Below are 230,686 nucleotides of genomic sequence, written 5' to 3' on the forward strand. Positions count from 1 at the left end.
CCTCGGTTTCCTGCAGGACTGCGGCTTCGGCCACCATGCCCTGCGCCAGCCGGGCCTCTATGCCGCGCCGCAGGCGGGAGGGACCAAGCATGCGGCGGTAGACTTCCAGCAGCGAGCCGATTTCCACCTGACCGTCCTCGGGCAGCAGGGCCAGGCGTTCGTGCAGCCTGCGCAACTGGGCGGCGGAGCGGCCGATCGCCTCATGCAGGCGGGTGCGTTCGTGTTCGGGGTCGCAGTCACGCCGCGCGGTATCAACCGGCGGTGGCACGGGTTCATGCGCGACGGCGGCATGGCCGATGGCAACACCGGGGGAGACGGGCTGCCCCTCCAGCCGGACTTCGCCACTACGCGGACCACGCGCGGGACGACGTTCAGCCGTCTTCATCAAAACCGGCCCCGACCAGTCTGACAAGGGCCGCGAGTGCGGGCGCCCCCTGCGGGCCGCGTGCCGTAATGCCGATTGTCTCGCCCCTGCCGGCACCCAGCATCATGAGCCCCATGATCGAATGCCCCGACACCGTCATGCCCGCATGGGTCACGTCGATCTCCGCCGCGTATTTTTCCGCCATGGTCACGAATTTCGCGGCGGCGCGTGCGTGCAGCCCGCGCTGGTTCACGATTTCCACATCCACGCGTACGGCCGTGCCCTGCGCCATGGGGTCAGCCACCATGGCCTGCCACGCTGTCCGCCTCACCCGCCACGCATTCGCCCGCACCCGTCAGGCACGCGGCCGGCAGGTGGGAGGCAACCGAGATGTAGCGCCGCCCCGCTTCTTCCGCACCACTCAGGCATTCACGCATGCCCGCGTGCCCGCGCATCTGCGCAAGCTTGACCAGCATGGGCATGTTCACCCCCGTCAGTACTTCCACCCGGTCGTTTTCCAGCACCGATACCGCAACGTTGGAGGGCGTGCTGCCGAACATGTCGGTCAGCAGGATGACGCCCTGCCCGCTATCAACCGAGTCGATGGCCTGCTGCAGCGCAAGCCTGCACGTACCGGGCAGCGTGGTCGCGGTGACGTTGAACACCGCCGCCTGCGCCTGCGGGCCGACAACATGTTCGAGTTCCCCCTTCAGGGTCTCGCCCAGGACACCATGCATGACGAATACAAGACCGATCATTTCCGGGGTGTCTGCTCCGTTGTTTCCGCCTGCCCGCGCGGGCGGCTGGCCCAGCGCCAGCTGCTGCGGCCCTGCCGGGCCAGTTCACGATGCATGATCACCACCGGCCACGCATCATGATGGGGGCTGCCCACCTGCTGCGCAAGCCTGAGCGCCATCGCTTCCACCAGGGTTACGGAGCGGTGCCGCCCGCCCGAACAGCCTATGGCGATGGTGGCGTATTTCTTTCCCTCGCGCACGAAGCGCGGCAGCACCAGTTCCAGCAGGCCGACCATCCGGTCGAGGAATTCCTGGTAATCGGGGTCGCGCGCCACATATTCGGCCACCGGCGCATCCAGCCCGGTCATGGCCGAAAGTGCCGGGTCATAATAGGGGTTGGTCAGGAAGCGGGCGTCGAACACCATGTCCGCCTCCCGCGGGACACCGGCGGGAAAGGCGAAGGACATCAGCGCCACCGTCAGCCCGTCCAGCCCGCCTGCCGACCATTCGCCAAACCGGGCCTCCACCAGCTGCCGCAGTTCGGGCGGCGGCAGGTCGGAGGTATCGATCACCACGTCGGCGGCTTCGCGCAGGGGGGAGGTAAGGGGAATTTCCGCCTCGATCCCTTCCTTTACGGTGCCGTGCACGGCCTGCGGATGGCGCCTGCGGGTGGCGGTATACCGGCGCAGGAGCACGCTTTCCTCCGCCGTGGCGTAGATCAGTTCCGCATTCAGCGCCGGATTGACACGCAGCCGCGCAAGGGCGGCCAGCACGGCGGAGGCATCGAACCCGCGCGTACGCGAATCCACCCCGATCGCGACCGGCCGCTCGGCGCGGGCGACAATCTCGTCCAGCATGCCAAGGGGGGGATTGTCGATCACCTCATGCCCCAGATCCTCCAGAATACGGAGAATCGAGGACTTGCCTGCCCCGGACAGACCGGTCACAAGCAGGATGCGACGGGGGAGCGGTGTGTCTTCACGCATGGTGTCAGTCACGCAAAACCCTGTTTCCTGTCAGCCATATGCCGGGTGACACATCGCTGTATCATGGCGGTGCCGAAACATGTTCCAGCATCCATTCTCCCCCGAATGGACAATAATAAAAAGGGGCTGCGGCATCACATCTCTCCATCATCGAGCAACTGCCTGTATCCGGCAACGCAGTCCAGTATCAACCCGACCCGCGCCACGGCGGAAGGCTGTGCGGGATCAAGCAGGAATTCCGGCTGGCCCGTCACCGCATCACGCCCGGGCGGTGGCGGCAGGCGGGGCGCGTGGTCGCGTGATGAAACCAGCCGCGCCACGGCGGCGACACGCACGGGCCCATGCCATGCCATGCGCACGATTCCGATGCCGCGTACCTCCAGCAGTCCGGCCAGGGCGGGCGGGGCACTGGCCCACGGCCCGCGCAGGCAGACACGGTCATCCGCAACCAGCCCGTAGCCCGCATCCACCAGCCGCAGCAGCAGATCCGACTTGTCCGCCCCGGACGGGCCGACAAGCAGGATGCCCTGCGCCCCCCGCGCGGCACAGGAGGCATGGATCTGGACCGGCTCATTCATGCCATATGGCCTATCGGGAAACGGGCTTTTGCGGGAAAGGAAAAATTTTTCATGGACAAAACATGACCGCTTTGTGATTTTGGGGTTAATGGAAGAAAATACACCGTTCCACCCCCCGGCAGAGGTACACATCCGGCATCTGACCGGTGAGGACATGCAGACAGGAACATTCTCCCCCGATCTTTTTCCCCAGATCCGCCAAGCACTCGCCACGGGCATGGCCCGGCTGGCACGGCAGGGGATGGGGGCGGACAATGTGACCCGCATCGTGTTCACGCTCTGCGCGACTGACGGTTTCGCGGCCTGTTTCCCGCTGCTCAATGACCTGTTCGGCCGCACCTGCCCGGCCACGACGCTGCGTCTGGTCAGCCCCTTCACCCAGCCCGGAAAGCTGGCGGAAATCGAACTGATCGCGCTGCCCGCGCAGGATGCGGAACAGTAAACGGCCCGCGCGGATCAGGCCGGACATCGTTCATGACGGAATTTTCAAGAGAAGGATGGTGGTGGAGCTGAGGGGAATCGAACCCCTGACCTCCTCATTGCGAACGAAGCGCTCTCCCATCTGAGCTACAGCCCCACAATCCTCGCGTGATAAATACCCATGGGCCGGTGCAAGTCAAGATGCATTTTGCCCGGCCACATCCTTTCCAGCCAGCCATGACGCGTTCATGATGGTTGTATGGGAACCGTACGGACACTAGATTCAGCTTCCCGTGCTTCATGAAAGTTGGCCCGTTGCTCACCATCATCTTCAATCTGCTGTTCGAACTTATCCAGCTTTATACATGGGTCGTGCTGCTGGCATGCATCTTCAGCTTCCTGCTGGGGTTCGGCATCCTGGACCCGCGCAACCGGATCGTGTGGAACATTTCCAATTTCCTGTACCGCATGACCGAACCGGTGCTGCAGCCGATCCGCAACATGCTGCCCAATATCGCCAATATCGATCTCAGCCCGCTCGTGCTGCTGCTGCTCATCCAGTACGTGCTGATGCCGGTGCTGGGCAAGGTGTATGGCATGCTTATGGTCGGTATTGCATAAAAGCCATGGCTGCGGGCTATCCCCGCCTGTTACGCGAAGGGTATGATGGGGCGATGGCCCCGGGGTTCCTTCGGGCCGGATTTCAGGAGTTGTGACTAGATGAAAAAAACGAACCGTTTCCTGGCACTCATCGCGGCACTGCCGCTTGCGGCGGCGCTGTCGGGCGCACCGGCCCATGCGCAGGGCTTTGGCGGGCTGGGGGGCTCCTCCTCCGGTGGGCTGGGCAACGCGGCCAGCCTGCTTTCGGGCAGCGGGGTCAACATCCCCTCCGTCTCGTCACTGCCCTCGTCCAATGTCACGGGCCTGCTGAGCTACTGCGTGCAGAACAACTACCTGCAGGGCAACAGCCCCTCCACCCTGCTGTCCTCGCTCAAGCAGAAGTCGGGGCTGGATACGTCGGGCAGCCAGTACACCAATGGCCAGAACGGTATTCTCGATACCGGCAACGGCAACACCTTCTCGCTTTCCTCGCTGGAGGGGAACCTGAAGCAGAAGGCCACCAAGAAGGTGTGCAGCGCCGTGCTGAAGCAGGGCAAGTCCCTGCTCTGAAGCCGGTCCGGATGTGCCGCCCGTTCATTCAGAACGGGCGGACCACCACCATGATCACGATGATCATCATGAGAACGGTCGGCACCTCGTTCGCCATGCGGTAGAACCGTTCGGGCCGCGTATTGCGGTCACTGGCGAAATCCCGCCGCCACCGCCCGCATGCCCCGTTGAATCCCGCCATGGCCAGAACGCAGGCCAGCTTGGTCAGCCACCAGCCGGAATGCCAGTCGACCACGCCGGGAATGGATGACAGCAGCCCGCCAAAAATGAAGGTGCTGATCATGGCCGGCGTGGTGATGAAGCGCAGCAGCTTGTATTCCATCACCTTGAAGCGTGCGGATTCAGCCGATCCCGCCGCCACCTGGCAATGATAGACAAACAGGCGCGGCAGGTAGAACAGTCCCGCCATCCACGCAATGAACGACATGATGTGGAATGCCTTGAGCCACAGCATCCACGGCGCAAGCAGGTCAGCCACGTCCGCTCCCTCCCCTGCCCTGGCTGGTCAGGATGCGGCGCAGCAGCGGCACGAATTCATCCAGATGCGTAATGCGCAGCAGTCCCGGCCATGTGGGTGCCGGCAGATCCGCGGGCCGCAGCAGCACACAGCCCATGCCTGCCGCCTGTGCGGCGCGGGCGCCGGTATCGGTATCTTCCAGCACGATGCAGTTGCCCGGCGGCACGCCCTGCGCCTCTGCCCCCGCCAGGTAGACCGCGGGATCGGGCTTGGGCTGGCCCATGTCGCGCGCGGAGTGGATGACTTCGGGGGCAATCAGTCCATCCAGCCCGGTGCGGCCGAATTTGGCCTCCATCTCCGCCACCGAGGAATTGGAACCGATGCGGTAGGGCAGGCCCAGCGCCGCGACACCCCGCAGCATGGCGGCCGCACCATCAATGGTTTCCGCCTCGTTGCGCATCAGGGTAACAAGATTGCGCTGCATCCGGGCGGGCCAGTCTTCAGGCTGGGCAATGCCCTCCGCCTGTTCGATCTCGTGTTTGAGTGCCGTCAGCGCGTGACCGGCAAAGCGGTGGATGGCGTCCTCGTCACTGATCTCACGGCCATACTGCCGCAGGTCGCGGGCGATCATGCGGCATGACGGACCTTCGCTGTCGATCAGGACCCCGTCACAGTCGAAAATGACCAGTTCAAGCGCGCCATCGGGGCGCAGGGCGGCTGGCAGCATGATGTCAGACCTCCCTGATGGTGCGGATCAGGTCACCCACATGTTCCGGCGGGGTAGAGGGGATCACGCCGTGACCGAGATTGAAGACATGCGGCCGTCCCTTCATGGCATCGCGGATGGCACGGGCCTCGGCGCGCATGCCCTCACCGCCCGCCAGCACGCGGATCGGGTCGAGATTGCCCTGCAGCACCAGCGTGTCCGGCACCTTTTCCGCCACGGCCTTCATGTCGGCCCCGGTATCAAGCGCCATGGCGTTCACGCCCGTCACATGCCCGTATTCGATCGCCATCAGCCCGCCCAGGCGGGGAAAGCCGATGACCGGCACGCCGGGGTGGCGGGCATTGATGATTTCGGTAATGCGCCGTGCGGGTTCGATCACATGCCTGCGGAACTGCGAGGGCGGCAGCAGGCCGGACCAGCTGTCGAACAGCATCACGGCCTCGGCCCCGGCCTCGATCTGGGCACAGAGCATGTCGGCGGTGGAGGTGGTGAGCAGGTCGATCAGCCGGTCAAAGAACGCGGGATCGGTATAGGCCAGCCTGCGTGTCTCCTCGAACTCGCGCGAGCCATGGCCTTCCACCATGTAGCAGGCCACCGTGAAGGGGGCGCCCGCAAACCCGATCAGCGTGACCTGTCCCGGTTCAGCCGGACCGATCGCCTCGGGTCCGTCAACAGCCTTGCGCAGCCGCCCCAGCGTTTCCATGACCGGCTGGACCGCCCTGGCCACCCGCGTGGGATCGAGTCGCTCCAGATCGGCCATCGAACGCACCGGCCCCAGAACCGGGCCACGCCCGGCCACGAATTCCAGTGACTGTCCCATCGCCCATGGCAGGATCAGGATATCGGAGAACAGGATGGCCCCGTCCATGCCAAAGCGGCGGATGGGCTGCAGCGTGATCTCGACCGCCATGTCGGGGGTCATGCAGCGGGTGATGAAATCGGCTTTTTCACGCAGGGCCCGGAATTCCGGCAGGAACCGGCCCGCCTGCCGCATCAGCCATACCGGAGGTGGCCATGTTGCCTCTCCCAACAGGGTGGCAAGCAGGGGTTTGCGTGTTTCAGTCATTGATCCGTCGTTCTGTTTCGTTGTGGCCGGACTATCTCGTACTTTGCCAGCCACGGATAGCGGGCAGGGACACCGCGCGCGCCTTTCAAAACAATAAAAGAAAAGAGAAAGAAATTTTTGGGGGTGTTTTAAGTGCTGTGAGTCATGGGGTACCCACGTTTCCGAAAATGTACCCCATTTTTCCCACAGGGGGTACAGTTTCCGACTCCAAGGATTCCCGGGGGGGGTGGCGGGTTATCCAGATTGTACCGACATAAGGCTGTGTACAACCCACCGCGAATGGACATGTACCCGTTGTCCCCGGTACTCGGTACGGCACAGAACTGTCTGGAGTACTATCCCCATGTACCCCAGTACTCCTGAGCCGGAAATTTTATCTTTCACTTCCACAGTACGGAGCATGCGATGGCGGACGACTCGAATTTAGTACTAAAGGCCACGTCATTACAGGCGGAGTCGCCCCGGATAGTACTGGCCAGCCGTTCCGGCGCACGGCGTGCCCTGCTGGATTCGGCGCGGATCAGGGCGGATTTTCAGGCCGCCGATGTGGATGAGCACGCCATCCGCGACCGGTGCCGCGCGCAGGGGCTGGATGCCAGCCAGACCGCCCGCGCCCTGGCCCGCGCAAAGGCCGGTGCCATCACGGCCCCCCCCGGCGCGCTGGTCATCGGGGCGGACCAGATCCTGACCTGTAATGGCACATGGTTCGACAAGCCGGAAAACCGCGACGAAGCCCGCCGTCACCTCCGCCACCTGCGCGGTCAGCCGCATGTGCTGCATACGGCGGTGGTGATGATGCGGGACGGATGCGAAATCTGGGGGCATGTTGCCTGTCCGGTGCTGCATATGCGCGATTTCAGCGATTCCTTTCTTGAGCATTATCTGCACGGCGAAGGGGATGCCATCCTTGCCTGCGTGGGGTGCTACCGGCTGGAGGGCATGGGCATCCAGCTTTTTTCACGCATTGAAGGGGAGTATTCCGCCATTCTTGGCCTGCCGATGCTGGCGCTGCTGGAGGCGTTGCGTGGACAGGGAATCATCTTGCAATAAATCGATTCCGGAGGGGTTGCATTGCCCCGGGCTTACGGTTATACCCCCGGAACCGGACCACGCCGGGGCATGGAAATGACCCGGTCGATGGAACAAGTGGGGCCATAGCTCAGTTGGGAGAGCGCCTGAATGGCATTCAGGAGGTCAGGGGTTCGACTCCCCTTGGCTCCACCAGATTCCTTGTCTGGTACCCCCCATTTTCAAAAAATGAAGTTGGTCTGATCGTTTCATCCACATGGATGCGGCGCCTTGTGTCCTGCCTTAATCACTTTGTAACGCCTGCCGCGTAAAAACTGCATTTCAGAGTAATGAAACGAAAACCGGTCCGGCCCGTCAGGCCCGGTCCGGTTTCAGGACGGACCTGAATGCAGAGTGATACAGGGTGCGGATTCCCCCTTGCCAGTGACGGAAATGGTCCGGCTGTGGGTATCCGATATGTTTGAGCATGATCATGGCGTTGCCGTGTCAGCGCCCGTCGCGCCATCGGCGCATGACGGGGCCCTGACGGCCCGAATGCTTCCGGTCGACGGCATGCTGCTGCTGGAACCTGCGGCACGTGCCGGGTGTGGCAAGGATGGCCGCGCGGCCTGTCATGCCCTTGTCCATGCCGGGATTGCCGTAACCGAGCATTTCATGCGCTACAGCCAGGTCAGCAGCTATGGCCGCAATGTCGTGCACGGGTTGCACTGTCAGTTGCCGCCCTGTGCGCAGGGCAGGCTCATGCACTGCAGCCGGGGTGCGATATGGGCGGTCGGGGTGGATGTGCGCACCGGCTCACGCAGTTTCGGGCAATGGGCTGGTCAGACCCTGAGTGCTGAAAACGGCCACCAGCTCTGGATTCCACCGGGTTTCCTGCATGGCCTGTGCAGCCTGCATGAGGATACGGAGGTCATCTGCCGCCATACTCGGCCCTCCGCCCCTTCATGCGAACGTGCCATACGCTGGAATGACGGGATACTGGGCGTGGACTGGCCGGTCACGGACCGGCAGGCCGTCCTCTTCCCCAGTGATGGGCAGGCTCCTTCCTTTTCCAATGTCATTGACTGGTTTTTCTGTTCATGATGGCGATCCGCTCCTCCCACATGGCTCCTGCGGGCCTGCGTATTCTGGTAACCGGTGGTTCAGGCCAGCTTGCCCGTGCCCTGCGCCTGCGTGGCGGTGATGCGGTGACGGTCGTCGGGCGGCCCCGGTTCGATTTCGACCAGCCTGACACCGTGGTGCGCGTCATGCACGATATCCGGCCCGACCTGGTCATCAATGCCGCCGCATGGACCGCGGTGGACGCGGCCGAGGAACAGCATGCCCGTGCCCGCCAGGCCAATGCGGAAGGTCCCGCCCTGCTGGCATTGCTGTGCGCGGGGCAGGCCGTGCCCCTGCTGCATGTTTCGACGGATTACGTGTTCAGCGGTGACAAGGGCAGCCCGTATGTGGAAACGGACCCCACCGACCCGCAAAACGTCTATGGAAGCACAAAGGCGGAGGGCGAAAAGGCGGTCCTCACAGCCTGCGCGCAGGCCATGGTGGTGCGTACGGCGTGGGTCTATGGCCCGCATGGCCGCAATTTCGTCCGCACAATGCTGGATGCCGCCCGCACGAAATCACGGCTTGAGGTCGTGTCCGACCAGTCGGGCAATCCCACCAGCACCCTCGATCTGGCCGATGCGCTTCTGCAGGTGGCGATGCGGATACGGCAGACCGGCTGGCGCCCCGGCTACCGGGGCGTGTTCCATGCCGTGGGCGGGGGAAGTGCCACGTGGCATGAACTGGCCTGCGCGGCCGTGGCACAGGCGGGTCGCCATGGCCATCCTGTGCCGTCCGTCACGCCAATCACCACAGCGGACTGGCCAACACCCGCCCCCCGTCCCATCGATGCCCGGCTTGACTGCGGGCGGCTCAGGCAGGTTTTCGGGATTGAACTGCCCCACTGGCGCGACAGTCTGGGTCCGGTGGTCGACACCATGCTTGGCCATGACCGGCAGTTCGGTCAGGTCGAGTGATCGAGTTCATCCAGTTCGATCATGCCTGCCTCCCCTGTCTGTGGCGGGGGAAGGACGGGCATGGCATGTGCGGTTGCATGATCACCCGGATGCAGCCTGCGTACCACGGTAAAGGCGGTCATGACCGCGCATGAACCGAACAGTATGCTGCCCAGCACCTGCCCCACCTGCACGCCGCCGGGGCCGAATTTCATGCCAAGCCAGACAAACGGCACGGTACCCAGCGTAGCCCGCCCCCAGTTGAACAGGGTGGAATAAAGCGGGAAACCAAGGTTGTTGAAGGCTGCATTGGCCACGAACAGCATACCGATGAAGACATAACCGGCAATGGTCCAGTTACAGAACAGATGGATCAGCATGGCGGCGGTGCCCTGTGCCGAGAAAACCCGCACCACCATGTCCTGTGTTAAGAACAGGATGCACCACGTGATGGCCACGCACCCCGCGACCAGCCATAGCGAGGCCACCAGCGTCGCACGCACCCGGCCCAGTTGTCCCGCGCCAAGATTTTGCGACATGATCGGCCCGACCGATCCCGTCAGCGCGAAGACAAAGGCAAAGGCAACCGGCACGATCCGCTCGATGGTGGCCTGTCCCGCTATGGCCGCCAGTCCGAAGCCTGCCATGGCGTGGGTCACGAATATGCTGCTGACCGGCGTTGCCAGGTTGGTCAGGATGGCGGGCATGGCCACCTCCCCCACCAGTTTCGTATCCGCCAGCACATGCGTGCGCACGGGCCAGGCCAGCAGGCCATGCCGGCGCACGCAGCGAAAACCGACAAGGGCCACGAAGGCGCGGGAGAACACGGTGCTGATCGCCGCCCCTTCCAGCCCCAGTCCCAGCCCCACGATCAGCAGCGGATCCATGATGGCCGAAACCATGGCCCCCAGCAGCGTGACATTCATGGAAATGCGGGCGGCACCTATGGCGCGCAGCAGGGCGGAACACCCCATGCCCGCCGCGATCAGCGGCAGTCCGGGGGATACGATCTCCAGGAAAAGGGTGGCCTGCCGCGCCGCATCCCCCTTTGCCCCCAGCATGGCCAGAAGAGGTGCGGCAAGCCACGCCGTGACCAGGCCGATCAGCAGGCAGCTTGCCATTATGACAATGCCGAAGGACGAGGCCACGCGCCGCGCCTGCTCGATCCTGCCCGCACCGATCAGCCTGCCGCTGATCGCCCCGATGCCGATTGACAGGCCAATGGACACGGCAATCTGCACGTAGCTGACCACGCCGGAAAAACCGATGGCCGCCGTCAGCGCCGGGTTCCCCAGCCAGGCGATGTAGAACAGGTTGAGCAGATCGACCGTGAACACGGTCATGAGACCAATGGCCCCCGTCCCCGCCATGACCACGACATGACGCACAATGCTGCCGGTGCAGAATGTAGCCTTTGGTCGTGTTGCGGGTGCTGCCCCCATGGGGTGGTCCTGTCTGCTGGGCGTTCATGCTGCCGGCCATGGCTGTGCCGTGGCATGGCCATATGATGCGGGGCAATGAAATCCGGCACAAGGCCCCCCGTGTGCACCACTTTTTGTGTCATGGCAGAAAAGTGGCGTGCTGTTCTTTATATATTGATGTCCCATTGTGCGGTGCAAAATAAACAGTTGAATTGTGCAGCGCAAAAAAAGTAAAATTTCATTTTTATTTATGTTTATTGTTGACCTGATAAAATAAGCATGGCATACAGAATCACACGAGGCCAGCAGGCTTCCATAAATACCAAGAATATCCGGTAAAGATACCGGACAGGACGCGGTGGCAGAAATGCCAGCATCCCACTAACAGGGTTCCCTTTTATTGGGGAACCCTGTTTTTTTACGTATGGCAATCAGTAACGGGTGCCATCCGTCTTTTACGTATCTGGTCCGTCCGGGCTTTCACTACGCTATGGCGGGCGTCGGCACCTGCTGGCGCCATTCCGCCAAGGGAGCCATACCAATGTCCAGACTGACAGCGGCCGAACGCAATGCCCTGCCTGATTCAGCCTTTGCCCTGCCCGGCCGGCGTTATCCGATACCCGACGCCACCCATGCGCGCGATGCGCTGGCCCGTGCCAGCGAAATGCTGCATCGCGGCGACCTGACACGCGAAGAGTATGACACGATCGTTTTACGTGCCCACGCCGTGCTGGAAAACGAATAGCCGCCCCATGAAAAAAAGGGGGCGCGGACCATCTTCCGGCCCGCGCCCCCCTTCGGGCCTGCATGGAGTCGAAAGGCGTCAGCCCGCCTTGTCCAGTTCCGCCTCAAGCTGCGGCAGAATGGTGAACAGGTCGCCCACGATCCCGTAATCCGCCACCTGGAAGATCGGTGCTTCAGGGTCCTTGTTGACGGCAACGATCACCTTGCTGTCCTTCATGCCCGCAAGATGCTGGATCGCGCCCGATATGCCCAGCGCGATATACAGTTCGGGGGCCACGATCTTGCCGGTCTGGCCAACCTGGTATTCGTTGGGCACGAAACCCTTGTCCACCGCGGCGCGCGACGCGCCAATGGCGGCGCCAAGACGGTCGGCCAGCGGTTCGAGGAGCTTGAAGTTCTCCCCGTTCTGCATGCCGTTGCCGCCCGAGACCACGACACGGGCGGATTCCAGTTCCGGGCGTTCGGACTTGGACAGTTCCGTGCTGACAAAGGTCGAGCCACCGGGGCCTGCCGGCAGGGCCACGTCCTCGATCACCGCATTGCCGCCTTCGGCAGCCACCGGCTCGAAGGCGGAAGCACGCACGGTGATGATCTTCTTCGCATCGGCCGATTTCACGGTGGCCAGCGCGCTGCCCGCATAGATCGGGCGGACGAAGGTGTCGGCATCGTTGATTGCGACAATATCGGGAATCGGCTGCACATCCAGCAATGCTGCCGCACGGGGCAGCACGTTCTTCGCCATGGCGGACGACGTGGCGAGGATATGGGTATAACCCGCGGCAAGCTGCGCCAGCAGGGCCGCAACCGGCTCGGCCAGTTCGCTGCTGCCGGTCGTGTCGGTGACCTGCAGCACCTTTTTCACGCCGGGAATGGCGGCGGCCGACCTTGCGGCGGCAACTGCGTCCGGTCCGGTGACCAGCACATCGACATCACCCAGCTGGCTGGCGGCCGCAATGGCCGAGCGTGAAGCCTGCCGGATCACGCCGCCTTCATGATCAAGGAAAACGAGTACGGTCATGATCAGATCACCTTTGCTTCGTTACGCAGGCGCGACACCAGTTCCGCCGCCGAGTCGAGCTTTATGCCCGCCTTGCGTTCCGGTGGTTCGGCAACCGAGACCACGCTCAGGCGCGGCGTCATGTCCACGCCCAGATCGGCGGGCGTGAGCTTTTCCATCGGCTTCTTGCGCGCCTTCATGATGTTGGGCAGCGAGGCATAGCGCGGTTCGTTCAGGCGCAGGTCAGCGGTGATGATGGCGGGCAGCGCCAGTCTGATGGTCTGCAGGCCGCCATCGATCTCACGCGTCACGGTCACGCCGCCATCGGCCACGTCCACCTTGGAGGCAAAGGTCGCCTGCGGCCGGTCCAGCAGTCCCGCCAGCATCTGGCCGGTGGCGTTCATGTCATCATCGATGGCCTGCTTGCCCAGGATGACGAGATCAGGCTTTTCCCTTTCCACCAGCGCCCTGAGTACCTTGGCCACCGCCAGCGGTTCGGTCACCACGTCGGTTTCCACCAGGATCGCGCGATCCGCACCCATGGCCATGGCCGTGCGCAGGGTGTCCTGTGCCTTGGCCTCGCCAATGGAGACGGCGATGATCTCGCTCACCACGCCTTTTTCCTTCAGGCGCACGGCTTCCTCGACCGCGATCTCGTCAAACGGATTCATGGACATCTTGACGCCAGCGGTTTCCACGCCGGAACCATCGGCCTTCACGCGCGGCTTGATGTTGTAATCAATCACGCGCTTAACGGGTACAAGAACCTTCATTGCATATTTGCCTGTCTGTCTTCGGATAAGGGCAATCGGTGTGGCGGGTACATACCGTACCCGCCATCCAATTACATCCCACCCGGATAGTTCGGGCCGCCCGCGCCCTCCGGCGTGGCCCAGTCGATGTTCTGGGCCGGGTCCTTGATGTCGCAGGTCTTGCAGTGCACGCAGTTCTGCGCGTTGATCTGCAGGCGCGGGTCGGTGGCTTCATCCGCCACCTCATACACGCCCGCCGGGCAGTAACGGCTTTCGGGGGCGCGGAACACGTCCCAGTTCACCGTTTTCCACAGCGACATGTTGCGTACCTTCAGGTGGACCGGCTGGTCTTCCTCGTGGTTGGTGCTGGACAGGAACACGGATGAAAGACGGTCGAAGGTGATCTTGCCGTCAGGCTTGGGGTAGTTGATCTTCGGCGAGATCGAGGCCGGTTCTAGCACCTCGTTATCGGCGTGGCGGGTGTGCAGCGTCCACGGCGCGCGGCCGCGCAGCAGCATGGCGTCGATGCCGGAATACAGCGCGCCGCCCTTCATGCCGAATCTGGCGAAGGCGGGGCGGATGTTGCGCACCGCGCGCAGTTCGGCCCACAGCCAGGAATCCTTGATGCGGCGCGTGTACGAACCCGGTTCGACCCGGCTGGTGGCCAGTGCTTCGGCCACGGCTTCGGCCGCGAGCATGCCGGACTTCATGGCCGTGTGGGTACCCTTGATCTTGGGCACGTTGAGGAAGCCCGCCGTATCGCCAATCAGCGCCCCACCGGGGAAGGTCAGGCGCGGGATGGACTGGATGCCCCCTTCGGACAGCGCGCGCGCGCCATAGGCGATGCGGCGGCCACCCTCGAAATACGGGCGGAAGGCCGGGTGCAGCTTCAGGCGCTGCATTTCTTCGAACGGCGACAGCCAGGTGTTGGGATAATCCAGCCCCGTGACAAACCCGTAGGAGACCAGGTTGTCCCCGAAATGGTACATCCATGCCCCGCCATAGGTCCGGTCATCCAGCGGCCAGCCAAAGCTGTGCTGCACCAGGCCGGGACGGTGCATTTCCTTGGGGATTTCCCACAGTTCCTTGATGCCCAGCCCGTAGGTCTGCGGGTCCACGCCCTTGCGCAGGTTGTACATGGCCGTGACCTGCTTGGTCAGCGATCCACGGCAGCCTTCGGCAAACAGGGTGTATTTCGCGCGCAGTTCCATGCCCGGCGCATAGTTGTCGCCCGGCTGGCCATCGCGGCCCACGCCCATGTCGCCCGTTGCGACACCCGTCACCCGGCCGCTGTCATCGACCAGCACTTCCGCCCCCGCGAAGCCGGGATAGATCTCGACGCCCAGTTCCTCGGCACGGCCGGCAAGCCAGCGGCACAGGTCGCCAAGGCTTACGATGTAATTGCCGTGGTTGCTCATATGCGGCATCACGCGGTCAAGATAGGGAACTTCGAGACTGCCCTTTTCCGTCAGGTAGAGCATCTGCTCTTCCGTCACGGCGGTGTTGAGCGGTGCGCCTTCCTCACGCCAGTGCGGCAGGAGTTCTTCCAGCGCGCGTGGTTCGATCACGGCGCCGGACAGGATATGGGCGCCAATTTCGCTGCCCTTCTCGATCAGGCATACGCTGGCCTCGGGGGCAACCTGCCGCAGCCGGATCGCCGCGGCCAGGCCCGATGGGCCACCGCCGACAATAACGACATCGAATTCCATAGTCTCGCGCGTGGTCTCGCTCATACCTCTGTTGTCCTCATTGCGTCATGACCGGGATGACATACGGTAAATGTTACACGGGATAGACGTGCTTCCTAGAACCGTTTGGTACCTGAATAAAGACCTGTTGCACATTCCGTTCCCGTGGCCCATGCAGACTGACCCGTCTTGGCATGCACGGGTGGTGCGGCCAGTTCGCCGGTCGCCTGCCATTCGGGGCCGACATAATTGACAATCAGCGTGCGTCGCACCCCGTTGAGCGGGCGTGGCACAAACCCGTGCCACGACTGCGCCGACGGGATGAAAAGCAGCCCGGAATTGAATACGCCCGAAGCACGCGCCACGGGCATGCCCTCTGCTGTCATGATGTCCGTGCCCCAGTCCGCCGCCTGCGCGCCCATGGAGAGCGAGATGAGCAGCGTCAGCCGCTTGGCGCCGATATCGGTATGCGGTTCCAGCCAGAAGCCATCGGTATCCAGACACAGTTCAAGGCGCAGGGACGTGTTTTCAAGCCGGGCCGCGCACCGGGTGGTGAACATGTCGCGGGTACATCGCGCATCAAACAGCCGTGCCAGCCGGTCCAGCGCCGGGCTGGTCGCGCGCAGGGACGGGGTGATGAACAGCCGCTGCCCGTTGCGCCCGGCCCGCTGGCCACCGCTGTCACCGCCGATGAAGCGGGCCCCGGGCCGCCAGGCCATTAGCGCCATTGTTACAGGGGCGGGCAGGACGTCCTGAAGCTGCCAGTGGGGATAGGGCCAGGCAATGGTCGGGCTGGCCTGCAGGGCGGCGATGACGCAGTTGGTGTGCATGGAATGGTTTATGGCCCGGCCTGTCGCGGCATGAAGGATGGGAAGAGGCGTAAAAGCTTCCGGATGCCGCCGTTCTTCAACAGACGGGTCGTTTCCTGAAGTTTCCTGAAAAAAGCTTTACCGGAAACGTCCTTATGGTTTTCCCGGCATTTCAGTCTACAGGGCGCTGGCATGACGGGTGGCGCTGTCAGCCCCCAGATAACGGTCAAAGATCGCGGCCACATGCCGCACGAAGGGCCGCCCCTTTTCCGTAATCCGGATCTGGTGGCCGGTGACCTGCACCAGCCCGTCGCGCGCCATGCCCTGCAGGCGGCCCAGTTCGGGGTCAAGGCTGCTGGCGGGCAGGCCGTGCCGTGCCAGGACCTGCGCCACATCGACCCGCAGGGTGCACATGACCTGTTCTATTATGGCGGCGCGCAGCCGGTCATCGCCGTCCAGCGCTACGCCGCGCACAACCGGCAGGCTGTCCGTATCCTGCGCCATGAGCCGGGCATAGGCGGCGGAGGATACGGCATTCTGCGTCATGCCGCCCGGCAGCGCTGAAATGGCGGATGCACCAATCCCGATCAGGGCGGTGGCGGCATCAACCGTGTAACCCTGAAAATTGCGGTGCAGCGTGCCTGTGGTCATGGCGCGGGCCATGCTGTCGTCAGGATCGGCATAATGGTCCAGCCCCACGGGCACGAAGCCCTCCGCGCGCAGTACGCCATCAATGGCCGCACGCTGTGCCACGCGTTCCGCCGGGCCGGGCAACTGGCCCGTGGGCATCAGGGCCTGACGCTTCTGCTTCCATGGCACATGGGCATAGCCGAACACGGCCAGCCGGTCCGGGCGCAGGCTGGCCACCGCCCGTGCCGTGCGGGCAACGCCCGCCACGTCCTGACGCGGCAGGCCATAGATCAGGTCGATATTGACGGACGCCACGCCCGCCGCGCGCAGGGCGTCCAGACAGTCCCGCGTCTGGTCCCAGCCCTGTATGCGCCCGCAGGCTTCCTGCACGTCCGGGTCCAGGTCCTGCACGCCCATGCTGGCGCGGTTGAAGCCCAGTTCATGCAGCAGCGCAGGATATGCGGGCGGCAGGTGGCGGGGATCGACCTCGATGCTGATTTCGGCATCCGCAGTGATGGTGAAATTCTGGCGTATGGCCTGCATCACCCGGCGCATCGTGCCCACGGGCAGCGTGGTGGGCGTGCCGCCACCCCATTGCAGGTGGCTTATGCTGTGGCCTGGGCCAAGGATCGCCACGACCCGGCGCAGTTCCTCCAGCAGCAGGGCGCCGTAGGCGGCCCGCGCATCCGCATTGCGCAGCACGGCGGTATTGCACCCGCAGAACCGGCATAGCGTGTCACAGAAGGGAACGTGGAGATAAAGGGAAAGTGGCTGCGTGGCCGGCAGGGTGGAGAGCCATGCGCGGCTGTCCGCAGGGCCCACCGCATCGCTGAACTGCGCTGCGGTGGGGTAGCTGGTGTAACGCGGCAGGTTGCCCCCGTAGCGGGAAAGCAGGGTGCTGTCCGCCGCGTTCATGCCATCAGAACCGGTAGGCGATACCGGCGGAGACGACGGTCGGGTCAAGCGAGTCGTGGGCGGTGACACGCACGCTCTCGTTGGAGGTTTCAGCCCATGCATGCATGCGCACGAACATCTGCTTGACGTCGAAGTTGAAGAACCAGTTGCCAACCAGCTGGTAATCCACACCGACATTGACGGACGGGCCACCGGTAAAGCCGGCATTCAGCTTGCCGCCCGCGCCGACCGCGCCGACATTCGCGTTCATGTTGTGGAACCACATGAATGTGCCGCCAACACCCACATACGGGTTCAGGCGCTTGTGCGGACGGAAGTGCCAGGCCACCGTTACCGTGGGGGGCAGGACCCATGCGCTGCCGACATCCGTCTTGCCGCCAGCCATGCCGCCTTCGATCGCGACTTCATGGCGGGTGCTGGTGGCGATCAGGTCCAGCGAGATATTGTCGGTCACGAAGTATTCGAACGTCAGTTCCGGCATGGCCTGGTTGGTGGTCTTGACGCGGGTGCCGTTCAGCGTGGTGAGCGGCAGGCCCTTGCCCTGTTCCCAGACCTTGCTGTCACGGTCTTCGGGCAGTACGCCCACGGCGGACAGGCGGATCATGAAGTCACCACGGCCCAGGCCGATCTTGGTGGAGGAGCAGGTCTCGAAGATGCCGCAATGGCCCTTGGGCTGCGCCACGGCTACCGGGTTGGCAATCGGCGCATTGACGTAGGTGGAAGGCGTCGCGGTCTGCGCATGGACCGCAACGGGTGCGAGGGCCGCAGCACCCAGTGCTGCCGACATGGCGAATTTGCGAATGTTCTTCATCGTGAGCAGACCTTGGTTTTTTCCGTCCGGGTAGAGACGAAGGCGTTAGGAATATTCAATTCAGCTTGATGAGTGCAGAAATCACGGCCACCTAGCATCCGGCTTTGATATGAATCAATCAGGGAGCCTGATGTATTTCCTTATTGCGATCCAGATGAACTGTTCTTTCGGTAATGTGGCCTGATGAACACAGTTTCCGTACCACGCTGTCCCTGGTAACCGTGGGTTTACTGTAGGAAAACGTGCGTATTGCATCGCAGCCCAGTTCGCGCGCCAGTGTTTCCATTGCCGGCAGCAGGGCATTGAGGATCTGCTGCTCCTGGGTGTAGCTGAGTGCGACAATGTAATCCGATGTCAGCGTATCACCCGAGCACAGGTCGAAGCCGCGCCGGAATGTAGCCATGCCACAGGGCGGGCGGCCCTGGCCGTAGCGGGCGACCAGCATGCCCTCGCGCATCCGGGGGCCGGAGCGCGCCATCCTGCGGCCGATACGCACCCATTCGCGCAACGTGATATGCGGAAATGAAATCCTGATGAGGGGATACAGCAGGGGCACATCAGCAAGCTCCAGTCGTCTGACCATGGGCGGGGGCATGACGTACACGCGTCGGGATTTCCTCTGGGCTGGATTTTTGTGAAGGCGAGCAATGGTTACCTTATATTTGCCTTTGGCACGCATTGATTTACATCAAACCATCCGGCATACTCCCGGGTCTTGGCAAATGCATTTTAGTGTATTCTAGGAAGCCAGAGCACGTCCGGTTACTTAAGGCGCCGGAACGCAGGCGCCTGAGAGTGATTGGAAATAGTTATGTCGGATATGCCTTCGTGTCAGTTTGAATCGAGGCCACGGCGTATTGTAATCGGGTCCGGTGGCGTACAGGGGGATTTCTGCACCAGCTGCACCGTGCGCCCCAAAAGCGTATGCAGCGTGATCGAACCGGGCGATATTTCACGTCTGGCCGAAGTCGCGGTGGAAGCCATCGTGCCGCCGGGCCGCGGCTTCATAGAAGAAGGCGCGCCCGCCACCGATTTCTTCAATGTCACGTCAGGCACCGTAAAACTGTTCAAGGCCCTGCCCGACGGGCGGCGGCAGATTACCGGGTTTGCGGCGCCCGGCCATTTCCTCGGCCTGGCGGTGTCGGACAATTACGCCTTCGGGGCGGAAGCGGTCGATACCGTGCGCGTGTGCCGCTTCTCGCGCGACAAGATGAGCGAACTGCTTGACGATTTTCCCAAGCTGGAACGCCGCCTGCTTGAAGAGGCATCCAACGAACTGGTCGCTGCCCAGAACCAGATGCTGCTGCTGGGCCGCAAGACCGCGCGTGAACGTGTGGCCAGCTTCCTGCTGGACCAGATGCACGCCAGCCTGCCGGCAGGGCAGGATGGCAATGGTGGCCGGCTGCACCTGCCCATGACACGGGGCGATATTGCCGATTACCTTGGCCTGACGATCGAGACCGTCAGCCGCACGCTCAGCTGGATGCGTGCCCAAGGTATGATCGAGGTCGGCAAGGGCTACGCCATTACCATCCTGTCGGTCGCCAAGCTGGAAGTGCTGGCCGCCGGAAACGGCTAGTCATCCTGACCGGATGCCATGCCATCCGGGTCAGTGGCCGGGACGCGGGGTTTGGGCGGGGTCGTGCGTGCAGGCCCCCCTACGATATGACCGATGGGGGTCAGGATATCCACATGGTCACAGATGATCTTGAACACCGCCAGCAGCGGCACGGACAGGAACGCCCCGAAAATACCCCATAGCCAGTCCCAGAACATGAGCGACGCCATGACCAGCACCGGGTTGAGCGTGAACCGGCGCGCCAGCACCATGGGGGTTATGGTCTCGCCTTCCGTCAGGTGGATGCACAGATAGATGGCCGGTGGCAGCAGCGCCTGCCACACCGACGGGTAGACGAACAGTCCCACCAGGAAATAGATGATGATGCCCATCATCGGCCCGATGATGGGTATGTAATTGAGCAGGAAGGCCATCACCCCCCACAGCAGCGCGTTGGGCATGCCCAGCAGCCAGCACTGGGCCATGTTCACCAGCCCCACAAGGCTGTTGATGATGGTGATGGTGGCCAGGTACTGCGAGACATTGCGCTCGATCTGGTAGGCGATCTGTACCGCGCGCCGCTTGTCGGCAAAGGTGGGCATGATCTCCACGAACCGCCTGAGCAGGCTGTCCCCCTGTGCCAGCAGGAAGAACAGCATCAGGATCATGGTAAAGAACTGCCCCATGAAGGCCTGCGTGCCCAGCAGGATGGAGGAACTGAACCGGTCCAGCCCCCCCGTGCCCGTGGGGGAAGCCACGACGATGACATGTCCGTCCGCCGTCTGGGATGTGGGGGTTGCAAGGTCGATATGGCCGCCCGCAATGGTCATGAAGTTATGGATGCGGTCGGATGCGCTGGCCAGCAGCTGGAACGGCCCGCGCAGGAAGGCCAGCCGGTCGTACAGGGTATTGAGTGCATCGGGCGCACGCTCCAGCCAGCCGGTGGCGGGCACGGAAATGGCGGTACCCACCGCCCCCACCACGCCGAATACGCACAGGATCAGGCACAGCGCCGCAAGTGGCTTGGGCAGGCGCAGGCGCATGTGCAGGAAGCGCAGCGGTGTTGACAGCAGCAGGTTGACCACCAGCGCCAGGATCATGGGCAGGATGATGGCGGAGGCGAAATACAGCGTGTAGAAAACCGCCAGCACGCTGAGCAGCAGCAGGCATGCGGTGCGCGTGTCGATCCGGCTGTGGCGCATCGCCTCGTTCGCGCGCTGCTGCTGAATCTGTTCATAGGATGGAGGTGGCTTGATCTCGGGCGGCATCAATCAGGTCCTGGCGTTGGCTGGCGTGGCCGGGATGGCCAGGGCGCTTCGTGTGCCGGATTCAACTCTGTCCACGCTGCTTCCTTTATGAAGGTACTGTGGGGACAGGACCAAGGATTTTGGCACATTCCCGCTACGCAGCCATTGCAGGGGCATGGCAGGTACACGCTAAAGTGAAATTTATGGCTCCCCCCTGGCGGACTCACGACTTGAAAGCCCGGTTGGACAGGGTTCAAATACAGCGGAGGGAAGGTGTCTGCCTTCCGCTACTGCAACCAATGGAGAGTCCCATGGCCTGGAATACCCCCAAGATCGTTGAAGTCCCCCTGGGTGCCGAGATCAACAGCTACGTCTGTGGCGAAAAGAAATAAGGAATAGCGCCGCCTGTCTCGCACAGGCGGCGTTTTTCTTTTACACTCTGCGTCCATGATCGACATTATCGTTCTCGGCGCGGCGGCGGGTGGCGGATTTCCGCAATGGAATTCCAATGCTCCCGGTTGCAGGCGGGCCAGGGCCGGCGATCCGGCAGCCCTGCCCCGCACTCAGGCTTCCATCGCCATCAGTGGAGATGGCAAGAACTGGTTCGTGGTCAATGCATCCCCCGACCTGCGGACCCAGATAAACCAGACCCCGGCCCTGCACCCCAGCGAAGGCCTGCGGTCCACGCCCATTGCCGGTGTCATCCTGACCGGCGGTGAGGTGGACACCATCACCGGCCTGCTTACGCTGCGTGAGCGCCAGCCCTTCACCCTGCTGGCAACACCCGAAGTGCTGTCCATGCTGGATGCCAACCCCATTTTCGAAGCCCTGAACCGCGCGGTCGTGACCCGCACGCCCATGGGGCTTGACCAGCCACTGGCGCTGAAGCTGGTCGATGGCACGCCCGCGGGCCTGACCATCGTGCCGTTCGCGGTGCCGGGCAAGGCGCCGCTTTATGCCGAGTCCGGGCCTGACCCCGCAGCCATATGCGAAAATGGCGAGACGGTGGGGCTGGAAATATCTGATGGTAACCATCGCGTCTGTTTCGTGCCGGGCTGCGCGCGCATGACCGACAACCTGCGCGTGCGCCTGCGTGGCGCGGATGCCGTGTTCTTTGACGGCACGCTGTGGGTGGATGACGAGATGGTCCGCGCCGGACTGGGTGAAAAGACCGGCCGCCGCATGGGCCACATGTCCATGGATGGCATGGACGGTACCATCGCCGCCCTGCGGGACCTGGGTATCAGACGCAGGATTTTCATACACATCAACAATTCCAACCCTGTCCTGCTGGCGGACTCGCCCGAACGCGCCGCAGTCGAGGCGGCGGGGTGGGAAATCTCCCATGACGGGATGAGGATTACGGCATGAGCGGAAAACTGCTTTCCCCCGATGAACTCGAGGCCGCACTGCGCGCCATCGGGGCGGAACGCTACCACAACCTGCACCCCTTCCATCGCGCGCTGCATGACGGCAGGCTCAACCGCGCGCAGGTGCAGGCATGGGCGCTCAACCGCTACTACTATCAGGCCAGCATCCCGGCCAAGGATGCCACCCTGCTCGCCCGCCTGCCCACGGCGGAACTGCGGCGTGAATGGCGCCGGCGTCTGGTGGATCATGATGGCGATGCACCGGGTACCGGAGGTGTTGCCCGCTGGCTGAAGCTGACCGACGGGCTGGGGCTGGACCGGGCCTATGTTGAGTCGCTGGAGGGGCTGCTGCCCGCCACGCGCTTTGCGGTGGATGCCTATGTGGCCTTCGTGCGTGACCGCTCCATCCTTGAAGCCATTGCCTCATCGCTGACCGAACTGTTCTCGCCCACCATCATCAGCGAGCGCGTGGCGGGCATGCTGCGCCATTACGACTTCATCACGCCCGAGACGCTGGCCTATTTCCAGCCACGCCTGACGCAGGCCCCGCGGGATTCCGATTTTGCGCTGGGCTATGTAAAGGAACATGCCCGCACGCCCGAACAGCAGAAGGCTGTGCTGGACGCGCTGAAGTTCAAGTGCGGCGTACTGTGGTCCATGCTGGATGAACTGGAATACGCCTACGTCAATCCTGCCCGCATTCCCCCCGGCGCCTTCCGCCCGGATGCGGCATGACCACAGGACTTGCAGACGACAGCATCATCCGTTTCGCGCGCGGGGTCCGGCTCCAGCATGACCGCGTGCGCGAGCGCTGGATCATACAGGCGCCGGAGCGGGCCTTCATTCCCGACCCGATTGCCGCCGAAGTGCTGAAACTGGTCGATGGCGCCCGCACGGTGGGGCAGATCGTGGCCGAACTGGCCAGCCGCTTTGCCGCCCCGGTTGATGTGATCGGGCGCGATGTCCATGTGATGGTCAGTGACCTCATAACCCGGCAGGTGCTGGTCGTATCATGACAGACACACTTCTTTCCCCCATGAGCCTTCTGGCGGAACTGACGCATCGCTGCCCGTTGCAGTGCCCGTACTGTTCCAACCCGCTGGCGCTGGAACCACGGCAGAACGAACTTTCCACTGCCGAATGGATCAGCGTGCTGGACCAGGCGGCGGAAATGGGTGTTCTGCAGGTCCATTTCTCGGGCGGGGAACCGATGAGCCGCCCCGACCTGCCCGACCTGATCCGCCATGCGGTGGGGCTGGGGCTGTACACCAACCTCATTACCTCCGGCGTGCTGCTGAACGAGAAGACATTTCCTGTGCTGGCGGAAGCCGGGCTGGATCACGTCCAGCTTTCCTTTCAGGACATCGACACGGCAAATGCCGAGCATGTGGGCGGCATGAAGGGTGCACAGGCCCGCAAGCTGGAAGCGGCAAGGCTGGTCACGGCCGATGGCATGCCGCTTACGCTGAACTTCGTCATCTACCGCGAAAACGCGCAGCGCGTGCCGCAGATGCTTGACGCCGCCGTGGAAATGGGTGCCCGCCGGGTCGAGATCGCGCATACGCAGTATTATGGCTGGGGGCTTGCCAACCGTGCCGCCCTCATGCCCACGCCGGAACAGCTTGAGCAGACCACGCAGGCGGTGGAAGCGGCACGTAAAAAATACGAAGGCCGCCTGAGCATCGATTACGTCACCCCCGATTACTATGCCGACCGTCCCAAGCCGTGCATGGGCGGCTGGGGGCGGCGGTTCATCAACATCTCGCCTTCGGGCCGGGTGCTGCCGTGCCACGCGGCCGAGACCATCCCCAACGTTACCTTCCCCGATGTGCGGACCGACACACTGGACCATATCTGGCGCGAGGCCCCGCTGTTCACCATGTTCCGGGGCACGGACTGGATGCCCCAGCCCTGTCGCAGCTGCGACCAGCGGGAGAAGGACTGGGGCGGCTGCCGCTGCCAGGCGCTGGCGCTGGCAGGGGATGCGGCCGCAACCGACCCGGTCTGCAGCCGTGCCCCCGACCATGGGCGCGTGCTCGAAGTGCTGGAAACCCTGCCTGCCGAGCCGCCGCCCTTCCGTTACCGCCGGTACGCCCGTGCTACGGATGAGGTCGGCTGACCTCCGGCCTGGACTCCACCCTGGGCAGGCAGATCACGAAGCGCGCGCCCTGCACGTGGCCATCGGCATCCGTGCGGTTTTCCGCGCTGATGGTGCCACGCAGGGCTGTGATGATCTGCTTGCTGATCGACAGGCCAAGGCCGGAATGCTGGCCAAAATTCTCGCTGCTGGGCCGCTCGGAATAAAAACGGTCGAAAATGTTGTCCAGCTTGGCCTGCGGAATGCCGGGGCCATCATCGCTGACCGCGATCTCCACCATGTTGCCCGCAGGGACCGCGCTGAGCAGGATCTTGCCATCGGGCGGTGAGAACGAAATGGCGTTGCCGATCAGGTTGCGCAGCACCTGCACCAGCCGGTCCTCCACCGCCAGCACGGTCAGGCGGCGTTCGGGGCTGTCGCCGCTGCTGGCTACGACCATGTAGGGCTGGCCGGGCTGGCGGGTGGCCTGGTGTATCTCCGCCAGTACCGACAGCAGCGGCACGATGGCCACGGGTTCGGTGCGGGTGCGCGACAGTTCTGCGTCCACGCGGCTGGCATCGGCGATGTCGGTAATCAGCCGGTCGAGTCGGCGGACATCATCGTTGATGATCGACATCAGGCGGCGCTGGCGTTCAGGGTCATCGATACGCAGCAGGCTTTCTATGGCCGAGCGGATGGAGGAAAGCGGGTTCTTGATCTCGTGGCTGACATCGGCGGCAAAGCGCTCGATGGCGTCCATGCGGGCCCATAGCGCATTGGCGCTGTCCTGCAGGGCGCGGGCGACCTCGCCAATCTCGTCGCCACGGGCCAGCAGGCGGTCGGGCACCATGTCCGTCCGGCCCGAGGATTCGCGCATGATATGGGCGGATGCCGCCAGCCGCAGCAGCGGGCGCGCGATGGTCAGCGACAGGTACCATGAAAGCAGGATGGTCAGCGCCAGCGCCATCAGGAACAGCGACAGGATGGAGGACCGCACCGCGAACAGCGAGCGGTCCACGTCACGCGCTTCGCGTGTCAGCTGGATGATGCCTACCGTGGTCTGCCCGTCATCCATCACCGGCTCGGCCACGGTCACCATCAACTGGTGGTTGGCGTTGCGGCGGATATAGGGCGGGATTTCCATGACCCGCGTGCCATCGGGCTGGGTAACCGGCTGGATCGAGGGATCGGAATCCGGTGTGTCCAGCATCATGATCCGCTCCCCCGACAGGGTGGGCAGCTGGGCAAGCAGCCAGTTGTACAGCCGCTCCCCCATGTTGATGGAGGGGGGATAGAGGGGGGAGTGTTCCTCCTCCTCGGCACTGGAAAGCGGGGTTGCCCGGACCGGACTGCCGGGGGGGACGGGCTGGTCGGCCCGGCTGTCGGCCACGACCTGCCCGTCGGGTGCGAACAGGCGGGCATGGGCGCTCGGGCTGGGTTCGGTCAGGCGCAGCAGCAGGGGGCGGGCCAGTCCGGGTTCGAGGGTGATGTCATGGCGTGCCGTGACAATGGCGCTGTGCCCCAGCGCGCCCGCATAGATACGTGCCTGCTCCCGCAGTGCCGAGACCTCGGCCTCCAACAGGCTGTTCTGGAACTGCGTAAGATAGAGCAGCGTCAGCGCCAGCAGCCCCAGCGGCAGGGTGTTGACCAGCAGGATCCGCCGCATGAGCGGGGAGACCAGCCGGGTCCGGTATTCCATGAATTCCGCAACGCTGTTCTGGCTGTCCCCGCTCCACCGGCGCGGGACCAGCCGACGCAGGGGCTGCGGCAGGGGAAGGGAAGACAGGGGGAAACGCGGCATCCGGCGGGGTCATTCTTCCTTGTAGCGGTAGCCGATTCCGTACAGCGTCTCGATCTGGTTGAACGCGTCATCCACCTGGCGGAACTTCTTGCGTACGCGCTTGATGTGGCTGTCGATCGTGCGGTCATCGACATAGATGTTCTCGCCATAGGCGGCATCGATCAGCTGGTCACGCGACTTGACCAGCCCGGGGCGCGCGGCCAGCGCCTTGACCAGCAGGAATTCGGTCACCGTAAGCTGGATGTCCCGGCCATGCCACAGGCACTGGTGGCGGGTCTCGTCCAGCGACAGGGCGCCACGCACCATGGTGCCGGTGGGGCTGATGCCGGCGGCCTCGCTGCGGCTGACCTCGTTGCGGCGCAGCAGCGCGCGGATGCGCTCAAGCAGCAGGCGCTGGGAAAACGGCTTGGTGATATAGTCATCCGCCCCCAGCCGCAGGCCCATGAGCTGGTCCACTTCCTCATCCTTGGAGGACAGGAAGATGACCGGCAGCTGCGAGCGCGCGCGCAGGCGCTGCAGCAGCTCCATTCCGTCCATGCGCGGCATCTTGATGTCGAGCACGGCCAGATCCGCCGGACGGGACGACAGACCGTGCAGCGCACTTTCCCCATCGGTATAGGTGCGGACAATGAAGCCTTCCGCCTCCAGCGTCATCTGCACGGAGGTCAGGATGTTCCGGTCATCGTCAACCAGCACGATTGTCTGTTTCGTTGGCTCCATGGGGGGTCTCTTTTTGCTCCTGTACCGATCCGGTCATGACAGCCGGGACCTTGCCCGGCAGGCGGTTGCAGCATAGCGTCATATCCGCCCGCATGTCATGAGGGGATGCGGGTTCCTGCTTCACTGGAATGACAACGTCATTCCGGCTGCCCCGTTCACGGCAGGTACGTTGCGCAAAATCGGCATGTCTGCCGGGAGCACAATGTCTTGTCCATCGGCCAGCCGTTACCTACTTGTAAGAGCATGAGCGAGAACACAGACCCCAACCCCTTTGCCGGAACCCCAGAGGGCCACGGTAACCCCAACCCCCACGCCGAAGGCCAGCCGGAAGCCCCCGGCGCCGCCTCCGCGCCGGAAGGCCCGCTTGAGGCCCGCATTGCCGAGCTTGAGGCCGAGGTCGCGACCCTGCGTGACAAATGGGTCCGGTCGGAAGCCGAGACCCAGAACGTGCGCAACCGCGCCAAGCGCGATGTGGAGGATGCCCGGCAATACGCCGTGCAGAAATTCGCCAAGGACGTGGTGGAGGCCGCCGACAACCTCAAGCGCGCGGTGGCAAGCCTGCCCCCCGCGACCGAGGGCGAGGACAGCCTGCTGACCCGCATGCGTGAAGGTATCGAGAGCACGGAGCGTTCCTTCATCGGCATTCTCGAACGCAATGGCATCAAGGCGGAAGACGCCAGGGGCAAGCCGTTTGATGCCAACCTGCATCAGGCCATGTCCGAACAGCATAGTGACGAACATGGCCAGGGCACCGTGATGGAGGCCTGGACACCGGCCTGGACGCTGCACGGGCGGCTGCTCAAGCCGGCCATGGTCGTCGTCTCCAAGGGGCCGGCGCAGGCAGGCTGAAATCCTGCCATGGCACGTCCCGATCCTCTTGAAAGGGGGGAGCGGGCTGCCTACATCGGTAATAACAGCCGGGGGGGCCGGCGGATGTGGAACGACAGTCCGCCAGATGCCCCGGACGATAGGAAAGAAAGGGTCTGTCCCGATGCTTCGGGTCCGGACAGGCCGCTGAAAAGGAGAGTATCCATATGAGCAAGGTTATCGGTATCGACCTTGGTACGACCAATTCCTGCGTTGCCGTGCGTGAAGGCAACGAGAACCGCGTGATCGAGAACAGCGAAGGCGCACGCACCACCCCGTCCATGGTGGCATTTACCGACAGTGGTGAAATGCTGGTCGGGCAGGCCGCCAAGCGTCAGGCCGTTACCAACCCGGCCAATACCTTGTATGCGGTCAAGCGCCTGATCGGCCGCCGTTATGATGACCCGACGGTTACGAAGGACAAGGAACTTGTCCCGTACGCGATCGTCAAGGGCGACAACGGCGATGCATGGGTGGAAGCACAGGGCAAGAAATACGCCCCCGCGCAGATTTCCGCCTTCATTCTGGGCAAGATGAAGGAAACCGCCGAGTCCTATCTTGGCGAGAAGGTCACGCAGGCGGTCATCACCGTTCCGGCCTACTTCAACGACGCCCAGCGCCAGGCCACCAAGGACGCGGGCCGCATTGCCGGTCTGGAAGTCCTGCGCATCATCAACGAGCCGACGGCGGCAGCCCTCGCCTACGGGCTGGAAAAGAAGAACGGCGGCACCATCGCGGTCTATGACCTTGGTGGCGGCACGTTCGACGTGTCCATCCTCGAGATTTCCGATGGCGTGATCGAGGTGAAGTCCACCAACGGTGACACCTTCCTCGGCGGTGAAGACTTCGATGCCCGCATCATCAGCTACCTGGCTGACGAGTTCAAGCGTGAGCAGGGCATTGACCTGCGGCAGGACAAGCTGGCCCTGCAGCGCCTGAAGGAAGCGGCGGAAAAGGCGAAGATCGAACTCTCCTCCTCCAAGGAGACCGAGATCAACCTGCCCTTCATCACCGCCGATGCGTCCGGCCCGAAGCACCTTGTGCTCAAGCTGACCCGCGCGAAGCTGGAAAGCCTGGTCGATGACCTGATCCAGCGCACGCTGGAGCCCTGCCGTGCGGCCATGAAGGATGCCTCCATCTCCGCAGGCGAGATCGATGAGGTTGTGCTGGTCGGCGGCATGACCCGCATGCCCAAGGTGATCGAGGCGGTCAAGCAGTTCTTCGGCAAGGAACCCGCCCGTAACGTGAACCCCGACGAAGTGGTCGCCATCGGCGCTGCGGTGCAGGGTGCGGTGCTGCAGGGCGATGTCAAGGACCTGCTGCTGCTGGACGTGACCCCGCTGTCGCTGGGTATCGAGACGCTGGGCGGCGTGTTCACCCGCCTGATCGATCGCAACACCACGGTCCCGACCAAGAAGAGCCAGACCTTCTCCACTGCGGAAGATGGCCAGGAAGCCGTGACCATCAAGGTCTATCAGGGTGAGCGTGAGATGGCGGCTGACAACAAGCTGCTGGGTAGCTTCGACCTGACCGGGATTACCAAGGCGCCGCGCGGCGTGCCGCAGATCGAGGTCACGTTCGATATCGACGCCAATGGCATCGTATCCGTCTCCGCCAAGGACAAGGCGACCGGCAAGGAGCAGCAGATCACGGTCAAGGACGACGGTGGTCTGTCCCAGTCCGATATCGATGCGATGATCAAGGACGCCGAAGCGAATGCCGCGGCTGACAAGGCGAGGAAGGAACAGGTCGAGGCCCGCAACCAGGCTGAAGGCCTGACCCATCAGGTCGAGAAGTCGCTTGCTGAAGCCGGTGACAAGGTGCCGGCGGCTGACAAGACCGAGGCGGAAACGGCGATTGCCGAAGTCCGCAAGGCGCTGGAAGGCACCGATGCCGAAGCCCTGAAGACGGCGACCGACCGCCTGACGCAGATTGCGTTGAAGGTTGGCGAGGCTGTCTACAAGGCAGGCCAGCCCGAAGGTGCGGCACCGGGCGCAGCGCCGGGCGGTGCGCCGAAGGACGAGAAGGTGGTCGACGCCGATTTCGAGGACGTGGACGACTCCAAGAAGTCCTGATCGCCGCAAGGCGTCATACAGGCTCCGGAAGGACGGGGTGGGCCCAGATGGGTCCACCCCACCCCTTTCACCAGGGTGGCGCCCGTGCTTCTGTGAAGACGGGCGCTTTTCGTATTCTGAACAACCATTACCCGGAACACGAGGCGCGCGCCGCATGAAGACGGGCCGCTGTGTTTGCTAGAGGATCCCCATGGCCACCAAGATAGATTATTATTCAGTCCTTGAGGTTTCGCGCGATGCCAATGGCGACGAGATCAAGCGGGCGTATCGCAGGCTGGCCATGAAATACCACCCCGACCGCAACCAGGGCGATGCGGAGGCGGAAGACAAGTTCAAGGAAATCAACGAAGCCTATGAAGTCCTGAAGGACGACAGCAAGCGCGCCGCCTATGACCGTTTTGGCCACGCCGCCTTCGAGGGCGGTGGCCCCGGCGCGGGCGCCGGTGGCTTCGATTTCGGCGGCGGCGGACTGGGTGATATCTTCGAGCAGATGTTCGGTGACATGATGGGCGGCAGGCGTGGTGGCCGCCGTTCGGGTGCCGACCTGCAGGTGCAGGTGACCATCACCTTTGCCGAGGCCTTTGCCGGGGTGAAGAAAAAGATCACCGTGCCCAGCCGTGTCACGTGTGAAAGCTGCGATGGCACCGGTTCGGCCGACAAGGACCAGCCGCCCGAGACCTGCCCCTCCTGCCATGGCGCGGGCAAGGTCCGTGCCCAGCAGGGTTTCTTCTTTGTGGAACGTCCCTGCCCCACCTGCCATGGCACGGGCCGCCTGATACGCAACCCATGCAAGGAATGCCACGGTGCGGGCACGGTGGAGAAGAACCGCACCATCGAGGTCGCCATCCCCGCAGGCGTGGAGGATGGAACCCGCATTCGCATGTCCGGTGAGGGCGAGGCTGGCGGCAAGGGCGTGCCCGCCGGCGACCTGTATGTCCATGTAACGGTGGAAGCGCATGCAATCTTCCAGCGCGATGGTTCCAACATCTACTGCCGCGTGCCCGTACGCATGACGCAGGCGGCCCTGGGCACCGAGATCGAGGTGCCGGTGGTCGACGGTTCGCGCACCAAGGTCAAGATTCCGGCGGGAACACAGACGGGCGAGCACTTCCGCCTGCGCGGCAAGGGCTTCTCGGTCCTGCGGTCCTCCGCGCGGGGCGACATGTATATCCAGGTGGTGGTGGAAACACCGCGCCATCTGACCAAGCGCCAGCGCGAACTGCTGGAGGAATTCGAGGGCGATGCATCCGGGCACGCCAAGGGCAGCCCCGAAAGCACCGGCTTTTTCAGCAAGGTGAAGGACTTTTTCGAAGGCAAGCTGTAAGCCTGCCCGCACGCCCCGACCGGCATGCCGGGGGCGCGGTTGAAATGACCGATTGTTCAGGTGTAGGGTCACGACGCCATTCATGGTGAATCCCCCAACACGCACCATGGATGGGTTCAGGCGGCGCGATCCCCCGGTCGCGCCGCCATTTCCGTATCTGGACTGGTGGAGAACACGGCATGAACGCGCAGCCATTGCGTATCGGGATCGCGGGTCTGAACGGGCGCGTCGGTCGCCTTCTGGCGCAGGAAGTACCGGCAGGCGGTGCCGTGCTGGCCGGAGGCACAACGCGTGATGGTGCGCCGGTGGCCGGGATCGACTGCCCGGTGCATGCCGATATCACCCAGCTTGCACGTAGCTGCGACGTGGTGATCGATTTTACCCATGTCTCGACTGTCGTGGCGCATGCGGCGGCGCTGGCGGCATCCGGCACTGCGTGGGTGCTGGGCACGACCGGCCTTTCAGCCGTCGAACAGCAGGCGGTTGATGCGGCGGCCGGGCGGATTGCCGTAGTGCAGGCGGCCAATTTCTCCCCCGGCGTCACACTGGTCACCCGGCTTGCGCGCCAGATGGGCGCGGCCCTTCCCGGTAGTGATTATGATGCCGAAATACTGGAAATGCACCACCGCCAGAAGGTCGATGCGCCATCCGGCACCGCGCTGGCCATGGGCCGTGCGGTAGCCGAAGGGCGCGGCATAAGGCTGGAGGAGCATATTGAAAGTGGGCGTGACGGCCATACCGGCCCGCGCGCCGATGGCGCGATCGGCTTCGCGGCGCTGCGTGGTGGCCAGATTGTGGGGGAGCATTCGGTCATCTTCACTTCCAGCCACGAACAGATCAGCCTGACCCACCGCTCGTTTGACCGCAGGGTCTATGCCACGGGCGCCGTTCGGGCCGCGCAGTGGCTGCGCATACGCCCCCCCGGGCTGTATGACATGGAAGACGTGCTGGGACTGAAGCATCCGGCAGCCTGAATCCACCTGTCCCGCATGGGAACGGGATGGTGCCATTCGGGGAAATGGCTTGACGCCTGAACAGCTTTCGGCCAAACGCATGCGATCATGCGCCGGGTTCCGCAGGCGTCAATCATCCTATATTCATACGAGGCAGACAGGACCATCATGCGTAATAAAGGCGATTTTCTGTTTACATCGGAATCCGTATCCGAAGGGCATCCTGACAAGGTCGCCGACCGGATCAGCGATACCGTTCTTGATGCATTCCTGACGGCAGACGGTGAATCACGCGTTGCATGCGAAACGATGGTCACGACCAATCGCATCATCCTGGCGGGTGAAGTCCGTGGTCCGTCTTCGGTCACGCCGGAACAACTGATCGAAGGCGCGCGTGATGCGGTGAAGGATATCGGCTACGACCAGGCCGGTTTCTCCTGGCGCAATGCCGAGGTGGAATACTACCTCCACGCCCAGTCCGCCGATATTGCCGTGGGCGTTGACAGCGCGGGCGAGAAGGACGAAGGCGCTGGCGACCAGGGCATCATGTTCGGCTTTGCCACGCGTGAGACCGAAAGCCTGATGCCGGCCCCGCTGTTTTACGCGCATGACATCCTTCACCGCGTGCGCGACCTGCGCAAGGCGGGTGACCCGCGTGCCGCGGCCCTCCAGCCCGACGCCAAGAGCCAGGTCACCCTGCGCTACGTCGATGGCAAGCCGGTCGGCGCCACTTCCGTCGTGATCTCCACCCAGCACGTCGAAGGGGCCAGCCAGGCCACCATCCGTGAGGAACTGGGCAGCATCGTGCGTGATGTCCTGCCCGAGGGCTGGATGCCGCCGGAGAACGAGTTCTACGTCAACCCCACCGGCATCTTCGTCATTGGTGGCCCGGATGGTGACTGCGGCCTGACCGGGCGCAAGATCATTGTGGACACCTATGGTGGCGCGGCACCGCATGGCGGCGGCGCATTCTCCGGCAAGGACCCGACGAAAGTCGACCGTTCCGCCGCCTATGCCTGCCGTTATCTGGCCAAGAACATCGTGGCGGCCGGCCTTGCCGATCGCTGCACCCTGCAGGTCTCCTACGCCATTGGCGTGTCGCACCCGCTGTCGGTCTATGTTGACCTTGACGGGACCGGCAAGGACGTGGACGAGGAAAAGCTGGGCCGTGTGCTGCGCGAGGTCATGGACCTCAGCCCGCGCGGTATCCGCAAGCATCTGCGCCTCAACCGCCCGATCTATACCCAGACCTCCGCCTACGGCCACTTTGGCCGCACGCCGGATGCGGCGAAGGATGACTTCACCTGGGAGCAGACCGATCTGGTCGATGCCCTGCGTGGCGCGTTCAACCGCTAAAAGACAATAACAGTTTTTGGGTGCCGCCTTTTTTCAAAAAAGGCGGCGTTCTTCGACGCTTTTTGACAAAAGATTCACCAAAAACTTCTTCAGGTATTGGGGGCCTGTCATGACTGCTTGCAAAAGCAGGTCGTGGCGGCCCCTCACATGAGGAGTTTCACGTCAATGGCCACTTTCACTGCGAGATCATTTTTTCTTCTCCGTGTTTTGGATCCATGGTCTGAGCCTGTTTAACGACTACCGGCGCGATGCCGCACCTGTAGAACCTCACATCCGGTCGCCGCTCGCGCGCGGCAGCACCACTATCCCGCATTCGGGGCAAAGGCTCAGGAGAACGGGACCATTCTGAAAGGTCGGCATTGCAAGCCATGGGGCCGATCGGTCCGTTCACCTGGATCCACAGGACTGATCAGGTCCTGGGGATGGGGTTTATGTCTGTGGTGTTTCCATCAGCGGGACGCCGGATGCGCGCCATCGATAACGACACCACTCGTGACATATTTCCAGAGCGCAACAAGAAGCTTGCGGGCCAGGGCAACGATCGCCGTTTTGCGGCTCCGGTTACTTCTTGCGCCCACGTGTTCATGGAACCACTGCGCCAGCGCGGTGTCAGGCTGGTAGCGGAGCCACAGCCAGGCAAGCTGGATCATGGCCGTGCGCAGGCGCGGATTACCGGATTTCGAGACGCCTTGTTCACGGTCGATCGATCCGCTTTTCCACGGCGAAGGCGCCAGACCGGCATAAGCCGCGACCTGCCGCCTGTTGTCGAAATGCCGGAACAGTCCTTCCTGCGTCAGAACGGTGGCAAACTCGGCGCCAATCCCTCTGAGACCCTGCAACAGGACAACTGGCGAACATTGATTGTTGTCATTCACTTTTGCCAATTCGTCCCGTTCGCTCTCAACCATTTTAATCTGTTCCATGAGAAGTTCGATGCGGTCCAGTTCTCGTCCGATCTGCGCCTTGAGATGCTTCGGCAAGGGATGACCATCGCCCGTTCGCAACTCGTCGAGACAGGCACGCCGATCCCGTCGCAGCGGCCGGTAACCTCGAATGCCCTGGCTCAGCAGCAGGCCCTGGACGCGGTTGATATGCCGCGTGCGCTCGCCCACCAGAACCTTACGCTCCCGACTGAGACGTCGGCGGTCTTCCTCTTCCCGTGATGGAGGGCGGACCATTGAGCAGACCCGTGCCTCTCCGCGTTTGAACGCCAGCAGCGTACGGACCAGCATCTCCCCGTCGATACGATCCGTCTTTGCACGCCGGTGCTTGCGGGGAACTGCGATCGACGCCGCATCGACGACATGGCTCTCGATCCAGTCCTCCTGCTTCAAGGCTCTATCGATCCAGAATCCATCCAATCCGGCTTCCTGAATCACCACAAGCGGAAAAAGTCTTCCTTCCCGAGCGCGGGCCTTGTCACGAAGACTAGTGAAACAGCCGAACAGGCCCGCAATATCGCCACCTTGAACCGAGTGGCGCGACATCTTCTCGCTTCCGGGTGAGAGCGATGTGACCAGCCAACTCGATTTTCCAAGTTCCAGTGAAACGAAGATCGCGCCAAGATCAACGCGGATAGCGACCGGGGTCGTGGGATGATCAGATGCCTCGAGCATGGTTCTGCCCTCCAGAGAGTTTCAGCAAGCACACTCTGACACGGCGCGGCTCGCTATCCACTCCTCATGGAATCTGATGCGTTTTGTAATCATGCCGTGCACCACGGCAGCAGGAGCAGGATTTCCGGACATATGACCGCCTCCGTGGATGTAAAGGCATCGCCAGAACGGCTTTACGGGCGCCAGCGCGGCCATCCGCTGCGCCCCCGCCAGCAGCGGCTTCTGGACCAGACCCTGCCGCGCATGCGGTTCCCCGAGGCGGCGATACCTGACCCGGCTTCAGCTTTTGGCCATGCACCCCAGCAGATCTGGCTGGAAGTAGGGTTTGGCGGGGGTGAGCATTCGCTGGCCCAGAATGCAGCCAATCCCGATGTCGGCTATATTGCGTGTGAGGTGTTCGAGAACGGGCTGTGTTCCCTGCTCTCACGCGTTGTGCCCGAAGGGGGGGAAGAAACCGCCCCCGTGCCCGACATGCTGCGGATATGGGATGAGGATGCGCGTATGCTGCTGCGTGGCCTGCCCGATGCCTCGATTGACCGGCTGTTCCTCATGTTTCCTGACCCATGGCCCAAGTCACGCCATGCCAAGCGTCGCTTCGTCCACCCCGAGACGGTAAAGATGGCCGCCCGCATCCTGCGCCCGGGTGCTACCTGGCGTGTGGCAAGTGATGATCCCACCTACCAGGCATGGGTGGAGGAAGTCATGGGCGCGCAGGACCTGTTCGAGACGGCACCCCCTGCCACCGTCCGCCCCGAAGGCTGGCCCCCGACCCGCTATGAGGCTAAGGCGTTTGCCGCAGGCCGCAAGCCACTGTACTGGACGTTCATCCGCCGCTGAGAGGACAAAAGTTTTTGGTGAAGCTTTTTTCAAAAAGCTTCAGGAACGCCGTCTTTTTGAAAAAAGACGGCGCCCAAAAACTTTTATCTGCTGACTACGATAGCGACGTGCCGGTCAGCCGTTCGGCCGCCTGCCACAACCGCCGCGCTACCCCCAGGTCACGCGCGGCGGCGGGGATGAAGGCATCGGCCACATGGCCCCGGCGTTCGCCACGCCCGCTGGGGCCGTAATAGCCACCATCGCGGGCTTCGGGCGCCATGGCGGCGAATTCGATCGGCAGCGCGCCATGGGCGGCGGACTGGCCCATCAGCCGGAAGGCCCAGACCGCGCCAAGGCGGGTCATCCTTTCCTGCAGTCCCTGCTTTGTGGACAGGCGGCTGGTGGAAATATCCGTCATGGCCCAGCCCGGATGGGCGGCGATAGAGTGCAGGTTCCAGTTATGGGTGCGGGCCTGCCGGTCCAGTTCCAGCGCCAGGATCAGGTCCGCCAGTTTGCTCTGCCGGTAGGCGCGGAACGGCGCGTAGCGCCGCCGGGCCTGCAGGTCATCAAACACGATATGGCCATCCAGCGCCGCCAGGCTTGCCACCGTGACCACCCGCCCCCCCTGCGGCGCGGCGCATAGCAGCGGGCGCAGCCGGGCGGTCAGTGCGAACGGGCCAAGGAAATTGGTGCCGAACTGCAGTTCGAACCCGTCACGCGTTTCCATGCGGCGCGGGGTGCCCATCACGCCCGCATTGTTGACCAGCACGTCCAGCCTGTCGGTTTCCTGCGCCAGTTCGTGGGCGAAGGTGGCAATGGAGGACAGGCTTGCCACATCCAGCAGCCGGAAGGAGGCCTGTGCCCCCGGCACGTCACCCTGCAGGCGCACCAGTGCCGCCATGCCCTTTTCGGGGTTGCGGCCCGCCAGCATGACGGTCGCCCCACGGCTGGCAAGGCCCAGCGCGGTCTCGTATCCAAGGCCGCCGGTCGCCCCCGTTACCAGGGCCAGGCGGCCATCCATGCGGGGAGCCTGCCTGATGGTCCAGTGTCTGGTCATGTCTCACCCTCTTGCTGTGATTGATTCATTTCCTGCCGGGCGGCAGCTTCCACCCTGGCGGTCAGGCGGCGTTCATGCCGACGCAGCAACACGACCCCGCCTACTGCCACCACCCCGCCACAGGCCGCCAGCGTCATGCCCACCGGCCCGGAAATGCGTGTGATCCTGTGCCCCAGATAATAGGCGGCATAGGCATATCCGCCCGCCCAGGCTATGCCCCCCAGCGCGTTGTACACGACAAACCGGCCCCATGGCATGCGGTTCGCCCCCGCCAGCAGTGCCACGAACACGCGCAGTATGGCGATGAACCGCCCGAGGCACACGACAATTCCGCCATACCGCCTGAACAGGAAGCGACCGGTCTGCAGGCGGGCTGCCGTCAGCCCAACCCTGCGCCCGTGGCGTTCAAGCAGCGGGTAGCCCAGCCACCGGCCGATCAGGTAACCGAAATTGTCCCCCATGATCGCCCCGATGATGGCGGCCATGGCCACCCATGCGATGTTCATCTTGTGGGTGGTGGCGCAATACAGGGCGGCGGAGATGAGCAGGGTTTCCGCCGGAAGCGGAATTCCCATGCTTTCCAGCATGATGATGACGCCAATCACACCGTAGCCGTAATGCTGGAAAAGATGTTCAAGATGCTGGAGCAGCGGATTACCTGTCACGAAAAAAAGAATTATGTAGGGTACGGACCCAGACCGTGAAACGCGGTTTGTGCAATCCCGATCCCATTGTCACGCACAAATGGCAGGAGCAGACACATGACCCAGTCCGATGGCAGCGACAGGCCAGGCCCCGTAACCGCCCCGTATGGCACATGGCCTTCGCCCGTCAGCGCGGAACTGGTGGCAGGAAAGACGATTTCCCTGTCCGATGTACGGGTGGATGGGCATGATGTCTACTGGGTGGAAGGCCGCCCGGCCGAAGGGGGCCGCCGCGTGCTGGTGCGCGCCCGGGGTGGACAGGTGGTGGATGTAACGCCTGCCCCCCTTGATGTTGGTACCCGGGTGCATGAATACGGCGGCGGCGCCTATGCTGTGTGCCGGGGGCGTGTCGTGTTCAGCAACCGGCGTGATGGCAGCGTGTGGCTGGTGGAAGGCGGGCAGTCGCGCTGCCTGTGTGCTGGTACGGGGCTGCGTTATGCCGACCTGACCTTCAGCCCCGACGGGCGCTTCGTGTTCTGCGTGCGTGAGGACCATCGGGTGGAGGACGGGGAACCGGCTGCCGCCATTGTCGTGCTGGACTGCACGGATACGACCGACCCGGCCTTCATTACCGGCACGCCGCTGGTGATGGGGCCGGATTTCCTGTCCTCTCCGCGTCCTTCGCCCGATGGGCGGTACCTGGCCTGGATCGAGTGGGATCACCCCGCCATGCCGTGGGACGGCACGCGCCTGCGCGCGGCTTCCCTGCTGCAGGAAGGGGATGACCCCCCACGCCTTGCCGCTCCCTGGAGCGTGGCAGGGGAGGACGGCCAGCCGGAATCCGTTATCGAACCGTGCTGGGACCGGGACGGGCATCTGCTGGCCCTGTCGGATCGCAGCGGGTGGTGGAACCTCTACCGCTTTGATACGACAGGCGCCCCCCCGGCAGCCCTGGCCCCGATGCAGGCCGAGATCGGTCAGCCACACTGGGTGTTCGGCCTGCGCAGCTATGTGCCGCTGGAAGATGGCAGCATCCTTGCCATGGTCATCAGCGAAGGCGCGGCGCGCATGGTGTCCATCCGTGATGGTGTGGCGAACCCGGTTGCACTGGGCCACCCCGCCGCCTGCCCGCTTCCGGTGGAGGGGGCAGGGTTCGCGTGGCTTGATGCCCCACCCGATGATGCGGCGGCGGTGGTATGTGGCCAGCCGGGGCAGCCGGTCCATGTGCTGCGCCGTGCGGCGACACTTCCCCTTGCAACAGACGATATTGCCCGCGCCACAACGGTCCGCTTCCCCCTGCCGGACGGGAAAGGGACCGGGCACGCCTTTTTCTATGCGCCTGCCAGTGCTCGCTACCGGGGGGCTGCGGGCGAGAAGCCGCCGCTGGTGGTCATGGCCCATGGCGGCCCCACCGGGCGGGCCAGCACGGCGTTTTCGTTCAAGGTGCAATGGTGGACGTCCCGCGGGTTCGCGGTGGTTGATGTCAATTATGGTGGTTCCACCGGTTTTGGCCGCTCCTACCGCCAGAGGCTGGAAGGCCAGTGGGGCGTGGTGGATGTGGATGACTGCATTGCCGCCTGCCGGTACCTGGCTGATGCCGGACGGGTGGACCCGGCCCGCATTGTCATACGTGGCAGCAGTGCGGGCGGGCTTACGGTCCTGCTTGCCCTTGCGCGTTCGGACCTGTTTGCCGCGGGCACCAGCCTGTATGGCGTGACCGACCTGCGCGCGCTGGCGCGCGATACCCACAAATTCGAATCCCGCTATCTTGATACGCTGGTCGGTCCCTACCCGGCGGATGAAGCCACCTATCTGGCCCGTTCGCCCATTACCCGGGTGGCGGATATCAGGGCGCCGGTGCTGTTCCTGCAGGGACTGGACGACACGGTGGTGCCGCCCACGCAGGCGGAGTCCATGGTTGCCGCACTTCGCGCGCAGGGCGTGCCATGCGCGCTGTACGAATTTGCGGGCGAAGGTCATGGCTTTCGGCAGGAGACAACCATCCGCCAGGCATGGGAACTGGAACTGGCTTTCTACCAGCAGGTTCTTAAGATGCCGGTCGCGCCCGCGCTCAAGGTTGAACTGACGGTGGATGCGCCTGTGGCGTAAACCTGAAACATCATTTCAGAGTGCTAAAGAAGGAATAAACGTTTTTGGGTGCCGCCTTTTTTCAAAAAGGCGGCGTTCATTGAAGCTTTTTTTAAAAAGCTTCACCAAAAACGTCTGTCCCGTTCATCAGGGGCGTGCGGCTGCCTTGACAAGGGCGGTCGTGGACCGGCCCGATACGATATCGACCAGCACCACACGCCCGCCACCGGCCTTTACAATATGACCGCCCACCACCTGGTCCTCGCGGTAATCAGCACCCTTGACCAGAATATCGGGCATGATGGCGCGGATGGCGTCCAGCGGTGTGTCCTCATCAAACAGTACCACCAGATCAACAGCGCGTAGCGCGCCGATTACGGCGGCGCGTGCCAGTTCATCCTGAATGGGGCGGCTTTCCCCTTTCAGCCGTCTGACGGAACGGTCCGTATTCAGGGCAACGATCAGCTTGTCCCCCTGTGCCGCCGCTGCCTGCAGAAGGGAGATATGACCCGGATGCAGCAGGTCGAAGCAGCCATTGGTAAACACGACCCGCATGCCATGATGCCGCCAGTCGCTGGCAATGCTGGCGGCCTGTTCCAATGTGACAAGTTTGCCCGAATCCTGTGTATCGCGCATGAGTGCGCTACCCAGTTCCGCACGCGAGACCGTGGCCGTGCCCAGCTTGCCGACCGAGATCGAGGCCGCCGTGCCGGCAATGGTCACCGCCGTTTCGACCGGCTGGCCGGCGGACAGGATGGTGGCCAGCGTCGCCACCACGGTATCCCCTGCCCCCGATACGTCAAACACCTCGGCAGCCCTTGCCCGGACATGGGTTACGCGCCCGTCCGTCTGCCACAGGGTCATGCCTTCATCCGACCGGGTGACCAGCACATTGCCGCCAAACTGGGCGCTGGCGGCCTGTGCCGCCGCCGCCACCTGCGCATCCGTGTCCAGCGGCAGGCCGGTGGCACGCGCCATTTCGTGGCGGTTGGGCGTGATCAGGCTTGCGCCACGATAGGCGGCAAATGAACTGCGCTTGGGGTCGACAATGACTGGGATGCCACGGGCATGGGCGCGCGCAAAAATCGCTGCCAGCATGGCATCATTCAGCACACCCTTCCCATAATCCGAGCAGACCACGATATCGGCGCGGTCAATGGCAGCATGGACCTGCTCCACCAGCCGGGTTGTAATGGCCGGGTCGAGCGGTGTGGTGTCCTCGTTATCAATCCGCACGATCTGCTGGCGGCCGCTCATCACACGGGTCTTGGTAATGGTGGGGCGGCTGGCATCCGTGACCAGCCCGTCCGTGCTGATGTGCTCCCAGCGCCCCAGCGTGCGGATCAGTTCAGGCGCGAATTCATCAGCCCCCACCAGACCGGTCAACAGCACGCATGCGCCCAGGGCTGCGGCATTTGTTGCGACATTGGCAGCCCCGCCCGCAACGGTGGTGAGTTTTTCATGCAGCACGACGGGAATGGGTGCTTCGGGCGAAATGCGGCTGACAGTGCCAGAAATGTACCGGTCCAGCATCACATCACCAATCACGGCGATGGTCCCGAACTGCATGTTGTCAATCATGACCTGTCCATCATTCCCGTGGCTGCCAGCCGCATCCTGATCAGGGGCGCGGCATTGCGCAACCCCCTGCCCGGCCAGTAACCGGTCCACATGAAGAAAGCTTTCCCGATCTGTAATCAGGAAAGCTTCCATCAAGGCGTCAGGACCGAACCCTGGAGACCAGTTTCAAAATAAAGAAGTTTCTGGGTGCCGCCTTTTTTCAAAAAGGCGGCGTTCTTTGAAGCTTTTTGGGAAAAAGCTTCACCAAAAACTTTTATTATTTTTCAAACAGTCTCTTACTCTTCTTCTTCCACGATGGCGGTGTTGCCGCGCGTGGGGCGGAAGCGGCCTTCACGCAGCGCTTCCTCGATATCCTCCAGCGAGGCACCACGCGTTTCCGGCACCATGAAATACACGAACAGCACCGACAGCAGGTTCACGCCCGCATAGAACCACATGGTCCCGCCCAGCGTGATCTTGGTCACCAGCGTCAGCGCCGTGCTGGTCACCAGCAGGTCACTGCCCCACAGCATGGCCGAATGCAGGCTGGTGGCGTTGCCACGCATGGAAAGCGGGAACATTTCCGCCCCCAGCAGCCAGCCCACGACCTGGATACCGCCCGCGTTGAACACCATGAACAGCAGCATGAACGCGATGATCAGCCAGCTGCCCGGACTGCCCGGCTGCGGATGCACCAGGAACATGATGCCAAGCCCGATCAGGCTGAGCACGCTGCCCGGCCCCATGACCAGCACCAGACGGCGGCGACCGATCCGGTCCACGATGTTCGAGCCCAGCACGGTCATGACCAGATAGATGATGGAGATGCCGATGCTGGCCATCAGCGCCGAGGAACTGCCAAACCCCGCATCCGACAGGAAGGTGGGGGCGTAGTAGATCATCATTTCCAGCCCGCCCGCCTGCGTGAAGAAGGCGACGCCCAGGGCCGCGACCAGCGCCGGGCGCACCCAGGGCTGGCGGATGCCGCGCCAGCCGATGTCGCGCGGGTCGGTTTCCTCGTTGGCATTGGCGTGGATGCGGCGCATCTCGCGGCGGATGTCGCGCTCGGAGGTGCGGATGCGCTGCAGCTGTTCCAGTGCGGAATCAAGGCTTTCATGTTCCGCCGCCCAGCGCGGGCTCTTGGGCAGGAAGAACATGGAGATGAACACCACCGCCGCCGGGATGGCCGCAATGGCCACCATCGGCCGCCAGCCCCACGCATCACGCGCGGCAAAGCCGATGATGTTGGCGGCAAAGATGCCGATGCCGATGGCGATGTTGAACATCGTCACCATGTGACCGCGCTTGTGCGCGGGCGCCAGTTCGGAAATGTACATCGGCACTACCTGCGTGGAGCCACCCACCGCAAGCCCGAGGAACACGCGTGAGACGATAAGCGTGTAGACCCCGGGCGAGAAGGCGCAGGCCAGCGCGCCCAGCACGAAGATCGCGGTCACGATCATGATGGATTTGCGCCGCCCGAAATGTTCGGACATCCAGCCGGTCAGCAGCGAACCCATGACCGCGCCCGCCAGGATGGCGGAGGCCACCATTTCCTGCAGGAAGCTGCTCAGGTGGAAATCGCGGGTAATGAGCAGCAGCGCGCCTGAGACAATGCCGGTATCGTAACCATAGAGGCCGCCGCATATGGCGGCCACGATGGCTGCGAGCCACAGGGTCTTGCGGGCATTGGGGGCAATGTCGATCTGGGACAGGTCGGGTAACGGCTCGGTCTGCTGCTGGTCTGCTCGGGCGGCTGGTGCTTGGGTGTTCATGCGGGGCCTTTTCCTTTCTTGTTGGTTATAATCCGTGCCCCGCCGGTTGGTTCCCGCTACGGGGTAGCGGTACCGGGCCGCAGGGCAAGGGCCGACTTCATGCTGGCGATCTGGCGCATGGCGTCGTGCAGGCCGGACCAGTCATCCGCCGTGGCAATGGGCTGCCACAGTGCTTCCACTGTCTCCACCGGCATCCCAAGCGGCAGCACACCACGGAAATACGGGTGTGACAGGTCAATGCCGGGTGCCGGTTCATGCTGCATGATCCCGTCCTGCAGCGTCCTGAAACCATCCTGCACATAGAAGTCGGCACGTGGTCCTGACAGGGCACGTTTCTGGCTCTTGGGGCCACCATACCAGTCAAAAAACGGAAATTCAAACCCAATCTGGCTTTCTTCCATGAAAGAAAACAGATCTGTGCGCAGGCTGCGTGAGGATTTTCTTGAAATCTCTTTCAGGCCAAGCCGGTGGATCACTGAAATATCAAGAAAACGTTCATAACGTTCCCAGAAATCATCAAATATACTTTGGATTTTCTCAAGGGAGGAAAGGGAGATCAGACATTCCCCTAGCCGGGCCACGTTCCACATCATCGCCTCGGGCTGGCGGCCATAGGCATACAGGCCGGAATGGTCGAAATAGGCGGCGGTGAACGTGGGATTGAAGGTGGGCAGGAAGCGCCACGGCCCGTAATCGAAGCTCTCGCCGGTCAGGTTGATGTTGTCGGTGTTGAGCACCCCGTGCACAAAGCCCGCCGCCATCCACTGCGCCGTCATTTCCGCAATGCGGGTGGTGGCGGCATCGTACAGGGCTGCGGCGGGATCGGTCTCGTTGGCCAGGTGGGGGTAGTAGGTCTCGATCACATAGGTCACCAGATGCTTCAGGCTGGCGCTGTCCTGCAGGGCCACCAAGCGCTGGAAGGTGCCGATGCGGATGTGGGAATGGCTCAGCCGTGCCAGCACGCATGACCGCGTGGGAGAGGGTTCGTCGCGCCGGTGCAGGTCCTCCCCGGTTTCGATCACGCTCAGCGTGCGTGACGTGCGCACGCCCAGCGCGTCCAGCCGTTCGCTGGCCAGCATCTCGCGCACGCCACCCTTGAGCGTCAGCCGTCCATCCCCGCCGCGTGACCACGGCGTGGTGCCGCTGCCCTTGGTCCCGATATCCAGCAGGCGTCCGTCCACCGCATCCACAAGCTGGGCGAACAGGAAGCCGCGTCCGTCCCCCAGGTCGGGATTGTACGCGCGGAACTGGTGGCCATGGTAGCGCAGCGCCAGCGGCCGGGGCAGCGAGCCGGGCAGCGGGTCGAAATGGCCGAAATGGCGGATCCATTCGGCATCATCCAGCGTGTCGAGTCCGATGCGTGGCGAGACGTCATCATTACGGTAGCGCAGGATATGGGCAGGAAAGCGGGCGGCCTGCACCACGTCATAGAATTCATCCCCCAGCCGGCTGTGATGGGTGGCGGGTCGGTAGTGATTGGAAAATGGCATTTCTATCTACTTTATGTGTGATAATAATAAGTTGCTATCTGTGCTGGCCAGCGGAAGGTCGAGCGAGAAGGCCGTGCGGGTGTGCAGGCAGGTTGCAATTTCGTGCAGGGACACATCACGTATGTCGGCAGGCGTCCAGCGTGGGGCGTTGTCCTTGTCAATCAGCAGGGCCCGCACGCCTTCGGCAAAGTCGGGGCGGGCAAGCATGTGGCAGACAAGCTGGAATTCCTGCTCCAGCACATGGTCCAGGTCGGGCAGCCTGCGGGCGGCATGCCATGCGGCAAAGGTGATGCAGAGCGAGAACGGGCAGGCGCGCTGCATGGCGGCAAGATCCGCCTGCGCCCAGTCCGCGCCATGGGCGCTGAGCCGGCCCATCAGTTCAGGCATGTCCGGCGCGCTGTAGACCGGCGCAATCTCCGCCGTGTCAGGTCCGGCATCAAGTGATGGACATGGCGGCAGGCCATCCATCACCACGCCTGCGGGCTGGTGGGTCAGGGCGGCCCTTATGCTGTCCAGCCGGCCTGAATGCACCTGGCGGTCGGCAAAGCCTGCGGCAATGGCGGCGGTCGCGTTCATGCGCCCCGCCGTCAGGGCCAGGCGCAGCCCGCTCAGCCCGGGCGCGCGCGAAAGCAGGTACGAACCCCCCGCGTCGGGTGTCAGGGCAATGGCGATCTCTGGCATGGCGAGCGTGGAGCGCTCGGTCACCACCCGGTAGCGCACATGCCCACCCAGCCCGATGCCGCCGCCCATGGCAATCCCGTCCATGAAGGAGACGACCGGCTTGGGGTAGCCCGCCAGCAGGGATGCCATCCGGTAGCTCATGCGGAAGGGGGCGGCCGCGGCGGCCAGGCCCCCGGTTTCCAGCCGGGAGCGGATGGCGCGGATGTCACCGCCCGCGCTGAAGGCCTTCGGGCTGGTACTGTCCAGCAGCACGGTCTCGACAGCGGGGTCGTCACGCCATGCCTGCAGGCAGGCACCGATGGTGCGGAACATGTCCATGTTCAGGGCATTGAGCGCACGCGGGCGGTTGAGCGTGATGCGGCCCAGCCTGCCGGTTTGGGTGATCTCGATCAGTTCAGGTTCCATGCTGCGACTCCCTGTGCGTTTGCGGTGTTCAATCCCGGTAGAATGCGCTACCCCGGCTTCTGTCCCGCGTCACGGCTGCGTGCGGACCACTGGCATATAATAGTGACCGAGGCAGAGTAGATTATGGGGATTGATGCCCTCACCTTCCGTAACGCCATGGCGCGGCTGGGCGCTGCGGTAAATGTGGTAACTACCGGCACGCTGGATGATCCGGCGGGTTTTACCGCATCCGCCGTGTGTTCGGTAACCGATACGCCGCCAACAATCCTGGCCTGTCTCAACCGTGGCTCCCGCGTGCGGGACCGCTTCCGGGTGGATGGGGCCATGTGCATCAATGTGCTGGCAGGCGACCAGCAGGACATCTCCGGCGTGTTCGCAAGCCCGCTGGAGCAGGCGGAGCGCTTCCGCGCCGGTCACTGGTCCACGTTGACCAGTGGCGCCCCGGTGCTGGAGGAAGCCGTGCTGTCGCTTGACTGCCGGATCGAGCGGATTGTGGAGGTCGGCACCCACAGCGTGATGTTTGGCGTGGTGGAAAGCCTGCGCAGCAGTACGCCGCGTGGTGGGCTGGTCTATTTCAACCGCACCTACCACACCCTGCCGCACGAATAACATAGGTCAAACGTAAGGAAGTTTCTGGTGAAGCTTTTTTCAAAAAGCTTCGGAGAACGCCGTCTTTTTGAAAAAAGGCGGCACCCAAAAACTTCTCTCCCTTCTCAATGATGTACGTTCAGCCTCCTTCTTAAGGGAAAATCCAGCCTTCTGCCGTAGGCTCGACCGGATACACCGGGGTTGAGGGACGTTGATCATGAAGGAGACACAGGGCACGCAGGCTGGCAGGGTTCCTGTCTTGACGCTGCGCGGGCTGATCTGGATACATGCAGGGCTTGCCCTGTTCGTGGCGCTGATGGCCATGTGGGTGGATCACCTGCCGGACTGAATCCCTGCCCTGTTCCGGCCAGGGAGCGCACCGGCAAACCGGATACAGGAGGGCGTGCAGTGCCCCGCGTGATACAGATGGATACGGCTGGCCCCCGGCCCCGGGCGGACACGCAGGCCCTGCTCGATCAGGCAGCCAGCCTGTGCCAGGATCGCGGTGTCAGACTGACGGAAATGCGCCGTCTCGTGCTGGATCTGGTACTGGCGGCCGAACGGCCGCTGGGGGCTTATGACCTGCTTGAACAGCTGCGTATCAGCCGGGGCAGGCCGGTTGCACCCCCCACGGTCTACCGGGCGCTTGATTTTTTGATGGAGCAGGGGCTGATCCACAAGATCGAACGTCTGTCCGCCTTCGTAGGCTGCCGGCACATGCTGGAATCGGGGCATATATGCCATGGGCACGGCCATGTGCATGCGGCCCAGTTCCTGATCTGCAGCCAGTGCGGACGGGTGACGGAACTTGATGATTCCCGTATCCTCACGGCCCTGGTCGAAGTAACGCGCGCGCGCGGCTTCACGGTCAGGCAGAGCACGATCGAGGCGGAAGGCCTGTGCGCCGCCTGCGCCTGATCCGCCATTCCCGGCAGGTCAGGTCATAACCGTTTTCGGGCATGGATTGAGGCACGGACATGGCGCAACGCCGAAAAGGCCGGATGGCGGAGCTGCCCCTTGCGCCCCTGCCGCGCGCGCGCAGGCCGAAGCGGCACCGCCCGGGTCCGGACGCGCCGCCCGCATCTGCCCCCTCCGCCGCCCTGCCCCAGCCCGACCTGTTCGCGGCACCGCAGGTTGCAGGAAGCAGGCTGACCTATCTCGATAATGCAACACTGGGGCTGGCGCGCGTGGACATGCGGGGCTGGCGGCCGGGCGATGGCCCGGACAGCTATCTGTACCATGTGACGCAGCGTGACGGGATGGCGACGATCGAGGCCCGTGGCACGATCGTGTTCTCACCGCGTGCGCCGCTGGTGCTGACGGAACGCCCCGGCGTGGGGCCATGGCTTGCAAACATGATGGAAGTCATGGAACCGGACGAAATTGCGGGCCATAGTGACGAAACCCCGGTCGTTTTTCGGGTAAAACGATTTGTAATCGATGAACTGCTGGAACATGATCCGGACCGGACGCGGAGATATGGTGTATCGTTCTTCCTGCTGACGGGTCTTGCCCGTTCCGACTGACACGATCACCGGCAACAAAAAAAATATTTTAAGGACCGGCCATAATGGACAATCAGACCGCCGCCACCACTACCACCACGTTTGATACGAACCGGCTGCGCACACTTATCATTGGCTGCCTTGCAGCGCTTGCGGGCCTAATGGCCGGTCTGGATATCGGGGTCATCTCCGGTGCGCTGGACCTGCTGGCCAGCACCTTTCACGCCACAACGGTCGAGCAGGAATGGATTGTCAGCGCCATGATGGCGGGCGCCGCCGTGGGGTCGCTGTGCGGGGGGTGGATGTCGCACCAGATCGGGCGCAAGCATGCGCTGCTGGTGGGCGCCGCCGTATTCGTGATCGGGTCGCTGGCCTGCGCGCTGGCATGGTCCATCCCGTCCATGATCGCGGGCAGGCTCATCATGGGGCTGGCCATTGGCGTCGCAGCCTTCACCGCGCCGCTCTACCTGTCCGAAATTGCCAGCGAGCAGGCGCGCGGGGCCATGATCTCGACCTACCAGCTCATGATCACAGCGGGCATCTTCATCGCCTTCCTCAGCAACACCATGTTCAGCTATTCCGGCAACTGGCGCGGCATGTTCGCGGTTGCCGCCGTGCCGGGCGTGCTGTTCCTGATTGGCGTGCTGTTCCTGCCCTACAGCCCGCGCTGGCTCATGATGCGTGGCCGCCGCAAGGAAGCGCTGGCCGTGCTGGAGGACCTGCGCAACGACCATGGCGTGGCCATGCAGGAAATCCAGAACATCAGCCGCCAGCTCCAGCAGAAGCAGCGTGGCTGGAGCCTTTTGCGCAACAACGCCAATTTCCGCCGCTCCATCTTCCTGGGCATGACATTGCAGGTCATGCAGCAGCTGGCGGGCGTGAACGTGGTAATGTACTACGCGCCCAAGATCTTCGCGCTGGCGGGCTATGTCGGACCGGCGCAGCTGTGGTGCACGGCCATGGTGGGGCTGGTGAACATGCTGGCCACCTTTATCGCCATCGGGCTGGTGGACCGCTGGGGCCGCAAGCCGATCCTGTATACCGGCTTCATCATCATGGCGGTGGGCATGGGCTGCCTTGGCGTCATGCTCAACCGGTCCAATCTGGGGCAGACGGAACAGATCATCGCCGTGTTCATGCTGCTGATCTACATCTCCGGCTTCGCCATGTCGGCCGGCCCCCTGATCTGGGTGCTGTGTTCGGAAGTGCAGCCGCTGCAGGGGCGTGACCTGGGCATTTCCATCTCCACGCTGACCAACTGGATCGCCAACATGATCGTGGGGGCAAGCTTCCTGTCGCTGCTGCAGTGGATGGGTAATGGCCCGACATTCTGGCTGTTTGCCGGGTTCAACCTGTTTTTCGTGCTGGTGACATGGCGCTTTATCCCTGAAACGCGGGACATGTCGCTGGAAAAGATCGAGCAGCGCCTGATGGCGGGCCTGCCGCTGCGTGAGATCGGGCGCGGCAAACCGCTGCCGGATGGGCAGTAAGTTGTAAAAGTTTTTGGTGAAGCTTTTTTCAGAAAGCTTCGAAGAATGCCGCCTTTTTGAAAAAAGGCGGCACCCAGAAACTTTTATTCTTCTTTGTTCAGTATTTACTCTGGCTGCCAGCCATCAAGCTGGAGTGCCACCCCGGCCAGATACAGGCTGCCGCATATGATTACCCATGCCGGTGCGGGATCAGGACCCGCACTGCCTGCCAGATGGGCCAGTGCCGCATGCAGCGTGGGGCCTGCGGTGGCCCGACCACCCGATGCGGCGACAATCTCCGCTACGGGCTGGGCCAGGTGCTGCCCCTCCTCCGCCACGGCCTGAATGCTGGCCGCACCCGGCAGCAGCGGGGCCAGGAAGCCGGTGGCGTCTTTCGTCTGTTTCATGCCGATGACCAGATGCGTGGGCCGGTCGGGCCATGCCGCCATGACGTGGGCCAGCACCTCGCCCGCACCCGGGTTATGGCCGCCATCCAGCCACAGTTCCCAGCCATCGGGCAGTAGCGCTGCCAGCCTGCCTGTCAGGCGCTGCATGCGCGCGGGCCAGCGTGCCTGTGCGATTCCCGCCCATGCCTTTTCGGGCAGGGGCAGCCCACCTGCGCGCAGGGTGGCGATGGCAAGCCCGGCATTATCGACCTGATGCGCGCCGGGCAGGCCCGGTAGTGGCAGGTCCAGCGTGCCATGGGCGTCGCTGTACTGCAGGCCGGTCTGATCCTCACGCAGCGAGATCGACCATTCATGGTCCCGCCGGGACAGGGGGCTGGTCTTTTCATCCGCCGTGCGGGTCAGCACGTCCATCACTTCGGTCGGCTGGCGACCGGTGGCCACGGGCACGCCGTGTTTGATGATCCCGGCCTTCTCGGTCGCGATGGCCGTGAGCGTATCGCCCAGAAAAGCCTCGTGGTCCATCGAAATGGCGGTAATGGCGCAGGCGGCGGGGTGCTGGAGCACATTGGTGGCGTCATACCGGCCGCCCAGCCCCACTTCCACAATGGCCAGATCCGCCGGATGGCGGGCGCATAGTACGAAGCCCGCCGCCGTCAGCACCTCGAACACGGTAATCGGTGCACCGGCATTGACGCGCTCGATTTCCTCCAGCACTGCCGCCAGTTCGTGCTCGGGCACGATCCGGCCCGCGATGCGGAAACGCTCGGTCACATGCACAAGGTGGGGCGAGGTCAGCACATGCACCCGCCACCCCGCCGCTTCGCCAATGGCACGCATGAAGGCGCAGGTGCTGCCCTTGCCATTGGTACCCGCCACATGCACCACCGGCGGCAGGTGGCGCTCGGGGTGGCCAAGGCGGGCCAGAAGATTTTCCAGCCGTGTCAGGGACAGGTCGATCAGGGCCGGATACAGCCGGTTCAGCCGTTCGAGTATCTGCCCGGTCCGGCCTACGAATTCCGGCCCGAGGGTGGGTGTGTTCATGCGCGATGGCCCAGAGATTAAGGATCAGGCGGCAGCGTGCTGCGTGATGTGGCGGTAATTGAGCTGGCCGATCAGGCGGGCCAGCGTCTCGTGCAGGTCACCGCGCTTGACCACCATGTCCAGCATGCCGTGCTCAAGCAGGTATTCCGCGCGCTGGAAGCCTTCGGGCAGCTTTTCGCGCACCGTATCCTCGATCACGCGCTGGCCTGCAAAGCCGATCAGCGCATTGGGTTCGGCAATCTGCACATCGCCCAGCATGGCAAAGGATGCGGAAACACCACCCGTGGTCGGGTTGGTCATCACCACGATATAGGGCAGCCCCGCATCATGCAGCATGTCCACCGCCACCGTGGTGCGCGGCATCTGCATGAGGCTGATCATGCCTTCCTGCATGCGGGCACCGCCAGATGCGGTAAAGACGACCAGCGGCGCCTGCTGCAGGATGGCCAGGCGGGCGGCGGCAATGAAGGCCTCACCCAGCGCTGCCCCCATCGTGCCGGCAATGAATTCGAACGCCATCACGGCGACAACCGCGTTGTGGCCACCGATCAGGCCGTGGGCCACGACCATGGATTCGTCCAGATGTGACTTGGCGCGCTCATCCTTCAGCCGGTCGGTATAGCGCTTGCGGTCGCGAAAGGAGAGGGGATCAACCGCGACCTTGGGCAGTTCGATGCGGGTATATTCCCCGTTATCGAAGGTCCATTCCAGGCGCTCCGCTACGCTGGCGCGCATGTGGTGGCCGCAATGCGGGCACACGTTCAGCGCCTTGTGCAGGTCCTTGGTCAGGATCATCTGCTCGCACGATTCGCAGTTGGTCCACAGGTTGTCCGGCACTTCCCGCTTGAGCAGGCCGCGGATCTTGGGACGGACATATTCGGTCAGCCAGCTCATTTTGCCTCTCCCTTAAGCTTTCTGGAGGCCTGTTCCATACAGGTAGATGAACGATTGGGCCAGATTGTCATTGCAGGGCGTGTCCCGGAAAAATGCCGGTGAAACGTCCTCCAGGTCATAAGAAGGTTTCTGGTGAAGCTTTTTTCAAAAAGCCTTCAGAAAGACACCGCCTTTCCGGAAAAAGGCGGCGCCCGAAAACTTTTATTGTTTTGAGGCGGTTTTGCTTACGGCATGCACGGCGTCAGCCAGGCCGCGCAACTGGTCCAGCACGGCAGGCACGGTTGTGGCTGTTGCCTTTCCATTCGCATCAAGCGTGCCCTCAAGCGTGTTGAGCAGGGCGGAGGCAACCACGGCGGCATCGGCCACGCGCACGGCATTGGCAGCCAGTTCCGGCGTGCGGATGCCAAAGCCGATGGCAATCGGCAGGTCGGTCGCCTTGCGCAGGCGCGGCAGGGCCTGGGCCAGTTCATCGGTGCTGGCGGTGCGGGTGCCGGTCACCCCGGTAATGCTGACATAATACACGAACCCCGATGCGCCATCGAACACGACCGGCAGCCGGGCATCCGGCGTGGTGGGGGCGACAAGGCGGATGATGTCCAGCCCGGTCGCGGCGGCGGGGCCTGCCAGCAGGTCGGCTTCCTCCGGCGGCAGGTCGACGACGATTAGCCCGTCCACGCCCGCTTTGTGCGCATCCACGCAGAAGCGCTCCGGCCCGTAGGCCTCGATGGGGTTGGTGTAGCCCATCAGGATGATCGGTGTTTCGTCATCACCCTCGCGGAAGGTGCTTACCATTTCCAGCACGCGCTTCATGCTCGATCCGCCCTTCAGGCCACGCAGGGCGGCCTTCTGGATGGTCGGGCCATCGGCGGATGGATCGGAAAAGGGCACGCCTACCTCGATCAGGTCGGCACCCGCGCCCGGCATGCCGCGCAGGATGGCAAGCGATGTGTCGTAATCCGGGTCACAGGCTTCGACATAGGGAATCAGGGCGCCACGGCCCTGCTGGCGCAGGCTGGCAAAGCGGCGGGCGATGCGGCTCACAGTTTTACTCCCAGGCGTTCGGCTACGGTGAAGATGTCCTTGTCCCCCCGGCCGGAAATATTGACCACAAGGATCTGGTCCTTTGCCATCGTGGGCGCGATCTTGGCGGCATAGGCGATGGCATGCGCACTTTCCAGCGCGGGGATGATGCCCTCGGTGCGGGTGCACAGCTGGAAGGCATCAAGCGCGTCCTGATCGGTGGCGCCGACATATTCCGCGCGCCCGATATCGCTCAGCCATGAATGCTCGGGGCCGACACCGGGGTAGTCGAGGCCGGCGCTGATGGAATGGGCTTCCGTCACCTGCCCGTCCTCATCCTGCATGAGATAGGTGCGGTTGCCATGCAGCACGCCGGGGCGGCCGCGTTCGATGGAGGCGGCGGTCAGCCCGCTGTCCAGCCCGCAGCCCGCAGCCTCCACGCCGATCAGCTTTACCTCGGGGTCATCAAGGAACGGGTGGAAGATGCCCATGGCGTTCGACCCGCCGCCAATGGCCGCCACGATTGCATCGGGCAGGCGGCCTTCGGCTTCCATGATCTGTTCCTTGGTCTCCACGCCGATCACGGACTGGAAGTCACGCACCATTTCTGGGTAGGGGTGCGGGCCTGCCACGGTGCCGACAAGGAAGTAGGTATCATGCACGTTGGTCACCCAGTCGCGCATGGCTTCGTTCATTGCATCCTTCAGCGTGCCCGCACCTGCGGTGACCGGCACCACTTCGGCGCCCAGCAGCTTCATGCGGAACACGTTGGGCTTTTGCCGCTCCACATCGGTCGCACCCATGTAGATCGCGCATTTCATGCCGAACAGCGCGCACACGGTGGCGGTGGCCACGCCATGCTGGCCCGCCCCGGTCTCGGCCACGATGCGGGTGCGGCCCATGCGGCGGGCCAGCAGGATCTGCCCCATGACGTTGTTGAGCTTGTGGGAACCGGTATGGTTCAGTTCCTCGCGCTTCATGTAGATCCTGGCGCCGCCAAGTTCTTCGGTCATGCGGCGGGCAAACCACAGCGGGCTGGGACGGCCTACGTAATCCTTCAGGTAATAATCAAGCTCACGGCGGAATTCGGGGTCCGCCTGCGTGGCCCGATAGGCGCTTTCCAGTTCGGCCAGCAGGGGCATCAGGGTCTCGGCAACAAACCGGCCGCCAAAAATGCCAAAGCGGCCGCGATGATCAGGGCCGCTACGCAGGCTGTTCGTGCCTGCCTGTGTCTGTGTTGCGCTCAACTTCGCTACTCCGCAAGAAAGTGGGGCGTGGCTTTGTGTTACAGTCATGCAGCCGTCCCGGGCCGCCTGCCGGTTCTGGACCCAATGGTGGAAAAATACCAGCCCCCGGCCATGCGGAACGGTTGTCACGATTTGACATATTTTCTGCCGCGTGATGGATGGACAACCATACAAACGTAAGAAAGACAGCCCATGTTCCTAGCGCATCGCCCGGGTGCCCCGGCCCGGACCGTGAGCACAGCAGCCGATGGGGAAGGTGCCGCGTGGCTTGACCTGCTTGATCCCACACCGGAGGAGGAAGCCCTGGCCGCCGAGGTGACCGGCCTGCGCATTCCCACCCGTTCCCAGCTGGACGAGATTGAAAGTTCATCGCGCCTGTTCATGGAAGGGGACGCCGTCTACCTCTCCACCCCGCTGGTGCGCAAGACTCCGGATGACTTCTTTGTTTCCCCGGTTGGATTCGTGCTCATGCACGAACGCCTGCTGACCATCCGCTACACCGGGTTCAGCGCGTTTGACGTGGTGGCCCGGCAGGTGGCGGGACAGACCACGCCGTTAAGCGCCAACGAGGCCGGCATCCTGCTGCTGGAGGCGGTGGTGGACCGGCTGGCCGATATCCTGGAGCATCTGGGGCAGGCACTGGATGGCATGTCACGCGATGTGTTCCAGTCCGAGGAACCAAGCCAGGCGCAGGCGGCCACCCTGCTGCGCAACATGCTGCGCCGGGTTGGCCGGTCGGGCGACCTGAGTTCATCCGTACGCGACAGCCTGCTGGGGCTGGAGCGGATCTCGATCTTTCTGGGCGAGAACAAGCGCCATGACCTGTCGGACCGGCTGCAGGTCCGGCTGGGCACGGTGGAACGTGATATCCGTTCGCTGAACGACTTTGTTTCACAGACGGCGAACAAGGTGCAGTTCCTGCTGGATGCGACGCTGGGCTTCATCAGCATCGAGCAGAACAATGGCATGAAAATCCTGACCGTGGTCAGCTTTATCGGTGTGGCACCTACGCTGGTAGCGGGCATCTATGGCATGAACTTCCATGATATACCGGAACTGAACTGGAAATACGGCTACTGGTATTCCCTTGCCCTGATGGCCGCGACCGTGGTGCTGCCGCTGCTATGGTTCTGGCGGCGGGGATGGTTGGGCAAGAATTAGGTCATATCAGTATCAATATTATTAAATTATCAAATTATTTCAATAGTTTAGGTTTCAGGAGGCTGAAAAAGGGCATAAAAGGAAATTCATGGATGCCGGGGGCATATGCATCATGCTGCTGCCAGCCCGGACGGACCGGAGGGGAAAACGACCGTTATGAAACCGGGTTGGAGGCTTGGCTGCTTTCTGTTTTTCAGCGCGGTGCTGACGGGTCCGTCCCTCCGGGCGCATGCGCAGGTACAGGTCTTTTCCGGTCTGAAACCCGATAGCGGGGTCACGCGCTGGCTCAGGGACATTACCCTGACCGGCCAGATCGAAGGCGGGATCATGGCCAACCCCGCCCGCCCGCAGCCGGGCTACAATTTTGGGGACTTCTTTGCCGACCATGCCAACCAGGTGCAGCTCAACCAGCTGGAATTCACCCTCAACAAGGCCATCAATTCCAGCGTGAACAGATATCAGGTCGGCTTCACGCTCGAGGCCATGTATGGCTCCGATGCCCGTTACTACCATCTGCTCGGCATCAGTGACCGGGAGTGGAGCAACCGCTACCAGCTTATCCCCGCCCAGGCGCATATGGATGTGCACCTGCCCTGGCTGACCCGGGGCGGGCTGGACATGCAGGCGGGCATCCTGCTGGCCCCGATGGGCATAGAAGGGCTCGACCCCGCATCCCGCGCATTCTACACGCTGGCCTATACATCCGAATATTCCGTGCCGTTCCAGCACGTGGGGGCGATGTTCACCTGGCATGTAACGCCCGTGGTGGACGTGACCTTCGGCATTGATACCGGCAACCAGACGACCTTTGGCCGCTCAGACAACAACAATGCGCCTGCGGGCTATTTTGGCTTCAACCTGAACAATCTGGCGCATGGCAGGCTGCGGATCATAGAACTGAGCCGCGTGGGGCCGGAGGATTCATGGCGTCTGGTGGGGCATTACGAAGCCAACCATGCCAACCGCTTCTGGAACGATATCAGCGCCATTTATCAGCTCAACAAACGCCTGACGCTTATGGCCGAGTTCAATTACCTGCATGACGAAGGCGTGCGTGGCACCGGCGCGCGGGGGCAGTTTGCCGGGGCGGATGCGGAAAGCTTCATCAGCTTCCTGAGCTACAGGATCAGTGACAGCCTGACGTTCAATTATCGAGGCGAGATCTACCGTGATAACAACAACGCCATGGTCGCGACCTTCCGGGGCAACAACTCCTACATGGAAGCCCTGGCCGGAACCGGCGGGCTGGTGGTGCCGGGGCCGTCGGCTTCAAGCCATGGTACCACCTATGGCGAAATGACGCTGAACATGAGCTACCGCCCCAATCTGGGGCATCATGTACGTGTGTTCCAGATCCGCCCGGAAATCCGTTTTGACCGCGCGCTCAATGGCAGCACGCCGTTCAATGGCGGGCGGAACAATGGCATGTTCACCTTTGGGGGGGATGCGGTGATCGGGTTCTGATGCCGCACGCTACCGTGCTCCGGTGGCATGTCACACACGGCCGGATTGTAAGTATGCGTAAGGGTGGGGTATTGTCCTGACCGACCATTGGATGCGGATGAAAGCTGTCCTGGTCCAGGGCAGGGCGCGCCATGCGTCCGGATACTGATTTGGGATGGTATATGCCGGACGCATGGATTGATACACGCGGTACGGCCCTTGAGGGCGGCACGGGTATTGCGACTTATGCCACGGGACTTGCCAGCACGCTGGAGCGGATGGGAAATAAGCCGGATTTCCTGCGGCTGGCACCGGCGGGGTCGCCCGTCGTGCAGGGGCGTCCCGATATCATTACAATAATTTCCTATATTCTGAAGGCTATGGGCCCGTGGGTCAGGATAAGGCAGGACCGGGAAGGGCACCCTTACCTGCCATACATGTTCCGTATGGGAAACACGCATTTACAGTGTTTTGGCAGGCCCCTGCGGCTAAAGGCCCAGGTTCCGCCCAGGGTCATGCACTGGACTTATCCGCTGCCGTTAAAAGTCATGAATGCGGTGAATATAGCCACGATACATGACATAATACCCCTGCTCCATTCCGACCTTACCGGAATTGACCCGGTCAGGATGAAGAAGGTGCTGCATGCTGTTACAGCAGGCATGGATCACATCATAACGGTAACGGAAACCGTGCGCCGGCAGGTTATTGCGCATCTGGGCGTGGAGGAAAGCCGTATTACCAATCTGTACCAGTGCGCGGGGGTCAGTGCCGGGGAAGCACGATTGCTGCCGGGGGCCGAGGCGGTGGCACCCGCGGATTCGTTTGTATGCGTAGGACGGGTGGAAGCGCGAAAAAACATCCGCCGTCTTGTCATGGCCCATGGCATGAGCGAAACCCGCAGGCCGCTTGTCATAATCGGGCCGGATGGAGATGATCGTCCCGATCTGTCCCCGGTGCATGGGGAACAGACAATCATCCGGGTTCCGTGGTGTGCCCGCCATTCCCTGCTCCGGGCGATGGCGGAGGCACGGGCACTGCTTTTTCCCTCGTTGGGCGAAGGTTTTGGCCTGCCCATCATTGAAGCCATGTCGCTTGATACGCCAGTGATGACATCCGCCGGAGGAGCGACCCAGGAAGTGGCGGGCAACGCAGCCCTGCTGGTGGACCCAATGGACATCAAGGAGATGAGCCAGACCATCCGCAGACTGGATGGAATGGATACCGCGATACGTAACACGCTGGTCGCGGCGGGGCGGGAAAGGGCAAAATTCTTTTCTCTTGATATGCAGGCCGCCCGTATGGCTGCATTTTATGAAAGACTGTTTCAGACATCTGTTCTCTGAAACATCCCGCACACCATCAGGGCATTCCCGGTGAAGCGTTTTTTCAGGGGCTTCCGTAAACGCTGTGTGGATTTGCGTCCAGCATCCCGGTCAAGATCGGTGATGTGGACCAGTCAGGACAGTATACTGATTTTATGGTGTTTTTTTTGGTTGGGAAAGGCGTCCTGTGCAGGCATGTCTTTGCCTGTCTTCAGATATTGATCAATCATGGGGAATGTTGGTCATGTCCTGAAATTCTGAGCTGATCCGCACATCGGGTCAGTGCCTCAGAAAGCCGATGGCGATAGGCTTCGGGGGAAAATCTGTTGGCCTGTCTGCGTCCCTTCTCCGCAAGGCTGTCCGCAAGGCCGGGAACATGTTCCATCTGTTCCATTGCCTGTGTCAGTGCCGCGGTATCAAGCGGATCGACAAGCAATCCCCCATCCCCGATCACTTCGGGCAGGCTGGCTGCTGTTGAACCGATTACCGGCGTACCCAGGGCCATGGCTTCCAGAACGGGTAATCCAAATCCTTCATACAGCGAAGGGAAAACGACGGACTTTGCATTTGCAATGACATTTACAAGACCATGTCGTGGAAGATACTTCATTACGATACAGCGATTATTGCCTTCATTACAATAATCGTGAATCTCTTTCCAGACATCCTGGCTTCCCCAGCCTGTTGAAGAAACCAGAACAAGCGGAAGGGTCACATTGGCCTTACGGTGGGCTGCGATAATACGGCCGACATTCTTCTTGGGCTCCACTGCGCCAAAAAACAGGAAATATCCCTTGTTCCGCAGGTTGTCCGGCAGGGCGGCCGGAACGCTGGACGGAGGTGTCCAGAAATATTTTTCTATGGTCTGATAGGTATTTATGATCTTGTTTTCATCGCATGATGAAAAATTCACGATGTCTTTTTTGGAGTTTTCTGAAACTGTAAATATGAAGTCGGCGATATCCGCGATACGCCTGAAAAGCCTTCTGTTCAGTCTTATGTTTCCGGTAATGAACTCCGGCATGGTCGCCGGTATCATATCGTGGATCGTATAAATGTTGATCGCATTGCGCACGCGTACCGGCAGTGGCGAAGTCCAGTGTGCAACATCGATGCCCGGTATGTCGAGTTCCGTAAAACGATCAAAATGCTTGAATGCCATCATGGCATTCCGATAAAGCCGCGGGACCTGCCAGGCCTGCCGGACAGGCAGGAACTTTTCCTGATTTACCAGGGGAATGTTATTGACGCGCGGGGCAAAGCATGTGCGGATTTCGCCATATAGAAGCTTGACCGGCCTCAATATCCCGCCCGGTTCCGGGGCGGGCGTCAGGGCATCCGCCAATGTAACGCCGCGATGGGCCTTTTTTGAATAATGCCCGTTACTGGATAATACAAGATCAACTTCATGCCCGCATTTCACGGCATTTTTGATAAAATTTTCCGTATAGGTTGCAATCCCTGTGCCCGAGGACAATCCAAGATTCAGACTATCTACAAGAATGCGCACTCAAGCTTCCCATTGATTGATCCTGTCAGCCAGGCTGATGGCCATTCTGGCAAAACATTCAAAAACATGATAATTTTATCATCCCCTTTGTTTATTATATGCAGATTTGATCAAATTCCATACGAATCTGGCACAGTGCGCCCTGAATGATCTGCGGCCATCGTTGATCATCACCGAAACCTGATCCGCACGGCACCACGTTGTCCATCGGGTTATGAAAAGCGCTGTATGCGAAGACTGCAACCGATCATGCATCCCCTGCACACGGCAGGGCAGCAACGGCAGGCCTGGCTGCCGGAACACGGGCACGTATTGCCTTACCCGGAGGGTTGTCCTTAAAGTTCAGGAAATTACGTCGATGAAGGTTATTGAGATTGAAGAAGCCATTTCCCGGATTTGCGCGCCCGTTGCGGCCATCCGTTTCATAGGTTCTGGAAAATGATCCTGTGCCCCCTCAAAGCCATGACCGGTCAGATCAGAAGCGTGCCTATGCTTTGAAATCATCAGCGAAGGGGATCAGGGCAGTGATGGCGCTATGGATCATGCGGTGGTGGTAATAGTAAGAGGGTTTTTAATTATTCATATGATGATTTTTATAAAAATCATGCCATGATACTGAATTATTTTATAAAACCATCATATATACTGCAAAATTTTCCAGTCTGTCCAAAAATGTCTGCACATTGAGTAATGGAGATCTCGTCCCTGTGGCCCGAGCAATAAAAATCCAGAGTCTGGTCCTGCGCCCCCGCAAGACCGTACTCGCGTTAAAATCCATTTCCAGGGCACGAACAGCAGCACGACAGCAACAGTGGCAGCAGGCGGCAGAGCATTACGCCCGGGCGCTGAGGCACGACCGGAATCAGCCCGGAATATGGACACAGTATGGTCATGCGTTGCTGCAGACGGGACAGGTCAGTGAGGGAACCCAGGCCTATCTTGAAGCAGTAACGCTCAGTCCCAGTTCAGATGGTTTCCTGCAACTGGGGCGTGGCTATAAATTACTGGGGATGCAGGGTGCGGCCTGCTATGCATTTGGAAAGGCACTGACACTCGATCCCTCCAACGAAAATGCCCGTATGGAACTGGCTGCGTTGGGAGGAACGGTCGCGACGGAAAAAACCGCCGATTTCCTGCCAGACCCTGTATTTATGAAGAAAATATATAATATAGATATAAAAGACAGCGATATAACAAAAAAACAGAAAGATGATTGGGCACGCAGAAATATATATCTGAGCCTGCCCCATTTATTGCATGCACATAATCTGACAGACAATCTGCTAAGCCTGTTTGACAGTCAGTATTATGCTACGGAACATGGAATTACCGCAGATGATCCGGATGATTTAACGTTCCGGTGCCTGATGCACTTTATCAGTTCCGGATTGCAGGATACGGCCGCCCTGCGACAGGGAATGGAATTCGACCCCGAATTCTTCCAGCAGCATTATGGTTTTCCCGGAATGAAGGTGGGAGACCTTTATCGATACTGGCTGAATTACGGTATTACACAAGGACAGGCCCCCAATAACCTGGTCTGGATGGAAATGCGCAGGGCGCTTGAATATGGAGAGACAGAAGGGGAGAGCGCGGGACTGATCGGCAATCTTGATCAGTCAGTGGTGATCGAAGCCCTTGTGCGAAGCGACAGTCTGCTGGCCATCAGGCCGACAGCCCGTACGGCTGATCTGTTCCGGCTGGGAGCAGAAAATCTATTCAGTAAAGGCGAAGGCAGCCGCGCTGCGTCCATCCTGGAGCGACTGCTGGATGTTTTTCCGCATGATGCTGATGCACTGATGCTGTATGCGGATTACCAGGTGACATTGGGTCAGTATCTGATGGCAAAATGGTGCTACGAAAGACTGGAAAAAGAAAAACGGGACGGATACCAGTACAGGCTCGGCATGGTACGGTGTGCGCTGGGACTGGGATATCATATTGATGCCTACAAGGGTGTGCTGCAACTGATCCGGGATTACCCTGCTTTTGCTTGCCTGCGTGAACTGCGATGGAAGATTGCGGAAGTCTATTTCCACAGCGCCGTGCGTTCCTATCTGGATATGGCCTATATGGAGCGCCGCGAGGAGGGGCTGCAATCTCTTTCCCGATACGGCGCGGTTGTGACACATGACACCGGTGCCGAGGTCATGCCCCCCCGGCCCATCCGCTCCGTTGCCTTGTTTACCATTACGGAACCACAGCAATGCTATTTTTATCGTGTGGTACAGAAAAAGGAGCAGATAAAGGCTGCTGGCTTTCACGTCGCGGTTTATGATTGCAATAAGGAGCAGGAAAAGTTCCTGGAAGAAATCAATCGCTTCGATGCGGTCATATTCTACCGTGTTAAGGCCCTTCCGGCCATTATCCGCGTAGTGGAAGCGGCACGGATTGCGGGCCTGATTACATTTTATGAGACGGATGACCTGTTATTCCAGTCACAATATTACCCCGAGCCATATGACAGCTATGCCGGGCAGATAACCTATAACCAGTATGTTCATCTGGCCATGGATGCCCCCCTGACGCAGTACCTGATCGGGATGTGTGATTATGCCCTTGCATCGACCCCATTGCTGGCGGAAACCATGCAGCCTTTTGTCAGGCAGAAAAGAGCCTTCGTGCACCGGAACGCGATGGGCAGCGACCATGAACGGTATCTGACCTACACACGCCCCGAAACCGATGATGATGTGGTCACCATTTTCTATGGTTCAGGAACACGTGCCCACAAGCAGGATTTTATTGAACTGCTGGAACCCGCAATGCTGGCGGTCGCGCAGCGCCATGGCGCCCGTGTGCGTTTTGTCATGCTTGGATGGCTGCCGGTTTCGGATACGTTCCGTAAAATTGCCGGGGACAGGCTTGTTGTATATGAGCCCATCTGGGATATTCATGAATACTGGAAGCTTCTTGAAAAATCAGACATCAATATTGCCGTAATAAAACGTTCCCTGCATGCCGATGCGAAAAGTGAAATCAAATGGATGGAAGCGGCGATGTTCGGCATTCCATCCATTGTCAGCCGAAATCCGACCTATGAAGGTGTGATCGAGGATGGTCGCACCGGTATCATGTGCTCGACAGTGGAGGAGTGGACCGCAGCACTTGACCTGCTTGTGTCAGATAAACAGATGCGGCAGGAAATAGGACGCAATGCCCGGGAAGAAGTGCGGGAAATATATTCAATTGCCGGAATGGCGGAAAATGTAAAAGCCATATTTGGCGCAGTTTCCCCGCCTGCCATTGCTGACACACGAAAACGCCTGCTTGTTGTGAATGTTTTTTATGCTCCCCAGTTGATTGGTGGGGCGACACGCGTCATACATGACAACATACTTCATATAAAAGAGCATTACGGCAATGAATTCAATATAGATGTCATGTGCGTTATTGATGGCGCCGAAACAGAATATGAAGTGCAGACCTATGTATGGGAAGGGATCAGGGTCAAGGCCATAAACCGCTCTTATCGCGGTGATGGCCTGGTGCCTTACCATGACGGGAAAATGGAGAAAGTATTCACGCAGACCCTGAAAGAGTTCCGGACAGATATCGTCCATTTCCACTGCATACAGCGCCTTACGGTTTCAGTTGTCGATGCTGCCCGAATGGCGGGTATTCCCTACGTCATCACGGTTCATGATTCGTGGTGGATTTCCGATGAACAGTTCATAAGAGATGAAAAAAATCCAGACAGTCTGTATGATTACCGGAATATTGAAAATAATACGCACAGCACCAATAACCCGGAAATAAAACGGATGAAGGCATTGAAACCGGCCCTGTTCGGTGCACAGGCCATACTGGCGGTTTCCGAGCCGTTTGCTCGCCTCTATCGTGATTGTGGTATTCCGCGTGTTGTTGCGGTAGAGAATGGTCTCTCCGTGTTCCCTGATGGCTGTGAGAAAACCGTCTCGCCCGATGGTCGCGTAAGGCTGGCACAGATTGGCGGCATGGAGGCACACAAGGGACTGCCGCTGATCAGGGAAGCCCTGAAGTCAGGAAAATACGGTAACCTTCATCTGACTGTCGTCGATCTTTCCCGCACCAAGGGATATCGCCGTAGAGAAACCTGGGGCGTGACGCCCGTCGATATTATCGGAAAGGTTCCCAGTAACGAGATATCCCGGCTTTATCGTCATATCGATGTGCTGCTTGCGCCCTCATGCTGGTTTGAGAGCTATGGGTTGGTAACGCGCGAGGCCCTGGCCCATAAATGCTGGGTGGTCAGTTCCGACCGCGGCGCGATTGGTCAGGATGTGACGGAAAACAGGAACGGGCATGTCATTGATGTTTCATCTGCCAGAGAACTGATAACTGTTCTGGGCAGGATTGATTCACATCCCGAAATATATGGAAACCCGCCGCAGTTTGATGCCACATTGCGGAAAGCAGGCGATCAGGCCAGGGATATTGTGAAAATCTATCGGCAGATACTGGGAATGGACCATAAGATTCAGGTCTGAAACCTTGATGCCGCGGTCACGTATTCCGATCATCCACCACCGGTCCGGAAACCAGGGTCATCTGCCTGAATTTCCGGACCAGACCTGTTATCCATCAATATGATACCGGATCAGTTACGGGCTGCTGGATATGATACGGGAGTGGCTGGTTGTGTTTGATGATATTTACAAAATTTACCAGGGAATCTGCCATTCCATCGCAGGATGCCGGCATGTCAAGATGACCGAACGGGTGGCCCAGAGGTGAGAAATAGTGCAAACGGTCTTCCCCCATATCATAAAAAATAATTTTACAGGCTTCTCCAATAAGCTGGGAAATAGTGTAATATTTCCCGACAGGGGAAATGACACAGTCAATATCATGTTCCACACTATAGGTGGCTGCATCCTGGCATGTATTCAGATTGACATATCGTAATGCCGCTTTTTTTTCATTCGACTGCACATCATCACAGCCAACCGTTACCTGAAAACCCTGTTCCTGCAGGGCATATGCCTGCTTTTCCACAAACAGTCCGACTGTTTCACCATGTTGCCGTGGCGGTGCAAGAACGAGAATGTTCCGGGCACATGATATCTCAGGTATATCACGCCAGAACTTCCGGCGGCGGGGCGGGAAAGACAGGTCATAAAGCTGGTACAGATCCAGATTGGGATTATAATAGGGGTCGTTATCAAAAACGTCTGGATACCGGTTGCGCGCGCGCGCCATCTCATGGCGGAAAAGTGCCTGCTTGTCCGGGGTGTCATCATATCCGCGCGAACGGGATTCATGATGCAGCAGAAGCGGTATGCCAATGGTCAGGTTTCGATAGCCGCGTGCCTGTGCGGCCAGACAGAGCAGCGTATCGTTGAACGCAACGGCAAACCCGGTGTCGAACCCACCCAGCTCCGCAAATAATACAGCGCGGATGGCAAGGCAGGCACCCGTTACCGCCGAGACCTCACGGGTTGCATTCATGAGTCCGAAATAACCACCCGCATCGGATGCGATGCCAACCCCCGCGTGGCCGGCACCGCCACACATGCCAATCACACAACCGGCATGCTGCACGGTCCGGTCACCATAAAGAAGTTTGCATCCAACGGCCGCTACATCTTTTTGTACTGCATATGATGCCAGCTGTTTCAGCCAGTCCCCGCGCTCTACCTCGGTATCATTATTCAGGAACAGCAGGATCTCATGACTGGCGTATTTTGCGGCAAGGTTGTTCAGACGCGGGAAATTGAATGGTCCGTCATCACGGATGACGACAACCCGGATATCTTTCTGTATGGCCGATAAATACTCAAGCACTGCCTTTTCGGTCGACCCGTTATCAACGATAATGATCTGGATCCTGTCGGCTGGGTAATCGGTTTTTGCGCCAATACTGTCAATGCAGGCCCGGAGCAGATCAAGACGGTCCCGTGTGGGAATGATAATGCTGATCGTTGGCCATTCATGGCCGGCAGGCAGCACGATGTCGGATGCAATCCGGTGGCGTTCGGGCATTTTTCCCAGCAGGTGGGAAAGGATGAATGGAACATGGCATGTCTGGGCGCGCCGCAGGCCCCTTACCGCCTGTTGCAGCACCTGCTGCAGGTTCTCGCCAGCCAGCAGGGATGCGTAGACACGCTGATTGAGGGCTGCATCCCCCGCCAGCATGCTGCCACCCGTCAGATAATCAACATGACGCAGGAGCTCGGGTGAGAAATCGGGCTTGAAAAAAGGCGTGTGCCGGACGCCATCGCGCGAACGCATGTCCTCATCGCCATAAACCAGACGGATATCCCGGCGCGCGGCGCAGGACAGGACCACAAGCGCATGCGGACGCAGGCAGACATTGCCCGATGCCAGCACCAGCGCCTCGCCTTCCTTCAGGGGTGGATAAGGTGCGGCTGTCGTGAGCCGGGGGGCTGTGACGGCCTGGCATATGGCCGCAACCTCGTCATGCTGACAGGATGAATCAAAGGTGAAGACCGCGCGCCATTCAGTAAAATACTGTGCCATCAGGCTGTCCGCAATCGCGGGTGCATTGCGTAGCGTTCGGGCATTGAACTGATATATGACACATATCGGCGCGAAGTAATTCCGGTATGTCTCCACCAGATGGTGGAAAATATCCATGTCGGCAGCCTGTGGCGTATCGAAGCGCGATAGCCAGCCTGCGTAGCCCCGCCTTGTCGCAGCATGGGGCAGGGGGGCATCCAGTGCCGATGGCGATGTATCCGTCCTGTGCTGGAGTCGTGCTGTCAGCTGCTCGCCAATCTGCCTGCCCCAGTGCAGTATGGCCTGCTGTCCGTTCCGCAGCCTGTCACGCTGCTTCAGCACGGCCGGGCGTATCTTGCGCACCGGGACCGTAAGACGCCACGACAGCGACCGCCGCAGTCTGAACAGCCGCTGGTCCTGCATGGCCGTTTCCGCGCGGGCCCGGGCCAGTTCCAGTCGCGCGCGCACGATTTCTTTTTCCAGGTCTGGATGTTCGTCCATGGGGGGAGGAGACTGTGTGTTCATTACGATGATGCTTGTCCGGAAAACCTGTAAGATGCCATTCCTGTATCAGGGCATTGCATATGTGCTGCAGGCATAGTCTTTCATCCACATATCCCGGTTGCGGGAACTGGCCCAGGAATCAAAATTCCGGATTGTCTGCAGCAGGGGATGGCTGGCCCAACGGCCATCCGCCATGAAATTGACCAGTACCCTGGCCATGCCAGACGGGTCGGCAGGCAGGGCGAGAGCGTTGCGCTGTGCTTCAAACCTGTCGGCAAAATCCACAATACCCCGCAGGACTTCAGCATTAAGTTCCAGCAGGTTATCTGTAGGGCCACGTCCCGGATCAAGTACCGGCATGACCGCGCCGGTGCTGTCCTGGTAACTGATGACCGGATCATGCGGTGCCGAGAAGAAGAACTCGCCGGCAACACGATTGTCATAGATGGCATGCAGGAGATCGGGCGGGGTGTTGCGTGCATTGATGAGCGCGGACATGGACATGGATCTGGCGCGCTTTACGCACATGCGCTGATCTGTCAGGCAGAAATAATATCCCCTTACATCCAGCGGAAGCAGTTCGCGAATGGCGGCCTCGAAGGCTTCTTGTGTGGTTCCGTTCCAGCCGATATCCACAAAGGCCACTTTCTGTCCCGCATGCAGATCGTGCTGCAGCAGATGGCGTAACAGCCCCCGGCGGGTGCGGTAAGCAACCTTCAGGATTTCACGCTGCCATGCGCTGACCAGGGCGCGGATTGTCTCGGGCACCCGGTCGGGAATGACGGAACCGGCAGGGAACCCGATATCCGCAAGAATCTCCGCAGCGGGTGCGGCAACGCCAATACGGGCAAAAATTTCATCCGGTGACAGCCCACCCGCGCCTGACACCAGGAATTCCATGAAGTCTGGAAAACTGTTTTCCGACATGGCGGCAAGGGAGAAAGCAACACGGGAGCCAAGCAGATAGGATGACGCGGGCAGGCCTGCCGCCCCGCTGGCCCGCCGCTGTTCAAGAAGCTGGTGCAGGACATAACCATCCCGCGAGACGAACAGGATATGCTCCACCCGGTCCGCCCTGGCCTGCGCAATGATCCAGTCCAGAAACCCGACGGCCGCGGGACCGCCTACCATAAACCCCAGTTCATGTGCACTCCCAGCCCTGACCTGTTCCTGATGAACACGGACAAGTGCGCGTGCCAGTGACGTGGCGGGGGAGAAATCCTTATCACGTGCCGGCAGGCGTGCTTCCCGGTAATGGAAAGCCTGAAGGCCTTTTTCCCGGGCCCGTTCAACATCCGCTACAAGGTTATCGCCAATATGCAGGACCGTATGGGGTGGCGTGTTCAGGTCACGGCAAAGTATCTCGAATAATGCTCCGGTATCTCTTTTCGTCGCGTTCCTGTCCGATGAAATATAGAGGGGAACGCAGGGCAGGTCATGCCTGCGCAGGAGTTCAGTGAAAAAGGGGGCCTGAAAATACATGTCGGATGTAATGACGACCTGCTTGCCCTGTGCGATGGCTTCCCGGAAAAGGGCAGTCATCTCCGGGTTGGGCAGGGTCAGGTCCTGCTCCATTTCCCATTCCATGGCATGGGCGGTGGCGGGCAGGTCGGGCGAACAGGCGTAAATACCTGCAAAGGTGATTTCCCGCCTTTTCTGCTCAGACATGACCTCAAAGGCACGCTTCTGCGCGGCGCGACGCCGTTGCGTGAAGTCGGGGATATCAAGCCGTTGCCCTACCATCTTGAAGATGTCTTCCGCATGGACAACGGGGCGTACGAAAAGGGTGTCGAAAAAATCAAAGGAAATGACATCGGCCTGCATCATTTTCTGCCGCAGCTGTGCAAGCATGGTCATATGCGCCGACGTATCATGTGGGGGGGCGTTCATTAAACGGATCTTTTACAATGCCAGGTCAAAGCGGGTGCTGTCCGCGCGCAGGTTGGCATTGTAAAATGGATCATGCAAAAAAAACTCCGGATTTTTGTTATACATATCCATGATATCTTTAATATCGGCGTTTATTTCCGGTTTGTGCGCATATGTGAATTTTGCCTGCGGGCAGACGATATTCCAGTAATTTTTCTGTACAAGCCGGAAGCATAGATCGATTTCCGTAAGATCCCGGGCCAGACTTTCATCAAAACCCTGCATCATCTCGAATTTTGCACGCTCGATCATCAGGCAGGCACCGCTCACGGCAATCCAGTTATATTCTACAAGATTGCGCATGAAGTAGCCACCTTCCCGGTTGTCCATGCCCTGAAAGGCAAAAACCGGACGTCCCGACCCGTTCAGGATGCCGGCATGCTGTACATGCTTGCCCCCCGGCAGCAGCAGCTTCGCGCCTACCGCCCCGATATGCTCGCGTTGTGCGTAGCCGGCCATGCGGTCCAGTGCATCGGGTACCTGCAGTTCCAGATCCGCGTCCAGAAACAGCAGTACCGTCCCTTCTGCCTGTGCTGCGCCAAAATTGCGGGCTGCCGGCATGGTACAGATGGTTTCAGGTAATGAGACATGCCTGCATGGGCTGGAAGATGGCACATCGATGTGCCCGGTCCTGTCTGATGCCACAATAATGATTTCTGTATTTTCCCATTCATTACCTTGGCTGATCGCCTGCAGGCATTGGCGTAGCTGCGCTTTGTGTTTGTGGGACTGGATGACAATAATTATGGAAATCATTGTATCCGCTTCAGGAATATAGCGGATACAATGAACGGGGTGACCCGGAAGTGGCTCCACCAGGCCTGCATGGCCACGTCTGTGCAGGGCTTCTTCCCGCAGGCGCTGCGCTGCGGAAACGGCATACGGTTTTGCCGCCATGTCAGCCGCGATGGACTGGGGGATGATACGCCAGTGATAAAGGACTTTCGGGATATGGAAGATCTTTTGCGCGCGCTCGGTAATCCGTAAAACTAGATCCCAGTCCTGTGCGCCATTAAATTCGGACCTGAGCAATCCTGTCTGCATCAACAGGTCACGTCGTACACAGCTGACATGGCAGGTGTACATGATGCTCATCAGGGTATCTGGTGACCAGTCCGGTTTGAAGAACGGCTGAACAAAACGGCCGTTTTCATCTATTTTATCTTCATCACTATATATGTAATCCGGATCATGCAGGTTGATGCACAGGGCCAGTTCATGCAGGCAGTCTTCTGTCAGTTCATCATCATGGTCCAGAAAAACGACATGACTGCCTGTTGCCGCCCGGATGGCTGTATTGGTCGCCTCGGCAATACCGGTATTGTGTTCAAGATACAGCACATGAACCGAAGGATGGGACAGTGATTGCAGAAAGCCGACCGTATCTTCACGGCTGCTTGCATCATCGACAAGAATAAGATTCCAGTCTGGATACCATTGCCGGTAAACGGATTCCAGCATGGCGTCCAGCAGACGGGGCTCGGTATTATATACCGGAACCACAATGGAAAATTCCGGTCCTGCCGGAAGATCGGGCAGTACGACATCAGGCTTTTCAGAACGGACATAACAGTATTCTGGTGCTGTCCGTGTTATATGATAATGGTGCCGAGTATCCAGATCAAGATAATGGCGTTCCATCTTTCCGGCAGGGATGAAGGAACGGATCTGCCGTGCAAGGCGTCGGAAATATCGAATGGGTGAAGATATGCCGCGCGGAATTTTTCTCTTGTTGGTCATTTCCATTTATTAAAATCTATATTATCCGGATATGAGTGCGCTTGATTTCTTCATGACATGCGGCGGCCATCAATCGTTTCAAAATACGACAACCGGATGATTACGCATGACCTTCCCATGGCGATGTCTGGACAACAATGCCACTCCTTTCGCATTCACATCCCGGAACGGTACGTTATCACAGGCCGGGTGTTGAGGGAAACGGCGGTGCCGGATGACGGAATTTCCGGCCGGGGCCGCCTGCCTGTCATGCGGCCAAGGGTGGATCGCCGCTTCCGGGTAGCGCCAGTGTCAGGGTGTGGAGATGAATGTTTCCACATTCGCCTGCCGGGACTGAGGGGAAGCATTCCACTGCCGTGCTTCAGGCGCCCGGGTCATCATTTCCCGTCCTGCGCCGTAAATATGGTAAAGGGAACTGGCCGGCATATGGTCGACCATGGGGCGCAGTTGCTGGTCAAGGCGATCAATCCAGCCACCGGCCAGATGATCGGGTGCATAGCGTTCAAAAAACAGGCCGCTGATCTGCGGCAGCATGCTGGTGGCCTCCACGCCGTCATGCGCCTGCTTGCGACCGAGCAGACGCATGAGCTCGGTCTGTGGCCAGATACGGGTGGAGTGCTCGATGACTATGCCATCTTCCGTCACGGCATCGAAAGCCAGCCCCGTCCCGGGGTGACAGCCAGCAGTCACACCGCTTGCGAACAGTCGGTCTGCCGCGGCGGCAATCCGCATGCTTTCCGCACCCGTACAGCCTGAAAGCCGGCTGTATTCATGCAGAAGCCACGACCATTCGAACAGGTGCCCCGGTTCGGCACGGTTGCGGCCGGGCGGAAGGGCCGCAACCCATTCCGCATCGAAAAACTCACGCACCATGCCAGATCGGGCATCGATAAAACGCTCAAGCGCGAGCGAGACAAGAGGCCTGGCCTGATTAAGGTAGAACGCATCCCCTGTCGTTTCAGACAGGGTGAGGCAGGCTTCAAGCATATGCATGTGCGGATTTTGCCGGCGCAGGGAATCCGCCGGGGGAAGGGAGTCCCGAAAGCCGCCATTCCCTGCGGCAAAAATGGTATGGATTTCATCCATGGTCTCGCGCGCTATCGTGCGATAACGGGTTTCGGCCGTAAGCTTGTACGCCCATGCATAAGCAAAAAGAATGAACGCATGGGCATAAAGGTCACGCACGCGGGAGGCTGGGCGCCCATCGGATGCGAGCGAAAATATCCAGCCCGGCGCACCGTCGCAATGCCTGTAAAGACGCTCGATCTCATCAAGGCAGCGGACGGCCTGGGCCGAGCGATCATAAAATCCGTCAATTGCCGCACGGCAATAGGTCGCCACCTGCCGGGCCTGCACCATGAGGCGCAGCTGCTTCATGGGCACTGGAGAGGCATCCCAGCCCAACCGTTCATGATAGAGATGGCAACTGCTATCGAAACCGGCGTCACTCCACAGCGGCAGGGCCCGACCGATGAGCCATTTCCGCCATTGGGCCTGCATGGTAATGCTGGAAGAGGGACCGCTGGTTGTCGACATGATACTGATCTGCCCTGATACGCTGGCAGCCAGACCAGCACGCAGCATAAAATGGCTGTGTTTTCGCTACAATGAAAGAGGCAATTGCGGCATGCAGGACGCAACGGAACCCGTCGATATCATGCTGGATAACATGAACATTTCACAACCATATTGCCATTGACGGCGGGCGTGACCCGGGACGCCGGGTCTTGTGGTGTTGCCTGAAGTATAAAGTAGGTAAAACGATTATTTATATTATCTCGCGATGCCACCCATCGACGTTCCGGGAGAAATGATGGTCGTGATCAGACCAAAGAATTTATAGAATTTGTTACTTGCCGAATTGGCAACATAAATGAGATCCCCGTCCCGCATCATGAATTCCTGCGCCAGGAAGTAGCTGCTTGGGTTCATCATGTCCAACTGGTAGATGACTGGTGCAGTTGATGCATTATTATCAACCGGCATACCAAGCCGGCGCAGGATGTCAGCATTTTCAAAGCGGAAAAGATAGACGGCATTGGGGTCGGCACGTGAATCGATCGGGCCACCAACGCGGGAAACCGCCTCGGCCATTGTCAGGGTCGGGGTTGTAAACTGTACCTGCGTTATATGATTGGTTGCGCCAAATACACTGAAGCTGCGTGGCTGGAACGTAAGCTGGACCCGATCTCCGGGCTGCATGACAATGTTCTGGGCGGGATCGTTTTCAATGACCTTGAGGGGCAGTTCGGCAATCTTGCTGTTCCGTGTCAGCCGGACGACATAGTCTTCATCGGCATGGGTCTGCTGCTCCTCGCCCCCTGCCAGTGCGATGACATCCAGGATGCGTTCACGGTTCGGGGTCAGCATGATCCGGCTTGGGCGGCGGACCCCGCCATACACCATGACGGAGTTGGCAATGTCGGAAGCAATCCGGACCAGAACCTGCGGCGCCTGGGATTTCTGCTTCAGTCTGGCCAGAATGGCATCGGCGGCCTGATTGGTGGTCATGTTGGCGACATGGATCTGACCGGCAAAGGGGATTTCGATATTGCCGCTGCCATCGACGCTGAGGAGCGGCAGATGTGAAGCCGTGGAGGTACCGGACATCGAACCGGTGCCGCCGCCGGTCGCACCCGTGCTGCCGCCCATACCCGTACTCATGCTGGTGGGGCTGAACAGTGCGCTACCAACTTCATATATCGAGACCTGAAGGATATCTCCGGGCCCGATCCTGTCATTCTTGCCATAGGCGGGTGTCTCATCCCCCGCAAGACTGCTGAAAAGCGGTGGCGCCTCACTTTGCAGCAGCGTGATCAGATCTGGGCTGATCTGGACAATCCCGTATCCCACAGTGTTTTTTTTAGGATCACGCTGGTCCTGATTGACCCGGGATTCCGTTGGCCCGCTGTCAGGCAGCGAATTGCAGCCGCCCAGCAGCAGAAGTGCCCCCCCGGCAGCGGCCAGCCAGGTTGCCTTCCGGCCAGGACGCCGGGCCGGACCCAAATCCTTCAGTAAGCATAAGATGGTCAATAGGGCACCAGACTCTAAAGGTTATACCAAAAAACGGGAAAGCCGCATAACGCCCTTGCACGCATCCTGAAGTGCAGGCCGGGGATGGAAAGTTACTTAACCGGATTGCTCATATATTACGTAGTCATCCAATGGGTGGGAGACTTATATAAAACTCTCATCAAAAGGAAAAGACCTTACCGGGTGGGGTGGAAAACCGTATGCTGGAGGGGCTTTCGGTCAGGACAACCCGTGGGTTCGCTGCCTGAATTCGCAAACCCGTACGTATTTCCCTTTCATCATGCATTGACCGCGGGCGTTTACGGGCCTGACTGCGGCAGTCGGGTCCGGGCCGCGACCGCTTTCGGGAAATGCCGGGATGGCACCATGTATCTCCAGGTTACCACACGGGCGCCCGGGCCCGGGCTGAACAGTATGGTCAGTCTTGGGGTGATCTGATAAAAGCGCCTCGAGTCATCGTGTGCGTGACTAACGGAGATGTGGATAAGTGCACGCACATTTATCGCCCTGCTGCGATTTCTGGTATAACCCTCAACGTCCGGTGCCCTATTGATCCTTCCGTGTTTCCCGAATTTTTTGGGTCCAGTTCACCCCTGCACGCAACGGAGAGGACGCCTCATTGCCATGGGTGGGGCCCTCATGCTTCTGTGCGGCTGCAATGCGCTGCCTGACAGCGGGCCGACGGAATATCAGGTGAACCGGGCGCAGCGGGGCCCGAAGAAGAACACGATGGGCTACGGGATTGTCCAGGTGAGTCCGGAACTCATAGCGCTTCTGGACAACGAGGCCCCGCCCCGCTTCAGCAGCCTTGATGCGGACCATCCGCTGACGCACCCGACGCACAACGACACGGTGGGGCCGGGCGACATCCTGCAGATCTCGATATACGAAATCGGCAGTGGCCTCTTCAGTCCCAGCAGCAGCAGCATGGCCGCGGCCAGCGCCAGTGGCACCAACGCCACGCCCACCCCGTCCACGACAGCCAGCCTGCCCCCCGTCAGCGTGGATGGGAGCGGCATCATCGAGATCCCCTTTGCCGGCCAGATCCCCGTGGCCGGCCTGACCACCAGCCAGGTCGCCCAGGCCGTCACGGACAGGCTGAAGCAGAAATCCCAGGCCCCGCAGGTCGTGGTCCGCATCCTTTCGGACATTGCCAACTCCGTCATGGTGTATGGCAATGTGCGCCAGCCCAGCCGGGTTCCTCTGACCCCCAACAGGGAACGCATCCTCGACGTCATCGCGCTGGCCGGGGGGGAGACGCATACCGAGCAGGCGGATGCGGATTACGTGGTGCAGCTGACACGCAACGGGCAGGTGGCCGAAATGCCGCTCCAGGTCATTGAAAACGATCCTGACCAGAATATCGTGATGCAGGCGGGCGACAGGATCCAGCTGACCCTGCGGCCGCGCAGCTATACGGTGTTCGGGGCCAGTGGCCAGGTCACCCAGATACAGTTCCGCACACCCGTGCTGACCATGGCGCAGGCCATATCGCGCGCGGGCGGGCCGATCGACACCCGGGCGGACCCCAATGCCGTCTATCTTTTCCGCTTCGAGAATGCCGGTGTCCTGCGCCACCTCGGCATGGCGGTCGACCAGAACGCAGCCACGGCGCCCGTCGTCTACCAACTGGACATGATGAACCCCAGCAACTACTTCCTGGCCCAGAAATTCAGGATGCAGGACAGGGACCTCATCTACATCGCCAATTCGTCCAGCAACAAGTTCTACAAGTTCTTTGGCCTGATCAGCACAATCATCGCACCAGGAATTACAGCAGCATGGATCGCCAAATGATGAAAAAAAACATAAAAATGGCAGCTTTCCATGATGAAACTGTGATACCGCATCCGTGCGCCAATGGATGTGAAAGAAAGCAGGTTCTTTCCCTGCTGGCCATGCCCTATTCTGACCTTTCTCTTTTTCCCCAGGCCCGTGCAGCATGAATTCCGATGTGTACATCCCCGATGGTGACAATGACCACATCCCTGAGGCACCTCTCCTGACAAGGCTCACGCACTGGTTCCTGCAGCACTGGTCCTTCATGATATGGGTCATGCTGCCTACGGTGCTGACGATGCTCTATCTCGTTCTCATCGCAACGCCACAATATATATCAGAGGCGCATTTCGTCGTACGCGGGCGATCGGGCCAGTCCAGCATTTCCCTGAGCAGCATCCTGCAGTCCAGCGGCGGCGGCGGCGGTGCGACATCGGAGAATACCTACGTTGTTCAGGATTACATGCTGTCACGTGATGCAGCCGAACTTCTTATCAGGCAGGACAAGCTGCTTGAAATCTATGCGCGGCCGGAAGCCGATTTCATAGCCCGGTTTCCTTTCTTCCTGTTCAAAAATGATTTTGAGCACTTTTATAGCTATTATCAACGTCATGTTCTGGTTGAACAGGACACGGAAACCGACATTTCCATTCTGAAGGTTCGCAGTTTCCGTGCTGCGGACTCCAGAATGATTGCCCGTGCGCTTCTGGATGCAAGTGAAAACCTGGTCAATGACATAAACCGGCGGCAACGCGAAAACCTGATCCGGGCAACATCGCGGGAAGTGCAGGAAACAGAAACCAAATTACGTGAGATCAACCAGAAACTGGCCGAATACCGTAATACCATTGCCCTGATCGATCCCTTGCGGCAGTCGGTGCCGATGGTCAGCTTCGTAACCAACCTGCAGAACATGCTGACTTCAACAACCATGCAGTTGAATCAGCTTCGGGCTGCCGCGCCCAATAGCCCGCTGATCGCGGCATATGAACGGCAGGTTGCCATTCTGACCGACCAGATCAAGAAATCCGGAAGCCAGATAACCGGATCCGATCAGTCTCTTGTACCCAAGATCACCGGGTATGATGATCTGATGATACAGCGTGAACTGGAACAGCGTATTCTGGCCAGTAACGTTGCATCGCTTGAAGTTGCCAAGCAGCAGGCGAATCAGCAGATGATCTATGTTGATGAAGTCGCACAGCCCAATGAACCGGACTGGCCGGAATATCCCCGCAATATGGTCGTGCTGTTCATTGTCTTCATGTCATTCTTCAGCCTGTACGTGATGATAAAGCTGCTTGTAGCCAGTGCCCGCGAAAAGAACCTGGAGTGATCCGACTGGCAAACGCCTGATGAGCCATCTGTCAGAAAAAAGAATGTGTCATGTTACGTTGTATCGATATTGTTAAAGAATTCCACGTCGAGAAGGGTATCAGGCGTGTTCTGAACAAGGTAAATTTCCAGATAGAACGCGGAGAAAAGCTGGGTATCCTGGGCCGTAATGGCGCAGGCAAGTCGACACTTATCAAGATTATCGGGGGTGTGGATCTGCCAACTTCCGGCAGGATTGAACAGAATATGTCGGTGTCCTGGCCCATAGCTTTCGGCGGCGCCTTTCAGGGAAGCCTGAGCGGCCTGGATAACTTACGGTTTATCTGCCGGATTTATAATCTGGATTACCAGACAACGCGTAAGTATGTGGATGATTTTGCGGAACTGGGCAAGCAGCTACTTGAACCGGTCAAGACATATTCATCAGGCATGCGGGCACGCCTGGCATTTGCGCTGTCTGTTGTGATCGAGTTTGACTGTTACCTTATTGATGAAGTCATCATGGTGGGTGATGCCCGCTTTGTCCAGCGGTGCCGGGAGGAACTGTTCACCAAGCGGGCTGATCGCGCCCTGATTATTGTTTCTCATGACATGAACTTCATAAGAGAAATATGTAACAGAAGCGCCGTCATACATCAGGGAAAATTCATACAATTCGATAGTGTTCAGGAAGGCATAGATTTGTACGGATCTTTATAATTCAAGTAATTATTTAAATATTGTTACTATTTAATCGACACATAATTAATTTTTATGGAATTGGGGTTCTGTAGCTGATGGAAGTGCTTTAATTTTTATATCAATATTCAAGCATATAATTCGTCAGCATAGAACCAATGCAGGCTGCGTTTTGTCCGAACGCTTCTGAATTGAGGTGCAATCGAGCATATCAAGATATTTCAATCAATATGCCGACTCTATCTTCTAAAATAATATAGCATTATATTTAATTCATACCCTAACCACAAAGTTAGTGCATAATGAAAAATTCAGAATAATGAAATTTACAAGATTTATTAATGCCGTATGCATGAATAAATAATGATAAATATTGATCTATTTTGTAGATTCAAATTTATTGCACCTATTGACTACCTATACAAACGGAAATAAAATGTTTCAGTATGGGTCTAAATGTCATGTTATGTAACACATTCATGATATTTATAGACATATGTAATGTTTTGTATGAATGTTAAGGAAATTCTGGTGAATATACACGATTTTCATGCAGGTATTTGTAATCATATTCGGCATGAGATTTTTGATACGATTACCGCAGTTGTCCGAAGCAATGAAGGTTGCAATGTCCGTTTTGTAGAAGTAGGGGCTAATGATGGATCAAGTGGTCATGATCCTGTATTTCCCTATGTAAAGGTTCATAACTGGGAAGGTGTTCTGGTTGAACCCGTACCCTATCTGTTTAAACGCCTGAAAGAAAACTATCCAACGGATAGCAAGGTCCAGTTTGTTCAGGCCTGCTGTGGGTCCGAGGAAGGCATCTTTCCATTTTATGAAGTTGATGAATCAGCTGAGGCCATTATACCAAGGGCTATCACCTTTGACCTATATGAGCCCAGTTTCTGAGACCGATGGATCGGATGGTCTGTGGCAGGGCGGTGAGGTTGTTCCATGCGGTGCATGCGGCTTCGATGATGTGTTCGATGCCACTGAACACGGTGTTGGACAGCCAGTTGGCGCGGAGGAACTGCCAGATATTCTCGACCGGGTTCAGTTCGGGCGCGCGGGACGGCAGGAAGACCAGGCTGACGTTGCGCGGCAGTCTGAGTTTGGGTGTCGTATGCCAGCCGGCACGATCGAGCAGGACGACGGCATGGGCGCCGCGTGCGACGCAGCGTGAGATTTCCTCGATATGCAGTTGCATGCTGGCCGTGCCGGTAAACGGCAGCACCAGGCCTGCCGCCTTGCCAAGTGCCGGGCAGATCGCCCCGAACAGCCAGGCATTCTCGTAGCGCTGGTCGGCCGGCTGGCGTGGTCGGGTGCCACGCCGCGCCCATTGTCGGACAAGGCCGTTCTTCTGCCCGATGCGGGCCTCGTCCTGAAACCAGAGTTCAATCCGCCTGCCCTTGGGCAGATGTCCGGTGTGGGCGCTCAGGATCGTGGGGAAGTTTTTTTAAACGCGTCCATGACGGATGGATCCTGTCCGGGGTGACGCGGACGCGCGCTGACGTGGCTGAACCCAAGCCGCTTCAGCAGGGTGGAGACATGGCGTTCGTGATAGGAGACGCCAAAACGCTCTTCGATGACCCGCTGAAGATCGACCCGACGCCAGCGCACCACACCGTCCCGGGCACGGTCAGGCCCTGTCGTGACCAGCGCCGATAATTCTGCCAGTTGGTCCGCTGTCAGGCGGCAGACCGACCCGTTGCGCCATTGGTCCCGCAAACCATCCGGCCCCGTAGCATTGAACCGGTGCACCCAGTCCCGCAGGGTTTGCCGGTCCATGCCGCCGATCCGCGCCGCTTCGCCACGGCTGGCACCATCGCGCACCGCAGCCAGAGACAAAAGGCGCCGTGCAACATTCGCATCCCGCGTACGAGAAGCCAGACGTCGTAACGCAGAAGCCGTATAATCCGTCCGTAAAGCAATCGCACCAGCCATTCCCGATCCTCCCTCTCACAACAGAATCAGAACAGGCCCTTCGCGTCACTTCACAGATGAGTCAGAGACAATAGCCCTTGGTATTAGTCCTGTTGCGCCATTCCTGTCGTCATTCGACCGATCCGTGATCATGAACCATGCCTGTTTCGTGCCGGATATGGAGAAATACATAAACACTATTCCGATTCAGACGAAACGTGTTGATACCATCGTAAAGGAATCTGGGATCGGTAATATTCATGTGCTTGTAACCGATACAGAAGGCCATGACGATAAAGTGCTGTCTGGTTATAATTTTGATAACCATCGTCCCATGGCTGTATACATGGAACATAAGCATATCCGGTTTGATGCTTTGCGCAATGTTGTCAACCAGATGGAAGGTTATAACTACAAGCCTATCTGGATGTTCGAAGATATCCTTTTTGTAAATAACTATCTCTTTTCCATCCCGCTTGTAAAAAATATTTTTTCCATGATGGAAGCCATGTATCGCGTATAATAATGATATCTTTCATATCATAAACTGGCATGGTGTTTCGCAATATAAGACGGTGCGGCGATTGCTCATGCCGGTTCGCCGCATGCCAAGATAGTGACCATTTTTTTCGAATTCTGTAACCGGTAGGGAAACCGCATTATGTTCCCTACCGGTAGAACAGTTTCAGGCTGTTCCCCGATTTCTACACGGTGATTCCTGTATTGTATGGAACTGATACAATGATCAGGTTGGATGGGGTGACAGGTGACTTTGCCACAGAACTTCTGATACCGATCATGTGACGTGGAACAGGCATGCCACGGCCTATGGCCTATGTGTCTTGCTTGCGTGTAGTAGACCTGCATGCGTAAAAGTATATCGAGACTGGCTGTTCTGGCGCAGGAACCCACACCGGCCCGGCACGCTAACACACTACCTGCATGTAATGCCTACCCAGGCGTCTGAGAACCTCCAGATATCGGGACAATATGATGGGGGTTAGTTCGATAATCTTGGTGGAGACATGACTCAATGCGTGCTGCTGTCCTGATAAGCGGCCTTGCGCTGCTGCCCTTTATGGCCCTACAGGCTCATGCTCAAAACGCCCCGGCAGGGCAGTCTTCCGTTGTCACGGGGGAATCCACCCATACCGTGTCTTCCGCACCCGTTCCGGCGGGACGGGGGAAACAGTTCGACGCCAACGGCATGTCGCTTTCAGGTAACCCTTCCATACTCACATGTCCGGTTGCCTCCTGCCCGACCAGAGATGCGGCCGGTGGGCCGGTCAGGACTGCGCTGGCCATTTACGGACAGACCACTTTGGCCAATCCGTGGGAATATGAACTCTATTCCGGTCTATATTCAAATACCGGACGTGGCAGTTCAACAGATCCCAAACTGATCGCGGCACCCGGCGCCAAGATGGCGGCCTATTTCGGGTTGATGCAGGGACAGAACAGTGGCCCCGGCTGGGGTCTCAACTGGAATATCCTGCGCAATGCAGTGCCCGGCGGCATCAATTCCCTTTATGGGCAGCCCGGCAGTGGGACACCCGGAAAACCGGGTGCCATGGATGACGCCATGTCTACCATCGGGGCCGAAGGTGATATCTCCAACTGGCAGGGTGACACCGACACGCATAATGCGTTTGTGGTTAATCTGTTCCTGAATACAACAAGCCGCTATACTTCCACGGCAGGTATTTATCTGGGGGCATCACCGGGGCAGACCGTGGCCTCTTATCATACAGGAATATATTTCGGCGGGAAAAATAATGGTGGGACAGCCGATAGTGTATCCGGTCAGACCATATGGGATCGAAGCGGTGCGAATTACGGTTATTATGCGATGGGAAATCATGCAACGGCTGCCTTTTTCGATCAGTCCACAGGCCAGAATGGTCTCCTGATAACCGGGACAAAGACCGGGCAGGATATATGGCTCAATACATCATCCAGTATTGGTGCCTATATCAGTGGCTCCCATCTTCATGGTGACCTGAATATCAGAACATCGTCCCATGATGCCATTACTATTGCAGGAACACACACAGGTTCCGCATTTTCGGATGCGTCAACGTCAGCATCAGCCGGTCTGATGCTGAACGGGAAATACAGTACGGCAGCCATAAATACGGCCCGTGCCGACACGCCGGTCGCAATCAACCTGGCCAAAGGACAACGGGCCTGTTTCAACGACGGTGCGAATTGCGTGATGTTTGACGGATCAAAACTGGTTTACATCGTTGGTACGACACGGGTCGCGTCCATTGATAATAATGGCAACATGGTTATCAAGGGAACGCTGACACAGTCTGGTCGGCCCTAGCTTTTCCTGAACATGAGATATCCGGGCCCAGCTCGCCTTCCGTGCGTTCCGTGTGGTGGGAAAAGCTCTTCCTGACCGTGCGGCTGCTGCTGCCCGCTTCGGTTTCCTCTGGACTGTCTGTGACACAACGGGCCCGAATGGCCGATGACTTCGGCTTTCTGTGTATCAGGATATATGAAGGACCTGTGAACCGCCTGCACCCGCCTGACATGGCAGTTTTTTCAAAGCCCTGTCATTATCGAAACATAATGACAGGGCGTATGATCAATTTATTACTTCTATAGAAATCATGTCAGAGAATAGGAATTTCTGGAATCCTTGGATTGACCTGCGCCATCAATGGTTTTCAGAAGACGACCATAAAATTCCAGCAGATCCCGACCCTGATCATTCGCGCTTCTCAATGTCGGCAATACTTTGGGAGGTTCCAGATACTGTTCCGGGTTGGCGTCAATTTTTCTCAGTACCTGTTCCAGTTCCTCGGTATTGCTTACGTCGATGACAAAACCGTTCTGGCCATTCTCGACATTTTCGCCCATGGCCCCCCGGTCGCCTGCGATCACCCACAAACCATGGGAAGCCGCTTCGCGTGAGACCAGACCAAAGCTTTCCGGCCATGTAGAAGGTGCCAGCAGGACGTCCAGCCTGTCATAGAGCGCCCCGATACGGTCAGCCGGGATCTTGCCGGTAATGGTGACAGGCGTCGTGCCCCATACGGTCTGTATGCTGTCACCCGTATCGCGCGCCAGTTCAATAACGGTCAGATCAAGGTTCTTGAACCTGTTGGTCCGCAGCACGGACTCGATCATGTATACGCCCTTATGTGCCTGGGTGCCGCCAACGTGACCAAGCTGCACGCGGGTGTGGGGCTGTTTCGTCTTTTCCGGCTGGAAGGAGGAAACGCCATTGGCAATGGTTTCCACTTTGAAACCGGCATCCCGGAACAGTTTGGCGAAGGGTTCGGATACAGAAAGCAGGGCTTCCGCGCCATGAAGGACATGGCGGCAGCGCATGGCCCGTTCCAGGCTGCGTGGCAACCCGATCCGACGGGAAAATGTCTGTCGGGAAGGGTCGGGCGAAAGACTGGCGCTGCTGCCATCTTCTTCTGTCAGGAACGAGAAGTCTGACAGCCACCATGCATCATGAAGCGTGATGACGTAGGGAATGCGCAGGGCCAGACAGGCTTCGGCCACAGCGATGGACAGGCGCTGGAGGCAATGAATATGCACCAGATCCGGTGACATCAGTTTCAGGACGCGACGCGTATAGGCATCCACGTCCGAATTGTACATACGCCAGTCCATATCGATTTCTTGTGGCGTCGCGATCTGAAAAACGGGAATGCCTTTCCATGCATCGCATCGTACCATGCTGCAATAGCTGTTTTCATCATCTGACGCCAGAACGGCCAGATCATACCGATCGTGCGCATGATCAAGCATGTACTGCATGTTATCGGTCAGCACACGGGTAGCACCCCCGATAATCTGCGGGGGGGCAAACACGTTGGCATAGAGTATCCGCTTGCGGTTGACAGCGGACGGTACAATCGGGGCCTTGACCGCAGCAACGGCCTGTTCATCCGATACAAGCATTGATTTCAGGTCAAGCCGGGCAGCATTGCCAACCTGTGTGGCCAATGTCCTGTCCTGTAATATCCTGTCAACCGCCGCTGGCAGGGCAGGCGCATTGGGCACGACAAGGACATTGGCGCCGTCTGTCAGCCTGGAGTGCAGTCGCTCGTTGCTGACTATGGCAGGAATACCGAACCACGCCGCTTCCGCCCAATGGGAACGATAATATTCCCGGCTACCTGAAAAATCGACAACCAGATCAACAGCCGCGGTCAGTGCCAGTGCCTCGTCAGGCTGCATTCTGGCATTGATGACCGTCACGCGACTGTCAAAGGAGCGGAATTCGTTTTCCGCAGGCAGATTTCCATCAATGATCAGTTCAACCTGATCGTGGTTTTTCAGAACCTGCACCAGCGCCCGGGTCAGATCATCAATGGCGCGCAACTGTTCCGGAGACAGGTTGGCCTGTCGCCCATGGCGCAGCTGGCGCGGTATCGGACGGCCACGGGCGTAGACCAGAATCCGTACCGTATCACCGGGCGCGGACGGTAATTTACGAATGGCGTTCGTTGCCGCGGATACCCCTGCGACCACGTGGCCATCAGGCACGACATCTGCCAGTGCGGGTACGAAGGCAGGCGCCGTGCTGACACAGGAATCACATAGCCGTCCGCTATAGACTTCACGTAACGTGATGGATTTCCGGAATCCTTCATGCTTACGGACGAAATCGCTCCATGCCAGTTCCGACAGGTCCAGCTGGGCTGAAGGCAGGACGCCAAGGCTTCCTGTCCATGACAGGGTGGGAATGCCGTAACCGCGTGCAAAAAGTACCGTATCGATAACCAGGGAATCGAGCTCGACTTCATGCAGGATCAGCAGCGAGGCGCCTGGCAGGCTCTCGGTCAGCAGTTGGACATGATGGCGCGGAAAGACAATAACCTTTCTTATCGTATCATCGGCATTCCGCAGTTCCAGTTCCCATTTGACCCGTTCCGACACATTTGTCTGGACCCGCATGAGTATCGGGCCATCCGGACGGCAGAGTTTCAGGCCCGAGGGAACGCTTCTGGCCATTATCGGAATAAACTTGTCCAGGAAATGGCTGAATTTGGTTTCAGGCTGCCCCACGGGCGGGTAATCGGGATTCCACATCGCCAGTGAAGTCGCAGCCTCACTGTCAAACCAGAGACGGAACAGATTCTCCCGCGCCATGCGCCAGGGCTGCATGCGCTTCCAGATCTTTTCGCCTTCTTCCAGGAATTTCAGACCTGTCTGAAAGGCGCCAAGCTGTGCCGCAACCTGCATACCGTTGATATAGTTCCAGCGATCAGGATAGGGACTGGCAATTCCTTTCAGATATGCCGCCATTGCGGCCTGCAGGCGGCCCCTCTGGCGTTCCATATCACCCAGCTTGTGCCATACGCTCCCGGCTGGCGCGCCATTCTCAAGTGCGCGGTACAGGGATTCCTGTGCCAGTTCATCATTACCCCGCTGGAGCGCGAAGTCCGCATGCAGGCGCCACAGGCTGCCGCTGCCATCACCGGAGATCACGCCTTCATGGCTGGCTTTATCAGATGTCAGGAAAGCAGCCAGAATGTCGCCACGGGTAGTTTTGGTACCTGCAAGAACCGGGTTCTGTTTACGGAACAGATCCGCATCAAACGCGGATGGGAAACTGCGTTGCCCGATGAGCGCCTGCAGCATCTCGCTTTCCGATGTCGGTTCATCGTCCGCATAACCATGCGTAAGCCAGTGACGGTAAGCGCTCTCGTCGCTTGCCTGTGCCAATCGGGGGTGGCGCTGACGGTAGAAATCCGCATCGAATATTGAATTCAGTGAAAGGGGTGCAAGGCGTGTGACGCCCTTCTGTGCAAAGACGATAACGGCCTGCGCCAGACTTTTACAATAACCGGCCCATTTATGGTTGAGCGCATTGAATTCCACAAGGTTCAGGACATCCAGCCATTTGGCGGGCAGCAGGTCGTAACGGGCCAGAAAAATGTCACATGCGGAATGGCCTTTCTGCCACTGCTCCGTTTCAGCCGTGGTGAAAGCCAGCCTGTCCTGAAAGGCCAGTTCCTCAAATTCATTCCTGCATTTCTGGATCTGATCTACGGTCAGCGGGGAGGCGTTGTCCTCATCTGACTGTACATAGCCCCTTTCTAGGAACAGGCGCGCATTCTTCCATTTCAGATTTTCATCGGGAGTGAGATATCTCGTCCGGGCTTCCGCCAGTGCGGCCCGCATTTCGGCTTCGCAGCCATAGCGTCCGACAAGGCGGCCATGCTCCAGGTAATGGGTTTTCAGCGCCTCGTCATCTGGCAGTTTTCTGAGATCGGGATAGAAATCACGATAGAAAACGGGATCAAACGATGCCAGAGGAGAAGCCGTTTTTTTGGAAATGTTTTCCTGGATATTCCTGATGGCATGCCGTGCGTCTTTGGTACGCCTGACAATGAACTGGCCGATACTCTTGCCAATGTTCCTGTTCTTGCGGTCATGACTGCGCCTGGCATTCGTGGCGATAATGGACCCCGGAATCCAGTAATCCCCTGCTTTCGCCCTGACATAGAGTTGCGCGTCATCCAGGGAAGGGTCAATCAGCAGGACTGAACGGGTCTGTCCGGTAACCGCATCGACTTCGTAAATATCCGCGGCCATCTCCCGGATGGTATTCATGTCGGGATTGGTAAAGCGGTTGATCAGAACATCCGTAAAGGAAGACCATTCCCGAACGGCCGCCATCCACAGAAGCACAATATCCGAAGGTGTATCGTGACTGGCTGCCAGAATACGGGGGGCGGGGTGATTGGGGGGGACTTCCGTGGCCACCTGATAATCAGGCTGCATCTGGCCATCACGTTCGCAATAGCCCAGCAACGGACCAAAGGTCGGATGCTTGAAGAACATTTCAAGCCAGGCATAGCTGTCGGTCAGTGATTTTGGCAGCGTGTCCGCAGAGAGGATCACATCCTTGCAGAAGTCGATATGCGGAAGGGCCGATATGCTGTTCAGCGCATAATTGGCATTACTTGAAATGCAGTTGAACCCGATAGGGGGGACATCACCGAGACCTTCCTGCAGGAAGAACGTATTGAGGTCACGGACAACCGTTCCTGAATAGCCGACATCACATATCGTGGCGCCATCATTGTCCAGCAGCCCGCATTCCCGAAAGTGGCGCAGGGCACGGGACCGTTTGTCCAGGATGGAACGCCTGATCTCCTGTGTCAGGCCGGCGGCGACATATGCTTCCTGTACAATAAAGGTATCTTTGTCCGAACTGTATTCACGGTCCGTCAGGCTGGATGGTACAACCTCTATGCCCAACAGCGCTGATATCTGTTTTGGCGTTGCCTTCCCCTGCAGCAGCCAGAAGGCATGCCCGATGGACTGGACAAGCCAGTCGGTATTGAAATTGACGTTCAGCCAGCACGAAATCGCACGGCTGATAAACAGGTCCGCTGAATCAATCTGCGGAAAATATTGATGCAGAAGGGGATTTTTCCATGTCTGCAGGACCTGATGGATCAGGTAGCCATCACGGCTGAGGAAAAACAGCGTATTGCGGTCATTGTCTTTTGTATGAAAGACGGTCTGCGCGACAAACAGCTTGATGAGGGCGGCGATATCCTGATGGACATCCGCATTATGACCGTATTCAGGTGGGTGAAGTTTCAGGCTCTCATGATGGTCGACATGAATGCCGGTAATCCCCAGCTTGCGCGGATTGGCAACGTCAGATGCGGTATTGTCACCGAAATGCGTCAGTTCGGCAGATTGCAGGCCATGCTCCTGGCAGACATGCGTAAAAAGACTGCCTGTCTGTTTGGTTTTGTTGACCGTGGCGGATACGTAAACGTCATCAAACAGATCCAGTAGTCCGACATTGGCCAGAACCTGCCTGATCTCCCCGGTGGAGAAATACATGTCGGAGATGGCGATTATTTTCTTGCCCGCTTCTTTCAGGCGTTCGAGCAGGGCACGGGCGCCATCAACAGCAGACAGATTGCGAAAATCGACATCGAATTCGAACGCCGCTATACGGGCGCCCATGGCTATGGCTGCATCTTTTTCAGGCAGATAGGTGGACATGACCTCGGCCCAGACATTGGCCAGAGGGGGTTCTTCCACCGGATCACCCTCTCCGAGCTTCAGCATGTCGGTTGCGGCGTAACGCCGCTGTGTCAGGTCGGCGATGGAGTCGGTCTGATAGCGCCCGACCTGTGTCAGGGCATAGGCGCTTGCCAGATCATGAACCTGAAAAACAGAAAGATATTTTCGATAGATGAGTGTATCGAATAGATCAAAGGAGACTGTTTCCGATGCGATATCAGATATCGCAATGTCAGAAAGTGATTTTACCTTGTCCATTTTTCCGTTCACAATAGTAACCAGCCATATTTAATTCGGGATCATTTAGCGGGTAGTGTAACCAGATTGTTATAGTCGACATTATACTGGCTGAGTTCAATCTGTGGCGGTTGCCAGGACGGCGCCAGAAGATAGGCACGCTGGTAGGCACAGGCCGCTTCTTCATGGCGTTTGAGCATTTTCAGAACATGGCCAAGATGCAGATGGGCGGCAGCATTGAAGGGTTCAGCCGACAGGGCCCGCCTGTATGCCAGTTCCGCGTCTATCAGATTGCCTGTTTCTTTCAGGGCATGGCCATACTGTAGCCAGAGATCCGTGCGCTCGGGTATCAGTTGCATTGCATTGCGGTATGCAGTCGCTGCCCGCGTCCAGTCCTGACGGTCCCGTGCGGCATCGCCCTCCCTTGCAAAGGCACGCCCACGACGGCGACGTATTGCGGGAATCATCATAATCATTTCGGCAGACATGACTAATTCCTTACTTTAACTCATCAAATCGCGGATAAACGAAAGTCTGTATTTTTGATGAGCGGGGGGGGAATGTCAAGGCGGAGAGCCTTCCGGAAGTGTTTGGAAGATTCCTTGATCAACTGGTTGCAAATTTATTTAAATCTGAAGGGCTGATCACGTTTTTTATTATAATATAGAAGGGGAAGAACGGGATACCTTCCGTACGAATTCAGAAATGGCAGGTCCGTTTTATTATCAGCGCAGACTGCCCGACCGGCTTTCGGGTCCATGAACCCGAAGCGGTATGTCGCATCCCTGCCCGTACCTCTGTCGGGTCATGCGGGGACCGGCAATGTGTTCCTTACACATTACAACCGGTGCCCTGCACAGTGTTTTGTCTCCGCCATCTGAGCCGAGGACTAAGGCCCTGTTCTGGCGATGGAACCTGCTTCCAATCGCAAACTATTGAACCAGGATATATTTCCGTGATTTTATGGTCAGGACAAACCCGATGATCAGCAACACGATTGTAATCCAGGTATCGTAAAAGATGTCATAATGGGCGTGGGCGTTCAACCCGAACTGACCTTCCCGGATCATTTCAATATTATCAACACTGGGCGAACACATCATCGCTGCTCTGTATTGGGCAGGGATCCAGTTTACCATTGTAAAGGCACCGGTAAACGGGAGTGAAAGATAACTGAAAACCTGCATGATTTTCTCAACGAATTCAGACATTTCACTTAGCGAAGCGAAAATCATGCCAATCGCCGTACAGAACAGCATCTGGTAAAATATCCCCACATACAATATTCCATAATATTGTGGTGGCTTCATGTATCCAAAAAACACGGCCCCCAGCACAACCAGTATGCCGGCCATGAGCGTTCCAATCAGTTCCAGCGCGACACGAGCCAGGATAATGGTTAATGGCGTGACCTGTCGATGGAACAGCAGGCTTCCGTTCGCATTGAATGCCTTGACCGATTGCAGCAGGCAGTGGCGGAACATGGTCAGGGGCACATAGCCGGTCACGACAATAGCCGTCATGGGCAGGCCATATTCATGCGATGGCCGTATCAGGGTCCACATGATGGTCACGCCGCCACAGAAGAGTACCGGCTCCCCCAGCACCCATAGGAAGCCCAGGTTATCCCGCCCATAGCGCGTATGAATTTCGCGCATGATCAGGGCATAGATGACGCGCGCCTGCAGTGTGAGAAGTCCTCTCACTTGACGTAGGGTCTGCAAAATTTTCATACTGTTTATGTCTTCCTACCTGTCCCCAGGACGCCTGAATGCAGCCCCCGTGTCTTTCAGTCAATCAGGATGCTGCAACAGGCGGATGCCAGTTAAGGTTACGGTTGCCATTCAGTGGTTGCTATCAGAAACATGATGGCCAGTGTTGATCTGATCCACGGGAAAACGAATAATACGCCTCCTCCCCCTCTGTCCAGAGTTTACCGCCAGGGAATGGCCGTCAGGACAGGCGGGCGGGTATCGTATCCGACAGAGCGGCATGATCACGAAGGCCACTGTCAGGCCATGCCGCCCTTCATCGCATCGTGATCATTCAGATACGTCGTGGAGGATATCCTGCTTGGTCGGCTCCCCGACCGGATCTGCATGCCACACAGGCCATATCAACCGTGACGCCCTGCCGGCAGCAGGCGAAGATAGGCGGGACCGAACGGGCTGTATGCTGCATCCTGCCGGCCAGCAGACCATGGATGTGAAGGCATGCCTGTTCATGATGGTCGGGCGTCACGATATTCCCGATGTTACCCTGGTCACATTGCCGCGCCTCAGTAACAGCTGGTTTTTCCGGAAACTTGTCCTTCAGGGTTGCCTGAAGGCGGCAGGGATCAGTCTGCTGTCTTATGATTTCCACATATTAAGCAGAAGTTTCCCTATGGAATAGAGGACGAAGAACCCGAATAATGCGATTGCCAATACCAGTATATTCATTGGATACGCAGGCCAGTCCGCGGCATTCGGGCGATCGATTTCATCAACGTAAATTTTATTCTGGTCCGCCTGTTGCTTCGCCATTTCAAGAGAACCGACATTACTTATAAGAATGCGCTGCTGTATGTTCCGCTGCAGCATCAGATCTTCATATCCGGTGATCTTGGGCACAAGGGACTGTCTTGATCCGGTAAGATTACTTTGTGATTTTTCGATCTGGTCAGTCAGAATGTCGACCTGATGCTGGTAGCCTGGTATCAGCGGGCTGGCCGGTGCGAATTTCTGAAGCTGATTCAGCTTCATCTGTGTAGAGGTAAGTGTATTGCGCAGGTTATTGACAAAGTTCAGCATGGGGCCGGACTGGGTCAATGGATCAATCAATGCGGCGACATTACGGTATTGTGCCAGTTTCTGGTTGATATTATCCAGTTTGGCCTGCGCATCGTTTACTTCCGCGGCAGAGACACGGATCAGGTTTTCCCGCTGGCGCTGATTGATCTGATTGATCAGTTCTTCACCGGCATCCAGCAGGGCACGGGCCACTTTCTGGGAATCGGCTGCCCGGAAAGTCCGTACTTTCAGAATGCTGATATGTGTTTCCGAACTTTGCTTGACCGATATGTGGTGCTTGTAATACCGGTAGAAATGCTCGAATTCGCCTGAAAACAGGGATCGCGAGTACCGGGCGATGAAATCGGCTTCCGGTCGCGAATAAATATCAAGAAGCTGCTCCTGCCTGAGAAGCAGGCTGGCAGCATCGCGTGACTCCATGTAATCCTGCACCACGAAAGCATTTTCCGTAGGGCTGCCTTCGGAACTGGGTTGCAGGATGCTGCTGATGGAAATGCCTGACTGGCTGGAATTACCCCGCACGATAAAATGTGCCTCGGAGACATACTGCGGCGTCGCAAGCAGGGTCAGATACAGGAAAATCAGAAATGTTGGAAAAAATACAAATATTATTAAGTATTTATGCCGGTAAATCTTATTTTTCACATGGTCGGTCGGAAGCATGTGCTGTGACCCGGTATGCGCGATGGATGCATCGTCATTCATGAATTATCATTCCAATATTAATTGGATATATCAGGAGATGACGGGCACGGAACACCAGAGGGAATATGGTTTGTGAAGCCATTCATCATTTGGCGATCCATGCTGCTGTAATTCCTGGTGCGATGATTGTGCTGATCAGGCCAAAGAACTTGTAGAACTTGTTGCTGGACGAATTGGCGATGTAGATGAGGTCCCTGTCCTGCATCCTGAATTTCTGGGCCAGGAAGTAGTTGCTGGGGTTCATCATGTCCAGTTGGTAGACGACGGGCGCCGTGGCTGCGTTCTGGTCGACCGCCATGCCGAGGTGGCGCAGGACACCGGCATTCTCGAAGCGGAAAAGATAGACGGCATTGGGGTCCGCCCGGGTGTCGATCGGCCCGCCCGCGCGCGATATGGCCTGCGCCATGGTCAGCACGGGTGTGCGGAACTGTATCTGGGTGACCTGGCCACTGGCCCCGAACACCGTATAGCTGCGCGGCCGCAGGGTCAGCTGGATCCTGTCGCCCGCCTGCATCACGATATTCTGGTCAGGATCGTTTTCAATGACCTGGAGCGGCATTTCGGCCACCTGCCCGTTGCGTGTCAGCTGCACCACGTAATCCGCATCCGCCTGCTCGGTATGCGTCTCCCCCCCGGCCAGCGCGATGACGTCGAGGATGCGTTCCCTGTTGGGGGTCAGAGGAACCCGGCTGGGCTGGCGCACATTGCCATACACCATGACGGAGTTGGCAATGTCCGAAAGGATGCGGACCACGACCTGCGGGGCCTGGGATTTCTGCTTCAGCCTGTCCGTGACGGCCTGGGCGACCTGGCTGGTGGTCAGGCCGGCCACGGGGATCTGGCCGGCAAAGGGGATCTCGATGATGCCGCTCCCATCCACGCTGACGGGGGGCAGGCTGGCTGTCGTGGACGGGGTGGGCGTGGCGTTGGTGCCACTGGCGCTGGCCGCGGCCATGCTGCTGCTGCTGGGACTGAAGAGGCCACTGCCGATTTCGTATATCGAGATCTGCAGGATGTCGCCCGGCCCCACCGTGTCGTTGCGCGTCGGGTGCGTCAGCGGATGGTCCGCATCAAGGCTGCTGAAGCGGGGCGGGGCCTCGTTGTCCAGAAGCGCTATGAGTTCCGGGCTCACCTGGACAATCCCGTAGCCCATCGTGTTCTTCTTCGGGTCCCGCTGCGCCCGGTTCACCTGGTATTCCGTCGGCCCGCTGTCAGGCAGCGCATTGCAACCGCACAGAAGCATGAGGGCCCCACCCATGGCAATGAGGCGTCCTCTCCGTTGCGTGCAGGGGTGAACTGGACCCAAAAAATTCGGGAAACAGAAAATAGCCAAAACGACACCGCAGATGAAGGTTATGGTAACGGAAAGATACAGTTCAGAACAGAAGACAATCCGCGCACCGCATTTCAGGATGGCAAAAAGGAGAGGCCGGGAAAGCGGTTTCTATCAAATTATATTTTATCTGCCTATAGACAATATCGTACTGCGACAGGGGCGGAAAGTGTACAGGGCGCGCATTGCGACTTTCCGGTACATTCTACACAACTGGACTTGACCTGGCTGGATGATTTTCTTGATGTCTTCTGGCCATTGCGGTGATGGCCAGACGGCTGCGGGACGTACCGCGCGCTGGTGGTTCCTGACGATTGCGCCGGTACATGCCCTCCCGATATGCGCCAGGGCATGCGGGCGGCTTTCACGTATCGGCCTGATCGAAACGGGCATGTCAGCGGGTGATGGCCGGGCTGACCTGTATGATCCGGCGCCGATCCTGTTCGGGTTCGGGGCCAACGGTGCCACTTTGCCTGCCAGTGGATATCCTGCCAGCGGGCACGGGTCTGTTTAGATGGTTGACGTTCACGAACCAAGGGCATATATTTGAAGGGCTCTGGGGAGTATATCATACGTCCGGAGTTCCCTCCTATCCGTCAAGCAGCATTAGCCGGTCTTCAATCAGAAACATGGTCAAGGCCCCGCGCTGTCAGCGCTCCTTGTTAAATTGATTGCTGTCTTGCCTTTCCTTCCGTGAACTGCCCACTTATAGGCATATCCTGCATGCAACTCGCCGAACTCAAGGCCAAATCTCCAGCAGACCTTCTGGCTTATGCTGAAAGTCTGAACATTGAAAACGCATCATCTCTTCGCAAGCAGGAGTTGATGTTCACGATCCTCAAGACCCTGGCCGACAATGACCAGGCCATCTACGGGGACGGCACGCTTGAAATCCTGTCCGACGGTTTTGGCTTTCTCCGTTCGCCGGAAGCCAATTACCTGCCCGGCCCGGATGATATCTACATCTCCCCCAGCCAGGTCCGCCGCTTCGGCCTGCGCACCGGTGATACGGTGGAAGGCCAGATCCGGGCCCCGCGTGATGGGGAGCGGTATTTTGCCCTGCTCAAGGTCAATGCGATCAATTTCGAGCCGCCCGAGGCGGTGCGTCAGCGCATCAATTTTGATAACCTGACCCCGCTTTATCCGGAACGCCGGCTGAAGATGGAAGTCGAGAATTCGGCTGTGGGCGGTGCTGACGAAGTGCCCCCCGGCGGCAAGGGGAAGGGCAAGACGCCCAACCGGGACTTCACGTCCCGCGTGATTGACCTGGTCTCTCCCATCGGCATGGGCCAGCGCGCGCTGATCGTGGCCCCCCCGCGTACCGGCAAGACCGTGATGCTGCAGAGCATCGCCTCGTCCATTTCCGCAAACCATCCCGAAGTCTTCCTGATTGTGCTGCTGATTGACGAGCGCCCGGAAGAAGTGACGGACATGGCCCGCTCCGTACGCGGTGAAGTGGTGTCCTCCACCTTTGATGAACCTGCGACCCGTCACGTGCAGGTTACGGAAATGGTTCTGGAAAAGGCCAAGCGTCTGGTCGAGCACAAGCGTGATGTCGTGATCCTGCTGGATTCGATCACCCGTCTGGCCCGTGCCTACAACACCGTCGTGCCTTCATCGGGCAAGGTGCTGACCGGTGGCGTGGATGCCAATGCACTGCAGCGCCCCAAGCGCTTCTTCGGTGCGGCCCGTAATATCGAGGAAGGCGGATCACTGACCATCATTGCCACCGCCCTGATCGATACCGGCAGCCGGATGGACGAAGTCATCTTCGAAGAGTTCAAGGGCACCGGCAACTCCGAACTGATCCTTGACCGCAAGCTGGCCGACAAGCGGACCTTCCCCGCCATCGACATCACCAAGAGCGGTACCCGTAAGGAAGAACTGCTGGTTGACCGGGCCGATCTTGCCAAGATGTGGGTCCTGCGTCGTATCCTTGCCCCCATGGGCACGATGGATGCGATGGACTTCCTGCTCGACAAGCTGAAATACAGCAAGACCAACCACGACTTCTTCGATGCGATGAATACCTGATCGCACCGGATGATCGTGACGACAGAAACCCCGGCCTTTCAGCCGGGGTTTTTTTATGTTCCGATGATGTTTTGGATAAAAGGACAGAAGTTTTTGGATGCCGCCTTTTTCAAAAAGGCGGCATTCTTTTGAAGCTTTTTGAAAAAAGCTTCACCAAAAACTTCTCTATGAAAGATTCAGGGTAACAGGATGGTGCTGCCCGTGGTCTTGCGGGATTCCAGGGCGATATGGGCTTGCGGCGCATCCTTCAGGCTAAAGGACTGGCCGATACGTGGTCTGATCACGCCTTTTTCCACCAGATCGAATAGCGCCCGTGCAGCATGGAGCAGGGCAGGGCGCTGGGCAATATAGGTCATGAGCAGGGGGCGTGTCAGGAACAGGCTGCCATGGGCCGCAAGGGTTCCGACATCCACCCCGGTCACGGCGCCCGATGCATTGCCGTAGCTGACCATCAATCCACGTGGCGCCAGGCAGGACAGGCTGGTCTCGAATGTTGCCCTGCCGATGCTGTCATAGACAACCGGCAGCATGCGGCCGCCCGTCAGGTCACGCACCTGTTCGGTCACGTGCTCCGTACCGATAATGACATCCGCCGCGCCATTCGCCCGCGCCAGTTCGGCCTTGGCCTCGGTCGAGACGACACCGATGACCCGTGCCCCAAGATACCGCGCCCACTGGCACATCAGCAGGCCAACACCACCGGCGGCGGCATAGACCAGTATGTCCTCGCCCGGCTGGACGCAGTGAACCTCACGCAGCAGCATGTGAACGCTCAGGCCGCGGAGCATGATGGCGGCAGCGGTATCGAACCCGATGGCATCGGGCAGCGGGACGACGCGGTCCGCCGCAATGGCGCGGAACGTGGCATAACCACCGGGCGTGGCGGGATAGGCCACCCGCATGCCGGGATGGATATCGTGCACATCGGCGCCGACGGCCGTGACCGTGCCGGCCCCCTCCATGCCGGGAATGGCGGGGAGGGCAGGGAATTTGTACAGGCCGCTGCGGAAATAGGTATCAATGAAATTGACCCCGACCGCTTCCTGCCGCAGGACAATTTCATTGGCCGCAGGGGTGGGAACGGGCAGTGTTTCGACATGGAGGGCGTCGGGGCCTCCATAATCATGCACGCGAATGACGGTATTCATCATGGTATTGGTCCCGGTGAATGGATCAGGGCTTGGGGGTGATGCACAGTATTTCCAGATCACGCAGGAACTGCCGGTCACGCGCGCCTTCTTCCCCCGGATAGGTCTCGGGGTCGTAATCCGGACAGTCATCCAGATCAATGCGGTGGCAGGGGATCAGGATGGGAACGGGGTTCTCTCCACACGCGCTGATAATGGTCTCGGGCGAGACATCGGCCAGGCGGGCCGCATCCTTCCAGTAAACCTGCTGGCCTACGGGTATGGTCAGCATGAAGCGCCATGCCCTGACCTGTTCCGGGGTGCCATAAGGTTCCAGCGGCAGGGTGCATGCGGTGGCATCGCCATCAAAATAGGCATCCAGCCAGGCGCGGGCCTCCAGCAGCAGGGGGGTTTCTTCCTGATCGCGGCCCCAGCCCCAGTCCAGCGCGACAATTTTCCCGTCCTCGGCAGATACGGTCAGCGGCGCCAGTGGCGAATGCATTGAAAGTTGTGGCATGAGTCACCTTGATCAGGACAAAGAGGTGAACGATAACGCCGTTCCCGGAACTGGTAAAATGTCGATGGCCGTTATGGAGAGAGTCATGCAGGAAAGTGATGGCCATCCCCCTGTTATTTTCGCGCTGGCCAGTGGCCTGTCCCGTGCCGCCATTGCCGTGATGCGGCTGAGTGGCAGGGGTACGGGCCGGATTGTGAAGGACCTGTGTGGCCGTTTGCCCGAACCACGCCGCGCATCGCTACGGGGGTTATGGCGACGGGATGGCACGACACCGGTGCTGCTGGACCGGGCGCTGGTGCTATGGTTTCCCGGCCCCGACAGCTACACGGGTGAGGATGGTGCGGAACTGCACCTGCATGCGGGACCGGCTGTCATCAATGCCGTGGCCGATGCACTGGTGGCGCTTGGTGCGCGACCTGCGGAGCCGGGCGAGTTCAGTCGCCGTGCCTTTGCGCATGGACGCATGGATCTGATGCAGGCGGAAGGCATTGCCGACCTGATCGAAGCCGAGACGGAAGCCCAGCGCCAGCAGGCGCTCTCACAGCTTGATGGTGCCCAGAGCCGCCTGTACCAGAACTGGGCCGACAGGCTGCGGACCCTGCTGGCCCATCAGGAAGCATTGATCGACTTCCCCGATGAAGAACTGCCGCCGGAAGTGGAGCAGGAACTCTGCAATGGGTTGAAGGCGCTGCATGCCACCATGCTGGCCTGTCTGGCTGAAGGTGAGGGGGCGGAGCGGCTGCGGCGCGGACTGGTCTTTGCTATTGTGGGTGAGCCGAATGTGGGCAAGTCCAGCCTGCTGAATGCGCTGGCCGGTCGTGACGCCGCAATTGTCTCATCGCGCGCGGGCACGACGCGCGATGCGATCGAGGTGCGCATGGTGATGGGGGATGTGCCGGTAACGCTTGTCGATACCGCCGGATTGCGCGAAACAGAGGACGAGATCGAAGCCGAGGGCGTGCGCCGCTCACTGTTTCACGTGAAACAGGCTGATTGCGTGGTGCAGGTATTCGTGGGTGACCAGCCGCCACCCCCGCTGGAGGGGGCGGATATGCTGGTATGTAACAAGACGGACCTGCATCCGGCACCTTTGCGTGCAATTGGCATCAGCGTGCTCACGGATGGGGGGATGGATGTGTTAAGGAAGGCGCTGGCGGACAGGGCCCGTGCCCTGACGGCAGGCCGGGCCACGGCACCGTTTACGCGCGCGCGGCATCGCGCGGCGATAGAGGAAACGGTCCGGCATATCGGTCAGGCCCTGACCATGCCGTGGCCCGAGATGCGGGGGGAAGAAATGCGGCTGGCCATGCGCGCGCTGGGGCGCCTGACCGGAGCGGTGGATGTGGAAGCCCTTCTGGATACGGTGTTTGGCCAGTTCTGTATTGGCAAGTAGGAGTAAGGCGGGATGAAGCGCGCATATGATGTGATTGTCGTGGGCGGGGGACATGCGGGCTGCGAAGCCGCCGCCGCCGCCGCGCGCGCCGGTGCCCGCACGCTGCTGCTGACCCATCGCTCTGACACGATTGGCGTCATGTCGTGCAACCCGGCCATTGGGGGAATTGGCAAGGGGCATCTGGTACGTGAGATCGATGCGCTGGATGGCCTGATGGGTATTGCCGCCGACCGGGCCGGCATTCATTTCAAGCTGCTCAACCGCTCGAAGGGACCTGCAGTGCATGGCCCCCGCGCGCAGGCGGACCGCACGCTGTACCGGCAGGCCATTCAGGACCTGCTGGCCCGGACCGAAGGGCTGGACATCATTGAAGGTGCGGTGGGTGACCTGCTGGTGGATGGGCAGGGTCGCGTCGAAGGTGTGGTGTGCGAGGATGGTCGCAGCTTTGCCGCCGGTGCCGTAGTGCTTGCGACCGGCACGTTCCTGCGCGGCATGATCCACGTCGGACATGACAGCGAGCCGGCCGGCAGGGTAGGGGACAGGCCCGCCAATGCACTGGGTGTGCGGCTGGCGGCATTCGGGCTGCGCATGGGCCGCCTCAAGACCGGGACCCCGGCCCGGATTGCACGTGACAGCATCGACTGGGACAGCCTGCCCGAGGACCGGAGTGATGCGGTGCCTGAACCCTTCAGCCGCATGACGGACGTGCTGCCCAACCCCATGGTGTCATGCCGCATTACCGCCACCACGCCGCGCACGCATGAAATCATTCGCGAAAACCTGAAGCTTTCCGCACTGTATGGCGGGACGATATCGGGGCAGGGACCGCGCTACTGTCCCTCCATCGAGGACAAGGTCGTCCGCTTCGCCGGGCGGGAGTCGCACCAGATTTTCCTTGAACCGGAAGGGCTGCTCGGCAATCCGGATGGTGCGCTGGTCTACCCCAACGGCATTTCCACCAGCCTGCCTGAACATGTGCAGTTGGAAATGCTGCAGAGTATTCCGGGGCTGGAAAACTGCCGCATCGTCCGCCCGGGCTACGCGGTGGAATATGATTATGTCGACCCGCGTGAACTGGCCCCCACGCTGGAACTCAAGACCCTGCCGGGCCTGTTCCTGGCCGGTCAGATCAACGGCACCACGGGGTATGAGGAAGCTGGCGCGCAGGGCCTGATCGCGGGCATCAACGCGGCCCGTCATGCATCGGGCCAGGCAGGGGTGACCCTGGCCCGTGGGGATGCGTATATAGGCGTGATGATTGATGACCTGACCACGCAGGGTGTGTCGGAACCCTACCGCATGTTTACCTCACGCGCGGAATACAGGCTGACTCTGCGGGCTGATAACGCCGATCTGCGCCTGACCCCGCTGGGGCTGGAATGGGGATGCGTGCGGCCTGCGCGCGCGGCCCGTTTCAGTGCCGACCGCGCCGCGATTGATGCGGCAACGATACGGGCCCGCGCCGAGACCTATACGACGGACACCCTGCGCCGCGAAGGCGTGAATGTATCCGCCGACGGGCGCACCCGTTCACTCATGGACGTGCTGGCAACGGATGTGACGGCGCAGATCATTGCCCGCATCGCGCCATGGTTCGCGGACCTGCCGCCCCGTGTGGCGCAGCACCTGATGACCGAGGCCCGCTACAGCGGTTACATCGCTCGGCAGGAGCGCGAGATCCGCCAGCTTGCGGGCGAAAGCCGCATCACCCTGCCAACCGATCTCGATTACCGCCGGATCGGTGGCCTGAGCACGGAAATGCAGGAACGCCTTGCACAGGTCCGGCCCGTGACCTTTGGGGCTGCGCAGCGTATTCCGGGCATTACACCGTCTGCCCTGGTCGCATTGCTGGCACATGTGCGCCAGCGCCAGGTGGTGGCATGACGGGAGCGCAGGCCATGCCCCCCGGGATCGATGTTTCACGTGAAACACATGCACGGCTGGAACGCTATGCCGACATCCTGCTGCGCTGGAACCAGAAGATCAATCTCGTCTCCCCCCATGACCTGCCCCATCTGTGGTCGCGGCATATGGCTGACAGCCTGCAACTGGCGGAACTGATTCCGCCGGGTGGGGTCAGTCTGGTGGATATGGGGTCTGGCGGCGGCTTTCCGGGGCTGGTCATTGCCTGCGCAACCGATGCGTGTGTCACGCTGATCGAGTCCGACCAGCGCAAGGCCGCCTTCCTGCGTGAGGCGGCGCGTGTCGCGGGCGTGCAGGTCACGGTCTGCGCGCAGCGGCTGGAAAAGGCGGATGTGCAGCCCGCGCAGGTGGTGACGGCCCGCGCGCTGGCCCCGCTGCCACTACTGCTGGAATGGGGTTCGCGTTTTCTGCGACCCGATGGCTTCTGCCTGTTCCTCAAAGGGCGCAGCGCGGAAGAGGAATTGACCACGGCCCGTGCCGGTTGGCACATGGCGACAACCCGAATCCCGAGCCGCACGAATGCGGATGGTGTGATTCTAGAATTGAGCGATATCAGGCGTGTCAGAGACCACAACAATGAATGATACGGGAAGCGGGGCCCCATCTTCCCCCCGCATTATCGCGCTGGCCAACCAGAAGGGCGGCGTAGGCAAGACCACCACGGCCATCAACCTCGCAGCCGCCATGGCGACTTCGGGGCTGAAGGTCCTGCTGGTGGACCTGGACCCGCAGGGCAATGCTTCCACCGGGCTGGGCGTGGGTTATGATGCCCGCCGCAGCGGGACCTACGCCATGCTGGAAGATGGCGCGCGTGCAGCATCCGTGGTGCAGGATAGTGCCGTGCCCGGCCTGTCACTGATCGCGGCCGATACGGAACTGGCCGGGGCGGAGCTGGAACTGGTCATGGCCGAACGGCGTGAATACCGCCTGCGTGATGCGCTGGAGCAGATCAGCAGCGCGTATGACGTGGTGCTGATCGACTGCCCGCCTAGCCTGGGCCTGCTGACCCTCAATGCCCTGGTGGCTGCACAGTCGGTCCTTGTGCCCTTGCAGTGCGAGTTCTTTGCGCTGGAGGGGATCAGCCAGCTGGTGCGAACCGTAAACAGTGTCAGGCAGTCGCTCAATCCGGCCCTGAAGCTTGATGGCATTGTCCTGACCATGTACGACCGGCGCAACAACCTGTCGGAACTGGTGGCGGATGATGCCCGTAGCTTCTTTGGGGACAAGGTGCTTGAAACCCTGATCCCCCGCAACATCCGCATCTCGGAAGCGCAGAGCCATGGGCAGCCGGTCATGAATTACGACCAGCGCTCATCGGGTAGCCAGGCCTATCAGGCGCTGGCCGCTGAAGTTTCGGACCGTCTCGCCCTGCGTGCGGCCCGCAAAGGGAAGGCATAGTCATGAAAACCAAAAAGGATGCCGGTCGGCCCCGTCTGGGGCGCGGCCTTGCCGCCCTGCTGGGCGAGCAGGTGAACATGCTGCCCGCTGCCCCCGCCGTGGAGGGGCGCAAGGCGTCGGATGTCATCGCCAGCCTGCCGGTTGATGTGATGGAACCGAGCCCTTTCCAGCCGCGCCAGCAGATGGAACCCGCAGCGCTGGAGGAACTGGCCAGTTCCATTCGTGTGCGCGGTATCCTGCAGCCCATTCTCGTACGCCCGCACCCGCAGCGCGCGGGCATCTACCAGATCATCGCGGGGGAGCGGCGCTGGCGTGCCTCCCAGCTTGCCGGGCTGCATGACGTGCCCGTCCATATCCGCCAACTGGACGACGGGGATGCCATGGCCGCGGCCCTGGTGGAAAATCTCCAGCGTGCCGACCTCAACGCCATTGAGGAAGCAGAGGGTCTCCAGCGCCTGCTTGATGACTACGAACTGACACAGGATGAACTGGCCAGCGCGATTGGCAAGTCCCGTCCGCATGTGGCCAACATGGTGCGCCTGCTGCAACTGCCCGCACCGGTGCGCGATGCGGTACGTCACCAGAGTCTCTCGGCCGGGCATGCCCGCGCCCTGCTGGCGCATGCGGATCCCGTGGCGGCGCTGAAAGTGGTGCTGGCGCAGGGGCTGAACGTGCGCCAGACGGAAGCGCTGGCCAGGCAGCAGGAGCGAAAGAGTGCTGCCGCGCGCGAGAAGGCGGAAAAGGCCGCCCGTAACCCCGAAATCGCCTCACTGGAACGTGATCTTGCAGCCCGGCTGGGGTTGAAGGTCCAGATCAGTTTTGATGGCAGGGGCGGCAGCATCAGGATCGACTACCGTTCGCTCGAACAGTTCGATGGCCTGCTGCGGCTGCTGCAGCAGTAGAAAATTTTCATAAAAGTGCAAAATCCCCTTGTCAGCCAGTGGGGTGACTGCTAGAAGCCCTTTCACCCGAGAGGGTAATCCTGTGGGCGCATAGCTCAGTTGGTAGAGCAGCTGACTCTTAATCAGCGGGTCCAAGGTTCGAGCCCTTGTGCGCCCACCACAGGATTAAACAAGAGTGCACAAGTCCCCATCAAGGCTCCGCCGGTGGGGATTTTTTGTATCGCATCCCCCGGCCATCATCCTGCGCCATGGTTGCCGCCACGCAGCACAGGGAAGGGATCATCATGACCAACCCATTCCCCCTGGGGGCGTCTCCCCTGCGGCAGGCACCATGAGCGCCCGTCTTCCCCTGATCGGTATCACGCTGGACAGTGAACCGCCTGCGCCTGTGGGCACGGGCGGGTATTCGCGCTTTCCATGGTATGCGATCCGGCAGAACTACATGGACATGACTGTCGCCTGCGGTGGCCTGCCGGTGGCCCTTGGCCACGATCCGGGCATTGCGGCACAGATGGTCTCGCGGCTTGATGCGGTGGTCATCACGGGCGGGGCCTTTGACGTGCCGCCTGCCCTGTATGGCGCGACGCAGGCCCATGCCACCGTCCAGACCAAGCCGCGCCGGACAGTGGCGGAAGCCGCACTGTTCGAGGCCGCCATGGAAAAGGGCATTCCCGTCCTTGGCATATGCGGCGGCATGCAGCTGCTGGCCGTGCTGCTGGGCGGCACACTTGTGCAGCATATTCCCGACGCGTGTCCCGGTGCACTGGCGCATGAGCAGCCCAATCCGCGTGATGAGGCCGGGCATGACGTGCATGTCGTGCCGGGCACGGCGCTGGCGCGGCTGGTCGGGGCCACGCGCCTGCCGGTCAATTCATCGCACCATCAGGCAGTGCGGGATCCCGGGCGCTGCGTGGCATGCGCGCATGCGCCCGACGGGGTGATCGAGGCGATTGAACTGCCCGGCCATCCCTTTTGCATCGGGGTGCAGTGGCATCCGGAATTTGGCATCTCGGCAGGGGACCGTCTCCTGTTCGAAGGGTTGATCGACGCCGCAGGGCAGGCAGGAACATGACACAGGACCATTCTTCTCCCACGTCCCCTCAACGGGGCGACCGTATCGCCAAATGGCTGGCCCGTTCCGGTGTTGCCAGCAGGCGGGATGCGGAGCGCATGATTGCCGAGGGCCGGGTGCGGCTCAACGGTGCGGTCGTGACCCATCCGGCCACGTTCGTGGACGCGGCGGATATCGTGCAGGTGGACGGCACCGTGGCCAGCGCGCCCGACCGCACGCGGCTGTGGCGCTACCACAAGCCTGACGGGCTGGTCACGACCCATCGCGACCCCGAGGGCCGCCCCACAGTATTCGAGTCGCTGCCGCCCGGCCTGCCGCGTGTCATAAGCGTGGGGCGGCTGGACCTGAACAGCGAGGGGCTGCTGCTGCTGACCAATGACGGAGAACTGGCCCGCAGGCTGGAACTGCCCAGCAATGGCTGGATCCGCCGCTACCGCGTGCGCGTGTTCGGCGTGGTGGATGAACGCATTCTGGCTTCCCTTGCCAGAGGCAGCGAGTTCGATGGCGTGCGCTATGGCCCGATCGAGGCGCATCTGGATTCGGCCAAGGGTGATAACGCCTGGCTGACCGTGTCGTTGCGTGAAGGCAAGAACCGGGAAATCCGCAAGGTCATGCAGGGGCTCAACCTGCATGTCAGCCGCCTGATCCGCACGTCCTACGGGCCGTTCCAGCTTGGCACGCTCACGCGCGGCGAACTGGAGGAAGTGACCGGCAAGGTCATCCGGGAGCAGGTGCCCGGCGGCCTTTCCGGTGGCAAGACCCGGCGCGGGCCGTAATGCGGATCATTGCGGGAGATTGCCGGGGCCGCACCCTGCGTGCGCCTGCGGGACAGACCACGCGGCCTACTGCTGACCGTGTGCGGCAGGCCCTGTTCGATACATTGGTTCACGCACCCTGGGCCGGGGCGGACCGCATGCGCGGTGCGCGCGTGCTGGACGGATTTGCCGGTACCGGCGCGCTGGGGCTGGAAGCCCTGTCACGTGGGGCGGCCTCCGCCTGCTTTGTCGAGCGTGACCGCGCGGCCCTGCGTGCCCTGCGTGAGAATATCGCCTCCTGTGGCCTGCAGGACCGCAGCACGGTGCGCGCCCTCGACATGCTGCGCCTGCCACCCGCCGGTGCCATGGGGCCGGTTGATCTGGTTTTCATGGATCCCCCCTATAACCAGGACCTGTCTGCCCGGGCGCTGGAGGTGTTGGAGCGTGGGGGCTGGCTGGGACCATCAACTCTGCTGGTGGTGGAAATGGCGGCCAGCGAGCCCCCCCCGGTAGAGAAGGACAGGCTGCTGCTTGCACGCAGTCACGGGGCCGCCCACCTGTATGCCTGGCGGCACGGGCAGGAGGGTGGCGCGTGACGGATTGTCCCGGTTTTTATGCACATGGCCTTCTTTCCGGACGCGGGACGGGGTTATAGTCGGGCGTTTGATGGAAATGGGCAGGCGGGACATGCGTCGCTGCGCTCCGTCGTGCCTCCGGTCCGTGTATGCGCGCATATGGGTGGACCTTAAGATCAGGATATGGATTTTTGGCGATCTTCAGCCGTTTTGTCCCTGACTCGCTCTCTTCTGGCCCGGTGCGTTCGCGCCTGCGTGAACGGCTGGCGGAAGCCGGGGGGCTGGGGCTGTGGATCGTGGCGCTGTGTCTTGCCATAGCATTATGGAGCTATGACCCGCGCGACCCATCGGCCAATACCGCCAGCAGCCAGCCGCCGGACAACCTGCTGGGCAGGCCGGGTGCGTACATGGCCGACCTCATGCTCCAGGATTTTGGAGTCGTGGGCATGCTGGCCATTTTCTGCCTGCTGGCATGGGGCTGGCGGCTGGTCCGTCACCACGGGCTGGCATCGGCCCTGCTGCGGGGCATAGCCCTGATATGCGGCCTGCCGGTCATTGCGGCGGATATCGCGGCGCTGCCGCTGCTGCTGCCCGGCCTGCATGCACCCCTGTGGCCAACGGATGCCGGGGTGGGGGGCGCGGTCGGCCTGTCTGTAGCCCATATGTCCATTCAGGCGGCGACCGTGTTCCTGGGGCGCTGGGGGCCGCTGCTGGTCTGGTCGCTGGGGCTGGTGCTTGGCGGGCTGCTGCTGCTGCTGGCCATGGCGCTGTCCCTGGCGGAATGGAAGGCCATTGGCCGGGGCATACGCTTCGTCCTGCGCCAGCCCATGGTGCTGGTGGCATGGCTACGGCGCATGAAGGACCGCACCCCCCCGCCAGGGGACGAGTCAGACAGGGCCACCTATCCCATCCGCAGGCCGGGGTCCGCGGTGGCCGCCACGGATGGAGCCGCCACCGCGACGGTGGATGACACATCGTTCCTCCGCACCGTCCTGAGCGAACGGGCGACGGCTGCCGCCACGCCCGGTACGGCCATGACGCCGGTGGCGGCCAGCCCGACCACAAAGGCCGTGGCCGCGCCGGAGGGCAAGGCCATGACCGTTGCCCGCATGGATGAGACGCAGCCCCCGGCCCTGGTGGGCCACAAGGCGGAGTCCGGCAGGCCCGCGCAGGTTTCGCTCCAGACAAGCTGGATGCACCCGCCGGGCATGGATGAAGACGTGGCGCCGCCGCTGCTCATGGGCGGGCCCGCGCCCAAGCCCGCTTCGGACCGCGCGCCGTGGCATGAAGAGCCGGTCGCGGCCGAGACGAAACCCTTCATCATGACCCCGGACGATGAGGATGACCTGCCGGCTGTGCCTGCCGAGCCCGCGCGCTCAGGCTTTCTGTCGCGCATCTTCTCGGGCGGCAGCCGGGCTGGGGAAGCCCCCCGGCCCGAGCCGGATGAGTACAGTCCCCCGTCAATGCCCCCCGTCGTGGAGGAAAGCTACACCCCGCCGCCCCAGCCGGAATGGCAGTTCCCGCCGCTGTCGCTGCTCAAGCCGCCGCCGTCCGATGCCGCGACCAAACCGACCGAGGAACTGCTCCAGGCCAACGCCACCCATCTTGTCACCGTGCTGTCCGAATATGGCGTGCAGGGGGAGATCGTGGCCTATCATGCCGGCCCGGTTGTCACCCTGTATGAACTGCAGCCCGCACCCGGCATCCGCGCCGCCCGTGTGATCGGCCTGGCTGATGACGTGGCGCGCTCGCTCTCGGTGCTCAGCGTGCGCATCGCCACCGTGCCGGGGCGCAACGTGATCGGGATCGAGGTACCCAATGCGCGGCGGGAGACGGTCTATTTCTCCGAACTGCTGGGCGACCCGCAATGGGCGCATTCGCGCAACCGGCTCAATCTGGCGCTGGGCAAGGATATCGCAGGCGAATCGGTCTACAGCGACCTTGGCGCCATGCCGCACCTGCTGATCGCGGGCACCACCGGGTCGGGCAAGTCGGTGGGCGTGAACTCCATGATCCTGTCGCTGCTCTACCGCCTCTCGCCCGAGCAGTGCCGCCTGATCCTGATTGACCCCAAGATTCTCGAGCTTTCGATCTACGAGGGCATTCCCCATCTCATGACCCCGGTCGTAACCGAACCGGCCAAGGCGGTCGCCGCCCTGAAATGGGCGGTGCGCGAGATGGATCGCCGGTACCGCGCCATGGCGCACCTGCAGGTGCGCAACATCGCCAGTTACAATGATCGTGTGGCCGAAGCGCGCGCACGTGGCGAGATCGTGACCCGCCGCGTGCAGACCGGCTACGACCCCGAAACCGGCAAGCCCACGTTCGAGGAACAGCAGCTTGCCCTCGATTCCCTGCCATATCTCGTCATCGTGGTGGACGAGATGGCCGATCTCATGATCGTGGCGGGCAAGGAGATCGAAGCCCTGCTGCAGCGCCTGGCGCAGAAGGCGCGTGCTGCGGGCATTCACCTGATCCTGGCCACCCAGCGGCCATCGGTGGATGTGATTACCGGCACCATCAAGGCGAACTTTCCCACCCGTATCTCCTTTCAGGTCATCAGCAAGTTCGACAGCCGCACCATCCTGGGCGAGCAGGGGGCCGAACAGTTGCTGGGGCGGGGTGACATGCTGTTCATGCAGGCCGGTGGCCGGATCACGCGCGTGCACGGGCCCTTCGTCGATGACAGCGAGGTCGAGGCTGTCGTCGCCTTCCTGCGCACGCAGGGGGAGCCGATCTATGATGATGATGTCATCTCCCCGCAGGAGGAGGACAGTTCCGGCAAGCCCTTCTCCGCCCCTGCCGGGGGGGCGGAGGAAGATGGCCTGTTCGCCCAGGCGGTGGAGGTCGTGGCGCGGGAAGGCAAGGCGTCGACTTCCTTCATCCAGCGTCATCTCTCGATCGGGTACAACCGTGCCGCCAAGATCATCGAACAGATGGAAAAGGAAGGTCTCGTCAGCGAGGCCAATCATGTCGGGCGGCGTGAAGTGCTCATGCGCCGCACCACGGAAGACGAATGACCCGTCCCGCCCCGCCGCGTGGGTCATTACCCTCTTCCACCCCCCTGCCATGTGCGGTCCTGTACCGTGACAGCAGGTTTGTCGTGCTGGACAAGCCGCCCGGCCTGCCGGTGCATCCGTCGCGTGCGGGTGGCCCCAGTGTCGAGGACTGGTTTCCCCTGCTTTCGCGCCACCGCACCGGGCCATGGCTGGTCCACCGGCTGGATCAGGACACGGCGGGCTGCCTTGTGGTGGCGCTGCGCAAGCATGCCCTTGTCGCGGCACAGGAATGCTTTGCGGCAGGGCGGGTACGCAAGACGTACTGGGCCATCGTGCACGGTGTACCGGCCGGTCCGTCCGGCGTGGTGGACGCCCCGCTTGCGCGCGTGGAGCAGGGCCGCCAGTGGCACATGCAGGTCGTGGCCGAAGGTCGTGGCCAGCCCGCCCGCACGCGCTGGCGGACCATGGCGACGGGGCGGGACGGGGCGGGCGCGCCGGTCAGCTGGCTGGAACTGGTGCTGGAAACCGGGCGCACGCATCAGGCCCGCGTGCATTGCGCGGCGCTGGGCTGCCCCATAGTGGGGGACGGGCGCTATGGCGCGCGGGACGCGGGGGCGCTACATCTCATGAGCCGGAGCATCCACCTGCCGCTGGACGTTCCCGTGAATGCCATGGCCATGCCGCCTGCGCATATGGCCCGTCTCATGGCGCAGGCTGGCTGGACCCTCCCGCCTGGCAACGTGGAAAAGGAAGCAACACGGTGTTTGCCCACACATTGACGCAGGAACTGCTGCGCGTTCTGGAACGACCCGACCTGCGCGTGATCGCGGGCGAGCGGCAGATCATGCTGGACCCTGGGCTTGACCTTCCTTTCCGCATCCTCCCCACAGGTGCCGTCGTGCTGGGCCTGCCCGCGCAGGGACAGCAGGAGGAGACGGCCTTCTTCTTGCGCCATGCGCTGGAACTGGCAGCACTGCTGGAACTGGCGCCCGATGCCAGCCTTTGTGCCGGTTTCTGTGCTGCCCGCACGGCGGCGCTGTTCTGGTACCTCGATACCGGCCGGGCGGAGACCGACGCCCCGGCCGCATGGGTGCCGGACATGGCGCGGGCCGATGTGCCCGGCCCCGCGGCGCTGCGTGCGATCTGGCCCGGGCTTGCGCCATTGCAGCCCGTGTCCGGCCATGACACGGGCGCCGATGCCTTTGTCACGCTCCATGCCCGCCTGCTGGCCCTGTGGCCCATGCTGGGACCGACCGAAAACCTGATGGCCACGGGGGGCGATGCCCGGCTGGCGGTGGACCCGGCCACCGGCCTCAACCATTATGGCTGTTCGCACCGGCCACGGCCGTGGGCCATCACCTTTGCGTCCTCCACGGCGTCGTCACTGTCCGAACGCGGTTTCGCCGGGGCGGAAAAGGCACGCCTGTCATTGCTGGCCGGTGCGTTGCAGGGCAGGGGGGATGCCACTGCGTGCCAGCTTGATGGCGATATCCAGAACCGGATCGCGGCGCATTTCGGCCTGACGCAGGCGGAGGGGGTGGTGCTGGCCCCGTCGGGCACGGATTGCGAACTCTATGCCCTGGCGCTGGCCAGCCTTGCCCCCGGTGGCCGGCCGGTCAGCAACATCCTGCTCGCACCGGAGGAAACCGGCAGCGGCGTGCCGTTTGCCGCAAGGGGCTGTCACTTCGCCAATGATACCGCCCTGGGCCACCGCGTGACCAAAGGGGAGCGGATAGAGGGATTCGCGGATGATACGCTGGTCATCAACGTGCCCATGCGCGATGTGGCCGGCCATGTGCGCCCGCCCGCGGATGTGGACGCCGAGGCCTGCCGCCTGACATGGGGGATGCGCCATGCGGGCCAGCATGTGCTGCTGCATCGTCTCGACCTGTCCAAGACCGGCCTGCTGGCCCCCAGCCTGGCGGCGCTGGAACATGCCTGTGCAACGGAGGGAGAGGACAGCCCCCGCCCTGACGTGGTGGTGGATGCCTGCCAGGCCCGGCTGGACCCGGTTCGCGTGCGCGCCTACCTGGACATGGGGTGGATGGTCATGGTGACCGGGTCGAAATTCTTTACCGGCCCGCCTTTCTGCGGCGCACTGCTGCTGCCCGCCGGTGTCCGGCGCAGGCTGGATGGCGCCCGGTCGCTTCCCGCCGGGCTGGGTGACTACAGCTACCGCCATGCCTGGCCTGCCGGGCGGGCTTGTGACATGCTGCCGGAGGGGCATAATATCGGCCTGATCCTGCGCTGGCAGGCGGCGCTGGCGGAAATGGCGGCGCTGAGTGCCATCCCCCGTGCGCTGATCCATGACCGGCTGCGGGGCTTCCTGTCCGCCGTTGCGGACCGCATCACGGCGGACCCGGCGCTGGAACTGCTGCCCCCCGTCGCCCCCGCCCGGCCACCGCTGGACGATGCATGGGACAGCCTGCCCACGATCCTCAGTTTCTTTGTCCGTGCGCCCGACAGCACGGACGGGGGTTTCCGCCCGCTGGCCCTGCTCCAGGCGCGAATGCTTTACGCATGGCTCAATACCGACCTGTCCGGCCTTGTGCCCGATGATGACCCCGATGCGGGGCTGGCCGCCGTGCTGTGCCATGTCGGCCAGCCGGTGCCGCTGGCCCATCCCAGCCTGCCCGGTGAAATCGCGGGGGCGCTGCGCATTTCAGCCGGGGCGCGGCTTGTCTCGGGCGAGCCATCGCATGCGGGCATGGACCCCGGTGAACGGCTGCAGCGTGAAGTCCGGAACGTGAGCCAGATACTGGGCAAGATCAGCCTGATCCTGCGCCACTGGTCCCGACTGGAACGCGCCGCGCCGGTGCAGACCTACCTGCCGCGTGGCTGGCAGGCGCAGGCCGTTCTGCCTGCCTGAGTTTTCCTGCATTTCCATCCGACGGATCCCAATCGTGAGCACCCAGACCAACCACGGCAATTTTCTCGATACCCCCCAGTTGCAGAAAGGCGTGACCCGATTCTGGCTGATCCGGCATGCGCTGGTGGAGCGTAATGCCCGTGCCCAACTGTATGGCACGATGGATGTCGCACTCTGCCCCGACAGCCTGCAGGCCCAGCGCTGGATGTATGAAGCCCTGGCGCGCCGACTGCCACATCCGGCGCTGTGGTTCACATCGCCCCTGTCGCGCACGCAGCAGACGGCGCGCGCCATTCAGGAAGCAGGGTATGGCCCGCATGAATGGCAGGTCGAGCCGGATCTGATCGAACAGTCGCTGGGGGACTGGCATGGCATCGAGCACCATACCCTGCCCGACAGGCTGAGCCTGCCCGCCCATCCGTTCTGGTCCGTCAGCGCCACCGAACTGCCGCCGCAGGGGGAAAGCATGGTGCAGGTCTGCGCGCGGGTGGGGGCGTGCCTGGACCGGCTGGCCGCGCGCCATGCGGGGCAGGATATGGTTGTGGTCAGCCACGGGGGCGCCATTCGCGGGGCGCTGGCCCATGCGCTCCGGATCCATGCCGATACGGCACTGCATTTCTCCATCCAGAACCTGGCTCTGAGCGTGATAGAACGCCTGCCCGAAGGCTGGCGGATCGTGACCGTGAACGAACTGCCCCAGGTTCCGGTGCAGGGGCATGGCCCTGCGTCTTTCCACGGCGATGCCGGCTTCCTTTCCGTTGACCGGACGGCAGTGGACAGGGTTCTGGCCATGTCCGCCACCGACCCCGCCGGGGAGGATGAGGACGAAGCCTGCACGGACGGCCTTTACGCCCGGGCGGTTGCGCTCGTGGCGCATGAGGGCCGGGCATCGACCTCCTTCATCCAGCGGCACCTTTCGATCAGCTACAACCACGCTGCCACGATTATCGCGCGCATGGAGAAGGAAGGCCTGGTAAGCGAGGCCAATCACGTCGGGCGGCGCGCGGTTCTCATGCGCAATACGGCGGATTAGACCCCCGGCGTCCTTCAGCGTGCGGAGGTGTACAGCATGCAGGTCAGTGCACAGCCATCCCCCTGCGGGGCCCGTCTGGGGCGCAGGTCGTCCGATGTGGCCATGCCCGCCACGATGGCGGCGGTGGCAAGAACAAGTGTGAGCGTATGCATGACCCTGTCCTCCCCCAGAAGGGTCGGCTGCCACCGGCTTGGTGGGTAAAAGGCCCGACCCGTATGTGTCTGCCAGCGTGCATGCGGGTGGGTGCTCCCGCCATGCCGCCTGTCCGTAACGAGGATGGCAGGAGAAAGTGGCATTGATCCATAAAAAAAGCGGTGGCGTGCGTCACCCCGTCCGCCACCCGGCCTTGCCGGGCCATGGTGCGCTGTTATCGTATGGACATGACAGGTTCACGTGCCCGCCCCGGTGATTTCATGGATATCGCGATGGAGGAAGCCCGCGCGGCGGCGGCACGGGGCGAGGTGCCGGTGGGTGCCGCCCTGTCAGGGCCGGACGGGCGGCTGCTGGCGCGCGCGGGCAATCGGGTGGAGGAATGGCATGATCCCTCCGCCCATGCGGAAATGCAGGTCATGCGGGATGCGACCAGCCTGCGTGGGGGCGCGCGGCTGGCGGACTGCACGCTGTATGTTACCCTTGAGCCCTGTCCGATGTGTGCCGCGGCGGCCATACATTTCCGCGTGGGGCGGATCGTGTTCGGGGCGTATGACCCCAAGGGCGGCGGGGTGGAGCACGGGCCGCGCCTGTTCGCGCAGCCGCGCTGCCTGCACCGGCCCGAAACGGTGGGCGGCGTGCGTGAGCGTGAGGCAGGCGCCCTGATGCGGGATTTCTTCCGCCACCTGCGCGCCTAACCTATTTGTCATGCAACGGTATAACACGCGTCGTCTCTCTTGCGGCACAATGCAGGGGATGGGACTGTAAAGCCTCGGCGGCCAGTCCCGCCCGAATGTTTCGAGTTTTCAGCAGGACCATCATGCTCAGGGATGCCATGTCAGACGTATTGCGGTCGAACACCCATTCTCCCCGCCGGTTTCGCAGCCGGTTGCTGGCTTCACTGGTCGTCGGCACGGTCGCGGGTGGCTGCCTGCTGGCAGGCACCCCGGCGCGGGCGGATGAGAGCGGGGTCATCCACCCTGATACCCAGATCCAGCAACTGCCGAATTTCGTCCATCTGGTAAAGCAGGTCAAACCCGCCGTGGTCTCCATCACCGCGCGCATCAAGGACCCCGACATGGGCGAGGATGGCGGCTCCGGTGGCATGCCCGGCGGCTTCCCGTTCCCGTTTCCCTTCCAGATGATGCCGCAGCAGGCACACCATACGGTGGAAGCGCGCGGGTCCGGTTTTGTCATCTCGCCCGATGGCTACGTCGTGACCAACAACCATGTGGTCAAGGGCGCGACCAAGGTAACCGTGACACTTGATGACGGCACCGCACTGCCCGCCAAGATCGTGGGCCGCGATTCCAAGACCGACATCGCCCTGCTCAAGGTCTCGCCCTCGGGCAAGCTGCGCTTCATCGAACTGGGCGATTCGGACAAGGTCGAACCGGGTGAATGGGTGGTTGCCGTGGGCAACCCCTACGGGCTGGGCGGCACGGTCACGGCGGGCATCGTATCCGCCCGCGGGCGCGATATCGGTGATGGTCCGTATGATTCCTTCATCCAGGTCGATGCCCCCATCAACCGTGGCAACTCGGGCGGTCCGCTGTTTACGCAGGATGGCAAGGTGGTGGGTGTGAACACCGCCATCCTGTCCCCCTCCGGCGGGTCGATCGGCATCGGCTTCGCCATTCCGTCCGATACGGTCAAGAACATTGTCGAGCAGCTTGAAAAGACCGGCCATGTCACGCGCGGCTACCTTGGCGTAACCGCCCAGGCCATCACGCCATCCATGGCCAGCGCGCTTGGCATGAAGCCCTCGGCCACGGGCGTCCCGGCAACAGGCGCGCTGGTGGCCAGCGTCAGTTCCGGCAGCCCGGCGGAAAAGGCGGGGCTGAAGGCGGGTGACGTCGTGACCGAGCTGAACGGCCAGCCGGTCGATACCCCGCATACGCTGGCGGTCAAGGTCGCCACCATCGTGCCGGGCACGAAGGCGACCGTCTCCTACCTGCGCAACAACAAGCCGCAGACGGCCACCGTGCTGATCTCCACCCTTGGCAAGGGGGGGACGGCCGATGGCACGGTGGGCGATACGTCCCATGATGCGGACAAGGGCCCCAGACTGGGTGTGACCTTGGCACCGCTGACCCCCGACCTGCGCCAGCAGCTGGGTCTGGAGGAGAGCGTGCGCGGCGTGGTAGTGAGCGATGTGCAGCCCGGCTCCTCCGCCGAGCAGGCCGGCATTCATGCAGGTGACGTGATCCAGGCGGTGGGTGACGTGCCGGTTGAAAATCCGCGCGCCACCGTTTCCGCCATCCGGCAGGCACTGCAGGCCAACCATTCCGTGCTGCTCCGCGTCGTGCGCAACGGGCAGAGCGTGTTCGTGGCGGTCAGCCCCGGTTCGGATGATGCCGATACCGGCGCGCAGGACGAAGACGACCAGTAAGCCATTCCATCAAGAGGGCCTGCCCGTGGCCGCGACAGTGATGTCGCGGCCATTTTTGTAAAAAAAATGACGGAAAGAGACATTTTTTTTGCGCTTATGGGCAAAAAAGCGGGGTGTTGCGATTGTGGCAGGCAGGTGTCTTGCCGTATCTGCATGCATCGTCATGTTTGTTCTGGGAGGGATGATGACCGGTTCCGCAGTATCCGATGCACATGGATCATCTGGCGCACGTCTGATTGATGGCAAGGGATTCGCCTTGCGCCTGACGCAGGATATCAAGACCGAGGTCCATGCCTTTTATGAACGCCACCGCATTACCCCGGGCCTGGCCGTGGTGCTGGTGGGCAATGATCCTGCCAGCGAGGTCTATGTACGCAACAAGGCGCTCCAGACCCACCGCGCGGGGATGCGTTCGTTCATGCACATGCTGCCTGCCACCACATCGCAGGAGGAACTGCTCAACCTGATCGCCCGGCTGAATGTTGATCCCCAGATCCATGGCATCCTCGTGCAGCTGCCGCTGCCGGGCGATCTTGACCCGGTTGCGGTGACCAACGCCATCACGCCGGAAAAGGATGTGGACGGGCTGGGCGTGGTCAATGCGGGCAGGCTGGCGCTGGGGCTGCCCGGCATCGTGCCCTGCACCCCGCTGGGCTGCCTGCTCCTGCTGCGCCATTATGTAGGTGAACTGCGTGGCAAGGACGCGGTGGTGATCGGGGCGTCCAACCTTGTCGGCCGCCCCATGGCCGAACTGCTGCTGCAGGAAGGCTGCACCGTGACCGTGGCGCATATCGACACGCGCGATACGGCGGCCCATGCCCGTCTGGCTGATATCGTCGTGGTGGCGACGGGTGTGCGGGAACTCGTGCGGAAGGACTGGATCAAGCCGGGTGCGACCGTGATCGATGTCGGTATTTCCCGCGTGCAGCTGCCCAACGGCAAGACGCGACTGGTGGGGGACGTGAAATTCGATGAGGTCGCCCCCCATGCAGGCCTGATCACGCCAGTGCCGGGGGGCGTCGGGCCGATGACCATTGCCTGCCTGCTGCGCAATACCCTGGATGCGGCCCGGATGATCGTGGAAGGAAAGACGCGTTGAATCAGGCCACAGCACAGGGAAAGCAGGCCCCGGGCCTGACAGCCGTCGAACTGATCCCGCGTGATGCACAGACCCTGCTGCGCGATGCCAGGGATGTCAGCCAGCTGTTCCCCGATGCGCGGATCATCAACATTCCCGACCTGCTGCGCTTCCCCCTGCGCAGCTGGGAGGCGGCGCGCCTGCTTCGCCCCGTCTTCCGGCGCGTGATCCCGCATGTCCGGGCAATTGATATCGGCCCCGACATGCCCCTGCCGGGCGCGGATGACCCGGATCTGCACGAAGTGCTGGTGGTGCGGGGCGATCCGCCAACGGATCTGCGGCACCGCACCTATCCCAATACCAGTGAAAGCGTGATCGCGCGTTACCGGCGCGAGGCGCCGCATCTGCGCGTCTATGCCGCATTCGATCCCTACCGTCGTGCGCCGTATGAGGAAATGCAGGCCGTTGCCCGCAAGAAGGAAGCAGGCGCCGCAGGCTTCTTTACCCAGCCGGTGTTCGACATGCGCATGCTCGACCTGTGCATGAACTGGCTGGAGGGGGAAGACGTGTTCTGGGGTATCTCCCCCGTTATCGGACCAAAGTCACGTTCGTACTGGGAGACGACGAACCATATCCTCTTCCCCAATGATTTCGAACCCACGCTCGAGGCCAATGTCGCATTCGCACGCCAGATGCTGGATACGGTGGCGCGGGCGGGGGGCAATACCTACATCATGCCGCTGCGGATCAATCTGGAGCGCTATCTGCCCCTGCTGCGCCGGGTATAAGCCGGGTATTGTGGTCCGGGGGCATGACCGGCGCGCGGCGGAGTCCGGTTGCGGTCAGATCCAGCCATGCGCCCGGATCAGCCCGAATGCCGCGATTGTGACCATGCAGGTAATCCGGCCATCCAGGATCATGTCCTGCATTTCGGCCAGTGTCACGGTGTGGCAGGTAATGTCCTCTTCCGAATCCTCGCGCTCGTGCGGGCCCTGGCTCAGGCCGGTCGCAAGGTAGGCGCGGCCTTTCTGGGTCGTGTAGCCCGCCCCCTGGTACATCAGCCCGGCATCACGCATCCGTTCGGCCACAAGCCCGGTTTCCTCACGCAGTTCGCCGCGCGCCACGTCCTCGGGGGTGGCGTCGGGACGGTCTTCCCACATGCCCATGGGGAGTTCCCACATCCGCTTTTGTATGGGATAGCGGTACTGGCGGATAAGCGTGACGCGGGGGCCTTCCGGCCCGTTCCACAGGGGCAGGATCACGACAAAATCCCCCCGTTCCACCACGCCGTACAGGCCCTGCCTGCCGTTGGGGCGGATGATGATGTCCTCCCGCACGCGGGTCCATGGGTTTTCATAGGCGGTGCGGGTGGAAACCGTTGTATAGCCGCCCGCGTCCGGTGTGGGGGAATGTGTCATGGATATGCCATCCTTCCTGGTCGTATCAGCTGCGCCCGCATGCGCCGCGTGCGGTACTGTCGTGCGGGAACGAACGGGCGTTGCATGATTTTTCAGGTTTTCCATTAAGCCGTATCGGGCTTCGTTGCCAAAAGCATTCTATCCACGGGCTGGCATTGCTGTCATTCGGAACGGGGTGGGATGCCTGTTTTTCAAACTGTGGAGTGTATGCGTATCATGACCGGGCAGCAGGCGTCATCGGGGTCACCTACACGGCGGATACTGCCCGTCGTACTGTTCAATCTCCTGTGCTACATCGATATCGGCCTGCCGATGGCGGTCATTCCCGTTTTCGTGCATCAGGTGCTGGGCTACAACACGGTGCTGGCGGGGCTTGCGGTGTCGCTCCAGTATCTGGCCACCTTTGCCTCACGCGCCAGTGCCGGGCGGCAGACGGACCGGCGGGGCGCGAAACCCACGGTCGTCATCGGCCTTTTGGTCTGCACGCTGTCTGGGCTTGCGCTCATGCTGTCGGGGCTGATGCTGCATTTCGCGGCCCTGTCCATCGGGCTGCTGATCGTAAGCCGTATCCTGCTCGGCATCGGGGAAAGCTGGACGGCAACCGGCGCCATCATGTGGAACATCGGCCGCGTGGGGGCCGCGCGCACCGCGCAGGTGATCTCATGGAACGGGGTGACATCCTATGGCGGCATCGCCCTTGGCGCGCCAATCGGGCAGATGCTTGCCGGGCTGCCGCTGCCCTATGGCGGGCTGACCACGGTGGGGCTGCTCTCGGCCGGCCTGACGCTGTTCGGCTTCCTGCTGGCGCGGCAGTACGCGCCCGTGCCGCCCGTGCCTGGCAAGGGGCCGCCCATGCCGTTCAGGGCCGTATTCATGCGCGTGCTGCCCCATGGCATGGTGCTGGCATGCGGGTCCGTGGGGTTCGGCACGATCTCGGCCTGTCTTGCGCTGTTCTATGCCCACAACAACTGGAATGGCGCGGCAACGGCGCTGGCGGGTTTTGGCATAAGCTTCATGCTCATGCGCTTCATCTTTGCCCGCCAGATCGACCGCCGGGGCGGGCTGGTCGTGTCGTTTGTCTCGCTACTAGTGGAAACGCTGGGGCTGGTGGTGCTGTGGCAGTGTTCCACCGTGGCGGGGGCCGCGCTGGGCGCAGCCCTGACGGGGGCCGGGTTCTCACTGGTCTTTCCCGCCATGGGGGTGCTGGCGGTTGCGCGCGTCGGGCCGGAAAACCGGGGGGCGGCGCTGGGGGCCTTCTCCGTTTTCCTGGATATCGCGGTGGGGCTGTCCGGCCCGCTGCTGGGGCTGGTCATCCAGACCATGGGGTATGGCGCGCTGTTTCTGGTTTCCGCCCTGTTTACGTTGGCGGGCGTGGGTGTAACCATTGCGCTGAAATTCCTGCCGCGCTGAACGGCGCGGCAGGGCGGGCATTCTTGCAGGGAGCTGAGCTGGGTCGATGCAGATTTCATCCGTTGCCGTCTTTTGTGGGTCACGTTTCGGCTCGCGGCCGGAATACGCCGCACAGGCCCGTGCGCTGGGTGGCGCACTGGGCCAGGCCGGGGTCCGGCTGGTGTATGGTGGGGGCCATGTGGGGCTTATGGGCACCGTAGCGGATGCGGCCCTGGCCGCGGGCGGCACGGTGACCGGCATCATCCCTGCCTTCCTGCATTCGCGCGAGATCATGCATGAAGGCGTGACCGACCTGACGGTTACGGACAACATGCATGACCGCAAGGCGCGGATGTTCGCGCTGTCCGATGCCTTTGTGGTCATGCCCGGTGGCCTGGGCACGTTCGACGAGACGATCGAGATCATGACCTGGCGGCAGCTCGGCCAGCATGACAAACCGATCTATATCGTCAACATCGCGGGCTGGGCCGATTCCCTGCTGGCCATGATCGATGGCTGCATTGCGGACGGGTTTGCGGCCCCCGGCGTGCGCGACCTATTTGCGGTCGTGCCGGATGTGCCCAGCCTTATGGCGGCACTTTCCGCACTGCCCGTGCAGGCCGGTGCGCGCGATGCCGTGCCGACGCTGTAAATCTTTTTGCCTGTCCCCTTGCCTAAAAGGCGGCGGCCCTGTATAGCCGCCTGCAACGGAGTGTAGCTCAGCCTGGTAGAGCACTGTGTTCGGGACGCAGGGGCCGGAGGTTCGAATCCTCTCACTCCGACCAGATTTGCAAGCCGGGTGCCCGTGGTATCCGGCTTGTTTCTGTTTCGGCTCCCTGTTCCCCTGTATTGCAGCAGTGGAGGGAATCCGTTAATTCCCCATTCCCGGCAGCATGTGACCGGCCTGCTGTGTGGTCTGCCGCATTGTCACCCGATAACAAGCCCACGGGAATTTTTCCACGTATGCAGATTTCTCCAGTTCCCGCGCATCCTGATACGCATGATGGCGGGCCATCCCGGCCGGGACCGGCACTGAGCATCATCATCCCGTGCTATAATGAACGCGGGAATGTCGAACCCCTGTTCCATGCGGTGGAACAGGCGCTGACCCACCTGCAGTGGGAACTGATCTTCGTTGATGACAATTCCCCCGACGGCACGATGGATGAGGTCTGGCGTCTGGCACAGGCGGACAGCCGCGTGCGCGGGATCCTGCGGGTCGGGCGGCGTGGCCTGTCCTCCGCCGTGATCGAGGGGGTGCTGTCATCGTCGGCGCCGGTTGTCGCGGTGATGGATGGCGACATGCAGCATGATGAACGGCTGCTGGGGCAGATGTTCGATGCCATCCATAACCAGGGGTATGATGTTGCGATCGGCAGCCGGCATGTCGAAGGTGGTGATAACAGCGGTCTTGCCAATGCGTGGCGGCGGTTCCTGTCCAATGCGGGCATCCGTATTGCCCAGCGTTTCCTGTCCGTACGGGTGACTGACCCGATGAGCGGGCTCTTTGCAGTCCGGCGCGACCTGTTTGTCAGATCCGTCGCCAGCCTGTCCGGCACCGGATTCAAGATCCTGATGGATATGCTGATGGTCCAGAAAACCGCCCCCCGCGTGATCGAACTGCCGTTTGTGTTCCGCTCGCGCCACGCTGGGGAAAGCAAGATGGATCGCAAGGTGCTCGTGCAGTTCGGGCAGATGATTGCCCATCACATGCTGTCGCGCAGGAAATGACGCGCCAGGCCACTCTGTGGGCAGGGACATGTAACCACGGTTACAAAAGCGGACAATTTTAAAAAATTATTTACCTTCTTTTATGTCACATACATCGGAACTATAAAAATACCCAGTAATCAATCCTGATATCGAAAGCAGGACAGGAGTAATATTACCGGAACCGTAGTGGACAACGGACTGATCCGCTTCGGGAAACCGGTCCGTCCGTCGATGACTGTTGCCGGGTGCCCCTGCATGCCATGGGGTGTGATGATGGCATGCGTGCGGTACCGTCGCCTCCCCGATCATGGTGTTGCGTAAACAGTATCGTCACGGCACAGGGGGTGTGATTATCAGGCCTGCCACAGGATTACGCTGTCGCGGGACAGTAATGGGGATGAATCATGGCTGATATGCCTGTTTCGCATAAAGGACATGCGGGCTGTCTCATGCAGGCGCTGAAATAATGGATGTCAGACCCGGACGGTTTACGGTAAACCAGTCTGCCTGATTGCTATGGTTCTGTGTTCTATCGATAGGAAACGTCGACTTTTATGATGGATGGTAAGCGCATTGCGGTGGTTCTGCCCGCATATAATGCAGGAAAGACCTTGCAGCAGACTTATGACGAGATCCCCAGGGATATTGTGGATGACATCATCCTGACCGACGATGCGAGCAGGGACAACACCGCAGAACTGGCCCGTTCGCTTGGAATTCATGTCATTGAACATGACCGGAACCGTGGCTACGGCGGCAACCAGAAGACATGCTATGAAAGCGCCCTGGCCCGTGGTGCGGACATCATCATCATGCTGCATCCGGATTATCAGTATTCCCCGCGCCTGATCCGGGCCATGGCCGCCATGCTGACATCGGGGCATTATGATGGGGTGATTGCGTCGCGCATACTGGGCAAGGGCGCGCTGCAGGGGGGCATGCCGCTGTACAAATATGTGGCAAACCGCATGCTGACCCTGACGCAGAACATTCTCATGAATGCCAAGCTGTCCGAATACCATACCGGCTATCGTGGCTGGCGCAGGGAAGTGCTGGAAGCCATACCGCTTGAGCGCTGTTCGGATGACTTTGTGTTTGACAACCAGATGCTGGCCCAGGTTATCAATGCCGGGTTCCGGATTGGCGAGATTTCGTGCCCGACACGCTATTTTGCCGAAGCGTCGTCCATCAATTTCCGTCGGAGTGTTAAATACGGGCTGGGCGTGCTGAAGACATCGGCCTCCTACCGTCTGAACCGGCTGGGCATCTACCGTGAGAAAATCTTCAAAAAATGAACATGTCGCTGGGTAATGGTCACAAGGGCGCCGCTGTCCTGAAAAAGGATCGTGGCGTCGGTTTCAGGATCATGCTCGCGGCCCTGGGGTTCATCATTCTGTCCTCAGTCATTTTTCTTTTTCGTTACAATGATATAGCGTCATCTTCCATCCAGGCCATGCTGGCCACCGCGCATGCAGGTGGCGCATGGCGTGGCTGGATCGCGTGTGAACTGATCCAGATCGTGGTCGCACTGTGTGGCATTCTGCCCGCTTCGGCCACGGCAATGGGAATCGGTGCGGCGTACGGCATCATGGATGGCTTCCTGCTGGCAGCCCCCGCAACCATGATCGGGGCGCTGATTTCCTTTGTCCTGTCACGTACCTTCCTGCGCGGGCTGATCCACCGGTTCGTGTGCAAGCGGACACGGCTGGACCGGCTTGACCAGGTCCTGTCGGCCGAAGGATGGAAAATCGCCTGTCTTTTCCGCCTTTCACCCATCATGCCCTTTTCCATCACAAGCTACGCCCTTGGCATGAGTTCACTATCCCTGCAGGCCTATACAATTGGTACGCTCGCCTCCCTGCCGGCCCTGCTGGGGTATATCACCATGGGGGCGCTGACCGCCCGCAGCCTGACCTCCGTTACGGGGGAGAGCATTTCATGGGTTCATGCCGGTATTTTGATATTAGGCGTTGTCGGCACCTTTGCATTGATCTGGCACCTGACCCGGGTCATCACGAAAGTCCTGTCCAGGGCAGACTGAACCGGCATGCCCCATGCCGACGGCCTGTACTGACCGGGTCCTTGCGAAAGTCGGCCTATCTTTTCCGGATCAACTACGCCGGAACCGTGCCGCGCAGATCCATTGAAACCGGGATCATTATATTGTCACGCAGGATGCAGGGACGGACCGGTGCGGCCGGTAGCTCCCGATCAGCGCCATGCCGGGGGCCAGGTCTGCCATAACCGGATTGCGTGTGGCCGCCATGCACGATGCATGCACCCGGGCAATGGGGCCGGATGCCCGGCCTGCCGGAATGCATGCATTGATGACCATCAGAGGCTGAACCACCCTGTGGCTTCGGTAAAGTGCGGTGCCACCTGATCCTTGTCCGACAGGATCGCATCACGCGGATCAATCGGCCATGCAATGTTCAGGTGCGGGCAGTTCCAGATCACGGCCCGTTCGGATGCCTTGTCATACAGGCCGGTGCATTTGTACTGCACCTCCGTATCCTCGGCCAGCGTCACGAAACCATGCAGGAACCCCGGTGGAATCCAGAGCTGGGACCAGTTTTCTTCCGACAGTTCGGCCGCAACCCATTTGCCGTAGGTGGGGGAACCCGTCCGCGCATCCACCGCCACATCCCAGATCGCGCCCTTCGTGCAGCGCACCAGCTTGCCCTGCGCATGTGGGGCAAGCTGGCAGTGCAGGCCACGGACCACGCCCTTCTGCCGTGACAGGCTCTGGTTATCCTGCACGAAGGGCAGGGTGATCCCGGCTTCCTTCATGCGCTCCAGATTATAGGTCTCTGAAAAGAAACCCCGATTATCACCGAAACGCGGCGGTGTGACCACAATGACATCGGGGATGTCCAGGTGTTCGACTTTCATGAACATGCACTCCTTCAAACCTGCTGCTGTCCGACAAGACGCAGCATGTAACCCAGTTGGGTCTTGCTCATCTTCCCTGCCTGCGCCAGCAGGGCATCACGATCGATATACCCCATGCGGAAGGCGACTTCGGTCGGTGATCCGACCAGCATGCCCTGACGGGACTGGATGGTCTGCACGAAATTGCCGGCCTGGATCAGGCTGTCGGGCATGCCGGCATCCAGCCAGGCGCAGCCGCGCCCCAACTGGTCAACGCTGAGCGTGCCTTCATCCAGATACATCCGGTTGAGGTCCGTGATTTCCAGTTCGCCACGTGCACTGGGCCTGACCTGGCGTGCGAATTCCGTTACGCGGTGATCATAGAAATACAGCCCGGTCACGGCCCAGCTGGATTCGGGCTTTTCAGGTTTTTCGACAATATCCAGCGCACGGCCGTTTTGATCGAACGAGACGACGCCGTAGCGTTCCGGGTCGCGCACCTGATAGGCAAAGACGGTCGCGCCATTTGCCTGCCGGGCCCGGCAGGTCGCGGCCTGCAGCAGGCCACTCAGGTGATCGGCAAAGATCAGGTTATCCCCCAGCGCCAGTGCGCAGGGCGCGCCGTCGATCCAGTCCTCGCCGATGATGAATGCCTGTGCCAGCCCATCGGGCGAAGGCTGGACACGATAGGCAAAGCGGACCCCGAACTGCGATCCATCCCCCAGCAGCCGCTGGAACTGCGGCATGTCCTGCAGCGTGGTGATGATCAGGATATCCTGGATACCCGCCAGCATCAGGGTCGTCAGCGGATAGTAGATCATCGGCTTGTCAAAGACGGGCAGCAACTGCTTGGACGTTGCAATCGTCATCGGGTGCAGGCGTGTTCCGGACCCACCGGCCAGCAGGATGCCCTTCATCGGCCGGGTCTGTGTGGCGGACGCGACTGTCATGCCCGGGTTCCCAGCCTGTGGCCTGTATAGCGCTGCGCGCGGATGCCTTCCCACCAGGCCCGGTTGTCCAGATACCACCGGATGGTGCGCCGGATGCCGGTTTCGAAATCATGCCGTGCTGTCCACTCCAGCGCCTGTTCGGCATGGGTGGGGTCAATCTCGTAGCGGAAATCATGGCCCGGGCGGTCGGTGACAAACCGGATCAGGCGTTCGCGCGGGCCCCCGGGGTCGGGCACCAGTTCATCCAGTACCGCACAGATGGTCTTGACCACCTGCAGGTTGGTGCGGGGCTGGCGCGCGCCAATGGCGTAGGTCTCCCCCGGTTGCCCGCGTTCGATGGCCCGAACAAGCGCCTCGGCATGATCCTCGACAAACAGCCAGTCGCGGATGTTCTCGCCCTTGCCGTAAACCGGCAGTTCCCTGCCTTCTATGGCGTTGATGGTGACCAGCGGGATGAGCTTTTCGGGGAAATGCCAGATCCCGTAATTGTTCGTCGTGTTGGTGACGAAGGTGGGCAGGCCATAGGTATGATGCCATGCCCGCACGAGATGGTCGGATGCCGCCTTGGATGCGGAATAGGGGCTGCGGGGATCATAGGGCGTGGTTTCGGTAAAGGGCGGGTCCCCGGCCCCCAGGTGGCCGAACACCTCATCGGTCGAGATGTGATGGAAACGGAACGCCTGCTGCCGGGCGTTGTCCAGTCCCTTCCAGTAGGCATGGGCGGCTTCGAGCAATGTGCAGGTGCCCATGACATTGGTCTGCATGAACACGCCCGGCCCGTCGATGGAACGGTCCACATGGCTTTCCGCCGCAAGATGCATGACGGCATCAGGCTGGTGGGTCTCGAACAGGTGCTTCATGGCCGCGGCATCAAGGATGCTGGCAGGCACGTGGCGGTAGCGGCTGCTGGACGCAACCTCCGCCACGGTTTCGGGCGACGCCGCATAGGTCATGCAGTCGACATTGATGACACTGTGGTCCGTCGCGTGGATCAGGTTCCTTACCACGGCGGAACCGATAAATCCGCAGCCACCAGTCAGCAGTATTTTCATCACGTTTCCATATTGATGCAACGTCCGTTCCGTGAGCCGGACACAATGTTCGGGATGGATAATAAACGCCAGTTGTCAAACAGAACCGGTACGGCCGCGACGGCGCCATCCATTCGCATGGTTCCGTGGCTGCAATACGCTATCGCCTGGGTTGCCACATGGCCGGTTTCCTTCGGGCTGCTGCCATCGGGAGCCATTCCGGCATAGCCACGGGGTGCGCGTACGCATCAGTTCAGGCGCATGGTCCATTGGGGTTCTTCCGGCCAGATGAGCAGGACATGGCTGTGGTCCTGTTTCCATCTGGCGGTTTCCTCCCACCATGAGGGGCCATGCACCATGTTTTTCCCGAATGCGATGTAGTGATAGGCGCCCATGGCAAGCATGATGTACACAAGGTACCAGCATGTCCTGCTTATGACGCGGGTTCCCGTCATGGCCAGGCAGAGAATGCACAGCGCGAACAGGGACTGGCCCACAAAGACATATCGTTCGGCATTGCCTGCCGGAATGGCCGTTATGGCACCCCCCAGCGCCCCGTACAATGAGGCCGAGGCATGCATTCCCCCCGCCAGGGCAAACCAGATTGCCTCGCGCGCATCGCTGTGCCTGATGGCTTCGTAAACCAGTACGGCACCCAGCAGGACAAGTATGACAAGAGTCAGGCCCACGAAGAAATAGGGCGGATTCCCCATTCTTTCCATGTCCTGCAGATGCATGCCGAAGTGGACAAGGGCATGCTTCAGGCCGATGAACGGATACATGATATAATGGTTAAGAAAGACCAGGACAAAATCATAGAAATTGAAGCTGTAGACCCGATCATCAAATTTCTTGAAGAAAAACAGCACCTGAATGGCGCTTGCCACATTGATCAGCAGGCATTCGACCAGCCTTGCGCGTGAGCGGTCGACGCAGGCGCGCAGGATGAACAGGGGGGCGAATATGACCCCGCCCGGACCGCTGAGCGGGGCGAGAAAAAGCAGGATGCGGCGCAGGCCTTCACGCCACCCCGTTTCCGTGGCCAGCGAGACGATCAGCCCCGCGCACAGGGCCAGATGGTACTGGGAATGGATGCTGTGCAGGGAAACTTCGGCTGATTCAGGCACAAGCAGCAGCAGGGCTGCCGCAATGTAACGGACCCTGGGGGTTGCAAGCCATGTATCCCGCGCCGTCAAAATAAGCAGCGGCGCACAGATCTGGAACAGCAGGGCGATGGCCATTGTCAGATAGGGCGCATCGGCAAGTGGCATGAGGCGACAGGCGAGCAGGGTGCTCGCATTCGCCACGATGTTCAGATACCCGCCATAGGAATAGAACAGGGCCTCCGACCATGAGGAAGTCCATGCCTTTTCAAAGAAAATATTGCCTTCTTCGGCCAGAAAACGCCCGCCATGGAACAGCGCGTAATAAAATCTGGCCAGAAGCAGGAAAGAAAAAATCAGTAACGGAAGAATAACTTCTTTTGTATTGCTTTTGGATGCGTTCATTGGAACAGGCCCGTGGGCAATGGAATTACATTTTTATAATAATTATCGTGCATTTTCATCATAATCTGTAACGAATTGTGTAGGAAGGACTTCTGTAACGACAGGCCGGATCATGTGTTCCGATGCAGGTCCGCGCCCGGGGATGGCGACCTGTTCCCCTGGCGCCCGGTGTCACGTCCGGGCATGGTTTTCCTTTTGCTCCATGCCTTCACGGTCGGGGATTCAAGCACAAGTCCCGTCACGCAGGATATCAGGATCGTCACAAGCGACCACCACATTCCTTCCCGCAGCAGCCACGTTGCCCACTGGACGATGGTGGTACCATGCCGGCCCGTCAGTGCGGCATCCACGGAGACGATGTCATGATACCATGTGCCCGACCACAGGGCGCCCAGCGCCAGCGGGAGCGCGTATCTGAAACGGCGCAGGCCATCCGTATCACGCAGTGCCGACAGGGCGGGCAGGACAAGGATCAGGTGCACGGCGCGGTAGCCGATGTTCTGCGCCGTGAAGAAGCAGCCCAGGATCAGCAGGGCCCCCACCATCAGGAAGGCACGCTCCCGCCCGGTCAGCCGCGCCAGCGCTGCCGTCGCGCATGGCTGGCAGCCCAGCCTTATGCCCGTGCCCAGTGCCGCAAGGGACATGGCGGCTTCCAGCACCTGTGTTGCGTGGGCGGGCAGCCCCATGCGTTCCGTCAGGCCACCGCCGAATGTCCGGGCCCCGAACATGTCCCCGAAATAGGAACCGGTGGGAATCAGCGCCAGCGCCCGCGTCAGGTCATGCCAGCTTGCGATGGCAAACAGGGCGACAGACACGACGCTGGCCACCGCGATGGCAAGAAAGCGTGCGGGCCTTTCGCGTGTCGCGCTCAGCATCACGGTCATGGGATAATATTTGAGCAGCCCGGCCAGGAGAATCAGCCCGTAACCGACCAGGCGGCACCAGTATGACCGGCAGGCCAGTGTCGCGGCACAGGCGGCCAGCACGAACAGGACAAGGTCGTTATTGCCACGCTCAACCGCGAACAGGGTGGCGCTGGACAGGATTCCCGCCGTGATCCACCGTGTATCGCGCCATGACCGGCCAGCGGGCAGCAGTAGCAGGGACACGATGAACGTGATGTCCAACCCCATGCCGATGGGTGGCAGCCACGCCGGTGTCATGGGAAAGATGCGCAGCACGGTCCATAGCGGTGAATAGTCATAGACCCGGTCCAGCAGGTCACACGGGTTGGTGACATAGACATCCACGCCCCGGTTGATGCAGCGGATCGCGGACAGCACAGTATCGGTATCGAGAAAGGGTATGGGATAGGGATGGATACCCCACAGCTTGATGATGCCGCGGTAAAGGGAGGTGAAGCCCGCAGAATACAGCATCGCCATGAAGGCGAAAAAAACCATGCCAACCAATGCTGGAAATACCTGTCTTCCAAGCAGCTTTCCCAAAGCGGTATTCTCCTTCCACCCCATAAGACGGGCTATCCTTATGATACGCCCGTTCTCCTGACAAGATTCGCCGCCTGATGGCGAACGTCGCGGGAAACGGCGAAATTTTTCAGATATCACCGGCGGAAAATCGTTTCGCTTCGGGGGCTGTCAGCAGCAGGCGCATGGCGCCCTTATGACCGGATTCTGTTTTTTCAGTGGCTGGTCGCGGGATCAAGGCCTTTTTCCCCGCCTGGCCATCCGGCGGGGCAGGCCGTAACGGGGCGGTCACACTTATTGACTTGTCGGGTAGAGGCCTGATGCTGTTTATCATAGGCCCGTTCCGACACCCCGCCCAACCCGAAGCCGGCAGCATGGACCCCAGATATCAGATAACCGGATCATGCCGCCACGGCATCCAGACTGGCGGCACGCTTCCTTGCATCCGATAAGTCATGGCAGGACAATAATATGAAATCCGATTCCGGCATCGTGCACACGAATGCGCGCCTGCCGCTGGCTGTTTGCCTGTTTGTGGCGCTGGCAGTGCGTATCGTGCTGATATTCCTGTCTCCCGGCCCGTTACGGGCGGATGAATTCTATCAGTATATGGAGCCCGCCTACCATAATCTCACGGGTCATGGCGTCTTTACATGGGAATGGCGGGTCGGGATCCGGTCATGGCTGCTGCCGGACATCATTGTGGAAATACTCAAGTTCGGGCATGCGCTCGGGCTGGGATACAGCGCGGATTTCGTACGGGTCGTCCTTGCGGCGGGTTCGCTTGCGGTTGTCGCGGGCTTCGTCCATGCGGGCTGGGTGACGGAGGGCAGGCAGGGGGCGTGGATATGCGGCCTGGCCGCCGCCCTGTGGCCCGATATGGTCAATGCATCGTTCCGCACGCTGGGGGAAACCGTAAGCGGCAATATCATGGCGCTCAGCGTCCTGATCATTTACATCGCCATGAAAACGCGGGGCAGAAGGCATGTCGGCGCCCCGATACTTTTCGGGTTCGGGGTGCTGGTCGGCCTTTCCTTTGCATTCCGGTTTCATCTGGCGCCGGCATTGCTGCTGGAGGTCGCCATCGTGGCGTACCTGGCGGGCCCGCGCGCCATGCTGCCCGTTGCCGCGGGCGTGTTCCTGCCTGTCTGTGCATTGGGAATTGTGGATTACCAGACTCTGGGCCACCCTTTTCAGTCCATATACAAGAACTTCCAGATGAACGTGAATGAAGGTGTCGCCCTGCGTTATGGCAGCATGCCCGTTGCGTTCTACCTGTTCGGGCTGTTCCATTTCTGGGGGGCGGCACTGATCCCGGTGTGCTGGCTGTTCTGGAAAGGAATGTCGGCGCACAGGTATCTGGCCTCAGTTCCATTATTTATATTACTATATTACTCGCTCATATCCCATAAGGAAATGTCGTTCATCTATGCGGCCGTGCCGCTCATCATTCTTGTCTCGGCTCTGGCGCTTTCCGCACTGGCCCGGTGTGGTCGTGCGGGATCCCTGACGCTGCTGGCGGGGGGGATGGCCATCATGGAAATGGGTGTCCTGGCCTCGTCCTATGCTGATGAAATACACAGGAACAACCGCATCATGGTCATGCAGGCGAAAGCGAACGGCATGCCTGACATGTGTGGTATCGCGCTGGTTGGCAAGGATGGCGGCTGGTGGCTGTCAGGCGGTTACAGCCATATGAAACCGGGCCATGCACTTTATCTGCTGACGGACAGCACGGATGGAAACGTTCCACAGTCAAAATACAATTATGTCATCGGCGGCGATGGATATGATATTTTCAATCCGGGTTCACGGAAAATAATCTGCAAGAACAGCGTCTGTCTGTACCATATCAATTCAGGCTGTGACGGGGCGCCGGACTATACCCAGTTCTCCCGCGCGCTGGCGGGCCTGAGAGCCCGATCCGAAAGTTTTTGAACAATACCAGCCTGTTGTGATTCATCCGTCTTTGCAGAGAGATGGAGTGAATGGTGACATGGACTGGTATTGCCCGGCGCGAGTATAGCCGGGAAAGATTGCGATATCCATCGGACATGACGGACGGGGAGTGGACTTTGATCATGCCATTTGTGCCCCCGGCGAAACGGGGCGGTCGTCCGCGCACGACGGATATGCGCGAGGTGGTCAATGCGATGCTCTACATAGCCTCGGCCGGGTGTGCGTGGCGTCTGCTGCCGAAATGCTTTCCGCCGGTCTCGACCATCAGGCGCTATTTTTACGCCTGGCGTGATGCCGGAGTGTTCGAGGTCATGAATACGGTGCTGGTCATGAGCCTGCGCGAGATCGAGGGACGTGACGCCTCTCCGAGCGCGGGCGTGATTGACAGCCAGTCGGTGAAAACCACGGAAAGCGGCGGGATTTCGGGCTATGACGCGGGGAAGAAGGTCAAGGGCCGCAAGCGCCATATCGTGACGGATACCTGCGGCTTCCTGATCTTTCTCCTCGTTCATGCCGCTGATATCCAGGACCGTGATGGGGCCGTTGATGTTCTGGCAGCGATACGCAGGCGCTTTCCCTGGCTGCGCCACATCTTCGCTGATGGCGGCTATGCTGGCGACAAATTGCGATCCGCGCTCGCCTCCATGGGAAAATGGACCCTCGAAATCATCAGGCGGTCCGATACGGTGAAGGGTTTTCAGATCCTGCCGCGTCGCTGGGTGGTGGAACGGACATTCGCATGGCTGGGACGATGCAGGCGGCTCGCCAAAGATTGGGAACAATCCATTGCTTCCTCAACCGCATGGACATTGATCGCCTCAATCCGAATGCTCACACGACGGACAGCAAGGCATTGTCAGGGTTGAAAAACTTTCGGATCGGGCTCTGAATGAATGAAAGATAATGGCCCCTCCCGCTTCGATATCGTGGGCAGGAAGGGCATGTTCTTCCAGCGCGGGCCGGAAGCCGCCTTTCACCGCGGCCCCCGCAAGGATTTTATTGTGAAGGGGATGCGTTCCCACCCGTAGCCTGCCCGTTGTCGGCTGGCGGGGCGTTCCTTACCCCCTGTCCCGACATTGTGGACTGGACCGCAGCAGGGGCATCCGCTGGTGCGGGTGCGGGTGCGGGTGCGGGTGCGGGTGCGGGTGCAGGTGACGTGGCGTTATCCTGCGTCGTGCCCGTGGTCTGGTCCCCTTTGGTCGCAGCCGATGTGGGTGCGGACTGTTGCGGTGCTGCGGCCTGTGTGTCCTGCGCTGCCGGAACGGAAGCAGGGGGAGCAGGCTGCGCGGCTGGTGCCGGCTGGGTTTCGGCCGGCGGGGCTGGTGGTGCGTTGGCGGTGGGGCCGGTGGCTGCCACGGGCTGCTTTTCAGCCGGGGCGGGTTGTGCCTGCTGCGCCTGTCCCGCCGCCGGAGCCGGAGGACCTGCCGTGGGGGTGGTCACGGCCTGTGGCGCGGGTGTACCGGGGATGAGTGTTGCGGATGTGGGCGCGCTTGCCCCTACGGTCGATATCTGTGGCAGGTCCGGTGTCGGGGCAACCGGTCGGGGGGCAAGCGTGACGGTGGGCTGGGTGTAGCGGCTCAGGGCATCGCTGTCGCTCTGCACGCCATAGGCATTCATGGGCGGCAGTGGTTCGGGTGATGGCTGGTCCGCCGCCGGGTTGCGGTCAAGCACCACGCGGGTGTTCTGCGGATAGCGGTTCATCAGGCCCAGCAGCGTGCCGTTGGTCCAGCCAAAGCCGATCTGCATCGGGTATTCGCCCCCCCCCTTGCCGCCCTTGGGGCTGATGAAGGGATTGACCACGTCATATTTTTCCAGCAGCACGCCGGATTTTTCATACGTGCCGATCACGCGGCCCATCCACCGTGCCGCGATATCACTGGCCAGCGTGTCATAGCCGTACTGGTTCAGGCCCTTGACCGCCATCCACTGCAGCGGCGCCCAGCCATTGGGCGAATCCCACTGCTGGCCGCTGCCACTGCGCTCGGTAGCGATCAGGCCACCAACCTTGAGCAGTTCCTTGCGTATGGTCTCGGACACGGCCCTGGCCTGCTCCGGTGTCGCCATCTGCAGGAACAGCGGCACGGCGGTGGCACCCGACAGGATGGAGGTGGACTCCCCCTTCTTCCAGTCATAGTCGATAAAGGCGGCACGCCGTTCATCCCACAGAATACGCCGGGCGGCTTCCACGCGTTCCTGCGCCAGACGGTTGTAGCGGGCAGCGGCTTCCTTGTTGCCTTTCAGTTCATAGGCATGGGCCAGGGTCTGCTGCAGGTGCGGGATCAGGAAGTTGAGTTCCACCGTCAGCAGGTCGGTGGTGTGGATGGTCGACAGGGTATGGCCATCGGCCAGCCAGCGTGAGGAGAAGTCCCACCCCGTTTCCGATCCCGCGCGCAGGTCGCGGTACACATCTTCCTTCGGGCGGCCGGACTGGGCGGCGGTGGCGATGTCCTGCGGATAGCTTTCATCACGCGGGGTATCCATGTCATCCCAGTGGCGGTTCATGACCGTACCATCGGGCAGGCGCACGACATGGCGGTACGAACCGCCGGGGGGCACGGAATCCTGCCCGTCCATCCAGTAATCGTATTCCGCCTGCAGTTCGGGCAGGAAGGTGGTGTAGGCCACCTGCCCGTCATGCATGGCCAGCAGGTCCACCATGAGCGAGAAGAACGGCGCCTGCGAACGGCTGAGGTAATAGGTCCGGCTGCCGTTGGGGATGTGGCCGTAGCGGTCGATCATCGAGGCCATGTCGCGGATCATGTCGCGCATGAGGTCGATCTTCTGGTTCTCGTACAGACCGATCATGGTGAAGTAGCTGTCCCAGTAATACAGTTCACTGAAACGGCCACCGGGCACGACATAGGTGTAGGGCAGCGGCAACTGCGATGAATAAGCCACCTGCGTGTCGGGCGGGCGGCTCAGCACTTCCCACATGCCGCTTATGTAATCGCGCACGTTCTCATCGGGGCTGCGCTGGTAGGATACGGTCTTGCGCTCGGGCAGCGTGAAGTGCTGGGCCACGAAATCCTTGAGCGAAAAATCGGGCCGCAGCCGGGTGGTATTGTATTGCGCCATGAGATCGGCCGGCGCTTCGTCGGGTATGGCATCGGCGGCGGTCTTGGCGTCGGTGTAGATATGTGCCTCGCCAATGGCCTCGAACAGCCCCGCCAGCACGATGGAGGGCGGGCGCAGGTCCTGCGCCAGCGCCGCCGGTGCCCCGGCATCGGACAGCAGGGCATTGGCGGGCGGAACCGGCATGCTGCCGCTGGAAGCCGGTCCATCCTTGTGCGCGACCTGTGCCGGTTGCGTTCCCGGCGCGGGTGGCGTGGCGGGGGCGGATGTCCCGGCATGGTCCGGGCTGGTGGTGGCGCCTGCGGGGGACAGGGCGGGTGTTGCCGATGCCGGGGTGCCACCCGGGGGCCGGGCTGCGTCGGGCGCGGCCGCCGTGGCGGGCGTTGCCGATGGCGCGGGTGCCGCTGCGGGCCGGGCCTGCCCTGCCGGGGGGGTATCAGCCGATCCGGTCGTTTCCGCAGGGGTGGGCGCGGACTGCGGTGCCGTACCCTGTGGTGTGGCGCCCTGGGGCGTTGCGCCCGGGGATGTGCTGCCTTGGGGCTGGGTGCCCGGGGTCGGTGGGGTGTCCTGTGGTGCGGGTGGCATGTTCCCGCTCCCTGAAAGTGGTTCGGGCGTTGGGACGGAATAGGTCTGCTCCGCCTGTCCGGCCGGTTCGGGCGCCGGGCCGGACTGCGGGGCGGATGGCGTGGATGCCGCTGCCGTCCCCGCCGCACCGGGCAATGCGGAGGAGAGGGAAGCGGGAGCGCCCGCCATGCCCGCCTGTGTGGTGGCTGGTGCCGTCTGTGCCAGGGCCGGCGCGCTGGCGTAAAGGAGCCCGGCCAGCAGAAGGCCGGCCTGACGGGGCGCGGACCGGGACAGACTTGAACCGCACAGGAGGGAAACTTTCACGAGACGCCATTTCTCCGAACAATGAAAACCTGAGCTTTGCACAATGCCCTGCCTTGGTCTGGTATCACAAAGGGAAACCGTACGGATGGAGGGAAGTTCATTTTCAGGCATGGTGGCTGTCATGAACAGGCACCAGCTTTCCTCCATGGGGTGAAACCGGCTATGCTGGGTGCCCTTTTGGCCCGGATGGGCCGAGGCGTTCGTATTTTTTGTATTCCGCCAACCGGAGTCGCCGTTTCATGCCCTCATCCCTTCAGGGTCTTACCCCGCTGGCTGCAACCGATGCCCTGTTTTACGAACGTGCGGGCGCGCGCCTTGGCCGCCCGGATGCCGAGCGTCTGGTCAACCAGGCGCTCACGGGCATGGATGATGGCGAGCTTTTCCTAGAATATCGTGAAAGCGAGGCAATTTCCCTTGATGAAGGCGTGATCCGCTCCGCAACGTTCGATACGTCATCCGGCTTCGGTCTGCGCGCCGTGCTGGAGGAGGAAACCGGCTTCGCCCATTCCGATGAAATCAGTGAAAGCGCGATCCGCCGCGCGACCGAGACCGTAACCCAGATCCGTGCCGGTCGTAGCGGCACGCTGGCCGTGGGGCCGCGCGCGACCAACCACCGCCTGTATCCTGACATCAACCCGCTGGCGGAGGGCACGTTCGCCTCCCGCGCGGCCATGCTGTCCGAACTTGATGCCTATGCCCGTGCGCGTGACCCGCGCGTGGTGCAGGTCATGGCGTCCCTCTCGGCGGAATGGCAGGCCGTGCAGATCATCCGCCCCGACGGCCAGCGCATGGCCGATATCCGCCCGCTGGTGCGCATGAACGTATCGGTGGTGGTGGAGCAGGACGGGCGGCGCGAAAGTGGCGGCCACGGCCTGGGCGGGCGTTATGCCTATACCCGCCTGCTGGCGCCGCAGGTGTGGCAGGGCGCGGTGGATGAGGCCCTGCGCATGGCGCTGGTCAACCTGGAAGCCCGTCCGGCCCCCGCGGGCGAGATGGAAGTGGTGCTGGGGGCCGGCTGGCCCGGCATCCTGCTGCATGAGGCGGTGGGCCACGGGCTGGAAGGTGATTTCAACCGCAAGGGGACCTCGGCCTTCGCCGGGCTGATGGGCAGGCGGGTGGCGGCACCGGGTGTTACCGTGGTGGATGACGGCACCCTGCCCGAACGCCGGGGCAGCCTGACCATCGATGATGAAGGCACCCCCACCGGCCGCACCGTGATGATCGAGGACGGCATCCTGACCGGCTACCTGCAGGACCGGCTCAATGCCCGGCTGATGGGCGTGCCGGCCACGGGTAACGGGCGGCGGCAGTCCTATGCCCATGCGCCCATGCCACGCATGACCAACACCATCATGCTGGGTGGTGACGCCACGACCGAGGACATGATCCGCAGCACGAAGCGCGGGCTGTATGCGGTCAATTTCGGCGGTGGGCAGGTGGATATCACGTCCGGCAAGTTCGTGTTCGCCGCATCCGAGGCCTACCTGATCGAGGACGGAAAGGTCACATCCCCCGTGCGCGGCGCCACCCTGATCGGCAATGGCGCGGATGCCATGACCAAGGTTACCATGATTGGTGGCGAACCCGCACTGGACCCCGGCATTGGCACTTGCGGCAAGTCGGGGCAGGGCGTGCCGGTGGGCGTTGGCCAGCCCACGCTCAAGATGACCGGCCTGACCGTGGGCGGCACGGGCGGCTGAGCCATAAAAAATAAGGAACAGAAGTTTGTGGGTGCCGCCTTTTTTCAAAAGGCGGCGTTCCTTGAAGCTTTCTGGAAAAAAGCTTCACCAGAAACTTCTTATCTTTTTCAAGCACTTCGTGCCGCCGCCATTACCGCCTTCATGTGGCGGATCACGGCGGGCAACCCGTCAAAGATGGCCTGACCGATCAGGAAATGCCCGATGTTCAGTTCCATCACCTGCGGCAGCGCCGCGATCGGGCTGACGTTCCCGTAGGTCAGGCCATGGCCCGCATGGACCTCCAGCCCACACCGCGCCGCGTGCTCCGCCCCGGTGGCCAGGCGGCCCAGTTCCACGGCGCGCGCGGTGTCATCCGCCGCATCGGCATAGGCGCCGGTATGCAGTTCCACCACGGCGGCCCCCAGTTGCGCTGCGGTTTCGATCTGCGCGGCATCGGGGTCGATGAACAGGGAGACCCGGATCCCCGCATCGCGCATGCGGGCAATGCGTGGGGCAAGGCTGCCTGCCTGCCCGCGCACGTCCAGCCCCCCTTCGGTCGTGACTTCCTGCCGCCGCTCGGGCACCAGGCAGCAGGCATGCGGGCGCAGGCGGGTGGCGATGGTGGTCATTTCCGCGGTGGCCGCCATTTCCATGTTCAGTGGAATGGAAAGTTCCGCGCGCAGGCGTTCAAGGTCCGCATCGCGGATATGGCGACGGTCCTCACGCAGATGGGCGGTAATGCCGTCCGCCCCGGATTGCTGGGCCAGCAGCGCCGCCAGCACCGGGTCCGGATGCGTGCCGCCACGCGCGTTGCGCACCGTGGCCACGTGGTCGATGTTCACGCCCAGCCGGATCGTGGCGCAAGGGAATGTGCTCATGTCGGGTTCCTGTGTTCGGCCATCCGGGCTGCCATGTGCAGGGCGGCGACAAGGCTGGCGGGATCGGCCACGCCGCGTCCGGCTATGTCAAAGGCGGTGCCGTGATCGGGCGATGTACGGATGATCGGCAGCCCCAGCGTGGTGTTGACCCCCTGTGTCATGTCGATGGTCTTGAGCGGGATCAGCGCCTGGTCATGGTACATGCACATCGCCACGTCGTAGCGTGCCCGCGCGGGGGGCGTGAACATGGTGTCCGGCGGCCATGGGCCGGTAATGTCCATGCCCTCGGCACGCAGGGTTTCCATGGCGGGCATGATGATGGTCTGTTCTTCCGTCCCCATGCTGCCGCTCTCGCCCGCATGCGGGTTCAGCCCGGCCATGGCGATGCGGGGGGCCGCAATGCCGAAATCGCGGACCAGCGCCGCATGGGTGGTGCGGGTGGCGGCAATGATGCCATCGGTGGTCAGTTCATCCAGCGCACGGCGCAGGCTGACATGGATGGTAACGGGCACCACGCGCAGTTCCGGGCAGGCCAGCATCATCACCTCGCGCCCCGGCACGTTGCACAATGCGGCAAGGTATTCGGTATGGCCGGGATAGGCGAAGCCCGCCTTCTTCAGCACGATCTTGCTGATCGGGTTGGTCACCACCGCGCCAGCCTGTCCGTTGCGGGCCAGTTCCACCGCGCGTGCGATGGATGTGGTGATGGCGTCCGCATTGCGGCTGTCTGGCTGGCCAGGCAGCACGGTGGTGGCAAGGGCAACCGGCAGCACGGGCACCGCGTGGGCAAACACCTCCGGTGTCTCCCCGATGGTCCCGATCTCGCGCACCGGCACGCCGTGGCGGCCGATCAGGCCCGCGTCGCCAATCACGGCAAAGCGGGCCGGGCCCGTCCGCATGGCCTGCCACGCGCCTGCCGTGATTTCCGGCCCGATCCCCGCCGGGTCGCCCATGGTCAGGGCGAGGGGAGGGTGGACCTCAGCCATCGTGCCGCACCATGGCATGCAGGATACGGACCCACGAGCGCATGCCCTTGTGGAAGGAAGTCAGTTCATATTTTTCGTTAGGCGAATGGGCACGGTCATCATCCAGCGCAAAACCCACCAGCAGGGCGGGCATGCCCAGTATGCGCTGCATGTCGCCCGCCACCGGGATCGAGCCGCCACAGCCAATGGTCACGGCAGGCGTGTTCCATTCATCCCCCAGTGCGCGCAGGGTCGGCTGCAGGCCGAACGCGTCATCGGGCAGCGCGCTGGCGGTCGACCCGCCACAGGGGGTGAAGGTCACCGTGCAGTCGGCGGGCAGCATGGCGCGGACATGGGCACAGAAGGCCTGCCGGATATGGACGGGGTCCTGCCCCGCCACCAGCCGGAACGAGACCTTGGCCACCGCCTCGCCCGGCAGCACGGTCTTGAACCCTTCGCCGGTATAGCCGCTGGAAATGCCGTTGATCTCGAAGCTGGGGCGGCACCATGTCTGTTCGATGGCGGTATAACCCTTCTCACCCACCGGGACGGACAGCCCGACCTCACCCAGGAAGGTCGCGTCATCGGGCGCGATCTCGCGCCAGCGCGCACGCAGCGCGGCCGGGGGCTCTTCCACGCCCGTATAGAATCCGGGCAGTACGACACGGCCGGTTTCCCCGTCACGGATGGAGGACAGGATGCCGCACAGCAGTTCCGCCGGGTTGCGCGCGGCATTGCCGTACACGCCGGAATGCAGGTCACGGCTTGCGCAGCGCAGATGGATTTCCTCCCCCAGCATGCCGCGTAGCGTGGTGGTGACGGCAGGCACGCCGGGCAGCATGGCGGTATCGCAGATCAGCCCCACATCGGCGCGCAGTTCGTCACGATGGCTGTCCATGAAGGGAACCAGGCTGGGGCCGCCGCATTCCTCCTCCCCCTCGATCAGGAGCGAGATGCGCACCGGCATGGTGCCCGTGGTGGCGCGGATGGCGCGGATGGCCTCGATGAAGGTCATCACCTGACCCTTGTCGTCCGATGCCCCGCGCGCGACGATGCGTTTTGCGCCATTCGTGCCGGTCACCAGTTTCGGCTCGAACGGGCCGCTGTCCCACAGGTTCAGCGGGTCGACGGGCTGCACGTCGTAATGGCCATAGAACAGCACATGCGGGCCGGCAGGTGGCGTCCGGTCATGGGCGACCAGAATGGGGTGGCCGGGTGTCGCGTGCAGGGTCACGTCGAACCCGAGTTCGTCAAGCTGGTCACGCAGCCACGCCGCCGCCCGCCTGCAGTCATCCGCATGTTCGGGCTGGGTGGAAATGCTGGGAATGCGCAGGAAGGTGAACAGCCGCTCCAGCGCCGCATCAAGCGTGCGGTCCGCCTGTTCCAGAACGGGAGCAAGGGAAGGGGAGGAACTGGTCATGCATTCTCCGTTATCTGGCAGGCATCGGATGGCCCGGACGGGCAGTATGCGATTTTGCCTGTTATGGGGGTAAAAGCAACTCACCCACAGGGGGTGGCAAGCATGCGCCGGCCCGGCCGTTGCCTGCCCGCCATCACGCAGGGATAACGCAGGGGTGGCGGGCGCGCTTCATGTCCGTGCATGAGACCGGAGCGGCGTGCCCCTGCTTTTTGGCCGGCATTTTCAGACACCCTGAAGAAGAATCTGGAATTGAGGAATTGATGGCGGCAGGAAATCATTTATCATGGCGAGAATTAAAATAAGGTCTTGAAGTTATTCCAGATGACAGTTGGGAAAAACCTAGGATACCTGTTCCTGTCATTTGCCTTGACCGTTATTTCGTATTTTTTTTATACGAGAATATTTTTCAACGCGCCCGGCGCCATCGGGATAATCATCAATTCGGACAGTCTCGTCCTTCCCCAGATGGGGTGGGAAATGTCGCATGTACCGGATGCCTGGCGGCATTTCCAATGGCCCCGTGTTCCAAGCCTGTTTCCGGACATGCTCTGGTTCTGGGGGGCTGAAGGGCTCGGGGTCGGCTGGCGTCCTGCCTGGAACGGTTTTTTCCTTTTTTCCCTGTCGCTGATGACCCTGTGCCTGGGGGCCGTCGTCTGGCGTATGGGAACGCTGTCTTTCAGCAGGGCGCTTTTCGTGTCTGCCCTGACCCTGGCGGCATATGTGGCGTTCGTGTCGTCCGGGGCCCATGTCAGTGCATTGAGCGATATATCGGGCCTGCTTGAAATATTCCTGCCCGCCTTCCATGGCAGTTCATTCATGCTGTCCCTGCTGGCCGCGACGACAGCGAACATGGCCTGTGACCGGGGCGACCGGATTGCGGATTTTGTTCCGACCGCCTGTCTGTGCGCTGTCGCGACCTTCAGCGACCCCATGTTCATCACGACGTTCGCCGTTCCCTTTTTCCTGTCGACCCGTATGTTCGCGGTGCGGCACAGGGGGGCGAATTCACTCACCAGGTCCATGTGCCAGGGGGTCGGGATCCCTTTGTTCCTGCTGTTCTCATGCCTTGTCGGGTTCGTGGGTCAGGAATTTCTGTACAAGCAAAGCCTGTCCGGCACGGTCAAGCATTTCCCGCTGGTTGCTTTTCCAGAAATCATATATTTTTCATTGTTCAGCGTCCGGGCATCCTTCTGTCTGGTATTTGCTCTGCTGTCGGTCATACCGTTCCTGAAAATCCGGTCAGAAATATCCGCAAATAAAATCAGGCCACACAGGGAACGACTGTTCTACCATGGCTATGCGGCATCAATCATATCCCTGTTCATATTGTCGGTATCATATGTTGACCTGTCAATTTACAGATATGCATTGCCAGCGACATGGTGGTCGATAATCTTCATCATTTCAAATATTGATTCGGAATCTGTCAGGAAAATATCGAAGATTTTTCTGGTATCCCTGCCATTCATCATCCTGTTTTTCATATTCATGGGCTGGAAGGGCGACAGGAATGCACTGGATGGATGGCACGCCCCGCTGGAAACCTGCATCTCGCGCAATCATGACGGGCTGGGACTGCGGGACGGACTTGCCGGTTACTGGGTATCGCGGAAAATAGAAGCGTCATCGGACTGGAAACTGCAGGTCGAGCAGGTAACGGGCGGGAACCATATGTTCATATGGGGCAATAACCCGGACCTTTATACGCACGGCCTGCACCGTTTTGATAAACCCCCGTATTTCAATTACGTCATCGATGATGGAAAGGATGAGATGCAGGGATTGTACAGGGAGATCGGCCCGCCTTCCCATATCCTGCACTGCCCTGAAGCGGATGTGCTGATGTTCAGCCGGCAGATCAGGGTGGAATGACGCAGCAGGCTTCACCGTGAGCGTTTCATTCCATCCATGCGGGCACTCAGCATTGTCCGTGCAGGAACCCCAGCGCGGGCAGGGGGCGCCATGCGCGCGGCAGGTCCGCGCGGCGGTAGGGGCGGATGCTGTAATGTGGTATCGCGATTTCATTGCGTTCAAGGAAATTCCGGTAGGCTGCGACCTGCCGGGTGCGCCATTCACAATCCGCCTCGGCGGCGGCGCGGGTGGGGTAGATGCTGGCGATGCGCGTGCCGCGCCGGGTTGTGGCCACCACCGCCCAGGATTCATCACGTCGCGCCACGGTCCGGAATGCGACAACCTTGCCCATTGTTCTGCCCCTGTCCCGGTTGCAAGGGGGCCGGCAACGGCCCTGCCGTTCAGGCAAGCATGGCTGTGGCGTGCAATGCAAGCAGTGCGCGGCATGAATTGATTTTCTTGCAGGGGCCGGTTGTTGGGGGTAGGGAACAGGATCATGATACGTCTTTTCATTACCCTGCCCGTCATCGTGGCACTGATCGTTTTCGCGGCCTGCAATCAGGCGCCGGTGGAACTGTCATGGCTGGAATGGAAATGGACGTCATCACCCGGCGTGCTGGCCCTGCTGGTGGCCGCCCTGTTCTATGCCACCGGGTCGGCCAGTGTCTGGATCGTGGTGCTGCGCCAGATGCGCCGCGCCCGCCGCGCCGAACAGGAACTGCGCACCCTGCGTGCTCGCCTGCCGGAAAATGACGTGACCACGCCCCGGACGCCGGGGCTGGCTTCGGCCCCGGCCAGTTCACCCATGGTGCAGGCCTATGCGGCGGGGCAGGCCACGCCAGCGCAACCGGCGCCAGTGGCCGAGGGCACTGCGGTAACGGAGTCCCCCGTCACGCCGGAACGTCCCCCGGCTTCCTGAGCTTTTCAGCCTCTCCTGTCATAACCCGCTGCCTGTTTCTGGAGTGCCGCCAATGCATGGACGGTCCACCCGCCTGATTATTGCCCTCGATACCAAGGATACGGCGCAGGCCACGCGCTGGCGGCAGGATACGGCCAGCCATGTGGGCGCGGTCAAGCTGGGGCTGGAGTTCACCTATGCCCGTGGATTGGAAGCCGTGCGCGCGGTCGCGGGTGACAGCCCGCTGTTCCTTGACCTGAAGCTGCACGATATTCCCAACACGGTTGCATCCGCCATTGGCAGCCTTGCCGCCGTGCGGCCTGCCATGCTGACCATCCATGCATCGGGGGGGCGGGCCATGATTGCGGCGGCCCGCGCCGCAGTGGATGCGACCTTTCCGGAAAATGCCCGTCCGCTGCTTCTGGCCGTGACCGTGCTGACCAGCATGGATGCGGCTGCCCTGCATGAAACCGGGGTCACGGGCAGCGTGGAGGCACAGGTGGTGCGCCTCGGGCGGCTGGCCATCGAATCGGGTGCGGATGGACTGGTCTGCTCCTCGCACGAGATCGCGCCATTGCGGCAGGCACTGGGTGACGGGCCTGTACTGGTAGTGCCGGGCATCCGTCCCGCCGGGAGCGCCGTGGGGGACCAGAAGCGTGTGATGACCCCGGCACAGGCCCGTGCGGCAGGGGCTGACTGGATCGTGGTGGGTCGTCCCATCACCCGTGCCACCGACCCGGCCGCTGCCGCTGCCGCCATCGCGCGCGAACTGTCGGCCTGAACCGTACGGAGGGGACATCATGACGGTGCGGGTCAAGATATGCGGCCTGCGGGACCGCGCGGGGCTGGATGCCGCCTGTGCCGCCGGGGCGGACTGGGTGGGGTTCGTGTTTTTTGCCCGTTCACCGCGTCATGTCACGCCGGAGGGCGCTGGCAGTCTGGCGCGTACCATGCTCCCCGCCGGGCCACGGCGCATCGGTCTGTTTGTCCGGCCCACGGATGACGAGATCCGGCATGTCCTGGACCACGTGCCCCTTGATGGCCTGCAGGTTTATGGTGATGCGGTGCGTGCCACGACCATCCGGGCGCGTTTTGGCCTGCCGGTGTGGCAGGCCGTGGGCGTGGCCAGCCCGGCCGACCTGCCGCATGGCTGCGCGGTGGACGGGCTGGTTGTCGAATCATGCCCCCCCGCCGGGGCTGAGCGGCCGGGCGGCAACGCCCGCAGTTTTGACTGGACCCTGACGGCACGGTGGCAGGCACCTGTACCATGGCTGCTGGCCGGGGGGCTGACCCCTGATAACGTCCAGCGCGCCATACGGCAGAGCGGGGCGCGCGCCGTCGATGTCTCATCGGGCGTGGAAACCGCCCCGGGCATCAAGTCCGCGTCACTGATCCGCCAGTTCGTGCAGGCGGCCCGCAGCGGGGCCTAACGGTAATAACCGCCGTAATAGCCCCCGTAATAAGCCGGTGGCGGTGGTGGCGGCGGCGGGTAGCCATAGGCTGCATAGGGCGGTGGCGGATAGCCATAACCATAGGCGGGATAGGGATAGCCGTAACCCCGGTAGCGGTAGGGCGACATGGCAACACCCAGCGCCGTGCCCGCGGCAATTCCCATGCCGAAGCCACCCCAGCCCCAGCCCGGACGCCAGCCCCAGCCGCCTCCATGCCATCCGCCACCCCAGCCGCCGCCGCGCCAGGCATAGGCGGCAGGCGCGGGCATGACGCCTGCCAGCCCCACGGACACAGCCAGCAAAAGGGCCAATTTACGCATCTGGTCGCTTCCTTTTCCGAAACCTCGTGCTGCTCCGATATTGGCACGTCGCGGGCGAATATCCAGCCCCCGCACGCATTCCTGCGGGACGGGCCGCATGCAGCATTCCCATGATATCGTGCGGCGGCGGCATACCATCAAGGGAACCGGCTGGCCGCGTCTATCGTCGCCCCGGACCGCGCCGCGTGCTTACCCACCCGCCCAGCCGTTCCAGCGCGTCCTTCAGCGGGCCGTCCGGCATGTCGTCAATCCGCACCGGTGGCGGGGGGGCGGGGCGTTGTGGCGGGACCTGCGGGCGGGGCTGCACGGTCATGTCCTGCACCATCTTCAGACGGCTGACCACGCCCTGGCCGCATGTGGTGTTGATGCGCGCGATAACGGTGGGGGCCAGGTGCTGCAGTTCCATCGCCACGGGCCCCGAGCAGGCGACCGTAAGGGTTCCGGCACTCAGCCGGCGCGGGACGGTCATGGCCGCAAGGTGGGGGCCGACAATATCCGCCCAGTCCGTCATGACCTGCACGGCGGCGGGGGACTGCCTGCGAAAGACGGGACGGCTGATCGCGGGCAGGAGTGCCGCCATGCTGCGCGCGCGCATGGCCCGCCGTGGCGGCTCTGGCGGGGTGGGGGCATTCTTTCGCTTGCTGCCGGGCGGCTGGTTCGTCATAAACGGGTCCGTGTCACCTTCTGCTGCCGATCTGTTACGCTGGTATGACCGGCACCGTCGCACTCTGCCATGGCGCGCCCTGCCGGGCCAGAGTGCAGACCCCTATCGGGTCTGGTTAAGTGAGATCATGCTGCAGCAGACTACCGTCACGGCGGTCATTCCCTATTTCGACCGCTTCCTTGCGGCATTCCCCGATGTAACGGCGCTGGCCCGTGCCCCGCAGGATCGCGTCATGACGCTGTGGGCGGGCCTGGGCTACTACGCCCGCGCCCGGAACCTGCATGCCTGCGCGCAGGTCGTGGCCGGACGGGGCGGCCGGTTTCCCGATACGGTGGAGGGGCTGCTGGAACTGCCGGGAATCGGAACCTATACCGCCGCCGCGATTGCAGCCATCGCCTTTGGCCGCCCCGTCGTGCCGGTGGACGGGAACGTGGAACGCGTGACCACGCGCCTTTTTGCCCTGACCGATCCGCTGCCCGCCGCCCGCAGGGCCATAGCCCGGCAGGCCATGACACTTAACGACGATGCGCCGGCCCGTGCCCGCCCGTCCGATTTCGCGCAGGCGCTGTTTGACCTGGGGGCGGGGATCTGCACGCCGCGCACGCCTGCCTGCGTGCTGTGCCCGTGGCGGGACGCCTGTGCCGCGAACCGGCAGGGAATCGCGGCTACCCTGCCGCGCCGCGCGGCAAAGGCGGCGCGCCCGGTGCGCCACGGGGTACATTTCTGCCTGACGGATGCGGCTGGTGGGCTGCTGCTGGTCCGTCGCCCTGAAAAAGGGCTGCTGGGTGGCATGATGGGCCTGCCCGGCCCGCACTGGCGTGATGCGCCATGGCTTCCGGCCGAGGCCCTCGCCCACGCACCCGCGGCCCCCCGCCTGCGTCCGCAATGGCAAAAAGTGGGGCAGGTCAAACATGTATTCACCCATTTCACCCTGCTGGTCGATGTCTATGCCGCCCGTGTGGATACATTTCCCAACAGCCTGGTCGGGGCGGAGGGCATGGTCCACCCTGCGGGGGACGGCGCCGTCGCGCTGCCCTCGCTCATGCGCAAATGTGTGGCGCTGGCGCAGGCCGCGCATGTTTTTGATTGACGCGGACGCGATACGCGCGGTTCACTGGGAACCATTCCGATCAGGAAAGGGACCGTGATGTTCACTTTTGTCCAGATGCTTTCCCCCGTTGTCGCCCTGCTGGGGCTTGTCGGGCTGACGCGCTATCTCATGGCGCCAGCGCAGGCACTGCAGCCCGTACGGGTCCGTACCCGCCGTCAGGGCCGAGATATGTAATCCCGGGACAGGAGACCTGTCCCCGCCGCTTTGCATCCTGCCGCCGCTTCCTGTAGCAGCCGTGGCATGACATTCATTACCGTACATCGCGCGGCGCAATACCAGGCCGCCGCGCCACGCGTCGGGGTGCTGCTGAGCAATCTTGGCACCCCGGATGGTACCGGCTACGCCGCCGTGCGGCGCTATCTGGCCGAATTCCTGTCGGACCGCCGCATTATCGAAGCCAGTCCCCTGATCTGGAAGCCGATCCTGTACGGGCCGGTCCTGACGTTCCGCCCGCGCAAGTCGGGCGAGGCCTATCACCGGATCTGGCATCATGACCGTGATGAAAGTCCGCTACGGACCTATACCCGCGAACAGGCGCAGCAACTGGGCGCGCGGCTGGCGGCGGATGACGTGCCGGTGGCATGGGGCATGCGCTATGGCACCCCGTCCATCAGGCAGGGGGTGCATGAACTGGTCCAGCAGGGCTGTGACCGCATCCTGCTCGCCCCGCTTTACCCGCAGTACAGCGCCACCACCACGGCTACGGCCAATGACCAGGCTTTCCGCGTGCTCATGCGCATGCGCAACCAGCCCGCCATCCGCACCCTGCCTGCCTTTGCGGATCATCCAGCCTATATCGCGGCACTGGGCCGCTCGATTGCCGCGCGGCTCGGAACACTGGATTTCACGCCGCAGATGATCGTGGCATCCTTCCACGGGCTGCCCAAGGTATATGTGGACAAGGGCGATACCTACGCCGCTGAATGCGCACGCACCATAACCGCCCTGCGCCGCGCCATGGGGTATGATGCGCAGATGATGCCCCTGACGTTCCAGTCCCGCTTCGGTCCGGCAAAATGGCTGGAACCCTATACCGCACCGTTTATCGAATCCCTGCCCGCGCGTGGCATCGAGCGTATTGCCGTGATTACCCCCGGCTTCATTTCCGACTGTATCGAAACGCTGGATGAAATCGGGAACGAGGCAGGCGACGCATTTATCAAAGCCGGGGGCAAGGAACTGGCGCTGATCCCGTGCCTGAACGATTCCCCCGATGCCATCGACCTGCTTGAAATCCTTGTGCGTGAGCAGTTGCAGGGCTGGCTGCCCGGCCCACGGGCTGCGCACGGGCCCGCCGCCTGAAGACCCGGCCCGTTTCCGGGCGGCATGCCATGACGGAACCGGCCTGTTGCTGGCCGGCCCGTCGCTTGCGTGGTCCAGGCCAATTCAGGGCCGGTCGCAGCTTTCCGTCAGGTCGTTGTAAACCTGTCCCGCCGGGCATGTGGGGCGCGGTTTTGGCGCGGCGGCCGGTGGGCTGACCAGTGTGGACAGGTCCCTGTCATACACGGAATCATCCTCGGGCGCCGTATTGCCGGTAGCGTTATAGATTTCAGGCGAGGCGCGGTAGCTGGCGCTGGCGGCAGCAGCCCCCATCGCGGCACCGGCATAGGCACCACCCCATCCCCAGCCCCAACCGCCGCCCCAGCCACCCCAGCCCCATGGATAGGCAGGATACCCCCATCCCCAGCCGGCATAGGCGGGCGAATAGTAACCACCCCAGCCACCCCATCCCCAGCCGCCGCCACGCCAGCCCCCCCCGCGCCAGCCACCACCACCGCCATGCCAGTCGCCGCCACGGCCGCCGCCGCCACCATGCCAGCCACCACCCCCGCCGCCATGGGGTCCGGCATGGGCCTGCGGGGTCAGTAGCCCGCACATGGCCAGCGCCAGCATCGCGCCTGTCGCGACATGTTTCAGCTTGTGCATATTCCATTCCTGCATATCTGAGGCCGAAGTACCGTAGAAAATCATCCGTCCGGAAAAGAGATGGCGTACCATGCGTCCTGCCTGTTCCCTGACGCCGGGTTTACCACCGGCGGCCATGCTCCCTGCCATCCGAAGCCGTGCTATGTGTCCCATATGGTGATTTTCCGTCCGGTTTGAACCTGCACGCAGGGGGGATACGGTGCCATGAAAAATGACTGGCGTAACATATGGAATTATTAAGCCACATTCCGAAGGTATCGGTTTGGCGCGGTGTGGGTCAGGATGGGATATTCACTTCCGGCCCGTGGTGTGCGGACCATTGTCAGTGCGGGAGCAAAAGAATATCCAGATGAGTCATATCCCTGCCTTTTTTATGGTTTGTGAGGCATTGAATTATTCTGAAAGAGAAAAGTCGCATATAAACTATGAGTTCTAAAATAAAAGAAATAAAAAACAACCATCTGATATGGATTTCTGCCGGAATAATTTTTGTTTTTATCCTTCTTTTGCCGCATGTCGTATTTATTGCCAGCCATGTCTCGTTATCCAGTAACGAAGGCTGGAATGCCTATCTGGCCCGCAGCGCCATGGGGCTGGACCCTGTGCCGCTTTACCCGCCGGCGGATCAGATGGTGTTCAACAACTATCCGCCCAGTTCCTTTTATATCGTAGGTCTGTTTGGCTGGCTGCTGGGCGACATGATCGTGGCGGGGCGCATCATTTCGCTGCTGGCGCTGCTTGCATGCGCCGGTGCGGCGGGGCGGCTTGTCCGCATCTGTGGCGGCACACGGACCGGGGCATGGTTCGCGGGACTGCTGGTGGTCCTCTACAGCGCGGTCTTCTACAGCGATTATGTTGCCATGGATGACCCGCAATGGCTGGGGCAGGCCATTGTCATGCTGGGGTTCCTGCTGCTGCTGGGCAAGGGATGCGGACCGGGGCAGATCACCACGTGGCGGTCTTTTGGCGCGGGCTGCCTGATGGTGGCCGGGCTGACGGTCAAGCATAACATACTCGCCCTGCCGGTCGCGACCTTCGTGTGGCTGCTGCTGGTCGACTGGCGTCGCGCCATGTCCTGGCTGTCAGGCTGCCTGCTGGCCACCTGCGTGCTGGGGGGCATGTTCTATGCAGCCTTCGGGCCCGATTTCATTCATGGTGTCTTTGGTCACAAGCGGGTTTTCTACCTGCATGGCATGCTCAAGGGCGTGGGCAACACGCTGGGGCTGGCTGGCATGGCGGTGTCGTGCGTGTTCCTGCGCCGGATGCGCCTGCCCGGCCGCTTCGGCCTGCTGCTGGGGCTGTTCGTGTTCCTGTCGATTGCATCGGCCATCGTGCAGCGCATGGGCATGGGGGTATCGCACAATTCCTGTTTCGAGGCGCTGGTCGCCGTGGCCCTGTGCGCGGGGCTTGCGGTGTCGTACCTGCAGGGGAAAGCGGGCGGGCCGCCTGGCCGCCTGCCCGCACGCACCGTCCTGGCCGGAATGGTGGGGCTGAACCTGCTGCCCGTGGTGGTCAGCCTGCCGGGCTACCTGCCCTACCTGTATCGCACGACTGCGGCCGACATCGCCCGGCATCAAGGGGCATGGAACGAAACGATTACCGCCGTGCACGATATTGATGGCAGCGTGGCGTGCGAGACACTGGCCCTGTGTTACTGGGCGCACAAGCCCGCGGTGATCGATTTTTTCAACTACTCCCAGCATGTTGCGGTCACGCATGACGCGACGGCGCTGGAGCGGGCCGTGAACCGGCGCGACATCGCGGCATTCGTGAGCAGTTCCCGCTTTGGCGCGCCGGGCGATGTGTGGGAGTTCTCGGATCTGTGGCGTATTGTCCGCACGCGTTATACCCATGTGCGCCTGCAGGGTGCGGCCTATATCGTAACGCCATGAAGGCGGCGCGCGGGCACGGGCCCGCGCGCCGCATGGCCCTTACGGGCGGCCGACCCCGCGCAGCCGGTGCAGGGTGACGATGGCCCCCGTCAGCACGATGGCCGCACAGGTCTGGTGCACCGTTCCCGCCCAGACCGGCACCACCAGCAGCAGTGTGGTGATGCCCAGCGCATACTGAACCAGCACCAGCCAGCCCAGCACCGCCAGCGCGCCATGCACGGACTTGCCCAGTTGTGGCGTGCGCAGCCCCAGCAGGATGGTCAGACCGATCACGACAGCAGTGGTGGTGGCCAGCAACCGGTGGTCGAACTGGATGGCGGGAATGTTCTGGAACCAGTTGAGCCAGAACGGATGCAGCCGGGCATAGCCCGCCGGGATCAGGTGCCCGTCCATGAGCGGAAAGGTATTGTAGGCAAAGCCCGCATGGGTGCCGGCGGTAAAGCCACCGGCAATGACCGTAATGCCCACCAGCAGGCAGATCGCCCAGACCATGCGGTGGATGCGCACCACTTCGGGCGTTGCGGGAATGAAGGCGGGCTGCGGTGTGCGCACCGACAGCGCAGTCCACAGGATGGCGATATACAGCGCAAAGGCGCAGCACAGGTGCAGCACCAGCCGCACCGGGGCCACGGCCGTGCTGTCCGGGTTGAAGCCCGATGCCACCATGAACCACCCGATCGCACCCTGCAGCCCCCCCAGCACGAAGAACAGCACCAGCCGCAGCGCAAGCCGCCGGTCCAGCGCCCCGGTAATGGAGAACCACACCAGCGGCACCAGCAGCACCATGCCCATCAGCCGCCCCCAGAAGCGGTGCGTCCATTCCGCCCAGAATATCTGCTGGAACCCTGCCAGGCCAAAGCCATCATGCAGGATCTTGTACTGCGGGATGGTCTTGTACAGCGCGAACTGCCGTTCCCACTCCGCATGGCTCAGCGGCGGGATCATGCCGGTAATCGGCCGCCAGTCCATTATGGACAGGCCCGACCCGGTCAGGCGGGTATAGCCGCCAAGGGCGATCATGCCGACAAGCATGAAGCAGATTGCAAACAGCCACGTCGAGATACGCTGCCGGTTGCGCAGCGCCTGCGCGGACGGGGGCGTGCGGCCCATCAGGGAGCCGGTTCGGGAATATGCGGACATAACCGGATTTAGACTGCCCTTGCAGTCCGCTGCAAGGCGGTGCTAGGCGCGGAAGGACATATATTGCCGAAGCACGGGATGCATGCATGACAGTACCGCACGTGGCACAGCCCGCACCGCCGCCACCGGACAGCCTGCGCGTACTGGCGCGGCCGGTTGCGCTGCTGGTGGTGTTTGTCGCCCTTGCGGCGGTGGCAGGCCGTGTGCCGTGGGTGCGGCAGATGCTTGTCATGGGGCCAGGGCTGCATTCCGGCCCCTACGGGGTCGTGCTGTTCGTGCTGGCGGCCAGCATGTTCTGTTCCTTCGGCCTGCCGCGGCAGGCAGTGTGCTTCGCCGCGGGCGCCGCCTACGGAATCGGGGCCGGCTGCGCGCTGGCCACCGTGGCCACCGTTACCGGATGCCTGTGCGGTTATGGCTGGGGGCGATGGGTGGGTGGCGTGCGCCTGCCTGCCCGGCTGGGGGGCATCCTGGCGCGGCTGGGCGGCTTCGTGCGCCGCGAGCCGTTTGCCGCCGTGCTGGCGTGGCGGCTCATGCCGGTGGGGTCGGCGCTGGTGCTCAACCTGGCCTGCGGCTTACTCGGGGTCAGGGTACTTCCCTTTACGCTTGCAACCGCGCTGGGTAGCCTGCCGCAGACCGTGGTGTTCGTGCTGGTGGGCGCGGGCATGCGGCTGGACGGGCCATGGCGTACCGCCATTGCCGCCGTGCTGTTCGGCCTGTCCGCGCTGGTGGGGCTGTGGCTCATGCGGCGGCTGCGTACGGATGGCATTGCCACCGACACGGGACGGTTATGGCAATAATGAATTGCTGGAATGTCCTAATTAGATGGTGAAAAAGTGGACCCTGCTGGTCTACTAGTCCGTACAGTCTTTTGATATTGGAGTGCCTCATGGGCTCATCCGCAACGGCGGGTCAAGCATCCGAAACATCCATGCAGGGCACCCCCGCCCGCCCGATGGGCTGGATTGCAATCCTGCTGGGGTTCCTGACCGCGGTCGGCCCTGTTTCCACCGATATCTACCTGCCGGCCTTCCCCGAACTGGAAGCCACGCTGCACGGTCGCGCCGGCTCGGCGCAGATGACGCTGGCCGTGTGGTTCGTGGGGCTGGCGATCGGGCAGATCACCATGGGGCCGCTGTCGGACCGCTTTGGCCGCCGCAGGCCCATGCTGCTGGGCACGATTGTCTATACGCTGGCCTCCGTCGGGTGTGCCATGGCGCGCGACATTCCCACCTTTTCGCTGTTCCGGCTGGTCGCATCGGTCGGGGCATCCGCCAGCCTGATCATTCCCAGCGCCTGCGTGCGCGACATGTCGCATGGCAATGAATCCGCGCGCCTCATGTCACGGCTGGTGCTGGTGATGGGGGTCGTGCCCATCCTGGCCCCCACGCTTGGGGGGATGGTGCTGTCCATTGCCTCGTGGCGGTCGATCTTCTGGGCATCGGCGGTGTACGGGCTGGTCTGTATCGTGCTGATCTGGCGCGTCCTGCCCGAGACGCTGCGGCCGGAGAATCGCAGTGAGTTCTCCCCCGTCACCCTGTTCAGCCGGTATGTCATGCTGGCACGCGACCGCGGGTTCATCACCCATGCCATGATCGCGGGTTTCTCGTGCTTCATGTCCTTTACCTACCTGTCGGCCGCCCCTTCGGTGTTCCGGGGCCAGTTCGGGCTGTCGGCCGCGCATTTCGGCATGCTGTTCGGCGTGTTCGCGGTGTGCATGATCGGGGCGTCGCAGCTCAATGGCGTGCTGGTGGGCCGGATCGATGCATCGCGCATCCTGGGTGTATCGGTCATGGTCGCGCTGCTTGGCACCATTGCCATGACCGCCATGGCCACGGTCATCACCTTTGCCATGCAGCATGGGGGGCACCCGCCATTATGGATGCTGGGCGTCCTGATCCTGACCATGATGGTGTCACTGGGTACCACGGGCATCATTGGCCCCAACGCCACGGTGGGGGCGCTGGCCGACCATCCGCGTTTTGCGGGCAGTGCTTCGGCGTTTGTCGGCACGCTGCAATATGTGCTGGGGGCCATCGCAGGGGCGTTCGTGGGCATGCTGCCCGCCAATTCACCCATTCCCATGGCCGGGGTCATGCTGATGGGGGCCGCCATCATGCTGCTTATGGTGCTGCTGCGCCCGGCTCGTCCGCCAGGCGGCGGCGCCGCTGCGGAGGAATAAAATCTTCCTGTCCCGTGTTCGTCCCCGCCTGCGCGCCAAAGCATGCCGGAGGGCGCTGCGCGGGGTTGTCGCCCCGCCGTGTGACGGCTACAGCGGGGGGCGTCCGTACGGGCGACATTTTCATGAACGGGGCACATCTGTCCCGGATCTGTATGACCACGCAACGGGGGCCGCGCACCGATCATGACGACTGCCAAGATCGACCTTAAACAATACATCCGCAACATTCCGGACTTTCCCAAGCCCGGTATCCTGTACTACGATATCTCGACCCTGATGCGGAATGCCGATGCGTGGCAGATCGCCATGGGCCGCCTGACCGCCGCCGTGGCGCCGTGGGCGCCGGACATCCTGGCCGCCATCGAATCGCGCGGGTTCCTGACGGCGGCACCACTTGCCAGCCGCCTGGGCTGCGGACTGGTCATGCTGCGCAAGCCCGGCAAGCTGCCCGGTGGCACCGTATCCTACAGCTACGACCTGGAATACGGTTCCGATTCGCTGCATATCCAGTCCGATGCGATCAAACCGGGCCAGCGCGTGGTGGTGATGGATGACCTGCTGGCCACGGGCGGCACGCTGTCGGCGTCGGTGCACCTGCTGCGCAAGGTGGGCGCGGATGTGGTTGGGGCCGCGACCCTGATCGAACTGACGGGCCTGGGTGGTCGCGGGCGGCTGGACATTCCGGTCAGGACCCTTCTTTCCTACGACGAATGACCGGCAGGCCGGGTGCGCGGGCATGTGGTACACGCGTGCCTGCATGCCGCCATCCGGCTGCCCGCCTGTTTGCCGTTGCCGGTATGATGTAGTGTGTATGGATCGTGCAAGGATTAGGGGAGGCCGGGTACGGGGATGAGAGGGCTGGAACTTTCCCTGATCCGTTTCCAGGACCAGATCCGGGGTTTCTTCAGGCGGCTGTGGCCGCCGGGTGCCACGCCACGGCAGGATCACCTGCGCTGGCTTTACGCGCCCGGGCTCTTCACCTTCGGTTACGCGCTACGCACCACCATCACCTCGCTCATCGCGCTGGGCATTGCCCTGTGGTGGGAACTGGGCAGCCCGCAATGGGCGGCGCTGACGGTATGGATGGTGGCCCAGGGCACGCGCGGCAAGAGTGTGGCCAAGGCGCGGTGGCACCTGTTTGGCATGGTCGTGGGCACCATCTGCGCGGTGCTGCTGGTGGCGGCCTTTCCACAGGCGCCGCTTATGTTCATCCTCATGCTGGCCGTGGGGATCGGGACATTCTGCTTTATCGGCACGCTGCTGCCCGGCCCCGCCACCATGACCAACTACCGTATCCATGGCATGCGGGCGAGCGGCTTTACCTACGCCATCATCTCGCTGGACGGGATTGCCGATCCGCAGCACATCTTCATGACCGCCATGTCGCGCGCGACCTATATCGTGCTGGGCATCGTGCTGGAGAGTACCGTTTCCTCGCTGTTCCAGTTCAAGCTGGAAACACGCGCGCAGGAACGCCTGGCCGCCAATTTCATGACCGCCATCAATGGGGCGGGCCAGACGCTGGCCGCCGTGCTGGCAGGTGATTCACAGGTTCTCAAGAAGGCGCGGGGCGTCTTTTCCAACATCACCACGCTGAGTGACCAGATCGAATTCGCGGAAGTGGAAATGGGCGCCCACCATGGGCATGAGGGCGACCATGCCCGCGCGGCACTTGCGCGCGTGGCCATGCTGCTTTCACGCGGGCTGGACCTGGCGGCGCTGATGCAGGGGGCCAACATGGTTCCGGACGCGGCCTTCAACGCGACATCGGCGCAGGTGCAGGCTTTTCTGAAGGATATGGCATCCCGGCTCGAAGCCAGTGACGACATTGCCCCCGTGCTGGCCCAGCTGGCCGAACTGCAGGCCGCATGCAGGCAGAGTGTTGCCGACTCGCTGGATGAGGAAATGGGCAGCCCCGGCAGCCCGCATGTCGACCCGCAGCTGGTCAGCCTGCTGTCACAGCAGCGCATGCTCAATACCGCGCTGGGGCAGATGCTGGAGGAACTGGAACAGGCACTGATCCAGTTTGACGCCAGCCGCAATCCCCTGCTGCACGACCATTTCCATTACCGGATCAAGACATTCCGGGACTGGCAGCAGGCCTTTACCAACAGCCTGCGGGCATCGGTCACCATTTTCGGGTCCGGTGTCATATGGGTGACCACGTCATGGTCGGCGGGGCTGACATTCATGATGTTCGTCTCCATCGTGTGCAGCCTGTTCTCCACGCTTGAAAAACCGGCGCTGGCCACGCGGGCCTTTCTGGGTGGGGCCATCATTGCCTCGATCGTGGCCGGGGTGCTGGTCCTGTGGCGGCTGGCCGAGCCGACCACATACGAGATCATGGCCGTGTGCCTGTTCCTGCCCATGCTGGCGGGGGGGCTGGCCTTTGCCTATCCGGCGCTGATACTGGGGGCGGTTTCGTACAATCTGTTCCTGCCGATCCTGCTTGGGCCGGGCAATCAGTCCCGGCTGGATGAGGTGGCGTTCTTCAACACCGCCATGCCGCTGGTGGTGGGGCTGTGGTATGCGATGTGGGCGTTCCGGCTGGTGCTGCCATTCGATACGAACGATATGCGCTGGCAGATGCGTACCGGCATCCTGCATGGGCTGCGCTATGTCGCGCGCGCACGCACGCTGCCCACCACGCTGTATGTGGTCGAGCATAACGTGGACCGTTTTGTCCGCCTGCTGACCAATGCGGAAAACACGCCCGACCTGATTATCGACGCCTATCTGCAGGGCATCCTGTCTGCCATGACAATCGGGCTGAACGTTATCCGCCTGCGCGCCATCCTGGAGCGGCACATGTTTCCAACCGAGGCCCAGCGCGTGGTGGGAGAGATGATGAATCGCATGGCGCAGTTCAGTGGCCGCTATGGCGGGCATTATGGCCGCACCGCGCGCGCGGCCAAATTCGCCATCGCCCATCTGCAGCAGATCGCGGGGCAGGAGGAGAATCTGGGTGTCAGGCTGGAAATCGACAATGCACTGGCCTGCCTGTACGTGATTTCCTTTGAACTGGATCACAACCAGAAATTCTTTGATGCCTCCAGTCCCTATCTCGACCCGGTCATGGCCTGAGCCCGGGCGGGCGGGGCGGACGTGTCATGCCGTCATCGGCCTGCCGTAACAAAGCCGGCAGGCTTATCTGCTGGATGGCGGGTCTTTTTGATGACGGGAATGCTGGCAGGGCCGTGCCCGGCGGACTTTTTCTGTCCTGTGCCGTGCCTGCAGACTGGCTATCCCGCGCCGGAACAGGCAGGCAGGGCTGACGCATGGGTGTTGATCCGGAGGGAATGGTCATGATCCACGGCATTCGCCGGGGCCAGCGACTGCATTGCCATGATGGATGCCGAGATGGACCAGATATGGCGCACCATAACGGATGGCACGGTGATCATCATCAAGCCGTGACAGGTGTGCATCCCCGTTGGGGGAGGAAACTTAAAAAAAGGGCGGCACCGGAATGGTGCCGCCTTTTTTCATGGTTCCTGTTTTCAGGTGTGGCCGGGTTCAGTTCTTTTCCTGCTGCCGGGCCACGAAGTTTTCCAGCCAGTGAATGGTGTAGTCACCCTTGCGGAACTGGGGATCATCCAGAATTTTGCGGTGCAGCGGGATGACCGTCTTGACCCCTTCGATCACGAACTCGTCCAGCGCACGGCGCATGCGCTCGATGGCCTCGATCCGGGTGGGCGCGCGTACGATCAGCTTGGCGATCATGCTGTCGTAATACGGCGGCACACGGTAGCCGGCATACAGTGCGCTATCGATTCGCACCCCCAGCCCGCCGGGCGGGTGGTAGACGGTAATCGTGCCCGGCGTGGGCATGAATGTCTGCGGGTCCTCGGCGTTGATGCGGCATTCGATCGCATGGCCGGAGAAGTGGATGTCCGACTGGCTGTAGCCCATCGGCTCGCCTGCGGCGATGCGGATCTGCTCGCGCACCAGATCCACGTCGCACACCATTTCCGTCACCGGATGTTCCACCTGCAGGCGGGTATTCATCTCGATGAAGCAGAACTGCCCGTCCTGGTACAGGAATTCCAGCGTGCCGGCGTTGCGGTAGCCCAGCTTGGTCAGCGCGGATGTTGCGATCTGGCCAATCTCGTCACGCTGCTGCGCGGTCAGGGCGGGGGAACCCGCTTCCTCCAGCAGCTTCTGGTGGCGGCGCTGCAGCGAGCAGTCGCGCTCGCCAAAATGCACCACGTTGCCATGGGTGTCGGCCATGATCTGCAGTTCGATATGGCGCGGCTTGTCGAGATATTTCTCGAGATAGACCTCATCATTGCCAAAGGCGGCGCGGGCCTCGGTGCGGGCGACGCTCCATGCCTCTTCCAGGTCGGCCTCGGTGGGGGCGACCTTCATGCCGCGCCCGCCACCACCAGCCGCCGCCTTGATCAGCACGGGATAGCCGACCTTCGCCGCCACCTCGCGCGCCTGCTCAAGGCTCTCCAGCGCCCCGTCCGATCCGGGAACCAGCGGCACGCCCAGCGCCATCATGGTGGTCTTGGCGGTAATCTTGTCGCCCATCATGCGGATATGTTCCGCCGTCGGCCCGATGAAGGTGATGCCGTGGGCTTCCACCGTTTCGGCAAAATCGGCATTTTCCGACAGGAAGCCGTAGCCGGGATGGATGGCGTCCGCCCCGGTGATGGTGGCGGCCGACAGGATGGCCGCGACATTGAGGTACGAGTCGCGGCTGGCTGGCGGCCCGATACAGACCGCTTCATCCGCCAGGCGGACATACATGGCATCCGTATCCGCCGTGGAATGCACGGCAACGGTGGGAATGCCCAGTTCACGGCAGGCCCGCAGGATACGCAGGGCGATCTCGCCACGATTGGCGATGAGGATCTTGGAAAACATTACTCTATGATGACCAGCGCTTCGCCGAATTCGACCGGTTCACCCGATTCGATCAGCACCTTGCTCAGCGTGCCCGCGCGGGGTGCCTTGATCTGGTTGAAGGTCTTCATCGCCTCGATCAGCAGCAGGGTCTGGCCCGCGGTGACCTGCTGGCCTTCGGTCACGAAAGGGGGAGAGGACGGGTCGGGCGCCAGATAGGCCACGCCCACCATGGGGCTGGTCACGGCACCGGGGTGCTTGGACAGGTCGCCAACGGGGGCCGCCGCAGGGGCTGCAGGCGCTGCCGCGGGGGCCGCCACGGGTGCCGGGGCCGGCACGGCATGGGCCACGGGTGCCGCCGCGCGGACGACACGGATGCGGTTGTCCTTTTCCGCGATCTCGATTTCGGTCAGGCCGGTATCGGTCAGAATCTCAGCCAATGCCCGAATGGCATCCGCATCCACGAGCAGTCGGCTCATTGATCGTCCTCGTCCAGAATCATGTCTGTCATGGCCTGAAGCGCCAGTGCATATCCCCGTACGCCCAGCCCGCATATGACGCCAATGGCGGCGCGGGAGACATAGGAGTGATGACGGAAGGCTTCACGGCGGTGAATGTTGGAGATGTGCACCTCGATCACGGGCAGATCAACGGCAAGAAGCGCATCGAGGATCGCAACCGAGGTATGGGAATAGGCCGCCGGGTTGATGATGATGCCGCGTGCGCGGCCCCGGCATTCCTGTATCCATGAAACGAGTTCCCCCTCACCATTCGTCTGGCGGAAGTCGATGGCCACGTCCAGCCGTTCGGCGGCCTGGACACAGACCTGTTCCACGTCATCAAGCGTGGCACGACCATATATCTCGGGCTGCCGGAGTCCGAGCATGTTGAGGTTGGGGCCGTTCAGCACGGCAATAAGGGGGCGCTCCATGATGCACGCGCCTAGCACGCTCGCCGCCGTGTTCCAAGTCTGTTGATGCGCGCCGTGGCCCGCATGTACGTTCTTTGCGCCATCCGTGGCCGCCCTGCATGCAGGCGGAACCGGGGCGTGCGTCCATAATGATAGGATATTGGACCATGTCGTGCTATGCCGGGGCATGACAGGGCATTCGGGACATCAGGCCAGTGGCGCGGAAACCGGCCAGGCCATGACGGTACGGCGGGCATGGTCGGTTGTCATGGCCTGCCTGATGCTGACGGCGTCGGGGGCCGTGAATGTGGCCTGTGCCGTGGCGCGGCACGGTGCGGTCATGGGGCGGCACGGCGGGCGCGGCGTGATGCGGCGGCCGCCCGTCATGTCACGCGTGCCCCCGCACTGGAGCCAGCACGGGCTGGCAAGCTGGTATGGCACCGGCCGGCAACTGGGTCATGCCACGGCATCGGGTGAGATGTTCGACCCCGACGCCCTGACGGCGGCCCACACCCAGTTGCCGCTCGGCACGCGGCTGCTTGTCCATTCACGACGGACCGGGCGGTCGGTCGTGGTGCGTGTCAATGACAGGGGGCCGTTCCGTGGCCACCGCATCCTTGATCTCTCGCCCGAGGCGGCGCGCCAGCTTGGCATTCTGGGCGTGGGCACGGCCCCGGTCGACATAGAACCCGCCGACATGGCTGCGGATGAGGAGGTGGCCAGCGCGCCGCGCTGATCCACGCCCGCACCTACAGTTTCTGGTGCTTGGTCCAGCCTTCCATGTTGCTGTCGGGTGAGCAGCGCAGCTGCATCTCGATTTCCAGCCCGGCATTCAGTTCCGCGCCCAGCAGCACGACATAGGCCGAGACATAGAACCACATCATGATGGCGATGAACGCCCCCAGCGGCCCGTATGTGGCGCTGTAGCCCGCAATGTGGCTGACATAATAGGAAAACCCGGTGGACGAGAGCAGCCACAGCATCGTGGCCCCGACCGAGCCGGGCAGGATGCAGCGCCAGTAGGTATGGGGCCGGTTCGGCCCGAAACGGTACAGCGCCGAACACAGCGACAGCACGAACAGCAGCATGAGCATGGGCCCCCCCATGCGGATCAGCAGTTCCACCGAGCCCGGCGGCGGCGCAAGCGAGAGGTGCTGCGGCAGGTAGTCGATCAGGAACGGCAGCCCCACCATGAGCGCAAGCGTAAGGATTCCCCCGCAGATCGAGCAGAAGGTCAGCGCCATGCCCATGGCCTGGAAGCGCAGGAAGCTGCGTGTCTCGGGGGTATTGTAGGCCACGTTCATCGCCATGATCAGCGAACGCGTGGCCGCCGAGGCCGACCATGTGGCGATCGTGGTCGACACGATCAGGTTGAACGTGAGGGAGGAATGCGATTCGGCCACCAGCAGGTGGATCCGGTCGCCGATCACATCATAGGCGGAGGGCGGCAGCAGGTTGCGCAGCACGACAAGCTGCGGCTCCACCGTCTGCAGGTCGAACAGAAGCCCGTAGAGCGAGATGAGCGTACTCATGGCCGGAAACAGCGAGAGGGTGGCATAGAACGCGCACCCCGCCGCAGCCAGCGTGATCTGGTCGGATACGATGTTGTGGGCAACCTGCCGCAGCACCTTCTTGACCTGGGTCCAGGAAAACTGGGGCAGGTGGGGGGGTGGTGACGTGGTTTCCGTCATATCGATTTCAGTGGATGTGGAACCAATCAAGGGGGGCTTCTTGTCCTGCTGTGAAGTCTGGGGCGCCGGCCGGAAATCAGGGCCGGCCCCTGTGTGTATTGTGCCACGATGATGTGAGCCTAGGCTAAAAACTGCGTAACGGGATGATTTTTCTATTGCATGGCGCGCGTATTGTCCTCATATGCGCTTCCTACGCAACAACGCACGTGCCACTGGCCCTCTGAGGTTACGCAACGACGTCAAGCGTTCTGGCAATCGGGCCGCCACGCAGGTGGGGGTCCTTATTGGTCGCTGGTCCGTTAGACCGTTTCGCAACATCTGTCCGTTTGTGCAATTCCAGAATTGTATTCATTCGGGCGGCAGAACAGAAGGGATTTGGGTGCGATGACTCCCAAAATCGCTCGTTATCTGGCTGAGCAGTCCCCTGCAACGCCTTGCCTTGTCGTTGACGTTGACCGGGTGGAGGAACGCTATCGCGCCCTGCGTGAAGCGCTGCCGCTGGCCCGGATATATTATGCGGTCAAGGCAAATCCCGCCAATCCGATTCTCAGCCGTCTCGTCAGCCTTGGCTCGGCATTCGATGCCGCGTCGTGGGAAGAGATTTCCATGTGCCTCGAAGCGGGGGCCCGCCCGGCGGACATCTCGTTCGGCAACACGGTAAAGAAGGCGTCCAACATCGCCCGCGCCCACAAGGCGGGCGTGGACATGTTTGCCTTCGACTGCGCCGAGGAACTGGACAAGCTGGCCCGCCACGCGCCGGGATCGCGCGTCTACTGCCGCCTGATCGTGGAAAACGAAGGGGCGGACTGGCCGCTGTCACGCAAGTTTGGCACCACGCTGGACAATGCGCGTGATCTCATGCTGCGCGCCCGTGACCTGGGGCTGGACCCGTATGGCCTGTCCTTCCACGTTGGCAGCCAGCAGACGGAAACCGGGGCGTATGAAGCCGCGATCTCGCGTGTCGGCATGCTGTTCACCGACCTTAAGGCGGCGGGGCTTGACCTGCGCATGGTCAATCTGGGTGGCGGATTCCCCATCCGCTACCGTGATGACGTACCGGGCATCGACCGCTTCGCGGTGGCGATCAGCCACGCCATGACCGAGCATTTCGGCAATGACCTGCCGGAAATGATCATCGAGCCGGGCCGCTTCATGGTGGGGGACGCGGGTGTGGTCTCGTCGGAAGTGGTGCTGGTCAGCCGTCGTGGCATGGAAGATGGCGTGCGTTGGGTCTATCTCGACATCGGGCGTTTCGGTGGCCTGGCCGAGACCGAGGGCGAGGCCATCCGCTACGGCATCCGCACCCCGCATGATGGCATGGCAACCGGCCCGGTCGCCATTGCCGGCCCCACCTGCGATGGCGCGGACATCATGTATGAAAAAACCCCTTATGCCCTGCCGCTGGGGCTGGAGTCGGGGGACCGGATCGAACTGCTGTCCACCGGTGCGTATGTCTCGACCTACTGCTCCACCGGGTTCAATGGGCTCAAGCCGATCATGGAACACTATATCTGAACCCTGTTCCCGAAATGCCCTGCTGAAATGTAGGGATGTTTCTGGTGAAGCTTTTTTCAGAAAGCTTCACGGAACGCCGCCTTTTTTCAAAAAGGCGGCGTCCAAGAACTTGTAATTTTTATCAATGAGTTATTTCAAAACACGCTTTCAGGAAGAATGCGATTTCAGGGCGGTGGGACGAAAGTCTTGCCGCCCTGCGTCCATCAGGGGGATACAGGCGGCAGTCCAGTCCAATACCGGAGGTATCCCGCCCGTGTCCGTTCCCACAATGCTGCGCCGGATTGGCGTATCCGCCGTCCTGATGGGCGTCCTTGCCGCGCGGGCATACGCCACGCCGGTTCTGGTCCATGCGGAACCGGCGGCGGGCCAGCAGGTGCCTGCGGGCAATGTGGCGGTAAAACTGTCGTTCGACAGCGTGATCGACCCTTTCCGTGCCCGCCTGCTGCTGCTTGGCCCAAGCGGGGTACCGCAGCTGCTGCCCGCATCGCCTGCGGATGACGAACAGCATGGCCTGGCCACGACCGTGACCCTGACGCCAGGGCATTACGTGCTGCACTGGCGCATGCGTGGCCAGAGTGGCAGCCCGGTGCAGGGCACGCTGCCATTCGATGTCGGCACCGCTGCGGCCGCGGCAGCCCCGATAACCGCCCCCGCGACGGTTACGGCCGCCGCCCCGGTATCGGGGAAATAGCGCGGGTCATTCCACCGCGCCCCGCAGGCCCGCGCCCGCCGCCATCGGGCATAGCGGAATCGCCGCCGCAAGGAACGCCCCCAGCAGTTCAAGGTCGGGCCCCCATGAAAGGCCGGTCTGTGCCGCATCCAGCGCGGCCGCGCCAAAGATCAGCGCGGGCGTGGTCAGCGGCAGCACCAGCAGGGGGAGCAGCACGCCCCCGCGCCGCGCACCCAGCACCACGGATGCCGCCATCCCGCCAATAAGCGACAGGATGAGCGTGCCAAGCAGCAGCCCTGTCAGCAGCACCAGCATGCTGGTGGTGGGCATGCCCAGCATGATGGCCAGCGGACCCGCCGCCAGCAGCAGCGGCAGGCCGGTGGTCAGCCAGTGCGCGATCATCTTCGCCAGCGCGATCAGCGATGGCGGCAGCCCGGTCATGAGCAGTTGGTCAAGCGAGCCGTCCTCCAGTTCCGAGCCGAACAGCCGGTCCAGTGGCAGGAGTGCGGCCAGCAGCGCGCAGACCCACACAATCCCCGGCGCCATGCGCCGCAGCAGTTCGGGCGAGGGACCAAGGGCCAGCGGGAACAGCGCGCCGGCCAGGATAAAGAACAGCACGGCCCCCAGCGTATCCGCGCCATGGCGCAGGGCCAGGCGCAGGTCACGTTCCAGAATGGCCATGATGAGGGAGGGAATCCGGAATGTCACAGCAGGTCGTCCTCGGGGAAATCCTCGATCGGTTGAGAGATGTCGGATTCGTTCAGGCCCGGCAGCGCCAGCGTGCGGGCGTTGGGGAGTGGCAGCGGAACGTGGGTGGTTGCGATCACGATTCCGCCAGCCTGCCGGTGGGCGGCAAACAGGCTGCCCAGCAGGTCCATGGTGCTGATATCCAGCCCCAGGCTCGGCTCATCCAGCAGCCACAGCGGGGCCTGCGCCAGCAGTACGCGCGCCAGTGCCGCCCGCCGCTTCTGCCCCGCCGAGAGCATGCGCGCAGGCAGGTCGGCCAGCCCAAGAATATTGAGTGATTTCATACACAAGTCAGGATTTCCGCCACTTGCGCGCATGGCCAGGGTCAGGTTCTCGCGCAGGGTCAGCCCCAGCTTGAGCGCATCCTGATGGCCCAGATAGGCAACCCGTTCGGCATGCTGGCTGCGGTCGGCCAGCGCATCCACGCCAGACCACAGCACATGGCCGCCTTCCGGTTTGCGCAATCCGGCCAGCACACGCAGCAGGGTGGACTTTCCGGCACCGTTCGGCCCGGTCAGCAGCAGGGCGTCACCTGCCTCAAGCGTAAAGCCGACACGATCCAGAACCAGCCGTTCACCGCGGAAAACCGATATATTTTCCACTTCCAGCAATGGGCGGCCGGGGGGGGTAAAGGCAGGAATGACGGAAATCCTCCGATCAGTGGATGACAGGGCGGCCCATGCGAAAAAAATGCCTGCTCCCGGTTTCTTGTTACCGAGGCCAGCTTGTGTCGCAACCGCGTCCGGGTATGTTCTACCCCCGTTGGGAGATCAAGCAGGTTGTCCCCGACAAGGTCGCAAACCCCGCACCATGGAAATGGGCCGGGGGAAAGCGGTCATACGGGATGATCCGTTGCTGATGCCTCGGAGGAAACAAAGCCAATGAAGACGGTTGGGCACGACTCAATGAAAACGGGCCGCACACTCGATGTGGACGGCAAGACCTACCATTATTTCTCGATCCCGGAAGCTGAAAAGACGATCGGCTCCGTCACCCACCTGCCGGTCAGCCTGAAAGTGCTGCTGGAGAACGTGCTGCGGTTCGAGGACGGGCATTCCTACTCGGTCGAGGACGCGAAGGCGATTGCCGAATGGCTGAAGGAAGGGCGCAGCACGAAGGAAGTTCCCTTCAAGCCCGCGCGCATCCTGATGCAGGACTTTACCGGCGTTCCCGCCGTGGTCGATCTGGCCGCGATGCGCGACGGTATCCTCAAGCTCAAGGGTGACCCGCAGAAGGTGAACCCGCTGGTTCCCGTCAACCTGGTGATCGATCACTCGGTCATGGTGGACGTGGCTGGCACGCCCGATGCGCTGCAGGACAACGTGACCATCGAGTTCGAGCGCAATGGCGAACGCTACGCCTTCCTGCGCTGGGGCCAGGAAGCGTTCGAGAACTTCTCCGTCGTGCCGCCCGGCACGGGGATCTGCCATCAGGTGAACCTGGAATACATCGCGCAGGCAGTCTGGACGGCAAACGTGGGTGGCAGGGACTACGCCTACCCCGATACACTGTTCGGCACCGACAGCCACACCACCATGGTCAATGGCATGGGCGTGCTGGGCTGGGGTGTTGGCGGGATCGAGGCGGAAGCCGCGATGCTGGGCCAGCCCATCGCCATGCTGATCCCTGATGTGATCGGCTTCAAGATGACGGGCAAGCTGCCCGAGGGTGCTACGGCAACCGATCTGGTGCTGACCGTGACCCAGATGCTGCGCAAGAAGGGCGTTGTCGGCAAGTTTGTCGAGTTCTTCGGTCCCGCCCTTGACCACCTGCCGGTGGCCGACCGCGCGACCATTGCCAACATGGCGCCGGAATATGGCGCGACCTGCGGCTTCTTCCCCGTTGACGACCTGACGCTGGATTACCTGCGCCAGACCGGCCGTGAAGAACACCGTATCAAGCTGACGGCTGAATACCTGAAGGCCCAGGGCATGTTCCGCCATGCCGACTCGGCCCATCCGAAGTTCACCGATACGCTGGAACTCGACCTGTCCTCCATCGTGCCGTCCATCGCAGGCCCCAAGCGCCCGCAGGACCGCGTCGTGCTGAAGGGTGCCGACAAGGCGTTCGAGACCGAGCTGACCGGCAGCCTGGGTGTGCCCGCGGCCGACAAGGACAAGAAGGCCAAGGTGGCTGGCACCAATTACGAGATCGGCCACGGCGACGTGGTGATCGCGGCCATCACCTCGTGCACCAACACCTCCAACCCCGCCGTGCTGATCGCGGCAGGTCTGGTGGCGAAGAAGGCACGCGCGCTGGGCCTGAAGCCCAAGCCGTGGGTCAAGACATCGCTCGCACCGGGTTCCCAGGTGGTGACGGACTACCTCAACCGCGCCGGCCTGCAGGATGAGCTGGATGCGATGGGCTTCAACACGGTCGGTTATGGCTGCACGACCTGCATCGGTAACTCCGGCCCGCTGGAAGATCACATCGTCGATGCGATCGAAGGCAACAAGCTGGTCGCGGTTTCGGTGCTTTCGGGCAACCGTAACTTCGAAGGCCGTATCTCGCCCAACGTGCGCGCCAACTACCTGGCCAGCCCGCCGCTGGTGGTCGCTTACTCCCTGCTTGGCACGATGCGTGAGGACATCACCACCACGCCGCTGGGAACATCCAAGGACGGCAAGCCCGTCTACCTGAAGGATATCTGGCCGACCAACCACGAAATCGCCGCCCTGATGGGCTCCGCCATCACGCGTGAGGAGTTCATCAACCGCTACAAGCACGTAAGCCAGGGCACGAAGGAATGGCAGGCGCTGAAGGTCGCCACCGGTTCCGAGACCTACAAGTGGGATGCGTCCTCCACCTACGTGCAGGACCCGCCGTACTTCCAGGACATCACGCCCGAGCCCAAGTCGCGTGGCGACATCATCGGTGCGCGCCTGCTCGCGCTGCTGGGTGACAACATCACCACCGACCACATCTCGCCTGCCGGTGCGATCAAGGAAAGCTCGCCCGCCGGCAAGTATCTTGAAGAGCATGGCGTCGCGAAGAAGGACTTCAACTCCTACGGTTCGCGCCGTGGCAATGACCGCGTGATGGTGCGCGGCACATTCGCCAACATCCGCATCAAGAACGAGATGCTGCCCGGCACCGAAGGGGGCGTGTCCAAGCACTTCCCGGACGGCAAGGAAGGCTCCATCTACGATGTCGCGATGGAATACAAGAAGGAGGGCGTGCCCCTGGTCGTGATCGGCGGCAAGGAATACGGCATGGGCTCCTCGCGCGACTGGGCAGCCAAGGGCACCCTGCTGCTGGGCGTGCGTGCGGTCGTGGCGGAAAGCTTCGAGCGTATCCACCGTTCCAACCTGGTGGGCATGGGCGTGCTGCCGCTCCTGTTCGAGGAAGGCACGACGCGCAAGACGCTGGGCCTGAAGGGTGACGAAACCTTCGAGATCCGCGGCCTGGACAAGATCACGCCGCGCATGACGATGACGATGACCATCACCCGCGCCGATGGCTCCAAGCAGGACGTGCCCCTGCTGTGCCGTGTCGATACGCTGGACGAGGTGGAGTATTTCCGCAATGGCGGCATTCTCCAGACCGTGCTGCGTGGCATGACCAAGGCAGCCTGAGCATAGGGATCATTCCGGCCCCGGCCGGAATGGACTGATCAGACGGCGGCCCGTGTGAAGCGGGTCGCCGTTTTTTTATGGGCAGGGCATATATGCGTATTCAGCATAGGTTCCAGCGGTTACCGTTGCGTTTCACACATATCCGTGGTGTTTTTTCTCTGTATTGTGCATAAATAAGATGCCGTCTACAGCTATGGTTGTGTAATAACACATTTGGATGTGATGGAGCCCCATGGATCTGCTTTCTGCCCTGCACAGCTTTGTCCGTGTGGCTGCCACGGGCTCGTTCTCCGCAGTCTCGCGTGAGACGGGAGCGAGCCAGCCAACCATCTCGCGTCATATTGCCCTGCTGGAAGCCCATTACGGCGCAACACTGTTCGCCCGTACCACGCGCAGCCTCATGATGACGGAAGACGGGCGCAGCCTGCTGCCCCATGCCTATGAAGTGCTGGAAATCCTGGAAACGGCGGAAACGGCGCTGGGCCGTCGGCGGGCTTCGGTTTCCGGGCTGGTGCGGCTGGGTGTAACCACGGCGTTCGGCCTTTATCTGACCAGTCGGCTGAACTGCCTGCTGGAAGAACATCCCGACCTGTCGGTCGAACTGGTCATGCGCGACGGTTTTGGCGACCTGGTAGAAGAAGGGCTGGATCTGGCCGTAAGGATCGGTTCGATTGCCGAAGGCTCACTGATCGCACGCCGGCTCGGGTCGGTGCATCGCTGTGTCATTGCCTCGACCGACTACCTTGCGCGTCGTGGTACGCCCGAACATCCGCGTGACCTGCTCAACCACCCATGCATCGCCTACAGCTATGGTGGCTCACGCCATGACTGGCAGTTTACCCGCAGGGGTGAAGGCGAGACGGCGGTGGCGGCCAGCGGTCCCTTTCGCGCCAATAGCAGTGAGGCGGTGCTGCAGGCGGTCCGGGCGGGACTCGGTATTGGCATGCTTCCCACCTTCCAGGTAGAGGAAGACATCGCGGCCGGGAAGCTGAAGCATCTGCTGCCGGAATGGACGATTCCGGAACTGCCTTTTTATGCCGTGCATACTGGCCCGCGCACCCTGCCGCTGCGCACGCGCACGGTGCTTGATTTCCTGATCGAGATTTCGAACGTACTGCGCCAGGGCTGACAGAATCGATAAAAACCATTTTGAGACAGGAAACTGGCGGGAAAACAAGAATTTCCAAAAGTCGCCTTTTTTCAAAAAGGCAATGTTTCCTGAATCTTTTTGAAAAAAGCTTTACCGCAAACGACGTCTTCAATGACCTGCGGATGGGTGCTGCTGGCGCAGCCCGTTCAGTCCAGCGGGCTGCCCTGCCCCGGAGCGGTCGCCGCCGGGTCGCGTGAAAGACGGGCACGCTGTTCCTCGCTGGAGGCCAGCATGTCACTGTTGAACCCGTCATGCAGGACCTGCGCCCAGCCAGCCATCCATACATTGGTGCGCTTGACGAAGTCAGCCGCCGCCGGTTGCTGGCCCAGCGTATCCTTGTTCCAGAACTCGGGCGTACGCAGCATCTTGGTGCTGTCGGTATTGACCGGGTTGAGGAAGATGGTCACCGTCTCGACATTGACGTTATGGTCACCGGCCGGCGTGCTGTAGCTCCAGCCCGATTTCAAAAAGACCGGCGGCAGGATGAATCCTTCCTCCTTCAGCCGGGTGGCAATGATCGCCGTGCGGTTGATGGAAGCAGGATAGACCGCGGCCGTGAACCAGCATTCCATCGCGGGCGGATGGGCGGACAGCACGCGCGACATGAAGTTGCGGTCATCATGACAGCTGGAGTCGATGGATGCGGTGGCTGTTTCCGGCACGGGCTGCGTGCTGCCTTCCGCACCGATCAGGCCGGTCACGACATGGCCCTCCACCCGTACCAGCACATTTTCCAGCACCTCGCCATGCGGGCCGTTGATGACATTCATGACCGGATGCCACACACCCGCCGGTAGCGGCAGGATCCGGCCGGCAAAGGGAATCGCCTTTGTCAGCCGGTCGGTAATGGGCATCATGGTGACCACGCCATCACTGCCATTGTTTTCACTGCCGGCATCGCCTTCCGCCGGGGCGTCGTGCATGCCCAGCCGGTTGTGGATGGAGGCGGAAACTGCAGCCAGTTTAGGCAGAAGCCGCGTCAGGTAAGCTGGCGGAAAGATGACCGTCAGCACCCCGAACGGCACGATGAGGTACAGGCAGAGCCGCCACAGGGGCGCGCGTTGCCACAAGCGTGAAAAAGCGGACATTCAGCCGTTCAAGCCGCGCACGGCCATGCCTTTCCGGACAGGAAGGTGCGGGGAAAGACAGCCGGGCGCGCGACCATGTCGGGACGGGGTGCGGGTCATGGCGGGCATGGGTCAGGAACTGATCCGCGCGCGCTGGGCGTCTTTGTCCTGGTCCGCGATTTCGGCCACGATCCCGTCCTCGTTCGAGACGACGCGCACCAGCTTGGCACCCTGCTGGCGGGCGGTGATGAGGGAATCGCTGATCATGTCCTCGATGGAGCGGGCCAGGTCGCGTGCACTGGCGGCCGGGCCCATGCGGTCCTGGCGGCGCATGACCTCGAACAGCAGGGCGGGGTCGATGCCGCCGGTTTCCACCTTCAGGCCATAGCTGTCGATCATCGCCTCGATCTCGAGCGCCGAGACACGGGCGATGTCCAGCCCCTCCAGCGGCCGGAAGACGAAAATGCGGTCCAGCCGGTTCAGCACTTCCGGTGCAAAGCCCGCCTGGCGCAGCGCCTCGACCGACTCGGCGCGCATCTTGTCGGGCTCATCCGCCAGCCGGTCCGCGATTTCGGACAGCGCATCGGTGGCGATGTTCGATGTCAGGATGAAGATGCAGCGCACGGTGGAGATCTGCTGCCCCGTCGAGGCCTCGGTCACGTGGCCATCGTTCCATGCGGTCAGGAATTTCTTGAAGACATCGGGGTGCGCCTTCTCGATCTCGTCCAGCAGCACGACCGCGTCAGGCTTTTCCTTCAGGCCGCCGGTCAGCTTGCCGTAGGTATCCGATCCCACATACCCCTTGGGCGAGCCGAACAGCTGGGTCGCGGCATGGGGGGAACTCATCTGCGTCATGTCGAAGTTGAGCAGCGGGCGGTCAAGCTGGCGGGCCAGCTGCTTGGCCAGATAGGTCTTGCCCGTGCCCGGCGGCCCGGCAAGGAGGAAGATCCCGACCGGCTTGCCGCGCACCTGCAGCGCCAGGCGGCGGCGCAGCTGGGTCGCCACGTCCTCGCATACCTGGTCCTGTCCGATCACGCGCGCGCGCAGGCTTGCGGCCAGTTCCTCCGCGTCGATCACGGTTTCTTTCTGTTCGCGCGCCAGCATTTCCTCCAGCGCGCTGCGATTGGTCAGCCTGGCGAGTACGTCCATTATCCATCCCCGTCTGCGTCGGATCCCCTTGCGGGCCAGTTTTTCGGCCCGGTTCTCAAACCACAGCCCGGCCACCGCCAGCAGGGCGCTGGCCGCTGCCACGACCGGATAGGCCGGGGCACACCATTCCATGAAATGCCGCAGGCTGGCGAGCGAAAGATGCAACGCCATGGCTGCCTGAAAGCTGCCCAGCACCAGGAAAATGACCATGATGAAGGGGACCAGCCGTTCCATCAGTCCCGGATAGAGCGGTTTCATTGCACGACCACCCCGATTACGATTTCGGTACCCCGGGTCAGCACCGGCAGGGGCGTCGGCCCCGGCACGAACACGGCACCCGCATGGATGCCGGTCGGACCCGGGTCGCCAGCTGCGGCGATGGTCACGTTCCCGGCAATGCGGATGGGCAGGATCACGCTTTTGGGCTGCGCGCCCAGGTGTACGGTCTGCACCAGCCCGAGCGACTGCACGTTAACAACCGCGTTGCCGCCCGTTATGTCATACATCGGCATGTCCGCCAGCACGATTTCCCGCCGTTTCAGCGCAGCCAGGATCTCGGCCTGCTGCTGGATGGAATAGGAAGTCTGGCGCAGCATGTCCACCGCGCGCTCGGGGGAGATCATGGGCATCTCGCCCATCATGTCCGGCTGGTTCTGCACCGGGGCGTTGAGCGTGAGGTGATTGCCGTCGCCGGTTCCCCCGCCCCCGGCTTCGGCCGCGACAGGGGGTGTCTGGCTGCCGCTGCCCCCCTCGCGCGCCGTCAGGAAGCCGCCGCTGCCCAGCCCGCCTGCCGCCACCACGGCCGCGATCAGCCCCACCACGACCAGCTTGCGGCTGGCCGGGCGTTCACTGCGGTCCCGTGCGGGTTCCGGGGGTGAGTGCAAGGGCGTCATCACTTCATAATGCGGGTGAGGAGGGGGGCATGGCAAGACGTTAAGAAGCAGGAAATGTAACCCTGCAGCGTATATATAGTTCTTGCGGATATGATGGTCGTGACCTATGTTGCGGATAATTCCTTCATCTCTGGTTTTTTCTTTGGGGGGTGGCCGCAGGGCTGCCTTTTTTGCATTGGACGCTGATCTTCCTTTCCTGACGGGCCTTGATGCCCGCATTGCCGCGATGGTCGCCCCCGCGCTGGCCGACATGGGGTATGACCTCGTGCGCGTGGCGGTGCTGGGGCGTGAATCCCCCACGGTCCAGATCATGGCCGACCGGGCCGACGGTACGCTCATCGCCATTGAGGACTGTGAGCAGATCAGCCATGCGGTCGGTGCCATCCTGGATGTGGAAGATCCGCTGCCCGGGGCGTGGACGCTGGAAGTTTCCTCGGCCGGAATTGACCGGCCGCTGACCCGCGCCAGGGACTGGGAGCGTTTTGCCGGACACCTTGCCCGTGCCGAGATGAACATGCCCATCGAGGGCCGCAAGCGCTTTGCCGGAATCGTGCTGGGCGCGCGTGATGGCCATGGCCTGATGCGGCTTGATGATGGAACCGAGGTTGCGCTGCCTTTTGCCGAAATGCGCAAGGCGCGCCTTGTCCTGACGGACGAACTGATCGAGGCAAGCGCCCGGATGATGCAGCCGGACGCCGCCAGTGAGGAAAATGGGCCTGGAGACGGTCCCGGACGGGAAGATGAGCACTCCCCCGAAGGGGCCGCCCCGGCCGGAACGCGCAGGCCCGGCGTCAGGCCGGGCCGCAGGCCGGCCCGCAAGGCAAACTGAACGATGTTGTGGAGACACTGATGGATACGTCCGTTGCCCGTCCCGAACTGCTGCTGGTGGCTGATGCCGTAGCGCGGGAAAAGTCGATTGACCGCGAGGAAGTGCTCGAAGCGATGGAGCAGGCCATCCAGAAGGCCGGTCGCGCCAAGTACGGTCATGAAAAGGATATCCGCGCCACCATCGACCGCAAGACCGGCGATGTCCGCCTCTCTCGCTGGACCGAAGCGGTCGAGGCGGTGGAGAACGAGGAAACCCAGATCCCGCTCTACATCGCGCGCAAGTTCAAGCCCGAGATCCAGCTGGGCGAATACCTGATCGACCCGCTGCCGCCCATCGACTTCGGTCGGATTGCGGCGCAGACGGCCAAGCAGGTCATTGTCCAGCGCGTGCGTGAATACGAGCGCCGCCGCCAGTTCAATGACTTCAAGGACCGCGTGGGCGAGATCATCAACGGTACCGTCAAGCGCACGGAATATGGCAACCTGCTGGTTGAAATCGGCGATGCCGAAGCCCTGCTGCGCCGTGATGAGCTGATCCCGCGTGAGAGCTTCCGCAATTCCGACCGCGTGCGCGCCTACATCTATGATGTGCGTGACGAACCGCGCGGCCCGCAGATTTTCCTCTCGCGCACGCATCCGGCCTTCCTCGCCAAGCTGTTCGCGCAGGAAGTGCCCGAGATCTACGATGGCATCATCGAGATCAAGGCCGTGGCGCGCGACCCCGGTTCGCGCGCCAAGATGGCCGTCATCTCGCGTGATGCCGCCATCGACCCGGTCGGCGCCTGTGTTGGCGTGCGCGGCCGGCGCGTGCAGGAAGTGGTCAAGGAACTTCAGGGCGAGAAGATCGATATCATCCCATGGAGCCCGCAGGCCGCGACCTTTGTCGTCAATGCCCTTGCCCCGGCTGAAGTCAGCAAGGTGGTGATGGACGAGGAAGCGGGTCGGGTGGAGGTTGTCGTCCCCGATGACCAGCTCAGCCTTGCCATCGGGCGCCGCGGGCAGAATGTCCGTCTGGCCAGTCAGTTGACGCGCTGGGACATCGACATCCTGACCGAAGCCGAGGAATCGGAGCGCAGGCAGGAAGAATTCCGTCGCCGCAGCGGCCAGTTCGTCAGCTCGCTGGATGTTGATGATGTGATTGCCGGGCTTCTGGTGACCGAAGGTTTCCATTCCGTCGAGGAACTGGCCTTTGCCGACCCCGAGGAACTGGCGAACATCGAAGGCTTTGATGAGGATGTGGCCGGTGAGCTCGTCCTGCGTGCCGAGCGGCATCTCGCCCACCAGGAAGAGCAGCTGGATGAAAAGCGCCGTGAACTTGGTGTCAGTGACGATATCGCGGTGCTGGGCGTGTTCACCAACCAGATGCTGGTGACGCTGGGTGAAAAGGGCGTGAAGACGCTTGATGATCTGGCCGACCTGGCAGGTGACGAACTGGTCGAGATCCTTGGCAGCGATGCCATAGACGAGGATGCGGCCAACGAAATCATCATGGCGGCCCGTGCCCACTGGTTTGAAGGCGACGAGACGGGTGATGCAAAGGCCGAAACAGGGGAGACGTCCGACGTCTGAGCGGGATCATCTGAACGCGGAAGACGCGGGAGACATGGCGGAAGAGGAGCGTGGCCCGCTCCGCCGCTGCGCCGTTACCCGTGTCCGGCTGCCCAGGGAGCAAATGATCAGATTCGTCATTTCCCCTGATGGAGTCGTGATCCCTGATCTTTCCGCACGTCTGCCCGGACGGGGAATTTGGTTGAGCGCACGTGCGGATGTGTTAGAAACAGCACGCACACGTGGCGTATTTGCCCGTGCGGCAAGGGGAAGGGTTGTTATTCACCCTGACCTGACCCATCTTGTAGCGGATGGGCTGCTGCGGCGCATGATGGATGTCGTAGGGCTGGCACGGCGGGCCGGACAGATTGTCTGCGGGTTCGCCAAGGTGCGTGAGTGGGTTGTGGGCGGTCGTGCCGGTCTGGTCATCCAGGCGGCCGATGGCAGTCCCGACGAGAGGAAGAGAGTTTTGTCTGGTGCACGGGACCTGCCGGTTACGGTTGTTCCTACGGCATCGGGTCTGGGTGCGGCATTTGGCCGTGACCATGTTGTTCATGCAGCGATGCTGCATGGTGAACTGGCACGCCGTTTCCGTATCGAGAGTGAACGTTTTGCGGGCCTGTCCGGCAGGGCTGGCCCGAATTCGGCGGAGTGTTCCGCCGGACGGTGTGAACAGGCGGGTACATGAGCGAAGGCAACGATCAGGATCAGGGTAAGGGACGCTTGTCCCTGCGGCCGGCGGGCCGGAGGGAAGTCGGACGGACGGTGGATGCCGGCTCCGTACGGCAGAGCTTCAGCCATGGTCGATCAAAGGTGGTTCAGGTCGAGGTGCGCAAGAAGCGCGGGGCCGGGGCCGCAGGTAACGGATCGGGGCCGGCTGGCGGTCGCGCCGGTGGCCGGGGCGGGCGCGCCCTGACGGCAGCGGAGCTGGCGACCCGCCAGCGCGTGCTGGAAGAGCAGCGCAACGCTGCCATCCAGCGTGAGAAGGAAGCCCGCGAGCAGGAGAAGATCACCATTCTCTCCGCTGCGGAAGAAGCTCGCCGCCAGGAAGAGGAAAATGCCCGCCGTGCCGAAGAAGAGGCACAGGCGAAGGCAGACGCCGCGGCAGAGGAAGAAGCCCGCAGGCGGGAAGCCCAGGGCGCGGCACGAGCCACTCCTCCCGCAGCCGAGGCGGAGCCGCCCGGTCCTGTCGTGTCGTCCGTGCCCATTCCGGGTGAGGTCACGCTCGCGCCGCCAATGCAGCGCCTGCGTCCGCTGGCCGAACGTGCGATCATGCCGGCGCAGCCGGTTCGTCCGTCACGTCCGGCTACGGGCGGCGGGGCCGCGCGCCCGGCGGGTGCCGCCGGTGCCACTGCAGGGGCAGGCGAGACGCTGCGCCTGCGTGGAGGCCGTGCGGAAGGGGGCGAGGAAGAACGCCGCCCCAGCCGCCGTCCCGGCAGCGCCACGCCCAGCCGCCGCCCCTCGGGTGGTGCGAAAAAGAACAGTGACAGCCGCCGGGCCGGTCGTATCGACGTGCAGGCCGCAATCGAGGGGGATGACGACAAGACCCGTTCGCTCGCCTCGGTCCGCCGCCAGCGTGAGCGTGAACGCCGTCAGGCCGAGCTCGAGCGCCTGCGCTCCGACCAGGTGCGCGTGGTGCGTGATGTCGTGCTGCCTGAAACCATTACAGTGCAGGAACTGGCAAACCGTATGGCCGCCCGTCAGGGCGAAGTCATCAAGGCGCTCATGAAAATGGGTGTGATGGCCACAGTGACCCAGTCGCTCGATGCGGATACCGCTGAGCTGATCGTGCAGGAATTTGGCCACCGCGTGCGCCGTGTATCCGACAGCGATGTGGAAATCGGTATTGAGGGAATCGAGGACAGGCCCGAGGACCTCAAGCCGCGTCCGCCGGTCGTGACCGTGATGGGTCATGTCGATCACGGCAAGACCTCTCTGCTCGACGCGCTGCGCACGACCGATGTCGCCAATGGTGAAGCCGGTGGCATCACCCAGCATATCGGTGCGTATCAGGTCACACTGGCATCGGGTTCGCGCATCACCTTCATCGATACGCCGGGCCACGAAGCCTTTACCGCCATGCGTGCCCGTGGCGCGTCGGTGACGGATGTCGTGGTGCTGGTTGTTGCGGCGGATGACGGCGTGATGCCGCAGACGATCGAGGCCATCAAGCACGCCAAGGCGGCGGATGCTCCGATTATCGTTGCGATCAACAAGTGCGACAAGCCGGGTGCGAACCCCGACCGCGTGCGCCAGGAACTGCTGAACCACGAGATCGTGGTGGAAAGCATGGGCGGTGATACGCAGGATGTCGAGGTCTCGGCCCTGAAGCGGACCGGGCTTGGCAAGCTTGAGGAAGCGATCCTGCTGCAGGCCGAAATCCTTGACCTGAAAGCCAATCCCGACCGGGTTGCCGAAGGTTCCGTGATCGAAAGCCGCCTTGACCGTGGCCGTGGTCCGGTTGCGACCGTACTGGTCCAGAAGGGCACGCTGCGTCGCTCCGATATTGTGGTGGCCGGTGCCGAATGGGGCCGTGTGCGCGCCATGATTGACGACCGTAACCGCCAGCTTGCCGAAGCCGGGCCGTCCATGCCGGTCGAGATCCTGGGCATTACCGGGGTTCCGGGTGCAGGTGAGCCGTTCGTGGTGGTGGAAAACGAGAATCGCGCCCGCGAAATCTCGGAGTTCCGCCAGCGCGTGATCAAGGACCGCATGGCCGCGGGCCAGACCGCCGCGCGCGGTACGCTGGACCAGATGCTGGCCCGTATTCAGGCGGGTGCGCAGAAGGAAGTCGCCGTTCTGATCAAGGCGGACGTGCAGGGTTCGGCCGAGGCGCTGGAAGCCACGGTGCAGAAGCTGGAGCATGAAGAAGTCAAGATCCGCGTGCTCAACGCCACCGTCGGGCAGATCACCGAAAGCGATGTGCAGCTGGCCAAGGCATCGGGTGCCATTATCGTGGCCTTCAATGTCCGCGCCACGGCGCAGGCCCGTGAACTGGCACAGCGTGAGGGCGTGGATATCCGCTACTATTCCATCATCTACCAGGTGGCGGATGATGTGGAACAGCTGGTTCGCGGCAAGATCGCGCCCAAGCATCGCGAGAAGTTCCTGGGTTACGCCGAAATCCGCAAGGTTTTCGAAATCACCAAGGTTGGCAAGGTCGCTGGCTGTTACGTGACCGAGGGTGTGGTCAAGCGTGGCTGTGGCGTACGCCTGCTGCGTGACAACGTGGTGATCCATGAAGGTGACCTGAGCCAGCTCAAGCGCTTCAAGGACGATGTCAAGGAAGTAGCGCGCGGCTATGAATGCGGCCTGTCCTTTGCAGGGTATAACGACCTGCGTGAGGGGGATGTGGTCGAGTGCTATGAAATGGAACTGGTTCCGGCATGAGCCGTAATGCATCCAGAAAAGGGATGAGCGAGAGCGGGCCGGCAGGGAAACTTGCCGGCCATTCCGCGTCAGGCCCCTCGCAGCGCCAGTTGCGTGTGGCGGAAGAAGTGCGCCGTGTGCTGGCGGAAATCTTCGCCCGTACGGAGTTCCGGGACCCGGATCTGGCGGATGTGCGCATTACCGTGACCGAAGTGCGTATTTCCCCCGACCTGAAGCATGCAACCGTATTTGTTGCACGCCTTGGCCGCAGCGACGTGGCGGAACTGTTGCCTGCACTCAAGCGTGTGACCCCGTTCCTCCGTACGCGCCTGTCGCATGCGCTGCGCCTGCGCGGTGTGCCCGACCTGCATTTCCAGCCCGATACCGCGCTGGATTACGCCATGGAAGTGGACACCATGCTGCGTCAGCCTGAAGTCCAGCGGGACCTGAAGGACGAAGACTGAAGCGCGTTCGCAGGTCATCCTGTCATAAAAAATGATAAAAGTTTTCAGGGGTCACCTTTTTTCAGGAAGATGACGTTCTTCTGAAGCTCTCCAAAAAAGCTTCACCAAGAACCCCTTTGTCACTTGCTAATAAAAAACCCGGTTCTGGCATCTGCCTGACCGGGTTTTTGCTGCCTGTCCATGCAGGGCGTGGCCTAATTGCGTCGGCCCATCAGCAGCAGTTGCGGGTTGCGTTCCACATCGGTGGCGAAGCCACGCAGGGCGGCGGCGGCGGCGGCAAGGTCGCGCAGCGACGAATCGATATTGGAACGGTCGGCAGAACTGGGGGCCGTGATGTCGTGCAGGCCGGCCAGTGCCCCGCGTGCCTCGGTTACCGTATCGTTGGAGTTGACCAGCAGGGTATGCAGTTCACTGCCGCGCGCATCCAGCTGTGCCGTGCCACTGTCAGCCAGATGATTGATGGAGGTCAGCGTGCTGTCCATCCGGTGGTCAAGATCCCGGATGGCATCGGTCGCGGTATCGACCGTGACCCGCGTGTGGTCGGACGTGGCGCGAACGCTGTCCACCAGCGGGGGGAGATCCTTGTCCAGCTTGTCGGCCAGCGTGCGGATGCTGACCAGCATGGCATCGGCATTGTTGGCAATGTTCTTGAGCGGCAGCGCGGTCAGCGCATCGGTCAGCTTCTGCATGTCCGATTCACGGGCGGGAATTTCGATCATGCTGGTCAGGCCGGGATGCAGCTTGGCGGGCACGCCGGGGTCGAATGTCAGGTCGATTTCTTCCTGCCCGGTCACGAAGCTCTGCATGTGCATTTCGGCCCGCAGCCCGTTTTCGATCAGGCGCGGCAGTTCCCGCGTGTCCAGTGCCTTGCCGTGGCCGCCTGCCATGCGCGCGCCATTGGCCTCCAGCTCCAGCGTGACCGGAATGTAGGCCTGATGGGTCTGGGGATCGAACTGAACGGCAATATGCTCCACATGCCCCACCTGCACCCCATCGAAGGTGACCGGCGCGCCAACACCCAGCCCGTTGACCGGGCTGTCGAATATCACCATGGCGTGGTTGGTGGGGGAAAAGGGATGAAACTGTCCGAACAGCGCTATGGCGGTCACACCAAGCAGGGCCCCACCCAACACAAATGCACCGACCGTGGTCTGCCGTTCAGCCATGGTGTTCAGGTCTCCCTAGACGCAGAATGAAAAAAACTCCCGAACACAATCAGCCATGCGCCCGTTTGCTGCAAGATGACACCACCTTTCCCCGAAACAAAGCGGGATACGGGGATGGCAGGCATGTGCCCGCCCTGCCTTTTACCATGTAGGGGGCAGGCCGCCAGCCCCCGTGGCGGAATGGGGCATTGCCGTGCATGCGTGCCTCGTCTAAACGCTGCCCACCCCCCTTACCCCGTACAAGGTGCCCTGCAATGCGACGCAAACGTGGACGCCCGCTTGATGGCTGGCTGGTGATCGACAAGCCATCAGGCATGACATCCACCCAGGTCGTGGGCCGGGTGCGCTATCTGTTCGATGCGGCGAAGGCAGGCCATGGCGGCACGCTGGACCCGCTGGCTACCGGCCTGCTGCCCATAGCCTTTGGCAGGGCGACCAAGACCGTGCCCTACATCATGGATGGCACCAAGCGTTACCACTTCACCCTGCGTATCGGTGAAGCGCGCGATAGTGATGACGCCGAAGGTGCCGTGACGGCCACATCCGCCATCCGTCCGGACAATGCGGCGTTCGAGGCGGCGCTGGCGGCCTTCCGTGGCGAGATCATGCAGGTGCCCCCGGTCTATTCCGCGCTGAAGGTGGGGGGAAAACGCTCTTACGACATGGCGCGCGCGGGCCATGCGCCCGACCTGCCGCCGCGACCCGCGCGCATCGACCGTTTCGAACTGATTGCGCGCCCCGACGCCGATACGGCCGTGTTCGAGGTGGAATCGGGCAAGGGGGTGTACATGCGCTCGCTTGCACGCGATATCGCGCTGGCCTGCGGCACGGTGGGCCATGTGGCGGCACTGCGGCGGCTGAACGTGGGGCCTTTTGATGAATCCCATGCGATTCCACTGGACAAAATTGTCCCGAGCGCCGACAACGCGCCTGCCCCACCGGATCTGCTTCTTCCGGTCGCGACCGCGCTGGCCGACATCCCGGCGCTGGCCCTGACCCGGGAGGAAGCGGATGCCCTGTCATTTGGCCAGGCGATTGACCTGAACCAGCTGGCGGACCGGATGCCGGAACACACCGATCCCCGCTCGGGTGTCGTGCGTGCGATGGATGGGGCGCGCGTGGTCGGGCTGTGCCGCCCCGAGGGTGGGTGGCTGCGATCCGTGCGCATGCTCTGAACCGGATGATCAATGGAGAGAATGATGTCGATTACTGCTGAACGCCGCACGGCGCTTATTGGCGAATACCGCAATGCCGAGACCGACACGGGCTCGCCGGAAGTGCAGGTCGCGCTGCTGACCGAGCGGATCGTGAACCTGACCGACCACCTCAAGACCCACGCGAAGGATTTCCATTCCCGCCGTGGCCTGCTGATGCTGGTCGGCCGTCGTCGCCGCCTGCTGGACTATGTCAAGCGCAAGGACCAGGCCCGTTACGAAACGCTCATCAAGCGCCTCGGCCTGCGTCGCTGATTTGCGGCATGGCGGGAACGCGTCCATAATGCGTACCCGCACGGTCTGAACGGTCACGGCGCATGCATGGGCATGCCCGTGTCCGGTCGGGCCGGATATTTTCAGGCGCCCACCAGGGGCGCCGCCAACACGCTGCCACGCCATGGCGGAGATGTCCGGACCCGGATCGCAGCGTTTCAGGCCACATGGTGTTCTGGCGGCCGTGCCGTCGCGCTCCATGCCGTCCGAGGCGCTGCCATCATACGTTCCCATGTCCGGCCCGCCTGCATTGCGGCAGTCAACGGACAGGGTTGTCTGGATGTTTAATTATTTTCGCAAGGAAATCGAATGGGGCGGCCGCCCGCTGGTGCTGGAAACGGGCAAGATCGCCCGCCAGGCCGACGGTGCAGTTGTCGTGACCTATGGCGATACGGTGGTGCTGTGCACGGCCGTTGGCGCCAAGAGCGTCAAGCCGGGGCAGGACTTCTTCCCGCTGACGGTCAACTATCAGGAAAAGGCCTATGCCGCGGGCAAGATCCCCGGTGGCTTCTTCAAGCGTGAAGGCCGCCCGAGCGAGGCCGAGGTCCTGAACTCGCGCCTGATCGACCGCCCGCTGCGCCCGCTGTTTCCCGAGAACTTCCGCAACGAAGTGCAGGTCATCGCCACCGTGCTCAGCCACGATATGGAGAACGACCCCGCCGTTGTGGCGCTGATCGGCTGTTCGGCCGCGCTGACGCTGTCGGGCATTCCGTTCTTCGGCCCCGTGGGTGCGGCCCGCGTGGGTTACAGCAACGGCAAATACGTACTGAACCCGACCATTTCCCAGCTCAAGGAAAGCGAACTGGACCTGGTCGTGGCCGGTACGTCCGAAGGCGTGCTGATGGTCGAGTCCGAGGCGGTGGAACTGTCCGAGGACGTGATGCTGGGCGCCGTGACCTTCGGCCACGAAGCCTTCCAGCCGGTGATCGACCTGATCATCGACCTGGCCGAAAGTGCGGCAAAGGCCCCGTGGGACCTGGCCGAGCCGACGGCTGAGGAAGTCAAGCTGCGCAAGAAGGTGGACAAGGCCGGTCGCGCCCTGATCGCCGATGCCTACAAGGAACGCGCCAAGCAGGTGCGTTACAAGAAGGTTGCCGCGGCGCGTGAAGCCATCCTGGCGAAGATTGGCGAAGATGATGCCGCTGCCGCCAAGCCCATGATCAAGGATCTGGAAGCCGATGTGGTCCGCACCGAAGTGCTCGACACCGGTTTCCGCATCGATGGCCGTGATCTGGAAACGATCCGCCCGATCGTGTCCGAAGTCGGCATCCTGCCGCGTGCCCATGGCTCCGCCCTGTTTACCCGTGGGGAGACGCAGGCCCTTGTGGTCGCGACCCTTGGCACCGGGCAGGACGAGCAGATCGTGGATGCGCTGGAAGGCGAATACCGCAACAACTTCATGCTGCACTACAACTTCCCGCCCTTCTCGGTGGGTGAGTGCGGGCGCATGGGTTCTCCCGGTCGCCGTGAAATCGGCCATGGCAAGCTGGCATGGCGTGCGATCCACCCGCTGCTGCCGGGCAAGGACACCTTCCCGTACACCATGCGCGTGGTGTCCGAGATCACGGAAAGCAACGGCTCGTCCTCCATGGCGACCGTATGCGGCACGTCGCTGGCGCTGATGGATGCGGGTGTGCCGCTCAAGCGCCCGGTGGCGGGTATCGCCATGGGCCTGATCAAGGAAGACGAGGATTTCGCCGTCCTGTCCGACATCCTGGGTGATGAAGACCATCTGGGTGACATGGACTTCAAGGTGGCCGGCACCGAGCAGGGTGTCACCGCGCTGCAGATGGACATCAAGATCACGTCGATCACGCCGGAAATCATGAAGATCGCGCTGGGGCAGGCCCGTCAGGGTCGCCTGCACATTCTGGGTGAGATGGCCAAGGCGCTGACCGAAGGCCGCACGGATGTCTCCTCCTCCGCCCCGAAGATCACCACGATCTCGGTTCCGAAGGAAAAGATCCGTGATGTGATCGGTCAGGGCGGTAAAGTTATCCGTGAGATCGTTGAATATTCGGGTGCCAAGATCGACATCAACGATGATGGCACGATCATGATCGCCGCATCCTCCGACGATCAGGCCGAAAAGGCCATCGAGCGGATCCGTGGCATCACGGCCGAACCCGAAGTGGGCCACATCTATAACGGCAAGGTGGTCAAGACCGCCGATTTCGGGGCGTTCGTGAACTTCCTTGGCCCCCGTGACGGGCTGGTTCACATCTCCGAACTGGCGGAAGGGCGCGTTTCCAAGACGACCGACGTCGTCAAGCAGGGAGACGAGGTGAAGGTGAAGGTGCTGGGCTTTGACGATCGCGGCAAGGTCAAGCTGTCCATGCGCGTGGTTGACCAGAAGACCGGTGCCGACATTACCGACACCGTGGGCGCCAGGCCCGGCCGTGCCCCCGGCGCGCGGTAAGACGCGGGCCCCGGCCTACTTAACCCGGCGGGATGGGGGTAGCACAGGCCGCACCCTGCCGCCGGGCAGATACATGACGATGGAATGGTGATGAAGCCGATCAATGCGATCCGCATGGGCGGAACGGATATTCTGCCCCTGGTAGAAGGGGGGAAGGGCGTCTCGATTTCGACCGGTGTGTCCGCCGGGCACTGGGCGGCGGCGGGCGGTGCCGGCACGATCTCGATCGTGAATGCCGATTCCTATGACGAGAACGGCAACATCGTTCCCCAGACCTATCACGGCAGGACCCGGCGTGAACGGCATGAGGAACTGGTCGATTACGCCATTCGTGGCGGCATTGACCAGGCCCGCATCGCGCATGAACTTGCCGGCGGCAGGGGGCGGATACACGCCAACATCCTGTGGGAAATGGGTGGGGCCGAACGGGTCATTACCGGTGTGCTGGAAGGGGCTCCGGGCCTGATCCAGGGGCTGACCTGTGGCGCGGGCATGCCGTACCGCCTGTCGGAAATCGCGGCGCGCTTCGGCATCCATTACTATCCCATCGTATCTTCCGCCCGCGCGTTCAACGCCCTGTGGCGCCGTTCATACAACAAGACGGCGGAACTGCTGGGCGGCGTGGTGTACGAGGACCCGTGGCGCGCTGGCGGCCATAATGGCCTGTCCAACACCGAAAACCCGCTGGCGCCGGAAGACCCGTTCCCCCGCGTGCTGGCGCTGCGCAAGCAGATGCGTGCCTTTGGCCTGGATGACACCCCCATCATCATGGCCGGTGGCGTATGGTGGCTGGAGGAATGGCAGGACTGGATCGACAGTCCCGAACTGGGGCCGATCGTCTTCCAGTTCGGTACCCGCCCGCTGCTGACGCGTGAAAGCCCGATTCCCGATGCATGGAAGCGCCGCCTGCTGACGCTGAAGAAGGGGGATGTGTTCCTCAACCGCTTCTCGCCTACGGGTTTCTATTCCTCTGCCGTGAACAACACCTTCCTGCGCGAACTGCGCGGGCGGTCGGAGCGGCAGGTACCGTTCTCGCCCGAGGCCGTGGGCGAGCATACCGCAGCCCTGGCCATTGGCGCGCGCGGGCGGCAGGTCTTTGTCACTCCCGCCGACCGTCAGCACGCACAGTTGTGGATGGAAGAAGGCCATACCGAGGCCATGCGCACGCCAGACAACACGCTGGTGTTCGTAAGCCCCGAAAAGGCGCGTGAGATCCTGGCTGATCAGGGGGCCTGCATGGGCTGCCTGTCCGAATGCCGCTTCTCCAACTGGTCGCAGCGCCCGCCCGCCTATTCCAACGGGCACAAGGCGGACCCGCGTTCCTACTGCATCCAGAAAACCCTGCAGGCGGCAGCCCACGCCCATGGGCCGGATCAGGATGCGGTGATTGACAACAACCTCATGTTTGGCGGCACCAATGCGTGGCGGTTCGCGACCGATCCGTTCTATGCCAATGGCTTCGTGCCCACCGTGGCGCAGCTGCTGGAACAGATCATGACCGGTCGCTAAGCACCATTATTGATAAAAAAGAATGAAAGTTTTTGGGTGCCGCCTTTTTTCAGAAAGGCGGCATTCCCTGAAGCCTTTTTCAAAAGGCTTCACCAAAGCTTCTTTCTGCTTTGAAGGCCGGCCTCATGAGGCCGGCCTTTTTTATGCTGGATGCGGCAGGCTATGCCGCGTCCTTTGGCAGGCAGGCATTGCGGAACAGGGCGAAGGCCAGCCCGCGATGGCTGATGGCGTTCTTTTCCCCGTCCGTCATGTCGGCAAAGGTGCGGGTGCCCGTGCCGGGGGCAAAAAGCGGGTCATAGCCATGGCCATTCGTGCCATGGGGCGGCCAGACGACATGGCCGTCAATCCGGCCCTCGAATGTTTCGGTATGTCCGTCAGGCCATGCCAGGCACAGCACGGAAATGAACCATGCCCCCCGGTCGGGGTTATCGCCAATCCGGTCATGGATACGGCGCATCGCATCGGGGTAGTCCTTGCCCGGCCCGGCCCAGCGGGCGGAGAAAATTCCCGGCGCGCCGCCAAGTGCTGAAACACAGAAGCCGGAATCATCGGCCAGTGCGGGCAGGTTCGCGGCTTTTGCTGCGGCCACGGCCTTGATCGCGGCGTTACCCGCAAAGTTGTCGGCCGTCTCCTCCGGTTCCGGCAGCGAAAGATCCCCCGCGGACCGGACATGGATGCCGTAGCCGCCAAGGAGCGCCGCGAATTCCGCAATCTTGCCCCGGTTATGGGTAGCCAGCACCAGTGTATCGCCCCGGTTCAGGCGGCTGGAATGTCGTGTCATGCCTTGAGCGCCTCTTCCACCGTGGCGGTCTGGATGCGGAACAGTTCCGCGGTTCCGGTGCGGGCAAGCCGCATGAGGGTATTGAACTCGGCCTCGGTAAAGGGGTCCTGTTCGGCGGTGCCCTGTATTTCCACAATACCGCCATCGGCGGTCAGGACAAAATTGGAATCGGCGCGCGCGTTGCTGTCTTCCCTGTAATCCAGGTCAAGCACCGCGCCATCTTCCGTCAGCCCGCATGATACGGCGGCGACCTGCCCCCTGAGCGGCACGGTATCCAGCGTGCCCGCGCGCACAAGCGTTTCCAGCGCAAGGCGCAGCGCCACCCATGCCCCGGTAATGGCGGCGCAGCGCGTGCCGCCATCGGCATTCAGCACGTCGCAATCCACCGTGATCGAGATTTCCCCCAATGCCTTCAGGTCGGTCACGGCACGCAGCGAGCGGGCAATCAGGCGCTGGATTTCCTGGGTGCGGCCGCTCTGCCTGCCCTTTGCGGCTTCACGCGGGCCACGGCTGTGGGTGGCGCGCGGCAGCATGCCATATTCCGCCGTGACCCAGCCCTGTCCCCTGCCGCGCAGGAAGGACGGGACACGCATCTCCACGCTGGCGGCGCACAGGACTTCGGTCCCGCCCATGCGGATCAGGGCGGAACCTTCCGCGTGGCGGGCAAAGCCGGTCTGGATGAAGACGGGACGCAGGGCGTCAATGGCACGGCCGGATGGGCGCATGGGGGTAACTCCGCAAGGTGATGGGGCGGCATAGCGTGCAATCCCCCTGCATTGCCAGTCCCGCGTGGGCAGGGGCATGGATCATCTGTTATACTGGTGGGCATGCGAATGGTCGCATGGCGGATGAATGCGCAAAACAGGAGGCATGGCGATGGAAACCCGACCACCGGTATCGCAGCCGGCCCTGCTCTCCGGGCTTGACCCGCGATCTGCCGCGATCCTGCGTGAGATCGTGGAGCAGTATGTCGAAACGGGTGAGCCGATGGGCTCGCGCACGCTTTCGCAGCGCCTGCCGCTTTCGCTCTCGCCGGCCACGATTCGCAATGTCATGGCCGACCTGACCGATGCGGGGCTGCTGTTTTCCCCCCACACCTCGGCGGGGCGCCTGCCGACGGAGAAGGGCGTGCGGCTGTTTGTCGATGGCCTGCTGCAGTTTGGCAGCCTGAGCGAGGACGAGCGCGAGAGCATCGCGGGCATGCTGGACGTAAAGGGCCGCTCGCTGGAGGATACGCTGGCGCAGGCGTCCTCCATGCTGTCGGGCCTGTCCTCGGCGGCGGGGGTGGTCATGGCGCCCAAGAGCGATGGCGCCACCATCAAGCATATCGAATTCGTGGCGCTTGGTCCGGGGCGGGCACTGGTCATCCTGGTCAGTGCCGACGGGCAGGTGGAAAACCGCGTGATCGAGATTCCGCCCGGCCTGCCGCCTTCCGCACTGGTGGAGGCGGGGAACTACCTCAACGCCCACCTGTCCGGCCAGACGCTGGACCGCCTGCGCGAGACGGTCAGCACCGCCATGACGGCCAACCGCAACGAACTGGACCACCTGACGGCGGAAGTCGTGTCCAGTGGCCTCGCCACATGGAGTGACGCGGACGAGCGCGGGGGCACCCTGTTCATACGCGGGCAGGGGCGCCTGCTGGCCGATGTGACCGAGATCGAGCGCCTGACCACCATCCAGATGCTGTTCGAACGGCTGGAGACGCAGGAGACCATGCTCCGCCTGCTCGACCTTGCGCGCGAATCCGAAGGGGTGCGGATCTTCATCGGGGCGGAAAGCGGGCTGTTCGGCATGGCGGGCATGTCGGTGGTGGTGGCGCCCGCACGCACCGACAGCAACCGCATCGTTGGCGCGATCGGGGTGATCGGACCCACGCGCATCAATTATGCCCGCATCATTCCCGTGGTGGACTATACCGCCCGCGTGATCGGCCGCATGCTGGGCTGAGGCGACGGGATTGCAATGCAACCCGCGCGGCTGGCGGTCCTTAATGGAAGGGCACAGACCAGCCACACGCGCCCTGCGCTCGCGCGGGTGCGCGATGGCCCAACGCGCAAGGAGAATGGCATGTTCACGCCCGATGCACGGCAGTCCGGATCGTTCATGATTGGTGGTGACCTGGAGGTCACACGGCTTGGTTTTGGCGCCATGCGCATCACCGGCCCCGGCATATGGGGTGAACCGGCCGACCGGAACGCGGCCCTCGCCACCCTGCGCCGCCTGCCTGAACTGGGCATCAACTTCGTTGATACGGCAGATGCTTATGGCCCGTTTGTCAGCGAGGACCTGATCCGTGAGGCGCTGCATCCCTATACAAACACCATCATCGCCACCAAGGGCGGCCATACCCGCCACGGCCCGAACATATGGAAGCCGGTGGGCAACCCGGACTACCTGCGCCAGTGCGTGCTGATGAGCATGCGCAGGCTGGGGGTGGAGCGCATCGACCTGTGGCAGCTGCACCGCGTGGGGGCCGACTGCACGCCCGAACAGCAGTTCGAGGCCATTGCCGCCATGCGCGCGCAGGGGCTGATCCGTCATGTCGGCCTGTCCGAAGTGACGGTGGAGATGATCGAGCGTGCGCGGCTGTATTTTCCCGTTGCGACCGTCCAGAACCGCTTCAACCTCGTCAACCGGTATTCCGAGGACGTGCTGGATTACTGCACGGAGGAGAATATCGGCTTCATCCCATGGGCGCCGCTGGCGGCGGGCAGCCTGACGAAGGGCGATACCCTGCTGACCCGCCTGGCCAGTGAGAAAGGTGTCCAGCCCGGCCAGATCGCGCTCGCATGGCTGCTGCGGCGCGCGCCGGTCATGCTGCCCATTCCCGGCACCGGCAGCCCCGACCACCTGGCCGATAACGCGGCGGCCGCCGCCATTGAACTGAGTGACGAGGAATTCCGCCAGCTTGATAACGATGGCCGGGCCGAATGGGCCAGCCGGAACGATGCCTGACAGAAAGGCCATATTTGAAAATCCGTTAAAACATAAAGAAGTTTTTGGTGAAGCTTTTTTCGAAAAGCTTCAGGAAACGCCGCCTTTTTGAAAAAAGGCGGCACCCGAAAACTTTTGCTGCTCCTATCGATGGGTCTTTTTGGAAATGGTCCCTGGGCGCGCAGGCGGGCACGAGCGGATGGATCAGGGGCGACGGCGGCGGCGGACAATGCTAGACAGGGGCCACCGACACATAACGGCCCCTTTCTTTGCCTATTGGATACCGGATGACGCTTGCTGACGGATCAGGCCGCGATGGCCGGATTGATGGACCCTCCCGGCCCGGTACGGGTGGCCCACGCCGGCCCCGCTACCGGATGGTGCGCTGGCTTGCCGGCACCACGCTGGCCGTGCTGCTGCTGGGTGGCGGCACCGCGGGCGTGGTGGCCTGGCGGGAATATGAACGCCTGAGCGAGGGGCTGCCCACCGTGGATGGCCTGCGCACCTACCAGCCGCCGGTGATGAGCCGCCTGTATTCCGGTGATGACCAGGTCATGGCGGAACTGGCGGCGGAGCGGCGCATATTCGTGCCCTACAGCGCCATACCCGAGCGTGTGCGCAGTGCCTTCCTGGCCGCCGAGGACCAGAAATTCTTCTCCCATGGTGGTGTCGACCCGCTGGCCATCCTGCGTGCCGGCCTGACCGACATGATGATGCATGGCACCAAGCATCGTCCCATCGGGGCTTCCACCATCACCCAGCAGGTTGCCCGCATCATGCTGCTGGGGTCGAATGCGGTGTCGATCGACCGCAAGATCAAGGAAGCGCTGCTGGCCATGCGGCTGGAACAGACGCTGAGCAAGGAGCAGATCCTCGAGATCTACCTCAACGAGATCTATCTGGGTGAAGGGGCCTACGGCATTGCCGCTGCCGCCCAGACCTATTTCAACAAGCCGCTCGACCAGCTGGACAATGCCGAGGCCGCCTTCCTTGGCGCGCTGCCCAAATCGCCCACCAACTACAACCCGCACCGCTTCGTGCAGGCGGCGACCAACCGCCGCAACTGGGTGCTGGACCGTATGGCGGATCTCAGGGTCATCACGCCCGAAGAAGCCCGCGCCGCCCAGCTCGAACCGCTGGTGCCCGCCAACTTCACCCGCCCCGGCCCGGTCCCCGCATCCGAATGGTTTGCCGAGGAAGTGCGCCGCGAACTGATCGAACGCTACGGCATCGGCACCACGATGGAAGGCGGGCTTTCGGTCCATACCTCACTTGACTCCCACCTCCAGCAGGTGGCCACCACCGCCCTGCGTGACGGGCTGCTGCGTTACGACCGCGCCCATGGCGGCTGGCGCGGTGCATTTGCCCATGTGGATGCAGGCGAGACGACGGGTGACTGGGCCAATGCGCTGGCGCATGTCACCCCCCCGGTCGCCATGCTGGAGCAGTGGCGGGTCGCGGTGGTGCTGTCCGCCGCCACGGGCCGTGTGGGCTGGCTGGAAGGGCGCGACCCGGTCATGCCCCGCACGGGCGAACTGCTGGCGCGTGACCGGGCATGGATGCGCAGCGGCAAGGGCATTCAGACCGGTGACGTGCTGCTTGTCGAGCCGCAGGCCGATGGCAGCGGGGTCGCCATCCGGCAGGTGCCACGGGTGGAAGGGGCGCTGGCTACCATCGATGTCCATACCGGCCGCGTGATGGCGATGGTGGGGGGCTGGTCGTTCAGGGAATCACAGTTCAACCGCGCGACACAGGCGGCGCGCCAGCCCGGTTCCTCCTTCAAGCCGTTCGTGTATCTGGCGGCGATGGAGCAGGGGATCTCGCCATCGCAGAAATTCGATGACTCCCCCGTAAGCTATGGTGAATGGCATCCGAACAACTACGAGAAGGATTTCTGGGGCCCCACCACCCTGCATGACGCGCTGCGCGAATCGCGCAATCTTGTCACCATCCGCCTGGCCGCCCAGATCGGCATGAAACCGGTGGCAGCACTGGCGCAGACGCTGGGGCTTGCGCATTCCATGCCGCTGGTGCTGCCCGCGGCGCTGGGTGCCGTGGAAACCACGGTCCTGCACGAGGCCGCCGCCTATGCCACCATCGCCAATGACGGCAGGCTGGTAACACCCACCCTGGTCGATGACATCAAGGACCGCAACGGCAACGTGATATGGCGGGCCGACAGCATTGGATGGCAGCAGGCCGGCGGTACGCCCGCGGATGGCCCGCAGATGGTCGATACCCGGCCGCAGGTCGTGTCCGCCGCATCGGCCAGCCAGATCGTGGCGATGATGCAGGATGTGATCCGTCGCGGCACCGGTGTGCGTGCGGGTGCGGGCATCGACCGGCCCATCGCGGGCAAGACCGGCACCAGCCAGGATTTCAATGACGCGTGGTTCGCCGGGTTCTCGCCCGATCTGGTCACGGTGGTATGGGTCGGATTCGATACCCCGCAGTCGCTGGGCAAGAACGAGACCGGTGGCGTGATTGCCGGACCGATCTGGAACCAGGTGATGAAGGCGGCGCTGGCCACCCGCCCGCGCCTTGATTTCCGCGTGCCCGAGGGCGTGCAACTGGCCCGCTATGATACCGGCATGGGCATGGCGATCGATGCCTTCAAGCCCGGACAGGTGCCCGGCATAAGTGTTGATCTGGGTGCCGGCTCGGGCATGGCGCTGACGGCGGCGGATACCGGTGCCGAGAACATGCCCGACTCCGAGACGGACATGGCCACCACGCCAGGCAGCCCGATGGCGGTACCCGATGCGACGACCTCGGCGGGGCATGCAGCGGCACCCGGGGCCCCGGCGGCTTCCCAGCCATCCGGGGGTGACATTGGCATGGGCGGCCTGTATTGACGCCCCATTGCCGGGCGCCATGCGCATCCGGCACTTATGACCGTTGACCAAGGAGCAAGCCCATGTCTGCCGAGACAGAGGCCCTGAACGACCAGATCAAGCAGTCGGTGGCACTGCTGAGGAGGCATCTTTGACTGGGATGTCGCAATCGACCGCCTGGCGGAACTGAACAACCGGGCCGAAGATCCCGAACTGTGGAATGATTCCGAAACCGCCCAGAAGCTGATGCGCGAGCGCACGCTGCTGGCCAACCAGATCGAGGGCGTGCAGCGGCTTGAAGCCGATGTGAACGATACGCTCGAACTGGTCGAGCTTGCGGAGATGGAAGACGATTCGGCTGTCGTGGCCGAAGCGGTATCCAGCCTGCGCGCGCTGGCCGAGGAAGCCAAGCGGCGCGAGACGGAAAGCCTGCTTTCGGGCGAGGCGGACAGCAATGACTGCTATCTGGAAGTCAATGCGGGTGCCGGCGGGACGGAGGCGCAGGACTGGGCCGAAATGCTGCTGCGCATGTACACCCGCTGGGCCGAGCAGCATGGCTACAAGGTGACCATGATGGAAAGCTCGGAAGGGGAGCAGGCCGGCATCAAGTCCGCCACCATCCAGGTCAGCGGCCCCAATGCCTATGGCTGGCTCAAGACCGAGGCCGGCGTGCACCGTCTGGTCCGGATCTCGCCGTTTGATGCGGCGGCGCGGCGGCAGACTTCCTTCGCCTCCGTCTGGGTGTATCCGGTGGTCGATGATTCGATCGAGATCGAGATCAACGAGGCCGACCTGCGTGTCGATACGTTCCGCGCATCGGGTGCTGGCGGGCAGCACGTCAACAAGACGGAATCGGCCATCCGCATCACCCATGTTCCCACGGGAATCGTGGTGGCCTGCCAGACCGACCGTTCCCAGCACCGCAACCGCGCTACCGCCATGACCATGCTCAAGGCACGCATGTACGAGCAGGAACTGCAGAAGCGTGAGGCAGCCGCCGCCCAGACCGAGGCGAACAAGACCGATATCGGCTGGGGCCACCAGATCCGTTCCTACGTGCTCGCGCCCTACCAGCTGGTGAAGGACCTGCGCACCAACGTCGAGAAAACCAACCCGGACGCCATCCTTGATGGTGACATTGATGACTTCATGGCCGCGGCCCTGGCCGCGCGCGTGGGGGCCACCCGTTCGGAGGCAAGTGCGCAGGCGCAGTAAGCCCCGCGGTCCTGCCGCCATCAGACCCCGCGGGCCACCCGCGGGGTTTTTTTGGGCCATGCCGGATGAGACATTGTTCCAAAAAGGGAATTTTGTTGCGTATCTGTTGCATAACCGGCTTGACACGCACCCCCCGACCACCCCCAATTCATGATCTGGTAATTGGTTGCGGGTCTGCGCGGCAGCGGCGGGCCCGCACTGTGATGGGTGATAAGGGACGGTATGTGGTCTAACGAAGCGATGGGACAGGACTACGCCGCCCGGCAGCGCAGGCGGACACCGTACCTGCGCGTGACCGGGGTGATCGTGCTGGTTCACGTCGTTGTCCTGTCCGTGCTGGCCTACGGGCTGCGCCCCAAGGCCAGACCCATGTTTCCCGCCCCCTACCGGCCGCTGCCGCCCGTCACGCTCAGGATCATTCCCGAGCCACTTCCCCCCGTTCCGGCCGCGCCCGTCCTGCCGCGCCCGGTCATGCTCCAGCCGGAGGTGCCTGTCATTCCCGCACCCGTCATCGGGGCGGACCGGCGCGTCCACCAGCCGAAAATTGTTCCGAAAACGTTACAGGTGGATTGATTTTCAATGTCCGGACTGGTCAGATAGCAGCCATGAAGAGTGTGGCAGGCCAGAACCAAGGCTTTATTCGTCAGAGGATTTTAGGGAAATGACCCGACAGCATCGTAACTCAGTCATCGCGGCCGCGCTGCTTACCGCTCTGCCAGCCCTTGCGTACGCAACCCCCGCCGCCGCGGCCGAGGCCAATCCCTACGGGCTGGGTGCGCTGTGGTCGAATGGTGATTTCATCGCCCGTACCGTGCTGCTGATCATGGTCGTGATGTCCGTTGGCACATGGTACATCATGATCATCAAGTTCCTGGAGCAGGCCCGCATCTTCAAGGATGTGAAGGAAGTGAAGGCCAAGTTCTGGCCCGCTTCCGACATCCGCCAGGGTGCCAGCCAGCTCGATACCGCATCACCGTTCCGCTATATTGCCGATACCGGCATCAAGGCCGCCGAGCACCATGAAGGCACGATGCAGGAGACCATCGACCTGCCGTCATGGACCGCGCTGTCCCTGCAGCGCTCGGTAGACTTCGTGCAGAACCGCCTGCAGGGCGGGCTGGCCTTCCTCGGCACGGTGGGGTCCACCTCTCCGTTCGTGGGGCTGTTCGGCACGGTGTGGGGCATCTATCACGCCCTGACGGCCATCGGCATCGCGGGCCAGGCCTCGATCGACAAGGTTGCGGGCCCGGTCGGTGAATCGCTGATCATGACGGCCATCGGCCTGGGCACCGCCGTGCCGGCGGTGCTGGGCTACAACATGCTCGTCCGCCGCAACAAGGGTGCGCTGGATGAAGTCCGCAACTTTGCCGCGGATCTGCAGTCCATCCTGATTGGCGGCTACCGCCATGAAACACACGATACGCCAAAATAAGCCACGCGCATGCGTGTGATCTGAATCCCAGCTTCTGGTACGGCGGGTACGCATGCGCGGCCTGCCGTATCTTCGGTTCAGGGGTGGATTGAATGATGGGCCGCACGGGTCCATCCTGATGCCCTGGCCGATGATCATTCGGGCCATGACCCGTTCATGGAAGGACATCCAGTTGAAGAACATCACATCCAAATCGCTGTTCCGGTTGCGCGGGCGCCTGCTGGCAGGGGTCATGATGGTCCTGCCGGTGGCGGGCGTACTGCCCGTGCATGACGCTCACGCGGCGGACCAGCTGGGAGAGAAGGTCGGCACGGCGCTGCAGAAGGCCCAGACCGACCTTGCCGCCAAGAAATACCCGCAGGCCATGGCCGATGTGGATGCGGCGGATGCCGTGACGGGCAAGTCCGAGTACGAATCCTATACCATCGCGCAGATGCGTGCCGCCGTTGCCGCGCAGTCCGGCAACGTGCCTGCCGCGATCTCGGCCTATGACAAGCTGATCGCTTCCCCCCGCACGCCTGCCGCCACCAAAGAACAGATGGCCCTGGCCGAAGGCAGCATGGCGTTTACCGCCAAGGATTATCCCACGGCGATCACGGTTACGGAAAAATACATCAAGGCGGGTGGCAAGAACCCGCAGATGCTGACAATCCTGATCCAAGCCTACTACCTGCAGCATGACTATGCCAATGCGGCCCGCGTGCAGCAGGCGCAGGTGGACGACACGATCAAGGCGGGCGGCAAGCCGACCGAGAACCAGCTCCAGCTTCTGGCCGCCTGTCAGGCGCAGCTGAAGGACAACGCGGCGCTGACCAAGACCTATGTCCTGCTTGCCACCTATTATCCCAAGCCCGATTACTGGGCGCAGGTTGTCCATTCCGTGCTGAGCGCGCCCAACATGGCGCCGGGGCTGCGGCTGGATATCGACCGCGTGCGGCTGGAAGCGGGTCTGGTCAAGACCCCGGCCGAATACATGGACATTACCGAACTTGCCATGCAGGCGGGCCTGCCGCAGATGGCGCTGGACATCATCAACCAGGGCTACAGCACCGGCGTGCTGGGTCATGACGCCAGCGCCCCGCGTGAGGAAAAGCTGAAGGCGCTGGTGACCCAGAGCGCCGCCGACCGCAAGGCGGGGCTTGATACGGCGGCGGCACAGGCCACCACCGGCAACGCGATGCTGACGGCGGGCTACAACTACGTACTGTTCGGCCAGGCGGACAAGGGGCTTTCCCTCATGCAGCAGGGCATTGCCAAGGGACCGTCGGACGTGAACATCGCCCGCCTGCATCTGGGTCTGGCGCAGGCCGCGGCGGGCCAGAAGGCTGCCGCCATCGCCACGCTCAACAGCGTGGAAGGGACCAATGGCGCGCGTGACATTGCCCAGTTCTGGGTGCTGAAGCTCAACGCAGCCCCCGCCGCGCATTAAGCATCAGGCGCCACGCAGGGCCTGCATGGAACGGGGCGCCGGGTGATCCGGCGCCCCGTTGTGCGTTTCATGGCCGGGCGGGTCATGGTCCGGTGGGAAAGACATTTTATGACATGAACGATGGTCTTATCCCGCCCCGGTGCGTTGGATATGCTGACGGTCATCGCATGAATGGCATCATGCCTGTCCCGAACCCGAAACCATGGCCGAGAGTAATGACACAGATACCTGCCACTGATGATCTGCCCGCCCGTATCCTCGTGGTGGAAGATGACCCTGGCATGCGCACCCTGATCGTTCGCGCGCTGCAGGGGGATGGATACCGCGTGCGTGGCGTGCAGGATGGACCCGAGATGTGGGACGCGCTGCGGGCGCAGGGTGCCGACCTGATCATTCTTGATGTGATGCTGCCGGGAACCAACGGGCTTGATCTGTGCCGCGGGCTTCGGGCGCAGGGTGAACCCGCAGGACCGGGCGAGGCGGCGCTGACGGAAGTACCGGTCATCATCGTTTCCGCCCGTGGCGAGGAACTGGACCGCGTGCAGGGGCTTGAACTGGGGGCGGATGACTACGTGCCCAAGCCCTTTGGCCAGAAGGAACTGCTGGCGCGCGTGCGTGCCGTGCTGCGCCGCCGTGGTGGTGGGGTCACCATTCCCAGCGCCGGGCGGCAGCGCAGGGAGACCGTACGCTTCGCGGGGTGGATGCTGGACCTGCGGCGGCGCGAACTGACCGACCCTTCGGGTGTGGCGGTCGAGATATCGGGCGCGGAGCATGACCTGCTGACCAGCTTCCTTGACAATCCGCAGCGCGTTATCGGCCGTGACCGGCTGCTTGAACTCTCGCGCACCCGGCTGGGTGATGTGTCCGATCGCAGCGTGGATGTGCTGGTCAGCCGCCTGCGGCGCAAGCTGGGGCCGGATTCGGATGGCCTGATCCGTACCGTGCGCGGCATGGGCTACATCTTCACATCGGAAGTGGAGCGGATCTGAGCGCGCACATGACGGCGGGGCAGGGGGAGGCACAGCAGGGCCGCACGCCCATGCCCGTGCCGCGGCGTATCACGCTGTGGCCACGCGGGCTGGTGGGACGGGTCATGTTCGTGCTGCTTGTCGCGGTCGCCCTCGTTTTTGTCGGCAGTTCCGCTTTCTATGAGGAAGCCGAGACCTACACCATAGACGACGCCCAGCTGGAACAGGTGGGCGAGCGGCTGGTGATTGACGCACGCGTGCTGGCGGCCACGCCTACGTCGCAGCGCATGGTACTGGCCGCCATGCTGTCCACCGGGGACCTGACGGTGGACTGGCGCACCCAGTCGCAACAGGGGGTGATGAAGGTGCAGCCCCCCTCGCTGCGCAAGCTGCATGACCGCATGGCGGGTACGCTGCCCGTCCTGCAGGGGGATGCGCTGAACCTGTCGGGCACCATTGCGGGTACGACGGACGTGCGCGGCACGCTGCGCCTGCCCGATGGCAGCTACATGGGGTTCATGGCGCCGGATATCCTACAGCCCCATCACATGCGGCGCGGCATCGTTTCGGCTGCGATCCTGGCGGGGGCGGTGCTGCTGGCGGCGGGCATGCTGGTGCGGGCACTCAGCATGCCGCTGCGCGCGCTGGCCGATGTGGCCGATACCGTAGGCTCCGGCCGGTGGGTGCCGCTGGCGGACAAGGGCCCGCGTGAGGTGCGCTACCTTGCCCATGCCATCAACGAGATGCAGGACCGCATCAACCGCCTGATCACCGACCGTACCGAGGCCCTGGCCGCCGTATCGCACGACCTGCGCACCCCCCTTGCCCGCCTGCGGCTGCGCGCGGGCTTTCTGGATGATGCGAACGCCCAGAAGGAGATCGAGGCGGACGTTACGGAAATGGAGGCCATGATCACCGGCGTGCTGGCCTACCTGTCGGGGGAGAAGGATCCCGAGCCGGCACGTTCGGCCAATGTTGCCTCGATTCTGGCCACACGGGTGGATGACGATGCCGATCAGGGCCGCGACGTGACCTATGCCGGCCCCGATCAGGCACGGGCCGTGGTGCGTCCGCTTGCGCTCAAGCGCGTGCTGGGCAACCTGATTGACAATGCCGTGAACTATGGCGGCAATGCCCATGTCAGCCTGGCCGTGATGGCGGACAGCCTGCTGATCCGGGTGGAGGACAGTGGTCCCGGCCTGCCGGAAGCCGAGATCGGGCGTGTCACCACCCCATTCTACCGGGTGGAGGGTTCGCGCTCGCGCAGTACGGGCGGGCTTGGGCTCGGGCTTGCCATTGTCAGCCGCGAGGTCGCGCGTGATGGCGGGCGGTTCCGGCTGTACAACCGCCCGCAGGGCGGCCTGTGCGCCGAAATTGTCCTGCCCCGCAATGCCGTGATACGTCAGGCCGGCTAAAAGCGGGAATGCATGCCCCGCGTGGGGTTGGATTTGCGGCCGGGTCGATCATATAACAGGACCCGGGAAGTACTTTTGCCCCTCCCTGTCCCGTCATGTCTGGAAGACCGAGCAATGTTCATCGAAACGGAAGACACCCCCAATCCTGCCACGCTGAAATTCCTGCCGGGGCGCGAGATCATGGCCAACGGCGCCACGGCTGACTTCATAAGCCCCGATTCCGTGGCCGGACGCTCGCGCCTGGCCGAACTGCTGTTTGATCTGGATGGCGTGGCGCGGATCTTCTTCGGCGCGGACTTCGTGGCGGTGACGCGTGCCGACAGCATGGAATGGGACGACCTGCGCCCGCAGGTGCTGGCGGTGCTGGCCGACTATCTGGCAACCGGGCAGGCGGTCGTGGAAAGCGGCGGGCAGGTCGTGGAAGACCTGATTGCGCCGGGCGATGAGGAAATCGTGCAGCAGATCAAGGAACTGCTCGACACCCGTGTCCGCCCTGCCGTGGCGGGTGACGGGGGGGACATCGTGTTCCGTGGCTACCGTGATGGCGTGGTCAGGCTGACCATGCAGGGTGCGTGCTCGGGCTGCCCGTCCTCACGCGCGACGCTGAAGCACGGGGTGGAGAACATGCTGCGCCATTACGTGCCGGAAGTGGTATCGGTGGAACAGGTAGAGGCCTGATCGGCAGGCCTGCGCGTAAACTGGGAATGTTTCATGGCGCTTGACGACGCTGGGCTTGATCTTCTGTTCCGTACCGCACGCACCCCGGTCGCATGGAACGACCGGCCCGTGGGGCACGATACCCTGCGGCAGCTGTACGATCTGGTCCGTCTCGGGCCGACATCGGGCAACTGCTGCCCGGCCCGCTTCGTGTTCCTGACCACCGGGGACTGTCGCGAGCGCCTGCGCCCCGCCCTGTCGGCGGGTAACGTGCAGCCCGTCATGACCGCCCCGGTCACGGTTATCGTGGCGCATGATCCGCTGTTCTTTGACCGCATGGACAGACTCAACGACGTCCCGGGCATCCGGCAGTGGTTTGCCGCCGATGTGGGGCTGGCGGAGGAGACGGCCTTTCGCAACGGCACGTTGCAGGGGGGCTACCTGATCATGGCCGCGCGCGCGCTCGGGCTGTCGGTGCTGCCGCTGTCGGGGTTCGATGCGGCGATGGTGGAGGAGAGTTTCCTCTCCCGGCAGGGCTGGCAGGCCAATTTTCTGGTCAGCCTTGGCTATACCGACGGGCCGCTGCCCACGCCACGCGCGCCGCGCCTGGATTTTGATGACGCCTGCGTGGTTGTGTAGCCCATGCGGATGCTGGTGATGGATGGTGCCCCCGCCGGGGCGGATGCGCGTGCCGTGATCGCCTGCCTTGTGGTGCGCGATGGCGTGCCGTCCGTCCTGGCCACCCGCGTCGCCACGGGGCGGGGCGCGGCCGAGCAGTTTCCGCAGCTGGCCACAGAACTGTTTGCCCAATGCGGCTGGAACCACGCCATGCCGGAACTGGTGGGCGTGGTCGTGGGGCCGGGGTCCTTTACGGGACTGCGGGCGTCGGTGGCCTTCGCGCACGGGCTCGCGGCGGGCTGTGGCTGCGCGGTGGTGGGCGTCACGGTGGGTGAGGCCATGGCCCCCGCCCTGCATGCGGCGGGCATGGCGCCCCCCGCGCGGCTGCTATGCTGCACCATCGCCCGCCGCGGGCGTGTCTTCATCGAAACATCGGGACAGGATGGAGAAGGTCAGGGCGGGGATGCCCGCGTATCCGCCCACATGCTCGAGACACTGGATCTGCCTCCCGGGCCGCTGCTGCTGGCCGGTAATGGCGCGCAATGGGTGAAGGACAGCATGCCGGACCGTGATGACGTGCGGCTTTTCCCCCTTGTGCAGCCCGACCCGATGGGTATTGCCACCATTGCCCTGCGGCGCTGGCGCGGGGAACTGCCGCCGCGTCCGGCCCAGCCGCTTTATGTGGATGCGCCGGAGGCCCGGCTACCTGCCGCGGGCCTGCGTCCAGCCCCCGTCCCGCCCGCTTCATGACCGTATCACCGGTCGCAACGTCCGCCATGCGGGCGGCCATGCTGGCCCGCATCCATGCTACGGCCTTCGTGCCCGTCCATCGCTGGGATGCGGTGGCGATGCAGGCGCTGCTGGACATGCCGGGCATATTCATCGTGCTGGCGCAGGAAAAGGCGGCGGGAGAGGCCGGGCACGACGCAGCGGGGTTCATCATGGCCCGGACGACGCTGGATGAAGCCGAGATCCTGACCTTTGCCGTCAATCCCGCATGGCGGCGCCGCGGAATCGGGCGTGACCTGCTGGCGCGCTGCATGCGTGAAGCGGCGGATGCCGGGGCGACGACCCTGTTCCTGGAGGTGGCGCGCGACAATACGCCAGCCCTGGCGCTGTATCGCGCCGCCGGATTCGCGCAGGTTGGGATGCGGCGCGGATATTATCCGGACGGGATGGATGCCTGTGTCATGCAACGCCGGATTTGAGCACGACCAGCCGGTGCGTCATGCCATCTGTTTCTGTCTGTATTTCTTCCACGACATGACCCAGCAGCTTCAGGCTGCGTGAAACATTGTCCAGCGGGGTCGCGCCCCGCAGGCGGACAAGCAGTTTTTCTCCGGCTGGAAGTCTGTCAAGAGCCAACCGTGTACGCACGAAAGTCATGGGGCATACTTCATGGGTGATATCCAGTACCGTCATCTCAATATCAGACATATTACCATGGAACCTCTGTTGTTGCCGGTTGCGATCCGTCGGGAATTATTTATATAGGATACATCATTATTCCAGAGTGACAGGATCAGATTGATGGCTGATGCAACGGCAGAAGTGGAAGTGCGTGAACTGGCTGCCGAAATCGTTTCGGCATATGTATCGCGCAATGAACTTGATGCGGAAACGCTTCCCGATCTGATTCACCGGGTATACGAGGCCGTGGCGTCCCTCGGGCGGGCGGAGCCCGTGCCGGAAAAGCCGGTGCCCGCCGTGCCACTGAAGAAGTCGGTCTTTCCCGATTACATCATCTGTCTTGAGGACGGTAAGAAGCTGAAGATGCTCAAGCGTCACCTCAAGACCGCCTATAACATGACCCCCGATGAATATCGTGAACGCTGGGGGCTGCCGCATGACTACCCGATGGTGGCGCCGAGCTATGCCAGCCACCGTTCGTCGCTGGCCCGCAAGATCGGCCTGGGCACGAAGCGGGAGGATTGAACCATGCGGAGTGGGTGGCAGTGTGGACAGGTATCCGCGTGATCGGCTACGCCGTTAAGCATGGTTATGGACAAGAACGGATTACAGACGCGCATTGAGCGCATGTGCATCGAGCGTGGCCTGAAGATGACAGGCCAGCGCCGGGTCATCGCGCGCGTCCTGTCCGAAGCCCATGACCATCCGGACGTGGAGGAACTGTACCGCCGCGCCGCTGCGCTGGACGGGCGCATATCGGTTGCCACGGTGTACCGCACCGTACGCCTGCTGGAGGAAAACGGCATTCTGGAACGCCGTGACTTCGGCGGCAACCGCGCGCGCTACGAGGCGACGGAGGAAGGCGACCACTACCACCTGATCGATGTGGAAAGCGGGCAGGTGGTGGAGTTCACCCATGCCGCCCATGCGGAACTGCTCCGCAGGATTACGGCGGAGCTGGGGTTCGATCTGGTGTCCCACCGGCTGGAACTGTTTGCGCGCAAGCTGCCTGACGTGCCAGAAGAACAGACGGCACGGTTGGCGCAAACGGAGCGGAAAGGCAGATCACGGCCTTGAGTATCGAAAAGACCATACACTCCCTTTCTACCCTGGACCTTGAACGCAACGGTTTTCCTGAACTGCGGGGGGGCAACCTGGGTGTACGGATTGCCACGACGGAGGCGGAGCGCGATGCCGCGCAGGCGCTGCGCTACCGCGTGTTCTATGAGGAAATGGGAGCCCGCCCCGATTCCCGCACCGCCAGGCTGCGCCGTGACGTGGATGAATTTGATGAACATGCCGATCACCTTCTGGTGATCGACCATGCCATTTCCTCAGGCGCCAGGGGGGTGGTGGGCACGTACCGGCTGATGCAGGGCGATGCGGCCAGAAAGCTGGGCAAATTCTATACATCCAGTGAATATGACATCTCACCGCTGACCGAATTCCCCGGTCGGCTGCTTGAAGTCGGCCGTTCATGCGTGGACCGGGACTATCGCGGACGTGCCGCCATGCAGCTGCTGTGGCGGGGTATTGCCTCCTACATCTTCCTGCACCGGATCGATGTGCTGTTCGGCTGCGCCAGCCTGCCGGGCACCAACCCCGATGCCCTGTCCGATGAACTGACCTATCTCTATCACAACCACCTTGCCCCGCCCGCGCTGCGCGTGCGCGCGCTGCCCGAGCGGCGGGTGGAAATGCTGCGTTCCGACCCGCAGGTGCTTGACCATCGGCGCTCGCTTGCCCGCCTGCCCCCCCTGATAAAAGGGTACCTGCGGCTGGGCGGCTATGTGGGGGACGGTGCGGTGATAGATGAGCAGTTCAACACCACCGATGTCGCGGTGCTGGTCAAGAGCGAACTGCTGGCTGACAAATATTACCGCCATTACGAGCGTCGCCTGCGTGACGCGCTGGACTAGCGCCACCGTAACCCCCCGGTACCGGGGAGCGGACTGCTGCACTTCATGACATCCCTGCTGCGGAAATACGCCTGTCTCGCGCGCCTGCACGGGTGGCGCGCAGATTGTATCATGCTGCTGGCAGGCAGCCTGTACGCCCTTGGCTTTCCGCCGGTGCATGCGGTTGTCGTGCTGCCGGTCGCGTTCTGCCTGCTGGCGCTGGCCATCAACAACGCCACCGGCTGGCGGGAAGCGGCGCGGCGTGGCTTCATGTTCGCCATGGGGCTGTACAGTGTCGGGCTGTACTGGCTCATGTACGCCATTCTCCTCCGGGCGGATGATTTCTGGTGGCTGGTGCCTCTGGCTTCTCCCGGCTGCGCACTGATCCTGGCACCGCTCAGCGCCCTGGCGGCGGGGATGACCCGTCTGGTGCCGCGCGGGACGGGGCGGCTGATGGTGCTGGCGGCGCTGTGGACGCTGACGGACATGGCGCGGGTATATGTCTTCAGTGGTTTTCCATGGAACCCGCCGGGTAGCGTGTGGACATTTCCCGGCTTCGCGGGGGATGTCATGATCCAGCCCGCGGCGTGGATCGGGGTGGATGGCCTGACCTTGCTGACCTGTGTTCTCTCCCTTGCGCCCCTGTACGGCCGCACGGGCCGGCTGGCCTGTCTCGGGATTGGGCTGGTGTGGATTGCATCGGGCACGCTGCGCCTGACCTGCCTGCACGATACCTACCGCCATAACCCGGAGGTCGTGCTGGTGCAGGGCAATGTGCCGGAGAAGGAAAAGATGGCCGGGACGTCGGATGTCGCCATCTTCCGCCGCTATCTTGGGCTGACCCGCCAGGGTGTTGCGCAGGGTCTTGCGCAGGCCGGGGGCAGGCCGGTCGTGTTCGCCTGGCCTGAATCAGCCTTTCCCGGCCTGTTGATGGAAGATGACATCGCCCGTCCCATGATCATGCAGGCGGGAAAGGGGGCGATGGCGGGTGTCATCGGTACCGTGCGGTGGCTGGAGAATGATCACCACTGGCGCAACAGCATGGCCGCGCTTGTGCCGCCCGACGGGATGCCGGCCGCCGTATATGACAAGGCGCACCTGGTCCCCTTTGGCGAGTACCAGCCCGCGTTCCTGCCCTTTCATGTAGTGCCGGGGGAAGGCATGACCCCCGGCCCTGCCGTGCGGACATGGCACCTGCCCGATGTTGCGCCAGTGGGACCGCTGATCTGTTACGAAGTGATTTTTTCGGGGCAGGTGGTCGACCCGTATGACCGGCCGGCATGGCTTCTGAACAGCACGAATGATGCCTGGTACGGCAACAGCGCCGGGCCGCGCCAGCATCTGGCTGCCGTCCGCCTGCGCGCGGTGGAGGAAGGGCTGCCCGTCGCCCGTGCCGCCAATACCGGTATCTCGGCCGTTTTTGACGGGCGCGGGCATGAACTGGCCCGTCTGGGCTGGGGCCGGCAGGGTGTGCTGGTCCATTCCATGCCCGATGCATTGCCGCAAACGGCATTTGGCCGTTTCGGGCGCTGGATTCCGCTATTTCTGGCGTTGGCTGTTGGTCTGGCAGGGGGCTGGTCTGGTTGCGCGCGGGTTAAAGATTCCTGAAAACTACCTGTTTGCCCTTTGATGGACTTTTATTAATGCATTTGAAATGCATGAATATTTTCCTAATTTTTTATCTGCTCCCGCGAATGGATTTTTTTTACGCATACTGACCTTGCGGCGGGGGAGTTCGGTATGGAAATACGGCGTATATTGTCGCAGGGTTTGATGTAGAAAGATTTAACACCCGGCATGGGTGACCATCTATTTTCCGTTTCATCGGATCCCGAAAAATCAGATACGAAGGGTAAGGCCATTATTGTGACCGGGAAAATGCCAGCAACATCCAACCCAGTTGATGTGCATGTTGGTAACCGTATTCGTCTGCGGCGTACGCTGCTGGGCATGTCACAGGAGCGGCTGGGCAATGCGCTGGGTCTTACATTCCAGCAGGTGCAGAAATACGAGCGCGGCCGCAACCGCGTGGGGGCATCCCGGCTGTATGACCTGGCCTGCGTGCTGGATGTTCCCGTGGCCTTCTTCTTTATCGGGCTACCGGATCCGGTCGGCAGCATGGAACCCCCCGCCACGGGGGCGGAAGGCATGTCCGAACCCGTTGCCGCACTACCCGAGACCGTGGCGGAAAAAGGCGGGCAGCCGCCTGCCACGGCCACCGCACCGGATGACCTGACCATGCTCTCGCGCCGCGAGACCATTGAACTTGTGCGGGCCTATTACGGCATTGAGGACAGCGGCACGCGCCGCCGCGTGCTTGACCTCGTACGTTCCATGGGGGCGTGCTGAGCCGGCATTATTCCCGGCGCAGGATACTGTCGTTCATGAAGGCCGCGATTTTACCCGCGCGGAAATCGGCCCGCAGGCGGTTCTCGTCATATTCGGTGCGCACCCAGTCCATGAAGGGAATGCGCCCTTCCGCTTCCGCCTGATAGCGCAGGAAAAAGGCATCGAGCACGCCGGTTCGTGATGAATTGAAGTGACCGTTCTTCCATGAAAGCTGGCGCAGCGCCTGCCGCGCCGTCCCCCCTTCGAACAGGATGACAAGCCCCGCCGCCAGCCCCGTGCGGTCCGCACCCGATTTGCAGTGCATGAGCATGGGGAAGCGGATGTCACGGTATATCCGCTCGAACCGTTCGATCCGGTCGCGATGCGGGGCATTGCGGCTTTCGAATGCCATGTCGATATGGGTCAGGCCGATGGCATGGGCAGCTTCGCGTGACAGGGCATCGGACCCGCATCTGCGGTGCCCGCGCAGGTTGACCAGCGTTTTCAGCCCGTAGCGCCGCGTGGCCAGCCGCAGCCGCCACGGCGTGGGGTGATTGCAGCGATAGACCCGGCCGGGAATGACCACGCGGAAGTTGGTCCATGTCTGCCGCAGGATCGCATGATCCACGAACAGGCTGTCGATCCAGGCACGGCTGCGGCCGGCGGGGGTGGACAGGTTTCCCTCAAACAACCGGCCATGTCCTTTCAGTCGGGTGAATATGAAAAAAGCGCCGGATTTTTCACATCCGGCGCCTTTCACGTCAATCAGGAATGTATCAGGCAGGCCGTATCATGCCTTGCGTTCAAGCTGCAGTTCCTTGATCCGCCCGATCGCCTTGGCGGGGTTCAGGCCCTTGGGGCAGGTCTGGGTGCAGTTCATGATCGTGCGGCAGGCATAGAGCTTGAGCGGATCTTCCAGTGCATCCAGCCGGTCGCCCGTATGTTCGTCACGGCTGTCGGCAATCCAGCGATAGGCCGCCAGCAGCGTTGCCGGGCCAAGGTAGCGGTCGCCATTCCACCAGTAGGACGGGCAGGAGGTGGAACAGCAGAAGCACAGGATGCACTCCCACATGCCATCCAGTTCGGCACGTTCCTCGATGCTCTGGCGGCGCTCGGAATCCGGCGGTGGCAGCGTGTCGGATTTCAGCCATGGCTCGATCGAGCGCAACTGGGCATAGGCCCCGTCCAGATCCGGCACCAGATCCTTGATCACCGGCATGTGCGGCAGCGGGTAGATCGCGATGTCCCCCTCGATGTCCCGGATGGGCTTGAGGCAGGCCAGCGTGTTCTCGCCCGCGATGTTCATCGCGCACGACCCGCAGATCCCCTCGCGGCAGGAGCGCCGGAACGTCAGAGTGGAGTCGACATCGTTCTTGATGTGGATAAGCGCGTCGAGCACCATCGGCCCGATCTTGTCCAGATCAATCTCGTAGGTATCGACCACGGGGTTCTTGTCGTCATCCGGGCTCCAGCGATAGATCCGGAAGTTCTTGACATTGCTGGCACCGGGCGCGGCCGTGAAAATGCGGCCTTTGCCCACCGTGCTGTTCTTTGGCAGTCTGAATTCGACCATCGTCTCGTTCCTTTTCCGCCGTTACGTCAGTAGACGCGCTTCTTGGGGGGGAAGACCTGCACATCGTCGGTCAGCGTTTTCATGTGCACGGGGCGGTAGCTAAGCGTGACATCACCCGCATCGGTCATGTGGGCGACGGTGTGCTTCATCCAGTTCTTGTCGTCACGGTCGGGGTAGTCGTCATGTGCCTGGGCACCCCGGCTTTCATGGCGGGCATCGGCGCCTGCCATGGTGACGGTGGCATTGGCCAGCAGGTTCTCGAACTCGAGCGCTTCCATAAGGTCGCTGTTCCAGATCAGCGAGCGGTCATTGATCGAGATGTCCGGGATTTCGGACCAGATTTCCCTGATCTTCTCGACACCCTGCGCCAGGCTTTCGGTGTTGCGGAACACGGCGGCATGCTTCTGCATGGTGCGCTGCAGCTTGCTGCGCATGTCGGCCACATGTGTCTTGCCCTTGGCGTAGCGCAGGCGGTCGAAGCGTGCGATCGCGGCGTCGCCAGCACCCGGGGGCAGCGGCCGGATCGTCTCCTCGCTCTTGATGGTGGCGGCGGCGCGCTGGGCGGCGGCACGGCCAAACACCACAAGGTCGAGCAGCGAGTTGGTGCCCAGGCGGTTCGCGCCATGAACGGACACGCAGGCTGCCTCACCCACCGCCATCAGGCCGGGCACCACCGCATCGACGTCATCGGTCGTGGGGCGGATGACCTCGCCATGGTAGTTGGTGGGAATGCCACCCATGTTGTAATGCACGGTCGGCAGCACCGGCACCGGTTCCTTGGTTACGTCGATACCTGCGAAGATGCGCGCCGTTTCCGAAATGCCGGGCAGACGTTCGTGCAGGATTTCGGGACCAAGATGCTCGAGGTGGAGCATGATGTAGTTCTTCTCCGGACCACAGCCGCGACCTTCGTTGATCTCGATGGTCATGGCGCGCGAGACCACGTCACGCGATGCCAGGTCCTTGGCCGTGGGGGCATAGCGTTCCATGAAGCGCTCGCCCTTGGAGTTGGTCAGGTAACCACCCTCGCCACGGCAGCCTTCCGTCAGCAGGCAGCCGGCGGGGAAGATGCCGGTGGGGTGGAACTGCACGAACTCCATGTCCTGCATGGGCAGTCCGGCACGGATCGCCATGCCGCCGCCATCACCCGTGCAGGTATGGGCGGAGGTGCATGAATGGTAGGCGCGGCCATAGCCGCCGGTGGCCAGCACGACCTTCTGCGCGCGGAAGCGGTGCAGCGTGCCATCTTCCAGGCACCATGCCATGACGCCACGGCATGCGCCCTCATCATCCATGATCAGGTCGATGGCGAAGTATTCGACAAAGAATTCGACGTTATGCTTGAGGCACTGCTGGTAAAGCGTGTGCAGGATCGCATGGCCCGTACGGTCGGCGGCGGCGCAGGCGCGGGGCACGGGGGCCTCGCCATAATTGCGCATGTGGCCACCAAAGGGGCGCTGGTAGATCTTGCCATCTTCCGTGCGGGAGAAGGGCACACCCATGTGCTCCAGTTCCTGCACGGCGGGTACGGCCTCGCGGCACATGTATTCGATGGCGTCCTGGTCACCCAGCCAGTCCGATCCCTTGACGGTATCGTACATGTGCCACCGCCAGTTGTCCTCGGCCATGTTGCCAAGGGAGGCACCAATGCCGCCCTGGGCGGCAACGGTATGGCTGCGGGTGGGGAAGACCTTGGTCACGCAGGCGGTCTTGAGGCCGGCAGCCCCCATGCCCAGCGTGGCCCGCAGGCCAGAGCCGCCGGCGCCGACGACAACCACGTCATATGCGTGGTCGACAATCCTGTAGGAGCCGGTGAGTGGTGAAGTGGTCGCGTTCATTGCTTGGACGTGTCCCGATGCTCGTTCGGACAGCCGGCGGCGCTGCCGCCCGCCTGCCCGCGAATGTCATGTTCTGCGCGAAGGTGGTGCGCCGGGGCTCAGCCCGCGGCGACGCGTCCCTTCGTGCTACCGGCAAGGGCCAGCTTCAGTACGGAAACCGTGCCGAACAGCCCCAGAAGGAAGATGATCCCCTTCATCAGCAGCCCTGCGGGCAGGTGCGCCTTGCCATGCACGTAGTCATCAATGATGACCTGCAGCCCAAGCTGGGTGTGGTAGAAGGTCAGGATCACCAGCGACAGCATCATGGTCGTGTTGAACGGACGCGCGCCCCACTTCGCCACTTCCGGCTGGGATGCGCCCGCCAGGCGGAACACCTGGATCACGAACCAGCCCGACAGCGGCACAAGGGCCACCGCCGATGCGCGTTCCGCCCACCAGTGGCCAACACCGGCCTGCCCCGAACCAAGCCCCCGCGCGCGTGAAAGCTGGGAGCGCATGACCGTGACATGTGGCTTCTTCATATTGCTCATGGTCAGGATGCCTTCTTGCGGGAACGACAGATCGCGACACCAAGGATGGTCGTCACCAGCGCCAGCGTCGTGCCCAGGGTCACGCCCACGGCCACGGGGCCATCCTCGTTGATTTCCTTCTTGGAGAAGCGATAGCCGCTGTCCCACGTAAGGTGGCGCAGCCCCGCCACGAAGTGGTAGACCAGCGCCAGCGCCCACCCGGCCAGCAGCAGCTGCCCCAGCGGGTTGCCGGTGACCTTCTGCACCTTGCTGAAAGATTTGGGTCCCTTCGCCGCCGCGTTGATCCAGCACAGGCCAAGTGCTGAGCCGGCCGCGGCTGCAACACCGGCGGCGCGGTTCGCGATTGAAAGGAACATGGAAAGACGGAAGCGGTAGACCTGGAGGTGTGGGGACATAGGCCGCCTGGTCAGAGTTCCGTCGCTTCGCCGCCCTACATAGAGCGCATCACGGACATCCTGCATGGTCGTCTCGTCAATTTCCCTGTTATGGCTTCGGTTTGTTCCGTCGCCTTGTCTGAATTCGGTCCTACGCCCGGCGGAAGTCCGGGTCAACGCACGCCCGGAACACGAGGTTGAGAGACGCCCGCCCGCCACAAGCGCGGTACAGCCCCGCCAGACCGCCGTTCAGGGCTGTCTGGCGGGGCGCGTTTCAGTGTCCGAGCAGGTCGAGCGCCACCATGGTCTCGGCAATCTGGACCGCGTTCAGCGCAGCCCCCTTGCGCAGGTTGTCGGCCACACACCAAAAGCCGAGTCCGTTGGGCACGGTCGGGTCGATGCGCAGGCGCGAGACATAGGTCGCGTCCTCGCCCGCGACCTCGAGCGGGGTGGCGTAGCCGCCATCCTCGCGCTTGTCATGCAGCACCACGCCCGGGGCTTCGCGCAGGGCTTCGCGGGCACGTTCGATATCAACGGGTTCCTCGAATTCCACCGTCACCGCCTCGGCATGGCCGATGAATACGGGCACGCGCACGCAGGTGGCGAAGACGGCGATGTCGGGGTCAAGGATCTTGCGGGTCTCGACCGTCATCTTCCACTCTTCCTTGGTCGCGCCGTCATCCATGAAGCGGTCGATGTGGGGGATGCAGTTGAAGGCGATCTGCTTGGTGAACTGCTCGGCCTTCAGCGGGTCGCCCACCAGGCTGCCGCGCGACTGGTTGAACAGTTCGTTCATGCCGCTCTTGCCAGCACCCGCCACGGCCTGATAGGTCGCCACCACCACGCGCCTGATCGTGAACAGGTCATGCAGCGGCTTGAGTGCGACCACCATCTGGATGGTGGAGCAGTTGGGGTTGGCGATGATGCCGCGCTTCGCCTTCTTCACATCATTGGGATTGACCTCGGGCACCACCAGCGGCACATCCGGTTCCATGCGGAAGTGGGACGTGTTGTCGATCACGATGCAGCCCGCCTTTGCCGCGCGCGGCGCATGCACGGCCGAAACCGCGCCACCGGGCGAGAAGAGGGCGACATCCCAGCCGGTGAAGTCGAATGTCTCGAGGTTCTGGACCTTCAGGACCTTTTTTTCGCCAAAGGAGACTTCCTTGCCCGCCGAGCGGGCGGATGCGAGGGCCACGATCTCATCCACAGGGAACTGGCGCTCGGCCAGAGTCTTGAGGATTTCGCGCCCCACAGCGCCGGTGGCACCCACCACCGCAACGCGGTAACCCATGATCTTCTTTCCTGTCCTGTCATGCCCGGCCATTCAGGCGAAGGACCGGGGCCGGATAACTTTAGCGACACCTAGAGCCTGCGCCCCAAAGGTGCAAGCAGCACGACCCGTGCGAAACCGGGAATCGAATCGGGGGTAAGGTCAAGGTCGCGCGTCCCGTGCGGTGATAGGCATTGCCCATCGGCGCGTGCCGGGTGCACGCTTGGTCCATTGCGCCAGCAGGCGGGCGGTTCATGCCGCCTGCCCACCATATGGCGCACAGGCAAGGACGGTTAGAGAGATTATGCCCCTATCATCTGACATTTCCGCAAATCCCGCCGCCGGCGGGCGGCCCGTTACCCCGGCAGGCGTAAGGAAGGCACCAGCATGCACCCTTGTCATATTTGGCGCGCATGGTGACCTGACCAAGCGGCTGCTCATGCCGGCACTGTACAATCTGGTGGGCAGCAGGCTGCTTGATGACGGGTTCCGCGTGATTGGCGTGGACCGGGTGGAAAGCACCAGCGCCCAATGGCGTGACGGGCTGAATGCCATGATGCAGTCCTTCACCACCGACCCGAATGCCGAATTCCACCCCGCCAGCATCGACCCCGCGCAGTGGGACTGGCTGGCAGGGCGGCTGGAATACATGCAGGCCGACTTCACGGATGTGGACGCCATCCGCGCCCTGGGGGACAAGCTGCCGGGCAATGCCATCTTCTACCTTGCCATCCCCTCGCGCTTTTTCGCTCCCGTGGTGGAAACGCTGGGCCATGCCGGTGTGGTGGCGCAGAAGGAAGGCGCCTTCCGCCGCGTGGTGATCGAGAAGCCCTTCGGCTCCGACCTGGCCAGCGCGCAGGAACTCAACCGCCGCGTGCTGGCGGTACTGGACGAGTCGCAGGTCTTCCGCATCGACCACTTCCTGGGCAAGGAGACGGTGCAGAACATCCTGGCCATGCGATTCGGCAACCTGATATTCGAACCGCTGTGGCGCAACGAATATGTCGATCATGTCGAGATCACCGCCGCCGAGACCATTGGCGTGGAACAGCGTGGCGCGTTTTACGAACCCACCGGCGCGCTGCGCGACATGGTGCCCAACCACCTGTTCCAGCTTTTCGCCATGGTGGCGATGGAGCCGCCCAACACATTCGATGCCGAAAGCGTACGCAACGCCAAGGAACAGCTGTTCGAGGCCGTGACCCCGATCGACCCGGCGGACGCGGTGCGCGGGCAGTACGCGGCAGGCACGGTGGAAGGCAGACCGATGGTCGGCTACCGCGAAAGCCCCGGCGTCTCCCCGCACAGCAGTACCGAAACCTATGTGGCGCTCAAGCTGCATGTGGAGAACTGGCGCTGGGCCGGGGTGCCGTTCTACCTGCGTACCGGCAAGGGGCTGGGCGGCCGCCGAACGGAGGTTGTGGTCCAGTTCCGCAAGCCACCCATGCTGATGTTCCGCAATACCGAGACGGATGACCTGCCCCCCCAACCGCATCATCCTCAACATCCAGCCTGCCCAGGGGCTGACGGTGGAACTGGGAGCCAAGAAGCCGGGCCCGGAAATGGACCTGACCGACGTGCAGGCCCGCTTCCGCTATGAGGATGTGTTCACCAGGTCCCCCAATGTAGGCTACGAGACCCTGCTGTATGACTGCCTGATCGGTGACGAGACCCTGTTCCAGCGGGCCGACAATATCGAGGCGGCATGGAAGGCGGTCGACCCCGTGCTGCAGGCCTGGGCGCAGGACAGGGCGGGGCCCGAACTCTATGCCGCGGGCACGTCCGGCCCGGAGGAAGCCGATGAACTGCTCCGCCGTGACGGACGGTCCTGGTACCCGCTTGATGGGGCATGAGGTCGCGCCCACGAAACAGGCGGTAAATCATACGGAAGTTTTTGGTGAAGCTTTTTTCAAAAAGCTTCGAGGCACGCCGCCTTTGTGAAAAAAGGCGGCGCCCGAAAGGTCCTGCCATCCGTTTGAATGAGACGCCCGATATGAAAAAAGCCCGCCCCTTCACAAGGGCGGGCTTTTTTACATGGCTGCGGGTTGCCCCGCCTGTTTCCGGCCTGCCGGGTTACTGGGCGGCCGGTGCGGCCGCATCCTGCTGGGCCGCAGCACGGGCCTGCTGCTGTTCGGCATGTTCGGCATCGCCCTGTTTGAACAGGGTGTCGGCATTCTTGCGCTGCTTCTTGGAGAAGCTGTCGTACAGGGCGGCGAACGCGCTGTTCAGCGTCTGCATGTCATGTGCGCGTTCTTCCACCAGTTCGGCATAGGACTGCATGTTCTCCACCGCGTTCAGCTGCGGCAGCTTTTCACGACGGGCCTCGATGGCGTCATGCAGGCGCTGGCCATTGGCGCGCATGTCCTCGGCAAACGGGGTCCACAGGGCTTCCTGCTTCTTGGTAATGCGCAGTTCGTCATGCAGTGCCTTGATATGGGCTTCCACCTGCTCGGGTCCCGGGTCACGCGGGGTATGCGCGAGGGACGCGGTCGGGTTGGCTTGTCCCGCCTGGGGCTGGGTGGCGGCGGGCTGTGCCGCCATCGCCATGGCGGGAAGCAGGAACAGGGCTGCGGCAGGCAGGAACCGGCGGAACATCATGATGCGTATTTTCCTTGGCAGGGGTGTCGTGTGTATGTGGGTGGAAGGCATTGTGGCGCGGGTTCAGTAACCGCCGCCATACGGGTAATAGGCCGGCGGCGGCGGCGGCGGCGGTGGGGCCGGGTAATAGGCGGGCGGCGGGGCCATGGCGCCCCGTTCCGCCATGGCGCTGCCCAGCATGGCGCCGACCGCCAGGCCCGCGACCCCGCTGCCTATGGCCAGGCCGGCGCCACCACCGCGCCGGCCACCGTGCCAGCCGCCACCGTGCCAGCCACGACCCGGGGGCGGACCACCATGCCATCCGGGACCACCACGGAAGGGCTGTGCCTGCGCCGCGGGCGCGGCCGCGGCCACGATACCCAGCGCCAGGCTGGCGGACAGGAGGGATGCAGTCAGTTTGCGCAGATGCATGGAGCTTGAAAACCTCGACATGTCGTGAAGCCAGATAACAGGACCACAATGGTCCCCACTCGTGTCCAAACGATGGCCGCGCGGGCCTACGCCACCCATGGCAGCCGCTTTGTCAGGGCGGATAACCGGTGGCGGCGCAGTTCGTTGCGCGCACGGGCATCGTTTGTCATGTAATTGAGCTGTATGGTGTAGCGCGGGCCGACATACTGCCGGTGCCCGTGCCATGTGTCCGGCCCGTTGGGGAAGACAAGCAGCGTGCCATTGACGGGCGGGACCTCGGCTTCAAAGTCCTCCAGGTCATCCGGGCCACGCAGCAGGCGCAGGCAGCCTTCGTGGCGGGACCAGGCATCACCTTCGGTGGCCGCGTTCAGGTACAGCAGCACGGTCACGCGCTTGCTGTCGGAATCGCGGTGAATGCGTCCGTCACGCGCCCGCGTGCGGCCGCGCAGGGTCAGCATGGTGGGGGCGGTATCAAGTTCCAGACCGAATTTCCGCCCGATCAGCCCGCGCAGGCGTGGCCCCTCCAGTTCCGTCACAAGCCGGGCCATGAGCGGTGAAAGGCCCAGCGCCTGCGGCGGGAAGGATCCGCCCGAGCGGATGACGGGCAGGCTGGCCCCAAGGGCATGCAGGTCCGCCCGCCCGATGAAATGCGGCACGATGACATGGGCGAAGGGCGTGGTGGAAACGGGTGCGCCCTCAAGCGCCGCATAGTCGGGGGTGACGGGTTGGATCATGCCATCCTGCAAGCACATCGGTTGATGGCCCAAGAGTAGGGCCAGAACCCGCCCCCCCGCAAGATGTGTCGCCCGCTTCAGCCCTGCACGCTGTCCACCGCATCCAGCACGCGGCTGGAATAGACAACGGCGGCCCCCGCGTTCAGTGCCACGGCAACGCCCAGTGCCTCGGCAATTTCCTCCTTGGTGGCACCCGCCTGCACGGCGGCTTTGGAATGGACGGAGATGCATCCGTCACACCGCGTGGTGACGGCCACGGCCAGCGCGATCAGCTCACGCGTTTTGGCATCCAGCCTGCCGGTCCTGGCAGCCGCGCCGTCAAGTGTCTGGAGTCCCCTGAGCGTATCGGGCGACAGGGTGGCAAAGGCGTGGATGGACTCGCCCAGATGGGCGCGATAGGCGTTCCAGTCAGTCATCACAAACTCTCCATTTTGGACCGTTTGAGTTCACCAGATGGAGAGAACCCCTGTCATGACACAGTTTGGCGAGTTTGTGCCCTTGAAGGGGTTTTTTGAACGGACTATCGCCAGATTATTATGAACATGGACATAGCCCCCGCCCGCCCGTCCTCTGCGGCGCTGCCCGCAGGCACCGGCCCCTTCGCCGCCTATGAGGCCCGCGTGGCTTCAGGCCGTCTTGATCGTGATCCCGAGCAGGAAAAGGCTGCCCGCAGGCTCGACCGCCTGTGGCGGGAACTGCATGATTACCACCCCGTGGTCCAGCAGGCTGCGCCACAGGCCACCGGCTGGCTGGGCGGGCTGAAGGCGCGCTTCGGCCTGGCGTCGCGCCCCGCTTCCGAAACCCCGCGTCCGCGCGGGGTCTACATGGTGGGGCAGGTGGGGCGGGGCAAGACCATGCTCATGGACCTGTTCTTCAGCCTTGCCCCGGTGGAGCACAAGCGCCGGGTGCATTTTCACCGCTTCATGCAGGACGTGCACCAGCGCCTGCATGACATGAAGGAAGCCGACCCGGACCTGGCCGACCCCATCCCGCCGCTGGCCCGCCAGATCGCGCAGGAGGCGTGGCTGCTGTGCTTCGATGAATTCCAGGTCAACGACATTGCCGATGCCATGATCCTTGGCCGCCTGTTCGATTACCTGTTCGCCGACGGGGTGGTGGTGGTCGCAACCTCCAACACGAAGCCCGAGGACCTGTTCCAGGACCGTCCGGGCGCCGATGCGTTCAAGCCGTTCATCGCCGCGATCCTGAAGGAAGTTGATACCGTCATCCTCGATTCCCCGCGCGATTACCGCCGGGGCAACGCACGCGGCATGCAGACATGGATCATTCCCGCCGATGACGCGGCCCGCAGGGCGCTCGATTCCATCTTCACCCACCTTGCCGCCGGTGCGCCGGTCGTGCCGGTCACGCTTGATGTCATGGGCCGCAGCCTGAAGGTGGCGCAGGCGGCGGGGCCTGTCGCCCGCTTTGCCTTTACCGATCTGTGCGGTAGGCCGCTGGGGGCGGGCGACTATCTGGCGCTGGCCACGCGCTTCCCCAACCTTGTGCTTGATGGCGTGCCCCGGATGGGGCCGGACAATTTTGACGAGGCCCGGCGCTTCATCGTGCTGATCGACACCTTGTACGAACAGAACGTCAAGCTGTTTGCCTCCGCCGAGGACAGGCCCGATGCCCTGTATGCAAAAGGGCAGGGTGCGACCGCGTTCGAGCGCACGGCCTCACGGCTTGAGGAGATGCAGAGCGCGGCCTATATGCAGCTGCCGCACCTGAACGCATAAGTGGCGGAAATGGCGGAAGGGTCACGCCATCGTGACGGTTATGGCGGTGGTGTGACTGCCGGGGCGGTAGGCAAGTGGCACCGTCTTTGCTTGGGTATGGGCAGGTTCGCATCAGCCGGGCGCGTGGCTGCGGATAAGGATGTTTTGCAGCGCCCCGTCCCCGCCATCCGGGGCAGGCACGGAAATGTCAGTATGCGTGGCAAGCAGACCTGCTCCTGATGATTGACGGCGGCATCCGGACAAGGGTGCGGCTAGGGTAGCGATACAAATCGGGCCGGTGAAAGTCTGGCCGGACCCGACAAATAGCGCGGCCACAAAGGCCGCCAGCGAGGAGATGTCTTCAATATGGCGGGCGTAGATATTCTTTCGACCGCATTCAGCGGTGCCAATACGGCCTATCTGGCCGAATTGTATGCACGCTGGGTGGCCGATCCCAACAGCGTCGATCCTTCCTTTGCCTCCCTGTTCCAGGAACTGCATGAGGAAGGGACAGAAATCGTTCATGATGCGGAAGGGGCCTCCTGGGCGCCGCGCCCGCATATCATCACCGGTGATGAACCGGCCCCCCTGCCCGATGGCAAGGCGGCGGGCGTCACGGCGGAAGGGCTGAAGGCGGCAGCCGATGACAGTCTGCGCGCAACGCAGCTCATCCGTGCCTTCCGCGTGCGTGGCCATCTCGAGGCCCGCCTTGACCCGCTGGGCCTGCAGGTGCCCAAGCCCCATGCCGATCTGGACCCGGCCACCTACGGCTTCGGCCCCAAGGACCTGGACCGCCCGATCTATCTCGGCCACATCGTGGCCAGCCTGATCGGGTCGGACACCGCCACCATCAACCAGGTGCTCGATGCCCTGCGCGCGGTCTACTGCGGGCCGATCGGCGCCGAGTTCATGCATATCCAGGACCCCGAGCAGCGCATGTGGGTGCAGGCGCGGCTGGAAGGCGACAACTGGCGCAAGGGCGCAACCCCCGAGCAGAAAAAGGTCATCCTGCAGCAGCTGACCGAGGCCGAGGGTTTCGAGTCCTTCTGCCAGAAGCGCTATGTCGGCACCAAGCGCTTCGGGCTGGAAGGCGAGGACGTGACCATTCCGGCCCTGCACGCGATCATCGACCAGGCGGCTGCCGGGGGCGTGCGCTCGGTCGCCATCGGCATGCCGCATCGTGGCCGCCTGAACACGCTGGTCAACATCGTGCGCAAGCCCTACACTGCCATTTTCAGCGAATTCGCGGGTGCGTCCTTCAAGCCCGATGACGTGCAGGGTTCGGGCGATGTGAAATACCATCTTGGCACCTCCACCGATGTCGAGATCGGCGGCACTCCTGTCCATATCTCGCTCCAGCCCAATCCCTCGCACCTTGAGGCAGTGGACCCGGTCGTGATCGGCAAGGTCCGCGCCACGCAGGATGATGACGACCCGCACCAGCGCGGCCGCCATATGGGCGTGCTGCTGCACGGTGATGCGGCGTTTGCGGGCCAGGGCATCGTGTACGAGACGCTGGCCATGTCGCAGCTGATCGGTTACCGCACGGGTGGCACGATCCATGTCGTGGTCAACAACCAGATCGGCTTCACCACCGTATCGGTCCATTCCTTCTCGGGCCTTTACTGCACGGATGTGGCCAAGGCCGTACAGGCCCCGATCCTGCACGTGAATGGCGACGAGCCGGAAGCCGTGATCTACTGTTCGCGCCTTGCGGCCGAATTCCGCCAGAAATTCGCATCCGACGTGGTGCTGGACATCGTGGGCTACCGCCGCCATGGCCATAACGAGTCCGATGAACCGTCCTTCACCCAGCCCACGATGTACAAGGCCATCGCTGCGCGCCCGACCATCCGCACGCTGTATTCCGACCGCCTTGTGCGCGAAGGGGTCGTGACCGAAGCACAGGTCACCGCCGAGTGGGATGGCTTCCATGACAGGCTGGAAAAGGCCTATCAGGCGGCCCAGGGCTACAAGCCCAACAAGGCCGACTGGCTGGAGGGCGCGTGGAAGGGCCTCAAGCCGCCGCCGGTGGACGCGACCCTGCCCGCACCCGAAACGGGTGTTGCCATCGACACGCTCAAGGAAGTCGGCGCAGCACTGGCCCGCGTGCCTGATGATTTCAACGCCAACCCCAAGATCATCCGCCAGCTCAAGGCCAAGGCGAAGATGTTCGAGATAGGTGAGGGAATCGACTGGGCAACGGGTGAGGCGCTTGGCTTTGGCACCCTGCTGCTGGACAGGCACAAGGTCCGCCTGTCGGGTGAGGACTGCCAGCGTGGCACCTTCAGCCAGCGCCACGCGGTGCTGATCGACCAGATCAACCAGAACACCTATGTGCCGCTCAACAACATTGCCAAGGACCAGGCGGGGATCGAGATCTACAACTCGCTGCTGTCCGAATTCGGCGTGCTGGGCTTTGAATATGGCTACTCGCTGGCCGACCCCAACGCGCTGGTGCTGTGGGAAGCCCAGTTCGGTGACTTCGCCAACGGCGCGCAGGTCATCATCGACCAGTTCATCGCATCGGGCGAGACCAAGTGGCTGCGCATGTCCGGTCTGGTGATGCTGCTGCCGCACGGCTACGAGGGGCAGGGGCCGGAGCATTCCTCCGCGCGGCTGGAGCGTTACCTCGAACTGTGCGCCGAGAACAACATGCGCGTGTGCAACCTGACCACGCCGGCCAACTACTACCATGCGCTGCGCCGCCAGCTGTTCCTGGATTACCGCAAGCCGCTGGTCATCATGACGCCCAAGTCGCTGCTGCGTAACAAGCTGGCGGTGTCGGAGCTGAAGGATTTCGGTCCGGGCACGCGCTTCCTGCCGGTTATTGGCGAGATCGACCAGATTGCCGACCCCGCCAAGGTCGAGCGCGTGGTGATCTGTTCGGGCAAGGTCTATTACGACCTGCTGACCGAGCGGCGCGAGCGCAAGCTGGACAATGTCGCCATCCTGCGCCTGGAGCAGTTCTACCCCTTCCCCGAAAAGATGCTGGCCGAGGAACTGGCCCGCTACCCGCAGGCGAAGGTGATCTGGTGCCAGGAAGAGCCGGCGAACATGGGCGGCTGGAACTTTGTCGATCGCCGGATCGAGGGCGTGCTGACATCGGTCGGGCACAAGAGCACACGGCCCACCTATGCCGGCCGCGTGGCAGCCGCAAGCCCGGCCACGGGTCTTGCCAAGGTGCATCTGGCCGAGCAGGCGGCGCTGGTGAACGAGGCGCTGGGCGTGAGCGCCTGATCACCACTGATTGCACGTAGAGGATAAGGGGGCGGCATTCTGGCCGCACCCCAGAATAATGATAAGGCCGTCCGGGCGCGCCATCGGGGCGCCAGGACGGCAAGGGATTGGGAAACAAGAGATGTCTGCCGAGATCAAGGTACCGACACTGGGTGAAAGTGTTACCACAGCAACCGTGGCCAAATGGCTGAAGCATCCGGGCGATGCAGTGAACGAAGATGATCCGTTGGTGGAACTGGAAACCGACAAGGTAAGCGTGGAAGTGCCCGCCCCGCAGGCAGGCGTGCTGGGTCCGCTGCTGGTACCCGAAGGCGAGGAAGTGGAAGTAGGCACAGTGCTGTCCACCATCGAGGCGGGCAGTGGCGTGGCCCCCAAGGCCGCTGCCGCCCCGGCCCCGAAGAAGGAAGCCACCCCCACCGGCGTGCAGGCCCAGCCCGTGGCCAGCGGCCCGGTCGCCCGTCCCGCCACCCCCGCATCCGATATCGCGGCACAGGGTGCTGCGGCCGTGGCGTTCCCCGCCGCGCGCAAGATCATGGCCGAGCAGGGTGTGTCCCCCGCGCAGGTCGGCACCGGCACGGGCAAGGATGGCCGCATCACCAAGGGTGACGTGCAGAGCTTCCTCGCCCAGCCGCGCGCGGCCCAGCCCGCCGCAGCCCCCCGGCCGCCGCGCCAGGATGACCCGCGTGAGGAACGCGTGAAGATGACGCGCCTGCGCCGCACCATCGCGCGCCGCCTGAAGGATGCACAGAACACCGCCGCCCTGCTGACCACCTTCAACGAAGTGGACATGTCCGGCGTGATGCAGATGCGCGCCGAATACAAGGACCTGTTCATCAAGAAGCATAACGGCGTGAAACTGGGCTTCATGTCCATCTTCAGCCGCGCGGTGATTGCCGCCCTGCAGGAATTCCCGGCGATCAACGCCGAGATCGACGGCGATGACGTGATCTACCGTGAATTCGTCAACCTCGGCATTGCCGTGGGCGGCCCCAACGGGCTGGTCGTGCCCGTGATCCGCGATGCGGACAAGATGGGCTTCGCCCAGATCGAGAGCGCGATCGCGGGCTTTGGCAAGAAGGCGCGCGAGGGCACGCTGAAGATCGATGAACTGTCCGGTGGCACGTTCTCGATCACCAATGGCGGGATCTATGGCTCGCTCATGTCAACACCCATCATCAACGCGCCGCAGTCGGCCATCCTGGGCATGCACGCCATCCAGGACCGCCCGGTTGCCGTGAACGGGCAGGTGGTGATCCGCCCGATGATGTATATCGCGCTGACCTATGACCACCGTATCGTGGATGGCAAGGAAGCGGTGAGCTTCCTTGTGCGGGTCAAGCAGAACGTGGAAGACCCGCGCCGTCTGCTGCTGCAGGTCTGATGCCTGCCGGGGCCGCGCCCGCGCGTGGCCCCCAAGCGCAACCGCAACGCAAGCAGGACAAGAGATATGACAATCGACATCAAGGTGCCCACGCTGGGCGAGAGTGTGACCACGGCTACGGTCAGCAAATGGCTGAAGCAGCCCGGTGACGCCGTGAATGCGGACGACCCGATCGCCGAACTGGAAACCGACAAGGTCAGCGTGGAAGTACCGGCCCCGCAGGCAGGCGTGCTTGGCGCGCATGCCGTCAAGGAAGGTGACGAGGTCGAGGTCGGCACCGTGCTGACCACGCTTACGCCCGGCGCGGGTGGCCAGAAGGCGGCCCCGGCTGCCGCCACACCGGCCCCGCCCGCACCGGCTGCGGCCCCTGCCGCCGAACCCGCGCCCAAGGCCGCTGCCGCAGCCCCGGCCGAGACGGATTACGATGTGATCGTGATCGGCGCGGGACCGGGCGGCTATGTCTGCGCCATCCGCGCCGCCCAGCTTGGGTTCAAAGTGGCGTGCGTGGAAAAGCGCGCGACGCTGGGGGGCACCTGCCTCAATGTAGGCTGTATCCCCTCCAAGGCACTGCTGCAGCAGTCCGAGAACTTCCATGCCGCCAAGGATGAATATGGCGCGATGGGCATCATCATCGACAGCGTGAAGCTGGACCTGGCGAAGATGATGGCGCGCAAGCAGTCGGTGGTCGAAGCCAACGTCAAGGGCGTGGAGTTCCTGTTCAAGAAGAACAAGGTCACGTGGCTCAAGGGCACCGGCAAGGTCGAGGGTACGGGCCGCATCACGGTTGATGGCAAGCCGGTCACGGCCAGGCACATCGTGATTGCCAGCGGCAGCGACAGCGCCGGCCTGCCGGGCGTGGAAGTTGATGAAAAGCAGATCGTCACCTCCACCGGCGCGCTTGAACTCTCTGCCGTTCCCAAGAAGATGGTGGTGATTGGTGGCGGCGTGATCGGCCTTGAGCTGGGCAGCGTATGGCACCGTCTGGGCGCCGAGGTGACGGTGATCGAATATCTCGACCGTCTGGTTCCCGGTACGGATAACGAGGTGGCCAAGACCTTCCAGCGCATCCTGACCAAGCAGGGCCTGAAGATGAAGCTGGGCCATAAGGTGACGAAGGCGGAAAAGAGCGCCAAGGGCGTGACCCTGACCGTGGAACCCGCCAAGGGCGGCACGGCCGAGACGCTGGAAGCCGACGTGGTGCTGCTGGCCATTGGCCGCACGGCAGCCAGCAAGGGCTTCGGGCTGGAGGAAGCCGGGATCGAACTGGACAAGCGCGGCCGCATCGTGACCGATGCACATTACGCCACCAGCGTGCCCGGCATCTATGCCATTGGTGATGTGATTGCAGGCCCGATGCTGGCCCACAAGGCCGAGGAAGAAGGCGTTGCCATAGCCGAACTGCTGGCAGGGCAGGCAGGTCATGTGAATTACGGCGCCATTCCCGCCGTGGTCTACACATGGCCGGAGGTCGCGACCGTTGGCAAGACCGAGGAAAACCTGAAGGAAGAAGGCGTTTCCTACAAGGTTGGCAAATTCCCCTTCACCGCCAATGGCCGTGCGCGCGCCATCGGCATGACGGACGGGTTTGTGAAGGTGCTGGCGGATTCCGCCACCGATCAGGTGCTGGGCGTGCACATCATCGGCCCGATGGCGGGTGAACTGATTGCCGAATGCACCATGGCGATCGAGTTCGGTGCTTCGTCGGAAGATATTGCACGTACCTGCCACGCCCACCCCACGCTGAGCGAGGCGGTGAAGGAAGCGGCGCTGGATGTCGACAAGCGCGCCATCCATATCTGAACCGGTATAAGTTAGATAAAAAAACCACCCGGCAGGTTTCCTGCCGGGTGGTTTTTTTTATTTCTGGAACAAAACTTCAGGTAAAAAGAGCGACTTTTTCAGGTCGTGGTGGGCACGGGGTTCCAGGCTTCCTCGCGCGTGATGCGGATCAGTTCGGTTGCCGATACCGCGCGGGAGATGAAGAAGCCCTGCACGTAATCCACCCCCAGCTGGCGTACGGTGTCGAACTCATCCTGTGTCTCCACGCCTTCCACCGTTACGGCAAGGTTGTAGCCATGGCCAAGCTTGATGAGGGAGGCGAGCAGGCTGCGTGCCTTTTCATCCGTATCGATATTACGCACAAGGCAGCGGTCGAGCTTGAGCGACTGCAACGGCAGTTCGCGCAGCGTGGACAGGCGCACCGTGCCGTAGCCGAAATTGTCCATGGCCAGCCCGAACCCGTCTTCCGCCAGTCCGCGCAGGCGCAGGCGGCTCTTTTCCGCCCTGCGTCCCTGCAGCATCTGCTCGGTCACTTCCAGCATGAAGGTACTGGGGTCAAGATTGAGTTGCCGGATCTCGCTGAACAGGTCGATCTGCTGCTCCAGATTGAGCAGGTCCAGATGCGACAGGTTGACCGCCAGCCGCAGGCTGGGCAGGCCCGCTTCCTTCCATTTCTGGATATCATCATGGAAGGACTGCACCAGATGCGTTTCCATGATCTGGGCCAGCGCGGAATCGGCAAAGACATCGGTAAAGGCGCCAGCAGACAGCAGGCCACGCTCGGGGTGGTGCCAGCGCATCAGCGCTTCCGCCTGCTCGATGCGGCCCGTGCGTGCGTTGAGGATGGGCTGGTAGTACACCTCGAACTGTTTCTGTATCACGCCCTCGCGCGCTTCTTCCAGTATCTTGGCGCGCTCCATCGTGGTCTTGTGCAGGCTGGGCGTGAACATGCGCGCCTGCTTGCCGCCTGCCTGCTTGGCGGCATAGACCGCCACGTCGGCGTTTTTCTGCAGCCCCTCCATCGTGTCCTCGCTGGTGATGGGGGTGGCGCCGATACTGCCCGAAATGCGCACGGTGGCGCTTTCCAGCATGATCGGTTCTTCCAGCAGGTTCTGAAGCTTGTTCAGGATGGTCTCAAGCGGCGTGATCTTCAGGCTGTGATGCAGGATCAGGGCGAATTCATCCCCACCCAGCCGGCTTATGGCATCCTGCGTCCCGACCAGTTCGATCAGGCGGGTGGCGATGGTCTTGAGCACCTCGTCGCCCGCATGGTGGCCATGGATGTCATTGACCGGCTTGAACCCGTCCAGGTCAAACATGACCAGCACCTGCGGGTCCGGGTTGCGGCGTTTGCTGGCTTCCACCGCCCCGACCAGGCTGGCGTTGAAGCCGCCACGGTTGAGCAGCCCGGTCAGCATGTCGGTCGCCGCCTGCTTCTTCAGCCGTACCTTGGTGTTCATGAGCTCGGTAATCTCGAAACGGGTCGCGACGAACCCGCTGATCTCACCATGCGCATCACGATGGGGGATGATGGTGGTGGCCACCCAGTAATGGCTGCCATCCTTGGCCCGGTTGCACAGGTTGCCATGCCATGTCCGACCTGCGTACAGCGTGCGGTACATGTCCCGGAAGAAGGCCTTGTTATGCTCGCCCGAATTCAGGATGCGGTGGGTGTGGCCCAGCAGTTCCTGGCGGGAGTACTGACTGATCTGGCAGAACTTGTCATTGACATATGTAATGACCCCCCTGCGGTCGGTTACGGCTACAATAAGAACGTTATCGACCACATCCGCCCAGAAGTCGGCATCTTCATGTGTAAGGGCACGAAGCCTGTTATCATGGTGAGCGGACATTCTGTTACCTCGACAACGGAGCGGAAAACCGGAATTTACCTATTGGTAACTTAGGATGATTTCTTTTTTGTTGAAACACTTTTGGCGGCCGCCGCATCGGGCAGGATGGCGCGGATCGTCTTGTGGTGCTTTACCCATTTTTCCAGATCATCAGGCGCCAGGGGCTTGGCGAACAGGTAGCCCTGCATCACGTCACAGTTCAGTTCCTCAAGCAGGGCACGCTGCTGCTCGGTCTCGACGCCTTCGGTCACCACGGTCATGCCCAGACGCGATCCGATGCCGATCACGGCCATCGTCACGGCCTGGGCATTGGTGTCGTATTCAAAGTCATTGATGAAGCTGCGGTCGATCTTGATCTCGGTCAGTGGCAGGCGCGTCAGGCGCGAAAGTGAGGAATAGCCGGTGCCGAAATCATCCATCGACAGCCCGCAACCCAGGTTGCGGATGGACTGGAGCACTTCCTCGGTATCGCTGCTGTTGTCCATCATCACGCTTTCGGTGATTTCCACCGTAAGGCGCGCGGGTTTGAGATTGTGGTCCTTGAGCAGGGCGGCGATATGCTCGGGCAGCGCGCGGTTGCGGAAATGCACGGCGGACAGGTTGACGGCCACGGTGGGCACATGCACCCCGTCACGGTCCCACTTCACGATCTGGCGGCACGCTTCAAGCAGCGACCAGCGGCCGATGGCCTCGATCTGCCCGGTTTCTTCCGCCACGGCAATGAAGCGGGAGGGGAAGATGTTGCCCAGATGCGGATGATGCCAGCGCGAGAGCGCCTCCACCCCGCTCAGTTCCAGCGTATGGGTGCGGACCTGCGGCTGGTAATGCAGGTTCAGCATGCCCTTGGCCAGTGAATCGCGCAGTGCCGAGCCCAGTACCAGCCGGTCCTGTGCCACCTGGTTCTTTTCCAGATTGGCGAAGCGGAAGGTGCCGCGCCCGTCTTCCTTGGCCTGGCGCAGCGCCACGTCCGCAGTGCTGAGCAGGGATTCGCTGTCCGGTCCGTTATCGGGATAGGTGCTGATGCCGATGCTGCATGAAATGGTGAGCGTGTTCTCGCCAATCTGCATCGGCTTGGCGATGGTGGCGAGCAGGCGCTCGGCAAAGGCGGTGGCTTCCTGGTTGGGGCAGTTGGGCACCACCACCACGAATTCATCCCCGCCCGAGCGGCTGATCACATAGCCATCAAGCGAAATGGAGCGGATGCGGGCCGCGATCTCGATCAGGAACTGGTCGGCATAGACATGGCCAAGCGCGTCGTTGATATCGCGGAAGCGGTCGATATCAAGCATGAAGATCGCGAACTGCCGGTTGCCATCCTGTTTGCTGATCATGCCCTCGATGACCTTATGCACGGAGGAGCGGTTGAGCAGGCCGGTCAGGCTGTCAAAATTGGCAAGATGCGAAATATGTTCCTGCGTCGCGTTCTGCTCGAAGGCCAGCGCGCAGAAGGGAATGCACGAATCGACAATGCGCTGTGGCCATGTGTTGCGTCCCTGATCCTCACGCGCATAGAGGGCGAAAATGCCCTGCACCTGCCCCGAGCGGGTCTTGACCGGTGTGCAGAAACACTGCTGCAGCCCCAGCGATATGCCCAGCGAACGGTAGCTGTCCCATATCAGGCGGGTGGCGTAGTTGGGGTCGAGCCGCAGCTTTTCATGCTCGGAGGAAGAAATGAACAGGCTCTCGAGCGAGACGCGGTACCGCTTGGGCAGGGTGGGGCTTGCCAGCACGCGCAGCTGCCCATTGGGGGCAATGCGCATGAGCACCGCAACCGTGCCGGGCACGAAGCTTTCCACGCGTCGGCACAGCAGGTCGGCCACGTCCTGTATGAGCATGTCACTGGCCAGCGCCTGCAGCACGTCGTTCTGCAGGATCAGGATCTTGCGCTGCTGGCTTTCGTCGGTGACGTTCTTCATCACCCCCATGTAGAAGATGCGCCCGGTATCGGTGATCACCTTGGAAAGCGAAAGTTCGCCACACACATATTCGCCATCCGCGCGGGTGAATTCCACTTCGCGCGATGTGCCGACAATCCGGTTAAGTCCGCTTTCACGATTACGGTCGATAAAGCTGTCATGTCCAGCGCGGTGCAGCATGGGCACCAGCACGTTCACGTTCTGGCCAATCACATCCGACTTGTCCATGCCCCATAGGTTGGCCGCAGCATTATTGAAAAAGATGATGTCGTTCCGGTCATCAATAATAATGGTTGCGTCTATGGCCTGCTCCAGTGCCGAAATCAGGACTTCGGCACTCAGGTTGGGCTGTGACATCGGGTTACCTCGCAAAAGGGACAAGGATGGACTGCCGTGATCCATAATGGTTGCGGCCAGTACTCATGCTTTCAGAATGGCCGCCCGTATTGCCGCCCGTACGGGCGGCAATACGGGCATACCGGCTGGTTATGACGGGCGCAGGCATATCATATGATTGGCTGAAACGTATTACATATCATATAAAATAACAGTCATGCCGGTTTGATACAAATTAAGGACCGTCACCTGTCTTTCTGATTCCGTGACCATAAGGTCCATATACCATCTGCCGCGCTGTCGATCCATTACCTAAAACAGGGCAGACCGCTCAGTTTTCCTGATCAGGACCACAACTTGCCCGGCTGCAGCCCGAACAGCCGCCGCAGCCCTGCCGTGTCTGTGGTACCCCGCGCCGGGTGGCATAGCGGACCAGGGGTGCGGGCGCGTGAAGTCCGCGCAGTATCGTGCCCGTGGTCTGCCAGCCCTTGTGGCCGAGGGCGGGAAACAGGCGGCCCATCCAGTACAACCCGCATGCCATGACCACGAGGCCCGCGACCATGACCTGAAGCAGGGAAAGCACGTGCATCACACGATCCGCGCGATATGGTAGGTCAGGAAAGCCGCCAGGTAGGCAAGGCCGAACAGGTAGCCCGCCGTAATGGCGACCACGCGCCACGATGTGGTCTCGCGCCGGATGACCGCCAGTGTCGCCACGCATTGTGGCGCATAGACATACCACGCCAGCAGCGACAGCGCGGTGGCCAGGCTCCAGTGCGTGGGCAGCATCTGCCCAAGCTGCTCGGCCGCCTGGTCGGTATCGGTGCCGGAGCCAAGGGAATAGACGGTGGCCAGGGCGCCTACCGCCACCTCACGCGCGGCAAGCCCGGGAATGAGCGCCACGCAGATCTGCCAGTTGAAGCCCAGCGGCGCAAAGACGGGCAGCATGAGATGGCCGATCCGCCCGGCCAGGCTCCAGTCGATGGCGGGCCCCGGCGCACCCGCTGGCGGTGGCGGAAAGCTGGACAGCCCCCAAAGCAGCACGGTCAGCGAGACAATGGTCGTACCCACGCGCACCAGGAAGATGCGCGCCCGCTCCCACAGCCCCAGTGCGATGTCACGTGGGTTGGGCAGGCGGTAGGCGGGCAGTTCCATGAGCAGCGTGGCCTCGGCCCGGTCGGCATTGCGCCAGCGCAGCACCAGCGCCACCAGCAGTGCGGATACGATACCGGTCGCATACAGCCCGAACAGCACAAGCCCCTGCAGGTTCATGAACCCCATTACGGTACGGTGCGGCACGAAAGCCCCGATCAGCAGCGTGTAGACCGGCAATCGGGCCGAGCATGTCATGAGTGGTGCGATCAGGATGGTGATCAGCCGGTCACGCGGGTTCTGGATGGTGCGGGTCGCCATGATGCCGGGCACGGCACAGGCGAAGCTGGACAGCAGCGGAATGAAGGAACGCCCGCTCAGCCCGGCAAGCGACATGAGCCGGTCCAGCAGGAAGGCGGCACGCGGCAGGTAGCCCGATTCCTCCAGCACCAGTATCCACGCAAACAGGATCAGGATCTGCGGCAGGAAGGTCACCACGCTGCCCGCACCGGCAATCACGCCATCCACGATCAGGCTGCGCAGCACGCCATCGGGCAGGAGCGCGCCCACCTTCTGGCCCAGCAGGCCCATGCCCGCGTCGATTGCATCCATCAGCGGCTGCGCCCATGCGAACACCGCCTGGAACATGAGGAACAGCAGCACGACCAGGATGACCGGCCCCCACACCGGGTGCAGCACCCAGCGGTCGAGCCGTTCCTCCACCCGGTCGGACAGGGGGGTGGCATGGGTCACGCAGTCCGCCAGAATCTGGCGCACCATGGCGTGCAGGTCCGTGCCCGGCGGCAGGGGCGCGGGAATGGGCGGTGCGGTGGCGTCCAGCTGCGCCAGCAGGTCGCGCGCGCCATCGCGCCTGATGCCCACGGTGGGAATGACGGGCATGCCGGTTTCCGCCTGCAGGCGCGGCAGGTCGATTTCCATGCCGGCGCGTTTTGCCGCGTCGATCATGTTCAGCGCCAGTATGACCGGGCGGCCCAGGGCACGCATTTCCAGCACGAAGCGCAGGTGCAGCCGCAGGTTCGTCGCATCCGCCACACAGACCAGCAGATCGGGTGCCGCCTCTCCGCGGTAGGTGCCCGCGCACACGTCACGCGTCACGGCCTCATCGGGGCTGGTGGCGTTCAGGCTGTAGGCACCGGGCAGGTCCAGCAGCCGCACGCTGCGGCCGCCGGGCGTGGTGAACCAGCCTTCCTTGCGCTCCACGGTGGCGCCCGCGTAGTTGGCCACCTTCTGCCTGCTGCCGGTCAGCAGGTTGAACAGGGCGGTCTTGCCGCAGTTCGGGTTGCCAACCAGGGCGATGTTCAGCGTGGTCATGGCGCGTCTGCCGCCATGTGTACGTTGACACGGTCGGCTTCCGTGCGACGCAGGGCAAAGCGCGTGAAGCCGATGCGCACGGCAAGCGGGTCACCGCCCAGCGGCGCGGTTGCGACGATCCGCACCGGTTCACCGGGTACGAAGCCCAGTTCACGCAGCCGCCGTGCCACCGGGTCCGTACTGGCGTGGTCATCCACACTGTCGATTATGGCATCGGCCCCGCGTGGCAGGTCACTCAGGCGCATCAGGCGATCTTGTCCAGATAATAAAAGCAAGTAATAATTATTATTAAATATACATCGCAAAATTGTCCATCACGTTTGTTCCGGTACATGCACCATGACCAGCCCGGTCATGTTCCTTGTGCATGTGCATTATGGCGCTATCGCCGCCGTGCCGGTGGCCAGCACATGGAAAAACGTGCCTGATACCAGTCCTCGCCGCAGGCCACCGGGGGGGCGGGGGGTTCCATAACCGTCGTGCATGTCGGCCAGCGGTGTGTCCGTGCCGGGGGCTGTCAGGGTGGCATAATGGAATTCGTGTCCACGCAGGTGCGTGCCCGCCGGACCAAGTGCGCAGTCATGGCGCAGGGTGGCGGCACGGTAGCCCAGGTTCATGCGCCGGGTGGCAAAGGACGTGGCATGACCCAGCAGTCCGGTCATGCGATGGGTCTGGCCCGCCTTGTCCGTCAGGCTTTCGCCCAGCACCATGAAGCCCCCGCATTCCCCATGCACCGGGCGGGTGCGGGCAAAATTGGCCAGTTCCGTGCGGAAATGCGTCGCCTGCGCCAGTTGCCCGGCATGCAGTTCCGGGTAGCCGCCGGGCAGCCAGCAGGCATCACAGCCGGGTGCCGGGCCTTCATCCGCCAGCGGTGAAAATGGCAGCAGTTCGGCTCCTGCCGCCCGCCAGCCCGCCACGATATGGGCATACATGAAAGAAAAGGCGGCATCATTCGCCACCGCGATGCGCTGCCCCGGCGGTGGCAGGGCGCGGACCCACCCCCCCGGCAGCGGTATGTCCGGCACGGTGGCGCAGGCCAGTATGGCGTCCAGATCCAGGTCACGTTCCGCCTGCGTGGCCAGCCGGTCGGCCAGCGCGTCCAGCCCGGCATGTTCACGCGCCTGCACCAGCCCCAGATGGCGTTCGGGCATCTGCAGGCCCGCATCGCGCCCGAATGCGCCCAGCACCGGTATGCCCAGAGCGGTGATGGCCTGCGTGGCCATGCCGGCATGGCGTGGCGAGCCGACACGGTTGAGGATCACGCCCGCAATGCGTACATCAGGGTCAAGGCGGGCAAACCCCAGCGCGGTTGCCGCAGCCGACTGGCCCTGCCCGGAAATGTCGAGCACCAGCAGCACCGGCAGGGCGTAGCGTGCGGCAATATCGGCTGGCGCGCCGCGTGCGCCTGCAGGCCCCAGCAGGCCATCGAACAGCCCCATGGAGGCTTCTGTCACCACCACCCCGCAGCCGGAATGGGCCTGCGCCATCACGCTGTCCAGCAGGGGGGCAGGCATGGCCCAGCTGTCCAGATTGAGGCTGGGCAGCCCGGTCAGGGCTTCGTGGAAGGCGGGATCGATATAATCCGGCCCGGTCTTGGCCCCGCGCACGGCAATGCCCCGGCGGCGCAGGGCTGCAAGGATGGCCAGTGTAAGCGTGGTCTTGCCGCTGCCAGAGCGGGGGGCGGCGATCATCAGCCCTCGTGTCATCATGTCCGTTCCTGCTAGACCGTGGTGAGCGGAGCCCTCTTTAACACCTGCCGGAGCACGAGATCACCCTCATGGAGCGTACCCATACCAGCCTGCGCCGGGGATGGACCACAGGCAGTTGCGCTACCGCCGCCGCCCGTGCCGCATGGGGCGGGCTGTGCGGAGGGGAATTTCCCGATCCGGTCACCATCATCCTGCCCGGTGGACAGCATGTGGCGTTTGCGCTGGCCGGCCACGGCCATGCGGGTGATGGCGCGTGGGCGGAGGTGGTCAAGGACGCAGGCGACGACCCGGACGTAACCCACGGCGCGCATGTACGCGTGGATGTGCGCCATGGGCCGCCGGGCAGCGGCGTGGTGTTCCGCGCGGGCAGCGGGGTGGGCACCGTAACCCTGCCGGGCCTGCCCATCCCGCCCGGCCAGCCCGCCATCAATCCCGTGCCCCGGCACATGATCCGCACGGCGCTGGCCGGTGCGGACGGCCATGAGCCGGATGTGGAGGTGACCATATCCATTGCAGGCGGGCAGGAACTCGCGCGCCATACGCTTAATGGCCGTCTGGGTATTGTGGGGGGACTGTCCATCCTGGGCACGACGGGCATCGTGGTGCCATTTTCCTGCGCGGCGTGGATCGACAGCATCCACCGTGGCGTGGACGTGGCGCGCGCACTGGGCCTGCCGCATGTGGCGGGCTGCACGGGCGATGTGTCGGAACGCGCGACACAGGCGCTGTACGGCCTGCCGCCCGAGGCCATGCTGGAAATGGGGGATTTTGCCGGTGGGCTGCTCAAATACATCCGCCGCCACCCCGTGGGCCGCGTCACCATTGGCGGTGGCGTGGCCAAGATGACCAAGCTGGCGCAGGGATTTCTTGACCTGCATTCCCGCCGGGGGCAGGCGGACATGACCCGGCTGGCAGACCTTGCACGCGGCATCGGGGCACCGGATACGCTGGTGGCGGCCATTGCACAGGCCCATTCCGTTGCCAGTGCCTTCGCGCTGGCGACTGATGCGGGCTGTCCCCTCGGCCCGGCTGTGGCGCGGGACGCATGGCGGACGGCAGCCGGTGTGCTGGCCGGAACGCCGTGCATGCTGGATGTGCTGCTGTTCGACCGCGCCGGCACGCTGGTCACCCGGCATGGCCCGTATAATGTGGCGTAAAGCGCAGGGAAGTTTTTGGTAAAGCTTTTTTCAGAAAGCTCCAGAAGACACCGCCTTTTTGAAAGAAGGCGGCACCCAGAAACGTTTATTCTCCTGTAGCGCCCGGTTCAGGACCGGAAGCGGCGGTGGTAGTCGGCATTGTACAGCGCGCTTTCACGGAAATCATGGGCGCCCAGTGCGGGGCCGACCAGCACCAGCGCCGTGCGTTCGATGGGGTTTTCTGCCAGTTTTTCACAAATGTTGCCCAGCGTGCCCCGCAGCACGACCTGATCCGGCCATGTCGCCCGCGCCACGATGGCTACCGGGCAGTCCGCGCCATAGAATGGCGTCAGGTCAGCCACGATCCGCTCCAGCACATGAATGGCCAGATGAATGGCCAGCGTGGCCCCCGTGGCGCCAAAGGCGGCCAGCTTCTCGCGCTCCGGCATGGCGGAGGCCCGGCCGCTCACGCGCGTCAGCACCACGCTCTGGGCCACTTCCGGCACCGTCAGTTCACGCCCCAGGACGGAGGCGGCGGCGGCAAAGGCGGGCACGCCCGGCGTCATGGTCCACGGAATGCTGTGGCGGTCCAGCCTGCGGATCTGTTCGGCCACGGCGCTGTAGACCGAAAGGTCGCCCGAATGCAGGCGCGCCACATCCTGTCGTGCGGCATGGGCGCGGAGGTATTCCTGCTCGATCAGGTCCAGTGTCAGCGGCGCGGTATCAACCAGCCGCGCATCGGGCGGGCAGTGTTCCAGCATTTCGGGTGGCACGATGGAGCCCGCGTACAGGCAGACCGGGCATTTCGCCAGCAGGTCGCGCCCGCGCAGGGTCAGCAGGTCGGCGGCACCGGGGCCTGCACCAATGAAGTGTACGGTCATGCATCCTCTCCCTGTGCCATGGCACATGTTGCGTGCGGGCCGGTCAGGCGTGGCACGATCAGCCGTGCGGTCCCGCCCGCCGCCGCCAGCGCGCAGCCTTCTGCCACGGACGCCACGCCAAGGGCCGCCTGCGCCCGCGCCGAGCGGGTGACGCAGCGCGGCTGCGCGGCCAGCAGTTCATCGGGCGTTATGGCGCGCACGTCCAGCCCCAGCCGCGCCATTGCGGCCTGCAGCCCCGCCTCGCGGTAGCGGAAGGCAGGCACGGCCACAAGGTCTGCCCGCCTGCCACAGCGCGCCTGTGCGCCGTTGATGAGATCAATGATTTCGCCCGCCCCGCATCCGCTGCGCAGGCCAAGTCCCGCCACGATCATGGCGTGTCTTCCGTGCGGGTGACGGCATAGCTGGTTACGGTCATGCCGGGGCGGAAGGCATGAAAGCGGCCGATCGGCTCCAGCCGCTCCACCTGCATGCGGGTCAGCGTGCCGCCCCACCTTGTGCGGGCGGCCATCACGCTGGCTTCACTCTCCAGTGTCACGGCATTGGCCACCAGCCGCCCGCCGGGGCGCAGCGCCCGCCATGCCGCCTCCAGCATGCCGGGATTGCTGATGCCGCCACCGAGGAAGATGGCATCGGGCGCGGGCAGGCCGTCAGCCTGCATCTGCGCAATACAGGCCGGGGCCTCTCCCGCTGCGACCTGAAGTGCGGGCACGCCGAGATTGAGCGCATTATGGGTGATGCGGGCGCGGCGGGCAGCCGATTTCTCAACGGCAATAGCGCGGTTGGCGGGGTGGCGCAGCATCCATTCAATACTGATGGAGCCCGACCCCGCGCCAATGTCCCACAGCACTTCCCCCCGTCGGGGGGCAAGGGCGGACAGGGTGGCGGCCCGGATCTCGCGCTTGGTGATCTGTCCGTCATGGTCAAACATGTCATCAGGCAGCCCGCAGGCCAGCGGAATGACCCGTGCGTCGCGCGTTGCCACCACTTCGATGGCCATCAGGTTCAGGCGCGGTATATCCAGCCCGCCCGCCCGCGCAATCTCCGTCACGCGCGCGCTGCGGCGTGTCTGCCGCCCGCCACCCAGCCTGCCCAGTATATGCAGGGTGGAGTCGCCAAAGCCACGCGTGTCCAGCCAGTGCGCAAAGGTGCGGGGTGTATGTTCATCCGCCGAAAGCACGACCAGCCTGCCGCCGGGTTGCAGGGCGGGGGCGGTGGCCTCCATGGGGCGGCCGCACAGGGAAAGCAGCGTGATCTCCTGCTCCGCCCAGCCCAGCAGGTTGCACGCCAGCGCTACGGAGGACAGCGCGGGCAGGCAGGCCATCTCCCCCATTGGCACATGGCGGTGCAGTGTACTGGCAATGCCGAACAGGAACGGATCACCCGATGCCAGCACGCAGAC

Annotated in this window: 204 protein-coding genes, 4 tRNA genes and 3 pseudogenes (2 of these 211 running past the window's edge); 117 read left to right on the plus strand and 94 right to left on the minus strand. The window is 62.2% G+C overall.

The genetic code is table 11. The features are described from left to right. The 5 genes from ptsP to LDL32_RS11925 form a co-directional block, all read right to left on the minus strand. On the minus strand, nt 1-385 hold the start of the coding sequence (gene ptsP / locus LDL32_RS11905) for a phosphoenolpyruvate--protein phosphotransferase (RefSeq protein ID WP_233067181.1). It extends 1,454 nt beyond the left edge of the window; only the first 385 of its 1,839 coding nucleotides appear in the window; its start codon is at nt 383-385; the stop codon falls past the left edge of the window. Continuing rightward, nucleotides 372-671 (minus strand): HPr family phosphocarrier protein, encoded by a 300-nt coding sequence (locus LDL32_RS11910; protein ID WP_233067183.1) that lies wholly within the window; start codon nt 669-671, stop codon nt 372-374. The genes ptsP and LDL32_RS11910 overlap by 14 nt, the downstream gene beginning before the upstream one ends. Then, nucleotides 661-1,122 (minus strand): PTS sugar transporter subunit IIA, encoded by a 462-nt coding sequence (locus LDL32_RS11915; protein ID WP_233067185.1) that lies wholly within the window; start codon nt 1,120-1,122, stop codon nt 661-663. The genes LDL32_RS11910 and LDL32_RS11915 overlap by 11 nt, the downstream gene beginning before the upstream one ends. Then, complete coding sequence (gene rapZ, locus LDL32_RS11920; protein ID WP_233067187.1) at nt 1,119-2,087, minus strand: RNase adapter RapZ; 969 nt, start codon at nt 2,085-2,087, stop codon at nt 1,119-1,121. The genes LDL32_RS11915 and rapZ overlap by 4 nt, the downstream gene beginning before the upstream one ends. A gap of 134 nt (nt 2,088-2,221) precedes the next feature. Then, nucleotides 2,222-2,665, minus strand: coding sequence for an HPr kinase/phosphorylase (locus tag LDL32_RS11925; protein WP_233067189.1), 444 nt, complete (start codon nt 2,663-2,665; stop codon nt 2,222-2,224). Nucleotides 2,666-2,819: 154 nt separating this feature from the next. Between LDL32_RS11925 and LDL32_RS11930 the strand changes: the two genes are divergently transcribed. Then, nucleotides 2,820-3,107: an endoribonuclease L-PSP gene (locus LDL32_RS11930; RefSeq protein WP_233067191.1), complete on the plus strand. Its 288-nt coding sequence runs from the start codon at nt 2,820-2,822 to the stop codon at nt 3,105-3,107. Nucleotides 3,108-3,166: 59 nt separating this feature from the next. On the opposite strand, the gene LDL32_RS11935 is transcribed toward LDL32_RS11930, so the two are convergent. After that, nucleotides 3,167-3,242 (minus strand) — tRNA-Ala (locus tag LDL32_RS11935). 143 nt (nt 3,243-3,385) lie between these two features. On the opposite strand from LDL32_RS11935, the gene LDL32_RS11940 reads away from it, so the two are divergent. Further along, nucleotides 3,386-3,706, plus strand: a complete 321-nt coding sequence (locus LDL32_RS11940; protein ID WP_233067193.1) for a YggT family protein — start codon at nt 3,386-3,388, stop codon at nt 3,704-3,706. 99 nt (nt 3,707-3,805) lie between these two features. Beyond that, a complete protein-coding gene (locus LDL32_RS11945) occupies nt 3,806-4,255 on the plus strand; it encodes a YjjA family protein (RefSeq protein ID WP_233067194.1) in 450 nt (149 codons plus the stop codon). 28 nt (nt 4,256-4,283) lie between these two features. Here the strand turns inward: LDL32_RS11945 and hemJ are convergent, their stop codons facing one another. Genes hemJ through hemE form a run of 3 tightly spaced genes read right to left on the minus strand, consistent with a single transcriptional unit; the run spans nt 4,284 to nt 6,505 of the window. Beyond that, nucleotides 4,284-4,733 (minus strand): protoporphyrinogen oxidase HemJ, encoded by a 450-nt coding sequence (gene hemJ, locus LDL32_RS11950; protein WP_233067196.1) that lies wholly within the window; start codon nt 4,731-4,733, stop codon nt 4,284-4,286. After that, on the minus strand, nt 4,726-5,439 hold the full coding sequence (locus LDL32_RS11955) for an HAD family phosphatase (protein WP_233067199.1): 714 nt from the start codon (nt 5,437-5,439) through the stop codon (nt 4,726-4,728). Before LDL32_RS11955 ends, hemJ begins: the two co-directional genes overlap by 8 nt. Nucleotides 5,440-5,443: 4 nt before the next feature. Continuing rightward, nucleotides 5,444-6,505: a uroporphyrinogen decarboxylase gene (gene hemE / locus LDL32_RS11960; protein WP_233067202.1), complete on the minus strand. Its 1,062-nt coding sequence runs from the start codon at nt 6,503-6,505 to the stop codon at nt 5,444-5,446. A 519-nt stretch (nt 6,506-7,024) separates the two neighbouring features. On the opposite strand from hemE, the gene LDL32_RS11965 reads away from it, so the two are divergent. From LDL32_RS11965 to rfbD, 4 genes are all read left to right on the plus strand, one after another. Beyond that, complete coding sequence (locus LDL32_RS11965; protein WP_370636766.1) at nt 7,025-7,555, plus strand: nucleoside triphosphate pyrophosphatase; 531 nt, start codon at nt 7,025-7,027, stop codon at nt 7,553-7,555. 98 nt (nt 7,556-7,653) lie between these two features. After that, nucleotides 7,654-7,729 (plus strand) — tRNA-Ala (locus LDL32_RS11970). A 261-nt stretch (nt 7,730-7,990) separates the two neighbouring features. Further along, nucleotides 7,991-8,617: a dTDP-4-dehydrorhamnose 3,5-epimerase family protein gene (locus tag LDL32_RS11975; RefSeq protein ID WP_233067206.1), complete on the plus strand. Its 627-nt coding sequence runs from the start codon at nt 7,991-7,993 to the stop codon at nt 8,615-8,617. Further along, nucleotides 8,614-9,552: a dTDP-4-dehydrorhamnose reductase gene (rfbD, locus tag LDL32_RS11980; protein ID WP_233067208.1), complete on the plus strand. Its 939-nt coding sequence runs from the start codon at nt 8,614-8,616 to the stop codon at nt 9,550-9,552. The genes LDL32_RS11975 and rfbD overlap by 4 nt, the downstream gene beginning before the upstream one ends. Here rfbD and LDL32_RS11985 read toward each other — a convergent pair. Next, nucleotides 9,540-10,973, minus strand: coding sequence for an MATE family efflux transporter (locus LDL32_RS11985; protein ID WP_233067210.1), 1,434 nt, complete (start codon nt 10,971-10,973; stop codon nt 9,540-9,542). The two genes, rfbD and LDL32_RS11985, sit on opposite strands and share 13 nt — an antisense overlap. A 520-nt stretch (nt 10,974-11,493) precedes the next feature. Here LDL32_RS11985 and LDL32_RS11990 point away from each other — a divergent pair. Further along, nucleotides 11,494-11,697 (plus strand): hypothetical protein, encoded by a 204-nt coding sequence (locus LDL32_RS11990; protein ID WP_233067211.1) that lies wholly within the window; start codon nt 11,494-11,496, stop codon nt 11,695-11,697. Nucleotides 11,698-11,775: 78 nt separating this feature from the next. On the opposite strand, the gene LDL32_RS11995 is transcribed toward LDL32_RS11990, so the two are convergent. The 7 genes from LDL32_RS11995 to LDL32_RS12025 all read right to left on the minus strand — a co-directional run bounded on the left by LDL32_RS11995 (nt 11,776) and on the right by LDL32_RS12025 (nt 18,893). After that, a complete protein-coding gene (locus tag LDL32_RS11995) occupies nt 11,776-12,714 on the minus strand; it encodes an electron transfer flavoprotein subunit alpha/FixB family protein (RefSeq protein WP_233067213.1) in 939 nt (312 codons plus the stop codon). A 2-nt stretch (nt 12,715-12,716) separates the two neighbouring features. Further along, nucleotides 12,717-13,466: an electron transfer flavoprotein subunit beta/FixA family protein gene (locus LDL32_RS12000; protein ID WP_233067215.1), complete on the minus strand. Its 750-nt coding sequence runs from the start codon at nt 13,464-13,466 to the stop codon at nt 12,717-12,719. 71 nt (nt 13,467-13,537) lie between these two features. After that, on the minus strand, nt 13,538-15,178 hold the full coding sequence (locus LDL32_RS12005) for an electron transfer flavoprotein-ubiquinone oxidoreductase (protein WP_233067217.1): 1,641 nt from the start codon (nt 15,176-15,178) through the stop codon (nt 13,538-13,540). A 71-nt stretch (nt 15,179-15,249) separates the two neighbouring features. Then, complete coding sequence (locus LDL32_RS12010; protein WP_233067219.1) at nt 15,250-15,963, minus strand: 2OG-Fe(II) oxygenase; 714 nt, start codon at nt 15,961-15,963, stop codon at nt 15,250-15,252. Nucleotides 15,964-16,119: 156 nt separating this feature from the next. After that, entirely contained in the window at nt 16,120-17,487 is a 1,368-nt protein-coding gene (gene hemN, locus LDL32_RS12015) for an oxygen-independent coproporphyrinogen III oxidase (protein ID WP_233067220.1), read from the minus strand. Between the two features lie 4 nt (nt 17,488-17,491). Continuing rightward, on the minus strand, nt 17,492-18,298 hold the full coding sequence (locus LDL32_RS12020) for an OmpW family protein (protein ID WP_233067222.1): 807 nt from the start codon (nt 18,296-18,298) through the stop codon (nt 17,492-17,494). Between the two features lie 118 nt (nt 18,299-18,416). Next, entirely contained in the window at nt 18,417-18,893 is a 477-nt protein-coding gene (locus tag LDL32_RS12025; RefSeq protein WP_233067224.1) for a hypothetical protein, read from the minus strand. Nucleotides 18,894-19,109: 216 nt separating this feature from the next. Between LDL32_RS12025 and LDL32_RS12030 the strand changes: the two genes are divergently transcribed. Continuing rightward, complete coding sequence (locus LDL32_RS12030; RefSeq protein WP_233067226.1) at nt 19,110-19,877, plus strand: Crp/Fnr family transcriptional regulator; 768 nt, start codon at nt 19,110-19,112, stop codon at nt 19,875-19,877. On the opposite strand, the gene LDL32_RS12035 is transcribed toward LDL32_RS12030, so the two are convergent. Then, on the minus strand, nt 19,874-21,058 hold the full coding sequence (locus LDL32_RS12035) for an AI-2E family transporter (RefSeq protein ID WP_370636767.1): 1,185 nt from the start codon (nt 21,056-21,058) through the stop codon (nt 19,874-19,876). The genes LDL32_RS12030 and LDL32_RS12035 overlap by 4 nt on opposite strands. 356 nt (nt 21,059-21,414) lie before the next feature. Here LDL32_RS12035 and pqqA point away from each other — a divergent pair, with 356 nt between their 5' ends. From pqqA to pqqE, 5 genes are read left to right on the plus strand one after another with little or no spacing between them, the layout of a single operon-like run. Beyond that, entirely contained in the window at nt 21,415-21,495 is an 81-nt protein-coding gene (gene pqqA / locus LDL32_RS12040) for a pyrroloquinoline quinone precursor peptide PqqA (RefSeq protein WP_010508617.1), read from the plus strand. Between the two features lie 55 nt (nt 21,496-21,550). Beyond that, entirely contained in the window at nt 21,551-22,474 is a 924-nt protein-coding gene (gene pqqB / locus LDL32_RS12045; protein ID WP_233067229.1) for a pyrroloquinoline quinone biosynthesis protein PqqB, read from the plus strand. After that, a complete protein-coding gene (gene pqqC / locus LDL32_RS12050; RefSeq protein WP_233067231.1) occupies nt 22,471-23,208 on the plus strand; it encodes a pyrroloquinoline-quinone synthase PqqC in 738 nt (245 codons plus the stop codon). The genes pqqB and pqqC overlap by 4 nt, the downstream gene beginning before the upstream one ends. After that, nucleotides 23,205-23,489 carry a pyrroloquinoline quinone biosynthesis peptide chaperone PqqD gene (gene pqqD, locus LDL32_RS12055; protein ID WP_233067233.1) on the plus strand — a complete coding sequence of 95 codons (285 nt, stop codon included), beginning with the start codon at nt 23,205-23,207 and terminating at the stop codon, nt 23,487-23,489. Before pqqC ends, pqqD begins: the two co-directional genes overlap by 4 nt. Next, entirely contained in the window at nt 23,486-24,592 is a 1,107-nt protein-coding gene (gene pqqE / locus LDL32_RS12060) for a pyrroloquinoline quinone biosynthesis protein PqqE (RefSeq protein ID WP_233067235.1), read from the plus strand. The genes pqqD and pqqE overlap by 4 nt, the downstream gene beginning before the upstream one ends. On the opposite strand, the gene LDL32_RS12065 is transcribed toward pqqE, so the two are convergent. Further along, nucleotides 24,573-26,351, minus strand: coding sequence for a stimulus-sensing domain-containing protein (locus LDL32_RS12065; protein ID WP_370636697.1), 1,779 nt, complete (start codon nt 26,349-26,351; stop codon nt 24,573-24,575). The two genes, pqqE and LDL32_RS12065, sit on opposite strands and share 20 nt — an antisense overlap. A 9-nt stretch (nt 26,352-26,360) precedes the next feature. Continuing rightward, complete coding sequence (locus LDL32_RS12070) at nt 26,361-27,071, minus strand: response regulator transcription factor (protein WP_007397227.1); 711 nt, start codon at nt 27,069-27,071, stop codon at nt 26,361-26,363. A gap of 243 nt (nt 27,072-27,314) precedes the next feature. Between LDL32_RS12070 and LDL32_RS12075 the strand changes: the two genes are divergently transcribed. The 5 genes from LDL32_RS12075 to metK all read left to right on the plus strand — a co-directional run bounded on the left by LDL32_RS12075 (nt 27,315) and on the right by metK (nt 33,646). Continuing rightward, nucleotides 27,315-27,920 (plus strand): nucleotide exchange factor GrpE, encoded by a 606-nt coding sequence (locus LDL32_RS12075; RefSeq protein ID WP_233067237.1) that lies wholly within the window; start codon nt 27,315-27,317, stop codon nt 27,918-27,920. Between the two features lie 185 nt (nt 27,921-28,105). Continuing rightward, nucleotides 28,106-30,013, plus strand: a complete 1,908-nt coding sequence (gene dnaK, locus LDL32_RS12080; RefSeq protein ID WP_233067239.1) for a molecular chaperone DnaK — start codon at nt 28,106-28,108, stop codon at nt 30,011-30,013. A gap of 190 nt (nt 30,014-30,203) precedes the next feature. Continuing rightward, on the plus strand, nt 30,204-31,337 hold the full coding sequence (dnaJ, locus tag LDL32_RS12085; protein WP_233067241.1) for a molecular chaperone DnaJ: 1,134 nt from the start codon (nt 30,204-30,206) through the stop codon (nt 31,335-31,337). A 179-nt stretch (nt 31,338-31,516) separates the two neighbouring features. Continuing rightward, nucleotides 31,517-32,311: a 4-hydroxy-tetrahydrodipicolinate reductase gene (gene dapB, locus LDL32_RS12090; RefSeq protein ID WP_233067243.1), complete on the plus strand. Its 795-nt coding sequence runs from the start codon at nt 31,517-31,519 to the stop codon at nt 32,309-32,311. 147 nt (nt 32,312-32,458) lie between these two features. After that, the gene (gene metK / locus LDL32_RS12095; RefSeq protein WP_233067245.1) at nt 32,459-33,646 is read left to right on the plus strand and encodes a methionine adenosyltransferase; all 1,188 of its coding nucleotides are present in this window, start codon (nt 32,459-32,461) and stop codon (nt 33,644-33,646) included. 449 nt (nt 33,647-34,095) lie between these two features. On the opposite strand, the gene LDL32_RS12100 is transcribed toward metK, so the two are convergent. Further along, complete coding sequence (locus LDL32_RS12100; protein WP_051672012.1) at nt 34,096-35,262, minus strand: IS110 family transposase; 1,167 nt, start codon at nt 35,260-35,262, stop codon at nt 34,096-34,098. Nucleotides 35,263-35,394: 132 nt separating this feature from the next. Between LDL32_RS12100 and LDL32_RS12105 the strand changes: the two genes are divergently transcribed. Next, entirely contained in the window at nt 35,395-36,099 is a 705-nt protein-coding gene (locus LDL32_RS12105; RefSeq protein WP_233067247.1) for a tRNA (guanosine(46)-N(7))-methyltransferase TrmB, read from the plus strand. A gap of 94 nt (nt 36,100-36,193) precedes the next feature. Here LDL32_RS12105 and LDL32_RS12110 read toward each other — a convergent pair whose 3' ends face one another. Together LDL32_RS12110 and LDL32_RS12115 are read right to left on the minus strand one after the other, a co-directional pair. Beyond that, nucleotides 36,194-37,135 (minus strand): SDR family oxidoreductase, encoded by a 942-nt coding sequence (locus LDL32_RS12110; RefSeq protein ID WP_233067248.1) that lies wholly within the window; start codon nt 37,133-37,135, stop codon nt 36,194-36,196. Continuing rightward, nucleotides 37,132-37,800, minus strand: coding sequence for a DedA family protein (locus LDL32_RS12115; RefSeq protein ID WP_233067250.1), 669 nt, complete (start codon nt 37,798-37,800; stop codon nt 37,132-37,134). The genes LDL32_RS12110 and LDL32_RS12115 overlap by 4 nt, the downstream gene beginning before the upstream one ends. Before the next feature lie 96 nt (nt 37,801-37,896). Between LDL32_RS12115 and LDL32_RS12120 the strand changes: the two genes are divergently transcribed. Then, a complete protein-coding gene (locus LDL32_RS12120; RefSeq protein ID WP_233067252.1) occupies nt 37,897-39,888 on the plus strand; it encodes a prolyl oligopeptidase family serine peptidase in 1,992 nt (663 codons plus the stop codon). A 126-nt stretch (nt 39,889-40,014) separates the two neighbouring features. On the opposite strand, the gene rfaE1 is transcribed toward LDL32_RS12120, so the two are convergent. The 4 genes from rfaE1 to LDL32_RS12140 form a co-directional block, all read right to left on the minus strand. Further along, a complete protein-coding gene (rfaE1, locus tag LDL32_RS12125) occupies nt 40,015-41,448 on the minus strand; it encodes a D-glycero-beta-D-manno-heptose-7-phosphate kinase (RefSeq protein ID WP_233068871.1) in 1,434 nt (477 codons plus the stop codon). A gap of 275 nt (nt 41,449-41,723) precedes the next feature. Further along, nucleotides 41,724-43,343, minus strand: a complete 1,620-nt coding sequence (locus LDL32_RS12130) for a sugar porter family MFS transporter (protein ID WP_370636769.1) — start codon at nt 43,341-43,343, stop codon at nt 41,724-41,726. Next, a complete protein-coding gene (locus LDL32_RS12135) occupies nt 43,259-44,692 on the minus strand; it encodes a protein adenylyltransferase SelO (RefSeq protein ID WP_233067256.1) in 1,434 nt (477 codons plus the stop codon). The genes LDL32_RS12130 and LDL32_RS12135 overlap by 85 nt, the downstream gene beginning before the upstream one ends. 6 nt (nt 44,693-44,698) lie before the next feature. Further along, nucleotides 44,699-45,778 carry an enoyl-CoA hydratase/isomerase family protein gene (locus LDL32_RS12140; RefSeq protein ID WP_233067259.1) on the minus strand — a complete coding sequence of 360 codons (1,080 nt, stop codon included), beginning with the start codon at nt 45,776-45,778 and terminating at the stop codon, nt 44,699-44,701. Nucleotides 45,779-45,901: 123 nt separating this feature from the next. Here LDL32_RS12140 and LDL32_RS12145 point away from each other — a divergent pair, with 123 nt between their 5' ends. The 5 genes from LDL32_RS12145 to LDL32_RS12160 all read left to right on the plus strand — a co-directional run bounded on the left by LDL32_RS12145 (nt 45,902) and on the right by LDL32_RS12160 (nt 49,361). Then, the gene (locus LDL32_RS12145; protein WP_233067261.1) at nt 45,902-46,387 is read left to right on the plus strand and encodes a flavin reductase; all 486 of its coding nucleotides are present in this window, start codon (nt 45,902-45,904) and stop codon (nt 46,385-46,387) included. 196 nt (nt 46,388-46,583) lie between these two features. Beyond that, nucleotides 46,584-46,715 (plus strand): hypothetical protein, encoded by a 132-nt coding sequence (locus LDL32_RS17880; RefSeq protein ID WP_255673815.1) that lies wholly within the window; start codon nt 46,584-46,586, stop codon nt 46,713-46,715. Nucleotides 46,716-46,774: 59 nt separating this feature from the next. Further along, the gene (locus LDL32_RS12150; protein ID WP_370636698.1) at nt 46,775-47,284 is read left to right on the plus strand and encodes a transcriptional repressor; all 510 of its coding nucleotides are present in this window, start codon (nt 46,775-46,777) and stop codon (nt 47,282-47,284) included. A gap of 83 nt (nt 47,285-47,367) precedes the next feature. Further along, nucleotides 47,368-47,892, plus strand: a complete 525-nt coding sequence (locus LDL32_RS12155; protein WP_233067263.1) for a hypothetical protein — start codon at nt 47,368-47,370, stop codon at nt 47,890-47,892. A 44-nt stretch (nt 47,893-47,936) separates the two neighbouring features. Continuing rightward, nucleotides 47,937-49,361, plus strand: coding sequence for a sugar porter family MFS transporter (locus LDL32_RS12160; RefSeq protein WP_233067265.1), 1,425 nt, complete (start codon nt 47,937-47,939; stop codon nt 49,359-49,361). Between the two features lie 104 nt (nt 49,362-49,465). Here LDL32_RS12160 and LDL32_RS12165 read toward each other — a convergent pair whose 3' ends face one another. From LDL32_RS12165 to trpB, 4 genes are all read right to left on the minus strand, one after another. After that, entirely contained in the window at nt 49,466-50,788 is a 1,323-nt protein-coding gene (locus tag LDL32_RS12165) for a folylpolyglutamate synthase/dihydrofolate synthase family protein (RefSeq protein ID WP_233067266.1), read from the minus strand. Between the two features lie 24 nt (nt 50,789-50,812). Then, on the minus strand, nt 50,813-51,682 hold the full coding sequence (accD, locus tag LDL32_RS12170; RefSeq protein WP_233067268.1) for an acetyl-CoA carboxylase, carboxyltransferase subunit beta: 870 nt from the start codon (nt 51,680-51,682) through the stop codon (nt 50,813-50,815). A gap of 201 nt (nt 51,683-51,883) precedes the next feature. Further along, complete coding sequence (gene trpA / locus LDL32_RS12175; protein ID WP_233067270.1) at nt 51,884-52,723, minus strand: tryptophan synthase subunit alpha; 840 nt, start codon at nt 52,721-52,723, stop codon at nt 51,884-51,886. Next, nucleotides 52,720-53,949: a tryptophan synthase subunit beta gene (gene trpB / locus LDL32_RS12180; RefSeq protein ID WP_233067272.1), complete on the minus strand. Its 1,230-nt coding sequence runs from the start codon at nt 53,947-53,949 to the stop codon at nt 52,720-52,722. The genes trpA and trpB overlap by 4 nt, the downstream gene beginning before the upstream one ends. A gap of 192 nt (nt 53,950-54,141) precedes the next feature. Here trpB and LDL32_RS12185 point away from each other — a divergent pair, with 192 nt between their 5' ends. The 3 genes from LDL32_RS12185 (at nt 54,142) to LDL32_RS12195 (ending at nt 57,899) form a co-directional block, all read left to right on the plus strand. Beyond that, nucleotides 54,142-55,110 carry a magnesium transporter CorA family protein gene (locus LDL32_RS12185; protein ID WP_233067275.1) on the plus strand — a complete coding sequence of 323 codons (969 nt, stop codon included), beginning with the start codon at nt 54,142-54,144 and terminating at the stop codon, nt 55,108-55,110. A 156-nt stretch (nt 55,111-55,266) separates the two neighbouring features. After that, complete coding sequence (locus LDL32_RS12190; RefSeq protein WP_233067278.1) at nt 55,267-56,574, plus strand: outer membrane beta-barrel protein; 1,308 nt, start codon at nt 55,267-55,269, stop codon at nt 56,572-56,574. Nucleotides 56,575-56,735: 161 nt separating this feature from the next. Beyond that, on the plus strand, nt 56,736-57,899 hold the full coding sequence (locus LDL32_RS12195; protein ID WP_255673816.1) for a glycosyltransferase family 1 protein: 1,164 nt from the start codon (nt 56,736-56,738) through the stop codon (nt 57,897-57,899). Nucleotides 57,900-58,104: 205 nt separating this feature from the next. Here LDL32_RS12195 and LDL32_RS12200 read toward each other — a convergent pair whose 3' ends face one another. Then, a complete protein-coding gene (locus LDL32_RS12200; RefSeq protein ID WP_233067281.1) occupies nt 58,105-59,388 on the minus strand; it encodes a glycosyltransferase family 1 protein in 1,284 nt (427 codons plus the stop codon). Nucleotides 59,389-60,095: 707 nt separating this feature from the next. Between LDL32_RS12200 and LDL32_RS12205 the strand changes: the two genes are divergently transcribed. After that, nucleotides 60,096-63,857: a glycosyltransferase gene (locus LDL32_RS12205; RefSeq protein WP_233067284.1), complete on the plus strand. Its 3,762-nt coding sequence runs from the start codon at nt 60,096-60,098 to the stop codon at nt 63,855-63,857. 94 nt (nt 63,858-63,951) lie between these two features. Here LDL32_RS12205 and LDL32_RS12210 read toward each other — a convergent pair whose 3' ends face one another. The 5 genes from LDL32_RS12210 to LDL32_RS12230 all read right to left on the minus strand — a co-directional run bounded on the left by LDL32_RS12210 (nt 63,952) and on the right by LDL32_RS12230 (nt 73,008). Then, nucleotides 63,952-66,354 carry a glycosyltransferase family 2 protein gene (locus LDL32_RS12210; protein ID WP_233067287.1) on the minus strand — a complete coding sequence of 801 codons (2,403 nt, stop codon included), beginning with the start codon at nt 66,352-66,354 and terminating at the stop codon, nt 63,952-63,954. Between the two features lie 45 nt (nt 66,355-66,399). Further along, nucleotides 66,400-68,190: a hydrolase gene (locus tag LDL32_RS12215; RefSeq protein ID WP_233067289.1), complete on the minus strand. Its 1,791-nt coding sequence runs from the start codon at nt 68,188-68,190 to the stop codon at nt 66,400-66,402. A gap of 45 nt (nt 68,191-68,235) precedes the next feature. Continuing rightward, on the minus strand, nt 68,236-70,002 hold the full coding sequence (locus tag LDL32_RS12220; RefSeq protein ID WP_233067291.1) for a glycosyltransferase: 1,767 nt from the start codon (nt 70,000-70,002) through the stop codon (nt 68,236-68,238). 291 nt (nt 70,003-70,293) lie between these two features. Further along, nucleotides 70,294-71,538, minus strand: a complete 1,245-nt coding sequence (locus LDL32_RS12225) for an AGE family epimerase/isomerase (protein ID WP_233067293.1) — start codon at nt 71,536-71,538, stop codon at nt 70,294-70,296. Nucleotides 71,539-71,775: 237 nt separating this feature from the next. Next, nucleotides 71,776-73,008 (minus strand): polysaccharide biosynthesis/export family protein, encoded by a 1,233-nt coding sequence (locus LDL32_RS12230; RefSeq protein WP_233067295.1) that lies wholly within the window; start codon nt 73,006-73,008, stop codon nt 71,776-71,778. 666 nt (nt 73,009-73,674) lie between these two features. On the opposite strand from LDL32_RS12230, the gene LDL32_RS12235 reads away from it, so the two are divergent. From LDL32_RS12235 to LDL32_RS12255, 5 genes are all read left to right on the plus strand, one after another. Next, nucleotides 73,675-74,832, plus strand: coding sequence for a polysaccharide biosynthesis/export family protein (locus tag LDL32_RS12235; RefSeq protein WP_233067297.1), 1,158 nt, complete (start codon nt 73,675-73,677; stop codon nt 74,830-74,832). After that, nucleotides 74,817-74,981, plus strand: coding sequence for a hypothetical protein (locus LDL32_RS12240; protein WP_233067299.1), 165 nt, complete (start codon nt 74,817-74,819; stop codon nt 74,979-74,981). Before LDL32_RS12235 ends, LDL32_RS12240 begins: the two co-directional genes overlap by 16 nt. Then, nucleotides 74,978-76,150: a capsule biosynthesis protein gene (locus LDL32_RS12245; RefSeq protein ID WP_233067301.1), complete on the plus strand. Its 1,173-nt coding sequence runs from the start codon at nt 74,978-74,980 to the stop codon at nt 76,148-76,150. Before LDL32_RS12240 ends, LDL32_RS12245 begins: the two co-directional genes overlap by 4 nt. Before the next feature lie 50 nt (nt 76,151-76,200). Continuing rightward, nucleotides 76,201-76,848, plus strand: a complete 648-nt coding sequence (locus tag LDL32_RS12250) for an ABC transporter ATP-binding protein (RefSeq protein ID WP_233067303.1) — start codon at nt 76,201-76,203, stop codon at nt 76,846-76,848. 510 nt (nt 76,849-77,358) lie between these two features. Then, nucleotides 77,359-77,736 (plus strand): hypothetical protein, encoded by a 378-nt coding sequence (locus LDL32_RS12255; protein WP_233067306.1) that lies wholly within the window; start codon nt 77,359-77,361, stop codon nt 77,734-77,736. Here the strand turns inward: LDL32_RS12255 and LDL32_RS12260 are convergent. After that, nucleotides 77,705-78,771, minus strand: a protein-coding gene (locus tag LDL32_RS12260; protein ID WP_233064331.1) for an IS630 family transposase whose coding sequence is annotated in 2 segments (ribosomal slippage) — nt 77,705-78,285 and nt 78,285-78,771 — 1,068 coding nt in all. Because the reading frame shifts where the segments join, the coding sequence is not laid out codon by codon here. The genes LDL32_RS12255 and LDL32_RS12260 overlap by 32 nt on opposite strands. Before the next feature lie 130 nt (nt 78,772-78,901). Between LDL32_RS12260 and LDL32_RS12265 the strand changes: the two genes are divergently transcribed. Continuing rightward, nucleotides 78,902-79,273, plus strand: a complete 372-nt coding sequence (locus tag LDL32_RS12265; RefSeq protein ID WP_233067308.1) for an FkbM family methyltransferase — start codon at nt 78,902-78,904, stop codon at nt 79,271-79,273. Between the two features lie 510 nt (nt 79,274-79,783). After that, the gene (locus LDL32_RS12270) at nt 79,784-81,079 is read left to right on the plus strand and encodes a hypothetical protein (RefSeq protein ID WP_233067311.1); all 1,296 of its coding nucleotides are present in this window, start codon (nt 79,784-79,786) and stop codon (nt 81,077-81,079) included. Nucleotides 81,080-81,366: 287 nt separating this feature from the next. Here LDL32_RS12270 and LDL32_RS12275 read toward each other — a convergent pair whose 3' ends face one another. From LDL32_RS12275 to LDL32_RS12295, 5 genes are all read right to left on the minus strand, one after another. Next, on the minus strand, nt 81,367-87,030 hold the full coding sequence (locus LDL32_RS12275; protein WP_233067313.1) for a glycosyltransferase: 5,664 nt from the start codon (nt 87,028-87,030) through the stop codon (nt 81,367-81,369). 41 nt (nt 87,031-87,071) lie between these two features. After that, a complete protein-coding gene (locus LDL32_RS12280) occupies nt 87,072-87,479 on the minus strand; it encodes a tetratricopeptide repeat protein (protein ID WP_233067316.1) in 408 nt (135 codons plus the stop codon). 462 nt (nt 87,480-87,941) lie between these two features. Further along, nucleotides 87,942-88,742 (minus strand): ABC transporter permease, encoded by an 801-nt coding sequence (locus tag LDL32_RS12285; protein WP_233067319.1) that lies wholly within the window; start codon nt 88,740-88,742, stop codon nt 87,942-87,944. A gap of 618 nt (nt 88,743-89,360) precedes the next feature. After that, complete coding sequence (locus tag LDL32_RS12290; RefSeq protein WP_233067321.1) at nt 89,361-90,506, minus strand: capsule biosynthesis protein; 1,146 nt, start codon at nt 90,504-90,506, stop codon at nt 89,361-89,363. Between the two features lie 85 nt (nt 90,507-90,591). After that, nucleotides 90,592-91,749: a polysaccharide biosynthesis/export family protein gene (locus LDL32_RS12295; RefSeq protein WP_233067323.1), complete on the minus strand. Its 1,158-nt coding sequence runs from the start codon at nt 91,747-91,749 to the stop codon at nt 90,592-90,594. Nucleotides 91,750-91,785: 36 nt separating this feature from the next. On the opposite strand from LDL32_RS12295, the gene LDL32_RS12300 reads away from it, so the two are divergent. The 3 genes from LDL32_RS12300 to rho all read left to right on the plus strand — a co-directional run bounded on the left by LDL32_RS12300 (nt 91,786) and on the right by rho (nt 93,873). Next, nucleotides 91,786-92,106, plus strand: a complete 321-nt coding sequence (locus tag LDL32_RS12300; protein ID WP_233067325.1) for a hypothetical protein — start codon at nt 91,786-91,788, stop codon at nt 92,104-92,106. Further along, nucleotides 92,084-92,353 (plus strand): hypothetical protein, encoded by a 270-nt coding sequence (locus LDL32_RS12305; RefSeq protein WP_233067328.1) that lies wholly within the window; start codon nt 92,084-92,086, stop codon nt 92,351-92,353. The genes LDL32_RS12300 and LDL32_RS12305 overlap by 23 nt, the downstream gene beginning before the upstream one ends. Before the next feature lie 209 nt (nt 92,354-92,562). Next, nucleotides 92,563-93,873: a transcription termination factor Rho gene (gene rho, locus LDL32_RS12310; RefSeq protein WP_233067330.1), complete on the plus strand. Its 1,311-nt coding sequence runs from the start codon at nt 92,563-92,565 to the stop codon at nt 93,871-93,873. Between the two features lie 176 nt (nt 93,874-94,049). Here the strand turns inward: rho and LDL32_RS12315 are convergent, their stop codons facing one another. Continuing rightward, complete coding sequence (locus tag LDL32_RS12315) at nt 94,050-95,021, minus strand: quinone oxidoreductase (protein WP_233068877.1); 972 nt, start codon at nt 95,019-95,021, stop codon at nt 94,050-94,052. A 25-nt stretch (nt 95,022-95,046) separates the two neighbouring features. Then, nucleotides 95,047-95,502, minus strand: a complete 456-nt coding sequence (locus tag LDL32_RS12320; RefSeq protein ID WP_233068879.1) for a methylated-DNA--[protein]-cysteine S-methyltransferase — start codon at nt 95,500-95,502, stop codon at nt 95,047-95,049. Between the two features lie 100 nt (nt 95,503-95,602). On the opposite strand from LDL32_RS12320, the gene mnmE reads away from it, so the two are divergent. The 14 genes and pseudogenes from mnmE to LDL32_RS18060 form a co-directional block, all read left to right on the plus strand. After that, nucleotides 95,603-96,910, plus strand: a complete 1,308-nt coding sequence (gene mnmE, locus LDL32_RS12325; protein WP_233067332.1) for a tRNA uridine-5-carboxymethylaminomethyl(34) synthesis GTPase MnmE — start codon at nt 95,603-95,605, stop codon at nt 96,908-96,910. 12 nt (nt 96,911-96,922) lie between these two features. Further along, nucleotides 96,923-98,794, plus strand: a complete 1,872-nt coding sequence (mnmG, locus tag LDL32_RS12330) for a tRNA uridine-5-carboxymethylaminomethyl(34) synthesis enzyme MnmG (protein WP_233067334.1) — start codon at nt 96,923-96,925, stop codon at nt 98,792-98,794. Next, a complete protein-coding gene (gene rsmG / locus LDL32_RS12335; protein ID WP_233067336.1) occupies nt 98,791-99,417 on the plus strand; it encodes a 16S rRNA (guanine(527)-N(7))-methyltransferase RsmG in 627 nt (208 codons plus the stop codon). Before mnmG ends, rsmG begins: the two co-directional genes overlap by 4 nt. Further along, the gene (locus LDL32_RS12340) at nt 99,410-100,231 is read left to right on the plus strand and encodes a ParA family protein (RefSeq protein ID WP_233067338.1); all 822 of its coding nucleotides are present in this window, start codon (nt 99,410-99,412) and stop codon (nt 100,229-100,231) included. The genes rsmG and LDL32_RS12340 overlap by 8 nt, the downstream gene beginning before the upstream one ends. Nucleotides 100,232-100,233: 2 nt before the next feature. Continuing rightward, nucleotides 100,234-101,133 (plus strand): ParB/RepB/Spo0J family partition protein, encoded by a 900-nt coding sequence (locus LDL32_RS12345; protein WP_233067340.1) that lies wholly within the window; start codon nt 100,234-100,236, stop codon nt 101,131-101,133. A gap of 84 nt (nt 101,134-101,217) precedes the next feature. Continuing rightward, a tRNA-Lys gene (locus LDL32_RS12350) sits at nt 101,218-101,293 on the plus strand. A gap of 171 nt (nt 101,294-101,464) precedes the next feature. Next, nucleotides 101,465-102,205 carry a gamma-glutamyl-gamma-aminobutyrate hydrolase family protein gene (locus tag LDL32_RS12355; RefSeq protein ID WP_233067342.1) on the plus strand — a complete coding sequence of 247 codons (741 nt, stop codon included), beginning with the start codon at nt 101,465-101,467 and terminating at the stop codon, nt 102,203-102,205. Further along, a complete protein-coding gene (locus LDL32_RS12360; protein ID WP_233067345.1) occupies nt 102,202-102,981 on the plus strand; it encodes a pseudouridine synthase in 780 nt (259 codons plus the stop codon). The genes LDL32_RS12355 and LDL32_RS12360 overlap by 4 nt, the downstream gene beginning before the upstream one ends. Continuing rightward, nucleotides 102,981-103,556, plus strand: a complete 576-nt coding sequence (gene rsmD / locus LDL32_RS12365; protein ID WP_233067348.1) for a 16S rRNA (guanine(966)-N(2))-methyltransferase RsmD — start codon at nt 102,981-102,983, stop codon at nt 103,554-103,556. Before LDL32_RS12360 ends, rsmD begins: the two co-directional genes overlap by 1 nt. A gap of 170 nt (nt 103,557-103,726) precedes the next feature. Then, a complete protein-coding gene (locus LDL32_RS12370) occupies nt 103,727-106,555 on the plus strand; it encodes a DNA translocase FtsK (protein ID WP_233067350.1) in 2,829 nt (942 codons plus the stop codon). Continuing rightward, entirely contained in the window at nt 106,552-107,313 is a 762-nt protein-coding gene (locus tag LDL32_RS12375) for an RluA family pseudouridine synthase (protein ID WP_233067352.1), read from the plus strand. The genes LDL32_RS12370 and LDL32_RS12375 overlap by 4 nt, the downstream gene beginning before the upstream one ends. Next, on the plus strand, nt 107,295-109,403 hold the full coding sequence (locus LDL32_RS12380) for a hypothetical protein (protein WP_233067353.1): 2,109 nt from the start codon (nt 107,295-107,297) through the stop codon (nt 109,401-109,403). Before LDL32_RS12375 ends, LDL32_RS12380 begins: the two co-directional genes overlap by 19 nt. Before the next feature lie 34 nt (nt 109,404-109,437). Continuing rightward, nucleotides 109,438-110,106: pseudogene (locus LDL32_RS12385) on the plus strand (histidine phosphatase family protein); the annotation flags it as partial. Between the two features lie 102 nt (nt 110,107-110,208). After that, a pseudogene (locus LDL32_RS18060) lies at nt 110,209-110,436 on the plus strand (DNA translocase FtsK); the annotation flags it as partial. Nucleotides 110,437-110,450: 14 nt separating this feature from the next. Here LDL32_RS18060 and LDL32_RS12390 read toward each other — a convergent pair. Further along, nucleotides 110,451-110,588, minus strand: a complete 138-nt coding sequence (locus tag LDL32_RS12390) for a hypothetical protein (RefSeq protein ID WP_233067358.1) — start codon at nt 110,586-110,588, stop codon at nt 110,451-110,453. A gap of 222 nt (nt 110,589-110,810) precedes the next feature. On the opposite strand from LDL32_RS12390, the gene LDL32_RS12395 reads away from it, so the two are divergent. The 4 genes from LDL32_RS12395 to LDL32_RS12410 all read left to right on the plus strand — a co-directional run bounded on the left by LDL32_RS12395 (nt 110,811) and on the right by LDL32_RS12410 (nt 114,844). Then, nucleotides 110,811-111,284, plus strand: a complete 474-nt coding sequence (locus tag LDL32_RS12395; RefSeq protein ID WP_233067360.1) for a nucleoside deaminase — start codon at nt 110,811-110,813, stop codon at nt 111,282-111,284. Between the two features lie 122 nt (nt 111,285-111,406). Further along, a complete protein-coding gene (locus LDL32_RS12400; protein ID WP_233067362.1) occupies nt 111,407-112,978 on the plus strand; it encodes a Do family serine endopeptidase in 1,572 nt (523 codons plus the stop codon). A 184-nt stretch (nt 112,979-113,162) separates the two neighbouring features. After that, nucleotides 113,163-114,077, plus strand: coding sequence for a bifunctional methylenetetrahydrofolate dehydrogenase/methenyltetrahydrofolate cyclohydrolase FolD (gene folD / locus LDL32_RS12405; RefSeq protein ID WP_370636699.1), 915 nt, complete (start codon nt 113,163-113,165; stop codon nt 114,075-114,077). Beyond that, nucleotides 114,074-114,844: a methylenetetrahydrofolate reductase gene (locus tag LDL32_RS12410; protein WP_233067364.1), complete on the plus strand. Its 771-nt coding sequence runs from the start codon at nt 114,074-114,076 to the stop codon at nt 114,842-114,844. The genes folD and LDL32_RS12410 overlap by 4 nt, the downstream gene beginning before the upstream one ends. A gap of 54 nt (nt 114,845-114,898) precedes the next feature. Here LDL32_RS12410 and LDL32_RS12415 read toward each other — a convergent pair whose 3' ends face one another. Next, nucleotides 114,899-115,474, minus strand: coding sequence for an NUDIX hydrolase (locus LDL32_RS12415; protein WP_233067367.1), 576 nt, complete (start codon nt 115,472-115,474; stop codon nt 114,899-114,901). 207 nt (nt 115,475-115,681) lie between these two features. On the opposite strand from LDL32_RS12415, the gene LDL32_RS12420 reads away from it, so the two are divergent. The 6 genes from LDL32_RS12420 to LDL32_RS12445 all read left to right on the plus strand — a co-directional run bounded on the left by LDL32_RS12420 (nt 115,682) and on the right by LDL32_RS12445 (nt 120,617). Continuing rightward, a complete protein-coding gene (locus LDL32_RS12420; RefSeq protein WP_233067369.1) occupies nt 115,682-116,884 on the plus strand; it encodes an MFS transporter in 1,203 nt (400 codons plus the stop codon). A gap of 46 nt (nt 116,885-116,930) precedes the next feature. Next, nucleotides 116,931-117,515 carry a TIGR00730 family Rossman fold protein gene (locus LDL32_RS12425; protein ID WP_233067371.1) on the plus strand — a complete coding sequence of 195 codons (585 nt, stop codon included), beginning with the start codon at nt 116,931-116,933 and terminating at the stop codon, nt 117,513-117,515. 56 nt (nt 117,516-117,571) lie between these two features. Continuing rightward, a tRNA-Pro gene (locus LDL32_RS12430) sits at nt 117,572-117,648 on the plus strand. Nucleotides 117,649-117,826: 178 nt separating this feature from the next. Further along, the gene (locus tag LDL32_RS12435; RefSeq protein ID WP_233067372.1) at nt 117,827-118,594 is read left to right on the plus strand and encodes a polyprenol monophosphomannose synthase; all 768 of its coding nucleotides are present in this window, start codon (nt 117,827-117,829) and stop codon (nt 118,592-118,594) included. Nucleotides 118,595-119,133: 539 nt separating this feature from the next. Then, entirely contained in the window at nt 119,134-119,871 is a 738-nt protein-coding gene (locus LDL32_RS12440; RefSeq protein WP_255673934.1) for a glycosyltransferase family 2 protein, read from the plus strand. Between the two features lie 71 nt (nt 119,872-119,942). Beyond that, nucleotides 119,943-120,617 (plus strand): TVP38/TMEM64 family protein, encoded by a 675-nt coding sequence (locus tag LDL32_RS12445; protein ID WP_233067377.1) that lies wholly within the window; start codon nt 119,943-119,945, stop codon nt 120,615-120,617. 293 nt (nt 120,618-120,910) lie between these two features. Here the strand turns inward: LDL32_RS12445 and rfbC are convergent, their stop codons facing one another. The 5 genes from rfbC to LDL32_RS12470 all read right to left on the minus strand — a co-directional run bounded on the left by rfbC (nt 120,911) and on the right by LDL32_RS12470 (nt 126,339). Further along, nucleotides 120,911-121,468 (minus strand): dTDP-4-dehydrorhamnose 3,5-epimerase, encoded by a 558-nt coding sequence (gene rfbC, locus LDL32_RS12450; RefSeq protein WP_233067379.1) that lies wholly within the window; start codon nt 121,466-121,468, stop codon nt 120,911-120,913. Nucleotides 121,469-121,482: 14 nt separating this feature from the next. Continuing rightward, a complete protein-coding gene (rfbA, locus tag LDL32_RS12455; RefSeq protein WP_233068883.1) occupies nt 121,483-122,364 on the minus strand; it encodes a glucose-1-phosphate thymidylyltransferase RfbA in 882 nt (293 codons plus the stop codon). 29 nt (nt 122,365-122,393) lie between these two features. Beyond that, entirely contained in the window at nt 122,394-123,449 is a 1,056-nt protein-coding gene (gene rfbB, locus LDL32_RS12460; RefSeq protein WP_233067380.1) for a dTDP-glucose 4,6-dehydratase, read from the minus strand. 227 nt (nt 123,450-123,676) lie between these two features. Continuing rightward, nucleotides 123,677-124,936: a hypothetical protein gene (locus LDL32_RS12465; protein WP_233067382.1), complete on the minus strand. Its 1,260-nt coding sequence runs from the start codon at nt 124,934-124,936 to the stop codon at nt 123,677-123,679. 110 nt (nt 124,937-125,046) lie between these two features. Beyond that, nucleotides 125,047-126,339, minus strand: a complete 1,293-nt coding sequence (locus LDL32_RS12470; RefSeq protein ID WP_233067384.1) for a hypothetical protein — start codon at nt 126,337-126,339, stop codon at nt 125,047-125,049. Between the two features lie 495 nt (nt 126,340-126,834). Here LDL32_RS12470 and LDL32_RS12475 point away from each other — a divergent pair, with 495 nt between their 5' ends. Next, nucleotides 126,835-128,301 (plus strand): hypothetical protein, encoded by a 1,467-nt coding sequence (locus tag LDL32_RS12475; RefSeq protein WP_233067386.1) that lies wholly within the window; start codon nt 126,835-126,837, stop codon nt 128,299-128,301. A gap of 50 nt (nt 128,302-128,351) precedes the next feature. Continuing rightward, on the plus strand, nt 128,352-129,188 hold the full coding sequence (locus LDL32_RS12480) for an IS5 family transposase (RefSeq protein ID WP_048856220.1): 837 nt from the start codon (nt 128,352-128,354) through the stop codon (nt 129,186-129,188). 130 nt (nt 129,189-129,318) lie between these two features. On the opposite strand, the gene treF is transcribed toward LDL32_RS12480, so the two are convergent. Beyond that, nucleotides 129,319-132,429 carry an alpha,alpha-trehalase TreF gene (treF, locus tag LDL32_RS12485; protein WP_370636700.1) on the minus strand — a complete coding sequence of 1,037 codons (3,111 nt, stop codon included), beginning with the start codon at nt 132,427-132,429 and terminating at the stop codon, nt 129,319-129,321. 92 nt (nt 132,430-132,521) lie between these two features. Here treF and tldD point away from each other — a divergent pair, with 92 nt between their 5' ends. Beyond that, on the plus strand, nt 132,522-133,982 hold the full coding sequence (tldD, locus tag LDL32_RS12490) for a metalloprotease TldD (protein WP_233067388.1): 1,461 nt from the start codon (nt 132,522-132,524) through the stop codon (nt 133,980-133,982). 107 nt (nt 133,983-134,089) lie between these two features. Here tldD and LDL32_RS12495 read toward each other — a convergent pair whose 3' ends face one another. The 3 genes from LDL32_RS12495 to LDL32_RS12505 are packed head-to-tail and all read right to left on the minus strand — an operon-like array spanning nt 134,090 to nt 137,224. Continuing rightward, nucleotides 134,090-134,839: a pyridoxine 5'-phosphate synthase gene (locus tag LDL32_RS12495; RefSeq protein ID WP_233067389.1), complete on the minus strand. Its 750-nt coding sequence runs from the start codon at nt 134,837-134,839 to the stop codon at nt 134,090-134,092. Then, nucleotides 134,836-135,825 carry a 4-hydroxythreonine-4-phosphate dehydrogenase PdxA gene (pdxA, locus tag LDL32_RS12500; protein ID WP_233067392.1) on the minus strand — a complete coding sequence of 330 codons (990 nt, stop codon included), beginning with the start codon at nt 135,823-135,825 and terminating at the stop codon, nt 134,836-134,838. Before pdxA ends, LDL32_RS12495 begins: the two co-directional genes overlap by 4 nt. Next, nucleotides 135,818-137,224, minus strand: a complete 1,407-nt coding sequence (locus LDL32_RS12505) for a M20/M25/M40 family metallo-hydrolase (RefSeq protein ID WP_233067393.1) — start codon at nt 137,222-137,224, stop codon at nt 135,818-135,820. Before LDL32_RS12505 ends, pdxA begins: the two co-directional genes overlap by 8 nt. Before the next feature lie 1,488 nt (nt 137,225-138,712). Between LDL32_RS12505 and LDL32_RS12510 the strand changes: the two genes are divergently transcribed. Continuing rightward, complete coding sequence (locus LDL32_RS12510; RefSeq protein ID WP_233067395.1) at nt 138,713-139,096, plus strand: hypothetical protein; 384 nt, start codon at nt 138,713-138,715, stop codon at nt 139,094-139,096. A 46-nt stretch (nt 139,097-139,142) separates the two neighbouring features. Here the strand turns inward: LDL32_RS12510 and LDL32_RS12515 are convergent, their stop codons facing one another. Next, nucleotides 139,143-139,427 carry a hypothetical protein gene (locus tag LDL32_RS12515; protein ID WP_233067397.1) on the minus strand — a complete coding sequence of 95 codons (285 nt, stop codon included), beginning with the start codon at nt 139,425-139,427 and terminating at the stop codon, nt 139,143-139,145. A 144-nt stretch (nt 139,428-139,571) separates the two neighbouring features. Between LDL32_RS12515 and LDL32_RS12520 the strand changes: the two genes are divergently transcribed. From LDL32_RS12520 to LDL32_RS12530, 3 genes are read left to right on the plus strand one after another with little or no spacing between them, the layout of a single operon-like run. Then, on the plus strand, nt 139,572-139,994 hold the full coding sequence (locus LDL32_RS12520) for a LapA family protein (protein WP_233067399.1): 423 nt from the start codon (nt 139,572-139,574) through the stop codon (nt 139,992-139,994). Between the two features lie 52 nt (nt 139,995-140,046). After that, nucleotides 140,047-140,754, plus strand: a complete 708-nt coding sequence (gene pyrF, locus LDL32_RS12525) for an orotidine-5'-phosphate decarboxylase (RefSeq protein WP_233067401.1) — start codon at nt 140,047-140,049, stop codon at nt 140,752-140,754. A 19-nt stretch (nt 140,755-140,773) separates the two neighbouring features. Then, nucleotides 140,774-141,403 (plus strand): phosphoribosylanthranilate isomerase, encoded by a 630-nt coding sequence (locus tag LDL32_RS12530; RefSeq protein WP_233067403.1) that lies wholly within the window; start codon nt 140,774-140,776, stop codon nt 141,401-141,403. Here LDL32_RS12530 and LDL32_RS12535 read toward each other — a convergent pair. Further along, nucleotides 141,400-141,744 carry a hypothetical protein gene (locus tag LDL32_RS12535; RefSeq protein ID WP_233067405.1) on the minus strand — a complete coding sequence of 115 codons (345 nt, stop codon included), beginning with the start codon at nt 141,742-141,744 and terminating at the stop codon, nt 141,400-141,402. The genes LDL32_RS12530 and LDL32_RS12535 overlap by 4 nt on opposite strands. A gap of 160 nt (nt 141,745-141,904) precedes the next feature. Then, nucleotides 141,905-142,339, minus strand: coding sequence for a DUF721 domain-containing protein (locus LDL32_RS12540; protein WP_233067407.1), 435 nt, complete (start codon nt 142,337-142,339; stop codon nt 141,905-141,907). Here LDL32_RS12540 and mutY point away from each other — a divergent pair. The 3 genes from mutY to hemH all read left to right on the plus strand — a co-directional run bounded on the left by mutY (nt 142,338) and on the right by hemH (nt 144,821). Beyond that, nucleotides 142,338-143,498, plus strand: coding sequence for an A/G-specific adenine glycosylase (mutY, locus tag LDL32_RS12545; RefSeq protein WP_233068887.1), 1,161 nt, complete (start codon nt 142,338-142,340; stop codon nt 143,496-143,498). The two genes, LDL32_RS12540 and mutY, sit on opposite strands and share 2 nt — an antisense overlap. 57 nt (nt 143,499-143,555) lie before the next feature. After that, nucleotides 143,556-143,693: a hypothetical protein gene (locus tag LDL32_RS12550; RefSeq protein ID WP_233067409.1), complete on the plus strand. Its 138-nt coding sequence runs from the start codon at nt 143,556-143,558 to the stop codon at nt 143,691-143,693. Nucleotides 143,694-143,759: 66 nt separating this feature from the next. After that, on the plus strand, nt 143,760-144,821 hold the full coding sequence (gene hemH, locus LDL32_RS12555; RefSeq protein WP_233067411.1) for a ferrochelatase: 1,062 nt from the start codon (nt 143,760-143,762) through the stop codon (nt 144,819-144,821). 84 nt (nt 144,822-144,905) lie between these two features. Here hemH and LDL32_RS12560 read toward each other — a convergent pair whose 3' ends face one another. After that, nucleotides 144,906-145,445, minus strand: a complete 540-nt coding sequence (locus LDL32_RS12560; RefSeq protein ID WP_233067412.1) for a hypothetical protein — start codon at nt 145,443-145,445, stop codon at nt 144,906-144,908. Between the two features lie 506 nt (nt 145,446-145,951). Between LDL32_RS12560 and LDL32_RS12565 the strand changes: the two genes are divergently transcribed. Then, on the plus strand, nt 145,952-147,337 hold the full coding sequence (locus LDL32_RS12565; RefSeq protein WP_233067414.1) for a glycosyltransferase family 39 protein: 1,386 nt from the start codon (nt 145,952-145,954) through the stop codon (nt 147,335-147,337). Nucleotides 147,338-147,376: 39 nt separating this feature from the next. On the opposite strand, the gene LDL32_RS12570 is transcribed toward LDL32_RS12565, so the two are convergent. Next, nucleotides 147,377-148,447, minus strand: a complete 1,071-nt coding sequence (locus LDL32_RS12570; protein ID WP_233068889.1) for a COX15/CtaA family protein — start codon at nt 148,445-148,447, stop codon at nt 147,377-147,379. A gap of 116 nt (nt 148,448-148,563) precedes the next feature. Between LDL32_RS12570 and LDL32_RS12575 the strand changes: the two genes are divergently transcribed. The 4 genes from LDL32_RS12575 (at nt 148,564) to LDL32_RS12590 (ending at nt 153,740) form a co-directional block, all read left to right on the plus strand. Next, a complete protein-coding gene (locus tag LDL32_RS12575) occupies nt 148,564-149,274 on the plus strand; it encodes a TVP38/TMEM64 family protein (protein ID WP_233067416.1) in 711 nt (236 codons plus the stop codon). Between the two features lie 89 nt (nt 149,275-149,363). After that, nucleotides 149,364-150,656: a multidrug effflux MFS transporter gene (locus LDL32_RS12580; protein WP_233067419.1), complete on the plus strand. Its 1,293-nt coding sequence runs from the start codon at nt 149,364-149,366 to the stop codon at nt 150,654-150,656. A 183-nt stretch (nt 150,657-150,839) separates the two neighbouring features. Then, complete coding sequence (locus tag LDL32_RS12585; protein ID WP_233067421.1) at nt 150,840-151,370, plus strand: adenine phosphoribosyltransferase; 531 nt, start codon at nt 150,840-150,842, stop codon at nt 151,368-151,370. Nucleotides 151,371-151,505: 135 nt separating this feature from the next. Continuing rightward, nucleotides 151,506-153,740: an FUSC family protein gene (locus LDL32_RS12590; RefSeq protein ID WP_233067424.1), complete on the plus strand. Its 2,235-nt coding sequence runs from the start codon at nt 151,506-151,508 to the stop codon at nt 153,738-153,740. 158 nt (nt 153,741-153,898) lie between these two features. Here the strand turns inward: LDL32_RS12590 and LDL32_RS12595 are convergent, their stop codons facing one another. From LDL32_RS12595 to aroQ, 4 genes are all read right to left on the minus strand, one after another. After that, the gene (locus tag LDL32_RS12595; RefSeq protein WP_233067426.1) at nt 153,899-154,063 is read right to left on the minus strand and encodes a hypothetical protein; all 165 of its coding nucleotides are present in this window, start codon (nt 154,061-154,063) and stop codon (nt 153,899-153,901) included. 109 nt (nt 154,064-154,172) lie between these two features. Next, entirely contained in the window at nt 154,173-155,525 is a 1,353-nt protein-coding gene (gene accC / locus LDL32_RS12600; RefSeq protein WP_233067427.1) for an acetyl-CoA carboxylase biotin carboxylase subunit, read from the minus strand. Next, the gene (locus LDL32_RS12605; RefSeq protein WP_233067429.1) at nt 155,525-155,983 is read right to left on the minus strand and encodes an acetyl-CoA carboxylase biotin carboxyl carrier protein subunit; all 459 of its coding nucleotides are present in this window, start codon (nt 155,981-155,983) and stop codon (nt 155,525-155,527) included. The genes accC and LDL32_RS12605 overlap by 1 nt, the downstream gene beginning before the upstream one ends. Next, complete coding sequence (gene aroQ, locus LDL32_RS12610) at nt 155,980-156,435, minus strand: type II 3-dehydroquinate dehydratase (protein WP_233067431.1); 456 nt, start codon at nt 156,433-156,435, stop codon at nt 155,980-155,982. The genes LDL32_RS12605 and aroQ overlap by 4 nt, the downstream gene beginning before the upstream one ends. Before the next feature lie 166 nt (nt 156,436-156,601). On the opposite strand from aroQ, the gene LDL32_RS12615 reads away from it, so the two are divergent. Beyond that, entirely contained in the window at nt 156,602-157,150 is a 549-nt protein-coding gene (locus tag LDL32_RS12615) for a septal ring lytic transglycosylase RlpA family protein (protein WP_233067433.1), read from the plus strand. Between the two features lie 13 nt (nt 157,151-157,163). Here the strand turns inward: LDL32_RS12615 and LDL32_RS12620 are convergent, their stop codons facing one another. After that, nucleotides 157,164-158,105, minus strand: a complete 942-nt coding sequence (locus tag LDL32_RS12620) for a YihY/virulence factor BrkB family protein (protein WP_233067435.1) — start codon at nt 158,103-158,105, stop codon at nt 157,164-157,166. Nucleotides 158,106-158,489: 384 nt separating this feature from the next. Here LDL32_RS12620 and LDL32_RS12625 point away from each other — a divergent pair, with 384 nt between their 5' ends. Next, on the plus strand, nt 158,490-159,620 hold the full coding sequence (locus LDL32_RS12625) for a type III PLP-dependent enzyme (protein WP_233067437.1): 1,131 nt from the start codon (nt 158,490-158,492) through the stop codon (nt 159,618-159,620). 253 nt (nt 159,621-159,873) lie between these two features. Next, on the plus strand, nt 159,874-160,311 hold the full coding sequence (locus LDL32_RS12630; RefSeq protein WP_233067439.1) for a copper resistance CopC family protein: 438 nt from the start codon (nt 159,874-159,876) through the stop codon (nt 160,309-160,311). 6 nt (nt 160,312-160,317) lie between these two features. Here LDL32_RS12630 and ccmB read toward each other — a convergent pair whose 3' ends face one another. Further along, nucleotides 160,318-160,971 carry a heme exporter protein CcmB gene (gene ccmB / locus LDL32_RS12635; protein ID WP_233067441.1) on the minus strand — a complete coding sequence of 218 codons (654 nt, stop codon included), beginning with the start codon at nt 160,969-160,971 and terminating at the stop codon, nt 160,318-160,320. Between the two features lie 23 nt (nt 160,972-160,994). Next, entirely contained in the window at nt 160,995-161,639 is a 645-nt protein-coding gene (ccmA, locus tag LDL32_RS12640; RefSeq protein ID WP_233067444.1) for a heme ABC exporter ATP-binding protein CcmA, read from the minus strand. Nucleotides 161,640-161,918: 279 nt separating this feature from the next. Here ccmA and acnA point away from each other — a divergent pair, with 279 nt between their 5' ends. Together acnA and LDL32_RS12650 are read left to right on the plus strand one after the other, a co-directional pair. Then, nucleotides 161,919-164,612: an aconitate hydratase AcnA gene (gene acnA, locus LDL32_RS12645; RefSeq protein ID WP_233067446.1), complete on the plus strand. Its 2,694-nt coding sequence runs from the start codon at nt 161,919-161,921 to the stop codon at nt 164,610-164,612. Between the two features lie 232 nt (nt 164,613-164,844). After that, nucleotides 164,845-165,741 (plus strand): LysR family transcriptional regulator, encoded by an 897-nt coding sequence (locus LDL32_RS12650; RefSeq protein ID WP_233067448.1) that lies wholly within the window; start codon nt 164,845-164,847, stop codon nt 165,739-165,741. Nucleotides 165,742-165,908: 167 nt separating this feature from the next. Here LDL32_RS12650 and LDL32_RS12655 read toward each other — a convergent pair whose 3' ends face one another. The 3 genes from LDL32_RS12655 to LDL32_RS12665 all read right to left on the minus strand — a co-directional run bounded on the left by LDL32_RS12655 (nt 165,909) and on the right by LDL32_RS12665 (nt 168,871). Beyond that, the gene (locus tag LDL32_RS12655; protein ID WP_233067450.1) at nt 165,909-166,850 is read right to left on the minus strand and encodes a hypothetical protein; all 942 of its coding nucleotides are present in this window, start codon (nt 166,848-166,850) and stop codon (nt 165,909-165,911) included. Between the two features lie 111 nt (nt 166,851-166,961). Further along, nucleotides 166,962-168,236 carry an AAA family ATPase gene (locus LDL32_RS12660; protein ID WP_233067452.1) on the minus strand — a complete coding sequence of 425 codons (1,275 nt, stop codon included), beginning with the start codon at nt 168,234-168,236 and terminating at the stop codon, nt 166,962-166,964. Then, the gene (locus LDL32_RS12665) at nt 168,233-168,871 is read right to left on the minus strand and encodes a hypothetical protein (protein ID WP_233067454.1); all 639 of its coding nucleotides are present in this window, start codon (nt 168,869-168,871) and stop codon (nt 168,233-168,235) included. Before LDL32_RS12665 ends, LDL32_RS12660 begins: the two co-directional genes overlap by 4 nt. 175 nt (nt 168,872-169,046) lie before the next feature. On the opposite strand from LDL32_RS12665, the gene rimP reads away from it, so the two are divergent. Genes rimP through rbfA form a run of 5 tightly spaced genes read left to right on the plus strand, consistent with a single transcriptional unit; the run spans nt 169,047 to nt 175,080 of the window. Further along, complete coding sequence (gene rimP, locus LDL32_RS12670; RefSeq protein WP_233067456.1) at nt 169,047-169,700, plus strand: ribosome maturation factor RimP; 654 nt, start codon at nt 169,047-169,049, stop codon at nt 169,698-169,700. Between the two features lie 20 nt (nt 169,701-169,720). Beyond that, nucleotides 169,721-171,268: a transcription termination factor NusA gene (gene nusA / locus LDL32_RS12675; RefSeq protein ID WP_233067457.1), complete on the plus strand. Its 1,548-nt coding sequence runs from the start codon at nt 169,721-169,723 to the stop codon at nt 171,266-171,268. A gap of 34 nt (nt 171,269-171,302) precedes the next feature. Next, nucleotides 171,303-171,935 carry an RNA-binding protein gene (locus tag LDL32_RS12680; RefSeq protein ID WP_233067459.1) on the plus strand — a complete coding sequence of 211 codons (633 nt, stop codon included), beginning with the start codon at nt 171,303-171,305 and terminating at the stop codon, nt 171,933-171,935. After that, nucleotides 171,932-174,637 carry a translation initiation factor IF-2 gene (gene infB / locus LDL32_RS12685; RefSeq protein WP_233067461.1) on the plus strand — a complete coding sequence of 902 codons (2,706 nt, stop codon included), beginning with the start codon at nt 171,932-171,934 and terminating at the stop codon, nt 174,635-174,637. Before LDL32_RS12680 ends, infB begins: the two co-directional genes overlap by 4 nt. Nucleotides 174,638-174,660: 23 nt before the next feature. Beyond that, nucleotides 174,661-175,080, plus strand: coding sequence for a 30S ribosome-binding factor RbfA (gene rbfA / locus LDL32_RS12690; RefSeq protein WP_082770804.1), 420 nt, complete (start codon nt 174,661-174,663; stop codon nt 175,078-175,080). Between the two features lie 194 nt (nt 175,081-175,274). Here the strand turns inward: rbfA and LDL32_RS12695 are convergent, their stop codons facing one another. Continuing rightward, nucleotides 175,275-176,246, minus strand: a complete 972-nt coding sequence (locus LDL32_RS12695; protein WP_233067463.1) for an MlaD family protein — start codon at nt 176,244-176,246, stop codon at nt 175,275-175,277. Nucleotides 176,247-176,500: 254 nt separating this feature from the next. On the opposite strand from LDL32_RS12695, the gene truB reads away from it, so the two are divergent. The 4 genes from truB (at nt 176,501) to LDL32_RS12715 (ending at nt 181,661) form a co-directional block, all read left to right on the plus strand. Then, a complete protein-coding gene (truB, locus tag LDL32_RS12700; RefSeq protein WP_233067465.1) occupies nt 176,501-177,421 on the plus strand; it encodes a tRNA pseudouridine(55) synthase TruB in 921 nt (306 codons plus the stop codon). A 24-nt stretch (nt 177,422-177,445) separates the two neighbouring features. Continuing rightward, nucleotides 177,446-177,715: a 30S ribosomal protein S15 gene (gene rpsO, locus LDL32_RS12705; RefSeq protein ID WP_014105875.1), complete on the plus strand. Its 270-nt coding sequence runs from the start codon at nt 177,446-177,448 to the stop codon at nt 177,713-177,715. 298 nt (nt 177,716-178,013) lie between these two features. Then, nucleotides 178,014-180,152 carry a polyribonucleotide nucleotidyltransferase gene (gene pnp, locus LDL32_RS12710; protein WP_233067467.1) on the plus strand — a complete coding sequence of 713 codons (2,139 nt, stop codon included), beginning with the start codon at nt 178,014-178,016 and terminating at the stop codon, nt 180,150-180,152. A 90-nt stretch (nt 180,153-180,242) separates the two neighbouring features. After that, nucleotides 180,243-181,661 carry a nitronate monooxygenase family protein gene (locus tag LDL32_RS12715; RefSeq protein WP_233067469.1) on the plus strand — a complete coding sequence of 473 codons (1,419 nt, stop codon included), beginning with the start codon at nt 180,243-180,245 and terminating at the stop codon, nt 181,659-181,661. A gap of 160 nt (nt 181,662-181,821) precedes the next feature. On the opposite strand, the gene rdgB is transcribed toward LDL32_RS12715, so the two are convergent. Next, entirely contained in the window at nt 181,822-182,442 is a 621-nt protein-coding gene (gene rdgB, locus LDL32_RS12720) for an RdgB/HAM1 family non-canonical purine NTP pyrophosphatase (protein WP_233067471.1), read from the minus strand. Continuing rightward, the gene (gene rph, locus LDL32_RS12725) at nt 182,439-183,167 is read right to left on the minus strand and encodes a ribonuclease PH (RefSeq protein WP_233067473.1); all 729 of its coding nucleotides are present in this window, start codon (nt 183,165-183,167) and stop codon (nt 182,439-182,441) included. The genes rdgB and rph overlap by 4 nt, the downstream gene beginning before the upstream one ends. A 145-nt stretch (nt 183,168-183,312) precedes the next feature. On the opposite strand from rph, the gene hrcA reads away from it, so the two are divergent. From hrcA to rimI, 13 genes are all read left to right on the plus strand, one after another. Further along, nucleotides 183,313-184,392 (plus strand): heat-inducible transcriptional repressor HrcA, encoded by a 1,080-nt coding sequence (gene hrcA, locus LDL32_RS12730; RefSeq protein WP_233068891.1) that lies wholly within the window; start codon nt 183,313-183,315, stop codon nt 184,390-184,392. Between the two features lie 120 nt (nt 184,393-184,512). Further along, nucleotides 184,513-185,400: an aldo/keto reductase gene (locus LDL32_RS12735; RefSeq protein WP_233067475.1), complete on the plus strand. Its 888-nt coding sequence runs from the start codon at nt 184,513-184,515 to the stop codon at nt 185,398-185,400. A 266-nt stretch (nt 185,401-185,666) separates the two neighbouring features. Further along, nucleotides 185,667-188,234, plus strand: a complete 2,568-nt coding sequence (locus LDL32_RS12740; protein ID WP_233067477.1) for a penicillin-binding protein 1A — start codon at nt 185,667-185,669, stop codon at nt 188,232-188,234. Between the two features lie 62 nt (nt 188,235-188,296). Further along, nucleotides 188,297-189,428 (plus strand): peptide chain release factor 2 gene (prfB, locus tag LDL32_RS12745; protein WP_233067479.1). Its coding sequence is split into 2 segments (ribosomal slippage): nt 188,297-188,365 and nt 188,367-189,428, totalling 1,131 coding nucleotides; the frame shifts between segments, so codons are not numbered across the junction. A gap of 222 nt (nt 189,429-189,650) precedes the next feature. Further along, nucleotides 189,651-190,001 carry a hypothetical protein gene (locus tag LDL32_RS12750; protein WP_233067481.1) on the plus strand — a complete coding sequence of 117 codons (351 nt, stop codon included), beginning with the start codon at nt 189,651-189,653 and terminating at the stop codon, nt 189,999-190,001. 88 nt (nt 190,002-190,089) lie between these two features. After that, entirely contained in the window at nt 190,090-190,860 is a 771-nt protein-coding gene (locus LDL32_RS12755) for a MotA/TolQ/ExbB proton channel family protein (protein WP_233067483.1), read from the plus strand. A 118-nt stretch (nt 190,861-190,978) separates the two neighbouring features. Further along, nucleotides 190,979-192,289 (plus strand): lipopolysaccharide assembly protein LapB, encoded by a 1,311-nt coding sequence (locus LDL32_RS12760; protein WP_233067485.1) that lies wholly within the window; start codon nt 190,979-190,981, stop codon nt 192,287-192,289. Nucleotides 192,290-192,504: 215 nt separating this feature from the next. Next, complete coding sequence (locus LDL32_RS12765; RefSeq protein WP_233067487.1) at nt 192,505-193,278, plus strand: response regulator transcription factor; 774 nt, start codon at nt 192,505-192,507, stop codon at nt 193,276-193,278. A gap of 50 nt (nt 193,279-193,328) precedes the next feature. Further along, nucleotides 193,329-194,672 (plus strand): ATP-binding protein, encoded by a 1,344-nt coding sequence (locus LDL32_RS12770; protein ID WP_233068893.1) that lies wholly within the window; start codon nt 193,329-193,331, stop codon nt 194,670-194,672. A 114-nt stretch (nt 194,673-194,786) separates the two neighbouring features. Next, entirely contained in the window at nt 194,787-195,350 is a 564-nt protein-coding gene (locus LDL32_RS12775) for a NifU family protein (RefSeq protein ID WP_233067490.1), read from the plus strand. Nucleotides 195,351-195,383: 33 nt separating this feature from the next. Next, entirely contained in the window at nt 195,384-195,968 is a 585-nt protein-coding gene (locus LDL32_RS12780; protein ID WP_233067492.1) for a malonic semialdehyde reductase, read from the plus strand. 3 nt (nt 195,969-195,971) lie between these two features. After that, nucleotides 195,972-196,697 (plus strand): tRNA (adenosine(37)-N6)-threonylcarbamoyltransferase complex dimerization subunit type 1 TsaB, encoded by a 726-nt coding sequence (gene tsaB / locus LDL32_RS12785; RefSeq protein WP_233067493.1) that lies wholly within the window; start codon nt 195,972-195,974, stop codon nt 196,695-196,697. Continuing rightward, on the plus strand, nt 196,694-197,155 hold the full coding sequence (rimI, locus tag LDL32_RS12790) for a ribosomal protein S18-alanine N-acetyltransferase (RefSeq protein ID WP_233067495.1): 462 nt from the start codon (nt 196,694-196,696) through the stop codon (nt 197,153-197,155). Before tsaB ends, rimI begins: the two co-directional genes overlap by 4 nt. On the opposite strand, the gene LDL32_RS12795 is transcribed toward rimI, so the two are convergent. Beyond that, the gene (locus tag LDL32_RS12795; protein ID WP_233067497.1) at nt 197,136-197,384 is read right to left on the minus strand and encodes a sulfurtransferase TusA family protein; all 249 of its coding nucleotides are present in this window, start codon (nt 197,382-197,384) and stop codon (nt 197,136-197,138) included. The two genes, rimI and LDL32_RS12795, sit on opposite strands and share 20 nt — an antisense overlap. Nucleotides 197,385-197,477: 93 nt before the next feature. On the opposite strand from LDL32_RS12795, the gene LDL32_RS12800 reads away from it, so the two are divergent. From LDL32_RS12800 to LDL32_RS12820, 5 genes are all read left to right on the plus strand, one after another. Beyond that, nucleotides 197,478-197,882, plus strand: coding sequence for a MucR family transcriptional regulator (locus tag LDL32_RS12800; RefSeq protein ID WP_233067499.1), 405 nt, complete (start codon nt 197,478-197,480; stop codon nt 197,880-197,882). Between the two features lie 60 nt (nt 197,883-197,942). Then, nucleotides 197,943-198,434 carry a Fur family transcriptional regulator gene (locus tag LDL32_RS12805; protein WP_233067501.1) on the plus strand — a complete coding sequence of 164 codons (492 nt, stop codon included), beginning with the start codon at nt 197,943-197,945 and terminating at the stop codon, nt 198,432-198,434. Continuing rightward, complete coding sequence (locus LDL32_RS12810) at nt 198,431-199,276, plus strand: GNAT family N-acetyltransferase (RefSeq protein ID WP_233067503.1); 846 nt, start codon at nt 198,431-198,433, stop codon at nt 199,274-199,276. The genes LDL32_RS12805 and LDL32_RS12810 overlap by 4 nt, the downstream gene beginning before the upstream one ends. Nucleotides 199,277-199,321: 45 nt before the next feature. Continuing rightward, entirely contained in the window at nt 199,322-200,863 is a 1,542-nt protein-coding gene (lnt, locus tag LDL32_RS12815) for an apolipoprotein N-acyltransferase (RefSeq protein WP_233067505.1), read from the plus strand. A 270-nt stretch (nt 200,864-201,133) separates the two neighbouring features. After that, nucleotides 201,134-201,604 (plus strand): helix-turn-helix domain-containing protein, encoded by a 471-nt coding sequence (locus tag LDL32_RS12820; protein WP_233067508.1) that lies wholly within the window; start codon nt 201,134-201,136, stop codon nt 201,602-201,604. Nucleotides 201,605-201,611: 7 nt separating this feature from the next. On the opposite strand, the gene LDL32_RS12825 is transcribed toward LDL32_RS12820, so the two are convergent. From LDL32_RS12825 to LDL32_RS12850, 6 genes are all read right to left on the minus strand, one after another. Further along, nucleotides 201,612-202,274, minus strand: a complete 663-nt coding sequence (locus LDL32_RS12825; RefSeq protein WP_233067509.1) for a tyrosine-protein phosphatase — start codon at nt 202,272-202,274, stop codon at nt 201,612-201,614. Nucleotides 202,275-202,373: 99 nt separating this feature from the next. Further along, a complete protein-coding gene (locus tag LDL32_RS12830; protein WP_233067512.1) occupies nt 202,374-203,156 on the minus strand; it encodes a succinate dehydrogenase iron-sulfur subunit in 783 nt (260 codons plus the stop codon). 26 nt (nt 203,157-203,182) lie between these two features. After that, on the minus strand, nt 203,183-204,994 hold the full coding sequence (gene sdhA / locus LDL32_RS12835) for a succinate dehydrogenase flavoprotein subunit (protein ID WP_233067514.1): 1,812 nt from the start codon (nt 204,992-204,994) through the stop codon (nt 203,183-203,185). Between the two features lie 98 nt (nt 204,995-205,092). Continuing rightward, nucleotides 205,093-205,524, minus strand: a complete 432-nt coding sequence (sdhD, locus tag LDL32_RS12840) for a succinate dehydrogenase, hydrophobic membrane anchor protein (protein WP_233067516.1) — start codon at nt 205,522-205,524, stop codon at nt 205,093-205,095. A 2-nt stretch (nt 205,525-205,526) separates the two neighbouring features. Then, on the minus strand, nt 205,527-205,919 hold the full coding sequence (gene sdhC / locus LDL32_RS12845; protein ID WP_233067517.1) for a succinate dehydrogenase, cytochrome b556 subunit: 393 nt from the start codon (nt 205,917-205,919) through the stop codon (nt 205,527-205,529). A 253-nt stretch (nt 205,920-206,172) separates the two neighbouring features. Further along, entirely contained in the window at nt 206,173-207,192 is a 1,020-nt protein-coding gene (locus tag LDL32_RS12850; RefSeq protein WP_233067519.1) for an aspartate-semialdehyde dehydrogenase, read from the minus strand. 283 nt (nt 207,193-207,475) lie between these two features. On the opposite strand from LDL32_RS12850, the pseudogene zwf reads away from it, so the two are divergent. Next, nucleotides 207,476-209,024 (plus strand): annotated as a pseudogene (gene zwf / locus LDL32_RS12855) (glucose-6-phosphate dehydrogenase). 220 nt (nt 209,025-209,244) lie between these two features. Here the strand turns inward: zwf and LDL32_RS12860 are convergent. The 4 genes from LDL32_RS12860 to LDL32_RS12875 all read right to left on the minus strand — a co-directional run bounded on the left by LDL32_RS12860 (nt 209,245) and on the right by LDL32_RS12875 (nt 211,330). Continuing rightward, complete coding sequence (locus tag LDL32_RS12860; RefSeq protein ID WP_233067522.1) at nt 209,245-209,769, minus strand: Spy/CpxP family protein refolding chaperone; 525 nt, start codon at nt 209,767-209,769, stop codon at nt 209,245-209,247. Nucleotides 209,770-209,832: 63 nt separating this feature from the next. Continuing rightward, nucleotides 209,833-210,180, minus strand: a complete 348-nt coding sequence (locus tag LDL32_RS12865) for a hypothetical protein (protein WP_233067524.1) — start codon at nt 210,178-210,180, stop codon at nt 209,833-209,835. 86 nt (nt 210,181-210,266) lie between these two features. Next, complete coding sequence (locus tag LDL32_RS12870) at nt 210,267-210,914, minus strand: 2OG-Fe(II) oxygenase (protein WP_233067526.1); 648 nt, start codon at nt 210,912-210,914, stop codon at nt 210,267-210,269. A 77-nt stretch (nt 210,915-210,991) separates the two neighbouring features. Continuing rightward, the gene (locus LDL32_RS12875) at nt 210,992-211,330 is read right to left on the minus strand and encodes a carboxymuconolactone decarboxylase family protein (RefSeq protein WP_233067528.1); all 339 of its coding nucleotides are present in this window, start codon (nt 211,328-211,330) and stop codon (nt 210,992-210,994) included. Nucleotides 211,331-211,450: 120 nt separating this feature from the next. On the opposite strand from LDL32_RS12875, the gene zapE reads away from it, so the two are divergent. From zapE to lpdA, 4 genes are all read left to right on the plus strand, one after another. Next, nucleotides 211,451-212,653, plus strand: coding sequence for a cell division protein ZapE (gene zapE / locus LDL32_RS12880; RefSeq protein ID WP_233067529.1), 1,203 nt, complete (start codon nt 211,451-211,453; stop codon nt 212,651-212,653). Nucleotides 212,654-212,998: 345 nt separating this feature from the next. Continuing rightward, entirely contained in the window at nt 212,999-215,872 is a 2,874-nt protein-coding gene (locus LDL32_RS12885) for a 2-oxoglutarate dehydrogenase E1 component (protein WP_233067531.1), read from the plus strand. A gap of 121 nt (nt 215,873-215,993) precedes the next feature. Then, nucleotides 215,994-217,253 (plus strand): 2-oxoglutarate dehydrogenase complex dihydrolipoyllysine-residue succinyltransferase, encoded by a 1,260-nt coding sequence (gene odhB / locus LDL32_RS12890; protein ID WP_233067533.1) that lies wholly within the window; start codon nt 215,994-215,996, stop codon nt 217,251-217,253. A gap of 66 nt (nt 217,254-217,319) precedes the next feature. Beyond that, nucleotides 217,320-219,053, plus strand: coding sequence for a dihydrolipoyl dehydrogenase (gene lpdA, locus LDL32_RS12895; RefSeq protein ID WP_233067535.1), 1,734 nt, complete (start codon nt 217,320-217,322; stop codon nt 219,051-219,053). Between the two features lie 98 nt (nt 219,054-219,151). Here lpdA and LDL32_RS12900 read toward each other — a convergent pair whose 3' ends face one another. The 6 genes from LDL32_RS12900 to LDL32_RS12925 form a co-directional block, all read right to left on the minus strand. Next, nucleotides 219,152-220,885, minus strand: a complete 1,734-nt coding sequence (locus tag LDL32_RS12900; protein ID WP_233067537.1) for a bifunctional diguanylate cyclase/phosphodiesterase — start codon at nt 220,883-220,885, stop codon at nt 219,152-219,154. Between the two features lie 50 nt (nt 220,886-220,935). Then, nucleotides 220,936-223,158, minus strand: a complete 2,223-nt coding sequence (locus tag LDL32_RS12905; RefSeq protein WP_233067540.1) for an EAL domain-containing protein — start codon at nt 223,156-223,158, stop codon at nt 220,936-220,938. A gap of 310 nt (nt 223,159-223,468) precedes the next feature. Next, nucleotides 223,469-223,726 (minus strand): DUF6587 family protein, encoded by a 258-nt coding sequence (locus tag LDL32_RS12910; protein ID WP_233067542.1) that lies wholly within the window; start codon nt 223,724-223,726, stop codon nt 223,469-223,471. Next, the gene (gene feoB / locus LDL32_RS12915) at nt 223,726-225,561 is read right to left on the minus strand and encodes a ferrous iron transport protein B (protein ID WP_233067545.1); all 1,836 of its coding nucleotides are present in this window, start codon (nt 225,559-225,561) and stop codon (nt 223,726-223,728) included. The genes LDL32_RS12910 and feoB overlap by 1 nt, the downstream gene beginning before the upstream one ends. Next, nucleotides 225,558-225,806: a FeoA family protein gene (locus tag LDL32_RS12920; RefSeq protein WP_233067548.1), complete on the minus strand. Its 249-nt coding sequence runs from the start codon at nt 225,804-225,806 to the stop codon at nt 225,558-225,560. Before LDL32_RS12920 ends, feoB begins: the two co-directional genes overlap by 4 nt. Before the next feature lie 129 nt (nt 225,807-225,935). After that, a complete protein-coding gene (locus tag LDL32_RS12925; protein WP_233068895.1) occupies nt 225,936-227,267 on the minus strand; it encodes a cobyrinate a,c-diamide synthase in 1,332 nt (443 codons plus the stop codon). A gap of 71 nt (nt 227,268-227,338) precedes the next feature. Here LDL32_RS12925 and LDL32_RS12930 point away from each other — a divergent pair, with 71 nt between their 5' ends. Continuing rightward, nucleotides 227,339-228,427, plus strand: coding sequence for a cobalt-precorrin-5B (C(1))-methyltransferase (locus tag LDL32_RS12930; RefSeq protein WP_233067550.1), 1,089 nt, complete (start codon nt 227,339-227,341; stop codon nt 228,425-228,427). Nucleotides 228,428-228,534: 107 nt separating this feature from the next. Here the strand turns inward: LDL32_RS12930 and cobM are convergent, their stop codons facing one another. The 3 genes in view from cobM to cbiE are tightly spaced (each overlapping or abutting the next) and all read right to left on the minus strand, a layout consistent with a single transcriptional unit that may run on beyond the window. Beyond that, complete coding sequence (cobM, locus tag LDL32_RS12935) at nt 228,535-229,287, minus strand: precorrin-4 C(11)-methyltransferase (RefSeq protein ID WP_233067553.1); 753 nt, start codon at nt 229,285-229,287, stop codon at nt 228,535-228,537. Beyond that, a complete protein-coding gene (locus LDL32_RS12940; RefSeq protein WP_233067556.1) occupies nt 229,284-229,658 on the minus strand; it encodes a cobalamin biosynthesis protein in 375 nt (124 codons plus the stop codon). Before LDL32_RS12940 ends, cobM begins: the two co-directional genes overlap by 4 nt. After that, on the minus strand, nt 229,655-230,686 hold the 3' portion of the coding sequence (gene cbiE / locus LDL32_RS12945; protein ID WP_233067557.1) for a precorrin-6y C5,15-methyltransferase (decarboxylating) subunit CbiE. The gene runs 216 nt beyond the window's last position; 1,032 of the gene's 1,248 nt are visible here — the last part of the coding sequence; its start codon lies beyond the right edge, outside the window; the stop codon is at nt 229,655-229,657. Before cbiE ends, LDL32_RS12940 begins: the two co-directional genes overlap by 4 nt.

Source organism: Komagataeibacter sp. FNDCF1 (assembly GCF_021295335.1).
Lineage (GTDB): Bacteria > Pseudomonadota > Alphaproteobacteria > Acetobacterales > Acetobacteraceae > Komagataeibacter.

Excerpts from the sequence above, each read along its gene's own strand:
- LDL32_RS11910 (WP_233067183.1), bottom strand. The coding sequence starts at position 671 with ATGGTGGCTGACCCCATGGCGCAGGGCACGGCCGTACGCGTGGATGTG.
- LDL32_RS11915 (WP_233067185.1), bottom strand. The coding sequence starts at position 1,122 with ATGATCGGTCTTGTATTCGTCATGCATGGTGTCCTGGGCGAGACCCTG.
- rapZ (WP_233067187.1), bottom strand. The coding sequence starts at position 2,087 with ATGCGTGAAGACACACCGCTCCCCCGTCGCATCCTGCTTGTGACCGGT.
- LDL32_RS11925 (WP_233067189.1), bottom strand. The coding sequence starts at position 2,665 with ATGAATGAGCCGGTCCAGATCCATGCCTCCTGTGCCGCGCGGGGGGCG.
- LDL32_RS11930 (WP_233067191.1), top strand. The coding sequence starts at position 2,820 with ATGCAGACAGGAACATTCTCCCCCGATCTTTTTCCCCAGATCCGCCAA.
- LDL32_RS11940 (WP_233067193.1), top strand. The coding sequence starts at position 3,386 with ATGAAAGTTGGCCCGTTGCTCACCATCATCTTCAATCTGCTGTTCGAA.
- LDL32_RS11945 (WP_233067194.1), top strand. The coding sequence starts at position 3,806 with ATGAAAAAAACGAACCGTTTCCTGGCACTCATCGCGGCACTGCCGCTT.
- LDL32_RS11955 (WP_233067199.1), bottom strand. The coding sequence starts at position 5,439 with ATGCTGCCAGCCGCCCTGCGCCCCGATGGCGCGCTTGAACTGGTCATT.
- hemE (WP_233067202.1), bottom strand. The coding sequence starts at position 6,505 with ATGACTGAAACACGCAAACCCCTGCTTGCCACCCTGTTGGGAGAGGCA.
- LDL32_RS11975 (WP_233067206.1), top strand. The coding sequence starts at position 7,991 with ATGTTTGAGCATGATCATGGCGTTGCCGTGTCAGCGCCCGTCGCGCCA.
- rfbD (WP_233067208.1), top strand. The coding sequence starts at position 8,614 with ATGATGGCGATCCGCTCCTCCCACATGGCTCCTGCGGGCCTGCGTATT.
- LDL32_RS11985 (WP_233067210.1), bottom strand. The coding sequence starts at position 10,973 with ATGGGGGCAGCACCCGCAACACGACCAAAGGCTACATTCTGCACCGGC.
- LDL32_RS11990 (WP_233067211.1), top strand. The coding sequence starts at position 11,494 with ATGTCCAGACTGACAGCGGCCGAACGCAATGCCCTGCCTGATTCAGCC.
- LDL32_RS11995 (WP_233067213.1), bottom strand. The coding sequence starts at position 12,714 with ATGACCGTACTCGTTTTCCTTGATCATGAAGGCGGCGTGATCCGGCAG.
- LDL32_RS12000 (WP_233067215.1), bottom strand. The coding sequence starts at position 13,466 with ATGAAGGTTCTTGTACCCGTTAAGCGCGTGATTGATTACAACATCAAG.
- LDL32_RS12005 (WP_233067217.1), bottom strand. The coding sequence starts at position 15,178 with ATGAGCGAGACCACGCGCGAGACTATGGAATTCGATGTCGTTATTGTC.
- LDL32_RS12010 (WP_233067219.1), bottom strand. The coding sequence starts at position 15,963 with ATGCACACCAACTGCGTCATCGCCGCCCTGCAGGCCAGCCCGACCATT.
- hemN (WP_233067220.1), bottom strand. The coding sequence starts at position 17,487 with ATGAACGCGGCGGACAGCACCCTGCTTTCCCGCTACGGGGGCAACCTG.
- LDL32_RS12020 (WP_233067222.1), bottom strand. The coding sequence starts at position 18,298 with ATGAAGAACATTCGCAAATTCGCCATGTCGGCAGCACTGGGTGCTGCG.
- LDL32_RS12025 (WP_233067224.1), bottom strand. The coding sequence starts at position 18,893 with ATGCCCCCGCCCATGGTCAGACGACTGGAGCTTGCTGATGTGCCCCTG.
- LDL32_RS12030 (WP_233067226.1), top strand. The coding sequence starts at position 19,110 with ATGTCGGATATGCCTTCGTGTCAGTTTGAATCGAGGCCACGGCGTATT.
- LDL32_RS12035 (WP_370636767.1), bottom strand. The coding sequence starts at position 21,058 with ATGCGCCACAGCCGGATCGACACGCGCACCGCATGCCTGCTGCTGCTC.
- pqqA (WP_010508617.1), top strand. The coding sequence starts at position 21,415 with ATGGCCTGGAATACCCCCAAGATCGTTGAAGTCCCCCTGGGTGCCGAG.
- pqqB (WP_233067229.1), top strand. The coding sequence starts at position 21,551 with ATGATCGACATTATCGTTCTCGGCGCGGCGGCGGGTGGCGGATTTCCG.
- pqqC (WP_233067231.1), top strand. The coding sequence starts at position 22,471 with ATGAGCGGAAAACTGCTTTCCCCCGATGAACTCGAGGCCGCACTGCGC.
- pqqD (WP_233067233.1), top strand. The coding sequence starts at position 23,205 with ATGACCACAGGACTTGCAGACGACAGCATCATCCGTTTCGCGCGCGGG.
- pqqE (WP_233067235.1), top strand. The coding sequence starts at position 23,486 with ATGACAGACACACTTCTTTCCCCCATGAGCCTTCTGGCGGAACTGACG.
- LDL32_RS12065 (WP_370636697.1), bottom strand. The coding sequence starts at position 26,351 with ATGCCGCGTTTCCCCCTGTCTTCCCTTCCCCTGCCGCAGCCCCTGCGT.
- LDL32_RS12070 (WP_007397227.1), bottom strand. The coding sequence starts at position 27,071 with ATGGAGCCAACGAAACAGACAATCGTGCTGGTTGACGATGACCGGAAC.
- LDL32_RS12075 (WP_233067237.1), top strand. The coding sequence starts at position 27,315 with ATGAGCGAGAACACAGACCCCAACCCCTTTGCCGGAACCCCAGAGGGC.
- dnaK (WP_233067239.1), top strand. The coding sequence starts at position 28,106 with ATGAGCAAGGTTATCGGTATCGACCTTGGTACGACCAATTCCTGCGTT.
- dnaJ (WP_233067241.1), top strand. The coding sequence starts at position 30,204 with ATGGCCACCAAGATAGATTATTATTCAGTCCTTGAGGTTTCGCGCGAT.
- dapB (WP_233067243.1), top strand. The coding sequence starts at position 31,517 with ATGAACGCGCAGCCATTGCGTATCGGGATCGCGGGTCTGAACGGGCGC.
- metK (WP_233067245.1), top strand. The coding sequence starts at position 32,459 with ATGCGTAATAAAGGCGATTTTCTGTTTACATCGGAATCCGTATCCGAA.
- LDL32_RS12100 (WP_051672012.1), bottom strand. The coding sequence starts at position 35,262 with ATGCTCGAGGCATCTGATCATCCCACGACCCCGGTCGCTATCCGCGTT.
- LDL32_RS12105 (WP_233067247.1), top strand. The coding sequence starts at position 35,395 with ATGACCGCCTCCGTGGATGTAAAGGCATCGCCAGAACGGCTTTACGGG.
- LDL32_RS12110 (WP_233067248.1), bottom strand. The coding sequence starts at position 37,135 with ATGACCAGACACTGGACCATCAGGCAGGCTCCCCGCATGGATGGCCGC.
- LDL32_RS12120 (WP_233067252.1), top strand. The coding sequence starts at position 37,897 with ATGACCCAGTCCGATGGCAGCGACAGGCCAGGCCCCGTAACCGCCCCG.
- rfaE1 (WP_233068871.1), bottom strand. The coding sequence starts at position 41,448 with ATGATTGACAACATGCAGTTCGGGACCATCGCCGTGATTGGTGATGTG.
- LDL32_RS12135 (WP_233067256.1), bottom strand. The coding sequence starts at position 44,692 with ATGCCATTTTCCAATCACTACCGACCCGCCACCCATCACAGCCGGCTG.
- LDL32_RS12140 (WP_233067259.1), bottom strand. The coding sequence starts at position 45,778 with ATGGAACCTGAACTGATCGAGATCACCCAAACCGGCAGGCTGGGCCGC.
- LDL32_RS12145 (WP_233067261.1), top strand. The coding sequence starts at position 45,902 with ATGGGGATTGATGCCCTCACCTTCCGTAACGCCATGGCGCGGCTGGGC.
- LDL32_RS17880 (WP_255673815.1), top strand. The coding sequence starts at position 46,584 with ATGAAGGAGACACAGGGCACGCAGGCTGGCAGGGTTCCTGTCTTGACG.
- LDL32_RS12155 (WP_233067263.1), top strand. The coding sequence starts at position 47,368 with ATGGCGGAGCTGCCCCTTGCGCCCCTGCCGCGCGCGCGCAGGCCGAAG.
- LDL32_RS12160 (WP_233067265.1), top strand. The coding sequence starts at position 47,937 with ATGGACAATCAGACCGCCGCCACCACTACCACCACGTTTGATACGAAC.
- LDL32_RS12165 (WP_233067266.1), bottom strand. The coding sequence starts at position 50,788 with ATGAACACACCCACCCTCGGGCCGGAATTCGTAGGCCGGACCGGGCAG.
- accD (WP_233067268.1), bottom strand. The coding sequence starts at position 51,682 with ATGAGCTGGCTGACCGAATATGTCCGTCCCAAGATCCGCGGCCTGCTC.
- LDL32_RS12185 (WP_233067275.1), top strand. The coding sequence starts at position 54,142 with ATGTTCCTAGCGCATCGCCCGGGTGCCCCGGCCCGGACCGTGAGCACA.
- LDL32_RS12190 (WP_233067278.1), top strand. The coding sequence starts at position 55,267 with ATGAAACCGGGTTGGAGGCTTGGCTGCTTTCTGTTTTTCAGCGCGGTG.
- LDL32_RS12195 (WP_255673816.1), top strand. The coding sequence starts at position 56,736 with ATGCCGGACGCATGGATTGATACACGCGGTACGGCCCTTGAGGGCGGC.
- LDL32_RS12210 (WP_233067287.1), bottom strand. The coding sequence starts at position 66,354 with ATGAACACACAGTCTCCTCCCCCCATGGACGAACATCCAGACCTGGAA.
- LDL32_RS12215 (WP_233067289.1), bottom strand. The coding sequence starts at position 68,190 with ATGACCATGCTTGCACAGCTGCGGCAGAAAATGATGCAGGCCGATGTC.
- LDL32_RS12220 (WP_233067291.1), bottom strand. The coding sequence starts at position 70,002 with ATGACCAACAAGAGAAAAATTCCGCGCGGCATATCTTCACCCATTCGA.
- LDL32_RS12225 (WP_233067293.1), bottom strand. The coding sequence starts at position 71,538 with ATGTCGACAACCAGCGGTCCCTCTTCCAGCATTACCATGCAGGCCCAA.
- LDL32_RS12235 (WP_233067297.1), top strand. The coding sequence starts at position 73,675 with ATGCTTCTGTGCGGCTGCAATGCGCTGCCTGACAGCGGGCCGACGGAA.
- LDL32_RS12240 (WP_233067299.1), top strand. The coding sequence starts at position 74,817 with ATGGATCGCCAAATGATGAAAAAAAACATAAAAATGGCAGCTTTCCAT.
- LDL32_RS12245 (WP_233067301.1), top strand. The coding sequence starts at position 74,978 with ATGAATTCCGATGTGTACATCCCCGATGGTGACAATGACCACATCCCT.
- LDL32_RS12250 (WP_233067303.1), top strand. The coding sequence starts at position 76,201 with ATGTTACGTTGTATCGATATTGTTAAAGAATTCCACGTCGAGAAGGGT.
- LDL32_RS12265 (WP_233067308.1), top strand. The coding sequence starts at position 78,902 with ATGAACCATGCCTGTTTCGTGCCGGATATGGAGAAATACATAAACACT.
- LDL32_RS12270 (WP_233067311.1), top strand. The coding sequence starts at position 79,784 with ATGCGTGCTGCTGTCCTGATAAGCGGCCTTGCGCTGCTGCCCTTTATG.
- LDL32_RS12275 (WP_233067313.1), bottom strand. The coding sequence starts at position 87,030 with ATGGACAAGGTAAAATCACTTTCTGACATTGCGATATCTGATATCGCA.
- LDL32_RS12280 (WP_233067316.1), bottom strand. The coding sequence starts at position 87,479 with ATGATGATTCCCGCAATACGTCGCCGTCGTGGGCGTGCCTTTGCAAGG.
- LDL32_RS12285 (WP_233067319.1), bottom strand. The coding sequence starts at position 88,742 with ATGAAAATTTTGCAGACCCTACGTCAAGTGAGAGGACTTCTCACACTG.
- LDL32_RS12290 (WP_233067321.1), bottom strand. The coding sequence starts at position 90,506 with ATGAATGACGATGCATCCATCGCGCATACCGGGTCACAGCACATGCTT.
- LDL32_RS12295 (WP_233067323.1), bottom strand. The coding sequence starts at position 91,749 with ATGCTTCTGTGCGGTTGCAATGCGCTGCCTGACAGCGGGCCGACGGAA.
- LDL32_RS12305 (WP_233067328.1), top strand. The coding sequence starts at position 92,084 with ATGTCTTCTGGCCATTGCGGTGATGGCCAGACGGCTGCGGGACGTACC.
- rho (WP_233067330.1), top strand. The coding sequence starts at position 92,563 with ATGCAACTCGCCGAACTCAAGGCCAAATCTCCAGCAGACCTTCTGGCT.
- LDL32_RS12315 (WP_233068877.1), bottom strand. The coding sequence starts at position 95,021 with ATGAATACCGTCATTCGCGTGCATGATTATGGAGGCCCCGACGCCCTC.
- LDL32_RS12320 (WP_233068879.1), bottom strand. The coding sequence starts at position 95,502 with ATGCATTCGCCACTGGCGCCGCTGACCGTATCTGCCGAGGACGGGAAA.
- mnmE (WP_233067332.1), top strand. The coding sequence starts at position 95,603 with ATGCAGGAAAGTGATGGCCATCCCCCTGTTATTTTCGCGCTGGCCAGT.
- mnmG (WP_233067334.1), top strand. The coding sequence starts at position 96,923 with ATGAAGCGCGCATATGATGTGATTGTCGTGGGCGGGGGACATGCGGGC.
- rsmG (WP_233067336.1), top strand. The coding sequence starts at position 98,791 with ATGACGGGAGCGCAGGCCATGCCCCCCGGGATCGATGTTTCACGTGAA.
- LDL32_RS12340 (WP_233067338.1), top strand. The coding sequence starts at position 99,410 with ATGAATGATACGGGAAGCGGGGCCCCATCTTCCCCCCGCATTATCGCG.
- LDL32_RS12345 (WP_233067340.1), top strand. The coding sequence starts at position 100,234 with ATGAAAACCAAAAAGGATGCCGGTCGGCCCCGTCTGGGGCGCGGCCTT.
- LDL32_RS12355 (WP_233067342.1), top strand. The coding sequence starts at position 101,465 with ATGAGCGCCCGTCTTCCCCTGATCGGTATCACGCTGGACAGTGAACCG.
- LDL32_RS12360 (WP_233067345.1), top strand. The coding sequence starts at position 102,202 with ATGACACAGGACCATTCTTCTCCCACGTCCCCTCAACGGGGCGACCGT.
- rsmD (WP_233067348.1), top strand. The coding sequence starts at position 102,981 with ATGCGGATCATTGCGGGAGATTGCCGGGGCCGCACCCTGCGTGCGCCT.
- LDL32_RS12375 (WP_233067352.1), top strand. The coding sequence starts at position 106,552 with ATGACCCGTCCCGCCCCGCCGCGTGGGTCATTACCCTCTTCCACCCCC.
- LDL32_RS12390 (WP_233067358.1), bottom strand. The coding sequence starts at position 110,588 with ATGCATACGCTCACACTTGTTCTTGCCACCGCCGCCATCGTGGCGGGC.
- LDL32_RS12395 (WP_233067360.1), top strand. The coding sequence starts at position 110,811 with ATGGACATGACAGGTTCACGTGCCCGCCCCGGTGATTTCATGGATATC.
- LDL32_RS12400 (WP_233067362.1), top strand. The coding sequence starts at position 111,407 with ATGCTCAGGGATGCCATGTCAGACGTATTGCGGTCGAACACCCATTCT.
- folD (WP_370636699.1), top strand. The coding sequence starts at position 113,163 with ATGACCGGTTCCGCAGTATCCGATGCACATGGATCATCTGGCGCACGT.
- LDL32_RS12415 (WP_233067367.1), bottom strand. The coding sequence starts at position 115,474 with ATGACACATTCCCCCACACCGGACGCGGGCGGCTATACAACGGTTTCC.
- LDL32_RS12420 (WP_233067369.1), top strand. The coding sequence starts at position 115,682 with ATGCGTATCATGACCGGGCAGCAGGCGTCATCGGGGTCACCTACACGG.
- LDL32_RS12425 (WP_233067371.1), top strand. The coding sequence starts at position 116,931 with ATGCAGATTTCATCCGTTGCCGTCTTTTGTGGGTCACGTTTCGGCTCG.
- LDL32_RS12435 (WP_233067372.1), top strand. The coding sequence starts at position 117,827 with ATGCAGATTTCTCCAGTTCCCGCGCATCCTGATACGCATGATGGCGGG.
- LDL32_RS12440 (WP_255673934.1), top strand. The coding sequence starts at position 119,134 with ATGGATGGTAAGCGCATTGCGGTGGTTCTGCCCGCATATAATGCAGGA.
- LDL32_RS12445 (WP_233067377.1), top strand. The coding sequence starts at position 119,943 with ATGCTCGCGGCCCTGGGGTTCATCATTCTGTCCTCAGTCATTTTTCTT.
- rfbC (WP_233067379.1), bottom strand. The coding sequence starts at position 121,468 with ATGAAAGTCGAACACCTGGACATCCCCGATGTCATTGTGGTCACACCG.
- rfbA (WP_233068883.1), bottom strand. The coding sequence starts at position 122,364 with ATGAAGGGCATCCTGCTGGCCGGTGGGTCCGGAACACGCCTGCACCCG.
- rfbB (WP_233067380.1), bottom strand. The coding sequence starts at position 123,449 with ATGAAAATACTGCTGACTGGTGGCTGCGGATTTATCGGTTCCGCCGTG.
- LDL32_RS12465 (WP_233067382.1), bottom strand. The coding sequence starts at position 124,936 with ATGAACGCATCCAAAAGCAATACAAAAGAAGTTATTCTTCCGTTACTG.
- LDL32_RS12470 (WP_233067384.1), bottom strand. The coding sequence starts at position 126,339 with ATGGTTTTTTTCGCCTTCATGGCGATGCTGTATTCTGCGGGCTTCACC.
- LDL32_RS12475 (WP_233067386.1), top strand. The coding sequence starts at position 126,835 with ATGAAATCCGATTCCGGCATCGTGCACACGAATGCGCGCCTGCCGCTG.
- LDL32_RS12480 (WP_048856220.1), top strand. The coding sequence starts at position 128,352 with ATGGTGACATGGACTGGTATTGCCCGGCGCGAGTATAGCCGGGAAAGA.
- treF (WP_370636700.1), bottom strand. The coding sequence starts at position 132,429 with ATGGAGGAAAGCTGGTGCCTGTTCATGACAGCCACCATGCCTGAAAAT.
- tldD (WP_233067388.1), top strand. The coding sequence starts at position 132,522 with ATGCCCTCATCCCTTCAGGGTCTTACCCCGCTGGCTGCAACCGATGCC.
- LDL32_RS12495 (WP_233067389.1), bottom strand. The coding sequence starts at position 134,839 with ATGAGCACATTCCCTTGCGCCACGATCCGGCTGGGCGTGAACATCGAC.
- pdxA (WP_233067392.1), bottom strand. The coding sequence starts at position 135,825 with ATGGCTGAGGTCCACCCTCCCCTCGCCCTGACCATGGGCGACCCGGCG.
- LDL32_RS12505 (WP_233067393.1), bottom strand. The coding sequence starts at position 137,224 with ATGACCAGTTCCTCCCCTTCCCTTGCTCCCGTTCTGGAACAGGCGGAC.
- LDL32_RS12510 (WP_233067395.1), top strand. The coding sequence starts at position 138,713 with ATGGGCTGGAAGGGCGACAGGAATGCACTGGATGGATGGCACGCCCCG.
- LDL32_RS12515 (WP_233067397.1), bottom strand. The coding sequence starts at position 139,427 with ATGGGCAAGGTTGTCGCATTCCGGACCGTGGCGCGACGTGATGAATCC.
- LDL32_RS12520 (WP_233067399.1), top strand. The coding sequence starts at position 139,572 with ATGATACGTCTTTTCATTACCCTGCCCGTCATCGTGGCACTGATCGTT.
- pyrF (WP_233067401.1), top strand. The coding sequence starts at position 140,047 with ATGCATGGACGGTCCACCCGCCTGATTATTGCCCTCGATACCAAGGAT.
- LDL32_RS12530 (WP_233067403.1), top strand. The coding sequence starts at position 140,774 with ATGACGGTGCGGGTCAAGATATGCGGCCTGCGGGACCGCGCGGGGCTG.
- LDL32_RS12535 (WP_233067405.1), bottom strand. The coding sequence starts at position 141,744 with ATGCGTAAATTGGCCCTTTTGCTGGCTGTGTCCGTGGGGCTGGCAGGC.
- mutY (WP_233068887.1), top strand. The coding sequence starts at position 142,338 with ATGGCCCGCCGTGGCGGCTCTGGCGGGGTGGGGGCATTCTTTCGCTTG.
- LDL32_RS12540 (WP_233067407.1), bottom strand. The coding sequence starts at position 142,339 with ATGCGCGCGCGCAGCATGGCGGCACTCCTGCCCGCGATCAGCCGTCCC.
- LDL32_RS12550 (WP_233067409.1), top strand. The coding sequence starts at position 143,556 with ATGTTCACTTTTGTCCAGATGCTTTCCCCCGTTGTCGCCCTGCTGGGG.
- hemH (WP_233067411.1), top strand. The coding sequence starts at position 143,760 with ATGACATTCATTACCGTACATCGCGCGGCGCAATACCAGGCCGCCGCG.
- LDL32_RS12560 (WP_233067412.1), bottom strand. The coding sequence starts at position 145,445 with ATGCACAAGCTGAAACATGTCGCGACAGGCGCGATGCTGGCGCTGGCC.
- LDL32_RS12570 (WP_233068889.1), bottom strand. The coding sequence starts at position 148,447 with ATGGGCCGCACGCCCCCGTCCGCGCAGGCGCTGCGCAACCGGCAGCGT.
- LDL32_RS12575 (WP_233067416.1), top strand. The coding sequence starts at position 148,564 with ATGACAGTACCGCACGTGGCACAGCCCGCACCGCCGCCACCGGACAGC.
- LDL32_RS12580 (WP_233067419.1), top strand. The coding sequence starts at position 149,364 with ATGGGCTCATCCGCAACGGCGGGTCAAGCATCCGAAACATCCATGCAG.
- LDL32_RS12585 (WP_233067421.1), top strand. The coding sequence starts at position 150,840 with ATGACGACTGCCAAGATCGACCTTAAACAATACATCCGCAACATTCCG.
- LDL32_RS12590 (WP_233067424.1), top strand. The coding sequence starts at position 151,506 with ATGAGAGGGCTGGAACTTTCCCTGATCCGTTTCCAGGACCAGATCCGG.
- LDL32_RS12595 (WP_233067426.1), bottom strand. The coding sequence starts at position 154,063 with ATGATGATCACCGTGCCATCCGTTATGGTGCGCCATATCTGGTCCATC.
- accC (WP_233067427.1), bottom strand. The coding sequence starts at position 155,525 with ATGTTTTCCAAGATCCTCATCGCCAATCGTGGCGAGATCGCCCTGCGT.
- LDL32_RS12605 (WP_233067429.1), bottom strand. The coding sequence starts at position 155,983 with ATGAGCCGACTGCTCGTGGATGCGGATGCCATTCGGGCATTGGCTGAG.
- aroQ (WP_233067431.1), bottom strand. The coding sequence starts at position 156,435 with ATGGAGCGCCCCCTTATTGCCGTGCTGAACGGCCCCAACCTCAACATG.
- LDL32_RS12615 (WP_233067433.1), top strand. The coding sequence starts at position 156,602 with ATGACAGGGCATTCGGGACATCAGGCCAGTGGCGCGGAAACCGGCCAG.
- LDL32_RS12620 (WP_233067435.1), bottom strand. The coding sequence starts at position 158,105 with ATGACGGAAACCACGTCACCACCCCCCCACCTGCCCCAGTTTTCCTGG.
- LDL32_RS12625 (WP_233067437.1), top strand. The coding sequence starts at position 158,490 with ATGACTCCCAAAATCGCTCGTTATCTGGCTGAGCAGTCCCCTGCAACG.
- ccmB (WP_233067441.1), bottom strand. The coding sequence starts at position 160,971 with ATGGCCATTCTGGAACGTGACCTGCGCCTGGCCCTGCGCCATGGCGCG.
- acnA (WP_233067446.1), top strand. The coding sequence starts at position 161,919 with ATGAAGACGGTTGGGCACGACTCAATGAAAACGGGCCGCACACTCGAT.
- LDL32_RS12650 (WP_233067448.1), top strand. The coding sequence starts at position 164,845 with ATGGATCTGCTTTCTGCCCTGCACAGCTTTGTCCGTGTGGCTGCCACG.
- LDL32_RS12655 (WP_233067450.1), bottom strand. The coding sequence starts at position 166,850 with ATGTCCGCTTTTTCACGCTTGTGGCAACGCGCGCCCCTGTGGCGGCTC.
- LDL32_RS12660 (WP_233067452.1), bottom strand. The coding sequence starts at position 168,236 with ATGAAACCGCTCTATCCGGGACTGATGGAACGGCTGGTCCCCTTCATC.
- LDL32_RS12665 (WP_233067454.1), bottom strand. The coding sequence starts at position 168,871 with ATGACGCCCTTGCACTCACCCCCGGAACCCGCACGGGACCGCAGTGAA.
- nusA (WP_233067457.1), top strand. The coding sequence starts at position 169,721 with ATGGATACGTCCGTTGCCCGTCCCGAACTGCTGCTGGTGGCTGATGCC.
- LDL32_RS12680 (WP_233067459.1), top strand. The coding sequence starts at position 171,303 with ATGGCGGAAGAGGAGCGTGGCCCGCTCCGCCGCTGCGCCGTTACCCGT.
- infB (WP_233067461.1), top strand. The coding sequence starts at position 171,932 with ATGAGCGAAGGCAACGATCAGGATCAGGGTAAGGGACGCTTGTCCCTG.
- rbfA (WP_082770804.1), top strand. The coding sequence starts at position 174,661 with ATGAGCGAGAGCGGGCCGGCAGGGAAACTTGCCGGCCATTCCGCGTCA.
- LDL32_RS12695 (WP_233067463.1), bottom strand. The coding sequence starts at position 176,246 with ATGGCTGAACGGCAGACCACGGTCGGTGCATTTGTGTTGGGTGGGGCC.
- truB (WP_233067465.1), top strand. The coding sequence starts at position 176,501 with ATGCGACGCAAACGTGGACGCCCGCTTGATGGCTGGCTGGTGATCGAC.
- rpsO (WP_014105875.1), top strand. The coding sequence starts at position 177,446 with ATGTCGATTACTGCTGAACGCCGCACGGCGCTTATTGGCGAATACCGC.
- pnp (WP_233067467.1), top strand. The coding sequence starts at position 178,014 with ATGTTTAATTATTTTCGCAAGGAAATCGAATGGGGCGGCCGCCCGCTG.
- LDL32_RS12715 (WP_233067469.1), top strand. The coding sequence starts at position 180,243 with ATGAAGCCGATCAATGCGATCCGCATGGGCGGAACGGATATTCTGCCC.
- rdgB (WP_233067471.1), bottom strand. The coding sequence starts at position 182,442 with ATGACACGACATTCCAGCCGCCTGAACCGGGGCGATACACTGGTGCTG.
- rph (WP_233067473.1), bottom strand. The coding sequence starts at position 183,167 with ATGCGCCCATCCGGCCGTGCCATTGACGCCCTGCGTCCCGTCTTCATC.
- hrcA (WP_233068891.1), top strand. The coding sequence starts at position 183,313 with ATGGCGATGGAAACCCGACCACCGGTATCGCAGCCGGCCCTGCTCTCC.
- LDL32_RS12735 (WP_233067475.1), top strand. The coding sequence starts at position 184,513 with ATGTTCACGCCCGATGCACGGCAGTCCGGATCGTTCATGATTGGTGGT.
- LDL32_RS12740 (WP_233067477.1), top strand. The coding sequence starts at position 185,667 with ATGACGCTTGCTGACGGATCAGGCCGCGATGGCCGGATTGATGGACCC.
- LDL32_RS12750 (WP_233067481.1), top strand. The coding sequence starts at position 189,651 with ATGTGGTCTAACGAAGCGATGGGACAGGACTACGCCGCCCGGCAGCGC.
- LDL32_RS12755 (WP_233067483.1), top strand. The coding sequence starts at position 190,090 with ATGACCCGACAGCATCGTAACTCAGTCATCGCGGCCGCGCTGCTTACC.
- LDL32_RS12760 (WP_233067485.1), top strand. The coding sequence starts at position 190,979 with ATGCCCTGGCCGATGATCATTCGGGCCATGACCCGTTCATGGAAGGAC.
- LDL32_RS12765 (WP_233067487.1), top strand. The coding sequence starts at position 192,505 with ATGACACAGATACCTGCCACTGATGATCTGCCCGCCCGTATCCTCGTG.
- LDL32_RS12770 (WP_233068893.1), top strand. The coding sequence starts at position 193,329 with ATGCCCGTGCCGCGGCGTATCACGCTGTGGCCACGCGGGCTGGTGGGA.
- LDL32_RS12775 (WP_233067490.1), top strand. The coding sequence starts at position 194,787 with ATGTTCATCGAAACGGAAGACACCCCCAATCCTGCCACGCTGAAATTC.
- LDL32_RS12780 (WP_233067492.1), top strand. The coding sequence starts at position 195,384 with ATGGCGCTTGACGACGCTGGGCTTGATCTTCTGTTCCGTACCGCACGC.
- tsaB (WP_233067493.1), top strand. The coding sequence starts at position 195,972 with ATGCGGATGCTGGTGATGGATGGTGCCCCCGCCGGGGCGGATGCGCGT.
- rimI (WP_233067495.1), top strand. The coding sequence starts at position 196,694 with ATGACCGTATCACCGGTCGCAACGTCCGCCATGCGGGCGGCCATGCTG.
- LDL32_RS12795 (WP_233067497.1), bottom strand. The coding sequence starts at position 197,384 with ATGTCTGATATTGAGATGACGGTACTGGATATCACCCATGAAGTATGC.
- LDL32_RS12800 (WP_233067499.1), top strand. The coding sequence starts at position 197,478 with ATGGCTGATGCAACGGCAGAAGTGGAAGTGCGTGAACTGGCTGCCGAA.
- LDL32_RS12805 (WP_233067501.1), top strand. The coding sequence starts at position 197,943 with ATGGTTATGGACAAGAACGGATTACAGACGCGCATTGAGCGCATGTGC.
- lnt (WP_233067505.1), top strand. The coding sequence starts at position 199,322 with ATGACATCCCTGCTGCGGAAATACGCCTGTCTCGCGCGCCTGCACGGG.
- LDL32_RS12820 (WP_233067508.1), top strand. The coding sequence starts at position 201,134 with ATGCCAGCAACATCCAACCCAGTTGATGTGCATGTTGGTAACCGTATT.
- LDL32_RS12830 (WP_233067512.1), bottom strand. The coding sequence starts at position 203,156 with ATGGTCGAATTCAGACTGCCAAAGAACAGCACGGTGGGCAAAGGCCGC.
- sdhA (WP_233067514.1), bottom strand. The coding sequence starts at position 204,994 with ATGAACGCGACCACTTCACCACTCACCGGCTCCTACAGGATTGTCGAC.
- sdhD (WP_233067516.1), bottom strand. The coding sequence starts at position 205,524 with ATGAGCAATATGAAGAAGCCACATGTCACGGTCATGCGCTCCCAGCTT.
- sdhC (WP_233067517.1), bottom strand. The coding sequence starts at position 205,919 with ATGTCCCCACACCTCCAGGTCTACCGCTTCCGTCTTTCCATGTTCCTT.
- LDL32_RS12850 (WP_233067519.1), bottom strand. The coding sequence starts at position 207,192 with ATGGGTTACCGCGTTGCGGTGGTGGGTGCCACCGGCGCTGTGGGGCGC.
- LDL32_RS12860 (WP_233067522.1), bottom strand. The coding sequence starts at position 209,769 with ATGATGTTCCGCCGGTTCCTGCCTGCCGCAGCCCTGTTCCTGCTTCCC.
- LDL32_RS12865 (WP_233067524.1), bottom strand. The coding sequence starts at position 210,180 with ATGCATCTGCGCAAACTGACTGCATCCCTCCTGTCCGCCAGCCTGGCG.
- LDL32_RS12870 (WP_233067526.1), bottom strand. The coding sequence starts at position 210,914 with ATGATCCAACCCGTCACCCCCGACTATGCGGCGCTTGAGGGCGCACCC.
- LDL32_RS12875 (WP_233067528.1), bottom strand. The coding sequence starts at position 211,330 with ATGACTGACTGGAACGCCTATCGCGCCCATCTGGGCGAGTCCATCCAC.
- zapE (WP_233067529.1), top strand. The coding sequence starts at position 211,451 with ATGAACATGGACATAGCCCCCGCCCGCCCGTCCTCTGCGGCGCTGCCC.
- LDL32_RS12885 (WP_233067531.1), top strand. The coding sequence starts at position 212,999 with ATGGCGGGCGTAGATATTCTTTCGACCGCATTCAGCGGTGCCAATACG.
- odhB (WP_233067533.1), top strand. The coding sequence starts at position 215,994 with ATGTCTGCCGAGATCAAGGTACCGACACTGGGTGAAAGTGTTACCACA.
- lpdA (WP_233067535.1), top strand. The coding sequence starts at position 217,320 with ATGACAATCGACATCAAGGTGCCCACGCTGGGCGAGAGTGTGACCACG.
- LDL32_RS12900 (WP_233067537.1), bottom strand. The coding sequence starts at position 220,885 with ATGTCCGCTCACCATGATAACAGGCTTCGTGCCCTTACACATGAAGAT.
- LDL32_RS12905 (WP_233067540.1), bottom strand. The coding sequence starts at position 223,158 with ATGTCACAGCCCAACCTGAGTGCCGAAGTCCTGATTTCGGCACTGGAG.
- LDL32_RS12910 (WP_233067542.1), bottom strand. The coding sequence starts at position 223,726 with ATGCACGTGCTTTCCCTGCTTCAGGTCATGGTCGCGGGCCTCGTGGTC.
- feoB (WP_233067545.1), bottom strand. The coding sequence starts at position 225,561 with ATGACCACGCTGAACATCGCCCTGGTTGGCAACCCGAACTGCGGCAAG.
- LDL32_RS12920 (WP_233067548.1), bottom strand. The coding sequence starts at position 225,806 with ATGCGCCTGAGTGACCTGCCACGCGGGGCCGATGCCATAATCGACAGT.
- LDL32_RS12925 (WP_233068895.1), bottom strand. The coding sequence starts at position 227,267 with ATGACACGAGGGCTGATGATCGCCGCCCCCCGCTCTGGCAGCGGCAAG.
- LDL32_RS12930 (WP_233067550.1), top strand. The coding sequence starts at position 227,339 with ATGGAGCGTACCCATACCAGCCTGCGCCGGGGATGGACCACAGGCAGT.
- cobM (WP_233067553.1), bottom strand. The coding sequence starts at position 229,287 with ATGACCGTACACTTCATTGGTGCAGGCCCCGGTGCCGCCGACCTGCTG.
- LDL32_RS12940 (WP_233067556.1), bottom strand. The coding sequence starts at position 229,658 with ATGATCGTGGCGGGACTTGGCCTGCGCAGCGGATGCGGGGCGGGCGAA.